This is a genomic window from Bacillus sp. COPE52 (genome assembly GCF_003355115.1).
Lineage (GTDB): Bacteria > Bacillota > Bacilli > Bacillales > Bacillaceae_G > Bacillus_A > Bacillus_A toyonensis.
In genome coordinates this window covers 3,662,953-3,893,638 of the sequence record NZ_CP031292.1, presented here as the reverse complement: position 1 = coordinate 3,893,638, position 230,686 = coordinate 3,662,953, and the positions used below count along the sequence as shown (strand labels likewise).

The following is a 230,686-nucleotide window of genomic DNA, read 5'->3' as shown; positions in this document are numbered from 1 at the left end:
GCTTGAAGAGTTGCTAAAATCTTTTCTAACTCTCCTTTACGTCCTTGCATTTTCACTTGATCTTGTAAAAATCCTTCTATCTCTAAGTCGTATATAGATAAGCGATCATTAATTCGATGTTCTTCTAATTCTAATTGATTAATTTCTTCTCTTAATTTTTGTTCATCTGCACGCTCAGTTTCTACACCTTGGCGTAGTTCGCGTATTTGTACTTCTTTTTCTTGAATCTCTTGCTTTACTGCTTTAACAAAGTTTTCTAGCTTCGTTGTTTTTTCTTCCATATCAGTGAGCTTTTTAGTCCATTCTTCAAGTTCACGCTGACGTCCTAATAAAGAAGATTTCGCCTGTTTTACAGCTCCACCAGTCATTGAACCCCCAGGATTCACTACGTCACCTTCAAGTGTTACAATACGATAGCGATATTGTAATTGTTTCGCTAATTCATTTGCACCGCGTAAATCTTTCGCAACAACAACTGTACCTAATAGGCTCGAAACGACATTCTCGTATTTATTATTGTACTGCACAAGTTCTGCCGCTACTCCTACAAACGATGGATGTTGATTCACAACACGTAACTTTTCAAATGATAACGATCTACTTTTAATAACAGCTTGCGGTAAAAACGTTGCACGTCCATGTTTATTCTGCTTTAAAAATGCAATTGCATTACGAGCATGTTCCTCTGTTTGTACAACGATATGCTGCATTGCTGCACCTAGAGCAATTTCCATTGCAACTTCATATTCTTTCGGTACCGTTAACAGTTCCGCAACAGCACCCTCGATACCTTGCAACCTATTTTCTCTAGCTTTCAATACTTCACGTACACCTTGGTAGAAACCAGAATAGTCCTCTTGCATCTCTTCTAGCATCTCTTTTCGTGAGCGCGCCTGTTGTACAAATTGATATGCTTGATACAGTTTTGTTTCATTTTCACTATACTGCGCCTTACATTTCCCAAGCGCCGCTTCTGTTTTCTGTATGTTCGAAATGATACCAGCTATTTTTTCTTTCACTTGTTCATAACTTTCAACAAGTTTCGTCTTTTTCGCTGTGATTTCCATACGCATTTCTACATATTTCGCATTCTCTTCATCAAGACGTTCATTTTTAGAGTTTTGCTGTTTAGACTGTTCTTCAATCATAGATAATTCATTACGCTGACTAGCTTGTTGATTTAAAAGTTCAATATAATCCCCTTTTAAATTCTCAATCTGTTCCTCTAAATTATCCGCAAAAGTTGCAAGCAGTTGTTCATTATCAAGCAAATTTCTCTCCAATTCTTTTACTTGATCTACAAATTGCATTAACACTTCTGTACTTGATTCAATTTCACCATCATAACTTTTAGCTTTTTCTGTCAATTCAACAATTAACTGTTCAAGTTGTGCACAATGCGTCGTAGCATTTTGCTTCCTCTCTTTTAACAGCTCACGTTGTCCTTCTAATTTTTCTAGCTCTTTGCTAGAAAGAAGAAGAACTTCTTGCAAGGAATCTACAGACTCATCTACCGCTTGTAATTGTCCACGTAACTCCTCAAGCTCTTCTTCACTTTTTTGTAAATGCGTTGACATTTTAGCTTCTTCGTTTTTATTATGCCCAAACTGACTTCGAAGCGCTTCCCATTTCTCATGCAATTCTTCAATTTCATGTACAATAAGCGCAGCTTCTACTTTCTCTAACTCTTCTTTTTTCTCGAGATAATCTTTCGCAATAGAAGCTTGTCTCTCTAACGGTTCTACTTGAATACTCAATTCATGAATAATATCTTGTACACGATTTAAGTTTTCTTGTGTATCCGCTAATTTCCCTTCAGCTTTCTTTTTGCGAAGTTTGTATTTCAGCACACCTGCCGCTTCTTCAAATACACCGCGACGTTCTTCTGATTTACTACTTAAAATCTCTTCCACTTTCCCCTGACTAATAATTGAAAAGGCTTCTCTTCCCATGCCAGAGTCCATAAATAAATCGATAATGTCTTTCAATCTACAAGATTGTTTATTTATATAAAAGTCACTATCACCTGAACGAGATACACGGCGCGTTACACTCACCTCGTTATATTCAATCGGTAAACGTTGATCTTCATTATTTAAAGTTAATGTTACTTCAGCTACATTAACCGCTCTCCTCGTTTCACTACCGGCAAAAATAACATCCTCCATCTTTGCACCACGTAATGATTTTGCAGATTGTTCACCAAGTACCCAGCGAATTGCATCAGTAATATTACTTTTCCCGCTCCCATTAGGCCCTACTACAGACGTAACACCTGGAACAAAATCGACAGATACACGCTCAGCAAAAGATTTAAATCCTGCTATTTCTAATCTTTTTAAAAACACGAAAGGTCTTCCTCCTATTCTCCGTTGTTATATACGTTGTCTGTACGAAACCAAGCTATAATACGGATTTACTTTCCTTTCATTTATCTACAAAAGAAAAGTTTCATTCTATGCATAAGGAATCCCCCTATTCAAAGGGGGATTCCTTATAGTTGTTCTTTTAATTTTTTCAATGCTTCTGCAGCAGCTTGTTGCTCTGCTTCTTTTTTCGACTTACCACTACCAAGACCTAACGCTACATTATTTAATGTAACACGTGACACAAATTCTCGATTATGGGCTGGTCCTTTTTCTTGCAAAATTTGATACTCAATGTTGCCACTACCATCACGCTGGATCAATTCTTGCAATTGACTCTTATAATCCATCACATGAGAAAAAGCACCTTCATTAATTTTCGGATACACAATTTCTTTTAAGAATCCCCAAACTGTTTCTAGCCCTTGATCAAGATAAAGGGCACCAATAAACGCTTCAAAGACATCCGCTAATAAAGCTGGTCGTTCACGTCCACCTGTCATTTCTTCACCTTTCCCTAATAAAACAAGGCTTCCAAATGACAGCTCATTTGCAAAACGAACAAGAGATGGCTCACATACAATAGCTGCACGTAGTTTTGTTAACTCTCCTTCGCTCATTGTCGGATATTTTTGAAACAGATACTGCGATACAGTAAGTTCCAATACTGCATCTCCAAGAAATTCGAGACGCTCATTGTCTTCATGCGGTTTTTTTCGATGCTCATTCACATACGATGAATGCGTAAATGCTTGAGTCAATAATTTTTCATCTGTAAACGTAATACCTATCTTTTCTTGAAACACTTTAAACGCTTCACGATATTTTGTTTCGTATTTTTTTTCTCTATATTTTCGGTACGGCATAGGTCCCTCCAGATATAAGCCGAGAAAGCCCCGCTAAATAACGGGACTTCACTTAAGCATTATAGATGACTCTCTATGTAAGTCACAGCATCGCCAACAGTAGCAATCTTTTCAGCATCTTCATCAGAAATTTCCATTTCGAATTCATCTTCTAATTGCATTACAAGTTCTACTACATCTAGGGAGTCTGCGCCTAAATCTTCTTTAAAGCTTGCAGCTGGTACTACTTCAGTTTCTTCTACACCTAAACGATCAACGATGATTTTTGTTACACGCTCTAAAACATCTGCCATTCCATTCACCTCCCCTCAAATATTATATTAAATATTGCCCAAAAAAACTAGATGAAATCGATTCTTTTATTACATTACCATTCCGCCATCAACATTTAACGTTTGTCCTGTAACATATTTGCTTTGATCCGAAGCAAAAAACGTTACAGCATTCGCGATATCTTGCGCATCACCAAACTGTGCAGCCGGAATAACTTTTAACATTTCACCTTTTATATTTTCATCTAATACGTCCGTCATATCAGTTGCAATAAATCCAGGAGCAATTGCATTAACAGTTATATTTCGACTTGCTAATTCTTTTGCTGATGTTTTTGTTAATCCAATTACACCAGCTTTAGCAGCAACATAATTAGCCTGCCCTGGATTTCCTACAACACCAACAACAGAAGCAATATTTATTATTCTACCATGACGTTGGCGCATCATATAACGAGATACTGCTTTTGTACATAAGAATACACCTTTTAAGTTTGTATTAATAACTGTATCCCATTCTTCTTCTTTCATACGCATTAATAAATTATCTTTTGTTACGCCAGCGTTATTTACAAGAATATCGACTTGTCCAAATGTATCTACTGTTTGTTTCACCATATTTGTAACATCTTCAGCATTTGCAACATCTGCTCTTACCGCAATTGCATCTGAACCTAATTTCTTGATTTCATCTACTACTTCATTCGCCTTTTGTTCATTACCAGCATAATTTACTACTACATTTGCCCCTTGTTTCGCTAAATCGATTGCAATCGCGCGACCAATTCCACGTGAAGCACCAGTTACTAATGCTACTTTCCCTTTTAACATCAGTTTTCTCCTCTCAAATTTGAAATGGTATCTTTTAATGTCGCTTCATCATATATGGCATATGCTTTCACTGATGAATCAATCGACTTCATAAGCCCAGCAAGTACTTTTCCAGGTCCAATTTCAATAAATATATCCACACCTTGTTTCACCATAGTTTCAATAGATGGGTACCATAATACAGGTGAATACAGTTGTTCAATTAGCTTCTCTTGAATATCTGCACCACGTGTAATAACATCTGCTGTAACATTTGCTATAACAGGAATATTCGTATCCTGAATTGTAATTTCATCTAACACACTTTGAAACTTCTCAGCAGCCGGCTTCATAAGAGAGGAATGAAATGGTCCACTTACTTTAAGCGGAATTGCTCTTTTAGCACCATTTTCTTTCGCTCTTTGAGAAGCAAGTTCTACCCCTTGATTTGTTCCAGAAATTACAATTTGCTTCGTACTATTCATGTTTGCAATCTGTACTGCATACCCTTCACTTGTTACTTCTTCTGTAACTCGTTTCAGCATATCTGGATCAGCACCTAAAATAGCTGCCATTGCCCCTTCCCCACCAGGAACGGCTTCTTCCATATATTCGCCACGTTTTCTTACAGCATATACAGCATCTTCAAAAGTTATAGCACCAGCTGCCACAAGAGCGCTATATTCACCTAAACTATGTCCTGCTACAAAATCAGGTGTAATGTCATACTCTTTCAAAGCTGTCAAAATAGCAAAACTCGTTGTTAATAATGCAGGTTGTGCATTTGTCGTTAATGTAAGCTTTTCCTGCGGCCCTTCAAAAATCACCTCTGAAAGTGAATCGTGTAACACCTCATCTGCTTTCGCAAACACTTTCGCAACCTCGTTATTATTCTCCGCTAACTGTCTACCCATTCCAACTGCCTGTGAACCTTGGCCCGGAAAAAGAAATGCTATTTTTCCCATTTCAAATCCTCCTCTTATTGAAGCGGCTCCTTCTCCATTACACTTGAAATTGTAGGAATTACTTCTTTCGCTACCATTTCTCTCGTTTGACGAATCGCACTAAATATCGATTGGTCATTTGAAGAACCGTGAGCCTTAATGACAGGAGCTTTCAATCCAAACAATGCCGCTCCTCCATACTCCGAATAATCCATTTTATCTTTTAATACCATAAGTTTTGGTTTTAATACCGCTGCTGCTAATTTGCTCGTAAACGAACTCATTAATTGCTCTTTTAACATAGAGAATAGCGCAAGCGCGGTTCCTTCTAGTGATTTTAGAGCTACGTTCCCTGTAAAACCATCACACACAACAACATCTGCTACACCTTGCAATAAATCTCTTGATTCAACGTTTCCAACAAAATTAATTGGTGCATCTTTGAGCATAGCAAAGACCTGTTTTGAAAGCTCGTTTCCTTTTCCATCCTCTGTTCCAACATTTAAAAGTCCAACACGAGGGTTTTTAATTCCTCTTACCTTCTCTGCGTAAACAGAACCCATCACTGCATATTGATATAAATGAACTGGTTTTGCATCAACGTTTGCTCCAACATCTAACATAACAAAACCTTCTCCATCAACAGTTGGCATTGTCGGTGATAAAGCTGGTCGTTCAATTCCTTCCATACGACCGACAACAAATAATCCTGCTGCCATTAAAGCCCCTGTACTACCTGCTGATATACAAGCATCTGCAATACCATCTTTCACTTGCTGCGCTGCTAGTACCATTGAAGCTTGTTTTTTTCGACGAACCGCCCTTACTGGCTCATCTGTCGATTCAATTTTTTCGTCTGTATGAAGGATAGTAATTCGCTCTTCACTCGTTAAGTATTGACGGATTTCTGCTTCTTTCCCTACTAACGTAATATGTAAATCTGAATATTCCTTAATAGCTTTCATTGCTCCTAATACTACAGCCTTTGGAGCGTGATCTCCGCCCATTGCATCTATTGCGATTTTCATAAGTTGTTACCTTCCTCACTATTATTACTAGATCGATACATTTCAAAAGTGCCTGTAAAAACAAGTTCTTCTCCAACAAAGCTACGCACTTTGACAACCGTCCGTCCTTTATCATTCTCTACATCTTCAACGCGCGCTTTTGCAACTACACGTTCTCCTAATTTTACAGGACGAATGTATCGAATGGTAGACTTTGCAGTTAAAGCTAATTCTTCATCAATAACTGCAACAGCTAGTGAGTTTGCTTGCGCAAACAAATGATGCCCACGAGCAATTTGATTTCTTTTAAATACATGTTCTACCTTTACTTCAAAGATAGATATCGCATGTCTATCTAATTCTATATCGATAATTTCTCCGACAACCTCTTCTAACGGTAAAGATTTCACGTCTTCTTCATGTTGTTTTGTAGCCACATGCTTAATTCGTTCTCTCAATTCAGGAATAGATAACTCCATACGATCCAGACGAACAGTCTGTATGCTCACTTGAAATTTTTCTGCTAAATCTTCATCCGTTATAAAAGGATTCGTTTCTATTGTTTGTTGTAATAATTCTTGTCTTTCTTTTTTACTTCTTCTCTTTTTCATACCGCACCATCCATTTTTATGACTAGGTACTAACAGTAGTATATAATCATTAAAAGTAGAATGCAACAAAAACTTTTGCAGACTACTTTTAATCGAGCTTCTCTCCCTGGAACACACCTGTTCCGTCAAGATAAGTACGCAACGAAGCATACTGATCATTATGCCAAAACGCTTCTGAATCAACTAGTATCGCCGCATCTTGTCTCGCTGTTTCTAACGCCCGATAATCATGTACCATATCAGCAACCTTAAATTCTGGTAGACCACTTTGCTTACTTCCAAAGAAATCCCCAGGACCTCGTAACTCTAAATCTTTTTCTGACAATACAAATCCATCATTTGTTTCAGTCATAATACGCATTCTTTCTTTTCCTGTTTCTGATTTCGGGTCTGCAATTAATAAGCAATATGATTGTTCACTACCACGCCCAACACGCCCCCTGAGCTGATGAAGCTGCGATAAACCGAAACGCTCCGCGTCATAAATAACCATAACAGTCGCATTTGGTACATTCACACCTACTTCAACAACTGTTGTCGAAACAAGAATTTGCACTTTATTTTCACTAAACTGTCCCATTATCTCTTCTTTTTCTTGAGATGATAGTCTCCCATGCATTAATCCAACTTGGCACTTACCTTGATAATGATGAGTCAGCATACTATGTAAATCGATAGCATTTTGTACATCAAGTTTCTCAGACTCTTCAATAAGAGGACAAATAACATATGCCTGTCTTCCTTTTTTTATCTCTTTCTCCACAAAGCCGAGAACACGGTCTAACATATCATGTTTTGCCCAATACGTTTCGATTACCTTTCTACCAGCTGGCATTTCATCGATAATAGAAACGTCCATCTCTCCAAATGCCGTAATAGCTAACGTTCGCGGAATTGGGGTTGCCGTCATAAACAATACATCTGGACTTTCACCTTTCTCACGTAAAACCCGGCGCTGCGCTACACCAAATCGATGCTGTTCATCGGTAATAACGAGACCTAACCTATGAAATATAACTTCATCTTGAATTAAAGCGTGCGTCCCAACAAGGATATCTACTTCTCCCTGCTCTAATCTCGCCAAAATTTCCCGACGTCTCGCACCCTTAACAGAACTCGTTAACAGTTCAACCGTCATACCGAAATGAGAAAACGTCTCCGCAAGCGACTGATAATGTTGTTCGGCTAAAATTTCTGTAGGAACCATTAAAGCACCTTGATAATGAGCTAATTTTGCGGCATAGAGACCAATCGCAGCAACAACTGTTTTCCCAGAACCAACGTCACCTTGCAACAGCCTGTTCATCCGATAAGGAGATGTCATATCCTTTAAAATTTCATCTACAACCCGGCGCTGTGCACCAGTTAACGGAAACGGAAGTGCATCGATAAATTCTTGTAATTCTGTTGACGGGATTTCCTTCTTCGTACCTTTTGAATTTTCTCTCTCCATTTTCCTTAGTGTTTGCATTTTTAGCTGAAATAAGAAAAACTCCTCATATACAAAACGGCGACGAGCTTGCTTTAAATCTTCTTGCCCTACCGGAAAATGCAACGCCCTGAGTGCTTCATAACGTGGTAATAATTTATACCGATTTAACAAACCATCTGGTAGCACTTCGACTATAGAATCTCCATACTCCTTTAGCGCTTGTGCAATAAAACGGCGCATCTGTTTTACTGTAAGCTTTCCTTTCACTGAATATACAGGCTCTACTTCTTGTTGACGAACAACCGGTCCAAAATGAAGCTCTGATACAGCAATTGTTTGACGATGTTGATCCCATTTACCAGTAATCGTTACCGTTTCATCCAAATTTAACTTTTGCTTATAGTAAGGTCTATTAAAACATACAGCCGTTATTAAATAACGACCGACGAGAACACGAACTGTAAGACGTGATTTTTTCTTACCATAGTATTGTAGTAACGGAGCACTATGAACTTTCCCTTCAACTGTTACACGCTCATCATGCTTTACTTCAGCAAGATCTTTCATCGCATAATCTTCATAACGGTACGGAAAATGCTCTAATAGATGAGAAACTGTATAAATTCCCATCTCGTGTAGTAATTCAGATGTTTCTCCTCCGATTCCCTTTACATCTGTAACAGGAACTTGTACAACTTCATTCAAGATTCTCACACTCCGTCACATTATTTTCTTTGTTACACTCTATTTGAGTATCAATTAACATCTGCAATCGCTATCTTTCACCTTATATATTCTATCATAGGCATTCTAAGAGAAACTACTCAAATCCCTTATACACAACAAGTAAAAAAGAGCCTCACTATTAGCAGCAAGGCTCTTTTCTTTATTCCATATGCTAGCCTTTTGAATAAAAACTAGTAATAACGTTCACATTACTACTTCTGATCCATTAGCAAGTAAGTGATCCATTTATTTTCAAAACGAATCTTTTTTATTCTACAGAGAAGATGAAAGAATACACCGGTTGATTCCCAGCATGCACTTCTACTTCAGCATCTTCAAATTTCTCTTCTACAAATGCAACTAACTCAGCTACTTCTTCATCAGTTGCATCTTCACCTTGTAGAATCGTTACGATTTCAGACTCTTCATCAATCAATGCTTCTAATAATTGCTTTGCAGCTCCTACTTTTTCAGCATTTGTTGATACGATTTTTCCATCTGCAATGCACATGAAATCGTCTTTTTGAATTGCTACACCGTCAATTTCCGTATCACGAACAGCATACGTAATTTGACCCGTTTTCACATGAGATAAAGCTTCTTTCATGTTTTCTTCATTTTCTTCTAACGTTCCAACTGGATTAAATGCTAACATTGCAGCCATACCTTGAGGAACTGTTTTTGAACGAATAACAATAACTTCTTGATCAACAACTGACGCTGCTTGTTCTGCTGCCATCACGATGTTTCCGTTATTTGGTAAGATGATGATTTTTTCAGCATTCGCCTCTTCAATCGCCTTCACAATATCCTCCGTACTCGGATTCATCGTTTGGCCACCTTCGATTACTTTCGTTGCACCAATGCTCTCAAATAAAGTTTTAATACCAGATCCCATAGCTACAGTTACGATACCATATGGTTGTTTTTCTTTCGATTGAGTTGTTTGCTCAGGAACCATAGTAGGTTCATCTAATAAAGCGGTATGCTGTTCACGCATATTTTCTACTTTAATCTTAATTAAACTACCATAGCGTTGCCCATAATTCATAGGATCTCCAGGATGTTCCGCATGAATATGAACCTTAACAACCTCATCATCTGATACAACAAGTAGTGAATCTCCGTATACACTAATATCTTCACGGAATTTTTGTTCAGAGAAATTATGTTCCTTCATTTTTTCAGGCTCTAATTTCACCATGAATTCCGTGCAATATCCATACTTTATATCTTCTGTACTCAATTGGCTTTGTACACTACGGTGATGTTCTGCGCGTACCATGTCATTCATAGATGGTTGGGCAGACACATCAGAAGAAATTGTTTCTCCTTTTAAGTCAGCTAAAAATCCTTCATATACAACAACAAGACCTTTACCACCGCTATCTACAACGCCAACTTGTTTTAATACAGGTAATAAATCTGGCGTACGATTTAACGATGCATTGGCTTCTTTCACAACGTCTTCCATAAACAAAACAAAGTCGCGCTGTTTTTTCGCAACTGTCACTGCATATTTACCCGTTTCTCTTGCAACCGTTAAAATCGTTCCTTCAATCGGTTTCATAACCGCTTTGTAAGCCGCTTCTACCCCAGCATCTAAAGCTGCAGCAAAATCAACTGTTGTTAATTCTTCTTTTTGTTCAATGGATTTTGAAAAACCACGGAATAACTGAGATAAAATAACACCAGAGTTACCACGAGCTCCCATTAATAATCCTTTGGCTAAACTTACACCGACTTTACCAGCGTGCTGTGAAGGATTTGCTTTCACTTCACGTGCGCCTGAAGTCATTGATAAGTTCATGTTTGTACCGGTATCGCCATCTGGAACTGGAAATACGTTTAATGCATCAACAAGCTGAACATTATTTGTTAAATTGTTCGCTCCTTGCATGATCATTTGTGATAAACGTTTCCCATCAATTTTTTGAATTGACACAGATTTTCCTCCTTAATGCACATTACAAGTTTATTACTTTAACTCCTTGTACGTAGATGTTTACAGAATCTACTGCTAGTCCTACAGTTTGATCTAATGTATATTTCACTTTCGTCTGCACGTTATGTGCTACTTCTGAAATTTTCGTACCATAGCTCACAATAATATACATATCAATATGTACTTCATCTTCATCTTTACGAACAATAACACCTCTAGTGAAGTTTTCTTTTCGTAAAATGTCTGTTAATCCATCTTTTAACTGATTTTTTGATGCCATACCTACGATACCGTAGCAATCTACCGCGGCACCTCCAGCAATTGTTGCAATTACATCTGTACTAATATCAATTTGACCGTACTTCGTTTTAATTTCAATTGACATCTCGTTTCCCCCTTCATAAATGGTGAAAGTGAGCTAGACTACTTTAGTTACTATCATATAATCTTTTTAAAGAAAATTCCATCGTTCTTTCTTTTCACTCTCATATTTTATGTTTTATACTACACTTTTCTATGATGAGCAAAATAGTCCATTGTTATTATACAACATGTACCACTATAATATGTCAAGCAAATTTTCTTGATTTCAACTTTTCTTCACTTACATATAGTGTCAAGTAATTTTTCTTGATTTCTTTTTTCTACAGTGTTGCATTCTCTTTTTAGTTGTGTTAAATTATAGTAGTGTTTTTAGCATCGCAAAAAAGACTAACATTGAAAAATTACGTATGGTAAGGTGTCAAGGGAGGGAAATATAAATGGCTCGTGTTTGTGCTATCACTGGAAGAAAAGCTCGTTCTGGTAACTCTCGTTCTCACGCAATGAACGCTACAAAACGTAAATGGGGCGCTAACCTTCAAAAAGTTCGCGTACGCATCGACGGTAAAGTTCAACGTGTTTACGTTTCTGCTAGAGCATTAAAATCTGGCAAAATCGAACGTGTTTAATAATAAAAAAAAGAGCCGCTAGGCTCTTTTTTTACTATACCAATGGAAAAAGCACCTATTATCGGTGCTTTTTTTAGTCTTTTTTGAAGGTGTTTAACATCGCACGAACAATTCCACCAAGAAATTTAGGTAACTTAATTGTATAAAATCTCATGGTTTCCCTCCTAATCCCCTTTACTCCACTTGCCCACTATATGATGCAAGGAGCAAAATTGTTTCTTCAATCAGTGCTTCTTATCATCATTAATATGCCAGATGCGAATGAAAAAGTACCTTTTTCCTCAATGAGTTCATTACTAATACAAAGTGTCGATCCCCACTCTATCGTTTTATTAGTAAGAGGGTACTTAAATCCTTGTAGTGTAATACCTTCTACACTTTCAGTAACTGGCACAAATGATACATAGGGGAAATTTTTATTTATTCCAATTGTATATGTACCAACTTTTTTCACCATTATTTCATTTTTATTATCCACAATACACATTTCCACTTTTGCTTCTAAACCCTTTAAAAGCATCTGTATATTTGCTAAACCATGATCCAACCGCCCACCAGTTGCACCAAAAATACGAATTAATTTGGGTTTCTGTTCTAAAGCCCAACTAATTGCAATCTCTAAATCCGTTTGATCTTTTTCTCGTGGAACAATATGTAATTCATCTGTTTGCTGTCCCATCCATACTAATTCTTCTTCAGTTACTGAATCGTAATCTCCGAACGCAACAGATGGAGTAATCCCTCTTTTTAGTAAATGGTACACTCCTCTATCAACCGCCGCCCACACTACTTCTTCATTTTCATATCGAGAAAAATCTGCGCAATATTCTGCAGGGCCTCCTGCTAAAATATGAATAATCATTTTTCCTTCCCCTTCTATTGTAAAAAGGCAATCTGCCATTCGGTAGATTGCCTTTTTACATATTTTTCGCTCTATCCTGTCTAAATAGTGAAGTCTTACTAAACCCGAAACTTCACTAGGATAGGGATCTGTTCATTCATTATCCACGAATGATACGGATCGCTTCACCGCGGTCTTTTTGATTGTATACCGCTGATCCAGCTACAAGTACATTTGCTCCTGCTTCAACACAAAGTCTTGCCGTTTCAGCGTTGACACCACCATCAACTTCAATTTCGACTTCTAGATTTCGCTCTTTAACCATTTCTGCAACTTGTTTAATTTTCGGTAATACAGAATGGATAAATTTCTGTCCACCAAATCCAGGATTCACCGTCATAAGTAATACCATATCTATATCTTCTAACACATGCTCAATCACCGAAACTGGCGTATGTGGATTTAATACAACCCCTGCTTTAATGCCATGAGATTTAATTAACTGAATTGTACGATGTAAATGAGGACACGCCTCTACATGAACAGTAATAATATCCGCTCCGGCTTTCGCGAAAGTTGGGATATAGTTATCAGGATTTTCAATCATTAAATGCACATCTAACGGTAATGATGTAATCGGACGGATCGCTTCTACAATTAATGGCCCAATCGTAATATTCGGTACAAAATGCCCGTCCATTACATCGACATGAATGTAATCAGCTCCGCCTTTTTCTACATCTTTAATTTCTTCCCCTAATTTTGAAAAATCTGCTGATAAGATCGATGGTGCAATTTTAATCATAACTAATACCTCGGCTTTCTCTCTCTAATTTCTTCTACGAATTGTTGGTAATTCTTATAACGATATTCTGTAATCTTTCCTTCTTCAACCGCAGCTTTCACCGCACATTTCGGTTCAGAAAGATGTGTACACCCTCTAAATTTACAGTATTGGCTCGCTTCTTTCAACTCAGGAAAACAATATGTAAGATCTTCTACCTCTATATCTATGAAATCAAGTGAACTAAAACCAGGTGTATCCGCAACAAGTCCACTTCCAACTGCAATTAATTCCACGTGTCTTGTCGTATGTTTTCCGCGTCCTAAATGTGAGGAAATATCATTTGTTTTTAGTTCTAAATCCGGACGTAATACGTTAAGCATCGAAGATTTCCCAACACCTGATTGGCCAGCAACGACAGAAACACAACCTTCTAAAAATGGTTTTAAAATAGCAATACTTTCCGATGTATTTATAGAAGTAAATAATACATCATAACCCATTTCACGATAATCATTTGCATAAGCTTCAACGGTTTCTCGCATCTTTTCATCCACTAAATCCATCTTACTAATACAAATAATCGGCTTAATGTTATGATATTCAATCAGCACTAAAAATCGATCTAACAGTCCAGGATTAAAATCTGGTTCTACTGCAGAGAAAACAAGGATTGCTTGATCCACATTAGCAATAGGAGGCCTAACAAGTTCATTTTTTCGATCAAATACTTCAAGCACGTAGCCTTCCGTTGGGTTATCTGCTTGAAAAACGACTTGGTCTCCTACAAGTGGTGTAATTTTATTTTTTCTAAATACACCACGCCCACGACATTGTGTAATCCCTTCTTCATGTTGTACATAATAAAATCCACTTAAAGCTTTTACAATTTTTCCTTCTGGCATATAATTCTCCTTTATTTTGTATAAAGTGAAGCTGTAATTAAAACGAATAGACTAGAGTTCTTTAAACAATTATTTTAAAACCCACCAATATATAACCAGGTTCATATATTTAATCTCTACCATCAATTCGAAATATTTTTTACAACAATATCACTTGTATAGCTTTTTGAATCATATATTTTTGCCTGTTATACAGTCCACCTTGTAGACAGCATAACAGGCAAGGGTAATGCATTCCATTCTCTATAAAAAGAAAATGGAATTCACTATTATTGAGTTGGATATGGTACTTCCTTATCGATAATCGTTACTCCATCCCGTACGATTTTATAGTGACCCTTTGAGCCTTCTTGAATTACAAATTCTAAAGAAATTGTTGCCGACTCTGAAATCGTTCTAGTTTCAATTGGTCTATCCATCTTTTGTTGCATATCTTCTTTATAAATTTCTATTGTTTGCGGTTTTTTCTCACCTATTATAGAAGACTCATATGGGATAGAAATGTTATCCACCTTCACTGTTTTTGTTACTTTCGGCTTAGGGCCATTCGAGATGATAAGTGTCACTTTATCTCCTTCTTTTAACGGAGTTCCTGGTTTTGGCGATTGCGAAATTACAAGACCTTTATCAACCGTATCTGAATACTCTCGTTTTATATCTGGAGTTAATTTTCTCTCATTCAAATCACCAGTTGCACTATTTTCAGTCCATCTTGAAAAATCACCTGGTCTATTTTGATAAGGACCTTTACTTATCCAAACTTTCAGTTCTTGCTCCGCCTCTACAACCATTTGATCAGGTGTCGGTATTTGTTCTACAATTTCACCTTTTGGTTTATCATTTTCAATATAATTTTCAGTAACCTGTTTATATCTTTCTTCTAACTCGGGTTTTACACTCTCAAAGTTTTGACCTGTAAAATCCTTCATCTTACTTTTCTTTTTTCCACCTGATTGATAGATAGTAATTTTAGAACTTTCCTTCACTACTCTTCCTGCTACAGGATCAGTTTTTATTACATCTCCAGCTTCCACATCATCTGTATATACAATATTAGGTTCTGTCACTTCAAAACCTTTTTCTACCAATTTATTTACAGCTGTCGTATATTTCATACCAGCCACATCAGGAACTTTTACATCTTTCGGAATAAAGAATCCCGGAATAACAGTAAGAGCTAATGTTATTCCAATTGCTAAAAGTAAAAATGTCGTAATTAAAACCTTAATCCATTTATTACTTCGTTTTTTCTTCTTATCTAATTCAGTATGTTCTTTTCTTTTTGGTTCATCCACTTTACTTCCACTTAAAACAATCGTTTCATCAGTTACATTTTCAAATAATTGTTCTTGTTGGATAATTGGAATCGCTTTCGTCGCTTCCATATCTTCTGGTATGTAAAATGGCTGTTCATTAATTCGTTCTGGATATAAAGCCGTTTCAATATCTCGTTTCATCGCATTAGCAGATTGGTATCGATGGAACGGATCTTTAGCAGTTGCCTTTAATATAATATTCTCAACACTTTGCGGAATATTTTCATTCCATCTTCTTGGAGACGGTATTTCACTTTGTAAATGTTTTAAAGCTATTGCAACGGCAGATTCACCAGAAAACGGTTGTCTTCCTGTTAACAATTCGAACATAACAATACCAAGCGAATAAATATCTGATTGTTTATTTGCTATCCCGCCGCGCGCTTGTTCTGGTGATAAATAATGCACCGAACCAAGTACTGAATTTGTATGTGTAATAGTTGTTGCACTTGTAGCTGTCGCAATTCCAAAATCTGTTACTTTTACTACTCCATCAGCTCGAATTAAAATATTGTGCGGTTTTATATCACGATGCACAATTTCAAAATGATGAGCGTGTGCCATGGCGGATGTTAATTGCTCCATAATATCAAGAGCTTCCCCTATAGGTAACATCCCTTGCTCAATTATGTATTGCTTTAATGTTTGTCCAGGTACATACTCCATTACAAGATAATATATACCATCTTCTTCTCCAACATCATACATATTCACAATATTTGGATGCGACAACGTTGTAACAGATTGCGCTTCTCGATGGAAACGTTTAATAAACTCTTCGTTATTGGAATAGTCGAGTCTTAATATTTTCACCGCTACATCTCGGCCGAGTATGTCATCATGAGCTAAATATACATTGGCCATCCCTCCACCGCCAATCATTTTTAGCAGCTTATAACGGTCATTTAAGCGTTTTCCAATCAGCACGTTGCACTTCACCTACTTTCGTTTGTCGAATCCGCATAATCAATAAGAACAAGAGTAATATTATCCTCTCCACCACGATCATTCGCCAATTGAATGAGACTTTGCACCTTAGCTTCGAGCTGTTCATTTAACTGTAAAATTTGTTGCATATCAGTCATAGGGACTTTATTAGACAATCCATCAGAGCAAAGAAGCAATTGATCATCTTCTTCAAGTACCAATGTTTTAACATCTAATCCGACTTTTTCTTCTGTTCCTAGCGCTCTTAACAAAACATTTTTTTTCGGGTGGTATTCTGCATCTTCCTTTGAAATTTCACCATGTCTCACAAGTTCATTTACAAGTGAATGATCTTCCGTTACGAGTGACATTACTCCCTCTGATACCATATAACAACGACTATCTCCTATATGACCTATTGTTACAAAATTAGGCGTACAAATTGCTATGATAATCGTTGTTCCCATACCATCACACTCTACGTGTTGTTTAGAATATTCAAAAATGCGTTCATTAATAATTCCAACACTAGTATGTAACCACTCTTCTACTTTTTTAGGCTCATTCATATTATGCGTTTGCTTCCAATAATCATGGAATAATTGAATGGCCATCGAACTAGCTACATCGCCAGCTCGATGACCTCCCATTCCATCTGCTACTACCGCTAAAATATTTCCATCTAAATTGTGAAAAACTCCTGCACTATCTTCATTATGTTGACGAACTTTCCCTTTATCCGATAGAAACACGGCTTTCATCTCGTCACCTCGTCTCTTCTTTGCGCTCCTTCGCACGCAACTGACCGCAGGCAGCATCAATATCGTGACCTTGTTCACGGCGAATTGTTACATTCACTCCACGATCTTTAAGCGTTTTTTCAAATAAGAAAATTTGCTCACGTGGTGTTCGTACGTAATCACGTTCTGGTACGTAGTTAACCGGAATTAAGTTCACATGACACTTTACACCTTTTAAGAGCGCAGCAAGTTCTTCAGCGTGCTCAACTTGGTCATTTTCTCCTCCAAATAGTCCATATTCAAATGTAATACGACGCCCTGTTCTATTTACATAGTATTTAATAGCTTCCATTAAATCAGGTAGCTTATAAGCACGGTTAATCGGCATTAATTTTGAACGTAATTCTGAATTTGGAGCATGCAATGAAATCGCAAAATTAATTTGTAACTCTTCTTCAGCAAACTTGTAAATTTTCGGAATAATACCACTCGTCGAAACTGTCATATGTCTTGCACCAATATGAAGTCCTTTTTCATGGTTAGTGATGCGTAAAAATCCCATTAAATTATCATAGTTATCAAATGGTTCTCCAATTCCCATAACAACAAGAGAACTTACACGTTCTTCCGTTTCATCAAGCGCGCGTTGCACTTCTACTACTTGCGCTACAATTTCTCCAGCTTCTAGGTTTCGTTTTAACCCGCCAAGTGTAGAAGCACAGAACGTACAGCCAATACGACAACCAACTTGTGTTGTTACACAAATAGAATTTCCGTATTCATGTCGCATTAATACCGTTTCAATAGAATATCCATCATATAACTGGAATAAGAATTTAATCGTTCCATCCGAAGACGTTTGTTTTACTAACGTGTTTAAAGTAGTAATATCAAAGGAATTCGACAATTTATCACGCAATCCTTTAGAAAGGTTTGACATATCCTCATAATTTTTTACACGTTTTTTATATAGCCAGTCAAAAATTTGTCCAGCACGGAACTTCGGTTCTCCTTGTTCCTTTAACCAATCTTGCATTTCATGAAGTTGTAAAGAGTAAATTGATGGTTTTTTCGTTTCTACATTTTTCTTTTGTTTTTTTACAGTCGTTTCCATGATGCTACACCTTCTTCCTTAAACAAGCAATATAAAAGCCATCCGTTGCAAAATAATGCGGTAAAATTTGTACTTGACCTTCATTAATATACGGACTTAATTTTTCTGGCATACGTTCTTTTATCGTAGTATCCCATTCAAATTCAGGATGTTCTTTTAAAAATTTATCTATTACTTGTTCATTTTCTATTTTCTCAATTGTGCACGTACTATAAACAAGACGACCGCCTTGTTTTAATAATGGTGCTATCTTTTCTAATATCGCAAGTTGAATCGTCGATAATCTTTCACTATCGCCTTTATCTTTTCCTAACTTAATATCAGGTTTACGTCTAATTACCCCAAATCCAGAACATGGTGCATCTACTAATATTTTATCAAAAGTTTCATTTGCAAAGTGCTCTTGCACTTTTCTAGCATCTAACGCTTTTGTTTCTACATTTTCTAGACCAAGTCGCTCTGCTTGTTGTTTAATTAAACGCACTTTATGCGCGTGTAAATCAAGCGACATTACTTTACCAGTTCCCTTTAAACGCTCAGCTATATGCGTAGTTTTACCACCAGGAGCAGCACAACTATCAAGAACTGTCTCTCCCTCATTCGGTTCTAAAGCACGTGCAACAAGCATAGAGCTTTCATCTTGAATAGAAAGGAACCCTTTTTTAAACGCTTCTGTATGCGCTACATTCCCTCTTTCAATTTGAATTGCATCATCTGACAAATCGCCAGACTTTGCTTCTATTCCTTCACTTGCCAACAACTCAATTGCTTCTTCTACCGTTACTTTATCAACGTTCACACGTGCTGTAGGTACTGGTGGTAACATGTTTACTTCACACATTTTCTCTGCTGTCTCTAAACCATATTCAGATGCCCAATCTTGTACTAACCAAACTGGGTGACTCGTTGCAATTGCAAGACGTTCCACTGGATCTTTGATTTCATCTAATGAAGGTACACCTTCTCGCTGAATTGAACGCAATACTCCGTTCACCATGCCTGAAATCCCTTTATGCCCACGACGCTTTGCTATTTCAACCGCTTCATGAATAGCCGCTCTTTCTGGCACTCGGTCCAAATATATCATTTGATATAAAGATAAGCGAAGCAATACTCTTACCCACGCCTCAACCTTCTTTTTTAAAAAAGGCTGTAAATAATAATCTAATGTGTCACGACGTTGAATCGTTCCATATACAATTTCAGTTAATAAACCAATATCTTTTCTATCAATTGCATTTTTTTCAATTAGATTATTTAAAAGTAAGTTACTATATGCACCACTTTTTTCTACTTGAATTAAACCATCAAGAGCTAATTCACGAACATTTTGTCTCATGCATTTTCTCCTAACTTCGTGCCAATTTCAGGTTTTGTCCCACGTAAAAATTGTGAACAACTCATACGCTTTTTACCCGACGGTTGCAATTCAGTAATTTTAACACCTGTTTCATTCCCTGTTGCAACAACAAATCCATCTTCTTCAAGACCAACTATTGTACCTGGTTCAGCTTTCGCTTCTAGAGAAACTTTCTCTCCCCACCATACTTTAACAACTTGTTCTGCTAAAGTCGTATATGCAACTGGCCATGGGTTCAATCCGCGAATGTGATTGTATACTTCTTCACCTGTTTTTGTCCAATCAATTTTCTCTTGCTCACGTTTTATATTATATGCGAATGTCACTTCATCTTCATTTTGTTTAATCGGTTCTAACTTACCTTGAATTAATAAAGGTACTGTTTTAGATAGAAGATGTGCACCGGCTTCACTTAACTTATCAAATAACGAGCCCGTCGTTTCACGCTCTTCAATTTCCACTTCTACTTGCGTTAAAATATCACCAGCGTCTAATTTTTCTACCATATACATAATTGTAATTCCTGTTTTTTCTTTACCTTCCATAATTGCATAATGAATCGGTGCACCACCGCGTAGTTCTGGAAGTAAAGAGGCATGGACATTAATACATCCGTACTTTGGCGCTTCTAAAATTTCGTTTGGTACAATCTGACCGAACGCAGCTGTTACAATTAAATCCGCCTCTAATGCTAATACTTTTTCATATTCGTCTTTTTCACGAATTTTCAGTGGTTGTAACACCGGAATACCATGTTTCTCCGCTTCAACTTTAACAGGTGTAGGTGTTAATACTTTTTTTCTACCTACCGGACGATCTGGTTGCGTCACAACACCTACTACATCATAGCCATCTTCGATAAGACGACGAAGCACCGGCACTGAAAAGTCCGGTGTTCCCATAAATACTACTTTAATCATTTAAAAACCGCTCCTTTTAACACCTATTCTAATTCGTTTTCTTCATAATATCTTGTCACTTTCGATGTAAATAGAACACCGTGTAAATGATCGATTTCATGTTGAATTGCACGCGCTAAAAATCCTTCCGCTTCTAATAAAAACACTTTACCTCGGCGATTCTGTGCTCTTACTTTAATATAATCTGCACGTTCCACTTCACCATAAAGTCCCGGGAAGCTTAAACAGCCTTCGGGACCTACTTGTTCACCACGTTTTTCTAATATTGATGGATTGATTAACTCGATTTTCCCAGTATCATCATCGACATCAACAACTGCTACTTGCAAGCTTACCCCTACTTGAGGTGCAGCTAAACCGACTCCGTCCGCCATTAACATTGTTTCATGCATATCTTTCAACAATTTCACTAACTTTTTATCAAAGTTAATTACTCTTTCACATGGTGTTTCTAACACTTCATTTGGATGCTTTACTATTTCTAAAACTGCCATATTTCCCTCCGCTACATTAACATTGTTGGATTAAAATCAATTGAGATTTGTAGCTCTTTTTGCATTTCTGCTTGATAATGTTCATTTACCATTTTGAGCACGTTCTTTAAGTTTGGTTCCCGTTTGTATTTTATCATGCATTGGTAACGATATCTATCTTTTATCCTTGGAATTGCTGAAGCAACTGGCCCTAACACCATCGTTTGCTGCGAACAATGCATTCGTAAATGACCGACAATTTTTTCCGTCACTTGCACTGCCTTTAATAATTCTGGATGAGATACCGTTACAAGTACAACATAGTAATAAGGTGGATATTGTCTTGTTCGTCTCATTTGCATTTCTTGGTCAAAAAACACATCATATTGCTGGTTCTTTGCTAACTCTATACTATAATGTTCTGGCGTATACGTTTGAATTACAACTTCCCCTGGCAATTCATGTCTACCTGCCCGTCCACTTACTTGCGTCAATAATTGATATGTTTTTTCACTCGCCCGAAAATCAGGTAAGTGAAGCATCGTATCTGCAGTTAAAACACCAACGAGCGTTACTTTCGGAAAATCAAGTCCTTTGGCGATCATTTGTGTCCCGAGTAATATATCTGCTTTCTCTTCACCAAATGCCTTTAATAACTTCTCATGCATTCCTTTGCGACTTGTCGTATCTACGTCCATTCGAATGACTCGCGCTTCTGGAAATAGTTTTGTAATTTCTTCTTCTACTTTTTGTGTGCCTGTACCAAAGAAACGAATATATGTACTTTGACAAGCTGGACACGCAGTTGGCATATTCTCCTCATAACTGCAATAATGACATTTTAAACGATGGTTCATTTTATGATACGTCAGCGAAATATCACAATGTGGACATTGTACAACATACCCGCAATCACGACACATCACAAATGTTGAATGACCTCTCCTATTTAAAAAGAGAACCATTTGTTCTTTCTTTTCTAGTCGATCTGCTATTTTTTCATGCAACGCCTTCGAAAACATCGATCGATTCCCGTCGCGAAGTTCTTCACGCATGTCAACAATTTCTACTGTTGGTAAAGCTTGTTCGTTCATACGTTTTTCCATCGTTAATAGTTCATAAACACCTTTTGTCGCTCTTGCAAATGATTCAAGTGTAGGCGTTGCACTTCCAAGAACGATTGGACATTTATGATATTGCCCTCTCCACACCGCTACATCTCTTGCATGATACTTCGGGTTATCTTCTTGCTTATAACTCGATTCATGCTCTTCATCAATAATAATAATCCCTAAATTTTCAAAAGGAGCAAAAATAGCTGAACGGGCACCAACTACCACTTTCACTTCTTTTCTTAAAATCTTACGCCATTCATCATATTTTTCACCAACAGACAGTGCACTATGAAGAACCGCTACTTGCGAGCCAAATCTACCTTTAAAACGATCTACCATTTGAGGCGTTAGCGCAATTTCAGGAACGAGTACAATAGCTTCTTTTTCCTTCTTCAGCACCGCTGCTATAGATTGTAAATATACTTCTGTCTTTCCGCTTCCTGTAACACCATATAGTAAAAATGGATTGTAAGTTTCATTTGTAATTGATGATAAAATAGGTGTAATAACTTGCTTTTGTTCCTCTGTAAGTGGAAATGGTTTCGTTTGTTCAAAATCATCATCGTCATACGGATTCCGGTATACTTCCACATATTTTTCTGAGATTAGCCCCTTTTTAACAAGTGATTTTATTGGAGCATCTGTTATTTGTAGCTCTTCTGTTAACAATTTCAACGGTACACTTTTATAATTTTCCACAAAATAATAAAGTACATCTTGTTGTTTTTTACTTTTCAATTCAAATGCAGCTAATTCTAATTTATCTTCCGGCAACTCTGGCTGAACGACTCTTTGTTTCTTCTTCTGCACTTTATCTTTCACTTGATATACGACTTCCATCGTACCATTTTTAATTTCTTGTTGAATAGCGCGGTATAAATGTGGCTGCGCCTCAATAACTTCCCAATCGATTGCTTCCTTATCCTGAAATAAATACAGTATTGCAGGTGCTACTTCTTCTTGTTTACGAAGTTGTAGACGCTTTTTATACGTTGCTTTTATCGCTGTCGGAAGCATGACTTGAAATGCTGAAATCATATAACATAACGTTTCACTTGTAAGCCAATATCCAAGCTTTAATAATTCATCATTTAAAACCGGTGTTACATCTAATATTTCATGGATTGTCTTTAATTTCTTACTTTCCACGTCAACCGAATCTTTAATCTCAATAATAAAACCTTGCAATTTTCTTGGACCAAATGGAACTACTACACGCATTCCTGTCTGTACAATATCTTCCCATTTTCTAGGGATAATGTAATCAAACGGTCTATCTGTCTGACGGGCAGGTACATCAACAATTACACTTGCAAATTTCATAAACGATCATCTTCTAACATCATTTCAATTTGCTTTAATATTTCGCGAGCTACCTCTTTCTTCGTTAAAAGTGGCAACTCAATAACTTTTCCATCTTTTCTATACATTGTTACAATGTTCGTATCTGTGCCAAATCCAGCTCCTTGCGCTTTTACATCATTCGCAACAATCATATTCGCATTTTTCTCACGTAACTTTTTCGTTGCGTATTCCTCTACGTTTGTCGTTTCAGCAGCAAAACCGATAAGTAACTGTTTACCCTTCTTCTCACCTAGCGTTTTTAAAATATCTACCGTTCTCTCTAATTCAATTACAGCATCACCATTCTGCTTTTTCATTTTATTATCATGAACATATTTCGGGCGATAATCTGCAACAGCTGCTGTTTTGATGACAACATCTACATTTTGATAATGTTGAAGGACTGCTTCTAACATATCCTGCGCTGAATCCACTTGTATCGTTGTTACATGTAGTGGCGGATTTAATGCCGTCGGCCCCGAAACAAGTATGACATCAGCCCCTAAGTTCGCTGCTACTTCTGCAATCGCATACCCCATTTTTCCAGAAGAAAAATTCGTCATAAAACGAACTGGATCAATCTTTTCACGCGTCGGGCCAGCAGTTATTAACATTTTCTTACCTTGTAGTGGTTTTTGTTCCGTGAATGCTTCTTCTAACCGCGCAATAATTGCTTCTGGTTCCTCTAGTCTTCCCTTCGCTACATAACCACACGCTAAAAAGCCTTCCCCAGGCTCAATAAATGTATATCCTAACGTTTTTAACGTCATCATATTTTTTTGAACAATTTTATTTTCGTACATATGCACATTCATAGCAGGTGCAATCCATACTGGAGCTGTAGTAGCTAATAAAGTAGTTGTAATCATATCATCCGCAATACCACCAGCTAACTTCCCGATACAATTGGCTGTAGCAGGTGCAACAAGTACTACATCTGCCCAATCTGCTAAATCGATATGAGCAATAACAGCTGAGTCTTTCTCATCGAATGTATCTGTATATACATCATGACGAGAAAGTGCTTGGAATGTAAGAGGCGTAACAAATTTTATTGCCGACTCACTCATGATCACCTTTACAATAGCACCAGCTTGTGTCAATTTACTAGTTAACGCAGCCGCTTTAAAGACCGCAATGCCTCCTGTTACACATAGGAGTATCTTTTTCCCTTTTAGCATATGGCTCGTCCTCTTTCTTTTTCAAACTTATAATACTGAAACAGGTTTCTCAGCTCTTCAGTACCAATATTTCATCCTATCGTAAAAAAATAACAACCTACTTGTAAATAGGTTGTTACCGTTACATAGAAAATTATAAAGTCTATGTTTTAATTTGTCGAAAATAATATCTTAATCAATTATTTTGCCTTCGCTTGGTACATATTTTAACACTTCTACATCGATTTCTTCTAATGCTTTACCTACACATTTATGAGAAACAGGCTGTTCAATAACACAGTTGTTAGCAAGTTGCATTTCACGTGCACGCTTTGCAGCTACTGTTACAAGTGTATATTTAGAATCGATTTTTGTTAATAATGAATCAATTGATGGATTTAACATAATTATAGACCCTCCGTCATTTCTTTATAATATTTTGCTACTCTTTCGCGGCGGCAATGTTCACCAACCACAATTGCTTTAATTCTATCACAAGCTAATTCAACTTGATCATTTTCTACAACATAGTCGTAAGCGTCCATCATTTCGATTTCTTCTTTCGCTACAGTTAAGCGATTTTCAATAACATCTTCAGTTTCTGTACCACGGCCGACAATTCGGTTTTTTAGCTCAGATAAACTTGGGGGTGCTAAGAAAATAAATACACCTTCTGGGAAAGCTTTCTTAACTTGAATTGCTCCTTGCACTTCAATTTCTAAGAATACATCTTTTCCTTCTTGTAATGTTTTTTCAACATAGTCAATCGGTGTTCCGTAATAATTACCTACGAACTCAGCCCACTCAAGTAATTTTTCATTACGAATCATTTCCTCAAATTCTTCTCTCTCTTTAAAGAAATAATCCACACCATCTACTTCACCTTCACGCGGCTTACGTGTCGTTACTGAAATAGAGTATTGAAAACGTGTATCCTCATGGCTAAACAGCTCTTTTCGAACCGTTCCTTTACCAACCCCAGAAGGTCCTGAAAGAACGATGAGCAATCCTCTTCTACTTCTCATAAATATGTAAAACCTACCCTTCCTCACTTAAATCTTCTTTATTATTCAAACGATGTGCAATCGTCTCTGGCTGAATTGGACTTAATACAACATGCCCATCATCCATAACAATAACCGCCCTTGTTTTTCTCCCATACGTAGCATCTAGTAAAGCATTATGTTCACGTGCTTCCTGTACTGTTCGTTTAATAGGAGCTGACTCCGGACTTACAATAGCAATAATTCGATGAGCAGATACAATATTTCCGTATCCAATATTTAAAAACCGCATGGCCATAGTTTGCGCCTCCTAGTAAGTCTATCCGATTTCTCCACCACGTATAACTTTATATATTTTTTGAAAGCTACTCAATATTTTGTACTTGTTCACGAATTTTTTCAAGGTTATTTTTCATTTCTACAACATATTTTGAAATTGTTAAGTCATTTGCCTTCGAACCAATCGTATTAATTTCTCGATGCATCTCTTGCACGATGAAGTCCATTTTTCTTCCAACAGGCTCTTCAATCTGCAGTGTTTCACGAAATTGTTCTAAATGACTTTGTAAACGAACTAACTCTTCATGAATATCACAACGCTCTGCAAACATCGCGACTTCTGTTAGCAATCTTTGTTCGTCTAGATCTTGATTATGTAATTCCTTTAAGCGATTTTCTAATCGTTCACGATATTTTTGTGTAACAATCGGTGCATGTGGAATAATTGCATTTACACAATTGTGAATCTCTTGTAAACGATACGACATATCTTTATGTAATCGTTCTCCTTCGCCATCTCTCATCGTTTTCAACATATGAGCAGCTTGGCGAACAGCCTCATATAAACTATTCTCAAATTGTTCATTTACGTTTTCTATTTCTTCAATTGCCGTTACTTCTGGCATTGCCATTAATTGCCCAAGTGTAATAGAATCTTGCAATTGAAATTTTCCTTTTATATCTTCCATCATCGATTGGTACTGCTTGAGAAGCGACCAATTCACACTTAATTTTCTTTCAACAAGCCCTTCACCCGTTATACTAATAGACACTTCAATGCGCCCACGTCGAACTTGCTGTGCGATTATTTTACGAATTTTGTCTTCAAATACCATCATTTGCTTCGGAAGTCGAATACTCATCTCAAGAAAACGGTGGTTCACCGATTTCATTTCTACTGTAATCTGAAAAGTATCACTTTCTACTTTCGACCTTCCAAACCCTGTCATACTAGAAATCATTTTTATCACATCCAAGCCATGAAATAACTCAATGAAAAAGGTAATAGAGACAAGGCTCTACTACCTTCTGTAAATTATATCACATTTTCATATCATTGACTATTTCAAGTTTAATCCCTTCTTATATAAAAGTGGCTTTTTCTCCTTACCTTTTTTCCTTGTTAATAAAGAACCTACTAATAAGAAAGTCGGAATTGATGACAAACCTCCAATTAACAACCAATCTCTTGCTTGTATTGGCATTGTACTAAAAATTGGTTGTAACGGTGGATAATAAATAACAACGAGCATTAACAACAATGAAATGATAACAGCCCCTACTAAATACACGTTCCCAAATGGATTGCGATGAAAGACAGAATGTTCACTTCGGCAATCAAACACATGAATAAGTTGCGCAAGTACCAAAGTCGCAAATGCTACTGTCTGTGCATATTTCAGTTCATTCGGATGTTGATTATATGCGATAATAAACGCTACTAACGTCACTGCTCCAATGAGGAACCCTCGACTTATAATTTTCCAGGCAAGCCCTCTGGCGAATACCCCCTCTTTCGGATGCCGCGGCGTTCTCTTCATCACATCTCCTTCCGCCTTATCCAAACCTAATGCCATCGCTGGTAAACCGTCGGTAACTAAGTTCACCCATAATATTTGAATTGGAACCATCGGCAATGGCAGTGCCAGTAACATCGCAAATAACATAACTAAAATTTCGCCGACGTTTGATGCTAACAAATATCGAATAAACTTTCGAATATTTTCGTATATGTTTCTACCTTCTTTAATCGCTGATTTAATCGTCGCAAAGTTATCATCTAACAATACAAGCGAAGAAGCTTCTTTCGCAACGTCTGTTCCTGTAATACCCATCGCTATCCCAATATCCGCTGTTTTTATAGCTGGTGCATCGTTTACTCCATCTCCTGTCATCGCTACTATATGCCCTTTATTTTGCAATGATTTAACAATTTTTAATTTATGTTCTGGTGATACACGAGCAAATACGTAAGTATCTTCTACAACATTTTCTAGTTCCTCTATATCCATATTTGCTAGCTCAACACCTTCCACCACACGACCTCCTGGTGGTAAAACCCCTAATTGTTCCGCAATCGCCATCGCTGTTACTTTATGATCTCCTGTAATCATCACTGTTCGAATACCAGCTTCTTTACACTCTTTTACCGCCTGCGCTACCTCTGGTCTTGGCGGATCGATCATACCTTGTATCCCGATTAACATAAAATCTTTTTCAACATCTCTCTCATGTTCAGTGGAATCTGTTACTTTTAATGGCTTAAATGCAACCGCAATTGTTCGAAGCGCTTGGCTACCTAAACTATGAATAGCCGCCTGTACTTCTTTTCTATATAACTCACTCATCGGTTGCTGCTTATCACCCCATAAGATTGTTTGGCTCATTTGCAGGAGGACGTCTGGAGCTCCTTTCGTAACAACAAACTTTTTCCCATCTCGATCACGGACAATAACACTCATCATCTTTCGAGTCGAATCAAATGGGAACTCACGAATAATCTCGAACTTCCCTTTCAGTGCATCACGTGTTATTCCCGCTTTCATTGCTGCAGCTACAAGTGCTCCCTCTGTTGGATCCCCATCTAATACATACGCCTTTTTCTTTTGAATAATATTCGCATTGTTACATAGTGAACCGAATGTAAGTAGCTGATAAAGCGCTTTTGTCTTAGCTGGATTAACTTCTATTTCACCTTTCATAAAAGATCCATTAGGTTCATATCCTTGACCAGTCACTTTCCACAACTCTCCACCTGACCACATATGTGTTACCATCATTTTGTTTTGTGTCATTGTTCCTGTTTTATCAGAACAAATTACAGAAGCACAACCTAATGTTTCTACAGCTGGTAACTTTCTTACAATTGCTCTCTTTTTTATCATACGCTGTACACCAAGTGATAAAGCTACTGTAACGATTGCGGGCAATCCTTCTGGAATAGCAGCAACAGCTAAGGATACACCTGCTAAAAACATATGGTATACTTCATTCCCTTGATACACACCTGCTAATACAACGAGTGCTGTCAAAATAAGAGCTACAATAATTAATATTTTCCCGAGTTGCTCTAATCTTCTTTGCAGTGGTGTTTCCATTTGCTCTGCATTTTGCAACATATTTGCAATTTGGCCCATTGCGGTATTCATACCAGTCGCTACAACGACTCCTGTTCCAGATCCTCGCGTAATCATCGTACCCATAAAAGCCATATTTTTTTGATCACCAATTGAAACATCTTGCCCTTGCAATGCTTCTATCTTCTTTTGTACAGGTACTGACTCTCCTGTCAGGGCAGACTCTTCGATATATAAACTCGATGCCTCAACGAGACGGACGTCAGCCCCAATACGATCACCACTGGAAAATTTAATAACATCACCTAAAACAAGTGCTTTAGATGGTGCCTTTACCCACTTTCCATTCCTCATTACCGTAACTTGTGGGGCGGCTAGTTCTTTTAAAGCTTCCAATGATTTTTCAGCCTTTCTTTCTTGAAAAAAACCTAGAATACCATTGATAATGACAATGGCAACAATAGCTATAGAATCAATATATTCACCTAAAAATGCAGAAACAATTGTTGCTCCAAATAAAACAAGTACCATAAAATCTTTAAATTGTGCTAAAAATACCATTAGTGCAGAAGGCCTTTTTGCTTCTTCTAATTCATTTGTACCAAATTTCTTAATTCGCCCTTCTGCTTCTTTCTCTGTTAGTCCAACTTTTACATTCGTATTCGTTCTTTCTTCCACTTCATGTGCCCGCATTCCATACCAGTTCATCCTGCCATCGACCTCCTGATTCCAGACATACTCTATTGAAAGCTTATTCAGCCTCGTCCAAAAAAATGCTATAATTAACTTTTAGTTAGAAAGGAGTGTTCATTTATGGCATTCGATGGATTATTTACAAGAGCAATTACACATGAAATTGCAAATTCTCTTTACACAGGAAGAATTTCCAAAATATATCAACCTTCAAAATACGAGATTTTATTACATATTCGAGCAAACGGAAAGAACCAAAAACTAATTCTTTCGTCTCACCCTACATATGCGCGTATGCACTTAACGAATCAAAACTACGATTCACCAGCAATACCGCCGATGTTTTGTATGCTTCTTCGTAAACATTTAGAAGGCGGATTTATTGAAAAAATTGAACAAATTGACTTAGAACGTATTATTCAAATTACAGTTCGCAGTCGGAATGAAATCGGAGACGAATCATTAAAAACATTAGTAATCGAAATAATGGGACGACACAGTAACATTATCTTAGTAGATACGAAAACAAATGTTATTTTAGATAGCTTAAAACACATATCTTTAGCGGTAAACCGCCATCGTACTGTATATGCTGGAGCTGGATATGTTGCCCCTCCAGCACAACATAAGGTTAATCCGCTTCTTATCGAAACAGCAGCTGATTTTATTAGACCGCTAGACTTTTTATCCGGAAACATGGACAAACAACTTGTCGGAGCATTTATGGGAATTTCCCCATTATTCGCAAAAGAAGTTGTAAAAAAAGCAGGTATGGCAAATGAAAAAGCATTATCTGAAGCGTTTTTCTCCATACAAAAACCATTACTAACTCATACATATTCACCAACAATGATTACTGCAAACGGAAAAGAATTCTTTTATCTTTTCCCTCTTACACACTTGCAAGGAGAAGAAAAAACATTCTCATCTGTTAGTGAATTGTTAGACCGTTTCTTTTTCGGAAAAGCGGAGCGAGACCGTGTAAAACAACAAGCTCATGATTTAGAACGCTTTATGCAAAACGAAAAAAACAAAAATGAGAAAAAACTTATTAAACTTGAAAAAACATTACAAGATGCTGGAAAAGCAGATAAATATCAACTATTTGGAGAGCTACTTACAGCCAATATGTACGCTTTGAAAAAAGGCGATAAAGATATTGAGGTCGTTAATTATTACGATGAAAATGGCGGTACTGTAAAAATCACATTAGATCCGTTAAAAACACCGTCTGACAATGCACAACGCTATTTCCAAAAATACCAAAAAGCAAAAAATTCAGTTGTTATGGTAGAAGAACAAATCGAAAAAACCAATGAAGAAATTCTTTATTTTGATAGCTTACTTCAACAAATGGAAGCTGCTTCTTCAAAAGATATTGAAGAAATTCGTGAGGAATTAGCCGAAGAAGGATATGTGCGTAATCGTAAGACGAAAAATGCAAAGAAAAAGCCTACAAAACCAGTATTAGATAAATATGTAGCTAGTGACGGTACAGAGATTTTCGTTGGTAAAAACAATAAGCAAAATGATTATTTAACAACGAAATTTGCCCGTCGGGATGAAATTTGGTTACATACGAAAGACATACCTGGTTCTCACGTTGTCATTCGTTCTTTAGAACCTGCTGAAGAAACTTTACTAGAAGCTGCAAAAATTGCCGCTTATTACAGTAAAGCAAAAGAGTCTAGCTCTGTACCTGTTGATTTTACAAAAATACGCCATGTGAAAAAACCGAGTGGTGCAAAGCTTGGATTCGTTACGTACGATAACCAACAAACAGTATATGTAACACCAGATGCTGACATCGTAATGAAATTAAAAGCGTAAATATAAAAAATGCGTTGCTAGATAGCAACGCATTTTTTATATTCATTCACATTCGTTCCTATATCCGTTAACTAATTCACACTATCTTTCTTTTGTCATTTTATATATTGTCAAAAAGATTGACAGTGTCATTACGCATTTGTATAAATTTTTTTACAGTATGTATATAAAGTTCAACTCAAGTCAATGTTTTTATCCCCTACTAATTGCAATCTGAATTTTATTAACGGCACGCCTCCCACAAAATAGCTGGATAATCGTTTATTTTCCCTAATATATATTTTGGCACGCTATTTGCTTTATTCAATACTGTGAAAAGGAGGAATTAACATGACTTTAAAAATTGATAAAATCCAAAATCAACTACATCATTATGGACTTGACGGATTACTTATTACAAAAAAAGAAAATCGCCAATATGCAACAGGCTTTACAGGTAGTGCTGGTGTCGTCTTACTCTCTGCAGATCAAGCTGTTTTCATAACTGATTTTCGCTATGTAGATCAAGCCAAAGTACAAATAAAAGACGCGGAAATCATTATGCATAAAGGGAATTTGGAAGAAGAAGTTGCCAATCAAGTATCCAGATTAAACATTCAAAAACTTGGAATTGAAGAAAATAACATGACATTGCAACAATATAAAAACTTACAAAAATACGTACATGCGGAAATGATTCAAGTGTGCGAAATTATCGAAAATATTCGTATTATTAAAGACACGCCTGAAATAGAAACAATGAAAATTGCAGCTACTATTGCTGACGAAGCATTTCACCACATCCTTACCTTTCTAAAACCAGGAATAAGTGAAACTGATGTACGAGATGAGTTAGAATTTTTCATGCGAAAAAAAGGAGCTACATCTTCATCATTCCAAATCATTGTAGCTTCTGGCGTTCGTTCTTCTCTTCCTCATGGCGTTGCATCAAATAAAATAATCGAACGAGGCGATATCGTTACATTAGACTTCGGTGCACTTTACGACGGATATTGTTCCGATATAACACGTACTGTAGCGATCGGAGAACCGTCAGAAGAATTCAAAAAAATATACAATGTTGTACGAGAAGCATTAAAACGTGGAACTGAAGCAATTAAGCCTGGAGAAACTGCGAAAAGTATCGATGATGTAACGAGAGATTACATCACAGAACATGGATACGGTCAATACTTTGGCCACTCTACCGGGCACGGTCTTGGGTTAGAAATACATGAACCGCTTCGCCTATCCCAAGAAAGTAAGGCAACTTTACAAGAAGGTATGGTTGTTACAGTTGAGCCGGGCATTTACATACCAAACTGGGGCGGTTGTAGAATTGAAGACGATATCGTCATTACAAAAGAAGGCTATGAAGTTATTACAAAATCAAATAGAGAACTAATTGTTATCCCTTGTTAAAATCATGGCCCTTTTTAAAAGGAGTTTTTCTCTACACATAGAATTCCTTCTCTGGAGTATTCGTTTAAAGAGGGGGAATTTAAATTGAATTTTGTAATCGATAAGATAGATGGTTTACAGCTTGAATTTTCAAAACTTGTTTCCATGATGAATTACGCCCGTTACACAACGATGCAAGCAGTGGAAGGTTTAACAATTGATGAACTTGATTATTTATATGACGAAGAAGCAAATTCAATTGGCATGCTATTATATCACATGGCTGCTATTGAATTTTATTACCAAATTCATACCTTTAAGGATCGTGAACCGACAGATGCCGAATTAGAACGTTGGTTACCTGCTGTAGAGTTAGGGGCTATTGGACGAGAAAAAATAAAAGGAAACTCCATCGAATTTTACATCCATACATTACAAGAAGTACGCTCTAAAACAATTGAAACTTTTCAATCCTTACCTGAGGAATGGTTATTTAAAACGACAGACTTTTGGCATGACAAACCAGCAAATAACTACTTTAAATGGTTCCACGTATTTGAAGATGAAATTAACCATCGTGGACAAATTCGTTTAATAAAAAAGATGCAAAAAGCTCATTCAGTAAAATAAGAAAGTGCCACCTTATCCGGTGGCACTTTCTTTTATTCATTTACAAATATTTTCCTGTTTGCTTTTTTAGCAATAGCTGTTACCACTATTAAAATGAATAGTAAGTATAACCATTTTGCAACAAGTAACCACCCTTGAAAAATTGCTATGTCATTCATTTGTTCATAACCTTTTTTTAGCAAGAACGGAATTGTACTAATTATAATAACAAACTCAATGCTATAAATAATTTTCTTTTTCCGACTATACGTTTTCCACTCTTTCCAGCGGTACAAGGGAGCAAAAATGAATATGCCTATACATAATATAAATGGTGTCCATTCACTTTTTAAAAATTGTGCTGAAATGATAGATACTATTAAACAACCGAGCACACCATAATACCCTACTTTCTCTCTCATTCGTACTACCCCCATTCTATTCGCTCTTTACTATATAACTCCCTATTCTTATCATGACTCTTAGGAAAATAACGACTACAATTACAAAATAAAGACCTTTCGCAGACGACATCCATTGTTGAAAAATAGACATTTGCTCCATTTGCTTCTGACCTTCTATTAAAATAAAACCTACTACAAATGAACTAACAACAATGATATCTATCATAATTCCAATACTTTTCTTACTATGCTGTTTCATGTCATCCCAGCGAGATAAAAGCAAAAACACAAACCCGAGAACAGGCATAATACTTATCCATTCATTGTTTGTAAATAGATCTAAAATAATTAATAGACTACAAGAAATGATAAAGTGAAACTTTAATCCGTGGGGGTGTCCCCCACGGATTATTAGTTGAACCAATCGGGCTTTTACGGGCAGTTGATTTCCTCCCTAACTCCCTCGCATTCGCCAACTTTTAAAGTGGGAATCTTACTGCCCGTTAATGCGGGATAAATCCCCAAAAACCAACTTTTTTTGCGCATACGCCCTCCTCTAATTCCATTTTTAGGATTAATTGTATTGTAAAATCCATTTTATACCCTTACCATTACAGTACATGAAATTTTATTTTTTCCCTATACTCACATACATTCACCGCTTTCATACAATGAACTACACGAACGCCTAAAGGATGTGAATGTTGTGGGAGTTGAATTAACGCTTTTACATGCTCTCTATATTCTTTGTTTACTCACTATTATTACCTTTTTTATTTTTAGAAAAGATACAACGATTATTTGTATCATTTTTATCTTTTTATTAGCATTAACCGCTACAAGTTCTATCCCTCTTGCCGTTAGCAGTATTTTTCAAAGTTTTATTTATGCCATAACTGAACTATTACCAACTATATTGATCATCTCCATTATCGTATCGATGAGTAACCTACTCGTTCATACTGGCATAAATGATACGATGATTTCACCATTTACAAAGATGATTCGTACACCTACACTTGCCTACTGGATTATCGGCCTTTTAATGATGACAATTTCTTTCTTCTTTTGGCCTTCCCCAGCTGTCGCGTTAATGGGGGCTATTTTATTACCCGTCGCTGTACGCGTCGGCCTGCCACCAATTGGTGTTTCAATTGCTATGAACTTATTTGGACACGGAATTGCTTTATCCGGCGACTTCGTTATTCAAGGTGCCCCGAAATTAACAGCGGATGCAGCTGGTTTACCAGTTTCTAGCGTCGTATCTGCAAGTGTCCCCCTCGTTATCGTTATGGGCGTTGTTACAACTTCTGTTGCTTTTTTCTTCTTACGAAAAGAATTTCATACAGGCTTATCGTTGCAAGACTCTTCTTCAGCAACTGAACCATCCAAAACTATCATTTTATTATCTCCTCACATAAAGAAATGGCTCGCCATATGTATCCCTATCGTATATATCATTGATATCCTTTGCATGATTCAATTTAAACTACAAGGAAGCGATGCAACAGCACTTATTGGCGGGACGACTGTTATTATGATTATCATTATTGCTCTCATCGCCTACAAAGGAAATGGCCTGAATAAAACGACCGATTATTTTATAGAAGGGCTCCAATTTGGATTTAAAATCTTTGGTCCAGTTATCCCAATTGCTGCACTTTTTTATTTAGGGGATAGCGGATTTGTAAAAATTATCGGGGACTATTTACCGAAAGGTTCACACGGAATCATTAACGACTTAGGAATCGCCTTATCTCAAACTGTTCCTTTAAACCAATATGTATCAGCGGGAACACTAACTATCGTTGGTGTCATAACAGGGTTAGATGGATCTGGCTTTTCCGGTATATCACTTGCTGGTTCGATTGCCAATCTTTTCGGCACAGCACTTGGGAATGGAACAGCTACATTAACAGCACTTGGGCAAATTGCTGCAATCTGGACCGGAGGCGGGACTTTAATTCCTTGGGCGCTTATTCCTGCCGCTGCCATTTGTAAAGTAGATCCATTTGAACTTGCACGCCGAAACTTTTTACCAGTTATAATTGGCTTAATTGTCACCACAATCGTTGCGATGTTTATTCTATAAAGTAAGCAGGTGTTCTCTTGCTTACTTTTTTATTGTGAAATCAATCATTTATTACGGACTTTCAAAAGGGATTATGTATATGTTAGCGAAGTTATATTAGGAGAGTATTTATTTCAAAACGTTTACGAGAAACAGATTACTTCCATTCGAAAAGGGGACATAACTATGAATGAATTGATTTTCGTCTTATTAATTTGTCCATTACTTATCTTTATCGTTTCTGTTATTGGAACCCGCAAGACGCAAACATATTACGTAATGCCGATTGTAACGTTTGCTAGTTTTTTAATACTAGGTGTCATCGCTTTTACTCCAAAATTTTTCTTTTGGATTGGCATGTATAGCATTTTCTCATTTATTGTTTCTTATATGACTCTCTTGTTTGTGAAAGGATATGAATTTGTAGAAAGCACTAAGTAGTTAGTAGTAAGGGGCTTTGATATTGATGGGAATTTGCTTGAATTTATATAAAAAGACGACCGCGTTCCCCCGCAGTCGTCTTTTTTCATATTACGCTGTGATCCAAGCTTCGTTAGCTGGATTTTTACGCCACTCTTGTAATTTTTTCGTTTCAGCTTGTCCGATCATACCTTTTTCTGCTGCTACTTCAGTTAATGCACTGTAGTCGCTTAAAGAGTATGATGCTACGTTAGCTGCTTCTAGTTTTTCTTTTCCTGCTTCTAACTCGTATGTGAAGATTGATACGATTCCTAATACTTCACAGCCTGCTTCGCGAAGTGCTTCTACACATGTAATTGCACTACCACCAGTTGAAATTAAGTCTTCTACTACTACAACTTTTTGACCTTTTTCAGCTTTTCCTTCAATTTGATTCCCTTTACCGTGGCCTTTTGCTTTACTACGTACGTAGCACATTGGTAAATTCATACGATCGCTTACCCATGCAGCGTGCGCAATACCAGCAGTTGCTGTTCCTGCAATAACTTCTACAGTTGGGAAGTGCTCTTTAATTAACTCTTCTAATCCAGCTGCAATCGCTTGACGTACTTTTGGATAAGATAAAGTTAAACGGTTATCACAATAAATTGGTGATTTCATACCTGAAGACCAAGTGAATGGATCATTCGGTTGTAAAAATACTGCTCCAATTTCTAATAAATGCGATGCGATTTCTTTTTTCATACTGTTACACCTTCCCACTGTTGTTTTACTGTTTTATACGCTTCAAGCGGATTTTCTGCTTTTGTAATACTACGTCCAACTACGATGTAGCTTGAGCCAAGTTCCCTCGCACGTTTCGGTGTTGCTACGCGCACCTGATCATTCACATCATCGCTTGCAAGACGGATCCCCGGTGTTACTGTTACAAATTCATTCCCGCATACTTCACGTAATTTTGGAACTTCAAGCGTTGAGCAAACAACGCCATCAAGTCCACTTTCTTTCGTTAATTTTGCATAATGAGCAACCGCTTCTTCTAACGTTTTCTCAATGCCGATCTCTTTTTTCATCATAGCTTCCGAAGTGCTTGTTAGTTGTGTAACTGCAATACAAATCGGTCTCTCTTTTCCTTCTTGCTTACCTTCCTCTAATCCCTCAATCGCAGCTTTCATCATACTGCTTCCCCCAGCAGCATGAACATTTACCATATCAACATCTAGACTAGCTAGGCTACGCATAGCGCTTTTTACTGTATTCGGAATATCATGAAGTTTTAAATCTAGAAAGATTTTATGTCCTTTTTCTTTTAAGTACGTAATAATCGCAGGGCCTTCTTTGTAAAATAACTCCATACCAACTTTGACAAATAACTCTTCCCCTTCAAAGTGGCGCAAGAATTGTTCTACATCTTGTTTCCCCGGAAAATCTAGTGCAACGATTAACGACTGTGACATGTTTGCTTCCAGCTCCTTCCTTGACATTCCGAAATGTGATCAAATCCTAATTCATCTAGTAATGCTGGTAACTCTTCAATAATTGTCGGACATACGAACGGATCTATGAAGTTTGCTGTACCTACTGCAACTGCGCTTGCACCAGCGTAGAAGAACTCAATTACATCTTCTGCTGACTCAATACCACCCATTCCGATAATTGGAATGTTAACCGCTTGGCTTACTTCATGTACCATACGAATTGCTACTGGCTTAATCGCAGGACCTGATAGTCCGCCCGTACGGTTTGCTAAAATTGGTTGAGCTGTTTTTAAATCTAGACGCATACCAAGCAATGTATTAATCATCGTTAAACCATCTGCACCTGCATTTTCAATCGCTTTTGCAATTTCCACAATGTTTGCCACGTTCGGTGACAATTTCACGTATACAGGTACTTCAGAAACCTCTTTTACTCGCTTCGTTAAATCAGCAGCAATTTCAGGATTTGTACCAAAAGCGATACCACCTGTTTTTACGTTCGGACAAGAAATATTTAATTCTAGTGCATGGACATTAGGCGCTTTAGAAATTTCCTTTGCAACTGCTACGTAATCCTCAGCTTGTGAGCCCGCAACATTCGCAATGATTGGAAGATCAAATTGTTCTAACCATGGTAATTCAGAATTCATTACTTTTTCTAAACCTGGGTTTTGAAGTCCGATTGCATTTAACATGCCGCCTGGTGTTTCAGCAACACGAGGCGTCGGATTTCCATAACGTGGTTGTTCTGTCGTCGCTTTAATCATGATTGATCCTAGTACACTTAAATCGTAAAACTGTGCATATTCACGACCAAATCCAAAGCATCCAGATGCCGGTATAATCGGATTTTTTAATGACAATCCTGGTAATTCAACTTGCAATCTGTTCATAGTACAACCTCCCCAATTGGAAATACCGGTCCGTCGCTACACACCTTCTTGTAAGAATGTCCACTTGGATCTTCTTGTAAGTGGCATACACATGCGAAACAAGCTCCAATACCACAACCCATACGTTCTTCTAATGAAATATAGGCTTTTTTCTCTTTGTAACGTCCCTCTAATGCACGAAGCATCGCTAACGGGCCACATGAATAAAGAATGTCAAAGTCGATTCCGTAATTATCAATTACATCTGTAACAAATCCCTTTGTACCGTGTGTGCCGTCTACTGTTGCAACGTACGTATCACCAAGTTCTGCAAATTTTTCTTCATAGAAAACAACATCTTTCGTTTGAAAACCTAAGATGTGAATCACACGTACACCTTTTGCAACGAGGCGCTGTGATAATTCATAAAGTGGTGGTACCCCAATTCCCCCGCCTACTAATAAAGCCGTTTGTCCTGTTTCTGCTTCTTCTACAGGAAAACCGTGTCCTAGTGGTCCTAGTACATCTACCATTTCACCTTGTTTTCTAGTTGCTAATGTTTTTGTCCCTTGTCCTTCCGCACGATATAGCATTGTAAACTCGTTCTTCTCTTGATCTACATTACAAATACTAATCGGGCGGCGCAGAAGGGGCGCAATGCCCTCTGCTACCTTAACGTGTACAAACTGCCCTGGTTCGTTCATTTGCTGTACTAACGTTCCTTGAAGCACTAATTCGTAAATGTTTTTTGCGATTTCTTTTTGGTTAACGACGATCATATTTTGCTTTTGCATCATGCATGTACCACCTCGTGACGCTTTGTTTGCGTAATTTCTTTCATTGAATGAGCTGAGAATGTCATAGATTCTAATACTCGTAAGATTGCTCTCGTTGTATCAAGTGATGTTAAGCAAGCCACACCGTTTTCTACTGATTCACGGCGAATGCGGAAACCATCACGCGCTGGTTGTTTTCCTTTTGTTAATGTATTGATTACAAACTGTGCTTTTCCTTGGCGGATAATATCTAGTAAGTTGTAGTCTTCAGAATCAATTTTGTTTACAACTTGTACTGGGATATTTTGCTCTGCTAATGTTTGTGCCGTTCCAGCTGTTGCTAATAAGTTATAGCCGATTTCATGGAAACGTTTTGCAATTTCCATCGCCTCTTCTTTATCTTTATCCGCTACAGTGATGATTACGGATCCGTGCGTTGGGATGTTAATTCCTGAGGCAACTAGCCCTTTGTATAATGCTTTTTCAAGCGTTAAGTCTTTCCCCATTACTTCCCCTGTTGATTTCATTTCAGGTCCTAATGTTGTATCAACTGAGCGTAGTTTCGCAAATGAGAATACTGGTGCTTTTACATACACTTCTTTCTCTTCTGGGTGATAGCCCGTTCCGTATCCTTGCTCTATTAGGTTTTGACCTAAAATAACTTTCGTTGCAACATTCGCCATCGGTACGCCTGTAATTTTACTTAAGAATGGTACTGTACGGCTCGCACGTGGGTTTACTTCAATTACATACACTTGATCTTTGAATACTACAAACTGGATATTTAGTAATCCAACAATGTTTAATCCTTTTCCAAGTGCAATTGTATGTTCAATAATTTGTTCTTTTAGTTCGTCAGATAAGCTTTGTGGTGGATATACTCCAATTGAATCCCCAGAGTGAACTCCAGCGCGTTCAATATGTTCCATAATACCTGGAATGAACACATTCTCACCGTCTGAAATTGCATCTACTTCAATTTCTTTACCAACCATGTAACGGTCGATTAATACCGGATGCTCTGCATGAACTTTAACTGCATTTTTCATGTAGTGCAGTAGTTCTTCTTGACGATATACGATTTCCATCGCACGTCCACCTAGTACGTAAGATGGTCTTACTAATACTGGGTAACCAATTTCTTCAGCGATTGCTACCGCTTGTTCTACAGTTGTTGCTGTTTTACCAACTGGTTGCGGGATTCCTAATTTTGTTAATGCAGCTTCGAATTTATCTCGATCTTCTGCGCGGTCTAAATCTTCAAGTGATGTTCCTAAAATTTTCACACCGTGTTCTTCTAATTTCGCCGCTAAGTTAATTGCCGTTTGTCCACCGAATTGTACGATAACACCTTCTGGCTTTTCTAAATCGATAATGTGCATTACATCTTCAATCGTTAATGGTTCAAAGTATAATTTGTCAGAAATACTGAAGTCTGTTGAAACTGTTTCTGGGTTGTTATTTACAATGATTGCCTCATATCCAGCTTCTTTAATTGCCCATACAGAGTGAACTGTTGCGTAGTCAAACTCAACACCTTGACCGATACGGATTGGACCAGACCCTAGTACAACCACACTCTTACGATCTGTTATAACCGATTCATTCTCGTCACCGTATGTGCTGTAGTAATAAGGTGTTGCAGATTCAAACTCTGCCGCACAAGTATCTACCATTTTATAAACAGGAGTCATATTACTTTCTTTACGCATATCGTAAATTTCACGCTCTGTTTTGTTCCAAGCATTGGCGATGTAATGATCACTGAATCCCATTTCTTTTGCAGATTGTAACACTTCCATATTTCCTGCATTTTCTTTTACTTCGTGTTCCATGTTTACGATGTTTTCAATTTTTTGTAAGAAGAAGAAGTCCATTTCACACCATGAATTAATTTCTTCTTTCGTTACACCTTGACGGATTGCTTCTGCTACAACGAACAGACGCTCATCGTCAGCTTTTATAATACGTTTTTTCATTGTTTCTTTATCATGTTCTTTTAAATGGTCTAATTCTAAGTGATAAATCCCTAGCTCTAAAGAACGAACCGCTTTTAATAATGATTGCTCTAAGTTACGTCCAATTGACATAACTTCACCAGTTGCCTTCATTTGTGTACCAAGCGTTCTGTTTGCTGATTCGAACTTATCAAATGGCCAACGTGGAATTTTTGAAACGACATAGTCTAATGCTGGCTCGAAGCAAGCGTATGTTTTTTGTGTTACTGGATTTACAATTTCATCTAATGTTAAACCGACTGCAATTTTCGCTGCTAACTTCGCAATTGGATATCCAGTTGCTTTAGATGCTAGTGCAGATGAACGACTCACACGCGGATTTACTTCAATTACATAGTATTGGAAGCTATGCGGATCTAGTGCAAGCTGAACGTTACAGCCACCTTCGATTCCTAATGCACGAATAATTCGTAATGAAGTGTTTCGTAACATTTGATACTCACGGTCACTTAATGTTTGACTCGGTGCTACAACGATTGAATCACCTGTGTGAACCCCAACTGGATCGATATTTTCCATGTTACATACTACAATCGCGTTATCATTCGAATCACGCATTACTTCATATTCAATTTCCTTACAACCAGCAATGCTCTTTTCTAATAAACATTGTGTTACTGGACTATGTTTTAATCCACCTGATACGATTTCAATTAGTTCTTCTTCATTACTACAGATTCCGCCACCTGTTCCCCCCATTGTAAATGCTGGGCGAACAATAACTGGATAACCAATTTCTTTTACAAATTCATGTGCTTCTTCTAGCGTATGAATAATGGTACTAGATGGAATTGGTTCATTTAATTCCTGCATTAATGTACGGAATAAATCACGATCTTCCGCTTGCTCAATTGCTGATAATTTTGTTCCTAAAATTTCAACTCCGCATTCTTCAAGTATGCCTGATTTCGCAAGTTCAACAGCCATATTTAGGCCTGTTTGACCACCTAATGTTGGTAGGATTGCATCTGGACGTTCTTTACGAATGATACGGCTTACGAATTCTAATGTTAATGGTTCTATATATACTTTATCTGCTGTTGCAGTATCTGTCATAATTGTTGCTGGGTTAGAGTTAACAAGGATTACTTTGTAACCTTCTTCTCTAAGAGATTGACAAGCTTGTGTACCAGAGTAATCAAACTCTGCTGCTTGCCCAATTACAATTGGTCCTGATCCGATTACTAAAATTGTGTTAATGTCTAGGCGTTTTGGCATAACTCTTCCCCTTCTTTCTTGAAGTTTTCAATCATTTCTAAGAAATCTTCGAATAAATCATTTGCATCTTCTGGTCCCGCTGAAGCTTCTGGATGGTATTGTACTGTAAATGCTGGAAACTTCGTATGACGAAGACCTTCTACTGTTCCATCATTTAAAGCAACATGTGTAATTTCAAGATTTGTATTTTCAACTGACTCTTCTTCTACTGCGTATCCATGGTTTTGAGAAGTAATTGCTACTTTTCCAGTTGCAAGACTTTTTACTGGATGATTTAAACCACGATGACCGAACTTCAACTTACTTGTATTTGCACCAGATGCTAAGGCGAATAACTGATGTCCTAAGCAAATCCCGAATAAAGGAACTTTACCGATAATGTCTTTTAACATTTCAATTGCTTCTGGTACATCTTTTGGATCCCCAGGTCCATTACTTAACATAATTCCATCTGGGCTAAGGCGTAAAATCTCTTCTGCTGTTGTATTGTAAGGTACTACAATTACATCACAGTCACGCTTATTTAATTCTCTTAAAATACCATGTTTCATTCCGAAGTCTACAAGTACAACTCGATGACCACGGCCTGGGCTTGGGTATGGGTCTTTCGTTGATACGCGTTTTACATGATCTGTAAATACTGTCGCTTTTAATTGGCTCACAATGTACTCTACATCTGCATCCATGTTACAAAGTCGTCCGCGTAATGTACCGTATTGACGAATTTTTCTCGTTAATTTTCTCGTATCAATTCCTGCTAATCCTGGAATGTTTCTTTCTTTTAAGTAATCATTTAACGAAATTTCATTACGGAAGTTTGATGGATGATCACAAATTTCATTTACGATTAAACCATTTACAGATGGGTGAATGGATTCAAAATCGTCACGGTTAATGCCGTAGTTTCCGATTAATGGGTACGTAAATGTTACGATTTGACCGCAATATGATGGATCAGATAATGTTTCTTGATATCCAGTCATTCCTGTTGTAAATACAACCTCACCTGACTTTTCGATTTCGCCTCCGAAACCTTTTCCAATTAATACTGTTCCATCTTCTAAGATAAGTTGTCTTTTCATACTAATGCACTCTCCTTTTGCCATGCGATCTTACCGCCAACGATTGTCATTACCGGCCATCCTTGGCATTTCCAACCTGCGAATGGTGTATTTTTTCCTTTTGATAAGAATGTTGTTGGATCAATCTCTTCTTCTTGTTCTAAATCAATGATTGTAATATCAGCTACTCTACCTTCTTTCAGGCGACCTACTTCTAAACTGAATGTATCAGCTGGTTTTTCTGTTAAGAATTGAATTAACTGTTCTAATGTAATAATTCCTTTTTTCACAAGGTTTGTGTATAGAAGTGGGAATGCTGTTTCAAAACCAGTAATTCCGAATGGTGCTCTTTCAATTCCTTGTGCTTTCTCTTCCGCTGTATGCGGTGCATGGTCAGTTGCGATCATATCGATCGTTCCATCTAATAGCCCTTCAATTAACGCTGCGTGGTCTTCTTTTCCACGAAGCGGTGGGTTCATTTTAAAGTTAGGATCAGCTGATGGGATATCATCTTCACATAACACTAAGTGATGCGGTGTTACTTCTGCTGTTACTTTAATTCCAGCACGTTTTGCATCACGGATTACACGTACAGACCCTTTCGTACTTACGTGACATACGTGATAGTGACAATCTGCCGCTTCAGCAAGCAGTATATCCCTTGCAATATGTACAGATTCACATACTGATGGGATACCGTTTAATCCGTGTTTCTCAGAAAACTTCCCTTCATGTACACAACCTTTATTAATAAGTGTATTTTCTTCACAGTGTGCAACTACTGCCATATTCAACTTCGCTGCACGCTTCATAGCAGCTAGCATCATGCTCGCATCTTGTACGCCTACTCCATCATCAGTGAAAGCGAATGCTCCAAGCTCTTTTAACGTTTCGAAATCTGTCATTTCAGAACCTGCTTGACGTACTGTAATTGCTCCATATGGTAATACATTTACGTGTGCTTTTTCTTTAATACGTTTTTGTAAGTCTTCCATATGTTCCCTGCAATCTGGTACTGGACGTGTATTTGGCATTGCGCAAATTGTAGTGAATCCACCTTTTGCCGCTGCTAGTGTGCCTGTTGCAATTGTTTCTTTATGTTCACCACCTGGCTCACGAAGATGTACATGTACATCTACTAATCCAGGTGCGATTAACTTTCCGTTCACATCGATTACTTCAGCATTATCTGCCGTAATATTTTCTGCTACTTTCGCAATTTTACCGTCTTGTACGAGAAGATCTGTTGCTACGATTATTCCTTCTTCATTCATATAACGACCATTTTTAAACAAATAATTCATGTTTCATTCCTCCTAATACATTTGGTAAGGCGCGTTTTAGTACAGCCATTCTTACGTAAACTCCATTTTCCATTTGTTTAAATATGCGTGAACGCTCACACTCAACAAGTTCACTTGCAATTTCCACATCCCGGTTGAAAGGAGCTGGATGCATAATAATGCTTCCTTCTTTCATACGTTTTTCTCTTTCAAGCGTTAATCCGTGTTTTTCATGATACTCTTTCATAATGTCTGTTTCATAATGATCATGACGCTCATGCTGTACACGAAGTAACATCATTACATCAACTTCTGGAACTAGCTCATCTAAGTTTTTGTACGTTCCAAATGTGTTTTTTTCATCTTTCCACTCTTCTGGGCTTGCAAAATAAATCGTTGCCCCAAGCTTCGTTAATGTTTCAGCATTGGATCGTGCTACTCGGCTATGGCGAATATCTCCAACAATTGCAATCTTTAAACCTTCAAAACTTCCAAACTCTTGTTTAATTGTTAGAAGGTCGAGCAGACATTGCGTTGGATGATTTCCGCATCCATCTCCAGCATTTAAGATTGGAATGTTTACTTGATCTTTTAGCTCATCGAAGTAACGATCTTGCTCGTGGCGGATGACTACCGCTTTTGTTCCGATTGATTCCAGTGTTTTTATCGTGTCGTATAACGTTTCTCCTTTTTGTACGCTAGATGAATCTGCTGAAAAGTTTAATACGTCAAGTCCTAATCTCTTCTCAGCAACTTCGAAGCTAAATCTCGTTCTCGTACTATTCTCAAAGAACAAGTTCGCAACAAAAGTTTGCTCTGTTGTTTTGCTCTCTTTCCCATTCGCGAAATCTTCTGCGTCTTTTAGGATTTCTGAAATTTCTAGTTCCGATAATTCACTCATCGTTAACAAATGGCTCATCGTCATCCCTCGTCTTTCTGATTTTTATGATAGCATTTATGGATATTTATAACAACATTTGTATAAAAATACCCTAGTCGTGTGAGACTAGGGTGCAAGGAAGAAGCCACCCTTTTCTGTCTCACAGGACTGAATTAAAAGGTTGTTTTTATGAAGCAATCTGCTTAGATTGTTTTATTTGTTTCGTTTCTGGTAGTAGTAGATTTAACAGTACACCTACAATTGCTGCTAGTGCCATTCCTTCTACTTGGAACGATTCTCCTACGTGAAGTACCGCTCCGCCAATACCAATTACTAGTATAACTGATGCAATCATTAAGTTTCGTTTGTCACTTAAATCTGTTCTATCATCTACCATCATGCGTAAACCACTTGATGCGATTACACCGAATAGTAAGATTGATACACCACCCATAACTGGTGTTGGAATCGAGTGGATCAGTGCTGAAATCTTCCCGATAAATCCAAACATGATTGCGAATACTGCTGAACCGATGAATAAGTATACACTATACGCTCTCGTAATTGCTAGCACACCGATGTTTTCACCGTATGTTGTATTCGGTGGTCCACCGATTAGTGATGCGATTAATGTTGCTACCCCATCCCCAAAGATTGAACGGTGTAAACCTGGTTTTTCAATTAAATCTCTTTTAATAACATTTCCAAGTACAATTTGATGTCCGATATGTTCTGAAATTGTTACTAGTGCTACTGGCACCATTAAGAGTACAATCTTCCACGAAAACTCTGGTGTGTATGTTACAAACGGTACTGTGAAATCAGGTACGACAAACCATTTCGCCTCAGCTACCGGTTTTAAATCTACTAGCCCTTGGAAGTAAGCGAAGATATATCCGCCGATGATTCCAAGTAACACCGGTATGATGCTGAAAAATCCTCTTCCAAATATGGAGCAAATGATTGTAATTGCTAATGTTACTAGTGCTACTGAAAAGTGTGTAATGCTATACTTACCATCCGTACCGTTCATCGCCATGTTCACTGCTGTATGCGCTAAAGCTAAACCGATTACCATTACTACCGGACCAACTACGATTGGCGGAAGTAATTTCATAATCCACGCTGATCCAGATTTCTTAATTCCGATTGAAATTAAGATGTACACCAGTCCTGCAAGTAAACCACCAAGCATCGCTGCTCCGGGGCCACCTGCTGTTTTTGCTGCAATAATCGGTGCGATAAAGGCGAATGATGATCCTAAATACGCAGGTACTTGACCTTTCGTTATAAGAAGAAACGCTAGCGTTCCTAATCCACTTGATATTAACGCTACTGACGGATTCAATCCTGTTAAAAATGGAACAAGCACTGTTGATCCAAACATCGCGAACAAATGTTGTATACTTAAAAATAACCATTTTCCCGGTTTCGGTACTTCATTAACGTCTAACACTGGCTTTTGTTCCATTGTTACATCCTCCTTCAGTTTAAATCTTTGCAATAAAAAAACTCTTTGTGCCTGTGCACAAAGAGTCCTATACTTTCGTATGCCAAATTCGACATATGAAAGCCAAGACCCTTTGGCAGCCTCACAGGACTACATTTAAAAGGGCTTTACTTATCGTATATACTTACTCGATCTTGTTGATCTGTCTCTTGCAAATCAACTTCGATACGCTCTTCACTTGATGTTGGAATGTTCTTTCCTACATAATCAGCGCGAATTGGTAATTCACGATGTCCTCTATCTACAAGAACAGCTAATTGAATTTGTGATGGTCTTCCTAAATCCATAAGAGCATCCATCGCAGCTCGAACTGTTCTTCCTGTATACAATACATCATCTACAAGGATTACTTTTTTCTTCGTAATATCTACTGGAATATCTGAACCTTTTACTAGTGGTTCTTTATTCTTTGATTGAAGTGTTAAGTCATCACGATATAAAGTTATATCTAACTCTCCTACTTCCATCTCTTTTCCTTCAATTTGACCAATTCGTTCTGCCAAACGTTGTGCAATAAAAATTCCACGTGTTTTAATTCCGACAAGAACACAATTATCGACACCTTTATTTCGTTCCACGATTTCATGACTAATTCGTGTTAAAGCGCGGCGAATCATTTGGTCATCTAAAACGACAGCTTTTTCCTGCATGCTCTACACCTCCAAGCTATTTTTCTTGCGTGAGAGTAATGGTATAAAAAAAGTCCTCTCAGCGTGTGCGAGAGGACTTTTGAAAAAAGGGTACAACATACCCTAAGTATTTCAAACCGTTACCTTCTCAACCTCACGGGGCTGTGTTAAAGGATCATTATTTAACTGTTGTCAGTATCTCAGTTTTCTCATGATTTGTCAATACTATTTCCGTAAAATATTTAAAGTCTCTTCAAACACTTCTGGAATCGGTGCCTCAAACTGAATATATTCACCAGTACGAGGGTGGTCAAATCCTAAAATACCTGCATGAAGTGCCTGTCCATTCATGTCTAATGTTTTCTTTGGTCCATACTTTGGATCTCCTGCAAGTGGATAGCCAATATATTTCATATGAACACGAATTTGGTGTGTACGTCCTGTTTCTAAGCGACATTCTACAAGTGTGAAATCTTTGAAACGCTCTAACACTTGGAAATGCGTAACAGCATGCTTACCATTTTCATCAACTGTCATACTTTGACGTTCTTTCTTATCACGAGCAATCGGAGCATCAATCGTTCCCTTATCATGCGGAATAACACCGTGTACAATCGCTTTGTAACGTCTTGTTACTGTTTTTGCTACAAGTTGATTTACAAGTGATTCGTGTGCCATATCATTTTTAGCAACCATTAATAGACCAGATGTATCTTTATCAATACGATGCACGATACCAGGACGCATTACACCGTTAATGCCTGATAAATCTGTACAATGATGCATAAGACCATTCACAAGTGTGCCACTTGTATGACCTGGTGCTGGATGTACAACCATACCACGTGGCTTATTTACAACAAGTACATCTGCATCTTCATAATAAATTTCTAAGTTCATATCTTCCGCTTGAATATCTAACTCTTCCGGATCAGGAATCGTTACTGTAATTTCATCATTTTCTTTAACTTTATAATTTACTTTTACCGATTTCCCATTCACTGTTACAACATCATCTTTAATCCATTGCTGTACTTGTGAACGTGACCATTCACTGTTAATTTCTGCAACGAATTTATCGATTCGCTCACTTTTTTGTTCTTCTGCAACTGTTACCTGTACTACTTCACTCATTCAATTACTCCTTCGTTTTCTTGCCTTCTAATAATGTTTGAATAATAATTAATACAACACCAATACATAACGCTGAATCAGCTACATTGAATACTGGATAGTTGTACGAGAAAATATACACGTGAATAAAATCCACTACTTCTTGTCTAAATACACGATCAATAAAGTTACCAATTGCTCCACCTAAAATTAGACCTAATGAAATTCCTAGAAGCTTGTCTGTTTTTGCATATTTTTTCATATACATTACGATAAATACTACAAAGACAACCGTAATAATGTAGAAAAACCACATTTTATTTTCTAAAATCCCCCAGGCAGCTCCTCTATTTCGATGTGATGTTATGTATAATACATTATCGATTATCGGAATGCTCATACCCAATTCCATGTTCTTTACAATTAGCCACTTCGATATTTGATCGATGGCAATGACAAATAACGCTATTACATAATATATCATTTTCATTTCCCCCACAAAGACAGTGTACCTCAAAATTTTAGCATAGCTGCTACCTTTTCACAATGAACCTTTATAGAAGAATAAAATAAATTAAAAAAAGGTAATATAATATCGTTGTGCGTATTCATACATTTACCTTTTCATAGAAAAATTCATGAATCGTACGGGCAGTCGGCATTGTTTTCATTTGCTTTGTCGAAATTACTCTCCCCGTCTCTTCACAAATACCGTACATATCTATTTCCATTTTAAATAATGCGCGTTCTACATCCTTTAAGTCCTCTTTTATATCATGTAATAGCAATTTTTTCTTTATCCCTTCCTTAATTTCATATCCAAGCTCTTGGCTGAACTCAGCATCATATTTGTGCATTACTTCTTTAGCTAGTCTCTCTTGCAACTCTTTTCTCATCAATTGCAATTCTTCTTTTATTTCCATGTAAATTTCATTCACGTGTACATTCCTCCTAGCTGTAATGTACAGTTAGTGTGTCCGAAATTTATTTGCTTACCTCACACACATTTTTCCTTCACAGGAAAGAGCCTGAAAGTTATTTCGATATACCATCAATAAAAAAACTGACTGCATCCATAGCAGTCAGTTTTTTATTATTTTACATAGTTTTCTTTAACAACTGATGCACAACGCTCACATAATGTTTCATGTTCAGCATCTTTACCAATTGTTTCTGAAACTACCCAACAACGTTCGCATGTTTCACCAGTTGCTTGAGAAACGACAACCGCTGTATGCTCATACTTAGGCGCATCTGCTGGAGCTTCTTCCATCATACCACCAAGTTTATATTCAGAAACGATGAATAATTGCTTCAAGTCTTCGCTAATAGACTCTAACATTACTTTCATTTCTGCAGTTGGATAAAGGGTAATGCTCGCATTTAGTGACTTACCAATTACTTTCTCATTACGAGCTACTTCTAACGCTTTTAATACGTCATCACGTAATGTCATAAATGCATCCCATTTCGCTTTTAATGCTTCCGAACCCTCTACTTCTGTAGCTTCCGGCATGTTAGTTAACTGTACGCTTTCTTCTGTTACACCTGGAACATATGGCCATACTTCATCAGCTGTATGAGGTAAGATTGGTGTTACAAGTTTCGTTAATGCAACAAGAACGTCATATAATACAGTTTGAATTGCACGACGATCCGCGTGATTTGCACCTTCAATGTATAAAATGTCTTTTGCAAAGTCTAAGTAGAATGAACTTAGATCAATTGTACAGAAGTTGTGAATAGCATGATATACAGCAGCAAAGTCATATGTTTCATATGCTTCTTTTACTTTTGTAATTAAGTCATTTAACTTCACTAACATGTAACGATCTACTTCACGAAGTTCAGCTACCGCTACTGTGTTTTCACTTGGCTTAAAGTCATCTAAGTTGCCTAATAAGAAACGGAATGTGTTACGGATTTTACGATACACTTCTGCTACTTGTTTTAAAATATCATCTGAAATACGTACGTCAGATTGATAGTCAACAGATGATACCCATAAACGTAAAATATCTCCGCCTAATTGATCCATAATTTTCTTCGGTACGACGATGTTTCCAATCGACTTACTCATTTTACGTCCTTCACCATCTAGTACGAAACCATGGCTTAGTACGCCTTTATATGGAGCTTTACCTGTTACAGCAACTGCTGTTGATAATGAAGAGTTAAACCAACCACGATATTGGTCAGATCCTTCTAAATATAAATCAGCTGGACGTTGTAAGTCATCGCGTTCTTCTAATACCGCTTGGTGAGATGAACCTGAGTCGAACCATACATCCATGATATCTGTTTCTTTACGGAATTCACCATTTGGGCTACCTGGATGTGTAAATCCTTCTGGTAATAGATCTTTCGCTTCACGCTCAAACCATACGTTAGAACCGTGTTCACGGAATAAATCTGCTACATGGTTAATTGTTTCATCTGTAATAATTGGATCACCATTCTCAGCATAGAATACAGGAATTGGCACACCCCATGCACGCTGACGAGAAATACACCAGTCACCACGGTCACGAACCATGTTATGAAGACGAGTTTCGCCCCATGCTGGTACCCATTTCGTTTCCGCAACAGCTTCTAATAACTCTTTACGGAATGCTTCAATAGATGCAAACCACTGTGCTGTCGCACGGAAAATAATTGGTTTTTTCGTTCTCCAATCATGTGGGTATGAATGCGTAATGAATGTTAGTTTCAGTAACGCGCCTACTTCTTCTAATTTTTCTGTAATTGGCTTGTTAGCTTTATCATAGAATAAGCCTTCAAATCCAGGTGCTTCATTTGTTAATACACCTTTATCATCAACTGGGCAAAGTACTTCTAATCCATATTTTTTACCAACAACGAAGTCATCTTCCCCATGTCCTGGTGCTGTATGAACACAACCTGTACCTGCATCTGTTGTTACGTGATCTCCTAGCATAACTAATGAATCACGCTCGTAGAATGGGTGTTTTGCAACTGTATACTCAAGTTCGCTACCTTTTACCGTTTTCACAACTTCAGCTTTTTCCCACTCTAACGTTTTTGCAACTGTCTCAAATAATTCAGAAGCGATAATATATTTCTCGTCATTTACTTTTACAATGCTATATTCAAGCTCTGGATGAACAGAAATACCTAAGTTCGCAGGTAATGTCCAAGGAGTTGTTGTCCAAATGATAAATTTCTCATCACCTTCTAATACGTTCTTTCCGTCTTTTACAGGGAACGCTACATAAATAGATGCTGATTTTTTATCTTGGTATTCAATTTCAGCTTCTGCTAAAGCAGACTCACTTGTTGGAGACCAGTAAACTGGTTTTTGCCCTTTATAGATGTAACCTTTTTTCGCCATATCACCAAACACTTTAATTTGTTGTGCTTCATAAGCTGGCTCTAAAGTAATATATGGATTATCCCAATCTGCACGTACACCTAGGCGCTTAAATTGTTCACGTTGACGTTCTACTTGTTCATATGCATACTCTGCACATAACTTACGGAACTCAGCAACTGTCATTTCTTTACGTTTTACACCTTTATTCGTTAACGCTTGTTCGATTGGTAAACCGTGCGTATCCCAACCTGGAACATATGGTGCACTGAAACCAGTCATTGACTTATAGCGAACAATAAAGTCTTTTAACACTTTATTTAATGCATGTCCCATATGAATGTCACCATTCGCATATGGAGGTCCATCATGCAATACAAATAAAGGACGCCCTTTTGTATGTTCTTGTACTTTTTCATAAATATTCATTTCAGCCCATTTTTCTTGCATTGCAGGCTCACGTTTTGGTAAATTCCCACGCATTGGGAACTCTGTTTTTGGCATCAGTAATGTATTTTTGTACTCCATGCTCAATTCCTCCTTACATGTATAAAAGAAATACTTAAAAAACGGAATAAAAAAGAGACCTTCTCATCCCAAAAAGGGACGAGAAAGTCTCCCGCGGTACCACCCTAGTAGATTCTATACATATGTATAAAACCCTCTTTATATTCTTAACGCGAATACACGCCTACGCTTACTCTATTTGTTCAGCGCGGAACTCCAGGGTGATATTCCCACTAATCTCCTTATCCTGAGCTTACACCGTCCTCAGTTCGCTATATAAGGTTTGAAAAGGTACTTATCCCTATCTTCGTTTTTCTTAATAAATATGTTGTTTAAAATTATATGTAATAATGAGAAAAACGTCAAGCTTACACTGTTTCTTCTTTTTTCAACAGCTCATCTACTTCGTCTTCTAACTCAATTAGTTTATCCCAATCATCGTTGTTTAGCATTTCAAGCTGTGTCTCTAATAACATACGGAAACGAGTTCGGAATACTTTCGCTTGTTTCTTTAGCTCTTCAATATCAAAAGCAACTTTTCTTGATTTTACTAAAGCTTCGTTAATGATACGATCTGCATTTTTTTCAGCTTCACGTACGATTAATTTCGCTTCTTTTTGCGCATTACGTTTTACTTCTTCCGCTGCTTCTTGTGCAACAACGATAGATTTGTTTAACGTATCTTCAATGTTAGAAAAATGATCTAACTTTCCTTCTAATTGCGCAACTTTTTCTTCTAAAGCTTTTTTCTCACGAATGACTAATTCATAATCTTTGATAATTTGATCAAGAAACTCATTTACTTGATCTTCATCATAGCCACGGAATCCGCGACCAAATTCTTTGTTATGAATATCTAATGGTGTTAACGGCACAACGCCACCTCCAAGTAGTTATCTAAATTTCCTCTTTCAATTATATCTTTTCTTCGACAAAATAGGAGGATTTCCTTCTAAAAAACCAATCATTTTAGTATACCATACAAAATTCTCCATTTGTCGCGTTTTGTTCTACCTTCTACAGAAAACAATTTACTTCGCCCATATCCTCTCACCGAAAACACATCTCCTGGATAACATTCATAAGAAGTTTGCTCTACTGTTTTCCAATTGACTTTTACTAAACCATTTTTTATGAAAGGTTGCACTTTCTGTCTGGATATATGTAACATTTCAGCCAACATAACATCTAAGCGAAGTGAAGAAACCGTTCCAGATTTCTCTCCCCACGTTTCATGAGTCTGTAGAATTTGTTCTCCTTGTACTGCTGATAAGGAGACTTTTACTTTCCCTATTGCTTGTAAGTTCATCTCAATGTAAGATACGATTTCTTTCGCAACTACAATTTGGGCACGATTTTCTTGAAGCAAAATATCACCACATTTTTCTCTCGTTAAACCAAGTGACATAAATGTACCTAATATTTGCCTATGTTCTAGCGTATAAAACTTGGAAGGATAGTCAATTTCTAATACTTCTACTTGAAATTCTTCTTCATTTAATTCTAGATAGTCTGGATAAATAAGTGCTCTTTTACGCTCTGCGTAAGGCGTTGCACCGTCAAATTGCACAGCAACATCTCCTTGTCCAATTACCATAGAAACAATTTGTTGCTGTCTTGGATCAAGGAAATCTGTTAGTTTCACTTGATGGTACTCTGCTGCTCGCTTCCACTCTAGCACTTTATCTACAAAGACCTCTTCATCAGGTCTGAAATGTTCGTAAATGCTCATGTATTTAGCCTCTTATTACAAGAAATAGCTGAACAAACTGAACAAACCACTTTTAGCAAGTTTTAACGCAAAAATCGCAACGAGTGGAGAGATATCAATCATACCAAACGGCGGAATAAATCTGCGAAATGGTTCTAAATACGGTTCACAAATACGTGCAAGAAAATCTCCAAAAGTTGATTCCTTTGCACCAGGAAACCATGATAGGAGGATGTAAATGATAAGTGCCCACGAGTAAATCTCGATAGCAGTAAGTAAAACATTTAAAACGGTTGTCATGGCGTATTACCACCTCTTTATATTTGTTTCTTCTTCTTCGCCGAATAATTCTGAAATTGCACCAACAATATCTACATTTTCAGGTGTACACATAAATGTTTTCGGTCCTATTTTTTGAATGTCCCCGCCTATAGCGTATACAGTACCACTTAAAAAGTCAACGATACGTACTGCTTGATCAGTAGACATTCTTTGCAAATTAATTACAACAGCTCGTCTACCTTTCAAATGGTCCGCAATACCTTGCGCTTCCGAATACGTGCGTGGTTCTAATAAAACAACTTTTGAAGATTGCTTTGCCGTTTCAATGCTCACAACATTTTGTTTCGGTTGTGCTTTCGGAAACGTAACATCTTGTTGTTCCGGCGGATCTTGCTGCTTCTTCATATCCGTTTGCTCCTTTTCATAGCTATATTGAGCTGCTTCTTTTTCTTCTGGTGTATCAAAAAAGAAGTATTTTACTTTTGACCAACTCATAATAAGATTCTCCTTCCTTTTACGCTTTTCCTACTAAAATCGTTCCCAAACGAATATATGTAGCACCTTCTTCAATTGCAATCGTGTAATCATTGGACATTCCCATTGATAATTCTTTACATGGCGCATGTAATAGATTTAGCTCCTGCACCTCTATTTGTAGCTTGCGCAAGTCCTTAAAGCAGCGACGAACTTCTTCCTCTTCTTCTGTAAATGGCGCCATCGTCATTAGTCCAACCACTTCAATCTTATCCAATTCTTGCAAACTTTGAATAAAAGAAACTGTTTCTTCTATTGCCAATCCTTGCTTTGATTCTTCAGATGAGGTTTTCACTTGAATAAAGCATTTCACTTTCTTATCAGCACGTTTCTGAATTTCTTTCGCCAGAGAAAGACGATCTAACGAATGTAAATAATCAATTTCATTAATGATTTCTTTTACTTTTCTCGTTTGTAATGAGCCAATAAAGTGCCAATTCACTTTTGAGCCAAAATGCTCGTATTTCTGTAAGAAACCTTCATTTCTATTTTCACCTAAATCGATAATTCCAGCTTCCATTACTTCGTTTGTTTTTTCAATCCCTACAGTTTTTGTAACTGCAACAAGTTTAATATCTTGCAACGAACGTCCAGCTCGTGTGCAAGATTCTTTAATAGCTTCGTTTACAATTATTAAATTTTCTTGTACTGTCACTTGTTTTCTTCCTCCTTAAAACCTATGAAACTCAACATTCTCCCTGTCTTCCCTTGATCACGACGATGAGAGAAAAATAGTTGTTCTTCACAGCTTGTACAAAGAGATGACATTACAATATGCTCTTCTTTTATGCCTGCTTGTACACATAATATACGATTAATTTCTTTTAAATTAATTGCGTACTGTCCATCAGAAATTTTTTTATATGGGACAGAACCGTTTACTACTTGCTGTGCCGCTGTTAACACTCTATCATCAACAACATAACAACAAGATCCGATTGCCGATCCAATTGCAACATGAATTTCATCACTTGAAATCCCTTCTGCACTCCATTTTTGAATCATTTCATTTGCAATCTCTTTTACAGTCCCTTTCCACCCAGCATGCGCAAGTCCTATCATACCATGTGATGGTGCATAAAAATAGAGTGGGACACAATCCGCGTAACAAGACGTTAAAAGAACATCGTTATTAGTCGTATAAATGCCATCTGTTTTTGAAATGCCATCCTCATATGAATAGACGCCACTTCCTTTTTCTTGTTGTCCTACTTTTTCAACCTGGTGATCATGAACTTGTTCAGAGCAAATCCAGTTTTCCAATGGTTTTTGTAACTTATTTGCTAAAATGCGTCTGTTTTCATGAACGTTCTCCACGATATCATTCACATGTAATCCTAAATTCATCGCATGAAAGGAGCCCGTACTTATCCCACCATCTTTTGTCGTAAATCCAGCAGTAATGTTTCCAAGTTCTTTCCACGCTTGTAAATACAGTATACCGTCCACATATTTAAATGGTTCTCTCATAAAGCGGCTCCTTTTTAATTAAAATAACAGAAAAAAGCATGGTACTTCCTGTCTATTTTACCATACTTTTATTTTTTCATAATACCAACAGAAAAAAAAGAGGAATTTGTAATATTCTTTATGAAATTGTCGTTGTTTGTATTGATTCTGTTACAGAATTAACAGGATTTACTCTTACAAGTATGACATCTTCCCCGATTTTCATAACTTCCTCCCAAGGAACTATAATTTCTACGTCTTTCCCAAAAATCCCAAGCATACGTGCCTGTTTGGAAATAATAATAGAGCAAATCTTCCCTGTATCGATATCAATCTCAATATCTCCAATATTTCCAAGCCTTTTCCCATCTGAAATATTTATAACATCCTTCATCTGTAACTCTGAAATCCGTATCACTCTCATCCTCTCCCTTATATGGCGAATTGGAAGTACACAGACTACTGTATTTCATATTAACAGGAAGTAACCGCTACTAAGGTTCATATTATTTTCATTATATGAACACGACCTCATTGCTATGAACGCAAACTATAATAGTACATATAAAAAGGCCTCACCATAAATGGTGAGACCTTATCCTTGAATCGTTTTATTCATTTGTTTAATAGCCGATTTCTCTAAGCGTGATACTTGAGCTTGAGAAATCCCGATTTCTTCTGCAACTTCCATTTGTGTTTTTCCTTGAAAGAACCGTTTTCGAATAATCATCTTTTCACGATCATTTAAACGCTTCATGCCTTCTTTCAGCGCTAACTCTTCAACCCACTGCTCGTCCTTTTGTTTTTCATCACTTAATTGATCCATAACAAAGATAGGATCTCCCCCATCGTTATAAATCGGCTCAAATAATGACACTGGATCTTGAATCGCATCTAAAGCAAATACAATCTCTTCGTGAGTCACTTCTAGCACTTTTGCAATATCCATTGCTGTTGGTTCTTTTGAATTTTCTGCGATCAATTTTTCTCTTACTTGCAACGCTTTATACGCAATATCTCGTAACGAGCGAGATACGCGAATCGGATTGTTGTCACGCAAATATCTGCGTATTTCTCCAATAATCATCGGCACAGCATACGTTGAAAATTTTACATTTTGGCCTAAATCAAAGTTATCAATGGATTTCATAAGTCCGATGCAACCAACTTGAAATAAATCGTCAACATATTCTCCTCTGTTATTAAATCTTTGGATGACGCTCAATACAAGACGTAAGTTTCCATTCACTAATTTCTCTCTTGCGCTTATCTCTCCACTTTGCATTTCACGAAATAATTTACGCATTTCTTCATTTTTTAGTACTGGAAGTTTTGCTGTATCAACACCGCAAATTTCTACTTTGTTTCTCGTCAAAGTGTTCCCTCCTATCGGGAGTTGCTGTACAGTGTAAAGTATTTCCTTTGAAGGGGATTTTATGCATGTGGTTTTCTCTTCATTTTTCATTTTAATTCCCCCTTCTTCTACAACTAAACAGAATAAGACCAGCCTACATAAAGGCTGGTCTTATTCTTTACACCATTTTATTAAATTCTTTTCGTAACCTTTTTATGATTCTTTTTTCTAAACGTGAAATGTATGACTGTGAAATCCCAAGCATATCCGCCACATCTTTTTGCGTCTTTTCCTCTTCTCCAGCAAGCCCAAATCGAAGCTCCATAATTTGTTTTTCCCGATCATTTAATTGGTGCAATGCTTTCATTAGAAGATGACGATCTACAGTAGCCTCTAAATCTTTTGTAATAATATCATCATCTGTACCTAATACATCTGATAACAACAGTTCATTCCCATCCCAATCAATGTTAAGCGGTTCATCAAAAGACACTTCCGAACGATTTTTATTATTTCGGCGCAAATGCATTAAAATCTCATTTTCTATACAACGAGATGCATATGTTGCTAATTTTATTTTCTTTTCTGGATTAAATGTATTTACCGCTTTAATAAGGCCAATTGTTCCTATACTGATTAAATCTTCAATATTTATCCCTGTATTTTCAAATTTCCTTGCTATATATACAACTAGCCGTAAGTTGCGTTCAATAAGTAATGACCTTGCCGCTTGATCGCCTTTTGGCAATTTATTCAAAAGAACTTCTTCTTCTTCTTTCGTTAACGGCGGTGGCAACGCTTCACTTCCACCAATATAATAAATTTCATCGGTCTTAATTCCTAGTTTCAGCAATACTTTATACCAAAGGTATACTAAATAAAATTTTAATTTCATCATATTATCCCGCCTCTCATAATTAAGCAATTACCATTTTTTGCGAAATCAACATTTTTGGATGTACAATGCATTGATACTCTCCATTGGTAGACAGTTGTTGTGTATTTAACCCAATCAATACTTTGTTTACAACGATTGAACTACCTTCATGATCAACTTGCACACTATCAGGCTTAATTGCCCACAAAAATTGACTCTCTACTCCTACTGCTCGGAAAGGAATTAAGCGTAATTTTGTCGCCCATCCAGAATCTTTTTCTGGTATTTGAGGAATTTCTGTTTTGGAATAAATTTGTTCTGTTAACCAAGATGGCAAACAATGTTCTAATGATGAAATATGCATAATCATTACGGGTGTTTTTGTTAACGGGTCGTAAAGTTGATTCCCACTGTCAATTAAACCTGCTAGTTCCAATTCTTCTTCAGCTAATTGAATTTTCACTTTCACGATTTGGTCATAGTGTATTTTCGTGATTTCTACGCTTTCAATACGCTTTTTAGAAAAATAATAAATTACTGGAAAACCTAAAATAACAAACAACCAACTAATTGGATCACCGTAAGAAATCGATTGAGATTGAACCAATCCATTTACCATCTCATTCGTTTGCAAAAAGAAATGAGTTCCCATTAATCCTCCACCAACCATAAAAGTGACAAAGTAAAAAGTAAAAACAGTTTGTGTATAATTTCTAAACGTTGTAAACCCAAAGGCTGTATACACAATAAGTAACGAGTACAGTAGTTTCATAATCGGATGTGTCATCATAGAAGCAAAAGGAGTAAAGGCAAAAATAACAATGGTGGAACCTATAAATGCCCCTAACACAAGCCTCCATCTTTTGATCTTCTTTTTTAACACGGTAGCTGTTAATAAAAGTAAAAGAAAATCAATGCAGGCGTTTAACAACCAAACAACGTCGGCGTAAACAACCAAACAATTCACCTCTTTTTTTAAGTTGAGACTAGTATAATGCATATCCAATGGGAAAGTGTGTCAATTTGCGGAGGTGTTTTTTTGTTATTTTGTGATTTCTAGACATAATCTGTCGGTAAAAAATAAAAGTATAGTTTCATAGAATGATATGTTTTTATTTTTTACCGACAGATGGGCTGAACTATATGTAACGAAAATTAAAAATCCTGTACTACAACTTTAACGCGCAATTTTAATCAGTAGAATCGGTTCCTTTTAACCCACATAAACCGAGCTTTTACGGGCCGTTAATGCGAGATAAATTTAAATATACAAAATAAAAAAAGACCTGCTCAGCAGGTCTTTTCCATTCACAAACAAAAAAGGAGCATGAATGCCCCTTTTTTTTATCGTCTACGACGGTTACGTAAAAATGCTGGAATATCGATATCATCTGAATCTGAATGACGCTCATGTACAACCGGCTCTTCACGCTTCATTTCACGTTTTACTTCACGTTGTTTTGAAGGCTGAGCTACTGGTTGTTGCTGTTGTTGCGCGTGATTCGCATTCGGACGAATCATTGGTTTTGGTGGTTGAGTTGCAATACTATCATCAAAACCAGTTGCAATTACAGTTACAATGATATCATCTTTTAATCCTTCATTAATAACAGAACCGAAGATCATATTTACTTCTGGATCCGAAGCTGAAGCTACAATGTCTGCTGCTTCTTGTACTTCGTATAAGCTTAAGTTAGCTCCACCCGTAATATTCATAATAACACCTTGAGCTCCATCAATAGATGTTTCTAGTAATGGACTAGAAATCGCTTTTTTCGCAGCTTCAGCAGCACGATTTTCCCCATTACCAGAACCGATACCCATTAAAGCAGAACCTCTATTAGACATAATTGTTTTTACGTCTGCGAAGTCTAAGTTAATTAGACCTGGTGTAGCAATTAAATCAGAAATACCTTGTACACCTTGACGTAATACGTTATCTGCTTCACGGAACGCTTCTAACATTGGCGTATTTTTATCAACAATCTCTAATAAGCGATCGTTTGGAATTACAATAAGTGTATCTACATTTTCTTTAAATGCCGCAATACCAGACGCAGCTTGTGTTGCACGCTTACGTCCTTCAAACGTAAATGGACGTGTTACAACACCAACTGTTAATGCACCTAGTTCTTTTGCAACTTGAGCAACAACTGGAGCTGCACCAGTTCCAGTTCCGCCGCCCATACCAGCAGTTACGAATACCATATCTGCACCACGAAGTGCTTCTTGGATCTGTTCTTTACTTTCTTCTGCCGCTTTTTTCCCTACTTCAGGGTTTGCGCCTGCACCAAGTCCACGCGTTAATTTTCCACCAATTTGCATTTTTGTTTCAGCTTTTGATAGATTTAACGCTTGTGCATCAGTATTCACAGCGATAAAGTCAACACCTTGTACACCGTGCTCAATCATACGGTTTACAGCATTGTTTCCGCCACCGCCGACACCGATAACTTTTATATTCGCTAATTGATCTTGAGTAGTATCAAACTCTAACATGTCGAAATCCCCCTAGAACCTCATTTTTCGTGTCCAATTTTAATCCCATAAATAACGGAATACACGTTTTACTTTTGACATCATACGGTCATCATTTTGATTATTATTGTTTTGATTACGGGTTTTTTGTTTCGCAGGTTGTTGTTGTACCGGCATTGGTGCTGGTGCTGGTACTGGTTCAAAATGTTCTTGCTTTTCCTGCACATTTTTCCCACGTAATTTAGCTTTTTGATATGAATGTTTAATTAATCCAACTCCACTTGTATATTGGGGCTCACGCACACCAATATAGTCAGGAGTTGCTACACGAACATTTTCATGTAAAATATCATATGCAAGATCAAGAACACCTGGCATAGAAGCTATTCCACCAGTTAGTACATACCCAGAAGCTACTTGCTTTACTCCTAACTTACGTACTTCATCTTGAACAAACATTAAAATTTCCTCTACACGAGCCTCGATAATATCCGATAACTCCAACTGAGAATATTGTTCTGTTTGATCGCTTCCCATAATAGGAACCGTAAACATTTCTTCTTCCGATGCTGTATCATAAAAAGCATGTCCATATTTCAACTTAATTTGATCTGCATTTTCTGTTGAAGTTTTCAACCCAATCGCAATATCCTTCGTTATATGGTCTCCACCTAATGGTAATACGCTTGTCGCTTGTAACTCTCCATCTTTAAAAATAGATAAAGTCGTAGATCCTCCCCCCATATCAACAAGGGCTACTCCTCTATTTTTTTCATCCGAAGATATAGCAACTGTTGCAGCTGCTAAAGGTTGAAGACAAATATCAACAATTTCAAGACCTGCTTTTTCTACACAACGAAGTAAGTTATGTAGTAAGGTTCTCGATCCTGTAATAAGTGTACCTTCCATTTCTAATCTTACACCGATCATTCCACGTGGATCGTTAATCTCGTCAAGACCGTCTACGATGAACTGTCGAGGTACCACATCAATAAACTCACGTTCTGGAGCAATTGACACAACTTGTGCTGCATCTAGAACGCGTAAGACATCTTCATTCCCGATTTCACGATCTTCATTTGAAACAGCGACTACTCCATGACAAGGAAGTAGCTGTACCTGGTTTGCATTGACACCTACTACAACTTGCTCAATGTGGATTCCCACCATGCGCTCAGCTTGTTCAATTGCTTTTTTAATTGATCGAACAGTCTCATCTATATCGACTATCGATCCCTTCTTTAAACCATTCGATTTTACATTTCCAACACCAATAATGTTTAAGCTGTCATTAACCATTTCACCAATGATGACTTTAACATTGGATGTACCGATGTCAAGACTAACATATATTTCATTGCTGTTCATTCTTTGGCACCTCCTTCTTTATTTATACCATACAACTCAATATATGGAACAACAATCGCAACTTTACTATTTATAAGAAAAATATTCAACGTCTTTATACGTTTCCCTTTTTTAACCCTATATTTTTCTTATTTTTATTTAACATTCATTTAAGAATATCGCAGTAACCTGTGAAGAACTGCTTATCTTGAAATAATTTTATTTCAAGTGTAAAAATTACCGCCAAGTATAAGTCTACACTAAGATGTACTCATAGAAAAGTGAAACTTGTACCAATCCTAGTATGAATCTAAGAATTTTTACATATTTTTCATCAAATGAACCATTCTAGTAAATTCGTATGCATATGATAGAACATTCGTTTCTCTTTTTTCTATATTAATGCAGTGAATACTACCGTTCTATTCTTTTTTTTCTTCTACACCTAACTCTTTCGTATATGCACCTACTTCTAAGTCAATTAACACCTTCTTACCTGGCTCAATTGTTTTTAAAATAAGTGGATAAGTTTCCATACGCTTTGCGAAATTTTGAATCGTAGTGCTCACTTCATATCCTTCATTCATATATAAAGTAAGATGGTCTTCATTCGCATTCGTCGGTGAATAACGAATTTCAGAAATAGACCTTAAAATAGTCGGAGTTAACTTTTCTAGTTCAGCAATTAGTCCCTTCATTTTCTCCTCTTTAAAAGGTTCAAAAATTGGTGCTGCAACAGGAAGTTTTCCATTCGGGAGTACATCAAGTGTTTTCCCATTTTCTAATAACGGTTGTAATTTTCCATCTTTGTTTATATAACCAATCGTTACATATTCTTTAATATGAACATCAATTTTGTTTGGAAAACGCTTTTTTACATTTACTGCTTTAATTTCTTTTCGTTTCGTTAAATTTTCTTCCGCTTTATGTGCTGTCACTCGGAAATAACTTGTATCATATGTCACACCTGATTCCTTCATTACTTGGTCATCTGTCATATAATGATTTCCATACACACTTATCTTTTTTATATTACTAAGCGGAGACCGAAAATAAATTAAAAAGAGTACTAATAAAAATAAAATTGATATGTATAAAATCAACCGATGATTAACATTTTTTTTGTTTTTTTTCTTTTGATTTTTTAATTTTGGTACACGATCTTGTAGTTTAATCACTTTACTATTTTTCATGTACGATCCCCCTATGTAACATAAAGAACGGCATGTTCCTCATGCCGTTCTTATCTTCTTATTATAACATAAATGATAATGAGCGGAATGAATAACCGTTATCTTCCAATGATTTCTACTTCTGTGTGCATTTCTACACCAAATTTATCCTTAATTGTATGCTTTATTAATGAAATCAAATCTAATACATCTTGCGCTGAGGCTCCCCCAGTATTAATAATAAAATTCCCATGCATTTCAGAAATTTGAGCTCCACCTATTTGATAGCCACGAAGCCCAGCTTTCTCTACTAAATCTCCTGCAAAATACGGGATTGGATTCCGAAACACACTTCCAGCACAAGGATGATTCCACGGTTGTGTTTCACGGCGGTAATCTTTATTCTTTTGCATGTTTCTTACGATTTCCTCACGCTCTCCTACCTGTAATTGAAACTCCGCCTCCAAAACAATACCAGGACGTTTCGTTTGCAATACAGATGTACGATATGAAAACTCCATTCCTCTATTCGTTAACCATTCAATTGTTCCGTTTTCAAATAGAATTAGAGCCTTTGACAATATGTTTGATATGTCTGATTTATGTGCTCCAGCATTCATATACACTGCACCACCGACACTCCCTGGAATACCACTTGCAAATTCCAATCCAGCCAACCCTTGGCGACTAAGTAATGTTGACAATTTAATAAGGGGATATCCGCCACCAACTCTTACCCTATGTTTTTCGACCTCTAAGTGGTCTAATCCTTCTCCTAAACGAATAACAACGCCTTCTATCCCTTTATCAGATACAAGAAGGTTTGAACCTCGACCAATTACAGTCCACTTTATTTTATATTTCTTTACTAACTGCAATATTTTCTCAATACCGGCAACATGCTTTGGCACAATTAAAATATCAGCTGGTCCACCTATCTTCATAGTTGTATAACGTGCTAACGGCTCGTTAACTAACACGCGACCAACATTTGCTTCTATAAGCTCATTTACTAATTGTTCCATAGACGCTCTCCCCCAATATTAAGTTTCCTTATTACAGTAATATGCAGGGCGTTCACCTAACGTTATTTTTTCACAAGCTTATTCATTACTCCATACAACTTATTTGCTGCATCAGGAATACCTAGTTGCTTAGCAGCTAGCTTCATATTTTGTAATGTTTGTGTATCTAATAAAATCTCATCAATATCACGAATAAGCGTTTCAGCTGTTAATTCTTTTTCAAGTAACATTTTCGCCGCTCCTTTATCAACAACTGAAAGTGCATTCTTCTCCTGATGGTTATTTGTTACGTACGGACTCGGAATTAACACACTCGGCTTACCTAATGCTGTTAATTCTGCAAGTGTTGTTGCTCCGGCTCTTGAAACAACAAGATCAACGCCAGTTAGTACCTCTGGCATATTATGAATGAAAGGTTTAATAATAACATTATTCGGATTGCCTTTTTCCTTCACAGCATCCATCACTTTGTCATAATGCACTTCACCTGTTACGTACAATACTTCGTAACTTTTATTTCCAAACTGTTCAATCGCTTCTACGAAAGCATCGTTAATCGGTCTAGCTCCGCGACTTCCCCCAAAAATAAGTACGGACTTTTTAGGAAGAGATAGACCAACTGAACGTTTCCCTTTCATTCCATTTTGATCCATTACCTCTGATGCTCGCGGATTACCTGTCATTACCACTTTTGACTGTGGAAAATGTTCTGTAGCTGCTTCAAAACAAACCGCAACTTTATCAACGTAACGACTTAAAAATTTATTCGTTACACCTGGTACACTATTTTGTTCATGCACAATAGTTGGAATACCTAGTTTTGCTGCCGCATATACAACAGGTCCACATACGTATCCACCCGTTCCAATCACTATATCCGGATTAAAACGACGAATATATCGTTTACTATCTTGTACACCCTTTAGAAAACGCATAACCGTTTTCACATTATCTAACGATATTTTTCGTTTAAATCCACTTATAACAATAGATTGGAACGGAATACCAGCTTTTGGAACGATGGTACTCTCTAATCCATTTTCTGTACCAATGTATAAAAATCTTGCTTCCGGATTTAATTTTTTTATTTCTCTAATTAAAGCAAGAGCTGGATAAATATGGCCTCCAGTACCCCCACCACTTACTAATACTCGCACTACTAATTCCTCCACTTCCCTGTTCTTATTCAATTGTATTTATTTCCATATACATATTGTATTTTCCACACATACGAAAAACCCTGTCTTTTAAACAGGGTTTAATAGCGAGAATGGCGACTTATATTCAATAATACACCTACTGCCATTAACATTAAGGTCAAACTTGATCCACCATAACTTAAAAATGGCAAAGTAATACCCGTAACAGGCATTAGTCCCGTTACAACACCAACATTAATCATTACTTGAATCGCAATCATCGCCACAATACCTACTGCTAAAAACGTACCATATAAATCTGGCGCTCCTAATGCTATACGAATCCCGCGCCATAGTAATAGACTAAATAATAATAACACAAATGAACCGCCAATAAAACCTAATTCCTCGGATAAAATTGCAAATATAAAGTCTGTTTGTGGTTCAGGTAAATAAAGAAATTTTTGTCTACTTTGCCCAAGTCCAAGCCCAAATAAACCACCAGGTCCAATTGCGAGTAACGATTGAATAATTTGAAATCCACTTCCGAGCGGATCCGACCACGGATCTAAATATGATGTGATGCGTTTCATTCGATATGGCGCTGATGCAATTAACCCTACAAATCCTGCTACACCAAGCAAACCAAACATTGCAAAATGAAAGACCCTTGCTCCCGAGATAAATATCATAATAATACATGTCCCAACCATTACCGTTCCCGTACCAAGATCTGGCTGTAACATAATCATCCCAAAAGCAAGAAATACAAAACTAAGAGCAGGTAGTAATCCACGTTTAAACGATGTAATTAACTTTTGTCGTTCCGCTAAAAATTTCGCTAAAAAAATAATCATCGCGAATTTCATAAACTCTGACGGTTGAATGGAAAATGCACCGATTCCAATCCAACTTCGTGCTCCCCCACGGACAAGACCTACTCCTGGAATTAGAACGAGAATAAGAAGAACGAAACAAACTAGCAAAATTACTTTTGAATATGTCCGCCACACCCAATAATCAATTTTCATGATAAAAAACATAGCCACTACACCAATACTCGCAAACAACAATTGTCTTTTTGCAAAAAAGAATGAATCCCCCATTTTATAAGAGGCCCAAACCGCACTCGCACTATAAACCATAATCATTCCGATTGTTAACAACGCAAGTGTAACGATAATAAGAATATAATCAGGCGTCTTCTTCATTAGCCATGAACACCACCTCTTTAGGCAGAATCTTTTGCCCTATGTAACAAAACATCAGTAGGTGTTAGCCTACTGATGTTTTGATTTACTTTATATAAGTTTATGCACAGCTTGTATAAAAATGTCTCCTCTTTCTTCAAATGTTTTAAATTGATCCCAGCTTGCACATGCTGGGGAAAGAAGAATTACATCGCCCTCCGTAGAATGAGCATAAGCTTTCACTACTGCTTCATCTAAAGTGTCGACACTTTCAATTATATCTAATCCCACTTTTTCTGCTGCTCTTACTAATTTTGGTGCTGTTTGTCCAAATGTTACAAGCGCTTTTACATTTTTGAAATATGGAATTAAATCATCGAATTCATTCCCACGATCAAGCCCACCTGCTAATAACACAATTGGTTGTGTAAACGCAGATAAAGCTTTCTCAGTCGCTAACATATTCGTCGCTTTTGAGTCATTATAAAACTTACGGTTGTTAATAGTTGTTACATATTCTAAACGATGTTTTACACCTGTAAAACGTTTTAACACAACCGTAATAGCTTCATTAGAAACACCTAATAGTTTCGCAATACTCATCGCAGCTAAAATATTCTCTAAATTATGCTGACCAGGTAAAACAATATCGCTTACTTCAACAACTTTTTCACCTTTGAAATAAAGAGCGTTATCTTTTATACACGCACCATCTTCATTTTCTTTCGCTGTCGAGAATAGTATTTTTTGACCTTTACTATAAGCAGATAAAGCCATCACATCTGCATCATCTGCATTTATTACACTATAATCGTTTTCTGTTTGGTTTTTAAAAATATTAGCTTTTGCTAAACCATATTCTTTCTTCGTCCCATGATAATCTAAGTGGGCCTCAAATAAGTTTAAAAACACAGCGATTTTAGGCTGGAACGATTCTACTCCCATCAGTTGGAACGATGAAAGTTCTGTAACTACAACTTCATTCTCTTTTGCATCCTGTGCTACTTCACAAGCTACAGTGCCTATGTTCCCTGCAATAATAGGATGCTTTCGTCCTTCTTTTAGCATTTCAAACGTAAGCATTGTCGTCGTCGTTTTACCGTTAGACCCCGTAATACCAACAAATGGCGCTTCTGAAATACGGTATGCTAATTCAACTTCCGTAACGATTGGAATCTGCTTTTCTTTCGCAGCAACTAATATTGGGTTAGAATACGGAATCCCTGGATTTTTTACTACAAGAGAAATATTTCTCTCTAATAATTCCAAAGGATGCCCCCCGCATACAACGTCCATTCCTTTTGCTTGTAATTCTGCAGCAAGCGTATTTTCTGCTAAAGGCTTTCCGTCATTTACAATAACATTTGCCCCTAATTTTTGTAACAAGGTAGCTGCTGCATAACCACTTTTTGCAATGCCTAATACAAGAATATTTTTATTTTGAAATTCAGTTACAGTTTTCAATTACATCCACACCCCGATATAAATTCCTAACATAGCTAATAAAAATCCTACAGACCAAAACGTCACAACGACGCGCCATTCTGACCAACCACATAATTCATAATGATGGTGTAATGGACTCATTTTAAAGACACGCTTTCCGGTTGTTTTAAACGAAATGACTTGAATAATAACAGATAAAGTTTCCATTACGAATACTCCACCAATAATTACAAGTAACAATTCTTGTTTTAGTAAAATTGCTACAGCTGCGATCGCTCCACCTAAAGCTAAGGAACCCGTATCTCCCATAAATACTTTCGCTGGATTCGCATTGAATACTAAAAATCCAAGTACAGCTCCTACAACTGCCATACAGAATATTGCTACTCCGAATTGCTCTTGTGCCACAGCAATAATACTAAACGCTCCAAATGCAATAGCGGCTGTTCCCGATAATAAACCATCTAAACCGTCAGTTAAGTTAACTGCATTCGACCCACCAATAAGCATAAATAATACAAGAACAAAATACGCCCAGCTTAGTTCAAACTTAACATCCGTTCCTGGAATCATAATGTATGTGTGAAATGCTTGCCCTTTTCCAATTAAAAAGAACGCAATTGCAATAATAAGCTGTCCTAGTAATTTTTGTTTCGATGTTAAACCAAGGTTTCTTTTCTTAACTACCTTTATGTAGTCATCTAAAAAACCAATTAATCCATAACCAAATGTCACCAATAATAGTAACGAAACCTCTGCACGTAAATGATTAAACTTAATTGCCATAATTAAGGTCGTTACCATCATAGATACATATATGACAATACCGCCCATCGTTGGTGTCCCTGATTTTTTTTGATGTGACTTCGGTCCCTCATCACGAATACTCTGTCCGAACTTTAATTTTCTTAAAAATGGAATAAACAGTGGCGAAAGGGCAACAGAAATTAAGAATGCTACCCCTGCCGTTACTAATAAACCTTGCTCAAGCACATGTAGTCCTCCTCTCACGTTGTTACTCTTCGTTGTTTAGACGCCCTGTAATTGCTTCTTTAGCAACTTCACGATCGTCAAAATGATGAACTTCTTTACCAATAATTTGATACGTTTCATGCCCTTTACCAGCAATAATAATAATATCTTCTGCTTTGGCTTTCGAAATAGCATAACGTATCGCTTCTTTTCGATCAACAATTACTTCATAATTATTCCCTTTTGCATCTTTTATCATATCATCTAGAATAGCCACTGGATCTTCGCTTCTTGGATTGTCTGATGTATAAATCGCTTGAGTTGCATATTCTACCGCGACACTTGCCATCACTGGCCTTTTCGTGCGATCTCTATCACCACCACAACCAACGATACAATACACATCACCGTTCGCAAACTGTTTCGCTGTTTTTAGAACGTTCTCTAAGCTATCAGGTGTATGTGCATAATCCACAATAACTGTGTAATTTTGCCCACCATCAACAACTTCAAAACGTCCAGGCACACCAGCAAGCTCTTTAATTACATCAATAATTGTTTGTAAGCTTACGCCCGAAACAAGCCCTGCTGCTGTAGCAGCCAACACATTGTATACATTAAACTTACCAATTAATTTCATCGTAACATCTACACTTTCATACGGTGTTACAAGTGTAAATGTCGTACCACCGCTCGTCATAACGATATCTTTAGCCATAATGTCACTTGAAACATCTATACCGTAAGTTACAACAGTTGCCGCTGTGCTTCTCATATACTCTTCCGTAACTGGATCATCGCTGTTCAATACAGCGTATTTTTTACGATTATGATTATAACTATTGCCAAGCTGTGCAAAAAGCAAGCCCTTCGCATGTTTATATTCTTCCATCGTTTTATGATAGTCTAAATGATCTTGTGTTAAATTCGTAAATACTGCAACATCATAATCGCATCCGTGTACACGCCCAAGATCTAAAGCATGAGACGAAACTTCCATTACTGTGCTATCTACACCTTGTTCAACCATTTTTGAAAACGTCTGTTGAAGTGTTAGTGCATCTGGTGTTGTATTTTTCACCTCAAATGTTTCATCACCGATTTTCATATTAATCGTTCCAATTAGCCCTGTTTTGTGACCATGTGCGCGCATAATTTCATCCATAATATGCGATGTTGTTGTCTTTCCATTTGTACCTGTAATACCGATTAAATGTAACTTGTGTGTTGGTTGACCATAAAAATAATCAGCTAAAACCGCTAACGAACGAAAAGTATTTTTCACAAGTACAACTGGAACGTCAACATCAATTGGTCTTTCCGCAACAATAGCAGCCGCTCCTTGTGCCGCTGCTTGCTTAGCAAAATTATGGCTATCAACCGTATACCCTTTCATACATACAAATAAGCTTCCTTCTTTCACTTTACGTGAATCAGCTTCAATAGATGTGATTTCTGGATTTTCTTTTGGAACAACTGGAAAATCATGCAAACATGATACAAGTGTATGCAACTTCATTTCACTAAACCCTCTCTACATTGTTTATTTATCTCTTTTTTAGTAAGCAACACATTACCTCCTAGTTAATTTAAATAGGAGGTACGTGCTACTATCGTCTAATACATAGACCTATTTATTAATGAGACACTTGCTGTCTCAAATTAAGTAACTCTTCTATAAAGAACTCACTTCCACCAATTGTACCATAAAACACATTATGTTACCTTTAATTCCCGAAGTAAATTCTAATTTTTGAGCCTTCTTTTACCTTGGCCCCAGCTTCTGGTGATTGTTTAATTACTTTCTCTCCATCTCCGCTTATATCTAGCTTCAAATCAACAAGTTGAGTTTGTAAATCTTTCTTTTTCATGCCAATTAAATTCGGAACTTCAACAGTTGGTGTGTCGCCCCATTTATATTCTTTCTCAACTTGTTCTTTTCTAGGTTTCACTCCCATAACAGGAAGTGCATCCCGAAGAATATTCCCAACAATTGGAGCCGCTACTACTCCACCAAATTGAGTGACTCCTTTTGGATTATCGACAGCTACATAAACAACAATTTGCGGATCATCCGCTGGAGCAAAACCAATAAAAGATACTATATAGTTATTCTCTAAATATTTACCATCTTTCACCTTTTGAGCAGTACCTGTTTTTCCACCTACACGATATCCGTCAATAAACGCACCTTTACCAGATCCCTTCGCTACAACATTCTCTAATGCATAACGAACTTTTTCTGAAGTTTCCTCGGAAATAACTTTCCTTTTATCAACAGGTGTTTTTTTACTAACAACTTGATTATTTTTCGGATCAATAAATTCCTTAGCTATATATGGTTGGTATAACGTTCCACCATTTACAGCCGCTGCTACAGCTGCTACTTGTTGAATTGGTGTAACAGAAACACCCTGCCCAAATGAGGTTGTTGCTTGCTCAACTGGACCAACTTTATCTAAATTAAATAAAATCCCACTACCTTCACCTTGCAAGTCGATTCCAGTCTTCTGTCCAAAGCCGAAGTTGCGAATGTATTTAAACAATCTGTCTTTACCAAGACGATCACCAAGTTCAATAAACCCTGGGTTACACGAGTTTTGAACGACTTCTAAAAACGTCTGGCTACCATGACCTCCAGCTTTCCAACATTTTAATCTGGCCCCACCAACTTCAGCTGCTCCATCATCATAAAACGTATCTTTCTCTAAGTCTACTAAATTTTCATTCAAAGCGGCCGCTAACGTAATGATCTTAAATGTTGAACCAGGCTCATACGTACTCCATACAGGTAAATTTCTATTATACACTTCTGGAGAAACACTTTGAAAATCTGCTGGATCAAAACTCGGTCGACTCGACATGCCTAAAATCTCACCATTTTTTGGATTCATTGCAATTGCAATCATACCGTCGGGATTATATGTTGACTCTGCGATATTCATTTCTCTTTCCATAATTCTCGTAATACGCGCATCAATTGTTAAGCCTAAGTTCAATCCAGCTTCTGGTTTTTTGAAATCATCACCAATATTAGGCATTCTTTGTCCTTTCGCATCTGCAAAAAAACGGACATGACCTTTATCACCATTCAGCTCTTTATCATAATATTTTTCTAACCCCATAAGACCTTGATTATCACTACCTGCAAACCCTAATACGTGTGATAAAAAATTCCCAAATGGATAGTACCGGATAGAATCCTCTGCAATATAAACTCCCTTTAAACTTAATCCTCGTACCTCTTTCGCTTTGTCATGCGATATTTTCCTGCCACCCTTATCTAATCTTACAATTGATTCCTTTTTTGTAACCCTCTTATAAATCTCGTCTTTTTCCACACCTAATACTGCAGCTAACTTCTCTGCAGTCTCTGCTGGTTTTTCAATTTGCCTCGGTACTACAAATACCGTTGGGGCACTTTTATTTGTGGCAAGTTCCACACCGTTTCGGTCTAAAATTTTCCCTCTTTCAGGCTCAAAAGTAATATTACGACTCCACGAATCTTTCGCGCGATCCGTTAACATATTCCCAAGAAAAAACTGTACATATCCAAGACGAATATCGATGATAGTGAAAATAAGTATACCTGATATAAGTATAAAAATAAGTCTTTTTCTAACCGTTACATTTGATACACGCATATTGGAACAAGCCTCCCTTACGCCTAGCTTGTTCCAATATATGCTTGTACTTATTTAATTAGAACTCCTTGCTTCTTACCATTATGGTTTTTCTGCTTCTTGTTGCGGTTCAAGTGGTGGCACTAGTGTTACACCTAATTCTGTACCCGGTTGCAGTAACGTTCCTTCTGCTACACTTTGTTCAGTTACGTATCCGGTACCAGAAGGTTTTAAGTTAAGCTGTAATGTTTTCGCCAAATTCATAACATCACGCAGTGCCCACCCTTGTATATTTGGCATTGTTGGCTTATCTCCCACTAAGAAGACTCGATCGCCTTTTAATGTTTGCTCAGTTGCTTTCGGTACTTGTTGCTGCACTTTTCCTTCACCAAGTATGATTGGACGGAGTTTTGCTTTTTCAATTGCTTTCCCCGCTTCAGCCATCGTTTTACCAGTTACATCCGGAACAGCAGTTTGTTGCTCTTTTAAATGTTTCTTCGGATCTTTCACTTCATTTGGCTTTATCTTTAAATACTCTAAACTATTTTTTGTTACATATTTAAAAATATCAGCTAACGGCTGTGCACCGTTCTCATCATCTTTCAATTTCGGCTGTTTAACAGCTACATACACAACAAGTTGCGGATCGTCCATCGGCGCCATCCCTAAGAATGAGAATATATAATTCTCTCTCCCTGTCATATAGCCACCTTTTCCATCCGGAATTTGCGCTGTCCCTGTTTTACCACCGACTGAATATCCCTCGACTTTATAAGCAGTTCCTGTTCCTTTCGGAGATGTAACAACACGTTCTAACAACTGTCTTACTTGCGCTGCTGTTTCTTTTGTAACAGGCTTTCCTACTTCTTCTGGTTTATGCTCTAATTTTACTTCCCCTGTTATCGGATCTACAATTTTGTCAATCGCATATGGTTTCATCATTTTCCCATCATTTGCAATTGACGTTGCAGCTTGTACAAGCTGAATTGGCGTTACAGTAGAACCTTGTCCAAAAGCCGTTGTTACTTGCTGTATTTGCTGATCAAATAAAATTGTATTAGAACCTTCACCAGGTAAATCAATATTTGTTTTCTCATCTAGCCCAAAAGCATTAATATATTTACGGAAACGTTCTGGACCAAGTTTTTGATCACCTAAAATAGCAAACGCTACGTTTGAAGATCTCTCTACCCCTTCATCGAAGGTAATAGAGCCCCAGCCAGCACCGCCATTATGATCTTTTATTTTCCGGTTTCCAACTTGATATGTACCAGACTGATAATAATCTTGTCCTTTGTACACACCTTCATTAATAGCTGCCGCTAATGTGAAAATTTTCATTGTTGACCCCGGTTCAAATGCATTTGAAATCGCATCATTGAAGAAATATTTAATTTGACGATCATTAGGATCATAACTAGGTTTAGTAGACATCGCTAATATTTTTCCAGTTTTCGGATCCGCAACAATCCCTATTAAACTTTCTGGATCATATTGTTTACTCGCTGCTTTCATCGCATCTTCTAAATAACTTTGAACCCGTTGATCCATTGTTAAATACACGTTATCTCCATTTTTTGGTGCCTCTACGTTCACTTTGCCACCATCAAGAGATACACCTTTACGATCGCCTGTATATGCTACCTTTCCGTTAGAAGCGCTTAAATATTTATCCAAACTTTTTTCTAAGCCAAATTGTCCTACCGAAGTTCCCTTTTCATTTGGTTTCGCATGACCTATGACGTAAGACGCAAAATCACCGTTTGGATACACTCTTGCATTTTCTGTAATAAAAGATATTCCCGGCAAATTCAGTGCCTCTATTTGTTTCTTCTGTTCTCTCGTCAAATCCTTGCCTAGTGTTCCAAATTCGACTTGACTTCTGCCTTCCTTATTTAATGCAGCTAAAATATCCTCTTCGCCTTTTCCTAGTACTCCCGCAATTTTCTTTGCAGTATCCTCTTTATTCTCAACAGGTTTCGCACCTTTTAATTCAGCTACAAGTTTATAAGAGTTTGCATCTTGCGCTAACACATGACCATTTTGGTCATAAATCGTTCCTCGATTCGCTTCGAGAACTCCTGTTTTACTATGTTTTTGCCTAGCAAGTTCATCCAAATCCTGATTATGCACTGTTCCTGTCGCTTGTATGTAAAAAAATCGGGCTAATAACAGCAAAAAGAGCAGGAGGAAAAATATCATAAAATAACCTGCTCCTTTATTGGTATGAAATTTAGTCATATTTTTCTTCATCTTTCCTTCACACCTATTGCCTTACTTGAGGCCTTTCACATTATTCGCATTAATTTCTAGCCCATGTTTTTTTGCAACTTCAGCGATTCGTTCATAGCGACTTAGCTTCTCTACTTCAGCCTGCAATTCTTGATTTTCTTTTTGCTGCTGTACAATTTTTTCTTCAATCGTCGCTGCTTCTACATTAACTTGATAAAGCCCTGCTTTATTCCCAATAAACGCTACACAGGCATACAATAAAAAGCCAATAAACGCTACATACATCAGTTTTTCGACCCTTGTAATCTTTGCTTTAACCTTCGGCTTAACCATCTGCTGTGGGGGCGTTTGAATTTGTACCTCTTCTTGCGCTTGTTGTTTGTACTTTACAGCTAAATTAGTCATACCTCTCTCTCCTTTTTATCGTTTTTCAGCGATTCTCAACTTCGCAGAACGCGCTCGATTATTTTCTTCCAGCTCTATATCAGAAGGTAAAATCGGTTTTCTTGTAATAAGCTTTAATTTCGGCTTAAATTCATCTGGGATAATTGGTAACCCTGGCGGCAATTGCGGCGTTGTACTATTTCGCTTAAATGTTGTTTTACAAATACGGTCTTCTAATGAATGGAATGTTATAACACTAACTCTTCCACCAGGCTTGACCATCTCAATAGCAGATTCCAACGCTTCTTCAAATACTTTCAATTCATCATTTACAGCAATACGGATTGCCTGGAAAACTCGCTTCGCAGGATGTCCACCAGTTCTACGCGCAGGAGCCGGAATACCTTCTTTTATTAGTTCCACTAATTCTCCTGTCGTTTCAATAGCTTTATTTTCACGATACGCTTCAATTTTTCTTGCTATTTGCTTTGAAAATTTCTCTTCACCATACTGGAAGAAAATTCTTACGAGTTGTTCATATGACCAGCTATTTATAACATCATATGCTGTTAATGGGGCATCTTGATCCATCCGCATATCTAACGGTGCATCATGATGATAACTAAAGCCTCGCTCTGGTGTATCTAATTGTGGGGATGAAACACCTAAATCGAATAAAATACCGTCTACCTCTGTTATGCCTAATTCCTGTAGTTTTTCAGATAAGTAACGGAAATTGCTCTTTACCGTTATAAACTGCTCACCGTATGAAGAAAATTTTTCTTTTGCATTTTGAATCGCTATCTCATCTTGATCAAAAGCAATTAATTTTCCCCCATCAGTCAATTGGGATAATAAATAAGAACTATGTCCTCCTCCCCCCAGTGTACAATCTACATATGTACCATCTGGCTTTATATCTAAGCCGTCTACTGTTTCTTTCAAAAGTACTGTTACGTGTTTAAACATTGTTGCACCTACTCTTTTTCCAATTAATTTATGTTAAATGTATTTCTTCCTCTAAACGTATTTCTCACGATCAGAGAACGAAATACTACTAAAGAACGACTCAGTTAACTTACCAACAAAGGCAGCATACTATACAAATCGCTATTTTCTTTTATTATATACTAAATTTTATCATTTTTTGCGGGAATTTAAATAAAAAACTGTCGAAAAAGAGAATAATACGTTTACATTTTGTGTGATTTTGTCATATATTTAAGTATCCTACATATATACAATCTCTACCAGTTATAAAATGATAATTCAGAAAAATTTCACTTCACAGTAAATTCAACAGAATAAAAATAAAATCCTGCTCCAAAGAGCAAGATTCTATAGTTTTATAACATGATGTTTTCCATCCCAAGAAAATGAATTCTCCATCACTCGATCAACGAAATCCAAACCGAACTGATTTAAATAATAACATACATTCCACACGCGCTCTTGCGGAGCTCCTAATGGACGAATTGCACATTGTATACGGCGGAATTTATTTAGTTGAACTTCATGTTTTTTCTCAACATTTCTTTTCAACATTCTTTCTAACAGTTCAATTTGTTCATTAATTTTCAACTCATTCTTCCCTGCGAATTCACTTAATCCTGGATCTATTTTTTTCACAAACTGTTGTAATGATGTATGAATATCAATAATTTCTTTTTTCGCCTCTACAAATCGATCGTCGATTGGTTCCTCTATTTGATCAGACAACCAGTTTTCACGTAATTTATCTACATCATGTAAAAACGGATCATTTTCTTGCAACTGTAAATCATTTAAATCTGTTGCTATATCTCTCTCTATATAAGTCATTGTAAGACGAGGAACGACAGGCGGCATTTGGAAACCAACAGTATGGAATACTTGTTGCAGTTCACTCCAATAAGCTATCTCCCCTGGACCTCCAATAAACGCTAGCGTAGGAAATACATACTCTTGCATAAGAGGACGTGTTACAACATTATTACTAAAACGCTCTGGACTTCTCTCCAACTCTTCAATCAATTCTTCATATGAAAAAGAATGTGTCCCATCTTTTCCGACAAACTTTCCTTGATTGTCTTCAAGCAGCACTCGCTCATTATCGATTTCCATGAATATATGCACTGCATTAGACTTTGTTTCAATAATTGGTTTATACCCTAATTCTTTAATTACTTCCTGCTGATTGTGAAGCCCCTCTTGCACTTCTTTATACTTGCTTATAATACGTTTGAAGAATGGAACCTCTAACTTCCTTAATTCAGGATGATGCGAATCAACAAGAATTAAACCAGAATTAGCAAACATGTTTGTAATAAGGTAAGCAAAGAAATCTACATACGTATTCGATTTATTCAAAGCATCATCTACAAATCGTAATACATCCTTTGTAAAATTCGTTTCTGGGTATGTTTTAAAAATCTCTTCCATCCATTTTCTACAATCTTCAACAGACAGTTCAGACTCAGAAGCACTCGCCTTTTTCGGATTACGGTCATGAAAAATAGTCTTTTTTATTTTTTTATTTTTCATTACAAAAGTATGATTAATCTCATCCATATCATGATCTTCACCAGCAATCCAGAATACAGGAACGACTTTAACGCCTAAACTTTCTTCCTTTTCCTTTGCAAGCTGTAAAATTGAAATAACTTTATGAATTGTATAAAGCGGTCCAGTTAATAACCCCGCTTGTTGTCCAGCTATAACAACATATGTATTTTCATCTCCAAGCGCTTTTACATTTTGAATTGTAGATTCTCCCGCTTGCAATTTTGTATTATATTCTAATAAATGCGCTACTAACTCTTGGCGGAAAAACTTCCTTTCACGCAAATCATGTAAACGTTGTTTAAAAGCAACTTCTGTTAACATATAATCAAAACACGACTGTATCTCTTTTTTACCGTTCATATAGTCCGCTACAATACCTTGTTGCGGAACAGAGATTTCGTTTATCTCCATATAATTCTTCCTTTCGTATCCAGTTCTCTCACCAATCCACATTGTAGTCAATGTTTCACGTAAAAGCAAAGAATAACACTTATTCTTTTACTTCTAATCCTTTTATTGCATCGAACAAAAATTGAAGTGTCGGAACTGGTCGTTGCTGTTTCTTAGCTTCCTCTAACACATATCCAACAATCGCATCGATTTCCGTTTGTCTATTCGCTCTTACATCTGCTAGCATAGATGATGTATTATGAGACGTTCTTTCACATATACCTCGTACCATTTCCCATACCATTTCTTGTTCTTCACTAACAAGAAATGCAACTTCCCTAAATACTTGCTCCATCATTTGATAAAAAAAAGGATTCGTAATTAACTCACCGTTCTGAACCCGCAATAACGCTGTCAATGGATTAATACATACATTTACTACTAATTTTTTGTACATAATACCTTTCCAATCAGCCTCTATTTGAATTGGAAAATGAGCAAAAGGAAAATAATCGAATACTTTTTTAAAATATAAAGATGGACCGCGCACTACCCCAAACTTCGTTATACCTATTCCAGTATGATGGACCGTATACCTTTCTTCTTTTTTCGCACCGTGTTCTACAATACCAACAGCTATATTCTCATTCCTTATTTTCTGTATAGCATGAAGATGCGACATTCCGTTTTGCAAAAAGATTAATGATGATTCTCCTTGCACAAACGGTAATATGTCATTTATATGGTATTGCTTCACAGCAATAAATGTATAATCTAACTTCTGATCTAACATATATTCTATCGGTAAAATGGATGGAAATACCGTTTCACGTTTCCCATCTCTAATACAAGTTACACCTGTTTTATTCAATTCTTCAGCCTGCTTAGCCGTCCTTGTAAACAACGTGACATCTTGATTACTTTTTTGTAAATAAAATGTATATAATAGACCAATAGCACCTGATCCTACAATTCCAATTTTCATTTTCACCCAAGGAATTCATATTAAATTTCCTTGCCTTCCCTCCCTTTATATCTTTCTAATTCACATGCATACATCCTACGCTTGCACTGACTCCTAACAGATAAACGCAACCTCTTCTTTCACTATGTATATACTACTTATTAACGTGCTTCTATTCTTAGTTTAGCAAATCCTCAAAAAAATAATAAAAGAAATATACTATCTTCTTCATAAAAATAAAAAAATAAGTTATAATATTATTATAAATATTTTTACTTTTCTGGATTCAACAAGATAAGAAAAGGATGTGATGTAATGGGATTCCCAAAAGTTGAGCGCTTGCTCATCAATTATAAAACATTAGATGAATTTAAAAAATTTAAAGGTTGCGGAGCTCTAGAACTATCTATGTTGGAAGAGTTACAAGCAAACATTATTGAAAACAATAGCGAATCACCATTTTATGGTATTTATTATGGCGGATCACTAATCGCACGTATGAGTCTATATATGAAAAGGAATGGTGGCGAACCATTTGAAATTACTGGCCCTTACCTAGAACTTTATAAACTTGAAGTGTTACCAACTTTTCAAAAACAAGGATTTGGACAAATGCTTGTGAATTATGCAAAACAACTACAGTTCCCAGTTAAAACGATAGCACGTATCCATTCGGCTGGTTTTTGGGATAAATTAAATTTCCAACCTGTATCAGTAACTAATGGTGATTTTTATATTTGGCATCCAGAAACAAATATGAATGCGATTACAAACGAGGAATCTGCATAAGAAATAAAAAAACAGCTGCGTAACAGCTGTTTTTATTTCTTTAACTTCTCTAACTTTCCATTCGAACGAACACTATTTCTTTCCGCTACCATTACACTTCTTTTTTGATCGATATAATCAAGTAATGTTCTATACTCTTCCTCATATACTGATAATCGCTCTAGAAGTCGTTCTCTCTCTGTTTGTAGCGATTCAACTTGTTTTTGCAACACCATTAAAGAGTTTTCATCTTTATAATTTTGCAAGAAATCAATAACATCATTCAGTGTAATTGACGTAGGCTCTAATACCTCCGTCTCTTTCACTTCATAATTTTCTACTTTACGAAGTTGTTTCGCTTCTTCAATACGTTCTTTATATTGCTTTCTCACGTAAGAATTCCATCTAAATCCACATGCTGCTGGTGTACGAGACAAATGTCTTCCCACTTCTTTAAAGGCAGAAAGTTGCGTTCCACCTTCTTGAATATGCCGGAGTACTACTTCTGCCAGAAGCAAATCTTCATCATCAGTCCAAGCATCTTGTCTTGTTGTCGCCATCTCTCTAGTCCTCCCTATGCATTTTTTATTAAGCATATGCAGTTACTAGAAAAGATAGAATACAACAACTAAAGAATAAAACAAAAAAAATAAACGCAGAAGATATCTTCTACGTTTATTTTCCCGCAATTACTTGCTGATTACTTCTTTACCTTTGTAAGTACCGCATGCTTTACATACACGGTGAGCTAATTTCGCTTCACCACAGCTTGGGCACTCTACCATACCAGGTACTGATAATTTGAAATGCGTACGACGCTTTCTTTTTACTGTTTTAGAAGTTCTTCTAAAAGGTACAGCCATTCTTCCCACCTCCTTAAAAGAAATAATTATTTTCATATGAAGGCCTAAACCAGTCTTCCGATTATTTGTCAAAAAACTTTGCAAGTCCTGCCAATCTTGGATCAACAGCCTTTTCTTTGTTTTCTTCCGAAATCACTTGCCAGTCTTGACCTTGCATCGGTGCTCCACCAGAAACATCATCACTGAAAATTTGCATTGGAATCTCCAAAAGTATATTTTCCTTGATTACGGGCAGTAAGTCAAGTACTTCTCCTTCTAAACAATGAATTTCAGCTTCTGTTTCAAACTCTTCTTCTGAAGTTTGGAACACCTCAGTTGTTTTAATGTCAAATGGTAATGTCACATCTACTAAAGAGCGAGAACATGGTAAAACCATGCTTCCAGTTATATGTAGATGGAACGTAAACTTCCCGGAGCCAAAATCAACTCTTCCTGTTACATGAACAGGATTAATTTCACGAATATCTTTCTCGAACTCTTTTAGCTCACTTACATCTACCATCTCATCCAATGTCAATCCTTTATTTCTCAATTTATTCAATTGATGGATGGACCATTTCATATCATATCACCTCAAGGCAACAAACAAAATTATAGCTAGCCATTTTATATTTGTCAATGTTTTTTCTTTACACTATAATGAAGTCATCATAGTAAATAATATATAGAGTATCATGTTTTCCAAAAAGATGCTACATCGAAAGGAGAGATTATCATAAAAGCCAGTGGTATTGTCGTTGAATATAACCCTTTTCATAACGGTCATGATTATCATGTGCAACAAACAAAAAAGTTAACACACTCTGATATTATAATTGCCGTTATGAGTGGCCCTTTTTTGCAGCGTGGTGAGCCCGCACTCATTTCCAAATGGTATCGCACTAAAATGGCCTTAGCAAGCGGTGTAGACCTTATTGTAGAGCTTCCATACGCATTTGCAACACAAAAAGCTGAAACTTTTGCAAATGGTGCTATTTCCATCTTAAATGCCTTACGCGTTTCTGAAATTTGTTTTGGCAGTGAAGATGGACAAATCGAAAATTTTTATAATACCATCTCTGTACAAAAAAACGAAGAAGCGACTTTTAATCGTCTCGTAAAGCAATTTATGAGCGCAGGTAATAGTTACGCCAAAGCTACATCTGAAGCCTTTCTACACATTTTACCATCCAAAAAAAACATCGATATGTCACAACCAAATAACATTTTAGGCTTTCAATACATAAAAGCAATTCTGGCGCAAAATAGTTCTATACAATCACAAACTATAAAAAGATACGCATCTCATTATCACGATGAAACATTTAGCAACCAACATATCGCAAGTGCAACGAGTATTCGTAAACAACTCTTTAGCGAAAATGGTTCATTTACAGAAATTGAGCCTTTTATCCCGAAAGCAACCGCTTCTCTTTTAGCAACTTATAAACAAAACTTCGGGATATTACATAATTGGGAACAATACTTTTCATTTTTTAAATACAAACTTATGACGATGTCTCCAGGGGACTTACGACATATATATGAAATCGAAGAAGGTTTAGAGCATCGTATTTTATCAAAAATACAAAACAGCTCTTCCTTCCACTCATTCATGGAAGCATTAAAAACAAAACGTTATACATGGACTAGATTACAAAGAGCCTGTACACATATTTTAACAAACACGACAAAAGAAGAGATGCATACGGCAAATATAGAACAACATGCACCGTATATTCGTCTACTCGGCATGTCACAAAAAGGACAAACTTATATTTCAAAAAACAAGAAAAAAATAGAACTTCCAATCCTTACTCATACAAAAAGTTTTGACCATCCTACTTTACATATAGAGCGAAGAGCAAATTCTGTATATTTCTCTATCATGCAAGAACCATTACGGACACAACTACTAAAACAAGACGTAACACACCATCCAATTCGTTACGATGAAACAACTACAACGTTTCTATAAGAAAAACCTCTCTATTTCAGAGAGGTTTATTTTTTCTCACCCATTTTTTCCAAATACTTCAACGCATCATCCAGCGTATCCACTGGTACAACCTTCATTTTTGTTTTAATATCTTTCGCAGCCTCAAGTGCATCTTTATAGTTGGATTTCTCCGCACCTTTTTCATTTGGCGCAAAAAACACCTCAGCACCCGCATCACTAGCAGCTACCACTTTTTGCTGTATACCACCAATTGGGCCAATTTCTCCCTTTTCATTAATTGTACCTGTTCCAGCAATTTCATGTCCTTTTGTTAAATCTTCTTCCACAAGTTGATTATATATTTCTAATGTAAACATTAAGCCTGCTGATGGCCCACCTATTTCATGGGAATCAATTTTCACTTTCGGATCTACTACTAACTCTCTTTCCGTCACGATAGAGACACCTATACCTACGCGGCCATTTCCATTAGGAATTGTCTTTACATTTAAATTTTCTTTTAACTGTTTTCCGCCTCGCATGTACTCAATATTTACTGTATCTCCTTCTTTTTTCCCTGTCATATACTCAATAAATTGATCCGTCTTTTCGAATGTTTTTCCGTCGACAGCTATGATGATATCTCCAAGCTTAAGCTTCCCCTCTGACGGCATACCCTTCGCTACACCAGCAACTAATACACCTTTATTTTCAAAAGAAACAGTACGATTCGCTTGTTTATACGCATTATAAATTGCTGCATTTTGCGAGTCTTTCATTGCATAATTTTGGCGGAATTGATATTCTTCATCACTCTCGCCCCTTTGCAATATTTCTTCCGCCTTCGAAACATGTGTATATTTATTAAATTGTGCCGCTATTAAATTCACCACATTTGCCGGCCCCATCGAAACCGTTACAAGCATAAAATCACCAGATTCTTTTGTTCCACCCTCAACCTGGACATACGGCTCTAATTTCGCAGCCATTCCTGGTTTTGTTACATAGTACGGTAAACGCACATAAACAAGTAACATCGCCAATATCACACCTATTAAGATTGCATATATAAACCGAAAACGCTTAAACATTATGTTTCTCCTTCCACTGCTCAATTAATAAATAAATATTTGAAACATGTTTTTCTGCTTCTACTTCTCCGACTCGAATAATGTCTTCAATGTTTGTAAAAGCACGTGAACTAAATTGTTCCACAGCTGGTCGCATCATTAAATCTGATGCAATTTGCCGATTCATTACAAGCTCATGCTGCATAATTTCAATACTTTGCATAATTACATCATAAATAGATGTAACCTCACCATTCACCTTAATCGGAGATACATCAACAGCAATAACAATATCGGCACCTAACTCTTTTACAACCGAAACTGGGATGCGATCAATCACTCCACCATCTACTAATAATCGTCCATTTACCTTTTCTGGCACAAACACTCCAGGGACAGATATACTAGCCCTCACCGCATCTGCAACAGGACCACTTGTAAAAACCACTTTCTCCCCCTTCAATATGTCAGTAGCCACAACAGCTGTCGGGATATCTAACTCTTCTAAATTTTTATTATATGTAAACATTTTAATCATATCTTTGACACGTTTACCAGCAATAAACCCCATTTTTGGTACCGTGAAATCTAAATAGTATTTCCTCTTAAAAACAGTCGCCAATTTATACAATCGTTCAACGTTACAGCCAGCTGCATAAAATGTACCTATTAAGGCCCCCATACTACTCCCTGCAATCATATGAATCGGGATACCCGCTTCCCTTAAAACTTTTATAACGCCAATATGAGCAAATCCTTTCGCTCCTCCAGATCCAAGCGCTAAACCAATCTTCGGTTCTTTCATTTTTCTCACCCTTTAATTTTTTTCATCCCTTTTTCATACTTATGGTCTAAATTCACCACGTATCCACGTATACTGAAATGAACGTTTTTTGGGACAAAGGGGGATTTACTTACATGTATGAAAAATGGAAAACCGCTTTCCTTACCATATCAACACTATTTTTAACCTTTTCTCTTGTACTCCACCCCCAAGCTGCTTTGCAAGCTTCCATTCGAGGGTTAAATATATGGTGGGAAGTTGTATTCCCTTCACTATTACCGTTTTTCATCATTGCGGAACTTCTAATTAGTATCGGTGTTGTAACATTTATAGGCGTTATATTAGAACCACTCATGCGACCACTTTTTCGCGTTCCAGGAATAGGTGGATTTGTTTGGGCAATGGGCATGGCCTCAGGGTTCCCTGCTGGCGCCAAATTAAGCGCTAGACTGCGTAAAAGCGATCAAATAACACAAATTGAAGCCGAGCGCCTCGTATCTTTCACAAACTCTTCTAATCCACTTTTTATTTTTGGAGCTGTTTCTATCGGTTTTTTCAATAATCCGAAATTAGGAATCGTACTAGCTGCTGCACATTATTTAAGCAACTTTGCCGTCGGATTAATAATGCGTTTTTACGGGCATAACACATCTTACACAAATGATAAACAAACTACTAAAAAACGTCCTTTTCAAAACCCTTTTTCAATCCTTCACCAAACACGCTTGCAAGAAAAAAGACCAATAGGAAAATTACTTGGGGACGCTATCGTTTCTTCTATTCAAACATTACTTATGATTGGCGGATTTATTATTTTATTTTCTGTGTTAAACAAAATGATTACTGTATTCCATATTACAGCAACTCTTTCTTTTATTATGCAACATATTTTATCATTCTTCCAACTAAGTACTGATTTTAGTATTCCGATATTATCAGGTATTTTTGAAATGACACTCGGAAGCCAAATGATTAGTCAAATAAATGAAACACCCCTTCTGCAACAAGCGATGGTAACAAGCTTCATTTTAGCATTTAGCGGCCTTTCAATTCAGGCACAAGTTGCTAGCATACTAGCTGAAACGGATATCCGATTTAAGCCATATTTTTTCGCACGACTTATCCAAAGTATTCTTGCTCCTATTTTTACGTTTTTATTTTGGAAACCTTTTTATGAGAAAGTAAGTTCTTTCTCACCTATGGAAAAAGATATTCCCGTATTTTTATCCAATCATTCTTCTACACTACTTGAAATTTGGACATCTTTTGTACACTACGGACCGATTTTCACATTATTTTGTTTATACTTATATGTTATCTTATTGTTTTTACGCATGAATAAAGAAAAACCCCGTTCACTTTAACGGGGTTTGAAACTTTTCTTTTAAAGCACGCTCTACAATAGGAGGCACAAGATCTACTACACTTCCTCCATACCTCGCAACTTCTTTCACAATACTCGAACTTAAAAATGAATATTGGTTGTTTGTCATTATAAAAAAGGTTTCAATATTTTCATCTAATTTTCGATTCATAGAAGTAATTTGCATCTCATATTCAAAGTCAGAAACCGCTCGTAAACCACGTAAAATTGCATTTGCATTACGCATTTTTGCATACTCCACTAATAGCCCGCTATGCGAATCCACTTTTACATTTGGGATATCCTTTGTTGCTTCTCGAATTAAATCTAGACGTTCTTCAACTGAAAAGAATGGTTTTTTTGATGAATTGTTTAAAACAACTACGTACACTTCATCAAACACTTTTGCTCCCCTTTTAATAATATCAAGATGCCCAAGGGTAATTGGATCAAAACTCCCTGAAGAAATAGCTATACTTGTCATTCTGTCTCCTCACCTTCATACTTATAAATCGATATTGCTGTAATCCCATAATTTTCAGCTCTTACTTTTACAAGATTCCCTATAGAATCAGGTAAAACAACATCATTACCATGCTCTGACATAATTAATCCATCTCTATGTAGCAATCCATGTTGATCCATCACACTAATCAAAGATACAATTTTTTGATCTTTATATGGAGGATCTATTAGTATAAGATCGAATGACATTTCACGCTTTATGAGCGCTTTCACCGCACGCTCTGCATCATTTCGATACACTTCAGCTTGTTCATGTATTCTACAACTTTCTAAATTTTGATGAATGACTTTTATCGCTTTACTATCTCGATCAACAAAAATCGCTTTTTCAATCCCTCTACTTATAGCCTCAATTCCAAGGCCACCACTACCGCCAAATAAATCAAGAGCGGTACCACCATCAAAATAAGGGCCTATCATATTAAAAATAGATTCTTTTACTTTATCCGTCGTTGGACGTGTTGTATTGCCGGGAACCGCTTTAAGTGGGTGCCCTTTACATTTTCCTGAAACTACTCTCATCTGTTGTCACTACCTTTATTTCAATCTATCGAGCGCTTATAAAATAATTTCCCACTTCAGTAACCGCTGCAAAACTATATGTAACTTTCACCTATCCATAAGAAACTTTCTCTAAAAATAACCGCTCGTCATTTTTTATGTATTTATCTCGCCATTCGCTAACACAAACCCATTATGTACATTAATTCCACTTTCCCCCGCATTAACGGGCAGTAAAACTCCCAACTCAAAATTCGGTTAGAACAAAAAGTGAGGTGGGAAATTAACTGCCCGTAAACGCCCGATTAGTGAAGGCTAATAATCAGCGGGGATGCCCCCACTGATTAAAGTTTCACTTTATCTTTTTTTATCCTATCATAAAATAAAAAAAAGAAAAATAAAAAGCCAAACATAAAATTTAAATTCATTATGTATATCTTCATTTAGATTGGACATAAATAATTATAACAACATCACCTTCGATGTTGTTGCCAACCGCGGAGAAGACTTACGTTTCCCCATAAGTTCTTCCTCCGGTTTCTCCTCTCCCTTTGCCTTCTTACTAGTACATACTAGTATAAGAAGGGCCCTGCTTTGCAGGGTTTTTTTTCTTTGTCTACTTTTCATTTAAAAAGTGAGATGGTACAGTAAAAGAAAGAGGAGGAAAAGATATGATTCAACGCTTTATAGAACTTGGAGAAGGCTACTCTGATTTATATGAATTACTTGAAATTGCCAAAGCAAACCAAGAACGTATAACACATATGTTACAATTTGAAACAATTAAAAACGAAAAGAAAGTATGCTCGCTTGTTGTAATATTAAAACCGACCACTACTGGTGATTTCCAACCATTATACATATGTCGTGAAGGTATTCCTATGCCTGAAAATAAAAAAAGTAAACGTGTCATTTTATTTGAAGAGATGGCAGAAAAACTAGGAAAAAAAGTGACCACATTTACTGTAAAACCGTCCACAACTTTCCCAGAAAAAGAACTATTTTTCAATCATCTAATTGGTATTTTACGAATGAATAATTTCATTCCTCCAATGAAATAACACTTTATTTAAAGTAAAAAAATCCCACGCTAAACGTAGCAGGGGATTTTTTTACTTTAACTATAATCGTATTCTTTTGCCCGATCAGGACGGGAATTTTCAAATTCCGTTTTTAAAAACGGACGGTACGACTGTTCTATCTTTTTCACAAAAGGAAGTTTATTCAACTTATGCATCATATGCTCAATTTGTTCCATATCACAATATACAACGGCATATTTTAATCGTTTTGATATGTAATGTATGTTACCATATTTTCTTAAAATCTTGGCATGTTTCAATGAATGTAAATAAACAATCATACTTTGTCGTTGCCCGAACATAATCTTCTCCATCTTCTCCTTTTAAAAACTTATATTTTATATTTTTTGAAAACTAACCAGAAATTTATGACATAATGAAACAAACTCTGTATACGTTTTCTTACATCTTCTAAAAAACGGGGTACATCACCCCGTTTTTTTACAACCGCAACCTCCGCCAGTACCGCAACCTCCGCCACAGCCACCAGCATCGAAAAATGGATTTCCTGTTGGAACTTTAATAGAAGAGGATACCTCAGAACCAATTGCTACACTAACTTCATCTAATAACTTTTGTAAAGCAGTTTCTGCTCGTTTAAAGGTTGCAATCTTATCATGCAAGTCTACAGAACGCTTTAATTCCCTCATTTTTGTTGACACGATAGTATAGTCAGGATGGTATTTCCCAAAACGCTGCACTTCCTCATATCGTTCCTTCATCGCTGTAAATTGCTGAATTAATGTCTGAACTTCCACATCCTCATGCAATTCTTTATAACACTTACGATAATCTTCTGCTATATCTGAACAGATGATCGCTTTTGCAAGCTGCTCTGCCTTATCTAATATTAATACGCTTTCTAGCGTCGCTACAATCATGAGAGACACCTCCGAGTATTCATCATACCACATTTAGAATAGAACTACTAATTGAAGTGACTCACTTAAAAGAAAGATATGACTCTAACTATTTTCAAACAATCTCAGATACGCTTATACATTAATATGTTCCGCAATATTATATTTAAGAACATCCCATTCTCCGCCGTTTTCTTTCACATAACTAATACATGCATTTTTTAACGGGGTCTTAAACGTAATTTCATCTGGTGCAATTGCATGTAAAATAGCTTTTATCGCATGTGAATGAGCAACAATAATAATACGTTTACCAGAATGAGTTACTGCAACATCTTCTAAAGCAGCAAAGCAACGAGCTACAATTTCTTTATCTAACTCCATACCTTCTACTTTACCCTCCGCAATTAACTCTCTAACAGTCGCAACCGGCTTCCCTGAAGCTTCTCCAAAATTCCGTTCAACAAATCGTTCATCTAATAAAATGGATTGTAATCCAGCTGCCTCTGCGATTTCCTTAGCCGTTTCTTGTGCTCTAATTAACGGACTACTTATAATAATATCCCACGATTCTACTTGCAAAGCAGCCGCACTTTGACTCGCTTGCTTTTTCCCAACTTCATTAAGTGGAATATCTTCACGCCCCTGAATAATCTCTTGAAAATTCCAATCAGTTTGTCCATGTCGTACTAAACAAATTTCCGTCATGCTGCAACTCCTTTTTTAAATAATCCGCTTCTATTGTAACAAAAGTTCTGCATGACGGACATAGTTTTCCCTTCCAATTATGTCGTATTTTGCTGCTTCATATACTGAAACATATCAATCATGATCGAAGCAACCGCCAATTGATTTTGAAATTTTTCTACTTTATCTGGTATCGTTTTTTTGAAATGTTGCATAGCAGCCAACTCAAAAGCTTCTTTTTCTTCAGGATTTCGGGTTAACTTCCTATACCAGTATGGCTGCTCCCTAATATAACGCGATAAGTCCTCATCAGCCTTTATAAACTCCATAAGTTCTTCTCTCATCATCTTTCCCCCTAATCCTTTTGAAAGAAAAATGGATTATTTTCTTTGGAAGTACTTTGTTCTTGTTGCGTGCGACTTCCTTGAAACTGTTGAATAACTTGTTGCACACTCCCGATAGCACTCGTCACATTAGCTAAATGATGCTGCATTTGTTCCACATCTAGCTTTTTAAAAAAAGAAAGCATTTGTCCCATCACATCAGCAGTTTTTTCCTCTTCAGTTCGATTGTCTTTTTCCTTCTCTTTTTTATTTTCTTTTACTGAAGAAAAGGCAGGCGCTCCATCAGGTCTATAAGTTGCCCATATTGGATCTTCCTCACCAAGTAAGTACCATTCTTCATAAAATTGCTGCCAAGTTTTTTGACCACTTCTAACGTCATGAACCATTTTAGGGTGATGGTTTACAAATTCTTTAAACTGTTGAACCGATGGATGTAACGGTCCTTTTGTTGTTGGCATAATCCTCACCTCTTCATGTATATCTACTTATATTGTAAGAAAAAAAAGGCGCATGGTTCGCCTATTTTTAGACGATTCATGCACCTTTTTTTACACTACTTAAAGTTTCACTTTATTTTCGAATAAAGTTTTGCGTATAAAATTTATCATATACCCCAACACCTAATCCGGTAAATTGTTCATTAAATAAATTTTTTCTATGCCCCTCACTATTTAACCAACCTTGTACCGCCGCAATTCCATCACTATGTTGTGCCGCTATATTCTCACCAGCAAGCTGAAACCCTACTCGTCCTCGTTGTAAACGATCTCCTAACGTACCTAATGTAGGTGAATCATGTGAAAAGTAATTATTGTCTTTCATATCTTTGCTATGTCCAATAGCAACATCTGCTGTTTGTTGATCCCACGTTAACAATGGTAGTTCATGACGACTTCGAATAATATTTGTTAAATCAAAAATTTGTTGCATATTCCCATTCTCTACTTGTTTCATCTTTTCTGGTGTTAATGGTTGTTCTGCTATTAATTCACCTGAATAAACAAGCTGATACGGTCTTTGGCGCAATAACGTTTCATCATCCATATAACGAACACCAACGAGTTCATGTGTGAAATGATCAAAATATAATTGTGCCCATCCATCTTCTACAGGTACTAACGGCTGTTCCATTACTTCCGTATCAGATAACTCAAATTGATAACTATTCTTCCCTCTTTTTAATGAAATCTCATGCGAGAGCGGATTCTTTTTGTATACATCTTCATATTTTTCATTTATATAATAAGGCGGTACCTTAACTTGTTCACCAGCAACATACGCTGTTACAATTTTACGTTCAGCAACTCCAAATTGAACGTACTGATTTAAATCTTGATTGTACACCCACCATTCATAACCGTAAGCAGATGGCTCTATTCGAGCTGGTTCTCCCCACTTTGCCAATAGATTTTCAGAATCTCCACCAATCATATTTAAAACAGTGTCTGAGGAGTCCTCATCGACTTGTTTTTTCTTTTTCACAATTTTATTTTCTTGTTTTGATTGAGATGGGGTTAATATATATTGTGAAACGAGTAATTTCCCGTATAAATCAACAGCTAAAATTAAAAATGTAATCATTACGATACGCAATAATTTCTTCAAACGATATACCTCCTGCACAAAACATAAAATTGAGATATACACAAATCCTTTTATTTCCTTTTTTGTGTGTACCGTACTCTTTTCACTATATCATATTTTCACAAAAAAAGTCTGGATTATCCCTTTTCTCTCAATATGAATTGCACTTTCTTATTATTCATACTATTATAAAAATAATGATGTAACATTAAAAAAGGAGGTATTATATGCAATTTACAAATACGAAATTTAATGGGGCCGTCGTTGATTTATCGCTTTTAACTGAGATTATGGAAAAGAACCATTTTGTACTAGCTGGACAGTGGGATTACGAAAGAGTTACATACGATTATAAATTTGAAATATTAAAGGATATTTATTACTTACGAGTGCGCGGAGTTGCTGTTGAAGGCGACATTGGCAGCAGACACGCTGAAGTAAAACTACTCCCTCCCTTATTAGGAAAACATTATTATCCTCACGGTGTTGAATATGGTGATGATGAGACTTTCCCAACAAATGTACTCCAAAAAAGCGAACAACTCCTACAAAATGTAGAAAAAGAGTTAAAAGAATTTCAAATTATTGAGTAAACCGAACAAGCGCATCAATATGATGCGCTTGTTCTATTTATTTTCCTTAAGAATGAATCGTCTTTTTAACTGGATACCCATAAATGGATCCATCTTTCACTTTAATCTCATCTTCCCAGGGAACTTTATACTTACCTTCAGCTAAATCTTTTACAAACGTATACGGGTTCTCTTTCACTCCACCAGGAGTCGCTACATATCCCCTTGAGCCTAAATTATATATATTATTTTCGAGCCCCCATCCTAATCTAGCCTGATCTGCTAGCTCTGGATATACTTCGGCAGTAACAATCTCCCAAGGGTTTCGGTGCCCCTGCACTAAAGTAGTCCCATCAAAATTACATACTTGTCCTTCACCAAAGTAATAAAATACACCATCATAACCCGCTAAGTTCACTGACAATGTATACATTAAATTTTGCCATGCATTTGAACGATTGGTTAACATCCATTGTTCACTAACTTGTGTGCTATATCCGGAAATACGGATCAAGACATTCGCACCTTTATAGGCTGCTTCACGGGCTACTTCAGGGAACATGCCATCATGACAAATACAAACAGCTAATTTACTCCCTCCAGGTCCATCACAAACAGGTAAGCCTAAATCTCCAGCTTTCCAAGGCTCGACCGGCACCCAAGGATTTAACTTACGATACTTCAAAATCATTTCACCCTGTGGATCAATAATAATCGCTGTATTATAAGGTTCTCCACCATCAGGATTTCTTTCCATTATAGAAAAAACACCATACACTTCAGATTCTTTACATGCCTCAGCAAATAAGTCTGTTTCTGGCCCAGGCACTGTACATAAAAACTCTTCTGTAGTCCATTTTTTTGTATTGAGCCCTTGTGTACTATATTCGGGAAATACTATTAATTCTAATCCAGGATAACCTGATTTAGTTGAATGAATTGTTTTTATGATTTGTTTAATTTGTTTATCAATGTCTGCACGTGATTCTACTACCGGTACTGGATATTGAATTAACGCTGTTAAAAAACCACTAATCGGCTTTACCATACTTCCGCTACTACCCATTTAAATTCCCCCTTAAAATAGTTCGTGTTTATTAAAGATAACAATATAAATTTGTAACTCTCTAAAAAACTTGCACTACATATGGAATTATTACGCATGAAAGCTAGTAGTAAATTTTATATCCACTTTTAGTACACGCCAACACTAACTTAACACGAAAAGATTGAAAATTCAATCTTTTATAAATACCTAAAGCTAAAACTAAAAAAAGAAAAAGCATATGGAATCCCATACACTTTTTTACTTAGTCTGTAAATATGGCGGCAATTGTTGCAACTGCTCCTTATCCTTTTCGCGTTCTCTACGCGCCCATTTAAAGAATACATAGCCGATAATCGTACCGTACACTATTTCCTGGACAATTTTCATAATGATACCGCCCGTTTGTTGGTCTTGTACTACTGGCATCCAGTGCAAAAATTCTGGTCCAGTTATATTTAATTCTGATAAAGTTCCCGCAGGTACGCATAGTTCCATCGCTTTCATCCAAGCAGCTGAATCCGTATACGTTGCAAATAACGGTGCAGTTGCAAAAATTATTAATGCACAAGCTGGCGTTAATAATATACCGTTAGCAAACATATAACCAAGTTTCTTTATATCACTTAACGTTTGATATTCTGGTAACGGATTTAACATCGGCCACCACATCATGATTGCCGCAAAAAATAATATAGCGAGGCAAATCGGATGGGCAATTTGGCTTTGTTTTACTGCATCAAAAACAACTGGCAAATGATAAAAAGAAAACAGTCCATTAAATACAAACAATGCAATAAGCGGTTTAGCAAAAATTTTCAACACAATTTGAACTAGCTTAAAAGAAGTAATATAACGATATAACCAAACTGGTATACCAAGTAATAATAAAGGCGGAACTGCAATATACATGACTGCCATTTCAAACATATGTGCACTAAATATAATATGGCCAATTAAATCAATAGGTCCACCCTTTACAAAATACAAAAGAACAATTCCAGACGTAAAATAAAAAATTTGCTTTTTACTTACCTTCGTCGCATTTTCAAATCGAGTTCTATATGGTCCAATAATTAAGAAGTATCCAATAAGAATCGAAAGCATAAATAATAAAAAGAATGGACTCCATAAAGCTTGAAAGCCAAATATCCATAAGTTACTCATTGTCACCCCCACCTTCCTAATGGTTATCCTTCCACATAATGTGAAGAGGGGGCTGTGACAACACAAGCCCCCTTATTCTTCACTTTTCAAATCCACACGATTGTCATAAAAGCTAAAATTGTAATTAATCCTATTAACAGGCCAGAATACAGAAAGAAACTTGCAGCCTCATGCCCTTTATGGCTCATATGCATAAAATAATACAATTGAAAAATTACTTGCACCACTGCCAATAGTAAAATAAACGGAACAGAGAAGGTTGGACTAAAAGTTTTTGGATATGCTACCGCTACAAATGCAACTAATGTCAGGAAAATCATTAGCGCAAACGTAATAACTTGGTGCTTCATCTCCTCTGCACTTTTTCTCTTCCGATAAACAAGATCCACCTTAGGATTATTTGTTTGTCTTATCGCCATTGTTTATCCCACCATTCCCATTAAATATACTACAGTGAAAATAAACACCCAAACTACGTCAATAAAGTGCCAATAAATTGATGCAACATAAAACTTTGGTGCGTTGTATAAATTTAAACCACGCTTCGCATTTCTAAAAATTAATGTTAAAATCCAACACAATCCAAACAATACGTGAAGTCCATGTGTACCAACAAGAGCATAAAATGCAGAGCCAAATGCACTACTTCTCATAGTATGCTTAAATTCATGTGTATAATGATAAAACTCATATATTTCAAATCCCAAAAACCCTAAGCCAAGCAACACTGTTACAAGTAGCCAAAGTTGCATTTTCTTAAAATTAAAGTTTTTCATATGGTACATCGCATATACACTCGTTAAACTACTCGTTAATAAAAGCATCGTCATAATGAAAACAAGCGGCATTTGAAACATCTCTTGAGATGTTGGTCCACCATTTGTAGAGTTTTTTAATGCTAAATATGTGCCAAACAAGGAAGCGAACAATACTGTTTCGCCTCCAAGAAATAACCAAAAACCGACAAACTTATTTTTCCCCTCAAGGGTTGCTTTTTCAGGCTCTGCTGGAAATGTTTCATTCGTTAATTTTTCATCTACATGCATTATGCCTTGCCCCCCTTATCCTCTAAATCTTCCTTATGAATATGATATCCATGATCATCGACTACTGAACGAAGGAACATTGCGCCAAATGTAATGATTAAACCAATAATTGCTACTAATAACCAGAACTTATCTTTTCCACCTTGCATATACATTGCACCGAATGCCGCTATGAATAAGCCTAGAGAAATGATAAATGGTGAAAATGAAGCATTTGGCATATGAATATCACCAACTGGTTCCGCCGCCGTCATCTCTTTATTACCTTCACGTTTTTCAATCCAAAACGGATCTAACCCGCGAACAAATGGTAATTGTTTGAAATTATATTCCGGTGTAGGTGCTGGCATTGTCCATTCTAGTGTACGTCCATCCCATGGATCACGACCAGCCTTCTCTTTTGATACAGTTGTTTTTATTACATTGAATAGAAGAACAATCGTTCCAAGAGCCATAAACACAGCTCCAATAGAACTAATCATATTCCCCATTTCCAATCCTTGCCCCTCAAGATATGTGTAGTAACGACGTGGCATACCAATCAATCCAAGGAAATGCTGAATAAAGAATGTTAAATGGAAACCGATAAAGAATAACCAAAATGTTATCTTACCTAATGTTTCATTTAATATTTTATTAAACATCAGTGGCCAATAATAATGAGCCCCTGCAAGTAAACCAAATACAACACCACCGACGATTACATAATGAAAGTGCGCTACTACGAAATAGTTATCATGAAATTGATAATCAGCTGGTGCAGATGCAAGCATAACGCCTGTAACTCCACCCATTACGAATGATGGAATAAAAGCTACCGCCCACATCATCGGTGTTGTAAAACGAATACTTCCGCCCCACATTGTAAAGAGCCAGTTAAATATTTTAATACCTGTCGGAACCGCAATTGCCATTGTCGCAACTGAGAAAATAGCATTTGCAACTGGACCAAGGCCAACAGTAAACATGTGATGCGCCCATACCATGAATCCTAAAAATCCAATTAATACTGTCGCAAACACCATCGATGAATAACCAAATAATCGTTTTTTCGAAAATGTCGCGAAGATTTCTGAGAATATTCCGAAAGCTGGGAGTATAAGAATGTATACTTCCGGATGACCGAAAATCCAGAATAAATGCTCCCATATAATTGTGTTCCCACCTAATGCTGGATTAAAGAAACTTGTTCCAAATAAACGATCTAACATTAAAAGTCCTAATCCTACAGTTAACGGCGGAAAAGCAAATAATATAAGTGAAGATGTTACAAACGTTGTCCATGTAAACATTGGCATACGCATATACGTCATTCCTGGCGCACGCATATTAATGATTGTAACAAGGAAGTTAATACCTCCAATTAATGTACCAATACCTGAAATTTGCAAGCCGAGTACATAAAAATCAACACCATGGCCTTTAGAAGCTAAAGCTAATGATGCATAAGATGTCCATCCTGCATCAGGTGCTCCACCTAAAAACCAACTTAAATTTAAAAATACTCCACCAAAGAAAAATAACCAAAATCCGAGTGAATTCAAAAACGGGAACGCTACATCACGCGCACCAATTTGAAGTGGCACGGCGGCGTTCATAAATGCAAACACGAGTGGCATAGCTGCGAGGAAAATCATTGTTGTACCGTGCATCGTTAATACTTGATTATAAGCATCCCCAACAAGAAAAGCGTTGTTAGGAATCGCTAATTGAAGGCGAATAAATAGTGCTTCTATTCCGCCTATTATAAAAAACAATCCACCTGCAATTAAATAGAGAATGGCAATCTTTTTATGGTCTACTGTCGTTAAATAATCCCATATGACAGCACCCATCCCCTGTTTTTTTGCTACAGAGCTCACGTTTTCAACCTCCCCTTCGCGAATAATCCCTCTTTACTTTTCAATCTTTAACGTTTGTAAGTATGCATTTAATGCATCAATTTGATCATCCGTTAAGTTGCCATATTTACCAGTCATTTTATTTCCTGGCTTCATATTTTCAGGATCTTTCAGCCATTTTTTTAAGTTTTCTTCATTATTTTCGGCAATACCAGCAACCGTATCACGATCAGCAAAGTTTGCTAAGTTTGGTGCGATACGAGCGGAAGGTGGTCTACTATCATTAGATCCAACTGCATGACAACCAATACAGCTTTTATTAAATATTTCTTGGCCCTCTTGCGCCTTTGTTGAAGCTACTTCTTTTTTCCCATCAATCTTCTTCATATCAGCAAGCCATTTTTTGTACTCGCTTTCATCTAAAGCTTTCACTTTAAATTGCATTAAAGAATGTGACGGGCCGCAAAACTCTGTACAAAAACCATTATAAGTGCCCGATTTATCTGCCTTTAACCACATTTTGTTTACATTGTCTGTATTTGTATCCATTTTACCAGCTAAAGATGGAACCCAGAATGAATGTTTAATATCGGCACCCTTCAAATTCAAATACACTTTCTTACCTGTGGGGATAACTAAATCTTGCGAAGTTACTATTTTTTCTGATTTATAAGAAAATTCCCACCAATAAAGATTCGCTGTTACATCAACAACGATCGTATCTTTATCAATATTCTTTTTCTCCATCGCACTTACATCAGCAAGTTTGAATGTATATGTAACCGTCGGAACAGCTAAGATTAGTAAAAGAATAATCGGAATAACTGTCCATATAATTTCTAGTTTGTGATTCCCTTCAACTTGTTCTGGAATATAATCTTCCTGACCTTTCTTTTGTCGGAAACGCACAATTACATACAAGAAAATAATAGTAACTACTAGTACTACTCCTACCATGATCGCACTCGCTAGTAAGAGCAGATCATATTGCATTTTTGCTACTTCTCCTTGCGGAATTAAAGTAGATTGAAAGGCTTTACCGCATCCCCCTAACAGTAAAGCCAGCAGTGAAACGAACGAAAGCAGTCGCCACTGTTTCTTCATACAAACAACCCCCACTTTCCTTGTGAATTAGATTGTACTTTATAGTTAAGTAAAGTAAATCTCAACGTAAAGAAATCCAATTATGTCGTTGTCTTAGAAGAATGTAACTACAATCATTGATACAAATAAGATTGTTAAATAATTTAGGGAATAAACAAACATTTGTACGGACCATTTGATGTCATCCTTCTTACGGAAGCCATAAAATCCTAAAACGATCCATCCGATGTTAAGCAATGTTGCAAGTACCATAAATGTTATCCCAAGTCCACTCATATAAAATGGTAGTGGTAATAAACATACTGTCCAAATCATAATTTGGCGTTTCGTAATTTCAAATCCATGAACTACAGGAAGCATTGGAATTCCTGCATTTCGATATTCATCAACACGTTTCATCGCTAACGCAAGGAAATGTGGGATTTGCCAAATAAACATAATTAAAAATAACATCCAAGCAATTGGATGGCCTAAAGATGGATCAATTGCTGCCCATCCAATTAAAGGTGGAACTGCTCCAGAAATACTACCTACAACAGTATTTAGCGTATACTTTCTCTTTGTCCATAAAGTATATAAAACAACATATGTGAAGGCACCAATAAATCCCATTAATACTGCCATCGGTGTTGTTAATAATAAGAATACAAATCCAAGTAGTAATATAACTAGTCCAAATGTAAGTGCAAAACCTGGTTTATACTTTCCTGTAACCGTTGGACGGGTTTTTGTTCTTTCCATTAACGGATCGATGTCTCGATCAATGTAGTTATTTAAACAACATACCCCTGCCATAATTAATCCGGAACCAACGATTGTAAAAAATAGCTTATCCAGATTGTCCATCACACTTAATCCATTAAAGTGTAACGCCAACCAAAATCCTGTAAATACAGTAAGTGTATTTGAGTTTACAATCCCCATTTTAACGAGCGCTGATAAATCTTGTAACCGAGTTGTTTCGGGTACACTTGTTACAGCTGACTCATCATGCAGCTCACTTGTTGCATGGTTCATCACTTTAACCCCCTCTTAAAACTTTCATCTTTCTTTTTGCGCCTATTTCGAATGAAATAATTCGCTTCTATATAGCAATATTATTACAGTAGAAATATTGTTAACCCATTCTACTACTAATCTACGCCCATACTCCAATATATTAAATCATATTTCCCGAACATTTTGTGAAGAAAACATGAACTTTTTGTGTCGAATATAAAAAAGCTTACTTCTTACTTATCCTTATCATAACATGATGTTACTTTCTATAATAAACTATTTTGTCATATTTAACACGTATTCTCCCCATTTCTTTTCAAAATAGCCTATTTTCCCCCTAAAAATTCCCTTATAAATTCTATTTTCACACCCTTTTTCTCCCCTTTGTCTTCCCCCTCCATTTCTTTGCTATTTTATTATTTTTTATATATCATAGGAACTAGCGCGTTTTATTCTATACATAATGGAATGAAAATATTTCGCAATAACTTCATAGCAGAAAGATGGTGAAAGAGATTGCAACGCTTTATTAAATGGTTAGCAGTCATTACAAGTCTTGATTTATTAGTAGTATTATTAGGAGGCGCTTTAGTTACAAAAACAGGTTCTGGCCAAGGCTGCGGTAAATCATGGCCGCTTTGTAATGGTGAGTTAGTTCCATCTAATTTATCGATGGAAACTATTATTGAACTAAGTCACCGCCTTACATCAGGATCAGCAGGAATACTTGTCACTCTCCTTTGTATTTTATCCTGGAAGTATTATAAACATGTGCGCGAAACAAAAACGTTAGCAATTTTATCCTTCGTATTTTTAGTTGCACAAGCATTAATGGGAGCGGCAGCCGTTGTTTGGGGTCAAATGCCAGCTGTACTTGCTATCCATTTTGGTATTTCCTTAATTTCATTCGCTTCTGTTATTTTGTTAACGTGTCTTATTTTTGAAATTGATCAGAAATTTGATGCACGTTCACTTATTATGGATAAAAAAATGAAATTTCACATTTATGGTGTAACAATTTACAGTTATATCGTCGTCTACACAGGGGCTTTAGTACGTCACGAACGAGCTAGCTTAGCCTGTCCAGACTTTCCTTTATGTAGTAAAAATAGACCATGGCCGACTCAATTACATGAGTGGGTTCAAATGGGGCATAGAGCTGCAGCGATATTAATATTCCTTTGGATACTATATGCAATGATTATTGCTATTCGTCAATATAAGCAACAAAGCGTAGTATACTGGGGATGGATTATTTCCTTTATTCTTGTAACACTTCAAGCTATTGTTGGGATTTTAGTTGTATATACAAATGCTAGTTTAGCAATGGCATTATTACATTCCCTATTCATTTCTTGCTTGTTTGCTGTATTATGCTATTTAGTTATGTTAGGAACAAGAAGTAAAGTGAACGCAAAAGAATCCGAATCAACTTCTAAACAAACAAAATAATTTAAAACTAAAATCCCTTGCCGAATCGGCAAGGGATTTTTTGCAATAAAAAAAGAGCTGTATTTACACAGCTCTTTCCTTATTTTAGTGATCTAATTCAATAAGTAAATCACCCGTTTGAATTGCATCACCATCGTTAACATATACTTTCTTCACTTTACCATTGAACGGCGCTTGAACTGTCGTTTCCATTTTCATCGCTTCTGTAATTGCCATAGAATCGCCTTTTTTCACTTCATCGCCTTCTTTTACAACTACTTTAATAACCGTTCCTGGCATCGTTGCGCTAATATGGTTTGGATTTTCACGGTTTCCTTTCACACGTTGTGCAACTGTTGCTTTCACACTTTCGTCTTTCACAACAATCTCACGTGGTTGTCCGTTAAATTCTAAGTAAAGAATACGATTTCCATCCGGCTGAGGTTCTCCAATTGATACTAGTTTAACCATCAATGTTTTACCTTGCTCAATTTCCACATCAATTTCTTCACCAAGTCTCATACCATAGAAGAATGTCGGTGTATCAAGCACAGATACATTACCATACATCTCAGCAACTTTTTCGTAGTCCATAAATACTTTCGGATATAACGCGTACGCAACTACATCGAAAATCGTTACTTCGCGTCCAAGTTTATGGAATAACTCTTCTTTTAAAGCATCAAAATCTACTGGCTCTAACAATTCACCCGGTCTTACTGTTAACGGCTCTTTCCCTTTTAAAATAATCTTTTGTAATTCTTTCGGAAAACCACCGTACGGTTGACCTAAATCACCAGAGAACATTTCAACAACAGATCCTGGGAAATCCAAAGCATGTCCACGCTCTAAAATATCTTGTTCTGTCAAATGGTTTTGAACCATAAATAATGCCATATCACCAACAACTTTTGAAGATGGAGTTACTTTTACAATGTCTCCAAACATGTCATTCACACGACGGTACATTACTTTCACTTCATCGAAGCGATCTCCTAAACCAACCGCCTTTGCTTGTTGCTGAAGATTACTATACTGCCCACCCGGCATTTCGTGCATATATACCTCTGTGTGAGGTGCATTCATACCACTTTCAAACGGTGCATAGTATTTGCGTACATCTTCCCAGTAATGAGATAGTTTTTCTAATGAATCTATATTAACATCTGGTTGTCTTTCATTTCCGCCTAATGCGTAGTATAGTGTGTTCGCACTTGGTTGTGACGTTTGACCTGCCATTGAACTCACCGCTACATCGACAATATCAACACCCGCTTCAATTGCCTTCGTATACGTTAATATACCGTTTCCGCTCGTATCATGTGTGTGCAAGTGAATCGGAATCGATACTGTCTCTTTTAATGCAGAAACTAAATCGTATGCAGCATTAGGTTTTAATAAACCTGCCATATCTTTAATACCTAATATATGAGCACCTGATGCTTCTAATTCTTTCGCCAAGTTTTTATAATAATTCAAATCATATTTACTACGTAACGGATCATGAATATCTCCTGTATAACACATTGTCGCTTCTGCAATTTTGCCAGTATCTCGTACAGCATCAATCGCAACTCTCATACCTTCTACCCAGTTTAAACTATCAAAAATTCGGAATACATCAATGCCAGCTTGAGCAGAACATTCCACAAATTTTTGAATTAAATTATCTGGATAGTTTTTGTAACCAACTGCGTTTGAAGAGCGAAGTAACATTTGGAATAAAACATTCGGCATTTTTTCACGAAGATCTAGTAATCGTTCCCATGGATCTTCTTTTAAGAAACGATACGCAACATCGAACGTTGCACCGCCCCACATTTCCGCTGAGAATAAGTTCGGTAACATTCTCGCTGTCGGCTCTGCAATTTGATGTAAATCTTTTGTACGAATACGAGTTGCAAGTAGTGACTGATGCGCATCACGGAATGTTGTATCAGTTAAAAGTACACGTTTTTGATCTTGAACCCACTTTACTAATCCATCCGCTCCACGCTCATCCAAAATTTGTTTTGTTCCATTTTGTATCGGCTCTGAGTGTACTACATTTGGTATACGAGCATCCGGGAAAATTGGTTTCTCTTTTTTCCCTACTCCCGGGAAACCATTTACTGTTACTGAACCAATGTAATTTAACATTTTCGTTCCGCGGTCTTTACGTTTCGGGAATAAGAACAGTTCAGGTGACGCGTCAATAAACGACGTATCATATTCTCCTGATAAGAAGTTTTTATGTTTTACTACATTCTCTAGGAATGGAATATTTGTTTTAATACCACGAATACGGAATTCTTTTAAGTTACGTTCCATTTTTGCAGCAGCTTGTTCAAAAGTAAGAGCCCAAGTCGTAACTTTTACAAGTAAAGAATCGTAGTACGGTGTAATAACTGCACCTTGGAAACTATTACCTGTATCAAGACGAACACCAAAGCCACCGCCTGATCGGTACGCCATAATTTTTCCTGTATCCGGCATAAAATTATTTAGTGGGTCCTCAGTCGTTACACGAGATTGGATTGCAAATCCGTGCACAACCACTTCTTCTTGCTTCGGAACACCTACCATTTTACTATGTAATGCATGTCCATCAGCTATTAAAATTTGCGATTGAACGATATCCACTCCTGTAATCATCTCTGTAATCGTATGTTCAACTTGAACACGTGGGTTTACTTCTATGAAGTAAAACTCATCACCTTTTACAAGAAATTCTACCGTTCCTGCGTTTAAATAGTTTACATTTTTCGTTAACTTCACAGCAGCTTCACAAATACGTTGACGCAAATCATCTGAAAGCGAAACGCTTGGTGCGATTTCGACAACTTTTTGATGGCGACGTTGCACAGAACAGTCACGCTCGAATAAGTGAACAACATTGCCTTCTTCATCTGCTAAAATTTGTACTTCTATATGTTTAGGTTTTTCAACGAATTTTTCAACGTATACTTCATCATTACCAAAGGCTGCTTTTGCTTCTGATTTCGCGCGATTATACGATTCTCTTAATTCTTCACTAGCTCGTACTATACGCATACCTCGACCGCCACCACCAAGGGACGCTTTAATAATAATCGGGTAATCATACTTTTCAGCAAACTCTTCGACTTCTTCTATTGAATCTATTGGGCCATCACTACCAGGAATAACCGGAATTTGTGCTAGCTGCGCTTGTGTTCTTGCTTTCACTTTATCTCCAAACATATCTAAATGCTCACTTTTCGGACCAATAAAGATAATTCCTTCTTCTTCACAACGTTTTGCAAATTGGATATTTTCTGACAAGAAACCATATCCAGGGTGGATTGCATCTACATGATTGCTTTTCGCAATCTCAATAATGCCCTCAATATCTAGATAAGCATCAATTGGCTTTTTCCCTTCCCCAACTAAATAGGACTCATCGGCTTTATAGCGATGATAAGAACCGCTATCCTCTTTAGAATAGATTGCAACTGTTTTTAATCCAAGTTCCGAACAAGCTCGAAACACACGAATTGCAATCTCTCCACGGTTAGCTACCAATACTTTTTGAATACGTTGCAGCTTTGTCATGATTTTCCCCCTCTACTTTCCTACCACTTTAGAGATAAAATATATACACACCATAAAAAGCGTGAAGTTCTTCACTTTCCACATTATATTATACTTAGAAAGTTTCACTTTATTTTTATCCATCATACCTTATTTTTTAACAAATGATAAGTTTTCTGTGCAATTTGTTTCACAAAAATAGTATAGCATACCTCTTCCTTTTCGAACAACCTAATTGTATATCACATTTGTTTTAATGTGATATATTTTTCGGATATAAAAACAATTAATATATCACATTTGAAATTACTTTAAATAAAAAAACACATTGTGCTCTACAGCACAATGTGTTTTTATTTTACAACTACAAGATGCGGTCCACCTTGTTCTCTTTCTTTAACTAACTCATTTTGTTGTTTTTCTTGTCTTTTCACATGACTAGCAATATTCAATAATATCCCCATCGCAAGTAGATTGGCTAACAAGGAACTTCCGCCGTAACTAACAAAAGGTAACGGTACCCCAGTAAGCGGTATTAATCCAGACATACCACCGACATTGATAAACGTTTGAACTCCAAACAAACTTGCAATTCCGATGGCTATTAAGCTTCCAAATGGATCTGTACACTTTTGCGCCACTCTAAATGAGCGAATGATAATTAACAATAAACAGATTAAAATGATAGCTACACCTATAAAGCCTAGTTCTTCAGATATAATCGCCATAATAAAATCCGTTTGTGGCTCTGGTAAGTAACCATACTTTTGTATACTATTCCCTAATCCTCTACCATTTAACCCGCCTGAAGCAATTCCAATAAATGAATTTATTAATTGAAATCCATCCTTTTGCGGATCGCTAAATGGATCCAGAAAAACTGAAAATCGCGCTTTTTGGTATGGACTTAATTTATAATTCCCAATAAAATACAACATCGGGACCCATACTATAGACGTTAATAAGAATCTTTTTATCCATAAATTAACACTAACTCCTGAACAAAGAAACATGATTCCTACCGTTCCCGCAATTAACATATCAGTACCTAAGTCATTTTGCTTTAAAATTAAAAACATAATTAAACCAATACCTAAAAGTACCGGTCCCGATCCTTTGAAAACGGACGTATTTGTTTCTTGCCTTTTCGCAAAAAAATGAGCCAATACGAGAATAACTGTTATCTTCACAAATTCCGCAGGCTGTATTCCAAATATCCATCCGTTTGCACCGTTTACTGACTTAGTGAAAAAGGCAGCTGCCGCTAATAAGGCAACACTAGCACCGTAACTCCCCAACAAAAAAATTCGTTTTCTCCAAACTTTATATGGGATAGTAGCCATAATTATTAATACCATTGTCCCAACAACTAAAGTAAGTACTTGTCTTTTAAAAAAGAAATTTGCTGGTTTATCAAACCGCGAAATCGCAACAATGGAACTAGAACTATATACCATTATGACTCCCAGCACACATAAAATAACAAGAGGAAGTAATAATGAATAATCCATTGATTTCCATATTCTTTTCATTTCATTTCCTCTCTCTGTTTCAAATTAATTATTGTTGTATTCCATATGTATATACGTTCTTCCTGCTTTATTATACAAATAAAAAGCTCAAACTGTTTTAGTTTGAGCCCCCTTATTTGAACCCGTTATTGTTGTTTGTTTGTAAATGCTTCATGAAGTGCAGATAACTCACGTTCGAGCTCTCCTAACATTGCTTTCCCTTGCTCTTCTGCAATAAGACCAAGGCGAACCGCAAAATCGACCTCGCGGGATAGTCCAAACATTTGTGTGTCTAAAACTTCTTCATATAATGGACATTGCGGCATTGTAAGATGGTCCATTTGCACCTTAATAAGTCTTAAAATCTTCTCTGCATCCGCTTGTAGAAGGGCTAGTGCCTTTTCCTGATGATTTGATACTGTCTCAGACGCCAAATTGATTCCCTCCGTTTCCGTCCTACTCTCTCATATCTATTAATATTAGCGATAGTTTTAATAAATTGCAATAGAAACATTTTTTGTGACAACAGTGTCTAATACTATTATACTGAAAAGTGGGAGTATAACACAAATGGGGGAACAACAATGAGCGAAATTTTATTTATTAATGGAAAAGTACGTTTTCCAATCACTATTGATCCAACTGTTTGGATTTTTGACGATCGAAAAGTAGATTTGACAACTTACTTTGATGAAACTAGAGAAAACACGTCTGAACTAGAAGCTTACTTAAAGAACACTTCAGAACATTGGGATCGTGAAATCCGTGATGGTGCTGCCTTCCCGCCAATACAACAAAGTGTAAAGAAATATAAAAAAGAACAGCTGATTACTGGGACATTTGGTATACCATTTCATCCATTTCTTGCTAACGCCGAAATTTTAGAGGACGCTATGCAAGTTGAAATTGAAACAGTAGATACTACCATTACACTACCATTAGAAACGGTCAACAAGGCCATTCTTGGTTTTTCAAAAGAAGGAAAACCATTAAAAGAGGACGGACCTGTACATCTATATTTCAATGATGGATCTAATAGACAAAATCCAATCCGTAACATCCGTAAATTCACAATTATTTAACGAGTATACTAAAAAAAAGGAGTGAGCTGAAGCTCACTCCTTTTTATAATAAATCCGCTGCTAGTTGAGCTAAATTCGAGCGCTCTCCTTTAACAAACTTTACATGACCACTAATACGTTGCTCTTTAAATTTCTCGACAACGTATGTTAAACCGTTATTATATTCATCTAAATATGGATGATCGATTTGCTGAGGATCTCCCATTAATACAATCTTACTTTTCTCTCCTACTCTCGTTAATATCGTCTTCACTTCATGCTTCGTTAAATTTTGTGCCTCATCAATAATAATGAATTGGTCTGGAATACTTCTGCCACGTATATAAGTAAGAGCCTCTACTTCAATCGAACCCATTCCAGCTAAAATAGCATCTAATTCCCCTGGCTTTTTCGTATTAAATAAATACTCTAGATTATCAAAAATCGGCTGCATCCATGGTCTTAACTTTTCTTCTTTTTCTCCTGGTAAATAACCGATATCTTTTCCGACTGGAACAATTGGTCTTGCAACAAGTAATTTTTTATATAACCCTAAATCTTCCGTTTGCATTAATCCCGAAGCTAACGCAAGTAACGTTTTTCCTGTACCAGCTTTCCCCGTTAACGTTACAAGCGGAATATCTTCGCGAAGCAACAATTCTAATCCCATTATTTGCTGCACGTTTCGTGGTCGTATCCCCCACACTTGCTCATTGTGAAAAATAAGTTTCTTCACCTTCTTACCTAAGTGATCTACAATGCCAAGTGCAGAACTAGAACCCCCAAGTGCATCCTTCATTACCACAAACTGATTTGGATAAAAAGGATGATTTGCAATTTCAGATAAAGGTAATTCACCTTTTTCATAAAAATAATCCAATTGTTCTTTTGATATATACCCTTCTAAAAAACCTGAATATATATTATCTACTTCAATTACGCGATCACTTAAATAATCTTCAGCCTTCAATCCAATTGCATCAGCTTTTACCCTTACGAGCACGTCTTTACTTACTAAAATAACAGACTTCCCGTCCTCTTTTTCTTGTTCTTCTAAAGATAGATTTTTCGCTACTGCTAAAATTCGATTATCATTTGTTTTTTCTACAAAAATATCTTGTAGTTGAACAAATGAACGATGATTTAATTCAATACGAAATGTACCGCCGTTTTCTAGCGGAATACTTTCATGCAGCTTTCCTATTTCACGAAATTTATCTATTAACTTAGATACATAACGAGCATTTCGTCCTACTTCGTCCATATAACGTTTCTTCGAATCAACCTCTTCTAATACAACTGCCGGAATCACTACTTCATTGGTTTCAAATGAAAAAATAGATAAAGGATCCTGCAAAAGTACATTCGTATCTAACACATAAATTTTATCCAACCTGTTACCCCCTGACTCCACTTTTATATTTGTAGAACAAGGGTTTCATCCATAAAATATGGACGAACCATTGTTATAATTATATGTACCGTATAAACGAGGTAGAATCGAAAATTATAGCAATTAAACCTTTTCTTTATTTTTTATTCATTTCTATTCAATATATTACTTTTAATTTTAATTATTAACGTTAAATCACAATAACTGATTCCAAAAGTTAATGAACAATTTTCTTATTCATCTCACTTATAATTCTTTTATCCCTACCAACACTTGGTTATCCAGTTTTTTTGCTGCCCGAAGATCGTATGTTTTTTCATATTTTGGTTCAATTGCAAGTTTTGCTCCATAAAACATAACATCACGTACTTCTTGCACACTTACTTCTATTACAGCTAATTTTAGAGGAATGCCTTCCATTCTATCTGTCAAAATTTCACCTGCACCACTTATGGAAAATACGGATCCATTCGCCATTATAGTCAATACCACTCCCGGATTGCGCCTTATATTTTCCACAATACGTGAACGTTGATCTACCGCAAATCGAATACTAGTTTCACTCACTGCATACACCCAAGAAATAGCACTTACGTTAGGAACTTGTTTTTCGAAATCTGTTGTTGCTACCATAACAATACATTCTTTACGGAACGTTTGTACTAAATCATCTGTTAATGTAGGCTCTACTACATTCGCCATATTTCCACCTCCAAATATACTTAATATATCCTTATCATAACTTATTTTTCGAATTGCGAAAATATTATTTTTTCCTCCTATTATTCAAAAACATCATACTTCCATGATATACTTATACCGATAGAATTCGTATTGAGGTGACGAAATGAGAGTCAAATGTATGATCTGTGATAAAAAAGATATGTTAGATGACGAAAATCCTACGGCAAAAAAACTGCGTAATCGCCCTATTCATACATATATGTGCATGGAATGTTCGGAACGAATTGCAGAGCGTACGATGGAACGTCATGCAAGTGGTAATTTCCGATTATACCGTGATAAAAAAGTTGAAGACGATTGGTAAAATATAAATAAGTCCTTAATCATATCGATAAGGACTTATTTATATTTTTCAGGTTCACGATTCATCTGATCCAAAAAACAATCAATAGCTTCTAATGGAAATCTCACAGATTTTCTTTCCCCATCAATTTCATATGTAATCAAATACATTTCCTCATTCTTTTTAACTTCCACATCTCTTAATTTATGTTCTTCATATATCATATTTTGAAATAACAAATACGTTTCTTTCGCAGCACTATCATCGGGGCGTGCTTCCGCAACTGTTTTAATCGTTAACCAATTATATAGTGCATCTTGTACTGAACGCATGTCATTAATTCCCCCTCATCCTACTTTTTCTTGTTTTGCTTGACGTAAGCGCAATCTATAAATTCCTAGTACAATTGCTGCTACAACAAGCCCCTCCCCAACAGGTAAAAATACAGCAAAAAAGGTTAACACTGTACATCCAATTGCTAAAGAAATATATATCACGATATTTTTTAGTACAGATAATTTTCTAGCAAATCCTAAATTATAAACGAGAGCACTTAATATAATAATCGTTCCATAAAGTAACCACATTCCTAATTCTGGATTTTCATCCACCTTACATAATTTAGCAAAAAAAGACATCCTTTCTAACACACTCTTCCCCCCTAGCTATAAAAACAAGTTTTCTTTATACACTTAATACAAGAGTAACTCGCAAAAAAAATACTGTCCACAAAAAAGAATAAATATTCTAAAAATAAATAAAACAAAAAAACAACTACCTTTTGGAAAGGTAGTTGTTTTTTTGTTTTTACGCTTCTACAGATTTCTTTTTCTTAGCAGCTCTTTCGCGCTCGCTCTTATCAAGAATCTTTTTACGTAGACGGATTGATTCCGGAGTCACTTCACAGAACTCGTCATCGTTTAAGTACTCTAATGACTCTTCTAAAGTCATTAAGCGTGGTTTTTTCATTGTTGAAGTTTGGTCTTTCGTTGCAGAACGAATGTTAGTTTGTTGTTTCATTTTTACAACGTTAACTGTTAAATCATTTTCACGTGTATGTTCTCCAACAATCATACCAGCATATACTTCTGTACCTGGTTCAACGAAGATTACACCGCGATCTTCAACTTGCATAATACCGTATTGTGATGCTTTTCCTGTTTCAAGTGAAACTAGAACACCTTGACGACGTCCACCTACTTGTCCAGCGTGTACTGGTTGGTAGCAATCGAATGTATGGTTTAAAATACCGTAACCACGAGTTAATGTTAAGAATTCTGTTGTGTAACCAATTAAACCACGTGCTGGAACCATGAAAGTAAGGCGAACTTGACCGTTTCCGTTATTCACCATATCTAACATTTCACCTTTACGTGCACCCATTGATTCCATAATAGAACCAGTGTATTCTTCAGGCACATCGATTTGTACGCGCTCTACAGGCTCACATCTTACGCCATCAACATCTTTAATAATTACTTCAGGTTTAGATACTTGTAGTTCATAACCTTCACGACGCATGTTTTCAATTAGGATAGATAAATGTAACTCACCACGTCCAGATACGATCCACGCATCAGGAGAATCTGTATTATCTACACGTAAACTTACATCTGTTTCTAATTGTGAACGAAGACGCTCTTCAATTTTACGAGATGTAATGTATTTACCTTCACGACCTGCAAATGGGCTGTTATTTACAAGGAATGTCATTTGTAGTGTTGGCTCATCAATACGTAATAATGGTAAAGCCTCTTCATGCTCAACTGGGCATACTGTTTCACCAACGTTAATGTCTTCCATACCTGAAACAGCTACTAAATCTCCAGCTTTTGCTTCTTCAATTTCTTGACGTTTTAATCCAATGTAACCAAATAATTTCGTTACACGGAATTGTTTTACACTTCCGTCAACCTTCATTAATGCAACTTGTTGTCCTACTTTCATAGTACCGCGGAATACGCGTCCAACTCCGATACGACCAACGTAGTCATTGTAATCAAGAAGTGCTACTTGGAATTGAAGTGGCTCTTCACTGTTATCCACTGGTGCTGGAATATGTTCAATAATTGTGTCAAACAATGATTTCATATTCTCTTCTTGATTTGCTGGATTTGAATCTAAGCTTGCTGTTCCGTTCATTGCTGATGCAAATACAACTGGGAACTCTAATTGATCTTCGTTTGCACCAAGCTCGATGAATAAGTCAACAACTTCATCAACTACTTCGTCAGGGCGAGCAAAGTCACGGTCAATTTTGTTTACAACTACGATTGGTGTTAAGTTTTGCTCAAGAGCTTTCTTTAAAACAAATCGTGTTTGTGGCATACAACCTTCATATGCATCAACAACAAGTAGAACACCATCAACCATTTTCATGATACGTTCTACTTCTCCACCGAAGTCCGCATGACCAGGTGTATCTAAAATGTTAATTCTTTTATCTTCATAGTGAATCGCAGTATTTTTCGCTAAAATTGTAATACCGCGTTCTCTTTCTAGATCATTTGAGTCCATTGCGCGTTCTTCAATATGTTCATTCGCACGGAACGTCCCCGCTTGACGTAATAACTGGTCAACAAGTGTTGTTTTACCATGGTCAACGTGGGCAATAATTGCTATATTTCGTAAATCTTGTCGTTTTTTCAACATGTCCAACTCCTAATGTCTTTTTAATCCTTCTCTATTATAAGAGCGAAGGGGATACAATGGCAATCAAAATAAAATCAAGAATGAAAATATAGTTGTATTCTTACTTTTGTGAAAGTAAAATGAGATTGGAGGGTGAAGAAATGGAACACATTCAATATCGCTTTTTATTAACTGCAATTATCGGTGTTATTTTCTTAATCGGTATCGGCATTATGGTTGCTGAAAATAGTCCCATTGGTATTATTATTTGCATTATCGGCACATTTGTTACAGTTGGATATGGTTTTGTAACAAAAAGAAAAATGCGTAAATCGCAATAATGTTAAAAAGTAAGAAGCTTGTATATAGCCTCTTACTTTTTTTGTTACTGCGATATAAATGATAATACTTCCTCATATACTCCCGGTTTTGCAACTAATACACTGCTTTTCTCTATAATAGACAGCGGAGCTCCGGAGAATGTTGTCACCTTTCCTCCAACTTCCTCAACTATGATCTGCCCCCCACCAAAATCCCATGGTGATAATCTCGGCGTTACATATGCATCTATTCTTCCCGTTGCAACGTATACCATTTCTAATGCTGCACAGCCATATGATCTCGTACCCCTTGCTTTCTTAACAAGTGCCATCATACTTTCCATATTAAGCAATGGATTGTCGGTAAGCCATATCGCATTTAAAGCTATAATACCATTCTCTACTGTTCCTTTTTCCAATAGAGGAATTGGCGTATCATTACAAAACGCTCCAACTCCCTTTACCGCATGATATAATTCATCATGAACAGGATCATAAATAAGACCAATTTTTCCGATACCGTTCTCATAAATTCCAATTGAAATTGCGAAATTTCTTTTTTGATGTACAAAATTCATTGTACCATCAATTGGATCAATTAACCAAACAACCCCGTCAGAAGAAGTTATCTCATCTCCATAGCCTTCTTCTCCTAAAATATTATGGGTTGGGAATGTTTCTTTAATTTTCCCAATTAAATACTGTTCTATTTCCCGGTCCATGTTTGTTACTAAATCAGCTGCATTTGATTTCGTTTCTATAATAAGTGCTTGTTTCAGTGATGCCATTAAGCGCTCTCCTGCATCTCGAATCCACCGTTTGGCGTGTGCATCGATATCTTTCCATACCTCTTGCATGTTTAAACACTCCGATCTATACTGTTCACAGAAAAAACGAACCCTTTATAAGGTTCGCACCAACTAATTTTTTATACATATACTATTATTACGCTTCTAAACGAATCATTTCAAGTCTCAACACTTCTAATTTTTGTACGCACTCTTCTTTTTTCTGTTTGTCATCCTCCATCATTGCATCATATAAAGTTGCTAATTCATAATCTAGCTCCAAACGTAGCACCGGTATTCTCTTTTCAGCATCTGTTCTCTTTAACGCATTAATCACCTGTCTCATATTATTTGCCTCCTCCCAATATTCGTCTGCCCTCGGACTAGAATTAATTCAATTTTCTGATTTTTTGTTTTATACTATACTATGTTGGATAAATCATCTATGCAACAAAATTATATTTTTTTATTTAAATTTTTTTGTGCTGTTTTTTTTATGAATAGTACAAGCTATGCTAAAATAAAAACAAAATAGGAGTTGGAGGAACAATCATGACACTACAAACATTCAAATCAACTGATTTTGATGTCTTTACAGTTGATGGTCTCGAAGAACGAATGATTGCAATTAAAACGAACATTCATCCTAAGCTAGAAGCTTTAGGGGAACAGTTTGCAGAGTATTTATCCAAACAAACTGATGAGAACTTTTTTTATCATGTCGCAAAACATGCACGCCGCAAAGTCAATCCACCAAACGATACTTGGGTTGCTTTTTCAACAAATAAACGAGGATATAAAATGCTACCACATTTTCAAATTGGTTTATGGGGTACTCACGCCTTCATATACTTTGGTTTAATCTATGAGTGTCCACAAAAAGTGGAGACGGCTCACGCCTTCTTAGAACATTTAAATGATTTAAAAACAAATATTCCAAATGACTTCGTTTGGTCCATTGACCATACTAAACCAAGTGTAAAATTGCATAAAACGCTTGAAACAGAAGACTTACAAAAGATGATTGAACGTTTAGCTACTGTGAAAAAAGCAGAACTATTAGTTGGTATTCATATATCACCAGAGGAGTTTTCAGCAATGACCAACGAACAATTCCTTGCTAAGATTGAATCTACGATGCAATCACTCCTTCCTTTATATGCACTTTGTAATCGATAGTAGAAAACGGACAATTTATATTGTCCGTTTTTAGTTGTTATCACATTATATCACTTCAGTTTTTATTTTTCAAAATATTTTTACATTTTTACAAGCTTTTGTTCTTCGACTTCTTTCGCCCTTTGAATAGTACGATATATAGAATATCCACTTACTTCTTGAAACTCTTTATCAATTTTCTTTTCTTCTGCTTTTGATGGAACAATCTCTTTAAAACGACGATATAATCCCATTAATTCTTCTCTTCTAATTCCTTTTTCATATGCCTTCTCAATTGCTTCATAAAACTTCACAATGGCAATCATTTCTTCATTTGACCAATCGTAATCTAACGGATATTGATATTCCATTTTGCACCTCATTTATCATTTCTACGTGTTTCATTATGCTATCTTAAAGAAAATTTTTTATTCTTCATTATAGCCACTCTGCATTATACACTATTTATTCATTTTAATGGAATTGTCTTCCTCTATGAGTTGACTTGGAAATAACTATTACACATACTCACCATAAAAATATTTTTTTATATACATCTATAATTATTGGTGATATAATGCTTTTGTTTTATAGAAAATAAAGTGTGACTACCATCCAAAAGGATTTTGTGAATGGCAGGAAAACAAGTCTCGTTTTAAAAGTTAATTACCTTACTTTCCTTTTAGAATGAGATGAAATCATATAAAACAAATTCTAATAAATATTACAAAAAAGAAGGGGTGTATAGATTGTCCCAATACGAAACACCATTGTTTACCGCTTTAGTTGAGCACAGTAAGCGAAATCCAATCCAATTCCATATTCCTGGTCATAAAAAAGGACAGGGCATGGATCCTGAATTTCGCGAATTTATTGGGCATAACGCATTAGCAATTGATTTAATTAATATTGCGCCACTCGATGATTTACATCATCCAAAGGGTATGATTAAAGAAGCACAGGATTTAGCTGCTGCTGCATTTGGTGCAGATCATACTTTCTTTTCTATTCAAGGTACAAGTGGCGCTATTATGACAATGGTGATGAGCGTTTGCGGTCCTGGTGACAAAATCCTAGTACCACGAAACGTGCATAAATCAGTAATGTCAGCTATTATTTTCTCAGGTGCAAAACCTATTTTCATGCATCCTGAAATCGATCCAAAACTTGGTATTTCTCATGGAATTACAATTCAATCTGTCAAAAAAGCACTTGAAGAACACTCAGATGCCAAAGGCTTACTTGTTATTAATCCAACCTACTTTGGCTTTGCTGCAGACTTAGAACAGATTGTACAATTAGCACATTCGTACGATATCCCTGTACTAGTCGATGAGGCTCATGGTGTTCATATTCATTTTCACGATGAATTACCGATGTCAGCGATGCAAGCTGGTGCAGATATGGCAGCAACAAGTGTTCACAAATTAGGAGGCTCTTTAACTCAAAGTTCTATTCTTAATGTGAAAGAAGGTCTTGTGAACGTAAAACATGTTCAATCTATTATTAGCATGCTTACGACTACATCAACTTCTTACATCTTATTAGCATCTCTTGATGTAGCAAGAAAACGTCTTGCTACAGAAGGAACAGCGCTCATAGAACAAACAATACAATTAGCTGAACATGTTCGTGATGCTATAAATGCTATTGAGCACCTTTACTGTCCTGGAAAAGAAATGTTAGGTACAGACGCTACTTTTAACTATGATCCTACAAAGATAATTGTGTCTGTGAAAGATTTAGGTATTACCGGCCATCAGGCTGAAGTATGGCTTAGAGAGCAATATAACATTGAAGTAGAACTCTCCGATTTATACAACATACTATGTCTTATCACTTTTGGAGATACAGAAAGCGATACAAATACGCTTATTGCAGCATTACAAGATTTAGCGGAAACATTTAGAAATAGGGCAGATAAAGGTGTTCAAGTACAAGTAGAAATTCCAGAAATACCGGTGCTAGCACTTTCTCCACGAGATGCTTTTTATTCAGAAACAGAAGTCATTCCATTTGAAAATGCGGCAGGTCGTATTATAGCTGATTTTGTTATGGTTTATCCACCAGGGATTCCAATCTTTACTCCGGGGGAAATTATTACACAAGATAACTTAGAGTATATTCGTAAAAATTTAGAAGCAGGTTTACCTGTACAAGGTCCTGAAGATATGACATTACAAACATTACGTGTTATTAAAGAGTACAAGCCTATCAGTTGATAGGCTTTTCTTTCACCTTTTTTCCCTTTCTTCATACGCTACTAAAGAATGTAACGTATAGGTGGGGATACCATTATGATTGTAATAGGTCGTTCTATTGTACACCCTTATATCACAAATGAATATGAGCCATTTGCAGCTGAGAAGCAACAAATTTTATCCATAATGGCAGGAAATCAAGAAGTTTATTCCTTCCGAACTGCTGACGAACTCAGCTTTGAATTAAATTTGCGAGTTAATATTATTATATCTGCATTGGAACTTTTTCAAAGTGGATTTCAGTTTCGTACGTTTCAACAATCCTTTTGCAACCCCCAGTTTTGGAAAAGAACATCTTTAGGGGGATTCCAACTACTTCCAAATATACCACCTTCTATTGCCATACAAGATATTTTCAAAAACGGGAAACTATATGGGACTGAATGCGCAACCGCTATGATAATTATTTTTTACAAAGCTTTACTATCATTGTATGAGGAAGAAACCTTCAATCGCCTCTTTGCAAATCTTTTACTTTATACTTGGGACTACGATCAAGATTTAAAACTCATAACAAAAACAGGTGGCGACCTTGTTCCTGGCGATCTCGTTTACTTTAAAAACCCACAAGTGAATCCAGCTACGATTGAGTGGCAAGGAGAAAACACAATCTATCTAGGAAATTTCTTTTTTTACGGACATGGCGTAGGTGTAAAAACAAAAGAAGAAATTATCTACTCATTAAATGAACGACGCGTCCCTTACGCTTTTATTTCAGCTTTTTTGACCGATACTATTACTCGTATTGATAGCCGTATAATGAGTCAATACGCCTCTCCAAACACACCACAAACAGCCATAGGGTTTATTCCGATTAGAGATGATGCAATCGTTGCTACAGTTGGCCATACAACTACAATTTATTAAAAAAAGCGCCTACACATGTAGGCGCTTTTTTTAATAATTAAGCTTTTGTATGTTCTTTATGGTCACATTCGCAATGAGATCCACATTTCCCATATAATACTGTTGATTTTTCATCTTCAAAATGTGCGATTGTTCCTTCACATACTTGGCATACGATTGTTCCCATTTTTCATTTCCCCCTGATTTTTAATAGTAATCTACTTATTTATCATTAAGCTTTCGCATTATCTCTATTAGCACAATCACAATTTGTACCACATTTCCCGTAAAGTACTGTCGTTTTCTCATCTTCAAAATGTGCGATTGTTCCTTCGCATACTTGACATACGATTGTTCCCATTTTTCATTTCCCCCTAAGTTTATGGTCCTAAAAACTTTCAGTTGTCCATGTCCTATCAATTATTGGGCTTTTGTATGCTCTGTGTGATCACATCCGCAAGATCCACATTTCCCGTAAAGTACCGTTACTTTCTCATCCTCGAAGTGTGCAATTGTACCTTCACAATCTTGACATACGATTGTTCCCATTTTTCATTTCCCCCTAAGTTTATAATCCCAAAAACTTTTGTAACCGCTTAACTTTCTGTCTTTATTTTAATATGTTATACTTTTTACGTCAATAGGTTTTTAGTATAACACATTAAATATTTTAATTTTAAATTAGTATGCGATATTAACACAAAAAAACAGCCATATTTATACGTACGACTGTTTCAAATTAATTATTCTTCATATTCTGCATGCAATGAAGTAGATGGAACGAGAAATTTAAAAAACTGAGCTAACTCCGCTGCTTCCTCTTGAGATCCTAACTTGAAAATTTCCTGCATATATTGCACATTTTCTACATCATCTTGTCCCAGTAAAGTAGACCTTCCCGTTTGCATACAAACAATGAGTGGCTTTCCAAAAAACATATTTGTATAAACAATCCCAAAGTCATAACGAGTATCATGTGTCATAAATCCTAAAAATCGTACCTTCACACTTTCATGTTCATCATACAATTTTTCAAACATTGGTTTCCACCTCTCTACATCACCTTTCCTACTCATACATAATATTAAACAAAAAAAGCAATACTCCTTTTAATTGTCAAAAAATTCAGTAGGTTGTAGAATGATATTATTCTACTAAGCTAGGGGGAACTTATATGCAACATGCCTTTATTACGCTTGTACCTAAATCCAATCAACACTCTGTTTCAACAGATGATATAAAACAACTTTTTCAGTACTATAAAACAGTTACTTCCCAAACCGGAGTTCAAATTAATTACGCTTATACAAATACCGCTTTTCCTTATGAAATTTTAGATACATCAGCAACAACATTAAAACTTCAATCCAGTCATGATCGATATGACTCAATTTATGTCGGTGTTGGAATAGAAAATGAACAATCTTTCATTCAAATTTCTTTACCCTCTAATGCAACATTTGGTGATAAAGGGAAAGCAAATGAATTTTGCCGTTTTCTAGCGAAGAAATTAGAAGGAGAATTACAATTATTTAATGGAAGGATAATGTATTTCTATAAACGTTAGTTTAAAAACAAAAATAAACGATTAGAAAAATCATACTATTCGTGCAAGTGAGAAGCATTGCTTTTCTCCTTGCACTTAGTATGACATACGCTATCACATACGCTAAATAAAAGAATATGAGAAAAAGAAAAATTTTATAATGAAGTTTATCACGACTTGACAATAATAACACTGCTGAAAATCCACTCCATAAAACTAGATGTAAAAATGAAACTAGCGTAATTTTCATAGCGTTACCTCCTATTTCTTCTATTATATTGTGCAGCCCATCCCTCTCCTTATTTTAAAAACAAACTTTTACGTGTATAAAATATTTGAAGCTTCTACTTACTCTATGATTTATCTTCTACCATTTATGTAAGCTCTTAATTATTTTATATGCCAAAACTTCCTCGTTTTTTACGTTACATTCTCTTTCTTTCCTTACAATATAGATTATTCCATTAGTAGCGTGGTATAATTCCTTTGGATTAACTATAGAAAGGAATCAATGATACATGGTATTTAGTAACCTATTTTTTTTATGTCTTTTTTTACCTGCAATTCTTCTAGTGTACTATTCAGTACGTAAAGAATTACAAAACATCGTTCTTTTGTTATTTAGTTTATTATTTTATGCCTGGGGAGAGCCTATATATGTCTTCCTTATGCTTTTTTCTATTTTCATTAACTATTGGTTCGGGTTATGGCTTAATACAGGACAAATATCTAATACAAATAGAAAACTCATTCTTACTATAGCAATCGTCATCAATATTGCTATACTAGGATATTTTAAATATGCTAATTTCTTAGTAGATAATATAAACGGGATTTTTCATACAAACATTGTACTCGAAAAAATCCCATTACCAATCGGGATTTCATTTTTCACTTTCCATGCAATGAGTTATATTATTGATATTTACAAAAGAAAAGTAGAGGCTCAGCGAAATCTGTTTGATTTGGCGCTATACTTTACTATTTTCCCTCAATTAGTTGCGGGACCAATTGTTCGGTATAACACAATAGCTCATCAATTACATGTTAGAACCGTTAATGCTGATATGTTTTCAGAAGGCATTCGTCGTTTTATCCTTGGATTAGGAAAAAAAGTTTTGATTGCAAATCAATTGGGAGCTATTGCCGATGAAATATTTGCAATGGACCCAGCAACAATGAGCGTATCTACTGCTTGGATTGGTGCGATCGCTTATACATTACAAATTTATTTCGATTTTTCAGGCTACAGTGATATGGCCATTGGATTAGGAAAAATGTTCGGGTTTGATTTCTTAGAAAACTTCAATTATCCGTATATATCAAAATCGATTTCTGAATTTTGGCGTCGCTGGCATATTTCCCTTGGTTCATGGTTCCGTGATTATGTCTATATCCCACTAGGTGGCAATCGAGTATCTAGCTGGAAAATCTATCGTAATCTCTTTATAGTATGGGCGCTAACAGGTTTTTGGCATGGGGCTAGTTGGACATTTATGATTTGGGGTATCTATTACGGATGTTTAATTGCTTTGGAAAAATCCGGTTTTGAGAAAATCTTGCAAAAATTATGGTGGCCAATTCAACATGTATACGTGCTGTTTTTAGTGATTATCGGTTGGGTTTTCTTCAGAGCTGACAACTTTAGCTACTGTTCTAAATTTTTACAAGCAATGTTCGGATTAAATGGATCGTTGACTGACATTACTAGTTATTTCTATGTGATGAATTATTGGGGAATCTTTATACTTGCAATAGTGACATCAGCTCCAATTTTCTCTTGGATCAAGACTCTATTTGTAAATAAAAAGATAGTACTTTTATCTCCACTTTACTATTTGAGTGTTTTAATCATTACTATGATGTACTTAACGAATGCAACTTACAATCCATTTATTTACTTCCGCTTCTAAAGGAGGGCTAACTATGAAAAATTTAACTAATCGTATATTAATCACTGGATTTCTCGCTATTATTTTCGGGATGTGTATATGGACAGCCAAAATAATATATTGGGATAAAAAAAGTTTTTCTGATTTTGAAAACAGAGAATTAGCTTTAGATCCAGTCCTAACTATGGATACTATAAAATCCGGAAAATATTTCAAAGATACTGAATTACACTTTACAGATCATATTGCCGCACGAGATAAATTTATTGAAACTTACACAAAGTTGCAATTAAAATTCAATCGCACTTTTGTAAATAATAATTTCGTCGCAGATGACGGTTTCATTTTGTCTGCACCTACAAATATTGATATGCGTGATCAAATAAAACAATCTGTAAGTGAACTAGACAACTTAAGAAATCAATTTACAAAAACAGAATTTTATTTCCTGTTAGCTCCAAGTAAACTAACGACATTTTCGTATAAGTACCCACCATATGTAGATCGTGGGTATGATCAAAAACATCGTGATTATTTTGTACAAGAATTACAGAAAATAAATTTTCCATTTATTGATGTTCTACCTGCTATTCAAAAAGAATTTACTCACGAACAATTAGAAGAACTATACTTTAAAACGGATCACCATTGGAATATGAAAGGTGCGTTTTATGCATACGAACAAACAATGAATTACATTGCTAATCACTCTAAAGTATTTACAGGAAATGTTGTTAATCGAGATGATTATAAAACCACTATAGAAGAACCTAATGGACAATTTATCGGTAGTTGGAATAGACAATTATACAAATTAATAAAAACACCTGAAACAATTCCATATGTACATTTAAAAGAAAACCCAAATGTGTGGGATAATTATACTGTCTATCTCGGTCCAAAATCAGAAGAAACAAGTAAAATACCGATGAAAGAATTCTTTGCAGTGAACAAAAAGAAGCTTTCACCAGACTATGCATCGGTTTATCAAACAGACTATTCACAGATTAACATCTTAAATCCAAATGCAAAAAGTAAATTGCATGCTGTCATTATTAAAGATTCTTATGCAGATGCAACTTATCCTTTATTCGCACAAGAATTCGAACAAACAACTTTTATTGATCCACGATTTGGGGCAAGTAAAAATATTAAACAAGATCTTGAAAAACTAAATGCTGATATCGTCTTATTTCTTTATAATGACACTAGTACAAGTAAACAAATGTATCAATTTGAAAATAAAGAATAAAAAACAAGAGGTGAATCATTCCGATTCACCTCTTGTTTTTCTATTCATATAACACATACATAAAAAACGTCTTCTAAATTTAGAAGACGTTTTTTTATTATTTTACAATGTGAATTGGCATTCCAAGAGCAACTTCAGCTGCTTCCATTGTGATTTCACCTAATGTTGGGTGAGCGTGGATTGTTTGAGCGATATCTTCAGCTGTCATTCCAGCTTCGATAGCTAAACCAATCTCAGAGATAATATCAGAAGCACCTGCGCCTGCAACTTGAGCACCTACAAGAAGACCATCTTCTTTACGTGTTACAAGTTGTAGGAAACCGTCAGTGCTGTTTAATGATAACGCACGACCGTTTGCAGCGAATGGGAACTTAGATACAGTTACAGTCATTCCTGCTTCTTCAGCTTGTTTCTTAGTGTAACCAACAGATGCTAATTCTGGATCAGTGAAGCATACTGCAGGAATTCCGATGTAATCGATAGCTGATGCATGGCCACTAATTGCTTCAACAGCTACTTTACCTTCGTAAGAAGCTTTGTGAGCTAATGGTGGTCCAGGAACGATATCACCGATTGCATAGATGTTTGGTACGTTTGTACGGCATTGCTCATCGATTTCGATGATACCGCGGTCAGTCATTTTAACTCCAACTTGCTCAAGACCGATTTCTTGAGTGTTTGGACGACGACCTACAGTTACTAATACGTAATCTGCTTCTACAGTTTGGATTTCACCTTTAACTTCGAAGCTAACTTTTACGCCAGTTTCTGTTTCTTCAACGCCTTTAGCCATAGCTTTTGTATGGATATTTACGTTACCTTTCTTTTGAAGAGCACGTTTAACAACAGAGCTCATTGCTTTTTCAAAACCAGCTAAGATTTCGTCGCCAGCTTCTACTACAGTAACTTCTGTACCGAAGTTAGCATATGCAGTACCTAATTCCATACCGATGTAACCGCCGCCGATTACAACAAGTTTTTTAGGAATTTCAGGTAAGCTTAAAGCACCTGTAGAGTTGATAACACGTTTAGAGTATTTGAATCCAGGAATTTCGATTGGTGTAGAACCAGTTGCAAGAACAGCATTTTTAAACGTATACGTTTGAGCTGCATCTTCAGTCATTACGCGTAATGTGTTAGCATCTACGAAGTAAGCTTCACCGCGAATGATTTCAACTTTATTACCTTTAAGAAGGCCTTCAACACCGCCAGTTAATTTCTTAACTACGCCGTTTTTCCATTCTTGAACTTTTGTAAAGTCAACTTTTACGTTCTCTGCAGTGATACCCATGTCATCAGAATGCATTGCATTCTCATAACGATGACCTGCATTGATTAACGCTTTTGAAGGAATACATCCAACGTTTAAGCATACGCCACCAAGGTTAGCTTTTTCAATGATTGCTACCTTTTGACCTAATTGTGCTGCACGAATTGCCGCAACGTATCCACCAGGACCTGCACCAACAACGACTGTATCTAATTCAATTGGGAAATCTCCTACTACCATTGTTATTACGCCTCCATTACTAATAATTGTGGGTCATTCAATAGACGTTTAATTTGGTTTAATGCTTTTTGAGCAGTTGCGCCGTCAATTAAACGATGGTCAAAGCTTAGAGATAATGCTAATACTGGAGCTGCAACGATCTCACCATTTTTCACAACTGGCTTCTCAGCGATACGGCCGATACCAAGGATTGCTACTTCTGGGTGATTGATAACTGGAGTGAACCATTGTCCACCTGCAGAACCAATGTTTGTAATTGTGCAAGAAGCACCTTTCATTTCAGTTGGAGCTAAACGACCTTCACGGGCTTTACCAGCAAGATCATTGATCTCGTTAGAAATAGTGAAGATAGACTTGCGATCTGTATCTTTAACAACTGGTACTAATAGACCTTTGTCTGTATCAGCTGCGATACCGATGTTGAAGTAATGTTTGTGAACTACTTCTTGAGATGCATCGTCTAAAGAAGTGTTTAACATTGGGTATTCACGTAATGCAGATGTTAAAGCTTTAACAACGTACGGAAGGTAAGTTAATTTAATACCTTTGTCAGCTGCAACAGCTTTGAACTTCTTACGGTGAGCAACAAGCTCAGTTACATCAACTTCATCCATTAATGTTACGTGAGGAGCTGTATGCTTAGAGTTAACCATTGCTTTCGCAATCGCTTTACGGATACCACTCATTTTCTCACGAGTTTCTGGATATTCACCAGCTGGGATTGGTTGTGCTTTTGGTGCTTCTTCTTTCGCTGCTGCTGGAGTAGCTTCTACTGCTGCTGGAGCCTCAGTTGCTGCTACAGTTTGTCCACCATTTGCAAATGCATCGATGTCAGCTTTCACAACGCGACCGTTCTTACCAGATCCAGCTACTTTATGAATATCTACACCTTTTTCACGAGCATATTTACGAACAGATGGCATAGCGATAACGCGCTCATTTACTACTTCTGCAGTTGCTGCTGGAGTAGCTTCCGCTGCTGGAGCTTCTACTGCTGCTTCTTCAGCTTTTGGAGCTTCATCATGATCGTCACCTTTAAATTTAAGGTTTTCGTATCCAGGAGCATCAAATTTAATTAATGTATCTCCTACAATTGCAACTGTTCCTTCTTCTACAAGTACTTCAAGTACTTTACCTTTAACAGGAGAAGGGATTTCTACTACTGCTTTATCATTTTGTACTTCAAGAAGTACATCGTCTTCATTTACTTCATCGCCTGGTTTAATAAACCATTTTACGATTTCACCTTCGTGGATACCTTCACCGATATCTGGTAGTTTAAATTCAAATGCCACGGAATTCAGCCCCCTGATTCATTTCATTATTATGGAATATGTACAAAAGAAACCAGCATGTGCTGATTTCTTTTGCACATGAAAAACTAAAAATTAGAAGTTCATTACTTTGTTAACAGCTTCAACAATATCTTTATGGTTTGGTAACCATACGCTCTCAGCTTGAGAGAATGGGAATACTGTATCAGCAGCTGCAACACGTACAACTGGAGCTTCTAAGTTTAAGATTGCACGGTCGTTAATTTCCGCTACAACGTTAGCTGCAATACCAGCTTGTTTTTGAGCTTCTTGAACTACAACTACGCGGCCTGTTTTTTCAACAGAAGCGATGATTGTTTCGATATCTAATGGTTGAACTGTACGTAAGTCAACAACCTCTAAAGAGATACCTTCTTTTTCAAGTTCTTCAGCAGCTTTTAATGCAGCATGAACCATAGCACCATAAGCGATAACAGATACATCTGTACCTTCACGTTTGATATCAGCTTTACCTAAATCAATTGTGTATTCACCTTCTGGTACATCTTGACGGAATGAACGGTACAATTTCATATGCTCTAAGTAGATAACTGGATCGTTGTCACGAATCGCAGAGATTAAAAGACCTTTTGCATCGTATGGAGTAGATGGAATAACAACTTTTAGACCAGGTTGTTGAGCCACTAATCCTTCTAAGCTATCAGCATGTAGTTCAGGAGTATGAACACCGCCACCGAATGGAGAACGAACTGTTACTGGAGCAGTCCAACGTCCGCCAGAACGGTAACGCATACGAGCTAATTGACCAGAAATTGAATCCATTACTTCATAAACGAAACCGAAGAATTGGATTTCTGGAACTGGACGGAATCCTTCAAGTGCAAGTCCAACTGCAAGTCCACCAATACCAGACTCTGCAAGTGGAGTATCCATTACACGATCTTCACCGAATTCAGCTTGTAAACCTTCAGTAGCACGGAATACACCGCCGTTTACACCAACGTCTTCACCAAACACAAGTACGTTAGGGTCATTTTTCATTTCAACGCGTAAAGCATCAGTGATTGCTTGAATCATTGTCATTTGAGCCATGGCTTACTTCGACTCCTTTTCTTTGTAAATTTCATATTGTTCAGCTAAGTTGTAAGGCATTTTTTCGTACATGATTTCCATTAAATCAGTAACTTTTTGTTTTGGAGCTTGGTCAGCCTTAGCAATTGCTTGTTTGATATCTTCTTTTGCTTCTTCAATTACTTTCTCTTCAACTTCTTGAGACCATAGGCCTTTAGTTTCTAAGAACTTACGGAAGCGTACGATTGGATCCTTTTGTTCCCATTCGTTTTCGATATCTTTTGTACGGTAACGAGTTGGGTCATCACCAGCCATTGTATGTGGACCATAACGGAATGTTAAAGTCTCGATTAAAGTAGGGCCTTCGCCATTTACTGCGCGCTCACGAGCGAAAGCAGTTGCTGCGTATACAGCTAATGGATCCATACCGTCTACTTGAATTCCGTAAATACCTGCTGCTACTGCTTTTTGTGCTACAGTTTTAGCTGCAGATTGCTTTTCTACTGGAGTAGAGATTGCATAACGGTTGTTTTGAACAACGAAGATTGCTGGAGCTTTGAATGCACCCGCAAAGTTCATACCTTCGTAGAAGTCACCTTGTGAAGCACCACCGTCACCAGTGTAAGTAATTGCAACAGATTTTTTACCACGTAGTTTCATACCTAACGCAACACCAGCAGTTTGGATGATTTGCGCACCGATAATGATTTGTGGAGCTAATGCATTTACATTCTCAGGCATTTGGTTACCCATGAAGTGTCCACGAGAGAATAAGAATGCTTGATATAATGGAAGTCCGTGCCATACTAATTGTGGTACATCACGGTATCCTGGTAAGATGAAGTCTTCTGCTTCAAGTGCGAAATGACTCGCTAATTGAGAAGCTTCTTGTCCAGCTGTAGGTGCGTAGAAACCTAAACGTCCTTGACGGTTTAAAGAAATAGAACGTTGATCTAATACGCGAGTATACACCATACGACGCATTAATTCTTTTAATTGATCATCAGATAATTCAGGCATAGCTGCTTCATTCACAACTTCACCGTTTTCATTTAAAATTTGTAATGTTTCAAATTGAGCTGCGATAGCTTTCATTTGCTCATCAACATTAAATAGGGTCTTTTTTGTTTTAGTACCCATTCCGTTCACCTCTTCCTCTCTTGAACCATATTCTGAAACGCTTTCACTGGCTATTTTCCAGTTTAAAAAGCGCAACGATGTAAACCAACATGTTTATCTGTCGGTTGAGAATAATTTTGTGTACCTAACAATCTGTACTAATGTTTTTTCAGAAACATATTAATACAATCTTGATCACGTTTTTTAGTTTACAACTATTCTAATTACGATGTCAATTACTTTGAATACGTTTTTTTATAAATAATATGCAGGTTTCTACTACACAAACGTGTTTTTATTTTTTACATCTGTATTAGTAAGCGTTGACCTACTGTTATATTATTCCCTTTTTCACTTATTTTTTCTCTTAGAATAATATGTAAACGATTTAATTCTCTTTAGTTTTTCTCTCTTCGTAACAAAAATATACAAACTATCCTTCCTTTTTTAGGTAAATACCTATACATTTCTCCCCTCTCTTCCATACATTATAGTAACCGCAGTATTAGCGGGAAATGAAAAAGGAGGTCATCTCATGTACGGATACTCATATTGCTATCCAACTTGTTCATATCCTTCCTACGGTTATGGCGGTTCTTGTGGCGGATCTGGACGCGGCTTTGCCTTAATCGTTGTGTTGTTTATCCTTTTAATTATCGTTGGTGCTGCTTGCATTCGCTAATGTAAAATGAAACAACTATGGAAAGAAACAGACGGCTTTGCCGTCTTTTCTTTTTATCTCATACATAACTCCTCTATAGAAGAACGATTTGCAAATAGTTACCCTTACTTGCCGATGACTTTTCTCATCTCCTTTGGTAGACTAAAGAGGAAAGGAGAGATTACATATGCTTACAATGAAAGATGTTATTCGCGAAGGAGATCCTATTTTGCGCAACGTTGCAGAAGAGGTGTCATTACCGGCAAGCGAAAAAGATACAACTACCTTAAAAGAAATGATTGAATTTGTAATAAATAGCCAAGATCCTGAAATGGCTGAAAAATATAGTTTACGCCCTGGAATCGGATTAGCGGCTCCGCAAATCGGTGTTTCAAAAAAAATGATTGCAGTTCATGTAACCGATGCGGACGGTACATTATATAGCCATGCATTATTCAATCCAAAAATCATTAGCCATTCTGTTGAACGTACATATTTACAGGGTGGTGAAGGCTGTCTATCTGTAGACCGCGAAGTACCTGGTTATGTTCCTCGTTATACAAGAATTACAGTAAAAGCGAATTCTATTAACGGAGAAGAAGTAAAATTACGTTTAAAAGGTTTACCAGCAATCGTATTCCAGCACGAGATTGACCATTTAAATGGTGTTATGTTCTATGACCATATCAATAAAGAAAATCCTTTTGCCGCTCCTGATGATTCAAAACCTTTAGAGCGCTAATAATAAAAAGGCGGGAATTAATCTCCCGCCCCTTTATTTTATGAAATGGGTTCCATATTTACTTATAACAAGCCAGCCCATTTTAATCCATGATATATACCGTCTTCACTTACATCCTTTGTCACATGATTTGCAAGTTTTTTCAAATCTTCATGACCATTCCCCATCACAATGCCTGTCCCAACTGCTTCAATCATTTCTAAATCGTTTAAACCATCCCCAAATGCATACACTTGTTCACGGCTAAATCCTAATTTTTCAATGAACTTCTCAATCCCTTTTGCCTTAGAACCACCATTAGGAATGATATCCATTGAATACGCATGCCAACGAATAAAATGAAAATCTGGATATTGATTAATAAACTTTTCCTCTTCATTTACTTCACAAAAAAGAAGCGTTTGATAAATATCGCGTTTTTCGTAAAAATCAGGTTCATATGCCGGATGCTCGAACTGCAAGCTTCCAAAACCTTCTTTCACATAATCATGATATTCCACTGTCGCTCTCATTTCTTGATGATCAAGATATACAAGTGGATATCCTTCTTGTTTTGCAAACTGAGTAAACTTATGCAAGGCAGCTGGGTGTAACGGATTATTAAATACTACTTCATCTTCAAAGACAACATACTGTCCATTAAAACTAACATAATTATGTATATTGAGTTCCTTACGAATATCTTCAAACATAAACGGTGCGCGTCCTGTCGCAATTGCTACATGCACCCCTTTTTCCTGCAAATGTCTTACTGCATCTCGTGTAGATTGCGGAATTTTTTTATCGTGATCTAATAATGTTCCATCAATATCAAAAAAGACAATTTTATCATTCATTTGTCAAAACCCTTTCTGGCACTCTTTACTCCTATTTTGATAATCGCTTTTCAAATTCTAAAAAAAAGTATAACATATTAAACATCTGTGAAGAAAGCGTTCACTTTCTGACCTTATTTATGAAACATGCATATATATATTAGTAAAAAGGGTGAATACTTGTTCTAATGAATTTTCTTGTCCATTCTTCCTCATACTATATCTATAACTAACGGCTACTAATCGTTACTATAGAATAACTTTCACTGTATGAGAAAGGACAAGGTTTTCCATTCACTTTCCCCTCTTTCTTATGTCAGAGATAGAGTTTTCACTAGTAATATGCATGTTTAGAATAAGGAAAGGAAGGAGTAATCATGCTGAAGAAGCTGAAGAAAAAGCTTAAGCGTTATTTAAACGATTTAGTCCGGAAGAAGACAATCGCTTAAATTATGCCCATTTCGGGCTTTTTCTTCATTCTCATTCGAAAAAACATGAAAATCGTGACTGTTTGCTTTATAATAAGTAACAGATAATGCAAAACATAGACAAGGAGAGGTTTTCCAAATGATTTTTAAAGTATTTTATCAAGAAAAATTAACTGAGGTCCCAGTACGTGAAAATACAAAAGTTGTATATTTAGAGGCTACGTCTGAAAAGGATGTTCGTAAAAAATTAAATAAGTTCGCATATAATATCGAGTTTGTTCAGTCTGTTACTGGCGCTCATCTTGAATATGAAAAACAAAACGCTGATTTAGTATTAGCGGAGATTGTATAGCCATATGAAATTTCTAAAAAATGATCAAGTTGCCGTTTTTGCTCTCGGTGGTCTTGGTGAAATCGGTAAAAATACATATGCTGTTCAATTTCAAGATGAAATTATTATAATTGACGCTGGAATTAAATTTCCAGAAGACGAACTCCTCGGGATCGATTATGTAATACCTGATTACACTTATTTTGTGCGAAACGAAGATAAAATTAAAGGATTATTCATTACACATGGTCACGAAGATCATATCGGTGGAATCCCTTATCTATTACGTCAAGTAAACATTCCAATTTACGGTGGAAAATTAGCAATTGCACTAATAAAAAACAAATTAGAAGAGCACGGATTACTTCGTAAAGCGAAGCTTTATGAAATTCAAGAAGATGATGTTATTAAATTTAAAAAGACATCTGTTTCCTTCTTCCGTACAACTCACAGTATTCCGGATTCATACGGAGTTGTTGTGAAAACACCTCAAGGACAAGTCGTTCATACAGGTGATTTCAAATTCGATTTCACACCAGTCGGTGAGCCAGCAGATTTAACAAAAATGGCTGAAATCGGAAAAGACGGTGTACTTTGTCTCTTATCTGACAGTACAAACAGTGAAGTTCCAAACTTTACGATGTCTGAGCGCCGTGTTGGCGATAGTATTCAAGATATATTCCGCAAAGTAGAAGGTCGTATTATCTTCGCAACCTTTGCATCGAATATCCATCGCTTACAACAAGTTGTTGAGGCTGCTGTTGAAAATAATCGTAAAGTAGCTGTATTTGGTCGAAGTATGGAAGCAGCTATCGAGATTGGACAAAACCTTGGGTATATCCGATGTCCAAAAGATACATTCATAGACACATCTCAACTAAACCGCCTACCAGCTAATAAAGTGGTTATTTTATGTACTGGTAGTCAAGGTGAACCAATGGCAGCACTTTCCCGTATTGCGAATGGTACTCATCGTCAAATTCAAATTATTCCTGGCGACACAGTTGTTTTCTCTTCTTCACCAATCCCTGGTAACACAATTAGTGTAAGTCGTACAATTAACATGTTGTATCGTGCTGGTGCTAATGTAGTCCATGGCAAGCTGTCAAACATTCATACGAGTGGACATGGCGGACAAGAAGAGCAAAAACTAATGCTACGTCTAATTAAACCAAAGTATTTCATGCCAATTCATGGTGAATATCGTATGCAACGTATGCATATGAAATTAGCGAATGATTGCGGTATTCCAGAAGAGAACTGTTTCATCATGGATAACGGAGATGTTCTTGCCTTGCGTTCAGATGAAGCAAGTGTAGCTGGAAAAATTCCATCTGGTTCTGTCTATATTGATGGAAATGGTATTGGAGATATCGGTAATATCGTATTACGCGATCGTCGCATCCTTTCTGAAGAAGGGCTTGTAATTGTAGTTGTAAGCATTGATATGAAAGAATTTAAAGTTGCAGCAGGACCTGATATCATCTCGCGTGGTTTCGTTTATATGCGTGAAAGCAGCGATTTAATTAACGATGCTCAAACATTGATTACAACACATTTAGAAAAAGTAATGGAACGTAAAACAACACAATGGTCTGAAATTAAAAATGAGATTACAGACACATTAGCACCATTCCTGTACGAAAAAACGAAACGTCGCCCAATGATTTTACCAATCATTATGGAAATATAAGAAAAAGGACAATGCCTTCATGGCATTGTCCTTTTCTCTTATCTTAAAAAGTGTTTAAAACGATCTACTTCGTCATCATGACCAATTACAATTAATATATCCCCCGCTTGAATATTTTCCGTAGCTCGAGGAGAGACGATAACTTCTTTACCACGTTTAATTGCTACAATATTCAATCCAAACTTCGCACGAATATCTAATTCAATTAAAGAGTGCCCATCAATTTTTTTATTTGCAATAATCTCTACAATACTATGCTCATCTGAAAGCTCAAGATAATCTAATACATTACTTGATGCAATATTATTAGCAATCCGTTTTCCCATATCACGCTCTGGATGTACAATGTGATCTGCACCTATCTTACTTAATACTTTTTCATGATAGTCATTTTGAGCTTTTACAGTAATATTTTTTACACCTAACTCTTTCAAAATTAACGTTGTTAAAATACTTGAATTTAAATTATCTCCAATAGCAACGACTACATGATCAAAATTACGAATGCCGAGACTTTTCAATACCATCTCATCTGTTGAATCTGCAATTACAGCATGTGAAGCTATATTTGCAAACTCATTAATTTTATCCTCATCTGAATCAATTGCCATTACTTCCATACCTAATTGAGCTAGTTCTCGGCAAATACTTCCACCGAAACGCCCAAGCCCGATGACAGCAAATTCTTTTTCTTTCTCACTCACAGGAATTCCTCCAATAACTTCAAGTACTATGTATTTTCATTGTAACATACTTTATATACGTCACAAAAACGTGTAAATCATACTTATTTTTGTTTTTGTATATAAAAATATTGTTGTAAATAAAAGGCGATACCAACAAGTAACATACCAAATACAAATATATTTCCAAACGAACTAAATGTTTCAAAAACGAACAATAACGTTTCTTGGCCGAAAAAAGCAAATAGAAGCTGCGTAAAAGCAAATACAAGCGCCCATATGTAATGATGTTGATGGAATAAATAATGCGTTGCGCCTAAAAAAGCAATAAATGAAACGATGAAAATCCACCAATTTTCTAACAACAGTTGCCAATTAGAAAATTGGTATCCATTCACTAATATCGCAATAATCCCGATAACCGCCATTGTTGGCACACTCCAGAATAGTGCTCGCCCTCTAAAGAAGCGGGTACCTTGAACATCTCCTTTTTCATATGCAATGTATGTTAGTACTACTGTACTTATATACAAAACAGAAAGAATCGTTAAAACGATAATAAGCCAAAAGTGTAATTGATAATATTCATGCTCTATATTTGTCACGATTGCAGCTAGCATACACGGGATTAACATTCCCGTCCAACCATCTACTTTTCTTTCATTCCAAAAGACCGTATTACCAATTCGTATACCTAGCAGCATAAAAATAATGATACCTAGTACAAATAATGTAGTTTTATTCCCTACTAAACTCGTTGAGAAAGCAATTAATCCAATAAATAAAAAGAGCACAAACCCATTCATAATTTCTAGTACAGGTGATAAATACCTCTTCACCCATTTGTATGTTTCGTCATATTCATTATTATCTACTAGACGATAGGCATAAAAACTTATTCCAAAATAAACCGCCGCAATAATAACATACGCATATAAGACGAAACATAAAATCGCACTGCTAATTTGCACGTAATTCCCCACCCTTTTTTCTATGTTTCACATTGATTTTACACACTTTTCATACTAAAAGTAAACATATATAAGTTAGTCAAATAATTAATAATGAGCAGTGGCTAAAACCCCCTGCTCATTATTAAAACAGTACAATTAACTTTAATTCTTTCATTTGTATGTAAATGTCTAAAATCAATCTATACGAGCGTTACTTACACCTCAGAACAAAAAGTTTTTTGGAACCTTCAAGAAAGCGGAAGTTTTATTTTCTATTTCCTTTCCACTTTACATATTGGCTTAAAAATGTAATTGCCTTTTCAATCACTTCTTCATCTGGTTTTAATTTCGCATGATGTAAACCATATTCTGAATTTACTCCAAGCCAAAACATAAATCCAGGGATTTCTCGAAGCATATAACCAAAATCTTCACCTGTCATTGCCTCAGTACATGTAATAACATTCATATCAGTTTGTTTATGTACAAATTGCATAAACTCTCTCGTTAACTCTTCGTGGTTATATACTTGATGATACATTGCTCCGTAATCTATAATCGCCTCACACTGGAAAGAAGCTTCGATACCTGCAACAATTGCCTCAATTCTGCTTTTCACACGCTTCATTGATTCCACTGATAATGTTCGAATCGTTCCTTCTAAACGAGATTTTTCTGCGATAATATTTTGAACTGTACCACCTGTTATTTTTCCAATTGTAATTACCGCACTGTCAAGAGGATTCACATTACGACTTATAACGGATTGAAGTTGTGTAACAAGGTGACTGGCTGCAACAATCATATCATTCGCAGTATGTGGATAAGCCGCATGTCCACCTTTTCCTTTTAAATCAACATATAATTCTGATGTATTCGCAAATAACAGACCTTCTTTTGTCGCAATTGTTCCTACAGCGTATTCTGGTGCAATATGAAGACCAAGAATTATATCAGGCTTCCATCCTTTTAGCTCTTCACTTTCTAACATAGGAAGAGCGCCACCTGGGCCTTCTTCTGCCGGCTGGAATAGAAACACAAGGTCATCATCTATTCTTTCACTCACAGCTGCTGTTAGGAGGCCTAGACCAATTGTTGTATGCAAATCATGTCCACATGCATGCATCATTCCTTTATGTACAGAAGCAAATTCGTATCCAGTTTCCTCTGTTATTGGCAAACCATCTATATCTGCACGATAACCTATTATTTTCTCTGGGCTTTTCCCATTTACTTTAACAATTACACCTGTTTTCCATGTTCTCACTTCCAAATATTCGTTAGGAAGTGTTTCTATATACTCTAAAATGTACTGTTGTGTTTTCCACTCTTTAAATCCAATTTCCGGGATTTTGTGTAAATCTCTACGAACTTGGACAAATTTGCTTACTGTCATTTTTGCACCTCTATCTATAAAAAGCGCAAGAGCCTATTTATGCTCTTACGCTTTTTGTTTTTTATTTCTCTGGGTTTAATTGACGAAGCTCTTGTTTGATTTCAGTTTTCGCTTTTGTCTTCTCATCAATTTCTTTAATTACACGTGCTGGAGTTCCCGCAACAACTGTATATGGAGGCACATCTTCTGTTACAACAGCTCCTGCTGCTACAACTGCACCTTTACCTACTGTAACGCCCTCTAAAACAACTACATTTGCACCAATTACAACATCGTCTTCAACGATAACTGGTTTTGCAGAAGGTGGCTCAATAACACCCGCAAGTACAGCACCTGCACCTACGTGACAGTTTTTCCCAACCGTTGCACGTCCACCAAGCACTGCGTTCATGTCGATCATAGTACCTTCGCCAATTACAGCACCGATGTTAATTGTTGCATTCATCATGATAACAGCGTTGTCACCAATTTCAACGTGGTCACGAATAATTGCGCCTGGCTCAATACGAGCTTTAATGCCTTTTAAATCAAGCATTGGGATTGCAGAATTACGACGATCGTTCTCAACTACATAGTCAACAATGTGCTTGCTATTTTCATCAAGAATTGTCTTAATTTCAGACCATTCTCCGAATATTACACCAGATTTTTTATTTACAAATGCTTGTACTGTTTCAGGGAACGTTACTTCTTTTAAATCCCCTTTTATGTATACCTTTACAGGAGTTTTCTTTTCACTTTTTTGAATAAACGAAATAATTTCGTTAGCGTCCATCATTTTCATTCTTGTTGCCTCCTAAATCCATTTATATTGTTACTCTACCAAACGATAGAGCGAGTAGCAAGACAATAATCTTATTTTTCCCTTTGAATTTCTTCTATAATTTCTAAAAACGCTTGTACTTGCTTCAATTGTCTTGCTGATTCACTCGTTAACAACCATGTTTCTCTCGTTAATTGAACAGGTGTTTTATACATATTTTCCTGCACTTCTTTTAATACTGTAGAAGGCAATAACGCATAACCTATACCATTTAGAACAAGTTGTTTGCACGTCTCAATTTGATCAACTACAATTGTTCGCTTAGGTGGGTTAGAAAATAACCCATACCACCAATTTTGTATTTGACCATAATAAGTCGAATCACTTTTAAATTGAATAAATGGTCTATTTGTTTCTTTTAACATCGAAATATCTTTTATTTCTTTATCGACTAAATATAATTCATCTTCAAATAATTGTTGCTTTTGTCCTTTATATTCCTGTGATCCCCTTAATATAGCTACATGAACATCGCCCTCATAAAATTGCTTTTGCACTTCACTACTCCAGCCAGTAAACAGCGATATCTTCACAGAAGGATACTTTTGTACAAACTTTTTCAACACAGGAGGGAGCCAATATTGACCAATAACCGATGCAACAGCTATTTTTAACGTTCCATATGTTTCCGTTCTAAAAACTGCCAGTTCGCTCTTAATATTCTCTTCTCTTTGTAACATTTCTTTTGCATAATTTGCGACTTTTTCCCCTTCAGGTGTAATTGTCAATCCTTTTTGTGAACGAATAAAAAATTTCATTCCCCATTGTTTCTCCATAGATTGTAATCGTTGACTAAGCGCAGGTTGGGAAACAAATAAACGTTCCGCCGCTTTTCTCATATTTGATTCCTGGGCTAACACAACCATCATTTGAAAATCATCAATTTGCAACTTTCTCCCTCTTTCCTTAGCTTCCATACACCTTATTTCAATAAGCTTTTCATCCTGAATTTAACTGAATACTTTTATACAAAAAATACAATTTTTCAGTTCGAACTTTCCTTATGTTTTATGTCTTTTTAAATATAATACATACACAACTGATATGCACGAAAAAAAGTGACTTCTCCGTTTCTATGAAGTCACTTTCCTCCTATTATCTATCGATTATGCTGCCGTACTTTTTTATTCAATAATTTTAAAATAGCTCTACGTGTTAAAATCCCCTCGAAATACCCTTCTTCATTTACAGCACAAATAAAAGGATGATCAATTGTCATTTCTAAAGCTTTTGCAAATGAATCTTCTAACTTAAGAACCGGAATATCTTCCTTCATCACTTGTTCTACTTTCATATCATCAAGTCTTTCAAACTCAATGCGCTCTAACCCTAACATACCATCTAAAATCATAGCAGTACTAATCAACCCATGTAATTTATACATTGGGTCTAAAACAGGTATTGCCGAATATCCAGATTTCACAAGAACGAGTAAAGCATGCTCTAATCCATTCCCAATTTGGACATGTGCTACTTTTTCTGATGAAATCATTAAATCTTTCACAAAAATTTGCTGAAACTCGTCTTTCGGAATACTAATCATGTTACATCCCCCATTTTCTCTTTTTCCTGCTTATATTCATCGACTCTATTCTTATTTTATGACAGCGTTTTCATATTATTATTTTGTCCTAACTTTATTTCAATAAAAATACAATTACACAGCTATTTTAGCATACAACATAAAAAAAAGACTACCATTACGGTAGCGCTTAATACCCTTTATTTTTTAATCTGTAAAATAACCTTGTGATTTTTTTATATTGCATCACATCTGTCTGTTTCAAACCATTCTCAATATCTGTAAGTTCTACAGCTAAAATTTCACTCGCATAATTTTGTTGAAATAGAATATCTAGTAACAAACTTTCTTCTTCTTTCGTTAAAACAAATTCCCTTTGCATATACCCCTCTCCTTATAATCCCATCGTTACTCTCATTATATAAAATTTCCAACTTATTTAGTAGATGTAATATTCAGTTTTTAATAAAAACATGTAACAATTGTAACCATATAAAAATTATTTCGTATATCGATTTGCATAACTAAATGCCGCATAAGCATCCGGCTTAATTTTTGCAGTTAATCCCATCGCTTGAATTTTCGCTGTCATATCTAAAATAAATTCTTTTGTTAAACCATCATTCCCTATGTCCAAATGAATTTCCATTATGAACCCAGCCCCATCTTGAGCATATGGATGCAATAAATCCCATATGGTTTGTATATGGTTAGGAGTAAATAGGCAAGCGATTTCTTGACTAAACTGTGTTTCTAAATATATTTTCTCCCGTAATGTTGCCGGCTTATCTTTTACTGACCTATGGTGTAAACATCCCCAAGCCCCTTTTCCAACACGGTGAATATGGATTGCCGTAATAAATCTCGTATCTTTTTGATGTGCCTGTGAGTCTGTCCCAATAGATAATCGATATAAATTTCGTGGATCCTTTTCAATGAAACTACAAATGCGGTTAAAGACCGTATCAAAATTCAAATGTCTCTCTGAAACATTATAGAATTTATGCCAACCGTCCACATAGTCACGTCCTTTCCATTAGACAGACTTTTCGTATTCTCATTGTATGGGACAAAAACAAAAATTATAACTTACTATCCTTTATTCGTCTCAATATTTCGCATTACAAAATGACAAACTTGGCAAGTATAAATTACATTTTGATTCGATTGAGCCGTTAATACATGAATAATCTCTGCAGAATTGTGGCAATTAGGACAGATCACAACTGGTAAACGTTCCACATAACACACCTCCTATTTATTTTTATCACGCTATTTTCGAGCAGTAAAACTCCTGATTGATGTAGGCCAATCATCAGTCGATAATAAGCACTTCCACTGATTAAAGTCTTATTTTATTACCATTGTAGGAAAAACGAAAAATTCCTATACATATATACTGGAAAGTAAAAGAACTAAAAAAGGTACTGCCATAGGCAGTACCTTTTTTATATGTATCAAGAAATGATATCGTAAATCTCAATTGCAACCATATCGATATTATCGAATTGATACACTTGAGGTTTTTCACCTTGTTGATACACTTCTAATTCATACATTTCACTTTTATCGAAAAATTTCACGCTACATTTGCGCTCACCGTTCACTTCAAAATAGCGTTGTGCTACTTCACCGCTTACAGCTTGTTCTTGTAGACTAACAAGTCGTGTTAAAATTCCTTGGAGTAGAGACATGAAATCTCTCCTTTCTCTAATCTTCCTACCAATAGGTTTTACAGCTATACTCATTCTATCCGTCATAACAGAAAAAATGTTCCACAGTCTAGGATAAAGGTTATTGGCCAGAAACTCAACTAAAAATTTGTCGAAATGCAAAGGAAAACACAGAAAGAACATCTTTTTCCTTCTTTATTGCGATTTCCATACTGGAATAATATAATAAAAAACAGAAAAAAGGAGGAATTACAATGAAAAAAATTGAGGTTTACACACAACCTGATTGTCCGCCATGTGTCATTGTGAAAGAATTTTTAAAGCATAATAACGTTGCATATGAAGAATTTGACGTAAAAAAAGACGCTGCTGCTCGCGATCGCCTTTTATACGACTATGATTCCTATTCAACTCCAACAGTTGTAATCGACGGTGAAGTGGTTGCAGGTTTTCAAATCGAAAAATTACAACAGCTACTCAATATAGAATAGGAATAGGTAAATACCTATTCCTATTTTTATCTCGTTATTTATGGGCAGTAAAACTCCCGATTGATGAAAGCTAATAATCAGTGGGATATAAAGCCCCCACTGATTAAAGTTGCACTTTATAATTGTTGTAACCTTTTTATTTCAGTTAAAAGTTCTTGGCTTTCATGATACCCTGCTAATTTCCATTTATCTTGATCCCTTTTCAATGTTACAATTTGATATTGTCCACTTTTCGCCCGCTCATATACATATAAATTTTTATGCTCTTCATCATACGCCATTTTCGTTTCCGAATTAAAAGAAAACGGTGCTTCTTTTGCTGGAAGTAAATATTCACCACTTTGTTTATCACTTCTACTATTTTCATCTGTAAATACTTGAAGGAAATTATCTGTAAAATACGGTGATAACGTCTCTATCATCTTATTCATCGGCAAATGCTTCCCGCGAATTGAAAATTGGGTTTCATAGCCTTTTTGTATCGTTGTAAACACGTCTTTCCGATCGACTTTCAATTCCTCTTTTCCTAAAACAGTTGTAACACTATAACCAACTAGAAAGGCAACACATACAAATAGAACAAGCCATATTCCATATTTCCTCATTTTTTCACCTTCCTTTTAAAAGAACTTGTCTTTGTAGTATTCATTGTAACAATGATTATGCAAAGAAAGGGATGGTTTCGTTCGTAAAATCTTTACAACGATAGACAGCATTTTCATCACCATTTTCACTATTACCAATTTCTGATAAAAACAAACAAAAAAATGCACGAATCTCTTCGTGCATTAAAATAAAACATCTTCTTCATATAAATATTCATAAGATAAATCTATAAATAAAAAGTTTTCATCATCAATCGGGAAAGAAAATGTTCGTACCATTTCACCAGTTTCAATATCGGCATATAAATCTGAAAGTCTCGCCTTATTTTCAAAACGCATTTTCATAATATTCTCAAGAAAATACGGACGCCAACTCCAGTTCTTCATATAATACTCCGGCATCACAATCCATTCCCCATCTTTTTTCATAACATTACCTGATTGTTGAAAACCATCTTCATTGCAAATAAATATGCGAAAACTACATTGTGATATACTTTGGCTAAATTGTAATAACCAATCATTTATATCTTCATTCTTTTTTTGTTTTGACAGAACATCACCAATTCGATCACGTAACATCTCTGTTAAATGATAAATTTTTTGCAACTTCTTTTTCTCATGCTGAATAAATTGATGACATTCATTACCAAGTCTCTCTTTTAAAACATTCGTTTCAATAAAATCAGGTAAACATTCTTTTAAATAATTACCTTGATAGTATCTACCACCGTTTTTCCAAGCATATTGTAGTTGATAAAAAGCATCAATTTCTTCATATAACAACGTTGCACCAATTCTTCTTGCAAGTAAAGATAAGGAATATAAAATATCTTGATAAGATTGTATAAGTGCAGTTTGCCTTAAGTTTGTTAAATCTACTTTTAAAATATCAGGTGCTAACACGCTAATACGTTCTAAATTACTTGTACCCGTTCCAACTTTATTAATCGAAATCTGAATACCATATGTACGATAATACATAAGCAAATGATTAAATTGCTCAATATCTTCTTTACATTCATGCTCTGTTATCTCTAAAACAATGTGGTTCAAATTTAAACCTTGTTTTTCATACATCAATAAAAGTTGAAGTAAACTTTCATCTTCGTCATTCATTAATACGTTAGCATTTCGATGTATAAATAATAACAATTTTTGATTGCTTTCTAAATAACGGTTTAAAGCTGTTTCTACTATAATATTATCCGCTTCCAGTTGAAACTCACTTGGAATAGAATCATCATGAAAGAACGAAGCTAAACTTTGTATGCCCTCTTCTGTTTGAATACGTCCTACTACTTCATATCCAATTACTGTATGTTCATCAGCACTAAAAATAGCTTGATAATAAGGAAGGACTTTATCCAAGTTACTCATTACATCTAATGCATCTATCAACGTGCTTCCCTCCCTTTACTTTTCAAAAATTATAACACGATATTTACGGAAAAATAATAAAAAATCCCTTCAGTTTTCCTGAAGGGATTAGAGGGGTAAAATGCTAAGGGGAATTAGCAATTCTACTATGAAGAAAAAAGAGGTCTTAAATATACCGTATATATGACCTCTTGTAAATACCTTTCTTTCACATGTCACAATTCCGTCACATTTTACCACAAAAAAATGAATCAAACATTCATTTGGTCATCCCTCTTAAAATGGATATTGATGCAAGTGTTGTCCTCCATCCATTGTCATGCATGTTCCATTTATGTATGCAGCTTCATCTGAACATATATAATAAGCTAGACCCGCAATTTCTTCTGGCGTACCTAGTCTTCCAAGTGGCACACTTTGTAGTGTACGCTTAGCCATTTCTTCTGAAATCCATAATTTATCGGCACCGCCCGTACGTTCAATCGGCCCTGGTGCGATAGCGTTAACTCGTATTCCATATTTACGTCCCCACTCAACAGCAAGCGTTTTAGTCATTGCTAATACGCCAGCTTTTGCTGCAGCCGAATGAATAACTCCTGGACCTGCATCCCATGCATATGTCGCTACCATATTAATGATATTTCCTTTTATACCTTTCTCAATCCAATACTTCCCGACAGCTTGACTGCAATAAAATGTACCATTTAACACAATATTAATGACCGAATTCCAGCCATTCACAGATAAATCTTCTGCTGGACAAATAAAGTTGCCAGCTGCATTATTTATTAAAATATCAATTCGTCCGAACTTTTCATCAATATGTTCAATCATTTTCTGAATATCTTCAGTATTTCGTACATCCATTTGTACAGGCAATATTTGCTCTGGAAACTGTTCAATCTCTAACTTTGTTTCCTCCAGTTTTTCTTTTGTACGCCCTGTAATAACAACTCGTGCCCCTTCTTTTGCAAAACGAGTTGCCATTCCTTTTCCCATTCCACTCGATCCACCTGTTATAATTACTACCTTCTCTTTCATATATATCCCTCCCAAAAATGAATACACATTCATTTTATCATTTTATTTGATAGAAATCTTTATATTTTTAAACTTTTCTGATATTTTAACTTAAAGAGACTTCTTTTCATTCATTTTTCCGTAAGCTATACTACTTCTTTATTATTTTAAATATATTAAAAAAAACTGAAAGGAGATTTGAGTAGCCTGTATATGGAACGAAAACACATGATATAAATCAAATAGGTATACTCATACTTTTATGAAGCAAATTACACGAAGAAATTTTTTGAAAAATGGAATACGCACTTGTCTATATTCATTTATAACCACTAGTATCGGTTACTATTACGCTAAATACATAGAGCCGCATATGATCTCTTTTACAGAGCACACACTAAAATCACAGCTCATACCAAAAAGTTTTCATGGTATGAAGATTCTTCAATTTAGCGATTTACATCTCGGATACTATTTCTCGCTCCAACATTTATCTCAAATCATTTCTAAGATTAATGCTGCAAACCCAGATATTGTCCTTTTTACTGGTGATCTCATTGATAATTACCAAACATATACTGATACTCCTTTCGTTGCATCCATTTTAAAGAATATACATGCACCCTTCGGTAAATTTGCTATTTATGGTAACCATGATCACGGCGGATATGGAACTGAATACTATGATCACATCATGCGTGAATCTGGATTTGAACTATTACTAAATAGCGAAAAACGAATTCGTCTACTGGATAATAGTGAAATTTCTATTTTCGGACTCGATGATATACTACTTGGCAAACCAAAAATAGCGGAAACACTACAACAAGCGCGGCAAAATACTTATAACATTGTTCTTGTTCACGAGCCAGATATTGCGCCACAAATTGCTACATATCCAATCAACTTGCAACTTTCTGGTCATAGCCACGGCGGACAAGTAAAAATCCCTTTTTTAGGTGCTATCGTTACCCCATCACTTGCCAAACACTACATTGAAGGCTTCTATTCCATTCAAGACTTATCTCTCTATGTCAATCGCGGACTTGGAAGAACACGTGTCCCATTCCGGTTTATGTCAAAACCTGAAATTACACTCTTCACCCTACAACATTCGTAATAATTCGCCTATTTTCTTACATATCCTTTCTTGTACGCGCTCATCCACGTTTCGTTTACCATATGATAAAAGTGAGTCCAATAAAGGAGGTTTGTTCATGTATCCATATTATCAACCAATCCCAGTTCGTTCAGCACCTATTGGCCCAGTAGGCGACTCACGATTCTTTCCGTTTTTTGGCGTTCCATTTCTAGCTGGAATTGCTGGTGGATTGCTCGGCGGAGCATTAGCTTTCGGCCCTAGACCATTTTATCCACCTTATCCACCACCTTACCCGCCACCAGCACCTTATCCTTGTTATGGTGGACCTTGTCAACAACCATACTATTATTAATGTATGCCAACAATTCTACCAACGCTATTCTCTCTATTCGACAATCGATTAATATGCTTACAATAAAAACTATTCTCTCTACACATTCTTCTATTTTGAGAACGTATAATAAGTAGAGAACAAAGTAAAAAACCTCTTATTAATAAGAGGTTTTTTACTTTGTTCTTGCTATTCAGCATCTGTATTTTGATACGCCATCTTAAACAACTTCACTTGGCTATCAATCTCCTCTGCACCACTATTAATAACATAATAGTAGTCACCGTCTTTATTTTGTTCGCGTGTTTTCACATTATCTGCTAAAGTAAGCTGTAAAATCGCCTTTATTCTTGCTTTCATTTCAATATCTAGAATTGGGAAGGATATTTCTACTCGTTTCTCCATATTTCGCGTCATCCAATCAGCTGAAGATAAATATATTTTCTCCTCTCCATTATGATGGAAATAATAAATACGGCTATGTTCTAGATATCTTCCTACAACACTAACTACACGAATATTTTCACTTACATTTGGAATACCAGGTCTTAAACAACATGTTCCTCGAACGATGAGCTCTACCTTTACTCCCGCTTGTGATGCTTCATACATTTTTTTTATTAATGGTTTATCCGTTAGTGAATTCATCTTAGCGATAATATAGCCATTTCCATATTGCCTATGATAACGAATTTCTTCATCTATTAAATCCATAAATTGCTTTCTTATATCAAATGGTGCAACTGATAAATGGTGAAAATGCGGTTTCGTTGTATAACCACTTAAATAATTAAAGAAATTTGTTGCATCGACCCCAAAGTCTTTTCGTGATGTAATATAGCCAAAATCGGTATATAGCTTTGCTGTTGCATCATTATAATTTCCTGTTCCAAGATGTACGAATCTTTCGATTTTTCCGTTTTTTCTTCTTACAACTAGCGTAATTTTACTATGCGTTTTCAAGTGACTTACACCGTAAATAACGTGACACCCCGCCTGTTCTAATTCTTTAGCCCAATGAACATTATTCTCTTCATCAAACCTTGCTTTTAACTCCACCAACACTGTGACTTGTTTTCCTTTTTCAGCTGCTACTTTTAGTGCCTGAATAATCGGAGAATCACCACTTACTCGATATAATGTTTGTTTAATCGCAAGTACATTCGGATCGTCTGCCGCATCACGGACAAAATCAACTACTGGCTGAAACGATTCAAAAGGATGATGTAATAAAATATCATGCTCAATCGCCTTTTCAAATACATCTTCCTCATCACCTAAGTCTTGAGGTGGTTGCGGAATAAGGGCTGGATAAATGAGATGTTCATATAATGGTGCTAATTTTTTATATAAAGAGAATAAACATGTTAAATCTAACGGTCCATCCATTATATATACATCTTCATCTTTTACTTCCAACACCTCGTATAATAATGTTAATACTCTTTCATCAATGTGTTCTTTGCCAACTTCTAAACGTACAGCAGCTCCCCACTTACGCTTTTTCAACTCTTTTTCAATTACCTTTAATAAATCCCTCGCACCCTCTTCATGAATTGTTAAATCCGCATTACGTGTAATACGGAAACGAGTAACAGATGATACTTTATATCCTGTGAATAATTTATGAGTAAAACTACTAATTACATCTTCTAATAAAATAAATTTATGCTTTTGCCCTTCACTCGGTAAAAATATGAAGCGTTCAAGTAATGAAGGAACTTGCACAATTCCTAACTTCGTACGGTTTTCTTCCTCCACTTGCTTCTCATCATATAAAAGAGTAGCTAAGTTCAAACTTTTATTTAATAACATCGGAAATGGACGGTATGCATCGATAGCTACAGGCGTTAAAACCGGAAAAATTTGCTCATCAAAATAATCTTCTATAAATTCTCTCTGTTCTTTCGTCAAATCATGGAATGTTAAACGCTCAATCCCCTCTAATTCAAGCGCTGGCAATACATAATTTTTAAACGTATCATATTGTACGGTCATTAATTCATGGGCTTTTATCGCAATTTTATTTAATTGTTTTTTTGGTGTTAAGCCAGCTTTATTTTCTGGTTGATTAAACCCAGCACTCACTTGATCTTTCAAACCCGCTACACGTACCATAAAGAATTCATCTAAATTCGAGCTAAAAATACTAATAAACTTTAATCTTTCCAAGAGTGGATTATTTTCATCTTGCGCTTCTTGTAGTACACGTTCATTAAATGCTAACCAACTTAGCTCTCGGTTATTATAATATGCTGTATCATTTAAATTTACGATGTTCCCCTTCAACAATTCCATTCTCTTCACACTTCCCCTTGAAACTTTTTTACTATAATTTAGTTACTTTTATTTTAGCAAATTACAATATTATAAAGTGTAAATTTTTTGTAAAGACATCCGTACAACCTAACATTTTCATTCAAATGACAAGTTAATATTCGTTTTTAACACTCTTTCTAGCTGCTTTTTTTGTTTTTCAGCTTGTACTTTTTCTGCTAATGCCGATTGCTCACATAAAATTCTAAACGTTAATCCTTCTTTATTTTCTGTTATGGATATCGTATCAACAAGCGATCTTTGTCTTACATTTAAAGCAGCTGAAAATTGTAAAACAGCCCCTAATAGGCGGATTTTTTTTTGTTCGCTTTTATCAAACCAACCTTCAAATGGAGATAAATGTTGTTTAAATAGCATTTTTGATTTATAAGATGCAATAAGCGCTAACCTCACTCGATCTTTATGCATCATGCCATCAATTGTTTTATTCGCCAATAAATAAAACGTGTGTAAACGACTCGCTTCTTCGTCTATATATTTTCCAATGTTAAATACTTTCGCTGCTTGATGGAATGCTTCCCAGTCTTTTATCGAAACAGAAATCAGTCCCATTTCTTCGAGTTGTTTACAAATCAATCTTCCATGTTTAATAAGTTGAATGACAAATTCCATATCCATTTCATATTCGTGTGATAACAAATGTAAGCTTTCTTCAACTACATTCGGATAATATGAAATCCCTAAATCTTTCGTCAACTCTTCATAGAAAACACCTTCTCTTAATCCTTTTTTGCTTAATACAAATGCCGTTGCTTCTATAATATTTACAAGTTTATGAAATACTTCAACCGCTGGAATAATTGTATCAGCTCGATCTTTTGCCAATCCTTCCATTTTCTGAAGTTCGATAAACGATTGTTTTTCTAATGTACCTTTTACATTTTCAATATCTTCTTCTTTCATTTTGTATAAATGTACTCCCGCTATAGGATAGTTTATTAAATTTTGGTGGATTTTTGCTAAGTTTCTCGCACTACCACCAATTGCAATAAGAGGCAATTTCTTATCAATTAACCATGGTAACGTTCGAAATTGACACTCTAAATACTCTCGAATTTCCTCTAATTCATCTTTAGTAGGAATATCACCTTTAATAAATAGATGTTTTAAAGAAAGCGCACCAAAAGGAAAACTATGGTACTCTAAAATCTCTCTATTTTTAATATATGTAACTTCCGTACTTCCGCCACCAATATCTACTGTTATTCCTTCCGAAAACGAAGTAGAATTCATAACTGCTAAATAGCCGTAACGTGCTTCCTCATATTCTGATAACACTCTAAGAGTAAAGTCTGTTTGTCCTTCAACAAGTTTTTTAATCTTCTCTTGATTCTCAGCCTGTCTAATTGTTGCCGTTGCAACACAAAGTACATGATGCAGCTGATGGAATTTTGTACTTTCTTGAAATTGAAATAATGTTTGTAACAATACTTCTTTACCTTCTTCATTCAAAACACCATCGATTAAATAATTTCTTAACCGAGCAACCACTTTCGTATTTTCAATTTCTTTATAAAAACCTCCATTTTGCTTTTCATAAATAACTAAACGCATTGTATTAGATCCAATATCTATAATGGCATATTGTTGTTTTAATAGTTCTTTCAAACTTCTCACTCTTTCATTATCAAATTTCAAAACACATTCTATTACTATTATACAAAATAGTTGTTTTTTGTAACAATATTGCTTTAATATTGAAAATGTATACAATCACTTTTTGCATATAATAAAAACCTCTTTTATTTATGTTATAATAATGAAAAATTGAAAGGAGATTCAATATGAAACCTTCACAACCACAATCTCAATTACAAAACCAACATCCTATTAATCGACTAGCTCAATCTATTTTCGTTGTGAATCGTCATGCCAAAGCTGCAACTAACCCTAAATATTTATACTGGTTAAAAAAGACAGCTTTAGAGCGTTTAATCGCCGAAAAAAAAGCAATTAAAGAAGGATTACATTTCTCTAGAAATCCACGTTTTAGCCAACAACAATCTGATGTTCTTATACGGTTAGGCGATTATTATTTCCACATCCCTCCTACGAAAGAAGATTTTCGAAACCTACCACATCTTGGTCATCTTGAATCCTCCTACCGAAACCCGAAAACAACCTTGTCTTTAACAGTTTCCAAAAAAACACTTCAAGATTATATTGGTCCTGAAGCACTGAAACAAGAAAAAAAATTAAGTGAACCTGTTCCATGGTATAGCCGCACTTATACAAAAAAATAAAACAGTTTGGCCTATGTTTGGCCAAACTGTTTTATTTTTTCTCTTCTTTAATTTTAATATTGGCTTGCTTGTAAAATGCAACTTTTTCTGTATTATAAGATTTCGTGAATTCATTAAACTTATCTTTTTCTGACTCAATATCCTTATACGATTGATTTACTACTTTAACTTTCTCACTAATATCTTTTAATTTTGTACCTTTATCTTGTAACATTGTATATAATTCTTTTTCTTGTTTTAACGATTTATTATAGCTGTCATACATTTTGTTAAATGAATCATGTCGTTTCTCATATGTGCTTTTCACTTTATCCGCTTGCTCTTTCAATTTCTTATCTTCAATTTTCTTCACATATTTATCTGCTGATTTCACTTCTTCTTGCGCCTTATTTAAAGATTCTTTTTCTTTTTTAAGCACTTTTTCTCGTTCATCTGTATTTTTCACTGCTTGGTTCAGTTTTTCCTTAACAGTTTGATTATTATCTTTTCCTTCTTGAACAATCTGGTTATATAATTCTTGTCCCTCTTTTTCTAAAGTTTCAAGTTTCTTTGCATCTTCAAACATTGTTTTTTCTTGCTTGGCAGCATTTTCAAATGCTACATATAATTCCTCTTCTGGTTTTGGCCCGAAACAACCCGCTAATAAAACCATTGATAATGTGGCTACAATTGCTAATTTACTATATTTCAACATCTTTTCCTCCTACTTATAAACGATCCTTGTGTAAAAAAGCTATAAAAATCATATAATCCTTCTATACACTTCACACTCGCATCTTTTTTACGAAGATCATCAGTATTGTTTATCATGCTTGTACACATTTATTACTTGAAATTATTTTTCACGTTATTCTCTTTGAATTATGTAGCAGTTTCATGTCCATCTACTAAGTATATTTCACTTTGCACTTTTCATTCTCTACTCACACTATGTATTACCTTAAAATACAATGGAATTCACCAGAGCCATAATAATTAGAAGAACAACTATAATAATTCACCTGATAAAAGATGATTGTCGATCTCTCACATCTATCATTCCCTTTCCGCTTTCTATCAAATAATCTCTTTGTTCATTTTACACAGTACAAATACTACCTCGCAACAACTTACAAATATTCTTTTCCTTTCCTAAAAAGGAAAAGTGTAGAGCATGTTTTCCTCTACACTTTTAAAATGAAACACATTGTGCAAATGCATTGACACATCCATCATAATTATATGCCTATTTCATATATTTTTAAAGACTTTTATTACAATAAAAGTTGTTTTTGTAATAAAAGTCAAAAAAATGTTACAATCCGAATTTCTTCATATCATATTTCTTCAACTCAAAGTTTTACTCATTGTCTTTCAAATTTCTATACTGGTACAATTGATTCTGTGCCTTTCTTAACAATTCTTCAAAAGTTTTCCCTTCTACTGGATAACTAGCAGCCCCAAGTAATAGCGTCACACTTAATAAACCACTTTCTATTCCACTTTCTATTTCACTTTCAATATTTTTCATTAATCGTCGTGTTATTGTTGATTTTTCATGACCATTATCAATCGCTACAATAACATATTTATTTTCATCCCATTTTGTAACGACATCACCTTTTCGAATCGTCTTTACAATAGTAGACTCCACTCTCTGTACTAACGCTTCCAACTTTTTTTCTTGCACTGTTTCCTTTAATCCCTCCCATTCTTTAACGGAAAGAATGTACACTGTAATATTGCGAGAATCTCGTTCAGATAAAGCAGCTACTTTTTCAAAAAAATCAACAACAAAATCATTACTTGCCATTCCCCCTACTTCCATATTCATACGTCCGTTTTCTCTTTTATCGTACCAATGGCCAAAGTAACAACTTAGCAACAGTTGCAAAATATAAATAATAAAGACAGTATAAAATGATCGCGAATCTAATTTTGCAATTACATCCTGAAGCGCAATCCATTCCGTAACAGCAACAGTATTCCCTAGTAATAATCCACTAATCTTCCCTTTATGTTTCATACTTCCTCTCCTTTCTATACCAATATATGTTTCTATAACAATAATGTTTTTCTACCAAATAAAAAATGTACATATTCTATGTACATTTCCGCTAGAGCTTGTATTCCTTTTTTATTCTATTTCATATATATACTATATATCGTTTATAGAAAGGAGTGACCTATATGCTACAAAAAGAAAATCTATCAGATGCTATACGTTTACTAGCTGGTTTTTTGTTATCATTAAAGCTACTATTTACCTCTTTCGGAATAAACTTTATTACGAACGATCAAATCGACGCTATTGTAAATGTTATTTCATTTCTATTCATTCTATATTTTGGTTATAAAAATAACTATGTAGGAAAAAAAGGAATCGAACAAAAGAAAATACTCAAGAAGCACAACCTCCATTAAAAAAGGAACCTTTCGCACAGGTTCCTTTTTATCATTGCCGCACCACAACTTCATTTGTTTGCAAGGGGCCATATGAGACTGCTTTATGTTGAAATGTGTATGTAGCCTTAAACAATGCAGTTTTAACCGCTTTATCTTTATTTGCTTTTAATTTACAACTTAGTTCCACCTTCTCGTTCGGCAATAAATTATCGATTCTCCACCTTACAAGCTGGAATAAAAACTCGCTCATCCCCTTATTAACCTGCAGAGAATTCGGAATATACGAAAAGTAATCTCTAATCATATGACTTACAACGACTCGTGAAATCACTTCAATTCCTTTATTTTCAACTTCAATTCGCATAATAAGTATGTCGTTTACATCATAGATTAGTTCATATGAAAATTTTTCTTCATACATACTACGGATTTGTAATGTAACTGCTACATTAGGAAGTTCGCCTTCCTTTTTTGAGCCATCAATCCACAATACCGGCTGTAACGGTATTGTATCCCTTCCTTGATCCGAAATTCGCTTCCATATTTTCATAATATATATTCACCTCATTTCAGATGTACCATCCATACAATTCTATTCTTTCGCTTTACACAATAAACTACAAAAATGATGAACGCTTGTTACAAACGATATTTAATAGTTCCCTTCCTTTTATCCTATTCGACAATATAAAGAAAAAACCATTTTTCAACTGTTAACAGGAAGTATTCTTACTGAAATATTTTTTACAATTTACTTCATTGACTTTATAACAATATTCAGTATTGCTCACTCTTTTTCTTTCCATACAAAAGGATATTTTGGTGAAAGAAAAAGTTTGCCTTTTAGTCAAATTTGACTATAATATTCTTTATGGCATGTCAGTGCACTTATGTAAGAGAATTTAAGAGGAACTATGCTTTAGATTTTTATGCGTTGCATTTAAAACTTAATATAGTTTACTTATTATTAAAGGAGGGGCATATTTGGAAACTCAACTATCAAAAAAAGACTCCAACAATACAAAGTTTGTTGTTGCTGGTTTACTACTTGGTATTTTAATGGCAGCAATGGATAATACAATTGTTGCAACCGCAATGGCGACGATTGTCGGAGACTTGGGAGGATTTGACAAGTTTGTTTGGGTCACATCGGCATATATGGTAGCAACAATGGCAGGGATGCCTATTTTCGGAAAACTTTCTGATATGTACGGACGGAAACGTTTTTATATTGGTGGACTCATTCTTTTCTTATTCGGTTCTGCACTTTGCGGGACAGCATCTAGTATTGAACAATTAAGTATTTATAGAGCAATTCAAGGTATTGGTGGTGGCGCCCTTATGCCTATCGCCTTCACAATTATGTATGACATATTCCCGCCAGAAAAACGTGGGAAAATGACAGGGCTATTCGGTGCAGTTTTCGGGACATCAAGTGTATTTGGACCTTTATTAGGTGCCTATATTACGGACTATATAAGTTGGCATTGGGTCTTCTATATTAATATTCCATTAGGGCTTATCTCCTTCTTCTTCATTACTAAATACTACAGTGAATCTCTAGAATTTAGAAAACAAAAAATTGATTGGGCTGGTGCTATTACACTTGTCATTAGTATTATTTGCTTAATGTTCGCACTAGAACTTGGTGGTAAAACGTATGCATGGGACTCTAATGTAATTATCGGTTTATTTGCAACTGTTGTTATTATGCTTATTATTTTCTTCTTCGTAGAACGAAAAGCAACTGAGCCTATCATTTCTTTCCATCTATTTAAAAAACCTTTATTTGCAGCTAGCCAAGGCGTTGCCTTTTTCTATGGTGCTGCTTTTATCATCTGTACAGTTTATATCCCAATCTTCGTTCAAGGTGTTCTCGGAGGTTCAGCCTCAAATGCTGGATTAATTTTAACACCAATGATGGTCGGCTCTGTAATCGGAAGTCAAACAGGTGGACAGTTAGCTTCACGAACAAGCTATCGTAACATTATGATGGTATCTGGCGTTTTCTTCGTTCTTGGTATTTATTTACTAAGCACCTTAACAATGGACACACCTCGTATGCTCGTAACGCTATTTATGGTTCTCGCTGGACTTGGGGTTGGTTTCTCATTCTCAGTTTTAAGTATGTCTTCTATCCATAAATTAGAAATGAGAGACCGTGGTTCTGCTACATCAACAAACTCATTCTTCCGTTCACTCGGTATGACTCTTGGTGTAACGATTTTCGGTACAATTCAAAATCATATTTTTATTAATAAATTAAACACTGTGTTCCCTCCTGAACTTGCAAAATTAGCTCCAAAAGGTGGAGACACAAGTTTCTTATTATCACCAGGTGCTACCGAGAAGATTCCAGCAGAAATATTAACTGGTATTAAAGAAGCTCTCGCTACATCTATTGCCAACACATTCTTCTGGGCACTGATCCCAGCTGTACTAAGTATTATTTGTATTTTACTTATGGGAAATGAACGCCTATTTACAGGACCGAAAGCGAAACAAAAGCAAAAACAAGTAAGTTAGTATAAAAAAAGGAACGGCATATCCCTTTATGAAAAAGGATATGCCGTTTATAATATGTATAAAATCAAACTTTAATTAGTAGGGATACAGTTTTTATGTACAGGAGTTGAGACAGAATGAGCATGAAATTAGTCATTCTCGGCTTGCTACTCGAAGGAGATAAACATCCATATGAAGTGCAGCACATAATGAAAGACAGACAGATGGATTATTATATTAAATATGCAAAAGGATCACTTTATTACGCCTTCGAGCAATTAGAAAAGCAAGGTGCAATTCGCATTACAACTATTGTTCGTGATACGAATAGACCAGATAAAACAATCTTTCATATAACAGAGGAAGGTAAACAACTATTTCACACGTTACTCTTAAAACAGTTCGAAGCAAAAAACCAAATATATAAACCAATTTATTCAGCACTTTCTTTCACTCATTTTGGTGATGATCAAGAATTGGTTCCAATTTTAGAAAAAAAGAAACATGATACCGTTCAATATTTACATAAAATGCAAACTATATATGATTGCAGTAAAGGAAAAATTCCACGTGCACAACTATATATTTTACAAAGTGTTATTGAGCATATTACCGTTGAATTACAATGGTTAAGCATCCTCCTTAACGATGCCATAGCAGGACGACTTTCAAAATTTGATGTAGATGAAAATTGAGCGAGTAAAGAAGACGTTCCCTCTTCTTTACTCGCTCAATTTTTCTATATTTTCACATTCCATTATATATCATTAATCTGAAAAACACCTAAATTATTCAGAATATTAAGAAATAAAACCTTTAGAATTTTCTTATTTTAAAACAGTAGACAAAATTCCAAAAATTGTGTTAGAATTTGTTTCAATATCATATCGCTTGTTAAATTCCTTTCAAAAGGAAAATAGGTACACGAAAATTTCGTTTCGTGTTTAAAAGGGAAGCTTGGTGAAACTCCAACACGGTCCCGCCACTGTAAATGCTGAGATTTCTTTGTTAGTGCCACTGTGAGAACGGGAAGGTGAAAGAAATTATATGAAGCATAAGTCAGGAGACCTGCCTGTTTTAACAACACTGATAGATTCACGGATGATGATGAGGTGTTAAAACAAAAAGGAAGGCTTATTTTCTATGTCTTTGTACTTTTTGTTATAAGTATTTCCTAGTAAACGGAAATGCTTACTTTCAATTAGGGAGGAATTTAAAATGGCAATTCAAACAAGTAACTTAGGTTATCCACGTATCGGACTACAACGAGAATGGAAAAAAACATTGGAAGCTTTTTGGTCCAATAAAATTGATGAAGAACAATTTTTAACAACGATGAAAGAAATTCGCCTTCAACACGTAAAAGTACAGCAAGAAAAAGGAATTGAACTCATTCCAGTCGGCGATTTTACATATTATGATCACGTTCTGGATACTGCTTATATGTTAGGTTTTATCCCGTCACGTTTTTCTGAGTTTACATCTTACCTTGATGTATATTTTGCAATGGCGCGTGGCTCTAAAGATCACGTAGCTTCCGAAATGACTAAATGGTTTAACACAAACTATCATTATATTGTTCCTGAATATGAAGAGGGATTACAAATCTCTTTAAAAGATAATCGTCCACTTCGCTTATACGAAGAGGCAAAACAAGAATTAGGCGTAGATGGAAAGCCTGTTATTTTAGGACCATATACTTTCTTAAAATTAGCAAAAGGCTATAAACAAGATCAATTTGCTACTATTTTAAAACAGTTAGTTACACCTTACGTACAACTACTTTCAGAACTACATGCGGCTGGTGCACAAATCATTCAAGTTGATGAACCGATTTTCGCTTCTTTAACTAAAGAAGAAATTCAGCATGCGAAAGAAATTTATGAAACTATTCGTAAAGAAGTTCCAAACGCGAATCTTCTTTTACAAACATATTTTGATAGTGTAGAAGAAAACTATGAAGAAATTATTACATTCCCTGTATCTAGTGTTGGTTTAGATTTCGTTCACGGTAAAGAAGGTAATTTAAATGCTATTGCGAAATACGGATTCCCAGCTGACAAAACTTTAGCAGTCGGTTGTATAGATGGCCGTAACATTTGGAGAGCGGACCTTGATGAAATTCTTACGTTATTTACAACGTTACAAAAACAAGTCCAAACAAAAAATTTCATCGTTCAGCCTTCTTGTAGTTTATTGCATTCACCAATTGATAAAACCGAAGAAACTCACTTATCGACTGAACTATTTGATGCGCTAGCATTTGCAAACCAAAAATTAGAAGAACTAGTTCTTATTCATTCTGCTTTGACTCAAGGTACAGAAAGCATTAGTAACGAACTTGAAACATATCGCAATGCGCACCATACAATACGTTCATCTGCTGCACGTAACCGAGAAGATGTCAAAGCAGCACGAACAGCACTAAAAGAAGAAGATTTTTCACGCCCTCTTCCATTTGAAAAACGATACGAATTACAACAAGTTGCTCTGCAGTTACCGTTGTTACCAACAACAACTATCGGTAGCTTCCCGCAAACAACTGAAGTTCGTCAAACGCGAAAAGAATGGCGTAACGGCGTTATCTCAAATGAACAATATGAGCAATTTATTGAAAAAGAAACAGAAAAATGGATTCGTTACCAAGAAGAAATCGGTCTTGATGTTCTTGTTCATGGTGAATTTGAAAGAACTGACATGGTCGAATACTTCGGTGAACGTCTTGCTGGTTTCTCCTTCACTAAAAACGGTTGGGTACAATCGTATGGTTCCCGTTGCGTGAAACCACCTGTTATTTATGGTGATGTTGCCTTTATAAATGGAATGACTATTAAAGAAACTGTATACGCACAAAGCTTAACAGAAAAAGTAGTAAAAGGTATGCTAACTGGACCTGTCACTATTTTAAATTGGTCATTCGTTCGAAATGATATTTCAAGAAAAGAAGTTTCCTATCAAATTGCATTAGCACTTCGTCATGAAATTGAATTACTTGAATCGTCTGGAATTAGAGTAATCCAAGTCGATGAGCCAGCGCTTCGTGAAGGAATGCCACTAAAAGAAAAAGATTGGGATGCATATATTACATGGGCAGTTCAATCCTTCCTTTTAGCAACATCTTCTGTAGCCAATGAAACGCAAATTCATACGCACATGTGTTACAGTAACTTCGAAGATATTGTAGATGCTATTCGTGCATTAGATGCGGATGTCATTTCTATCGAAACATCACGTAGTCACGGAGAATTTATTGATACATTAAAACATACAACATATGAAAAAGGGATCGGTCTAGGGGTATACGATATTCATAGCCCACGTGTACCGAGTAAAGATGAAATGTTTGAAATCGTAGAACAATCTTTACAAGTATGTGATCCTAAATATTTCTGGATTAATCCTGACTGTGGTTTAAAAACAAGAAAAACGGAAGAAGTTATTCCAGCTTTAGAACACATGGTGCAAGCAGCAAAAGATGCTCGTTCCCTTTTAAAAACAAATGCATAACAAAAATGGGTTATCCTTCCTTAGGATAACCCATTTTTTATTCTTTACTTTCAAAAAAGAATTCGTATTGTAGTTTATATAACTCATCATCCGTTGGTTCTTCAAGAGGAATTACCTGCAATACAACTGTATACTCACCATTTGGAATAGGAATTTGAAATTTATTTGAAAGAATACTCGTTACAACGATACATTCATTTTTAACTGTAAAAGGAACCGTAACTGTTCTAATTACTTCTTCTTTCTCAATATGTTTTCCACAAGTCACTTTTATTTCACAAGTATAATCAGAAAGTGCTTCAAAAATAACAGTTCCATCCGCCTTAGCATAACCTCTATCAAAATCTTCATCCGTCCAGTCTACGTAAGGCTGTTCACCGTCATAGTTCATCAACATTAATTGTGAATAAGAAATTGTTAACTCCATCGTTCCCCTTCTCCTTCATTATGAAATATGTAACACTACTTCACTTCAAATTTCACACGCGTACCATCTGGATATTTATCTAACTTATTTCCTACCCAAGAACCTGCTCCGCGATTATCCGCTGGACTTATATATTCAATATGCGCCCCTTTTCCGCCTTCTTTACACATCGCCATTGGCCATTCATCACGATCATAGCCTTTTTTTGATGGATATGGAGCTAACGATAATTTCCTTCTATCTCCAGCACCACCACGATCAATTGTACAAACTTCTGAATGTCCTTCTTTTATAGCATCCGTAATATGTTTCCCTGTCTCTGGATATCGCTCTTTCGGAAATTCTAGAACTTGATCATACGCATTCGTTTTTTTGATACTTGTTTCCTCTGGAACAAGTACTTCATACACCGCTACTACAATAGAAAGAATTGCAATAATTGAAATGATAATACCTTTTAATTGCTTCATGTATACCTCCATGATTCTACCAGTTTCTTTTCCTCCGTTATTATAACAAACTTCTCCTGTATATGTTTTCAGACATTATTTTAGCTCTTCTTCGCCATTCCGCCAAAAATCTCTCATTTTTCTTCATCTTTTCACTAATGCTGTAGAAAACTAATAACCTTCCGACATTCTTTTTCAAAGGAAGTCCTCATAAAAAGATTGAAATGATATATACGATACTTTTTGGGGAGGAAATAACATGGAAGCTATCTATAAAACAAAAGATGTCACGAATAAAACAGGCATCCCAAAACATATAGTCCGTAAATATAGCCAACTGTTAGAGGAACATGGGTATATCATTTCAAAAACAGCTGATGCTCGTATTTATAAACTGGATGATTTAAAACTATTGAAATCTATACATGAAAGAGCTGCTAAACTGCAAGAAGATATTTCAGAAACGATACCTATTATTTTAAAAGAAAAAGAGGCCCCGCCTGTACCCGCTATACAAGATAAGCAAGAAATACAAACGAAAGAAAAAGAAGATGGGCGTAACTTTGAGGAGTTCATGTTAAAACTCGAAATGCTCGCTCAATTAAATGAAGCAATTATTCATCAAAATTCTACTCTAATTACACAAAATCGTTTGAAAGATGAAAAATTAGATGAATTGATGCAACAAGTTTATGTAAAAGAAGGCTCTCAAGAAAAAATGCTACAAGAGTTAGTTGATCACGCCGCTCAAACAGATGCCTTGCAAAAAGAAAAGATGGACTTATTAATGAATCATATGTATAAACGAGAATCCAAGCAAGAAGAAAAAATGAATAAACTCGTTAATCAAATTTATAATAAAGACAGTAACCGTGATACACAACTTATGCAAGTTATTCGCGAAATTCAAGAAACAAAAAGAATGGTCGCCGCCTCAAAAGAACAAGGTTTCTTCCATTCATTTAAAAGTTTATTTAGCCGAACAAAACAAGAAAGAACAAACGAATAAACAATATAAAATAAAAAGTTACCTTCCATCGGTAACTTTTATTCCTTATTTCTTACAGCTGGTAATATAATAATCGCTTCAGTACCTTTTCCGCTTTCGCTTTTATATTCCAGTGTACCATTATGCGCTTGTAAAATACTAAATGTCACCATAAGTCCTAATCCTGTCCCTTTTTCTTTTAAAGAATAATACGGTTGTCCAAGCCTTGCTAACTGTTCTTTTGTCATACCAACGCCACTATCTTTAACTCTTATTACGATTGTTTCGTCTTTTTGAACAGCCGTTACTTTTAAATATCCTTTATTTCCTTGAATTGCTTCAATACCATTTTTAACAACATTCATAATAGCTTGCTTCAATTTCGTCTTATCACCAATCGTATAAAGGCTCTCAGAAATCTCAACTTGCAAATATACACCTTGCATCGCTGCAAATGATGACATTAAAGTAGTCATTTCTATAAGTTGCGCGGATAAACAAATGTGTTCTTTTTTCTCAATTTGCGGTCTTGCTAAATTTAAATAATCTGAAATAATTTGTTCCGCCCGATCTAATTCAGCTAATACGAGACGCATATAGTCCTTATTCTTCATTTCTTCCGTACTTTCTAGCAATTGGATAAATCCACGAACAACAGTGAGCGGATTTCGAACCTCATGTGCAACACTTGCTGCTAATTCACTTACGATATTAAGTTTTTCTGATTTTTGCATCTCAGTACGTAGTAATGCGTTTTCATTTAAATATTCCGTTAAATACACCTGAAATACCATAGTCATAACCATAATAAGCGAGGCAAATATAAATCCGCTATATATTTGCGAAATATACGGTGTAAAACCTGTTTCTAACAGCATATTAATTATACCAAATACTAGAAAAACCAACACATAAAATGACGAAATCATAAATGCTAAAATTAGCTTCTTACCCCTTGAAAAAAGAGACCATTTCTTTGATAAGAACAATGGAACTATCAATAGAAATATTACTTCTACAACTGGGAGAATGCTCATTCCTTTTAGTGCCCATTCATATGTAACAAAAATAACTGCTGGGATTAAACCGACAATCCCACCATATAAAAAACCACTGACAATTGGGATTGGGTGAAAGTTATACCCGCAAACATTGTCAAAACAAATAGAATATGTCATGGAGAGAACGAGCGTAACGCTAGATAAAAACATAATAAAGTAACGATTCGGCTTCGGAGGCATTTCTTGATAGCGATTTAAACGAATCGCTTCATATAAAAATAATGGCAAAATAATGATGGCAATTTGGATCAATAAATCACGGATAAGCTCCATAGCCTCTCATCCCCTATATGTATTTTGATATGATTATATCATTTTATTAGTGTATTTGTTTTAAAATTTTGATTTTTCTTAACATATTTGTTAATTCTTTGTTAACAACACATATTAATTGTTACAGATTTTCGAAATGATTGTAAACCCTGTACCAAATTTCCTTCATGCAGTATACAATGAATACGGATTACAAAGAAAATATAAAAAATACTTCACTAGACGGACAACTATAGTAAAATACAGCATATAATCCATACTATCTATGTTTACAAATAAGTGATCATTACTTTAGTAGGAGGAAGATAAATATGGCAGGTACTACGCTTGTTTTAAAAGAAGAAAATTTGGTAGTTCTAGAAAATGTTGAAAAATCAGTGTATGAGGAATTACAGCATAAAACAGGAGAAGCAGATTGCACATGTGCTGTGAACGAATCAGTTGTTCACCTTGGCAAAGTATCCTCTGTACTTTGGAATGAAGATGAAATAGATTGGGAATACGGATACTAAAAAGTCGCTTATAGCGGCTTTTTTTCTGTTCTCTCTTTCTAAATTTCATATACAAAGCGCAATCATAGAAAGTATGATAAAATGAACTTAATTTTCAAACGGAAGAAAGGGAGATACAATGGAACAATTCATTAATCCTAGAGTAAAGGACATCCAAATTTCTGGAATCCGCCAATTCTCTAATATGATTCAAAACTATGATAATCTTATCTCTTTAACAATTGGGCAACCCGATTTCCCTACACCTTCTCTCGTAAAAGAAGCGGCAAAACGGGCCATTACAGAAAATTATACAAGCTACACACATAACGCTGGTTTACTAGAATTACGAAAGGCCGCTTGTAACTTTGTAAAAGATAACTACGATTTACATTATTCAGCTGAAAACGAAACCATCGTTACAATCGGTGCTAGTGAAGCAATTGACGTTGCATTCCGAACGATTTTAGAGCCCGGGACAGAAGTAATTTTGCCTGCTCCTATTTATCCAGGTTACGAGCCTATTATTCGACTATGCGGCGCAACGCCAATTTTTGTAGATGTTCGTGAAACTGGATTTCGTTTAACTGCTGCAGCACTAGAAAATGCTATTACAGAAAAAACGAGATGCGTCGTACTGCCATATCCTTCTAATCCAACTGGTGTAACTTTATCAAAAGAAGAATTAAAAGATATTGTATCAGTCTTAAAAGATAAAAATATTTTTGTTCTTTCAGATGAAATTTACAGCGAACTTGTATACGAAGAAAAACACACATCTATCGCCCATTTCCCAGAAATGCGTGAAAAGACGATCGTCATTAACGGTTTATCTAAATCACATTCTATGACTGGCTGGCGTGTTGGACTTTTATTCGCACCAAACTATTTAGCAGGACATATTTTAAAAGTTCATCAATACAATGTAACATGTGCTACTTCAATCGCCCAATATGCCGCAATCGAAGCATTAACTGCCGCTAAAGACGCACCGAAGATGATGCGCCACCAATACAAAAAACGCCGTGATTACGTATATAATAGACTCACTCAAATGGGGCTAACAGTTGAAAAACCAACAGGTGCATTTTACTTATTCCCATATGTTGGCCATTTAACATCTTCATCATTTGATTTTGCACTTGATCTAGTAAAAGAAGCTGGACTAGCCATCGTTCCTGGAACAGCATTTTCTGAGTATGGTGAAGGTTATCTTCGCCTTTCCTATGCATATAGTATCGAAACTTTAAAAGAAGGCTGTGATCGTTTAGAAGCCTTTCTACAAAAAAAAGCTAAGAGTTAAACTCCTAGCTTTTTTTTGCATAATGATCACATGTTTGACGCTTCAATAATTTATGCGGAATAATGATACACTTGGCAGTAGATTCAGCATTCTCCACTTTATCAACTAAAGCTTTTGCTGCTTCATATCCTAACTGATATATATTCACATCAACTGTTGAAAGCGGCGGACTCGCAATTTCTGATAATAAAGCATTATTAAAGCTTACAATTGAAACGTCTTTCGGTACAACGAATCCTTTTTTAGAAAGCGCACTTAACACACCAAGTCCAATTAAATCATCCGTAGCTATAATTGCTGTCGGTGGTTGTTTTAGTCCCATTAACTCTTCAACAGCTTGTTGACCACTTTCCCTTGAAAAATCAAAATGTAAAATATACTCTTTCGGTAATACAATGTCTGCTAATTTTAAAGCATCACTCATACCTGCTAAACGATCTCTTGTTACAAGTAAATCTGAGCCACCACCAATGAACGCGACCTGTTTATGTCCTAGTGAAATTAAATATTCTGCCACTTCTCTTGCAGCTGTATAATTGTCATTATCTACATATGTGATTTCATCTTTTCGATCATATGGTTTTCCAATTAAAACAAACGGGAAGTTTTGGTCATGCAAGTATTGAATAATCCGATCGTTCTCTCTTGAATATAAAAGAATAATACCACCAATTTGACGCCCTTGTACCATTTTTACAACACCATTAAAAATTTCATCTTCCGTTTCACCTGTCGACATATAAAGTGCATACCCTTCCACATGTGCAAATGAACTAATTCCTCTTATAACTTCCGGGAAAAACGGATTTTGAAAAGCTTTACTTGCAGAGCTTGGCATAACAAGACCAAGTGTCTTCGTCGTTTGGTTCGCAAGGTTTCTTGCATTTAAATTTGGATGATATCCTAATTCACTCATTACTTTTCGAACACGGCGCTTTGTCTTTTCACTTATACTTGGATTATCAGCAATTACACGAGAAACAGTTGATGGTGCTACGTTCGCCTTCTTCGCCACATCTTTAATTGTAACTGTCATAAAAAATCCCCTCCTCTCACTTCTCTGCCATTTTTCATATATTTTATCTTGCACTCGTTGCAAGTCATAGGAGAAGTCATAAACTTTCATTTATTTATTTTATCTTGCAAAACTTATCATATTCTCCCTCTCCATGTATTGTAAGGGATATAGCTCTTTTTTCCTATACTATAATATACTATTTATTTCACTTATTTTCACATGTGATGTCAAATCTCTTTTCATCTCCCTATAAAGCTTTTTATAGGGAGATGAAAAGAAAAATGGGACGTAATGTCCCATTTTTCATCCTTTCGTACCTCCAGCTGTTAAACCAGAGATAAAGTATTTTTGTAGTGATAGGAATAAAATTGAAATTGGGATTGCAATTAATACTGAACCCGCTGCAAACGTCGTAAATTCATTACCAAATTTCTTCGCTACCATTTCATATAATCCAACTGCTAAAGTATAATTTTCTGGTGTGCGCAAAATGATACTCGCTAAAATGAAATCTGTAAATGGACCGATGAAAGTGAATAACGCTACAACCGCTACGATTGGCTTTGCAAGCGGCATAATGATTTGCCAAAAAATACGAAAATGCCCTGCTCCATCCATACGAGCTGACTCATCCAATTCTTTCGGAATCGTATCAAAATACCCTTTCATAAGCCATGTATTCATAGGGATTGCCCCGCCTACATAAATTAAAATTAATGCAAGGTGTGTATCAATTAATCCTGTTAACTGCGCTAATACGTATAGAGCGATTAACGCTGCAAAGTTCGGAATCATTTGCAGAATTAAAAATGTTAGTAAGCCATTTTTTCTTCCAACAAAACGGTATCTCGAAAATGCATAAGCAGTAAAACTAATTGCTAACACTGAGAAAATCATCGTTAAAACACTTACTTTTAATGTGTTTTTATACCATAGTAAGTAATTACTATTCTCTAGATCTAATAACTTACGATAATGATCTAACGTTGCATTTTGCGGAATAATACTTGATCCAGATAAACTATCACCCGGATTAAACGATGAGCCAATAATCCATAATAATGGATAGAAAATGATGGCACACATTACAAAAATAACGAAATAGCTTAATGAGAGACGTAACATCTTCTGTCTTTTAATATTCATTTACATCATATCCTCTTCTTGGAATGATTTTGTTCTCTTAAATTGCCATAACGCAACTGTAATAACGATTAACGATAAAATCATTGTAAGAGCTGCTGCTTTCCCGTACTGCGCTGAAGTCATCGTCAACTTATAAATCCATGAAATTAAAATATCTGTTCCACCTGCATCTTGTCCAGCTACAGCAGGACCTCCGCCGTTAAATAGATAGATAATACTAAAGTTATTAAAGTTAAACGTATATTGCGTAATTAATATTGGTGCTGTTGCATATAAAACAAGTGGCAATGTAATTTTACGAAACTGTTGCCAAGCTGTCGCTCCATCTACTGTAGCCGCTTCATATAATTCTCCTGGAATCGATTGCAAAATACCTGTTGTCATTGCAAAGACGAATGGGAACCCAAGCCACGTTTGAATCATAATTAAAGCTATCTTCGCCCAAAATGGATCTGTCATCCAAGCTATCTTTTCAATTCCGAATAACGCCAATACTTGATTGTTAATTGCTCCAAATGTTTCATTAAACATACCAGAGAAAACAAGAATAGATACGAATGCTGGAACAGCCCACGGTAAAATGAAGATTGTTCGAATAATTGCCTTCCCTTTAATACCAGGCTGATTTACGATAATCGCTAAAAAAATACCGAGTGCAACTTGTAATGTCGTTGCAACGAATGTCCAAATGACCGTCCAAGAGAATACACTTAAAAATGTCTCTCTCCACATCGGTAGTGTGAAAATATCAATAAAGTTTTTAAAGCCCACCCAATCTACTAATTTAGCTGGAGGAGAATGATATAAATCATAGTTCGTAAATCCAATTAAAATTACGAAAATGATTGGAAATACAACAACAAAGATAAGTAGTAGAAAACCTGGCGAAACCATTAAATACGGAAAGCCTTGATCTAATAAATTACGGTATTGCTCTTTTACAGAGTTTAAAGGTGTTCCGATATCACGTTTCTTTCCATTTTGATACGCATCATATAAATTAAATGCATATATTCCGAGTCCAAACCCGATAACGATAAGTGCTAAGATCCCTTCCACTAATAGAAAGACAGAATGATCACGTGGAACTTCTGTACCAAGCGTTACAATCCCCCATAATCCCATATTTAATAAATCAGCAAAGGCTACAATAAATGAACCTGTTAATACTAGAAAAATAAGACCTTTTACAAATTGTTTATTATACATTTGGCCCACGCCCGGAATGATTGATAACATGGTTGCCATTTTCCTATGTTTTGAACCGTTCATATCTTTCATTGGTTCCATAGATGTTTGCATATTCCTTCCCCCTTTTTTCTTCCTACTTGGAAGGGAGAGAATTCGTGCCCCTCATATTAGAGGCACGAACTTCACCTTATTTTTTCTTGTTATGATTTGCCTCAATATTACCTTTAATTTGCTTCACTGCACTATCAAGAGCTGCTTTTGGCGCCTCTTTATCTGTAACAACTAATTGAAGGGCATCTCCAGCTGGTTTCCATACTTCTTGCATTTCTGGAATGTTTGGCATTGGAATTCCATTTTCTGATTGCGTTGCAACCGCTTTTGCAGCTTCGTTATCTTTAATAATCGGATCTTCCATTACTGATTTTACTGGCGGAATTTCTTTCGTTTTCTCAAATCTAATTTTCGCGTTTTCTTCATTCGTTACCCATTCAGTGAATTTAGTAGCTAAATCATTTTGTTTAGAGAAGCTTGTTACATGCCATCCTTTTACCCCAACGAACGTTTTCATCGGTTGACCATTTGGTAATTTTGGCATTGGAGCAACACCATAATCAATTCCGTTCTTTTCCATCGCTTGGAACGCCCATGGTCCGTTCATGATAGAAGCTGCTTTTCCTTCATTAAATAATCCATCAGCAGCAGGTCCACCAGATTCACCGATAATACCTTTCGGGAATAGTTTTTCTTTGTACCATTTCTGAAGATATTCAGCACCTTGTACAGCACCACTATTATTTAACCCAACATCACTTGCATTTGGTTTTCCATCTTTTTCACCAAACACATAACCACCCATACCTGCCATGAATGCATTAGCAAAGTAAAAATTATCTCCTAATGTTAAAAATCCGTACTTGCCATCCTTTGTAAAATCTTTTGAGAAGTTAAACAATTCGTCCATTGTTTCTGGTGCTTTTTGCATAAACTTTTTATTGTAAATAAAGACTGGTGTTTCAATCGCTTTTGGTAAGCCATATAGTTTCCCGTTATATGTCTGTGCTTCTATTGATAAATCAGTAAACTTACTCTTAACAGCATCATCTGCTTTCACTTCAGAAAGTAAGCCCTCTGTTACTGCATTTCCGATTTGATCGTGTGGCAATGTTACAACATCCGGTCCAGTCCCCGCTGGTCCATCAAGACGTAACTTCTTCACTTGATCTGTCATTTGCATTTCAACAACTTTTACTTTTACTTTATATTTTTCCTCAAAGCTTTTCACTGCTGGTTCTAAACCAACGCCTTTTTTATCATCTTCCCAAACGAGAAGGTCATAGTCTTTCTTCGCTTTTCTTTCCTCTTTTTTCCCTGAATCTTTCGGCCCACATGCAGATAACATACCAATTGATAATGCCGAAACCGTTAATAATGATAATGCTTTCTTCATCCCAAAAAACCTCCCTAAATTGTCTATGTACCTTACTAATTGAAAACGTTTGCATTTGAAAGTTTAATAGAAGCGCAAACCTTATCTCAAATCTATGAAAACGTTTGCGCTATTTGTCTATCATTATACATTCTTTTATTCATTTTGCAAATATTAATTTTAAAAATAATGTCATTATGCTCTTTATACATTGACTTTATATGAAATGAATACTACTCTTATAAGCAATATTAAAGCTAATAGAAAGGCAATCGTTTGCAATACAGGCTTTATTATTACATTTAAGGGAATAATATGTATAGAGATATTAAAGGGGGATTTTCTATATGCTTAAAGAAGCCGTTTACCATAGGCCGAAAGATAATTATGCATACGCTTACGATGAAAAAACAATTCACATCCGAATACGTACTAAGAGAAACGATGTTCAAATCGCCACTCTTATTTATGGTGACCCTTACGAATGGACAGATGGAAAATGGATTACGTCAAATACGCCGATGAACAAAACTGGTTCTACTGCATTATTTGATTATTGGTCCATTTCAATCGAACCAAAATTTAAGCGCTTACGTTATGGATTCGAATTAAAAACTGAGACAGAAACTCTTATTTATGCAGAACGAGGCTTTTTCTCAAACATTCCAAATGACGATGTCGGTAACTTTTTCTGCTTTCCATTCATTCATACAAAAGACGTTTTCATGGCACCACCTTGGATTAAGGACACAGTATGGTATCAAATTTTCCCAGAACGATTCGCTAACGGGGACAGCACATTAAATCCAGCAAACACCCTCCCTTGGGGAAGTACCGAACCAACTCCAACTAATTTTTTCGGAGGAGATTTTGCTGGTATTATTCAAAACCTTGATTACCTTGTTAAACTTGGGATTTCCGGAATATACTTCACACCTATTTTTAAAGCTCATTCAAACCATAAATATGACACTATTGACTACATGGAAATCGATCCGCAATTCGGGACGAAAGAAACTTTCAAAGAACTTGTTGGGGCATGTCATAAACACGGTATAAAAGTAATGCTCGATGCTGTGTTTAATCATAGTGGCTACTTTTTCGATAAATTCCAAGACGTACTAGAACATGGTGAAAAGTCAGCATATAAAGAGTGGTTCCACATTCATGAATTCCCAATTATAACCGAGCCACTTCCTAATTATGATACTTTCGCATTTACACCGTATATGCCTAAATTAAATACTGCACACCCAGATGTAAAAGAATATTTACTTGAAGTAGGGCGTTATTGGGTAAGAGAATTCAATATAGACGGTTGGCGCCTTGATGTAGCAAATGAAGTTGACCACTGCTTTTGGAGAGAATTCCGAAGTGAGATAAAGGCGTTAAATCCTGAAGTATATATTTTAGGAGAAATTTGGCACGACGCCCTCCCATGGCTACACGGAGATCAATTTGATGCTGTCATGAGCTATCCTGTTACAAATGCTCTACTTTCTTACTTTGCTAACAATTCCATTAAAGCAAGTGAATTCATGAAACAAATTACAGAATCCCTACATTCCTACTCTATGAATATAAATGAAGCCGCATTTCATTTATTAGACAGCCATGATACACCAAGAATATTAACAACATGTAACGGAGATAAAAATAAGTTAAAGTTACTCTATGTATTCCATCTTTCTTACATCGGCTCTCCTTGTATTTATTATGGAGACGAAATCGGTATGGATGGCGGCATGGACCCGGATTGCCGCAAATGTATGATTTGGGATACAAAAGAACAAGACCATGTATTATTTACACATATACAAACATTACTTTCATTACGAAAACAATATAAAGCATTTGGAGGACATGGTACATTCCAATTCATCGAAGCAAATGATGAACATAATTACATTTCTTATACGAAAACATATGGAGATGAAACTATCTTTTTCGTTTTAAATCCTACTAACGATGAAATTACAGCTTCACTCCCTATCCATATTACAAGGAAGAAAATAGTCAATATATATACAAACGAAGAATTTTCAGCAGAAGCAAGTGTATTACAAGTTACACTTCCACCGCACGGATTCTCAATATTAAAATGGTAATAGAAAAAGCCTTATGCCGCTCGGACATAAGGCTTTTTCTTATTTCAATTTATACACCATTGCTTCATATGGACGCAATGTAACGTTTTCCATTAATCCATTTTCCGAGTCATAATTGTGTATTAACAGTTCTGATTCACTATAAACAATGTTCTCAGGCAATTCAAATACACATTGATCCGCAGTGAAGTTTGCAATCACAAGTAGCTTTTCTTCTCCATATGTTCTTACATAAGCAAAAATAGAAGGGCTATTATCTAGTATTAAATCATACGATCCATACACAACTATTTCATTATTTTTGCGTAACTCAATTAATTTCTTATAGTAATAAAAAATTGATCCTTCGTCTTGGATTGCTTGTTTCACATTAATCTCTTTGTAATTAGGGTTTACCGTAATCCAAGGTTCGCCCGTTGTAAATCCAGCGTGATACTGATCATCCCACTGCATCGGAGTTCTAGCATTATCACGACCTTTTATATAAATAGATTCCATGACTTTTTCTTTATCTTCACCACGGTCTATCACTTTTTCTTTATACATATTTAGCGTTTCAATATCTCGATATTCATCAATTGATTCGAATCGAACGTTAGTCATTCCGATTTCTTCTCCTTGATAAATATATGGTGTTCCTTTCATCATATGAAGCACCGTCGCTAACATTTTCGCAGATTCAGTACGATACATCCCATCATTACCAAAACGAGATACAACGCGCGGCTGATCATGGTTATTCCAATACAGGCTATTCCATCCTGTATGCTCTAATGCTTTTTGCCACTTTGTTAAATTCTGTTTTAAAGTAAGAAGTGGACATGGTTTTACATCCCATTTTCCGCCTTCTCCTGAATCTAAATCCATATGTTCAAATTGAAATACCATTTGTAGTTCTTTTCTAGCTTCTCCTGTATACAATTTAGCTTCTTCTGTCGTTACACCAGGCATTTCACCAACCGTCATAATATCATAATGAGACAATACTTCTTCATTCATTTCATGCAAATATTTATGAATGTTTGGACCGTTCATAAAATGCTTATGACCTGAAACATACCCCTCTTCTTCTGTTTCAACAGTCGGTAAACCTTCTTCTTTAGAAATAAAATTGATAACATCCATGCGGAATCCATCAATTCCTTTTTCTAACCAAAACTTCATCATTTCATAAACATCTTGTCTTACCTGTTCATTATCCCAATTTAAATCCGGCTGTTTTTTAGAAAACAGATGTAAATAATACTCATCTGTCATTTCATCATATTGCCATGCAGATCCACTAAAAGCTGCTCCCCAGTTATTCGGCTCTTTCCCTTCTTTTCCAGAACGCCATATATAGTAATCTCTATATTTATTATCTATTGATTTACGTGATTCAATAAACCAATTATGTTCATCAGAAGTATGATTAACAACTAAATCCATCATAAGTTTCATATTACGTTCATGCATTTCATGTAATAGCTCATCCCAATCTTCCATTGTTCCGAACTCGTTCATAATTTTACAATAATCACTTATATCATAACCATTATCATCATTTGGAGATTCATAGACTGGCGATAACCAAATTACATCAATCCCTAATTCTTTTAAGTAATCTAGCTTTGAAATAATACCACGAAGATCCCCTATACCATCACCATTACTATCCATAAAGCTACGAGGATAAATTTGATATACTACACTTTCTTTCCACCATTGTTTTTCCATTATGCTACCCCATTTCATTAGTAATTCATTCTTATCTTTCTCCCAAGGCGCAAACGTTTTCATTAATGAATGATAACAGATTCTATCTTAATTTAAAATAGCGCTTACAATTTTTATTCTTCTTTTTCTAGGAAAACATATGAAAACTACTACATATCACTCGAATAAATGAAAACGTTTTATTTTTTTATTTATTTTTTGAATCTATTCGTTTATAATAAACTCAAAGAAAACGTTTGCATAATTTTTTCTAGGGGGAAATACCATGGCAGAACTGAAATTAGAAAACATTTATAAAATATATGATAATAACGTAACCGCTGTAACAGATTTTAATTTACACATTCAAGATAAAGAGTTTATCGTATTTGTTGGTCCTTCTGGATGCGGAAAATCTACAACATTACGAATGGTAGCTGGACTTGAAGATATTTCGAAAGGAGAATTTTCAATTGATGGTAAGCTAATGAATGATGTTCCTCCAAAAGATCGTGATATCGCAATGGTTTTCCAAAACTATGCTCTTTATCCACATATGAGTGTATATGATAATATGGCATTTGGATTAAAGCTTCGAAAAATACCAAAAGATGAAATCGATCGTCGTGTGAAAGATGCCGCACGAATTTTAGGGCTTGAACAATATTTAGATAGAAAACCAAAAGCGTTATCAGGTGGACAACGACAACGTGTTGCGTTAGGTAGAGCAATCGTTCGAGACGCGAAAGTTTTCTTAATGGATGAACCATTATCAAACTTAGATGCAAAACTCCGTGTTGCAATGCGCTCAGAAATTTCTAAGTTACACCATCGCCTTGGAACAACGACAATTTATGTAACACATGATCAAACAGAAGCAATGACAATGGCTTCCCGTCTTGTTGTTATGAAGGACGGAAAGATTCAACAAATTGGAACTCCAAAAGAAGTATATGAAACACCTGAAAACATTTTTGTTGGCGGATTTATCGGATCTCCAGCGATGAATTTCTTCCGTGGTACATTAACTGAAACTGATTTCGTTATAGATAATTCATTGAAAATCAAAGTATCTGAAGGAAAAATGAAATTATTACGTGAACAAGGTTATGTAAATAAGGAAATCGTTTTAGGAATTCGTCCTGAAGATATTCATGATGAACTACTATTTTTAGAGGCTTCACAATCTACTACTTTCACATCAAAAATTGAAGTTGCTGAGTTGTTAGGTGCTGAATCCATTTTATATATGAAACTTGGAAATCAAGATTTTGCAGCACGTGTTGATGCAAGACATATATTCTCACCTGGAGACCAAATTAAATTAGCATTTGATTTAAATAAAGCGCATTTCTTTGATAGCCAAACCGAACAACGTATTCGCTAAAAAATTTTTCTTGTATATAACATACAAAAAAACCGTCCACATACATTGAGGGCGGTTTTCATTATTATACTAGGGCTTCTACTGTATGAAATGATTGTCCTTTCGTGCTAATAATACCGAAAATCGGTAAGTCACTAAGCACCACTTCTTCTTGCTGTTTCATAAAAGATGACGTTAATTGTTTTATCTCTATCCAAACGTCATTAATACAAAGTACATTGGAATCGTTCTCTTGTTGGCGAGAAAAAATAGAATCTATTTTATATAAACCAGCATTTTGAAAAAGCATATCAATGCGACTGAATGCATTCAAAGTAATACTGATAACACGTTGCCAATCTCCTTTTTTTTCCATATCATAGGATACAAAAAGGGCTTCTCCGCCTAGATTCGTAATTTCCTCCACTGTTGCTTGTCCACTCTCTTGATCAATGTCCGTCACAATTACTTTTGCGCCTTGTTTAGCCAACAAAAGAGCTGTATTACGTCCAATACCGATGCCACCGCCAGTTACGATAGCAACTTTTCCTGCAAGCTTCATTTTCATTACCCCTTCTATAAGTCTTACCGTCATTCAGTATACTCCTTTATAAGATTAGTCTGCAAGTAAGAAAAGTTACTCTTTTATTTGTAAGCGATTACTTTTTTACTCCTTCTTTTTTCTTACTATTACACTGATCGAAAACGAGACCAATGAAAATTAAAATCCCCCAAAAGATTATGCTACCTCCCGTCATTACAGCTTCCCCCTTCATTATATAAAGATATTATTTTCATTTATTATACCATTTTCTTAATTTTCAATCTATTTAAAAAGGACTTTCTACTTCGAAAAAATATCCTTCCATAATAAAAAACCTTTTTATGTACAAGCATAAAAAGGTTTTTTATTATACTAGATTCATCACTTTTGTCTTTGTAATTAAATCATGAAAACCGCAATTATCTTTGCGGAACAACATCATATATACGTTGCATATTAACGGAATTCCAAGTAACAATATGTTCGGTAATAACAATACAAAAAATCGTAAAGTTAATGTTTGCAACGTTAATTTTTCACTCGTCAATGAAATCAATTTTGTTCTCGTTATTTTTTTCCCAAGTGTAACACCGTTCCAAATAAAAGGTAACAAAATAAAATATAGAACCATTAATATGAAAACTACTGCGAGATCATATCTATAGTCACCGAAACTTATATTAAACCGATTAAAAATAGCACTATAGTTTCCGGTCATAACAGCTACTACTGCACCATACATAACCGAGATTAAAAACATGTCAATTAGGGAAGCACCTATGCGATTCATTACAAGCGCTGGACGATGCATCTTCAACTTCATTTTATGTCGACTCCTTCGTATCCTTCTTTACCCGTTACATCGTACCACTTCTAAAAAACATTGTAAACTGGCGTTTCTCTTACTTTTCTTGTACAATGTGTTACAACAGCATTGTAAAGGAGGTTCCCATATTGAAAAAATGGATAATCCTATTCGTCGCCGTCCTATTAACTGCTTGTACAGGAAATACAAACCATGTATCTTATACGATTAACGATGAATACGAACTCATACGTACTTCTGGAAATGCATTTGAACTGTTCCCTACGCAAGATGCTGTATATGCCACACAATACATCCCTGCCAAAATTACAGACATCGCTTGGGATGATAAATACATTATTGTAAAACAAACAGAGGAAAAGTCAGATCCAAATAACCCTGACGCAGCAATTGCAAATAAAAAAAGTGAACATTATTGGATTATTGACGTAAAGCACAATAAACGTTTCGGTCCCTATAATGAAAAACAATTTAATGAACAAAAAGATGCGTTTAAAATTAAAGTGCCTTTTCAAAATGTAGATTCATACATAAAAGAAATAAAAAAACAGTCAGCATAATATATAGAATGCTGACTGTTTTTCCTTATATCATTTTAAAAACATATTACTCAGAAAGTGAAATGTTAAAACTTTGTGATTCTTTAACAGTTTCTTGTGTTTCTGTGTCTCCTGCCATTAAATCATCCGTTGTAAATTTAATATCCTTTACCTTTTCTTTTCCATCATCAAGTATTAAACCGATAATTCCATCTCTTGTTTCACCAGGCTTATAATCTTCTCTTGATACATTTTTCGTACCAACGAGCGTATCTTCATCATATAAAAAGTTTTGAGTCGCTACTTTAAAATGTTGCTTATCATTAATCGTAACATCATTCATAGAGAAAAATTGCATATTTTTATTCCCGCTATTTTCCACCTTATATGTAATTTCAACGTAACGAATCGTATCACTAATCTCTGTTCCACTTAGCGATGCATATAATTCAGCATCTTCTTGACTTACCTTATCGCCCAATCTACGCTTTACTTCGTCAGGAGTTAATGCCGTATATGCTTTTAATGTATTTTTTGCGTCTTCACTCATTTGTGATAAAGAGATTACTTTCACATCTTGTACATGAATTTTCATTGGTGCTACTTCAAATGTTTGATTCACAGAATGTATCTGCTCTAACTTGAAAGTACCCCATCCTGTTTCTTTCACTTTTTGCCCAATTTTTTTTAGCTCACGCCCACCATATTCTTTTGTTTCAGGAATAGATTCTTTCTTCTTCGGTTCAGCTTTCTTTTCTTCTTGATGGAAGCAACCACTTAACATAAGAAGAAAACTACATAAAACAAAAATACTTTTCCATGCTTTCATCATTTAATTTCTCCTAACACTATCATTCATTAAAATAAATTAGTCCCTAGTCTTGTAAACTATAGAAACAATAAGAAGTCCACAAAACGAACTTGTCAATCCAGATACTATTATACCCCCTATTTGAAAAATATGAAAATAGGGATTTACGAACGCGTGAACGATAAATATAATAGTTGCCACAATGATTGCCGAAACCCAATACTTCCTTTTTTCTGAAGCTATAATAATATCTTTCCCTGTTTCATCTTTATACTTCCATAGTACGTGTAATAGTAATAATAAACCAACACATGTACTCCCATGTTGCATATATTTATACACCGGAATACTATGTAATTCTCTTTGTAACAATGGTATTTCCATAACGAAGTAGCCTGTATTATGAGTAAACGCATCCCAAACAACATGCGTGAGCATACCAAATAAAGCAGAATAGCAAAATACAAAGAAATCCTTCCATGTATGAAGTCCCCACCTCTCATCTACTGCATATGTATAGTAGCCAGCAAATGGTTTAGGTAAATGTGTTATAAACGGCTTTTTTAAAATGTAATGATATATGTATGCTAATAGAAAGACAAGAGGTAAATTTAAATATAAGAACCCAAGCCACGTATGTCCAATCACGCCATACGGTCTAAAGTGTAAAAAATATTCAAAGTCAGGTGCCATACTACCTAATATAAGAGCCGTTACTGAAATATAATTAACCTGCTTTTTAGAAAAAGGGAGAACAGCTGCTGGATGCGCAAATGTAAACGGCATATTTTAACTCCTTTTCATATTTCCAATAGAATATCATCTATCATAACGAGAGAATTGACCTTCATGCAATGTTTATTTTCACATTGGAATATGATAGTTTCCATGTTATAATCCTCATGAAATATTCAGAAAATAAAATGGGAGTTCTCATGTCATTAACACTTTTCTTTTTTCTATGGAAGAACTTAAAAATTATAAAATATACGCCTGCTCTCGTTGGCTTTATAAGCGTTCTTTCCATTTTTATATTGCAGAGAATGACGTTCGGCTGGGAAAATCTCGGTTTTGGCGCACTTTATTAGCAAGTCGTCTTACACTTGTATTTTTTGCTTTTTTTAAATCAAAATCCGTTATGAATTGAGGTTTATATATTGATTGACGTACCCTTTTTAAAAAGTGTCACATTAAAAAAAGAAGATATCCCTAGCTTTTCCGCATATCCTTACTGTTTACCCGCTATTCGAACATTACAATCGCTCCTTTTCCATCCAAATGTAACATTCATTATTGGAGAAAACGGAACAGGTAAATCAACACTACTTGAAGCAATTGCAATTGCTTTAGGTTTTAATGCTGAAGGTGGAACGAAGAATTTCCGTTTTAGCACAAATAATTCACATTCATCTTTACATGAATATCTTCGAATTTCCAAAAGTTTCAATACACCAAGCGATGGTTTCTTTCTTCGCGCTGAATCATTTTATAACGTCGCTTCTTATATCGATGAAATGGATGCTGATCCAGAAGCACGCGGAAATCCAGTTATTGACTCATATGGTGGTATCTCACTACACAAACAATCACATGGCGAATCATTTTTCTCCTTATTTATGAACCGTTTTTCAGGACAAGGTTTATACATTTTAGATGAGCCTGAGGCAGCTTTATCCCCGATGAGACAACTTTCCATGCTCATTCGAATGCACGAACTAGCTGAACAAGGTTCACAATTTGTTATTGCCACGCATTCCCCTATATTAATGGCTTATCCTGAGTCTACTATATATTCTTTAACACAAGAGGGGATTCACGAATCATCTTTAGAAGAAACGGAGCATTATCAAACGACGAAACTTTTCTTTGAAAATCGCGATCGATTATTCCATCATCTATTTGAGTCGTAAAAAAGAAGCAGCAAACGCTGCTTCTTTTTTATAATGCTTCTATAAATAAGGCAACCCCGATACCGCCACCGACGCATAAAGAGGCAATTCCTTTTTCTAATCCACGTCTTTTTAATTCATGAATTAAACTTACAGTGATACGAGCTCCTGTACAACCGATTGGGTGTCCAAGTCCTACACCACTACCGTTTACATTCACTTTTTCACGGTCTAAACCTAATTCTTTCTCTACAGCTAGGTATTGCGCAGCGAAAGCTTCATTAATTTCAAGTAAATCTGCATCTTCTAATGACCAATCTACTTTTTCTAATCCTTTACGAATTGCTGGTGCTGGTCCAATTCCCATAATTTTAGGATCTACTCCAGCTACTGAATAGCCAACAATTCTAGCTAACGGTTGTAAGCCTTTTTCTTTCGCTTTTTCTTCACTCATTAATACTAGAACTGCACTTCCGTCATTAAGACCAGATGCATTCCCTGCCGTTACAGATCCATCTTTACGGAAAGCTGGTTTTAATCCAGCTAATTTTTCCGCTGTAATATCTGCACGCGGATGTTCATCCTTAGAAAATACAATTTCTTTTCTACGCTCTTTTATTGTAATAGGAACAATTTGATCGTCAAAGTATCCAGACTCGATTGCTTGTAGTGCCAATGTATGACTGCGAAGCGCAACTTCATCTTGTTCCTCTCTTGTAATTTCATATTGTTCAACTAAATTTTCCGCTGTTTCACCCATCATAATATGATGAATCGGATCTTCTAGCACTTCCCACACCGTATCACGAATTTCTCCGTGCTGTAGACGTTGTCCCCAGCGGTGCTGTTTCAATGCATAAGGGCTCGAACTCATCGCTTCTACTCCACCTGCAATAACAACATCACTCACACCTAATTGAATTTGCATTGCAGCTGACATAATTGCTTGCATACCTGAAGAACATTGGCGTTGGATTGTATAGCCCGTAACTGTGTCAGGAAATCCTGCCGCTAATGCAGCCGTTCTCGCCGTATTTGCTTCATCAGTTCTTTGAATACAATGACCTAAAATTACTTCATCAACTTCATGTGGTTCTACCCCGCCTCGTTTTACAGCTTCCTGAAGTACAGGAACAGCTAATTCTACTGGTGTTATATTTTTTAGTGCTCCTCCGAAAGTTCCAATTGGTGAACGAACTGCAGCTGTAATGACAACATTATGCATTTTGTACTTGCCCCTCTCTTATGTACCCTAGTCAGTTTTTAGGTGAAATTCCATAAGATGTATATCTACAACTATCATACTATAAACATACTAAAAAATCAAAATATTTAATATAATAAAAATAGAAGGAATTAACCTTCTATTCTGTTAATGCGTATAGGAATTTTTGTAAAATCTTCTCTGTTGTTTTATTCAAATTCGGTAACTTATCTACCGGAAAATATTGAAGCTGTAATCCTTCATGATCAAGCTTAACTTCCCCACTCACATGATGCCCCTGATACAGATGAATGACATTAAAAATTTCATCTCCATTTGGATATTGGAAGTACACTTCTTTTCCCGAAAGAACCCCGATAAATTGCATAATTTTCGCGTTTAGTCCCGTCTCTTCAAATAGTTCTCTGCGAGCAGTTTCTTCTGTCGTTTCTCCTAGCTCCATCGCTCCGCCAGGTACACCCCAATCATATGTGTCTGAACGATATTGAAGCAATACTTCTTGCCTATCATTTAATATAATAATTGCTGATCCTACTAAAATAAGTGGCCTTGTACCAACGACTTTACGTAACTCTTCAATATACCCCAATATGTAAACTCTCCTTTCCTCACCCTCCCTTATCATAACAAAATTTTTCTCATTTTGTTGATGTAAATTTTAAGAAAAAAAGGAAGCTTTCGCTCCCTTTTTTCACTTTATTTCTTAAAACTTTCATATTTTACAGCTTCAAAAGCTTCTTCAATTTCATCATTACGATAATGAACGTATGTAAAACGCCCCAATTCTACTAATCTTGCTATTTCTTGTAACGCTTTATGTTGATCATATGTTTCCCCCAGCTTAATATGTACGTAAAACTTCATTAATGGATGTTCATATACAGGTTCTCCCACCTCTACATATACATCTTTAACCCCTTGCACAACTTTTACATAACTCGCAAATTGATAAAGAGCTTCTCTGTCTGAAACGATTTTTAATGTATACATATATTCTCCCCCTTTCCTTTACTATATCAAAAAGATGACCATACTACGTTATAGAACTATGAAATTTTTTCGACTTGTAGTCTATATATTCATGTAATAAACAAGGCGTTTATCCATACATAGCACCTTTTTCTCACATATATTATAGGAAGAATTTTTTCATTTGAGGTGTTCCCTATGGATCCATACGTCAATATATGTATTTGCATTACGCCAGGCGCCAACATTTCTGAAGACCGTATCGCAAAAGATTTAGCAGTCGCAGAATCAATTTGGCACCCCATTACATTTCAAATTCAAGAAGTAATTGTATTAAATGAGCTTTTTCGTTTTTCAGACCGTGAAATTAGTTATAAAAATTCTATTCAAAGTCAGGAAAAATTAGCATCCTTTTTCCAAACGTGTGTAAATGAAGCTCCAGAATGTGATCTTTATATTTGTTATATTGGCAGTGATTATTTTAAAGAAACAGCAGTAATTGCCTGTGCTTACTCTTTAGCTAAACAACAACAACTTACTGGTTATATCGTTTTAACAAATTCAGCCGCTCCTATGAAAAATATATATACGCTCGCTCACGAAATTGGCCATATTTTATTCACAAGGCGCGTTCACGGAAAACTTACACATGCAGATCCTCATTCTCCAACTGGCTCGGAACACCACCCTTCTCCATCAAATCTGATGTACCCTATAGTCCCCCGCCCAGAAAACGTCCATATTCATTCCTTATTAACAAACGAACAAAAAGAACTCTCTTTACAAAGCTCTTTATTACAAAGAAAAAAACAGTAACAATCTTATTACTGTTTAAAACAACTTATTTAATCAACAAACCAAGTCCCGGCTGCTAGAAATAAAAATAGACAACTAAACGTAAATGTAATCCCTCTAAAAATCCCTATATAATATTTCTTTGGAAATAATTTTTTGCATATCCAGAGCAGCCTTTTTCCTATTAACCCGAAGAACAAAATATATCCTGATGTGTCATCTAATAAAGTATCAAAATAGTCATCATGTACCTTTTTGCCAAATCTGTATAGATTCCTATAATTGCTAATCCTCTTCTATTTCTAGAACTTCTTATTAAATTACTAGTTTTTCAACCATCACTATTATAAAAATAGGGATTCCTAATACAAATAAACCACTCCACCCAAGAGACCGAACATTTACAATTGTTGTCACTACTAGTATAACTCCTCCAATTAAATATCTTCCTATTTGAGGAATTTCATAGAAAGGAAAACTGTACCAATCCTTAAAAAGCATTATTAATACTGGTAAATAAGTAAGCATTACGGCTCCAAATAGCAGTAAACTCTTTTTCAAAATACTACTTTGAAAACTAGCACCTCTTAAAAACAAAATTCCTCCCACAATCATTAAAACTATGATAATTGGATATCCAATTACCCCGATTAAAGAGACTGTATATGGTTCGTTTAGCTTTCGAAATAAAAGATCTGGAATAGTCCAATAACATAGTATGCTCATAATAGCTGTAACTAGCCATCCAATATTACGTTTATAATCAACTTGCATCTCTTTTGCAAGTTGATTGGCATATTCCTTCGGCGAATTACCAAATATGTCTCCTACACTCTTGCCCCTTTTCTCCCCTTCTGTTAAATGCAATTCCGCATCTTCTAAAAAGGATTCAATATCTTTTTCACTTATCCCTTTTGCTGTTAAATAGGCACCTATCTCCGCCAAAAAATTTCGTGACTCATGTGAAAGCATCTCATTCTCCCCTTCCTTAATTAACCGTTTCTCTTCTATTCGTCTTCATCATAATTTCAACGAAAATTAAAATAAATAAACTTCCGTATAAACATATAATCTGAAATAACATTGGTATGAGATCTTCTGATGTAAATGCTTGAAATACTAACATAATAGAAAGAGGAATAATTAAATATAAGTTTTTAAACCATCCTTCAAAATACATGTTTATAGCTACTGTCATGATAAAGATCCCACCAGCTAACATATAACTTTGCATTTGGGTGAATGTAACCATCTTTGTAGGATATATTACATCTAATATCGTAACAGCTCCTAATAAAAACATTGGAGCGATCATGACTAAAGACCACATAGAAAACCACGTTTTGGTAAAGCTTGTTACAAAGGTCATTTTACGAAGCAAAAAATTAGGGCCTAACACAGTTAACATTAATGTGAAACTATAACCAATGCACTGAATAAGTGAAATTTGTAACTTTCCGTTATTCACTATTAAAATAGAAGCAATAATCCAAAATGCTACGATATTCATTACTGTAAAACCAATTTGCTTCCACGTTTCCTGTCTATCTCTTTCCATCACTTTTACAAGTTCATTAGCATATTCTTTCGGCGAACTTCCAAAAATTTCTTCTACACTTTTCCCGTCACTCTCACCTTCTATTAAATGCAACTCTGCATCTTCTAAAAAGCTTTCCATATCGCTTTCTTTCACACTCTTTGCGGTCAAAAACAATCTCATATCTAACAAAAACTTTTGCACTTCACTTGATAGCATTATTTTCTTCCCTTCCCTTCAAGTAGACGTTCTACACTACTTTGCATCGCTTCCCAGCGACCCATAAATTCATCCAGTTCATCTTCTCCCTTTTCTGTTAACGTATAATACTTCCTTTTTGGACCAGATGGAGATTCCTTCATTACACTTGATATTAGCCCCTCTTTTTGCATCCGTATTAACAACGGATAAATACTTCCCTCACTCGCCATTGTAAAACCATACTTCGCTAGCTTTTCACTCATTTCATAACCGTATATTTCACCTTCAGAAATAATAGCAAGTAAGCATCCTTCTAAAATCCCTTTCAGCATTTGACTTGTCGACATAATTGAAATCCTCCCACTATCTTGTTTTACAAGATAGATAAGCGTAAGTATCTTGCTTTACAAAATAGTATAGCAGAGACTATTTTGTAAAACAAGATAGCTAACGGATTTTTTCCAAATGTTTGCAGGAATTTCGTAGTTCCCCCTCTAAATAGAGCAATGAGGGAACTTTTATTATGAAGGAGTGTTTTTCATCATGGTTACAAATCGAGTTGTCTTTTTAACAGGTGCTGCGAGTGGTATTGGTTATGAAATGGGGAATACCTTTGCAAAAGAAGGCGCAAAAGTTGTTATTACTGATCGCCTTGAAGATCGTGCGAAAGAAGCTGCTGAACAATTACAAAAAGAAGGCTTTCAAGCTATCGGTTTAAAATGTGACGTTACATCTGAAGAAGAAATTACAGCAGCGCTTTCTCAAACAGTTAGTCATTTCAGTTCATTAGACGTATTAATTAACAATGCAGGAATGCAACATGTTTCACCGATTGAAGATTTTCCAACTGAGAAATTCGAGCTTCTTATTAAAATTATGCAAATCGCTCCATTTATCGCCATCAAACACGCTTTTCCTATTATGAAAAAACAAAAATACGGCCGGATTATTAACGTCGCTTCTATTAATGGCCTTGTCGGATTCGCCGGAAAAGCTGCCTACAATAGCGCAAAACATGGCGTAATTGGACTGACAAAAGTTGCCGCATTAGAAGGTGCTACCCATGGAATTACTGTTAATGCACTTTGCCCTGGTTATGTCGATACCCCTCTTGTACGTAATCAACTACAAGACTTAGCTACTACACGAAATGTACCGCTTGAAAATGTTTTAGAAGATGTCATTTATCCACTTGTACCACAAAAACGTTTATTACAAGTACAAGAAATTGCTGATTATGCTATGTTTTTAGCGAGTGAAAAAGCAAAAGGCATAACTGGTCAAGCTGTCGTTATCGATGGTGGTTATATTGCTCAATAAAGTGAAACTTTAATCAGTGGGGCTTCATCCCCCACTGATTCGTAGCCCTCACCAATCGGGCTTTTACGGGCAGTTAATGCGTGATAAAAAAATAAAGTTTGCTCACGAAGAGCAAACTTTATTTTTTATCACGAGGATCATCGTACTTTAGTAATTGCTGTGGCAGTTTCTCTATCGCAACAGTTATCCCATCTAATTTACTTTCAATCCGATGGAGTAAATATAATGTTACAACAATTGGAAAGCCTACATTACCTATCATCCCGATCCACTCTTCCATCCTTCTCTCCTCCTTTCATTATATAAATAAGGGGAAAAGGCACATTTAGGCATAAAAAAACAAGCTATTATGTATTAGCTTGTTTTTCAAATAATGATGCAATTTCTCGCTCATAATCTCCACGTATAATACCTTTCTCAGTAATAATACCTGTAATTAATTCATGCGGTGTTACGTCAAATGCAGGATTATAAACATCTGTACCAATCGGTGCCACTTGTTTGCCAAAAATTTTCGTAACTTCTGTTTCATCTCTTTCTTCAATAACAATTTCGGTACCTGTTTGTTTCGTAATATCAAACGTAGATAACGGAGCTGCAACGTAAAATGGAATTTCGAAATACTTTGCTAATATAGCTAAATTCATTGTTCCGATTTTATTTGCCGTATCTCCATTTGCGACAATTCGATCTGCCCCTACGATAATTGCATCAATTTCTTTCGTACGAATTGCATGAGCTGCCGTATTATCTGTAATAAGCGTCACATCAATACCCGCTTGCTTTAACTCCCATGTCGTTAAACGGCCACCTTGTAAAACCGGTCTCGTTTCACATGCATACGCATGTAAGTGTACACCTTTTTCTTTCCCGATATAAAACGGCGCTAATGCAGTACCATACCTTGCAGTTGCAATACTGCCAGCATTACAAATTGTTAAAATGTTATCACCGTCTGTAAAGCATGTTAACGCATGTTCCCCAATCCTCCGGCATACCTCTTCATCTTCCTGCTGAATGCGAAGCGCTTCTTCTTCTAATGTTTTTTGCGCTTCTTTTATTGTAGTAATCTCTCGAATAGATTCTCTCATACGATCAATTGCCCAAAACAAATTCACTGCCGTCGGTCGTGATGTCCCTAAATAGTTACAATCTCTATTAAATATCTTCTGAAATTCTTCAATATGTATCGTGTTATATTTTTTTGATGCAAGCGCCAAACCAAATGCTGCTACAATTCCAATTGCGGGTGCTCCGCGTACTTCTAGCATTACAATACTTTTCCATACCTCTTCAATAGTCGTCAACGTTTTATATTCTGTACTATGCGGCAACTTTGTTTGATTTAATACCGCAATTGCATCACCTTTCCAACTTACAGACCTCGGAACAGTTACAAATGTACTCATGCTTTTATGCCTCCTGAAACTGTCTGTTGAAATAATGTTCGAAACAGTTGAATATCAGCACACTTAGATTCATATTTTATTAGTTCTTTTCCTAAGTACAGCGCTTGCTTCTTAGCTTGAATTCTTCTTTCTTTATTTGCTATTTCATCTAAATCCGCTACATGAGCTAAACCAATTGTTCTACGAATCAGTTCACATCCGGCAAATCCGACGGCATCAGTAAAGATATTTTGCAAAATAATTGGTAACCATTGTTTTTCTTTCGTATATGCTTCTACACCTTCTCCAATCCATAACTTCGTAAAAGTTTCTACAAAATAACTCCATGTCTTTTCTATATGGAAAAATAGTACACTTCTCTTTTCTTCTTCTCTCGATAAAGCATTTAATAATAGATTTGCAATAAATTGACCGATATCAAAGCCAAATGGACCGTACGTTGCAAATTCTGGATCAATCACTTTCGTTTCAGAAGGTGATGAAAAAATACTACCAGTATGTAAATCGCCATGAATAAGCGCTTCTTTTCTCGTTAAAAACTTATATTTATATTGTGCTACTTTTAGTTTTAAAATTTTGTCACTCCAAAGTTCATCAATCACTGACTGTAAATCTGACTCATAATCATTCGTATCGTAATGTCCAAACGGATCCGTAAAAACTAAATCTTCTGTAATTTTACTAAGGTCTGGATTTACAAATGTACCTTCTAGCACCCTTTTCTCTTCTGACTGTAAACCGAAATCTGAAGTATAAAATAAAACATGTGCTAGAAAACGACCGATATGCTGGGATAAAAGTGGATATCCTTCTCCATCTATTAATCCTTTTCTTGTAATTGTTAGTCTTGATAAGTCTTCTATTACTGTAACTGCTAACTCTTCATCATGACTGTACACTACCGGAACATAATCTGGTACATACTTCGCGAAAATTTGTAATGCCTTGCTTTCAATCGTCGCTCTTTTTATAGACAACGGCCAGCTCTCACCAACTACTTTCGCATATGGAAGTGCTTGTTTTATTATAATTGATCTCTCTCCATCAACTAATTTGAACACGTAATTTAAATTTCCATCTCCTATTTCATGACAAACTACATTCGCCTTCTTGTCAAAATATCCATGTTCTTTCGCATATTGTACAGCTGTTACTTCTGTTAATGAATAATATCCCATCGTCTTTTCCTCCTTTTTAAATTCAGAGGTTTTTCTAACGCAGAAAAACCTCTTTCCACTAAGAAAGAGGTTTGAAGTTTATCTTCTCCCCTCTTATCTGCCAGAAATTTTACTTTCTGCTGGAATTAGCACCGTGCCTTTTGGCGTCATAAACGCCCCATTTCACAATGGTATTACGGTCGGTTGCTGGGCTTCATCGGGCCAAATCCCTCCACCTGCTCTTGATAAGAGTTATATAATTTTTTAGAATTTTTAACTTTATGTTGAAGACTATACCAAGAATAAAAATCACTTGTCAATATTTTATTTGTATAGTTCTGGACGGCGATCTGCAAAAACTGGAATTCCTTTACGTACCTCTTTAATCTTCTCTAATGTAAGTTCTCCAAATAAAATGGATTCCTCTTTATTTGCCTCTACCACGACTTCACCCCAAGGATCCACAATTAGAGAATGACCTGCAAACTCATTATTCGGATCCTTTCCTGACCTATTGCATGCAACAACATAACATTGATTTTCAACTGCTCTTGCTTGCAATAGCAAACGCCAATGTGCTAAACGAACTAATGGCCATTCTGCTACAACGAATATAACTTTTGCCCCTTTAGCAGTATGAACGCGCATCCATTCTGGAAAACGAATATCATAGCAAATTGTGCCAGCGCACTCGATATCATCTAGTTTAAATTCACCTGTTTCATTACCCGCTATTAAATATTTGTGTTCATCCATAAGCTGAAATAAATGTACTTTACTATATTCATTGACTAGATCTCCTTCGTTGTTTACGACATACATTGTATTGGTAACCCCTTGCTCTGTTTGCTTTGCTATAGAACCACCAACAATATGCACACCATATTGCTTCGACCATTCTTTCAACTTTTCTTTCGTTTCTAATCCATCCCTATCTGCAGTTTCAGAAAGCCTCGTTAAATCATATCCTGTTGTCCATAGTTCTGGTAAGACGATAACATCTGGTCTTTCCTTCATCGCTTCGCTTATTTTGTTTTTAGCGTTCTCCATATTTTTTTCTACATCTCCAAATACAATATCCATTTGAATACATGCGACTTTCATTTTTTCAGCCCCATTCTTAATTTTCTCTTTACAAAATACTGGAAAGATTATATCATTTGTCACTAGAATTGTAACAACTTTCAAAAGAGGTGGAAAGTATGAAATTATTTCAACCTTCTGAGATAGTAACATCATTGCCAACACAATTTTTCGCTTCACTTGTTGCAAAAGTTAACAAAGTCGTTGCGGCTGGTCACGATGTTATTAATCTAGGTCAAGGTAATCCAGATCAACCAACACCGCAGCATATCGTAAAAGCTTTACAACATGCTGCAGAAAAGACCATTCATCATAAATATCCGCCATTTCGCGGACACGAAAGCTTAAAAGAAGCCGTGGCAACATTCTATCAACGTGAATATGATGTAGTAGTAAATCCAAAAACTGAAGTTGCTATTTTGTTTGGTGGAAAAGCTGGATTAGTAGAATTACCAATGTGTTTTACCAATCCTGGTGATACGATTCTCGTTCCCGATCCAGGCTATCCAGATTATTTATCCGGAGTTGCTTTAGCAAAAGCGCAATTTGAAACAATGCCGCTTATTGCCGAAAATAAATTTTTACCAGATTATACAAAAATTGATGACGCTATTGCGAAACAAGCAAAGTTAATGTTTTTAAACTATCCAAACAATCCTACTGGTGCTACTGCATCAAAAGATTTCTTTGATGAAACCATTCATTTTGCTAATAAACATAATATATTAGTCGTTCACGATTTTGCTTACGGTGCGATCGGATTTGATGGTCAAAAACCGGTTAGTTTCTTGCAAGCAGACGGTGCAAAAGATACAGGAATTGAAATTTACACATTATCCAAAACTTTCAATATGGCTGGATGGCGTATTGCTTTTGCCGTAGGGAATGAAAGTGTCATCGAAACAATTAACCTATTGCAAGATCATATGTATGTTAGTATTTTTGGTGCAGTTCAAGACGCTGCCCGCGAAGCGCTATTAAGTTCACAATCTTGCGTCGTAGATCTTGTAAATAGTTACGAATCTCGAAGAAATGCTCTTATTTCAGCTTGTCACTCTATCGGTTGGAATGTAGACATCCCAACCGGATCCTTCTTTGCATGGCTTCCTGTACCAGAAGGATATACATCTGAGCAATTTTCTGATATTTTGCTAGAAAAAGCACACGTTGCAGTTGCTCCTGGTGTTGGATTTGGTGAACACGGTGAAGGATACGTCCGCGTTGGTCTCTTGCATACAGAAGAACGATTACGAGAAGCAATTAATCGAATTGATAAATTAAATTTTTTCAAAAAGTCGTTGACAACATGAAAAATATCTGACAAAATTCAGTTATCTTAAAAATTTAAACATTTCTAAATACTTCTTATCAAGAGCAGGTGGAGGGACGAGCCCGACGAAACCCGGCAACCGATCTACAATTGTAGACACGGTGCTAATTCTCGCAGCATTACGCTGACAGATAAGGAGCTGGTTGTAAAAAAACCTCTCCTTAGCTGAGAGGTTTTTTTATTTAACTAGGAGGTTATAACAATGAGCGGAATTATAGCGACGTATTTAATCCATGACGATTCACTTAACTTAGACAAAAAGGCTGAACAAATTGCACTCGGTTTAACAATTGGCTCTTGGACTCATTTACCACATTTATTACAAGAACAATTAAAACAACATAAAGGCAACGTCATTCATATTGAGGAATTAGATGAACAAGAACATATCAATTCGTATCTACGCAAAAAAGTAAAACGTGGGATTATTAAAATCGAATACCCATTATTAAATTTCAGTCCAGATTTACCAGCGATTTTAACAACTACATTCGGAAAGTTATCACTTGATGGCGAAGTGAAATTAATTGACTTAACGTTTTCAGACGAATTAAAAAAGCACTTCCCTGGTCCAAAATTCGGTATAGACGGTATTCGAAATCGTGTACAAGTGTATAACCGTCCCCTTTTAATGAGCATTTTCAAAGGAATGATTGGACGAAATATTGGATACTTAAAAACTCAATTACGCGATCAAGCAATTGGTGGTGTGGATATCGTAAAAGATGATGAAATTTTATTCGAGAACTCCTTAACACCACTTGCGAAGCGAATTGTATCTGGAAAAGAAGTTTTACAATCCGTATATGAAACATACGGCCATAAAACATTATATGCCGTAAATTTAACAGGGCGAACTTTCGACTTAAAAGAAAATGCGAAACGCGCAGTGCAGGCTGGTGCTGATATTCTATTATTTAATGTATTTGCTTACGGACTAGATGTACTACAATCACTGGCAGAAGATGATGAAATCCCAGTTCCTATTATGGCACACCCTGCTGTAAGTGGTGCTTATTCAGCTTCCAAGCTATATGGGGTCTCATCTCCATTATTACTTGGAAAGCTACTACGTTATGCTGGTGCTGATTTTTCTTTATTCCCGTCTCCATACGGAAGTGTTGCGTTAGAAAAGGAAGATGCTTTCAACATTTCAAACTATCTAACTGAAGACGATGCGTTTTTCAAGAAAAGTTTCTCTGTCCCATCTGCTGGCATTCATCCTGGTTTCGTTCCCTTTATTCTACGAGACTTCGGTAAAGATGTTGTTATTAATGCGGGCGGTGGCATACATGGGCATCCGTATGGGGCGCAAGGTGGTGGAAAGGCTTTCCGCACTGCAATTGATGCTACTTTGCAAGGTAATCTACTCCATGAAGTAGATGACATAAATTTGCATAGCGCACTACAAATATGGGGAAATCCCTCTTATGAGGTGAAATTATGAGTATTCAAGTATTTTGTGATTTCGATGGTACGATTACAAATAACGATAACATTATGTCGATTATGGAAAAATTCGCACCACCAGAAGCAGAAGAAATAAAGCAAAGAATTTTATCACAAGAGCTTTCTATTCAAGAAGGTGTTTCTCAATTATTTCAATTGCTACCTACTAATTTGCATGATGATATAATTCAATTTTTAAAAGAAACTGCCGAAATTCGTAGTGGCTTTCGTGAATTTATACAATTTGTAAATGAAAATAATATTTCTTTTTACGTTGTATCAGGTGGAATGGATTTCTTCGTCTATCCACTCTTACAAGGAATCATTCCAAAAGAGCAAATTTACTGTAATGAAACAGACTTTTCAAATGAATACATTACAGTTAAGTGGCCTAACCCTTGTGATCATTACTGTCAAAATCATTGTGGATTATGTAAATCATCTTTAATCCGCAAATTAAGTGATACAAATAATTTCCATATTGTAATCGGAGATTCTATTACTGATTTACAAGCTGCGAAACAAGTAGATAAAGTATTCGCTCGCGATTTCCTTATTACAAAGTGTAAAGAAAATCATATTGTTTATACACCGTTTGAAACATTTCACGATGTTCAAGCTGAATTAAAACATTTGTTGGAGGTGAAATCATGAAACAACTGTTTCGTCAATGGTATGACTTAAGCGAGATTAAAAAAGAATTAACAACTCGAAATTGGTTTCCAGCAACAAGTGGCAATATTTCTATAAAAGTTAGTCATGAGCCGCTTACTTTCCTTATTACAGCAAGCGGTAAAGATAAAACAAAAACCACTCCAGATGATTTTCTATTAGTAGATCATGAAGGAGTTCCCGTTTTAGAGACTGAATTACGCCCTTCAGCAGAAACAATATTGCATACACATATTTATAACAATACGAATGCCGGGTGCGTACTTCATGTTCATACAACGGATAACAATGTCATCACAAATTTGTATAGCGATACAGTCACCCTTCAAAATCAAGAAATCATTAAAGCTCTTGATATTTGGGAGGAAGGTGCAACAATACACATTCCTATTATCGAAAACCATGCTCATATCCCAACACTTGGGGAGAACTTCCGAAAACATATACAAGGAGATTCGGGAGCAGTATTAATTCGAAATCACGGCATCACTGTATGGGGCCGAGATAGCTTTGATGCAAAGAAAAGATTAGAAGCTTATGAGTTTTTATTCCAATTTCATATAAAACTATTATCAATTCAAGGAGGCGTTTCTAATGGCGCAAATTCGTATTCATGAAGTAAATACTCGCATTGAGAATGAAGTGGAAGTATCAAAATTTCTACAAGAGGAAGGCGTTTTATATGAGAAATGGAATATTTCTAAACTTCCTACTCATTTAAATGAAAATTATTCGTTAACAGATGATAACAAAGCTGAAATATTAACTGTTTTTTCAAAAGAAATCGCTGATGTTTCAGCACGCCGAGGTTATAAAGCGCATGATGTAATTTCACTTTCAAGTAGCACACCTAACCTTGACGAATTATTAATTAATTTCCAAAAAGAACACCATCATACTGATGATGAAGTTCGCTTTATTGTCAGTGGTCATGGCATCTTTGCTATTGAAGGCAAAGATGGAAAATTCTTTGACGTTGAACTTGAGCCAGGCGACCTAATCTCTGTTCCTGAAAATGCAAGACATTATTTTACTTTGCAGGATGATCGTCAAGTTGTAGCTATTCGTATTTTTGTTACAACTGAAGGCTGGGTTCCAATCTATTAAGGTAGCTAGTTGAATAAAAGGACTTGGACCCCCTTTTCCAACCTTTTATTCACTCTACATATATACATCCTCCTATGGAACAGGCTTATTTCAAAAAATGAAATAAGCCTGATTTTTTATTTATTCAAAGCATCTTTCCTCTTCTTCCAAGAAACAATCTATCCACTCGATTTTTCAAGTGTATTTCTCAACCCTTTTTGAACATTTGTTGAACTTTTTTTGAATTTTTTCTGAAAATTCTGTTTTGTATATGATATACTACAACTAATAAGAAGGAAAATAATATTGCAAACAGAGGGGGATAATCATGAGTTTACTTATCGCACTTATACTAGGAGTTTTATGCGGAGCTATTCCTGTTATTTTAGGAGCTATTATGGAAGAGTTAGAAGTTGGTGTTTTAGGTTTTGTCGCCTCTTGTGTAAGCGCTTTATTTTTTGGTTTATACGGCGCTATTCCTGTTGCTATTCTGTGCGCATTTTATATATTACGCCACGCTCGCTCAAAACAATTTGGCGCTAACCACATGGCGCAAGTTATCCCATTCCCGGTTGAACGGTGCCGTCGAGCTTCTAGCTTATAATTATAAAAATGAAATATATTTACCTAAATAAATAAAAGTCCTCAAATGAGGACTTTTATTTATTTTCTTCTAGAAATTGAAACAATTCTTGTAGATGTAACGCATCTTCACTATAGCTAATAGACACATGACATATATCGTCAATCTCAGCTTGCATATAAAGATCCACTCCATCACGATCATATTTTAATGCCAAATAAAACTCCATTTCTTCTAACATCTTTTTTGAAGTTCGAATGACATAATGCCCTTTCTCATCTCTTCCATATTCAAAGTTTGGTTCAAAATCATATTTTTGTTTAAAGGCTTCCTTTTGTTTTTCATTGATTTGTATACAAGTTGCTCGCTGCACAGCATCAATCATCTCATCAAACTTTTGGAGATCCATCTCATTTACCCCCTTATATACTTTTTATATAACACTTGTGTTCCGCTATTTTCTTCTCCATCCATAATTAACTCTTCATACAATTCTTTCGCCAAGCTTAAACCTGGTACTGGTAATTGTAATTTTTCAGCCTCATCTAAAGCGATTTTCATATCTTTCATAAAATGCTTTACGTAAAACCCTGGCTCAAAGTCTCCTTTTAACATTCGAGGAGCTAAATTATTTAATGACCAACTACCTGCTGCACCTGTTGAAATACTCTCTAATACTTTATCTGGATTTAGTCCAGCCTTTTTCGCGTAAGCAACAGCTTCACATACTCCAATCATGTTGGATGCAATTGCAATTTGATTGCACATTTTCGTATGTTGTCCACTCCCAGCTGGTCCTTGTAACTGAATATTTGTTCCTAGTTTTTCAAATAACGGTAAACATCTATCATATATGTCTTTCTCTCCACCGACCATAATTGCAAGTCTTGCTTCTTTAGCACCAACATCTCCTCCAGATACTGGGGCATCTAACGTAAATACATTCTTTCTTTTACCAACTTCATTTATACGTTTTGCCAATGTTGGTGTAGATGTCGTAAAATCAATGGCTATCGTGCCTTCATTTGCATTCTCTATAATCCCTTCACTTCCAAAGTACACTTCTTCAACATCATGTGGATATCCAACCATAGTCATTACAACATCTACTTGCTTCACTAACTCTTTCGGTGTATCACACCAATTTGCACCATCTTGTACTAAAGAATCTGTCTTCGCTTTCGTTCTATTATACACATATACTTTATGACCTTCTTGCATTAAATGACGAACCATACTTTTTCCCATTACACCAATACCGATGAAACCTATTGATAAAATTTTGTTTTCCATATTCTCATCCCCTTTGTTCTAATAAATCATTTACCATCTTTCGAAACTCATTATTAAAATCATCATCCATACTATTTTTCACATTTGAAAATAAAATAACAAAAGTCCCTTTTTCTTTATTAAAATTATTGAAAGTGTTCCAACCAGATAGTACACCATGATTATGAAAATAATCTGGGTATATATAAAAACTAAATGCATATTTCCGTTCTTCTGAAGGTGAAAACATCGCTTGCATACTTTGTTCAGAAAGAAGTTTCCCATTTATAATTGCTTCGTCTAATTTCTTCATATCTCCAACTGTCGTATACATCTCGCCGCAACCGTATAACCAATCCATTGACAATTTTTGTGCAGGCTCAAGTACATTATCTTTCTTAACGTACCCTTTAGTAAAATGCTGATCTCCCGGAGCCATATTTCCCATACCAGATTCGTGCATTTCTGCTTTAATAAATATATTTTCTTTTATGTAATCTCCTAACGTTTTTTTTGATATGCTTTCTATAATATAAGCAAGCACCATATAATTATAATCTGTATATCTCCAACCTGCTCCTGGTGGAAACTCTACTTTTTGACTTCCAATCCAATTTACTAAGTTTATACGAGAAGCCGCATTCACTTTTCCTTTGCCGCTTTCCGGTAAACCCGATGTATGCGTTAATAAATGATATAAAGTGATATTTTTATCTGCTGGAAATGAAGGAATATATGTATTTACATTTTCCTGAATGTTTAATTTCCCTTGTTCTTGTAGCTGTAAAATAGATGTAGCAACTACTGTTTTCGTAATAGAACCGATACGATATTTTGTTTGAGGTGTATTTTCTATTTTATTTTGAACATCAGCATATCCATATCCTTTATTCAATATAACACGCTCTTTATCAGTCACCAAAACTGTCCCATTAAATTGCTTTCCTACTAAATATTGATCTAATTTTTGAGATATACTAGCATAATCAATTTGTCTCTCTTCTTTTTCTTCTATATTATCTTGCACTTCTGACCCAATAGCCGGGGCCACATTAGTAGTTAACACTGTTTGTTCCATTACACTGGGAGCATAGAAAGCATAGTATACTCCGCCGCAAACAACAGTACATAGTGAAGCAACTACTATTATTTTTTTTATCATATTGTTCCTCCATAATTACTTCATTACATATGGTCTCCCTACTACTATTATCAGGCAATAAAAAAAAATCGCAACAATTAGTTGCGAAAAATCACATTTTTTCTTTTCTATATATACATACCTGATTTTTCCCATTTTTTTTCGCTTCATATAATGCAATGTCCGCTCGCTGCATTAATTCTTCTCTTGTAATTCCTTTCTCATATAACGCTACTCCAAAACTCGCTGTTAATTTCGAAATTCCAGAGAATTGTTTTGTTTCAATAAAAAAGCGCAATGATTCTGCAACTTGAAATGCTTCTTTTTCTACTGTATTTGTCACTAATATAATAAATTCTTCTCCTCCCCATCTTGCAAATACATGTTGTTGCTCTACTTTAGACTTCATAAGTTCTGCAAGTTGTATTAATGCTAAGTCTCCAAAATCATGACCATATGTGTCATTTACTGTTTTAAAATTATCTATATCAAATAATATAATTGCCATTTTTTCATCGTTACGTATTACATTATCCCACTCTACCTCTAATATTTGTTGGAACTTCAAACGATTATAAATCTCTGTCAATGAATCTATCATGGCAAGTCTTTCTTGTTCTTGATAGATTTCATCTAATTCTGTAATCTCTGTACACTTTACAATAAATCTCGATAAATCTTCTGGTAACGGCGTCGCACGTAATAAAAAAGTTGATACAATTCCTTCATAATTAGACATCTTAATTCTTCTATCATATGATAATGTATCATCTAACCATGTTATATCATGAGTCGTCGAATAATATCCATTTTCTCTAATAAAATGTTCGGCAAACACTAAATGTTGCTCACGATAATCAAACAAATTTTCATATCCAAAAAACTCTAAAAAATTCGTATTACAATCAACAATCTCATCATCTTCTACTATAAATAATAGATCATTGTGAAAATCAAACATCATCTGCAGTAGTTCTTGTTGCAAACTTACTTGCCGCACTAAAGAAAGTTGATACAAACTTTTATTTACTTCTTCTAAAACTACTTGTGGAGTTACTGGTGCTATCACAATATTACGTATTCCTAACGTAAGCACCTCTGTAAACTCATTTGTTATTTGTTGATCCCAAATGACAATGAATGTACTATGTGGATTATACATATTCTTTATATATTTTATTTGAGAAAAATCTGTTACATACATAATTACAATATGCGGTTTAGTCTTATGAAACAATAGTTCTCCTTCTTCAAAACTATTTGCTATAAACATGCATTTGGGATGAATATTTTCAATCGTTTGTTGATGTGTGCATCCATTTTCTATATAAAGGACATTTAACTTAAGATCTTGTAGTACATTTTGGAAAACCGTATTCTCTAATAAAAAATGTAGTATGTTCATCACTAGTCTTCACTCACTTCATATATCTTGTTCTACAGAATTCCTCACAAACGTTTTATAAATAGCTATTCCCAAAAACTTTAATGCGTGAGGGATACATAGCAACAAGCTAATTGAGAATGTAATCTTCGCTTTTTCACTCTATAAATTCCTTTTTTAGTGTATGATTATAGGAATTGTATCGTTTGTATGAATGCCCTAGCTTACTCTTTAAAACTTGACAATTAAAATAAAGATATTATATTCTTAAACTCGACAACTTACAAAATGTAAGTAGAAGATATTACATTTATTTTTAAATAATTTGATATGTAATTTGGAGGATATATAATGACAAACGATAACTTTTTTAACGTTCTATATGAACGCACGTCTACACGTGCATTCAACCCAGACAAAGAAATTTCATCGACAGAATTACATGAAATTTTAAAAGCAGCTGCACAAGCACCTTCTGCTTGGAACCTACAGCACTGGAAATTCCTTGTTTTCCAAGGAGAAGATGTACAAAAACGATTACATCCAATTGCTTATAACCAACAACAAATTCTCGATGCTTCTGCAGTAGTCGCTGTTTTAGGTGATTTAGAAGCTTATAAAAATGTTGCACCCGTTTATGGTCCAATTGTTGAACAAGGCTTTATGAAAGAAGAAGCAAAAGAGCGTTTAGCTAAAAATATTGAATCTGCATATACTCGTGAACAATTTCCAAGAGATGCTGCTTTTTCAAATGCATCTTTAGCAGCAATGCAACTTATGCTTGCAGCTAAAGCAACTGGCTGGGACACTTGCGCTATCGGTGGTTTCAATCCACAAGCACTTACAGAAGAATTCAATGTTTCATCTCGATACGTACCAATTATGCTTATTACAATTGGTGAATCAACTTTAAAAGGCCACCCTGCACCACGAATGAGCGTAGAGCAAGTGAGTGAATGGGCAAAATAGTAAAAACGAAGGTAATTTCATTACCTTCGTTTTTTTATACTCTGTCACACATCCGTAATATTACAATGTGTTATTGGATATCTACAGATAGATAAACAGTACAGTTTATGTTAATTCCATAAACAAATATGACGTTTTGTGTCGAAATTTGTTAAAGTATCGAAATATAACCGTGTATTTTTGTTACAATTATGATACAATGATAACAAATAGATAACAAGAGAGGGATTTTCATTGAGTTCATACGGAAGCTTTATCGCACTTTTAAGTTACATAGTAACTGTACTACTTCTATATTTTATTGGCGATGCTGCAAACATATCAGTGTTACAATTCCCAAAAGAAGAAGCGTTCCAATTAGACGCAGAAAAACATACTGCACGATCCATTGCACCATTACTCTTAGCTCTCCCAGTATATATCATTGTTTTATATAAAAGTAAAAAAGTGTAAAGCCTACCTATTTCATTCATTTTGGTGGTCTTTACACTTTTTTGTGATATTTCCCCTATTTTAAACATCATTCCGTACTAAACACCCAGCTAGTCTTTTAAAATGAGAAAATACCCTAGAAAAAATTCCACGCTCTGTCCAGTCACTAACTACCGAACTTACATAGATTATAAGTGTGAAGGGGGTGATGAGGATTATGTTTGGATCATTTGGATGCTGTGATAACTTTAGAGACTGTCATCATCGTGAAAGAGAGTGTGACCATCGCGACCATCGTGAGAAAGAGAGAGAGGTAAAACCACAACAACCAGCTGTATGTAACGTACTTGCTAGCATTTCAGTTGGAACAGAGCTTTCTCTTTTAAGCATTAGAGGTAATGGTACTTTCAACAATGTAATTTTTGAAGGTTTCGCTAACGGTGTTGCTCTTTTCTCTGCTTTAGCTCGTAATAACAAAGACGACAAAGATAACAATAAAGACGATAAGAACAATCAAAATCGAAATACTTTTACTGGTATTTTACGTGTATGCCCAACTGATATCGTTGCAATCGCTATCTAATTCTGTCTCTTATCCTCGATAGTAAGCAAATAAGATTTACTTTTCTCATAGAAAAAACCTGAGACCGATTTCAAATCGACTCAGGTTTTTTTATTGATTATATGCTTTTAACTAATTCAACAACTTCTTCAGCAGTTGACATTGTTAATGCTTTTTCTGCTAATGTTTCCATTTCTGCTTTTGACAACTTGCTTAGTTGTGTTCTTGCAGGAAGGATAGATGTTGCACTCATACTGAACTCATCTAAGCCTAATCCTAATAATAATGGGATGGCAAGTGAATCTCCCGCCATCTCACCACACATACCAGCCCATTTGCCCTCTTTATGAGCAGCATCGATAACCATTTTTACAAGACGTAAAATAGATGGGTTATATGGTTGATATAAGTAAGCTACACGTTCGTTCATACGGTCTGCAGCCATTGTGTATTGGATTAAGTCATTTGTTCCGATAGAGAAGAAATCAACTTCTTTTGCGAATTGATCTGCTAATACTGCTGAAGCTGGAATTTCAACCATCATACCCACTTCAATAGAATCAGAAACAGTTGTACCCGCTTCTACAAGCTTTGCTTTCTCTTCTAATAAAATCGCTTTCGCTTGACGGAACTCATCAAGAGTTGCAATCATTGGGAACATAATTTTTAAGTTACCGTATACGCTAGCACGAAGTAATGCACGAAGTTGTGTACGGAACACATCTTGCTCATCAAGACATAAGCGAATTGCACGGTATCCTAAGAATGGGTTCATTTCTTTTGGTAAATGTAAGTATGGAAGCTCTTTATCTCCACCGATGTCAAGTGTACGAACAACAACAGGTTGACCTTCTTTTACACCTTCAAGAACTGCTTTATACGCCTCGAACTGCTCTTCTTCTGTTGGAAGATTGTCACGGCCCATGTATAAAAATTCTGTACGGTATAAACCAACGCCTTCTCCGCCATTATCGATAATACCTTGTACATCATTTGGTGTTCCGATATTAGCAACAAGCTCAACGTGATGTCCATCGCTCGTTACAGTAGCTTGGTCTTTTAATTTTGCCCATATTGCTTTTTGCTCTTCAAATTTCGCTTTCTTTTCTTCAAAAGAACGAAGAGTTTCTTCCGATGGGTTTACAATTACTTCTCCATCTAAACCGTCAATGATTACGATATCGCCATTTTGGATTTTCTCCATAACAACTTTCGTACCAACAACTGCAGGAATTTCCATAGAACGAGCCATAATTGCAGAGTGAGATGTACGTCCACCGATATCAGTCGTGAAACCTTTTGCATACTTACGGTTTAACTGAGCTGTATCAGATGGTGTTAAATCTTCAGCAATAATGATTACTTCTTCAGAAATTGTACCAGGGTTTGAGAAGTTAATTCCTAGTAAATATGCAAGAACGCGTTTTGTTACGTCACGAATGTCCGCAGCACGTTCTTTCATATATTCGTTATCCATGTTTTCAAACATAGAAATAAACATTGATGCAACTTCATCCATTGCAAATTCAGCATTTACTTTTTCGCTATTTACTTTATCTTTTACCGGGTTTACTAGTTCTGGATCATTTAATACTAATAAATGTGCTTCAAAGATCGCAGCTTTATCAGCACCCAGCTCAGCAAAAGCGTGGTCCTTAATTGCTTCTAATTCAGTTTTTGCTTTCTCAAGCGCAGCGTCTAAGCGTGCAATTTCAGCAGCTTCGTTTGTAATTGATTTCTTTTCAATGTTAAATTCAGGATTCTCAAGTCTGAAAGCCTTTGCAATAGCAATCCCACTTGATGCAGCGATCCCTTGAATATTAAGAGTCATTATTCTCCTAATCCTTCGTTTTTCATAGTTTCTTCGATAGCTGCTAGTGCTTGAGCTGCATCATCACCATTTGCAGTGATTTTAATTTCTGCGTTTTGTTGAATGCCTAAAGACATAACGCCCATGATTGATTTTAAGTTAACGTTTTTTCCGTTATACTCTAAGTTAATGTCAGAACCAAATTTGCTTGCAGTGTTTACAAGTAGAGTTGCTGGACGTGCATGAATTCCTGAGTCGCTTGTTACTTTAAAGATTTTTTCCATGATAATTTATCTCCTTTAAATTACAGTTTTTTTTAGTTGTATAGACGTGAGTACTACATCATCTATTGTATATAATAGGCGATGTTCGGTCAACCACATCGCCTATTATAATTATAAACATTTTGCGTCAAATTCCTACTGAATGTCAATAATAGCGTTTTCGCCCTTCTTAACATTTCCATCTTTTTTCAATTCGACTTGTTGCCCTTGTTGTAAATTTGTAAATACAATTGGCGTAATAATAGATGGTGCATTTTCTTTTACGAATGCAAGATCTACTTTTAATAATGGTTGTCCTTGTTTCACTTTGTCGCCTTGCGCTACAAGTGCCTCAAATCCTTCACCATTTAATTTTACAGTATCAATACCAAAGTGAATTAATATCTCTTTTCCACCCTCAGATTGAATACCAATCGCATGCTTTGTAGGGAATACATTGACGATCTCACCATTAACTGGAGAAACTACTGTTCCTTCTGTTGGCTCGATTGCAAATCCGTCTCCCATCATTTTTCCTGAGAATACTTGATCAGGTACTTCTGTAATCGGTAAGATTTTCCCTTCAATTGGTGATACGATTGTTTCATTTTCATCAACTTTTTGAGGAGTTTCTTCTACCTTTACAGGCTCTTCTTTTTCAACATGAGGTGTACGACCTGACATAATATCATGAATTTGTGATTTTAATGTGTCAGATTTTGGTCCAAAAATAGCTTGAATGTTATTTCCAACTTCAAGTACACCAGCCGCTCCAAGTTCTTTTAAGCGGTCTTTGTTTACATTCTTTTGTTCGTTAACTTGAACACGTAAACGAGTAATGCAAGCATCTAAAGAAGCAATGTTTTCTTTACCACCAAGTGCTACTAATACTTCTCGAGGAAGTTCACCTGCTTCTGTTTTTCCTGCGCCGTCATTCGCATTTGCTACTTCACGACCAGGTGTTTTTAAATTCCATTTACGGATTGCAAAGCGGAATCCGAAGTAGTAAATAACTGCTAGTACAAGACCAACAATAATTACCCACCACCATGCTGTACGGCCTGGTAATACACCGAATAACATAAAGTCGATTAAACCACCAGAGAATGTCATACCAATTTTAACACCTAAAATTTGCATTGTCATAAATGATAGACCAGCAAATACAGCGTGGATTCCGAATAATACTGGTGCTACGAATAAGAATGAAAATTCAAGTGGTTCTGTAATACCTGTTAAGAAAGATGTTAATGCAGCAGAACCTAAAATACCAGCTGCTAATTTTTTATTTTCTGGACGTGCTTCATGGTACATTGCTAAAGCTGCTGCTGGAAGACCGAACATCATGAACGGATACTTACCAGTTGTAAATGTACCTGCTGTTAATTCTACACCATCTTTTAACTGTGCCATAAAGATTTTTTGGTCACCGCGGATTAATTCGCCAGCCGCATTTGTGTACTGACCAAATTCGAACCAGAACGGTGAATAGAAAATGTGATGTAATCCAAATGGAATTAATGAACGTTCAATTAAACCAAAAATAAATGCTGCTAACGTTCTATTCGCATCAATCATTTGATGTGAGAACGTATTTAAGCCACCTTGAATGTATGGCCAAATGAAGCACATGATAATACCTACTACTAAAGAGAATGTTGCAGTTGCGATCGGTACGAAACGCTTACCTGCAAAGAAACCTAGGTATGAAGGTAATTCAATATTGAAGTATTTATTATAGCAATATGCCGCTACTATACCGACGATAATACCACCAAATACTCCTGTTTGTAGCGTTGGAATTCCTAATACATTCGCATATGCTGGATCTGCAAATCCAATTTTCACTGGGTCTGCTCCAGAACTTGTTACTTTTACTAACTTATCTACTTCTAAGAACACACTCATCGTTTTGTTCATAATTAGGTAGCCAACGAATGCTGCTAAACCAGCTACTCCGTCTCCACCTGCTAAACCAATTGCTACCCCAACTGCGAATAATAATGCAAGGTTAGCGAAAATAATATCACCAGATTGTTCCATAATTTTTGCAACCATTACGAACCAATCTGCTTTTAAAGCAGGAATAACATTTGTTAACTGTGGATTTTGAAATGCATTACCAAATCCAAGTAAAATACCTGCTGCCGGTAAAATCGCTACTGGAAGCATTAACGCTTTCCCGACTTTTTGAAGAACACCAAAGATCTTCTTAAACATGGAAACCCTTCCTCTCTTATCTATATTGATACCTTCCGACAAACGCCAAAAAGGCATGAGGAAAAAAAGATAGAACGATAGCTATACAAAGGGTAGTATATCCCTTTCTCTAGCTTACATTCCTGGCTTTTCTCCACTCATGCCTGATCGAATCAGTAACACGTGTCAAAAATAGGTTTACGTATAAGTTCACTATAATTAAGGCAAACGTTTTCGTTACTTACCTTAATGTGTTTGTCGAAATTTGTATAACTTTGCAATAGTTATTATACATAACTATTGTAAGCGATTCAATGATTTTTTTTAACGTTTTCATTTTAGACAAAAATATATGTCTTTTTACACATGCTCCGCTTTCACTAATCGTTGCAAGTGCATTGTTAAATAAATACTTTCAGCTTCATATACAGGCAATTGCAATTCTTTTTGCATGACCTTAACCAGCTTCCAGGCTAAATTATAACAGACGGGATATTCTGCCTTTAATAAATCAGCAAAGCTTTGTGATTCCTCAACTTTTTCTCCCTTTTTCACCCGTTCAATAGCATATTGTAAATGACGAATAAGGCGCAAATAGTGAATACTTTCTTGGTCTAATGTAATTTGTAAGCTTGTTTCAATTAAAGATACAAGTTGTGCAATGAGACGGGAGTTTTGATTAACTGAAGATAAATCTGAATTTGTAAGTGAACTGTAAATATGGAGTGCAATAAAACCAATTTCTCCTTCTGGCAATGTAATTTGCAAACGAGAATTTAAAAGGTCTACAACACCTTCAGCAATTTCGTATTCTTCTGGATACAGCATTTTCGTTTCAACCAGAAAAGGATTATCTATTGTAAGTCCTTGTTTTAACCGCTTAACTGCAAAAGAAATATGATCTGTTAAAGCGATGTGAATATGTTCATTTAATGGCGATTTTGCCTTTTCTTGAATGTAGAACATAATGTCATTCATTAATTCAATTAATTTTTCACTCACATGCGGCACTAACAGTTTGTATTGTTCTCGATCACGTTCATTTTTTAAAACAAACATTTTTTCAATTTGTTCTTGCTCCAATACATCTTTCGCTTTTTTTCCAAATCCAATTCCTTTACCAATCACTACTACTTCCTCGTGTTCAGGATGGCTAGCAATGATGACATTATTATTTAAAACTTTTTTAATTTCTAGATAATTACTCATATAACACCACCCTCGTACTTAAATAGCCTGCTTTTATGTTACAGAATATTCTTCTTTGTCGTCAATGTAAAACATCTACCATTTAATAAAAATTCATTTTTTAGACATGTTTGTATAGGATGCGTATAATGTAAGGGCAACTGTACATAGAAAGGAGATTGCAACATGATTAAAATGTTTGTAAGTGATATTGATGGAACAATGATGCAACACGGAGGTTTTATCGACGAACAAGATATTATCGCTTTGCGCAGCTTAGCTGAACAAAATGTAATTCTTTGTTTCGCTTCTGGAAGACTTGATAATGAAATTGCAGACTTAATGAGAGCGGTTAATACAAATTTCCATCGCATTAGTGTAAATGGTGTTTTTGTATATACACATGAAAATAAGAAGCTATTATCTGCAACTTTCGATTCCAGCATTCTTCCAGATTTGTTAGCTATGACAAATGAAGACCCTTATTTCCGTTATGTAAGTGATGAACATAGCTACTACATTGAAGAAAAAACACCGTTTATTCATGAACTTGAACAACAAGTAACGATGACTTCTGTTGAAGAACCTAATCTATTACAGAAAATTGATGATACAATTTTTCCAAATAAAATTTCTGTCGGTGGAACGAAGGAAAGCTTACAACTCCTTCAGAAAAAAATTGATGAAAAATTTCATGGGAAAGTTAGCACCTTCATTTCAGCAGAACAATGTTTAGATGTAATGCCACCTAATATTAGTAAAGGTTCTGCTATTTCTATTTTATTAAAAGAATTTCAAATACAACCAGAGGAAATTGCTTGCATAGGGGATTCTTATAATGATATTCCAATGTTCTCTTTAACTCCTCACAGTTTTGCTATGTCTCAAGCAGATGACGCAGTAAAAGAGCACGCTCACTATGTAGTAAATACGGTTAAAGATGCTGTTAACCACGTAATTACTCATAATAAAAATACGACTCACTCCTTATAAGGATGAGTCGTATTTTTATTTCTTTACATGTTAAACACTTTAAAATTTACTGTACTTTACAAACTGAAATATATTATTTGTTACGTGCGATGTTTGTAATAAATTTATAACGATCCCCACGATAAATACATTTCACATACTCTAACGGTATCTCACCTTCTGAATATGACCATTGGCGCATTACAAGCACAGGCGCCTTTTTAGGAATATGCAGATGTTCAGCTTCATTATCCGTTGCAATGGAAGCTTCAATTGATTGAGTAGCGCTAACAAGCTTAAAGCCCAGTTTTTTCTCTAAATGTTCATATAAAGATTGTTGCAATATTTCTTCGTTAATATCTTTTACAAGAGCTGGCGACAAATATGTCGTCTCAAAAGCAATCGGTTCATCATCAGCTAAGCGAATACGCCTCACTTCATAAACCGACTCCCCCTCCTGTATTCTCAACCGGTCTGCTATTTTCGCAGTAGCTGGAACTAGGCGGAAACTAAGTAATTGACTACTTGGGTTCATCCCGCGAGAAATCATATCTTCTGTGAATCCCGTCATTCCTTGCAATTTTTGTTCCACTTTCGGAAGTTGGACAAACGTTCCAATTCCACGTTTCCGATATAAATAGCCTTGTTCCACTAAATTATTAATCGCCTGTCTGATTGTCATACGACTCACTTCGAACTTATCACAAAGTTCATTCTCAGATGGGATTTTGTCTCCCGGCTTCCATTCGCCGTCCTCAATTAGCTGTTTCACCCACTCTTGAATCTGATAATAGATCGGAAATGGTGAATACTTGTCGATGTTCATCAGCAATCGCCTCACTGCATAAAGATAGAGCTTCTTGATCAGCGATTACGGTTACATTCGGATGACGTTGTAAAACTGTAGCAGGACACGCTTCACTATATTCACCTTGCAATAACTCTTTAAGTGCTTCTGCCTTTTTAGGCCCCATAGCAACAAGTAGAATTTGTTTTGCTTTCATAATGCTTCCAATTCCCATTGTAATCGCATGAGTTGGCACATCTTCTTCTTTTTCGAAGAAACGAAGGTTTGCTTGGCGTGTAGATTCTGTTAATTCAACAATGTTAGTTGGAGAATTAAATGCTGTTCCTGGCTCGTTAAATCCGATGTGACCGTTTTCACCGATTCCAAGAATCTGTAGGTCAACTGGGTTAGCAGCTAGAATGCTCTCGTAACGTGTGCACTCTTCCTCTAAATCACTTGCCATCCCGTTTGGTACATAAGTTTGTTTAAATGGAAGATAATCAAACAACTGTTCTTGCATGAAATAGTGATAGCTGTTTTTATCTTCGTGTGGTAAATTTACGTACTCATCTAAGTTTACAGTGGTTGCATGACTTGTATCAAGTTTATTTTTTCGCATTTCTGCATAAATACCTAACGGAGAGCTTCCTGTAGCCATTCCTAATGTTGGATTTTCTTTTGATTTTACAACTTCTTCAATTAATTTATAACCTGCTTCTGCTAATTCTTCTGGAGTTTTTACAACAAGAATATTCATTTAATTACTTCCCTTCCTTCATATGAATTCCTAAACGAACGGTATCATATACATGTAAATTTTCAGTCATCACAACAAAGTCTGCATCTTTCCCTACCGCTAACGCACCTTTATTATTTAATCCAAACTCTTCTGCCTGGTTAACTGATGTCATACGTACTGCGTCTTCGATTGAACATCCTGTAAATTCAATTACATTTCGGAAAGCTTGATCCATTTTTAGAATACTACCAGCTAACGTTCCATCTTCTAATCGAGCACTACCATCTTTTACATGTACTGGCTGTCCGCCAAGTTCATATAATCCATCTTCAAGACCTTTTGCTCGCATTGCGTCAGTAATGACACTTACTTTTTTCGGTCCTTTTAATTTATATGCTAATTTCACCATATCAGGGTGAATATGAATGCCATCTGTAATTACTTCAACCATTACATCTGGATTTAATAACACATGACCAACAACTCCTGGTTCACGGTGATGTAATCCACGCATTTGATTGTACAAATGTGTTGCATGTGTAATGTTTCTATTTTTTAGTTGCGCATCAATTGCATCTGTATGCCCCATTGTGCCAACAACACCAGTTTCAGCAAGATACTGTTCAAACTCTAATGCCCCTTCTTCCTCTGGTGCATATGTTACTAACTTAATTAAATTACCGCTTGCTTCCTGCCATTGTTTAAACTGTTCAATATTCGCAGGAACGATATGTTCTAGTGGTTGTGCACCTGCACGTTTTTTTGAAACATACGGTCCTTCTAAATGAATATATTCGAAATGTGCTCCTTTTTCTTTCGCTTCCTTTGCAGCACTTAGTGCCGCTTCTATCGCTTCTGGAGCTTGTGTCATTGTTGTCGGGAAGTAAGTTGTAACCCCTTCTTTTAACATTTCTTTACCTAGAGTTACTAATCCATCGCTATTTGCATCCATCGCATCAATATCGTATCCACCATGAATATGAACATCAATCATACCTGGAATTACAATCTTCCCTGTAGCATCAATAACAGTTTCATCTTCTTGTGGTACATATTGAGCCATCAAACCAATTTCTTTAATTGTTTCTGCGTAACGAATAAATCCGTTTTCCACTACTTCTTGACCTGTGTAAATTTTGGCATTGATGACAATTTGCGTTTTCATTTTCATCGACCCTTTCCCATGAACTTTCCTACTTGTTCTTATTACCTTATTCGCCTAATTCCATCTTAATATACGCACGAGTAGTTGTCTATACATTCTAATAAAATTTCCATTTTGTTTAACGAAACATATATTATAATTACGTCTCTCGTAATTATAATATATGTTATTCATTTTTTCCAAAAAGGGACGGTCTCCATCTCTAATGTATGAATTACTTCAATAATGGCATGAATCCACTAGACCCTATCATAATATGTTCCCCATCTGTATTCACTTCTACAGTGCGTTTATTTGTTCCATATATCATTATACCGTGCCGTTTCAATCTCCTTACTACACTTTGGTGAGGATGGCCATACGGATTGCTACTCCCATACGAAAGAATAGCGAACTGTGGTTCTACTTTTTTTATAAACGTTTCACTTGTTGAAGTATATGAGCCATGATGCCCAACTTTTAATATATCTGCATGTACATCAAATTGCTTTAATATCTCATGTTCCGTCCGTACATCAGCATCGCCCATCAATAAAAAGTCAGCCTTTCCATATCGAACCTTTAAAACAATTGAGGATTCATTATTTTCATCTTTCGATTTCCCATTGTTTAATACCTGTATAGAAACATGTGGATCTAGCGGTATATATTGTCCTTCCTTTACTGAAACAAAAGGTATTCCCCTTTTCTTAATATTATTTCGATACGTATGATATGTAAAAGAGCTATATGTTTTTCCACTATCTAGTATAAGTGAGACCGGCATTTGCTCTACAATCGGAATTAGTCCACCAATATGATCCATATCAGGATGCGTACTGACAATAACATCTAAATGGTTTATCCCTTTTTCGATTAGTTTTTGAATAATAACCTCTCCTGCTTCATAAGGTCCTCCATCAATTAACATTGTTTGTCCATTTGGCAATACAATAAGTGTTGCATCACCTTGTCCAACTTTTAAAAAGTTCACTTGCATTTTACTAAGATGTTGCCGCTGCATATGTAAAGGAGACGTAGCATGAATAGACATCATATATCTTTTAGCTGAGGTACTATTTAAAGAAAAACATAATAAAACAGAAATTAACAACAAAATACTTCGTATACCCTTCATAACTCGTCTCCTTTTTTTCACTTAGTATGGCACGGGATATAATTGATATACAAAAAAAGCTTAGCAAAATGCTAAGCTTTTATTTTGATATTTCTTGTAAAGAACCGAAGAATAAATCTGCTTCATTCATTTGTTCACTCTCTTCAGAAAGTAGCGGTAAATCATCTAATGTTTTCAATCCAAATGTGTCCAAAAATTCTTTTGTCGTTCCATATAAAATAGGACGCCCTGGACCTTCTGCTCGGCCAGTTTCTTTTATAAGTAAGTGTGAAACTAACGTTTGTAGTGCCTTGTCCGTTTTTACCCCTCGAATCTCTTCCATTTCTGTCCTTGTAATCGGTTGACGATATGCAACGATCGCTAACGTTTCAAGAGCAGCTTGAGAGAGTGAGGCAGCTGTTGGGATATCTATTAATTTCTGATAGTACGAAGCATGTTCTTTCTTTGTAGCAAAGCGATATACTTTTGCATATTGTACAATTTGCAAACCGCGATGTGCACCTTCATATTCTTTTTGCATTTCTTCTAAAATATCTATTACTTCATTCACTTCAATTTCAAGAACTTTCGCTATTTGTTCTGGATAAATCCCTTCATCACCAGAAACAAACAAAAGCCCTTCAATGATTGATTTTTGTTCTTTTCTATCCATTGCCCGAGCTCCTTCCTCCTATTTTCTCATTAAAAATACACATCAAAAAACCGAATCACAATCAATGCGTTCGGTTCAATATTTCTTTTCTTGTTCCAAACGATTCATTAAAACGTAACATGAGATAAACTGTTTCTCTATCCCATTTCCCATACAAGCTCTATGCGGATTTATTAGAACTCGATACAAAAATTTCATCAAAATTATGTTCTTGTTCTATGCTAATTTGTTGTTTTTTCATAAGCTCAAGAACCGCTAAAAATGTTACAACCATTATTTCACGTTCTTCATCAGCAAACAAATCATAAAAACTTTGACGGCCACCTTTTATTTCTAACTGTTTTAGAATATCAGCCATTCGTTGTTCAATTGGTATTTCTTGACGAGTAACTCGTGCTGTTACAGGTTTCTTTGCTTTTTTACGGCGCATTAATTTTTGAAATGCCGCTAGCATATCATATAACGTAACATCAAGAGGTAAGCTTGTCTCCTCTTCTTGTTGCAACGATGCAAAATCAATTGGCGGACGTGTATATAGCTGTGCTCTTTCTTGTTCTCTTTCTTTTAACTCAGTAGCAACTTGCTTATATTTCTTATATTCAATTAACCTCTCCATCAATTCTTGACGAGGGTCATCTATAAAGTCATCACCATTATCAAGTACATCTTCTTCATGTTTCGGCAACAACATTTTACTTTTAATTTGCAATAACGTTGCAGCCATTACTAAATACTCACTTGCAACATCTAATTGTAGTTCTTTCATCGTATGGACATAAGACAAATATTGTTCTGTAATATCCGCTACAGGAATATTATATATATCAATTTCATAACGATGTATTAAATGTAACAATAGATCTAAAGGCCCTTCAAAAGCCTCTACTTTAAAATTATACTGCACAAAGCATCCCACCACATTTTTTCTATAACAACATAAGTATAGAGCATACTCATGTTCTATCCAACCTTTTTAAGAAATTTAATTAAAAATAGACCTATGCCTATGTCATCATGCCCACAGCTTCATATGATAACAGTGTAGTAAGAACAATGTAGGAGGTCAAAAAACTATGGGTCACGTTGATTGCGGTTTTAGCGGTGGGTTCGCATTACTTGTTGTACTGTTTATTTTACTAATTATTGTAGGGGCAGCTTGCTTCTGCTAACATGAACAATAAACGACTAGGGAAAATCCCCTAGTCGTTTATTGTTCATATTTCTATGATACACTTGTATTTATAACCGTTAGATAGGGGCGAAAAATATGTATCCTACCGAATACATACAATTTTTAATTCATTTTCACGGAGACTATGACTATTTTGAATGTCACGAAATATTGGAAGAGTATTGGAAAACCAAACCGAGAGGAAATCGTGATGATTACTTAGTCGGTCTCATTCAAGTGGCAGTTTCTTTATACCACCAAAGACGCACTAACTGGAATGGCGCCACAAAGATGATGAAAAGTGCAATCACAATTTTAGAAAAAAACAGTGCACTTTTACAACGTTTAGGAATCAATCAAGCGCAACTTCTACCCTTACTCAATGAAAGAGTGCAATCTATACAAAAAAAAGAAAGTTTTGTACCGTTATTTTTACCATTATCGGACACATCATTGGAAAAGAAATGTATGCAGTTATGTCAGAAACAAAACCTTCCGTGGAAAGATATGAACGCTACTCCTAGTGAATATATCCTACACAAGCACACATTACGTGATCGAACAGAAGTCATCACTGAACGCAAAGAACAATTACAAAAAAGAAAGCAGAGATAATAAACTACTTATCCCTGCTTTCATGAATGTATATTTTGTTCAAGCCCTTTACACTTTTCGCAAAAACTTGCTGTTTGCTCATTTCCGCAAATTGTAAACTCAAGAAATTTGCTCTTTAACTCTTGAACCATCATCGTCCCAATTCCCATATGACGATGAGACGGGTTCACACTCAAATGCTGAATTTCTAATACTTGATTCTCTTTTTTTACAATCCCCATTATTCCAACAAAATCTTCATTTTGCTTCCACAAATACAATTGCCAATCCTCTTTCGCTTCATACTCTTTCATTGTCAATTGTAATGTTTTCACATCTTTTTCAGTTGGCATAAACGAAAGAAGCCCCATTGCAATTTTTTCATAACTTTTTTTAAAACGAATTAACATAACCCTTATCCCTTCTTACAAAAGTTACAAACTATGAATCCCCTCAATCACTCTTTTCATATCACATTCATTTTACAATATTTTCAACAGAGTGAGAAGAGCCTAAAACAACTTGATAATCATACAAAGCGAAAAGAAGAAAGTCAAATATATGTTTCAGTACTATTTCTTTCTAAGTAGATTTTAAAAAAAGACAATGCTATATGATAGTTAAAAGTAACATCCGCTACTCATTACCGCTTCATTATTAGTCACCATAGAGCAACTTAATTCTAGCAAAATTAATATAATAAAAAATGTTTATTGAAACATATAATCTAGTGTATTCTATGTAATTTGTTAAAAGTTTGTTCTCATAAGTCATATATTTTAGCAACAATTACAATACAGTTTGTATCATGTACTGTAAAGAAAATACTCATTCCTATTTAAAAAATAAAAAAGAGAGCAAAAGCTCCCTTTTTCCATAACTTACTCTTCCCAAACTTTAACTTCTTTCATTACATCGCCTTGACGCATGTTTAATACTGTTTCAATACCGCTTGTCGCTTTACCAAATACAGTATGTACGCCATCTAAATGCGGTTGTGGCTCATGAACAACAAAGAATTGGCTACCACCTGTGTTACGGCCAGCATGTGCCATAGAAAGTGATCCTACAAGGTGTCTATGAGGATTTCCATCAGTCTCACATGGGATAGAGTAACCTGGGCCACCTGCACCTGTTCCTGTTGGGTCTCCACCTTGGCTTACGAAGCCAGGAATAACGCGGTGGAATGTCACACCATCATAAAATCCTTGCTCTGCTAATTTTTTAAAGTTTTCTACTGTTTTCGGTGCTTCTTCTGGGAAAAATTCCAATTCGATTTTTTCACCATTTTCCATTAATATGTATCCTAAAGTTTTCATATATATATGTCTCCTTTCAAGTATCTCAGCACTATATTACCACATTCATGACTAGAAACAAAAAAGAATCCGACAATCTACATACTTCTTTTTCGAAATGTGGACAAAGCTAGGTGACAAATAAGAAATATATACTATAATAACTGTGTTGCCCGAAAATTTTAGAAAGAGAAAGGGAGCGATTTTTCGTGAAAACGAAATTACTAGCTCTGCTATTAGCTGTAACGGTATTTATGATGCCAACAGCTTCATTTGCAGACATCATTGAGGGAGAATCAATTGTTACACTAGGAGAAAACTTATCTGAACAACAAAAACAAGATCTGTTAAAAGAAATGAAAGCACCGAAAGATGCTACAATTATTACTGTGTCTAATGCGGAAGAACATAAATTTCTAGAAGGAATTGTTCCAAAAGCACAAATTGGTACGCGAGCAATTTCCTCTTCTATGATTACATACACAAAGCCAGGATCTGGTCTCATTGTACGTTCAAAAAACATTAATTCAATAACAGATGCAATGTACACAAACGCACTTATTACAGCAGGTGTGAAAGATGCAGAGATTCAAATTACTGCACCATTTAAAGTTTCAGGAACTGCTGCTTTAACAGGTTTAATGAAGGCCTATGAAACAACATCGAACAAAGCAATTCCTGAGGAAGTAAAAAAAGTAGCCAATGAAGAAATGGTGCAAACGGCCCAGCTCGGCGATAAAATTGGTGAAGAAAAAGCAGTTCAACTTGTTGCAAAAATTAAAGAAGAGATTGCAAAAGAGCAGCCAAAAACAACGGAAGATTTACGTTCATTAATTAAAAAAATTGCTGATCAACTCGGCATTACATTAACGGATGAACAGTTGGATAACTTAGTAGCGTTATTTGATAAAATGAAAAATCTTAATATCGATTGGAATCAAGTTGGCAGTCAGTTAAATAAAGCAAAAGAACACGTTTCTGCCTTTTTAGGGTCTGAAGAAGGGCAAAGTTTCCTAGATAAAGTTAAAGATTTCTTCTCAAGTATCATTGATTTTGTTAAATCTTTATTCAAGTAAAAAGAAGCTCGTCAGTGACGAGCTTCTTTTTTATACAAGTAACGGTAATTTCATAACAGCTTCTTCAACCGAACGAACAACATGATTTGCTTTCTCCTTCACATATGGATGAGCATGATGAAGAGTAAATGAATGCGGGGTTACTTCAAACATTGAAATGTCATTAAAAGAATCTCCAATGCAGGCAACTTCATTTGCTTCAATTTTTAAATGTTCCATTAGTCGCCTTAAAGCACTCCCCTTACTTACACCCCTTGGCATAATATCAACATAACGTTTACCTGATATAAAAACTTCCGCTTCACTGTGAAACGTATTTCGTAACTCTTGATCTAATGCTACAATTTTCTCTTCTTCTCCAAATACAAATAATTTCGCTGGATGTACAGTCTTACCAAATTCTTCTTCTAACGCTTCTATTTCAGCAATATGTACCCCCATATACTCTTCAAAAGTATGATGATTTTCATTTTTTCTTTTTGTATATCGCTGCTCATTTGCACAAACAATATCTGCTAGTCCTTTGTTATGTATATATCGATATATTTCCTGGGCAACACTATCTTCAAAACTTGATTCATGAAATATTTTACCGTCCGGCAGTAACATTGTCGCCCCATTTAAACCTGTTGTGTAATACGGGAATGAAAACTTTTTTACGACTTCATCAATTCGGTGAGTAAAGCGGCCAGAGGCAAAACAAATATTTGTCCCTTTTTCAGCTAGCCAACAAAGTGCACGTTCATCTTCTTTTTGCATATCATTCACATTGTAAACGAGCGTGTCATCTAAATCACTTACAAATAATTTAATCATGTCCTCTTCCCCTTTCATACACAATATCTACTCTAAGTGTACACAAAAAATGTTTGGTTTTTGTTAAAAAAAAATAAATTTTCAATAAAAAAATAAACGGGAGCATAATCCCGTTTATTTTTGTCTTCTTACATTTTGAGGTCGCACAATACTAGGACGCACTTTTAAACTAGACATAGTTGGTCGGAGTAAAATTTTCGTTAACGCGCCCCAATCAAATGGTAGAAACGGCCATAAATACGGTGTTTGTAAACTTTTTATAGACGTTAAAAATAAAATCAATATCGTCATTCCAATTACAAACCCTATCTCATGGAAGAGACCTGTTAAAATAATTACAAACAATTTCCCAACCTTATTTCCTAGTCCTAATTCATAGCTCGGTGTTGCATATGCCCCAATCATCGAAACAGCTACATATAAAATAACTTCTGGTACAAACAACCCTACATCAATGGCAATTTGACCAATTAATATAGCAGAAATTAACCCCGCCGCAGACGATAACGACGTCGGAGTGTGAATGGCAGCCATTCTTAAAAACTCAAGTCCGACCTCTGCCATTAACACTTGTAATAAAATTGGTAAATGCGTCATCTTAGTCGGTCCAATAAAAGCAAGATTCGGTGGCAAAAGAGTTGGATCAAATACAAATACTAACCAAAATGGTAATAAAAATAACGAGAAAATAACACCTAAAAAACGTACCCAACGTAAAAATGTACCTACAGCTGGATTTTGTCTAAATTCTTCTGCATGCTGTAAATGGTGGAAATATGTTGTTGGAGTGATCATAGCACTTGGTGATGTATCAACAAGTACTAACACATGTCCTTCTAACAAATGGTTCGCTGCTACATCTGGCCTTTCTGTGTAGCGAATAAGCGGGAATGGATTATAACCTTGTTTGACTACAAATTCTTCCACCGTTTTATCCGCCATCGTAATCCCATCTACTTCAATATTATTTAATTCTTGTTTTATAATCTTCACTAAATCTGGATTTGCAACATCTTGTACATATGTAATACAAATATCGGTTTGTGATCTATCCCCTACTCGAACCATTTCATTTCGAAGACGTGGGTCGCGGATCCTTCTACGGATTAACGCTGTATTTACAACAATATTTTCAACAAAACCATCCCTTGCACCACGTACTACCTTTTCTGTATCTGGTTCTGTCGGTGTCCGCCCCGGATAACTACGAACATCAATTGCAAAAGCTTCCGTTTCACCTTCCACAAATATAACAATAAGCCCTGATAATACTTGGAGCATTACTTCATCCATCGTTTTTACTTTACTTACTTGTTGATGAATTAAACGATTCTCTAAAAGCTTTACTGTATCTTCTTCTACATCCCTTATTTCATTTGTATCCACCGCTTCTTCTAAAATAGGGATAATATAATTCGTATCACAAAGTCCATTTACAAATAACACACCAATTTCTTTGTTTAAAATTTGAAATTTACGAATACCAACATCATATGTGACACCCAATCCAACAGTTTGCTTTAAGTAATTTTCATTATCACTTAAAAAAGACGAAATCGGGATATTCACTTTTTTAGGCTTCGTCATAAAACCCACTCCTTTCCAAAATTAATTGAATTGCTTTTCTAGTAATAGGTGATCCTCGCTCCCATTCATCATTTCCACACATCTTGCCAATATCACCGACCCCCACAATGACTGGAACATTCAAATCATCTAAACAATAAATCGTATCCCCACTAATCCTGCCAATTTCACCATCTGGAAGTCCAAATTTATCAACACCGTATTCTGTTAAATTCCCATTCCGATCTACGCTTACATCTACACGCGCCCATTCCCAATGATGTGTATTAGATGCTACCGCTAAAATACCAAGTACATCAATTTGTTTATGTGTGGCTACATATTTTAAAGCCTTTTCACCAGATCCTTCTCCAATAAATCCACTGTCATCAAACATGACAAATACAGGGTCATATGGCGTTTGCATAATAAGCTCAACAACTTTCTTCCCTGTCAATTTGGTTGGATTACTTTGCGATGCTGAAATACACCTGCCCCCAAATTCCTTTGTTAACAGCTCAATTGTCCGCTTTGCATATTCATCTCCATCTGTTACCAAAACAACCCTTCGTCTCATTTGATTTATCCTTTCGGTTTACATATAAGTGCTACAAAAAATGAAAATAATATAGCTGCGGAAATGCCCGCAGACGTTAAACTAAACATGCCGATACCAATTCCTAAATACCCATGTTTTTCCGCCGCATGCATTGCTCCGTGTAATAGTGAATGTCCAAAACTTGTAATAGGGACTGTTGCTCCAGCACCTGCAAATTTTATAAGCTTATCATACAATCCGAATCCGTCTAAAATGGCTCCGACAACTACAAAACTTGCCATTAAATGGGCCGGTGTTAACTTTGCAAAATCTAACAATACTTGTCCAATTACACAAATCGCTCCTCCTACAAGAAATGCATATACAAAATCCACAATTCACTCTCCTTTAACTCTTTCAAACACAACACCATGCGCAATTGTTGGAATCGTTTCCTTTTGTTGCATCATCATTGGGCTCAATAAAGCCCCCGTTGCAACGACAAAAATGCGTTGTAAATTCCCTTTTTGCATTTCACGTAATAAGTGGCCGTATGTGACAACAGCGGAACAAGCACAACCACTGCCACCTGCAAACACTTCTTCTTGATTTGAATCATAAATCATTAATCCACAATCATTGTATATATGCCCAAGGTCATAACCTTCCTCAAGTAAAAGTTGTTTTGCAATTGGTGTCCCAACAGCCGATAAATCACCAGTAACAATCAAATCATAATCAGCTGCGCTTCTTCCTAAATCTTCAAAATGCTGTTGGATTGTATGAGCAGCAGCTGGTGCCATTGCCGATCCCATATCTAAAGGGTTCATAATTCCTAAATCTTGCACTTTTCCAATCGTAGCTGCCGTAATTTTAATTGCACTTTTTTCTTTGCTAATTAATATGGACCCTGCACCTGTAACAGTTGAATTTGCGGTTTCTGGCTTTTGTCCCCCATACTCTGTTGGATAACGAAATTGCCTTTCAGCCGTTGCATTATGACTACTCACCGTAGCTAAGACACGATTCGCAAATCCACCGTCTATAAATGCTGATCCAACTGCTAAAGTTTCCATTGACGTCGCACAAGCGCTAAACATTCCTAAAAAAGGAATCCCCCACTGACGCGCAACATAATTCGCTGTCACTGTTTGATTTAATAAATCGCCCGCTAAAAAGAAATCAATTTGTGATGTTTTTATATTCCCTTTTTGCACTGCTTGTTGCATTGAGTCTGACATTAATTTTCGTTCAGCAAGTTCCCAGTTTTCCTCTCCACAATGCAAGTCATTATATGAAATATCAAAATATTTTCCAAGAGGGCCTTCAGCTTCTTTCGGACCGACAGCAGTACCCGTTGCATTTACGTAAATATCATTTTGAAATACCCACGTTTGTTTTCCTGTCAACCTCATACTCGCCCCTCCTTTAAGACATAAAAATTTTAAAAGTATATCTTATTAATCCGATAATATATGCTCCAACAACGCCAAACACGATAACACTTCCTGCAAGCTTAAACATGTTTGTAGCAATCCCTAGAACAATCCCCTCACTCTTATGTTCTAGCGCAGCGCTCGCCATAGAATTTGCAAATCCTGTAACTGGTACTGCCGATCCTGCTCCAGCAAATTGACCGATTTTATCATATACACCACATCCTGTTAAAATCGCCGACAATAAAACAAGAGTTGCAACTGTCGGATTTCCTGCCTCTTGTTCACTAAAGTGAAAATAATGTATATAAAATTTCATCAATATTTCTCCGACTGTACAAATGAGCCCACCTACAAGAAATGCCTTCACACAATTTAGTAAATAGTTTGGCTTTGGATGGTACTCCTTCACTTTATTTATGTAATCATCTTTCAGTTTTCGGTTTGTCATTTATATATTGCCTCCTACTTTACGAAATAAATCCAGTGAAACAATGAGCCTATTACTTTGCCAAGTACAAGAGCAACGAGTAAAACAACAATTTTCCCCTCTACCCCGACTCGTTTCGCTAAAATAGGTAAAACATTTAATACTTCCGTTAATGCCGCAGCAAGCATTCCAATGAATGTACCACAAAATAAACCTAATATTACAAGCCAATATTGCGATGTTTGAAATGTAATGTTTTTCAAACTACACCAAGCCCCAGTTAAAGTTCCCGCAATGACAGCCCACTCAAAATATTGAATATGCTTTCCACTTCTCGTTAATTGAGCTAAACGAGGGATTATACCAAGTACAGCCAAAAAGGCAACATATCCGCTACCTACTGCAATCCCGCCAGCTAAACCAATTAATATAACAAACCCACATTCAATCATCGGCAAGCTGTTTCGTGTTATCCTTGTTTTCATTAACAATTACATATTGATCAAGCGACTGTTGATATTGAAACATCTCAACTTCTAACGGACTCGGCTCTTCATTAATTCGCTTTTGAAATACATGATTAAAAAATAAAACCATACCTAATCCAAGACCTACTGAATAGGGAACTTGAAATAATAGTGGTTGCTCCTTAAACTCTCCAGTAATCATGTAATATAACCGCTGGTGTACTTGTTGCATACTTACATCCTCATGGAAATAAATGATCGCAAGGGCCGCCCCAATGAACAACAACAACCATACAAGCCCAAAGAAAATTGGGGGCACTTTCTTTTTTTCATATATAATTTCAACAAGAGTTTGTCCAGAACCTAGTAAATTAATTTGTACATGAGATGCTTTTTGTTGAATAATTTCAATTACTTTCATAACATCAATTACAACATGCGTCTTATCATGTGCTGTTACGTTGTAAACTATTTCATTTTGTAAAGACTCAACTACAAAAGAATCTCCTGCAAGTTGAGCGACATCACTCAGCTTTATTTCATACGCAGGAGAAATTTTTAAACGATTGCGCATTTTAATATAAATCGTTCCTTCCAATTTTCATTCACCCCTTCACTCTTCCTCGTAGTTGTAGTATGGTTATTGAATTTTTTTCTAATACAATTTTTTCATAAAAAAACATCTGTACCGTTTCAGTACAGATGTTTTTAGCTTATGCCTTTTTCTTAAATAAATTTGCGATACTTAATGCAAGTCCTCCCCAAATGACTACGATACCAATAACCATCATCATAATCGCTGATCCACTCATCATGAAACACCTCGATCTTTCCATTCTTTTTCAAGCTGGGCAGAATCTGAATGTATTTGTGCATTCCATTTTTTCAAACCAATGACTAGTGCGACTAGAAGGAATGCTGCCGCTATCGACCAACCATATGTTACAACAAATTCCGTCGGATAATCTCCGTAGTTCTTTTTAATATTTTGGATTACACCATCAATTAACATATACCCTAACATGAGTGGAGTAATAACGAGTAAACTAACTCTCCAAAACGTTCCTAATTTTATATCAGATACAAAGTTAGCATGATTTTGGTAAATAGGTAGACGGCGCAAGATAAGACCTATCGTAACCACTTCAGCTAGTGCAATTGTAATTAATCCAAAATTATTAGCGAAATAATCAACAACATCTAGAAACATAAGCCCACCACGTGTTGCAAAAACAAGAGAAACTAACACGAGAAGTGTTCCCATAATTCCAATCGTCTTTTGACGACTCAAACTAAATTTTTCAGATACAGCCGCAAAGCATACTTCCGCAAGTGAAATGAGTGATGTAATTCCAGCAACAGTTAACGATAAGAAAAATAATACTCCAAATAACGGTGACATCGGTAATTCATTAATAATTTGTGGGAATACTACAAACGCAAGCCCTACGCCAGCACTCGCAACTTTATCAACTGGTACCCCCATGTTATTTGCCATAAATCCAAGAGCAGCAAAAACTCCAATTCCGGCTAATAATTCAAATCCTGAATTTGCAAACCCTGTAATAAAAGCATTATTTGTTGTATCTGAGTTTTTCGGTAAATAACTAGAATACGTAATCATAATTCCGAATGCTAGAGATAAACTAAAGAAAATTTGTCCATAAGCAGCAATCCATACTTTCCCATCAAAAATACGACTCCAGTCTGGTTTAAAGAATGCATCTAACCCTTGCATCGCACCTTCCATCGTCACTGCACGAACAACGATAATTAAAAACATAACAACTAATAAAGGAATAAAAATGCGGTTAACAACTTCGATTCCTTTTTTAACGCCTTTGAATGCAACGCCAAGCACAATAATCCAAACGAGAGCTAACGGAATTAATACTTCTGGCACAAGCCCCCCAAATTGCCCTGGTTTATCTGCAACATGTAAATATTCTTTAAATAAAAATGATTGCGTGTCTTTCCCCCACGCTCCAGTAATTGCAAAATACGTATACGAAATAGACCAAGCGATAATTACTGCATAATATGTTGAAACGATAAACGTTACACACATTTGCCACCATCCAATAAATTCAGCACGTGGATGAATACGGAAGAATGTAAGTGGTGCAGAACCACGATGACGATGCCCAAGAGCGAATTCGAATGCTAGCAATGAAATACCAGTCGTTAATAATGCAAATAAGTACGGTAAAAAGAATGCACCTCCTCCATTTTCATACGCTGTATAAGGAAAACGCCATATGTTTCCTAATCCAACGGCTGAGCCGACCGCTGCGAAAATAAATCCAGCCCTCGTTCCCCATTGTTGCCTCGTTTCCATGTTTCCTTCCCCCTTTATGACAAGTTCATACTTGGATTATATTTTAAATTAACTAAATTATCAATAAATTCTGTTAATTTTTGCGAAAATTAACAACTCCCTCCTATTAAAGTCATAAAAAAATCGAATAGACAGTTATTCATCTATTCGATCTTTCATCTGTTTTAATATTTTCTTTTCAAGTCTTGAAACTTGTACTTGCGAAATACCTATGCGCTCTGCTACTTCTGATTGGGTTTGATCTTTATAATAGCGCAAATATACAATAAGACGTTCTCGTTCATCTAATTCTCTAATTGCTTCTTTTAAAGCTATTTTATCAAACCATTTCGTTTCAGATTGATCTGCAATTTGATCTAAAATAGTAATAGGGTCTCCATCATTTTCATACACGGTTTCATGTATCGATGAAGGAGGACGACTCGCTTCTTGCGCCAGAACAACTTCTTCAGGCGTTAGTTCTAGCGCCTCTGCTACTTCATTAATCGTTGGAGCCCTTCCGAATTCTTTCGAAAGCTCGTCTCTCATCTTTCGAATTTTGTTGCCTGTTTCTTTTAAAGATCTACTTACTTTCACTGATCCATCGTCACGTAAAAATCGTTGAATTTCTCCAATAATCATTGGAACTGCATATGTTGAAAATTTCACGTCGAAAGATAAATCAAATTTATCTACCGATTTTAAGAGCCCAATACATCCAATTTGAAATAGATCGTCTGGTTCGTATCCTCGATTCAAAAAACGCTGTACAACCGACCATACTAGACGCATATTACTTTGAACAATCGTATCTCTTGCTTGTTGATCTCCACCTTGACTTTTTTGAATTAACGCTTTTAGCTCGTGGTCCTTTAACTGAGGTTTCTTCTTCTCATTTTTGACCTCTATGTCCATAGGCTATTCTCCTTAATTGCATAGAGCGTTACTATTTGATAAGTATTTTGTCAAATGGATTGTTGTCCCGAAAGATTCGTTTGAAATAACTTCTACTTCATCCATAAAATTTTCCATGATAGTAAATCCCATTCCGGAACGCTCTAATTCAGGTTTAGTTGTAAAAAGGGGTTGCCTTGCCTCATCTAAATTAAAGATGCCAATCCCTTCATCTCGAATCGTGAGTTTCACCATTGCCTCTTCCAAAATTACAGAAATATAAACAGTACCTTCTGCATTTCCTTCGTATCCATGAATAATTGCATTTGTAACCGCTTCTGACACAACAGTTTTAATCTCCGTTAGCTCATCCATCGTTGGATCTAGTTGCGCAATGAATGCTGCCACTGTAACGCGAGCGAATGATTCATTTTGACTTAATGCTGAAAATTGAAGGTTCATTTCATTTCTCATTTATGCCACCCCCAACGTCGCGAGCGCGTGCGCTTCACTTTCTTCTAAGCGAACAATTTTAAATAAGCCCGACATTTCAAATAAACGCTTAACAGGCGGTGAAATTGCACAAACAACCATTTCTCCACCTAATCCCTTTACATGCTTATATCGGCCTAATATCACACCTAAACCAGAACTATCCATAAATGATAAGTTCTCTAGGCTCAAAACAATGTGATGAACACCATGTGTCTCAATCATATCTGTCACTTTCGTTCGCAACTCTTCAGCAGTATGATGATCTAATTCACCCGCTAGTCTCACACATAGGACGTCACGTTTTACTTCTAATTGCATGGAAAGACTCACACGATTTCCTCCTTATGCTCAAACTTTACTCATTTACATACATAAAGATTTTCGTGATACAACATAAGAATCCTTCCTACTGACAAAAGAAGAACTATTTCGCCATAAAGTGAAACCATTCAACAATTATTTACTTACATACGAATAGAAAAGCGGCAAAATGTTTGCCGCTATTTTGATGTTGAAAACATCCCAAAACTTCTTTTAAATAACTCCCACCAGCTTGCTGCAGCAACATCTTCTTTTGCTACGATTGTTTGTTTTAATAAAACCTCTTTATCTTTTTTAATAACAAGCGTGCCAAGTGCATCACCTTTTTTAATCGGTGCTTTCACTTTCTTTTCAGCAATTACTTCTTGCTTTACTTTGTCCATATTTTCGCCCTTCTTCATAAGAAGAGACACATTATCTGATGCAACTAAATCTACTTTTTCTTTTTTACCTTTTCCTACTTGTACAGTCTTAATTTTTTCACCGCGCGTATACATTTTCTTCGTCATATATTGACCAAATGCATAATCAAGAAGCTTCGTCACTTGATTGTTCCGTTCTTTAGATGTAGGTGCTCCCATAACAACTGAAATAACACGCATGCCATTTTTTTCAGCCGATGCTGTTAAGCAATATTTTGCTTCTGTTGTAAAGCCCGTTTTTACACCATCTACTCCAGGATAAAAACGCACTAACTTATTCGTATTGACGAGCCAAAACTTCTTATCCGTATCTTCTCGTAAATAATCTTCGTATTTACCTGTGTATTTGCGAATAAGTGGATACTTCATCAATTCTCTCGCCATTATAGCCATATCATTTGCTGTAGAATAATGATCTTTAGCCGGGAGACCTGTCGGGTTTTGAAAATGTGTATTTTTCAACCCTAAATCTTTCGCTTTTTTGTTCATCATATTTACAAATCCTTCTTCTGAACCAGCGATATGCTCTGCTACTGCAACAGATGCATCATTTCCAGATGCAATGGCAATACCTTTTAGCATTTCATTTACGGTCATCTCTTCCCCAGGTTCTAAAAAGATTTGTGATCCACCCATTGAAGCTGCATGTTCACTTGCTCTAACTTTATCGTTTAGTTTTAGTTTTCCTTTTTCAACTTGTTCCATAATTAATAGCATTGTCATAATCTTTGTCATACTAGCAGGTGGTAACTTTTCATTCGGATTTTTATCAAATAAAACTTTACCTGTATCTTGCTCAATTACGATTGCTGACGATGCTTGCTCCGCTAACTTCGGCGCGGTTTCTTCTGTTTTCTCCTGCTTCGTTTTCTCAGATTGTGCAAAACTAACTGAAGTACCAGAAAGCAATAACATGAAACAAACAAGTATTCCAAAAACTCGCTTCATGACTAACCCTCCATTCTATATCAGACCTATTTTTTCCAATTTATTATTTTTTAATACCATATTTTTCTATTTTTTTCAGTTGACAAACACATTCATACCCTATATTGTATTAAGCGTATTACTCATAGTAGTACACTTAATATATATGAGGAAGGAGACATTGCTCTTGCATATTCAACTTGATCCAAGAAGCAACACTCCGATATGGGAACAAATTGTTCAAAATATAAAAGAACTCGTATTAAAAAACATGTTAGCTCCAAGTGATAAACTTCCTTCTGTACGCGAGCTCGCTTCATTACTTGTTATAAATCCAAATACAGTGAGTAAAGCGTATCAAGAATTAGAGCGACAAGGGATTATTGAAACGTTACGAGGAAAAGGAACATTTGTATCTCAATCGATTACCCCAACATTAGACGAAAGGAAAATCGCTATGGTTGAAAAGCAATTTCATCAATTATTACTAGAAGCCTCTTATCTTGGGATTACGAAAGATAAAATTCATGATTGGATAGATTCATACTATAAAGAGATTGGAGGAAATATAGATGCTGAAAGTGACAAGTTTGAAGAAAACAATTGATAATCAAACGATTTTAGACGATGTTTCTTTCACATTACAAAAAGGTAGTATCGTCGGATTACTCGGAAGAAACGGTGCGGGGAAAACAACTTTATTACGAACGATGATCGGCATTTTAGACCCAGATGAAGGCACGGTTACATATGAAGATACAGATATCCATATGCATCCTGAAATGAAACAAAAGGTCGTATATGTCCCAGATTCTACTAACATACTGAACGGATATACAGTAAAAGAAATCGTGAAATTTTATAAAGCAGTTTATACAGCATTTGATGAATCATATTTCTACGAACTGCTTGAACTTTTTAACTTACCAAACAAGCGGATTCGTAGTTACTCAAAAGGAATGAAAGCGCTGCTTGCGATCATTTTAGCCGTTGCTACAAAAGCAGAGTATATCATTTTAGATGAACCGACAAATGGGCTCGATCCTATCGTTAAAAGACAGATTTTGCAGTTTCTCGTTGGAGAAGTTGCAGAAAAAGAGATTACCATTTTCATCTCAACTCATCATTTAGATGAAGTGGAACAAATTGCAGATACAATCATTATGTTAAAAGGCCATACCGTGGCATCTATTACTTCACTTGATGATGCAAAATCACGATTTGCAAAAATACAAGTAGCCTATGAACGGTCATTACCTCAAAAACTAGAAAACTTAAGCAATATTAAAATATTAAATCAAACAGGAAAAGTATATACGATTTTAATCGAAGGAAATGTTGCTACAACGCTTGAAAAGTTTTATAAAGAGCAACCAATACTTATTGAAGAGTTAACAATGTCACTTGAAGATGTCTTCGTTACGATACTTGAGGAGGATGGGTATGTTTCATAAGGCACTATGGATGTGGAATTGGAAACGCGGGAAATATGCTGTATTACTCTTTTTCTTGAGTACACTTTATCTTTTATCTTTCGGATACTATAAAGCAGCTCAGCAGCAACTTGCTAATTATTATGAACTCTCAGAAAAGGGGACTTTCTATTACTATTATGCTTTTTTGTCAAATACAGGTAATAGTTTTTGGCTAACTATTCTTATTATTTGTTTAGCTTGTCTATTAATAGGTTGGGAACGTAGCAACCAATCTATTACCCTACTTATGGAAATGCCATTTACAAGAAAAGATATTTTCTTCTCTAAATGGGCTTTCGGTTCACTATGGATTATAGGGTCTCTCCTTGTAAACTGGATCCTTATGTACATTATTTATAGAACAACCATTCATTTTGAGTATCAAACATTCAGTCCATTTCATCGATACTTTCTTTATGCAATTGTTTCTTATGTTGCAGTCTATACAGCTGCATTATGTATCGGTACTTTTACTGGGAGCATTGTTTCACAAATCGCTTTTTGTATTCCATGGCTACTAATGGGACTTACATTTACTCCATTATTGTACAATTTTACAATAAACCATTTACAGGCTACAGATACTACAAATACCAACTTGTATCACCAGCTTGATGAAATCAATCGAAAAACAAATATAGTTGCACCAATATATAATTTCGCGATCTATTACCAATATAATCCTGAATCGCGCAAAAAAGAAAATGACCCAACTACTTTAAGAGATCCAGCATCTTATACGTATTATTCGGCTAAATCAGTGTTAGTCCCTATTTTGTATACAATATTTTACTTACTACTTGGCTCATTTTTATATACACGATCGCCTAATGAAAACACTCAAAAGATATTTATTTTCCAAAAACATTTACGAATATGGATATGGGGAACAACCATTTACTTTGCATTACTAGGTGGCTATAAAATAAATCAATTTAGTTTCTTATTTAACTACTATATCGGTTTGTTTCTCGCTGGAATCATTACTTATATTGTATTATCACGCCTAACAAATTATAAAGTTTTTTAAAGGAGAGATCCTATGTTTCAAAAAGCACTATGGCTAAGAACGTATCAACAAAGTAAATATGTTTTATGGCTCTTTTGGTTCGTTAGCTTATACAATTTGTCATACAAATACTATTTGGCATCGATTGAACAACAATACCTTCTAAAGATGCAAAAAGAAGGGGAATATGTATATCATTACAATTTTGGTTTATTACTTATGGACCCTGTCATCTTTCAAGGTGGTGCACTTATCATTCTAGCCTGTACGTTAATAGGTTGGGAAAGGCAAAATAACTCCATCGATTTTCTTTGGTCTATGCCTTTTAAACGTTCACACCTTTTTATGACAAAATGGTTGTTTGGTATTTGTAACATTGTAGCAGCTGTTAGTATAAACTGGGGACTATTTGCTATTATGAAAAAGTTAACTTTTCATAATAAATATCAAGTATTTTCCCCATTCCATTCTTATTTTATATACATGTTAATTGTATTAATTGCTATTTATACACTTGCCTTATGTATAGGGACAATAACTGGGAATCTTATCTCGCAAGGACTTCTCACTGCAGCTATATTCATATTCCCATTATTACTTCCAACACTTATCTCAGGAGTCATCGCTGTCCACTCAAATATTGACTTTCATGAGAACAATGGCAATATGCATCGGGTTATGGAAAACATGCGGATTTCTGGTCCGGCAGAAAATTTTACTATTCGCTTTGATTACGATCCACAAAGTTCTTATATTGATGATAATGGAGTGCGTCATAACGAACCCAACTTTACAAAAATCCCTTCAGCAAAATTATTGATTGCACCTATTATATATATCATTATTTTGTTACCACTCAGTTTATATTTATATGTTCGTTCAGTCAACGAGCGAAATGGAAGTTTCTTACTATATCCGAAGTTTCAAAAAATAGTTATGAGCCTTGCTATTTTCTTTATAGGAATAGTTGGTGGTTTAGTCTTGGGGAGAGACAAATCATTACTGAATTTTTACATTGGATTTTTCGTGACGAGCATAATTACCTACTTCCTTCTACCTAAAATATTAAAATGGAAAGTCTCTTGGAATTTCAAATAAAATAACCTCCTCTTCTTGAGGAGGTTATTTCACATTCTCTCTTCTTTTCCCATACTCTTTTTCTTGCTTCGTTCCAAATCCGTCACCATTTGCTACGATTTGATCTGTTGGAGCAACTATACTTTCAGCAATTCTCCATTCTCCCCCTTGTTGAATAAACACTTGCATAAAATAATTCATTCCATTTAACTGATACGGATTTTCTTTTTTCACTTCATAACGAGCTGCAACATAATACACTTGAACATTTTCAGCCTCAAACTTAGCAATATATTGTGATAATCTCGGGATGTACTGTGATGCTTTCTGAAGTGGAAGTTGTTTTACTTTTACAAGAGAAGACTTTGTCACATTGCTTATCGTATCTTCATGCCGCATGTTATCACTATGATGAAATAAAATGGCATTCTGCATAGAACGAATCCATAGTTTTGAATATAAAACAGGTTGCTTATTTGAAATATGTTGTAATTCTTTTTGAACGACATGAATTGGCGTTGCGGCATCCACGAACTTATTAAAGCAGAACATACTTCCAATCATAATGAAAAGCGTAAAAATACGTTTCATAATTTTTCACTCCGATTCTTTTTAATTAAAGTATTGGAGTTTCAAAATATTTTTATTCAAAAGAAAAAGGATAGGAAAGCTTTCGCTTCCTATCCTCATTTATTATAATACGCGGCCAAATAATTCTAATACCATTTCTATTTCTTGGTCGCTCCAACCTTTAAATCTCTCTTTATAGTATTCCTTACGCACAGCTTCAAGTTTTTCAGTTACTTCTCTTCCGTGTTCTGTAATTTCTAAGTACACGATACGACGGTCTGAATTTGAACGCTTTCTTTCTACAAACCCTTTTCGTACGAGACGATCTGTAACAGCTGTAATATGACTGGAGGTTACGTTTACTTCACTCGCAATTTGCGAAGCCATCTGTGGACTGTTTAAAAATAACGCACGTAATACAGAAAATTCATTATATGGCATATGTTCTGCAAAGCGTGTATTAATATCATTTTGTAATAAACGTATCATCTTTCGAAATGATGCGGATAAATCTAAAATCAGTGTTTCTCTTTTTTCGTTCACTAGCCTCGTCCCTTTTTTATCATATTTACACATATTATAATCTATAAATACCTATGTTGTATATGCTTTCTTTCCTCAACATTCTCATTTATGTAACTTTTTTCATATAAATTTCTTTTTTGTTCACACATATACATATAAAAAGGATGGTGATGGAAAATGCAGGGTGGAATGAATCCTTATTTACACAACGTACGCACAGCTAATACTGGTAAAGAAGCGACTATTACTGTACAAGGTGAAGGTGTTGTCAAAGCGAAACCAAATGTTGTTCTATTAACACTTGGCATTCGAACTGATAGTAAAAATGTGAAACAAGCGCAAGAAGAAAATGCAGTACAATCAAAACAATTGCTGGATGCACTTAAACAGCTTGGTATTGCTGATAAAGATATAGAAACGATTTCTTATACGATCACTCCTCAATACGAGTATGTAAATGATAAAGCGTTACTACAAGGATATCGTGTGGAACATTTGTATGAAATTACCGTTTTAAATGTACAAAAAGCAGGGGAAGTATATGATATAGCCGTTTCAAATGGAGCAAATTTAGCAAAAGGTTTACGTTTTCGAATATCTCATCCAAATAAATATTATGAGCAAGCTCTTATTCAGGCTCTGCATCAAGCGGTAGAAAAAGCTCGTGCTATTGCGAGTACATACAATTTAAATATTAATCCTGTCCCCCTCTCACTCGTTGAAGAATCTGCTCAATTACCACGGGAGATTGCTTCCTATGCTACTTTGCATGCGCAAACAGCTCCACCTATTCAATCGGGAGAATTAGAAATCATTTCAACTATACGGGCTATTTTTACGTATTTATAAATAATTTCGTTTATAAGTAAACGTTATCATTTTCGTTGTTGTAAAAACATGATGTTCTGATATAATAAAGGACGGTGAGCTCTTACAAAAGAGATATCACGGGTGGGAGAGGGATATGAAAAAGAAGGTTTAACATGAAAGGAATACTTGAAAGAACATTTAAATTAGGCTTACACGAAACATCACCAAAACAAGAAGTTTTAGCTGGAGTTACGTCATTTTTCACAATCGTATATATTATGATTGTAAATGCGTCAATCTTATCAGATGCCGGCATTCCACTTGAAGCTGGAATTTTAGCAACTGTTTTCAGTTCATTTGTCGGATGTCTGCTCATGGCATTTTGGGCAAATGCACCTGCTATTCTTGTCCCAGGTATGGGTGTAAATGCATTCTTCACGTACACAGCTGTGCATACGCTCGGTTTAACTTGGCAAGAAGCATTAGCAGCTGTCTTTATCTCTGGTATTATTTTTGCAATTGCTGCGTTTACACCAATTGCTCGCGTGCTTTCAGTATCGATTCCAAAGTCATTAAAAGAAGCTATTACTGTCGGTATCGGATTGTTTTTAGCATTTATCGGATTGCAAAAAGGTGGTTTAGTCGTTTCGAATCCAAATACTGCTGTTGCAATGGGGAAATTAAGTAATCCTGTCGTTCTTGCGACATTGCTTACTCTTATCGTTGCACTTGTATTATTTATTCGTAACGTACGTGGAAACTTTTTATGGACGATTGCAATAGGAACTGGTATTGCATGGCTATTTGGTCTTGTTGATACGAGTCAAATGGGAAATAGTTCATTCTCATTCGCTAATTACGGCGATGTGTTTGGAGCTATGTCATTTGGGAAACTTTCTTCCTTACCGTTTTGGATTGCAACATTCTCCTTAAGCATGGTGCTTATTTTTGAGAACATGGGACTTCTGCACGGTTTATTAGAAGATGACCGCAAATTCCCACGTGCTTACCAAGCCAATGCGATTTCAGCAATGACATGTGGTCTATTTGGCACAAGTCCTACCGTTTCAACAGTAGAGAGTGCCGCAGGTATTACTGCAGGCGGAAAGACAGGTCTGACGTCTATCGTTACTGGGATGTTATTCTTTGCATCACTGTTCGCTCTTCCGTTTGTCAAATTAATTCCTGATAGTGCCATTGCACCAATCTTAATTATTATTGGCGGTCTGATGATTACAAGCATTCAACAAATTCCTCTGAACGACTTTTCAGAAGGATTTCCAGCGTTTTTAATTATCGTTATGATCCCGCTCACATATAGTATCGCTGATGGCATTGCGTTCGGATTTATTGCTTACCCTATCTTAAAAGTTGCACTTGGAAAGCGTAAAGAAGTCGCACCATCTATGTATATCGTTACATGCTTATTCTTAGCCATGTTTGTATTACATGCTATTGGTTAAATAAAAAAACACCGAGGTGAATACCTCGGTGTTTTTTACAGAGTGTTGGGAAACCCTTTAGGGTTCCCAACATTCTGCAATCCTTTTTAATTTTAGTAAATGAAAACAATATAAA

General features: G+C 35.8%; 244 protein-coding genes, 2 pseudogenes, 3 riboswitches and 1 other annotated feature (1 of these 250 cut by a window edge). Of the genes and pseudogenes, 62 read left to right on the top strand and 184 right to left on the bottom strand.

The window, feature by feature from the left end; all coding sequences use genetic code 11:
- The 10 genes from smc to DPQ31_RS19540 all read right to left on the bottom strand — a co-directional run.
- Positions 1-2,348, bottom strand: partial view of a chromosome segregation protein SMC gene (smc, locus tag DPQ31_RS19585; protein ID WP_208730906.1) — the 5' portion only. 1,222 nt of this gene lie to the left of the window's left edge; 2,348 of the gene's 3,570 nt are visible here — the first part of the coding sequence; it begins with the start codon at positions 2,346-2,348; its stop codon lies beyond the left edge, outside the window.
- A gap of 146 nt (positions 2,349-2,494) precedes the next feature.
- Positions 2,495-3,232 carry a ribonuclease III gene (gene rncS, locus DPQ31_RS19580; RefSeq protein WP_001146877.1) on the bottom strand — a complete coding sequence of 246 codons (738 nt, stop codon included), beginning with the start codon at positions 3,230-3,232 and terminating at the stop codon, positions 2,495-2,497.
- 59 nt (positions 3,233-3,291) lie between these two features.
- Positions 3,292-3,525, bottom strand: a complete 234-nt coding sequence (acpP, locus tag DPQ31_RS19575) for an acyl carrier protein (protein ID WP_000786062.1) — start codon at positions 3,523-3,525, stop codon at positions 3,292-3,294.
- A gap of 69 nt (positions 3,526-3,594) precedes the next feature.
- A complete protein-coding gene (gene fabG / locus DPQ31_RS19570; protein ID WP_208730903.1) occupies positions 3,595-4,335 on the bottom strand; it encodes a 3-oxoacyl-[acyl-carrier-protein] reductase in 741 nt (246 codons plus the stop codon).
- Entirely contained in the window at positions 4,335-5,279 is a 945-nt protein-coding gene (gene fabD, locus DPQ31_RS19565; protein ID WP_061529569.1) for an ACP S-malonyltransferase, read from the bottom strand. The genes fabG and fabD overlap by 1 nt, the downstream gene beginning before the upstream one ends.
- Positions 5,280-5,293: 14 nt before the next feature.
- Positions 5,294-6,286 carry a phosphate acyltransferase PlsX gene (gene plsX, locus DPQ31_RS19560; RefSeq protein WP_000684090.1) on the bottom strand — a complete coding sequence of 331 codons (993 nt, stop codon included), beginning with the start codon at positions 6,284-6,286 and terminating at the stop codon, positions 5,294-5,296.
- The gene (fapR, locus tag DPQ31_RS19555) at positions 6,283-6,876 is read right to left on the bottom strand and encodes a transcription factor FapR (protein ID WP_000747351.1); all 594 of its coding nucleotides are present in this window, start codon (positions 6,874-6,876) and stop codon (positions 6,283-6,285) included. The genes plsX and fapR overlap by 4 nt, the downstream gene beginning before the upstream one ends.
- An 88-nt stretch (positions 6,877-6,964) precedes the next feature.
- Entirely contained in the window at positions 6,965-9,013 is a 2,049-nt protein-coding gene (recG, locus tag DPQ31_RS19550; protein ID WP_001006879.1) for an ATP-dependent DNA helicase RecG, read from the bottom strand.
- A gap of 289 nt (positions 9,014-9,302) precedes the next feature.
- Positions 9,303-10,979 carry a DAK2 domain-containing protein gene (locus DPQ31_RS19545; protein ID WP_000027119.1) on the bottom strand — a complete coding sequence of 559 codons (1,677 nt, stop codon included), beginning with the start codon at positions 10,977-10,979 and terminating at the stop codon, positions 9,303-9,305.
- A gap of 22 nt (positions 10,980-11,001) precedes the next feature.
- Positions 11,002-11,364, bottom strand: a complete 363-nt coding sequence (locus DPQ31_RS19540) for an Asp23/Gls24 family envelope stress response protein (RefSeq protein WP_000021109.1) — start codon at positions 11,362-11,364, stop codon at positions 11,002-11,004.
- Positions 11,365-11,740: 376 nt separating this feature from the next.
- On the opposite strand from DPQ31_RS19540, the gene rpmB reads away from it, so the two are divergent.
- Positions 11,741-11,929: a 50S ribosomal protein L28 gene (gene rpmB, locus DPQ31_RS19535; RefSeq protein ID WP_000124776.1), complete on the top strand. Its 189-nt coding sequence runs from the start codon at positions 11,741-11,743 to the stop codon at positions 11,927-11,929.
- Between the two features lie 73 nt (positions 11,930-12,002).
- Here the strand turns inward: rpmB and spoVM are convergent, their stop codons facing one another.
- From spoVM to DPQ31_RS19450, 17 genes are all read right to left on the bottom strand, one after another.
- Complete coding sequence (spoVM, locus tag DPQ31_RS19530) at positions 12,003-12,083, bottom strand: stage V sporulation protein SpoVM (RefSeq protein WP_001213599.1); 81 nt, start codon at positions 12,081-12,083, stop codon at positions 12,003-12,005.
- 66 nt (positions 12,084-12,149) lie between these two features.
- Complete coding sequence (locus DPQ31_RS19525) at positions 12,150-12,830, bottom strand: thiamine diphosphokinase (RefSeq protein WP_002039429.1); 681 nt, start codon at positions 12,828-12,830, stop codon at positions 12,150-12,152.
- Between the two features lie 100 nt (positions 12,831-12,930).
- Positions 12,931-13,575, bottom strand: coding sequence for a ribulose-phosphate 3-epimerase (gene rpe / locus DPQ31_RS19520; RefSeq protein WP_000589965.1), 645 nt, complete (start codon positions 13,573-13,575; stop codon positions 12,931-12,933).
- Positions 13,576-13,577: 2 nt separating this feature from the next.
- Entirely contained in the window at positions 13,578-14,459 is an 882-nt protein-coding gene (gene rsgA, locus DPQ31_RS19515) for a ribosome small subunit-dependent GTPase A (RefSeq protein ID WP_001113944.1), read from the bottom strand.
- Between the two features lie 269 nt (positions 14,460-14,728).
- A complete protein-coding gene (prkC, locus tag DPQ31_RS19510) occupies positions 14,729-16,702 on the bottom strand; it encodes a serine/threonine protein kinase PrkC (protein ID WP_000904738.1) in 1,974 nt (657 codons plus the stop codon).
- An 8-nt stretch (positions 16,703-16,710) separates the two neighbouring features.
- The gene (locus DPQ31_RS19505; RefSeq protein ID WP_000648690.1) at positions 16,711-17,463 is read right to left on the bottom strand and encodes a Stp1/IreP family PP2C-type Ser/Thr phosphatase; all 753 of its coding nucleotides are present in this window, start codon (positions 17,461-17,463) and stop codon (positions 16,711-16,713) included.
- 4 nt (positions 17,464-17,467) lie between these two features.
- Entirely contained in the window at positions 17,468-18,556 is a 1,089-nt protein-coding gene (gene rlmN, locus DPQ31_RS19500) for a dual-specificity RNA methyltransferase RlmN (RefSeq protein WP_000450536.1), read from the bottom strand.
- A gap of 4 nt (positions 18,557-18,560) precedes the next feature.
- Entirely contained in the window at positions 18,561-19,895 is a 1,335-nt protein-coding gene (gene rsmB, locus DPQ31_RS19495; protein ID WP_098821821.1) for a 16S rRNA (cytosine(967)-C(5))-methyltransferase RsmB, read from the bottom strand.
- Entirely contained in the window at positions 19,892-20,836 is a 945-nt protein-coding gene (fmt, locus tag DPQ31_RS19490) for a methionyl-tRNA formyltransferase (RefSeq protein ID WP_000598798.1), read from the bottom strand. Before fmt ends, rsmB begins: the two co-directional genes overlap by 4 nt.
- Before the next feature lie 23 nt (positions 20,837-20,859).
- A complete protein-coding gene (gene def / locus DPQ31_RS19485; protein ID WP_000279472.1) occupies positions 20,860-21,330 on the bottom strand; it encodes a peptide deformylase in 471 nt (156 codons plus the stop codon).
- 11 nt (positions 21,331-21,341) lie between these two features.
- The gene (priA, locus tag DPQ31_RS19480; protein ID WP_000666740.1) at positions 21,342-23,747 is read right to left on the bottom strand and encodes a primosomal protein N'; all 2,406 of its coding nucleotides are present in this window, start codon (positions 23,745-23,747) and stop codon (positions 21,342-21,344) included.
- Positions 23,744-24,949 (bottom strand): bifunctional phosphopantothenoylcysteine decarboxylase/phosphopantothenate--cysteine ligase CoaBC, encoded by a 1,206-nt coding sequence (gene coaBC / locus DPQ31_RS19475; protein WP_000911716.1) that lies wholly within the window; start codon positions 24,947-24,949, stop codon positions 23,744-23,746. Before coaBC ends, priA begins: the two co-directional genes overlap by 4 nt.
- Positions 24,950-25,120: 171 nt before the next feature.
- Positions 25,121-25,333 (bottom strand): DNA-directed RNA polymerase subunit omega, encoded by a 213-nt coding sequence (gene rpoZ / locus DPQ31_RS19470; protein WP_000933967.1) that lies wholly within the window; start codon positions 25,331-25,333, stop codon positions 25,121-25,123.
- A 2-nt stretch (positions 25,334-25,335) separates the two neighbouring features.
- Complete coding sequence (gene gmk / locus DPQ31_RS19465; protein ID WP_001257739.1) at positions 25,336-25,953, bottom strand: guanylate kinase; 618 nt, start codon at positions 25,951-25,953, stop codon at positions 25,336-25,338.
- A 13-nt stretch (positions 25,954-25,966) separates the two neighbouring features.
- On the bottom strand, positions 25,967-26,230 hold the full coding sequence (gene remA / locus DPQ31_RS19460; RefSeq protein ID WP_001251456.1) for an extracellular matrix/biofilm regulator RemA: 264 nt from the start codon (positions 26,228-26,230) through the stop codon (positions 25,967-25,969).
- Positions 26,231-26,297: 67 nt separating this feature from the next.
- Positions 26,298-27,173: a YicC/YloC family endoribonuclease gene (locus DPQ31_RS19455; protein ID WP_087969798.1), complete on the bottom strand. Its 876-nt coding sequence runs from the start codon at positions 27,171-27,173 to the stop codon at positions 26,298-26,300.
- A gap of 99 nt (positions 27,174-27,272) precedes the next feature.
- Complete coding sequence (locus DPQ31_RS19450) at positions 27,273-29,996, bottom strand: calcium-translocating P-type ATPase, SERCA-type (protein ID WP_001104768.1); 2,724 nt, start codon at positions 29,994-29,996, stop codon at positions 27,273-27,275.
- A gap of 105 nt (positions 29,997-30,101) precedes the next feature.
- Between DPQ31_RS19450 and DPQ31_RS19445 the strand changes: the two genes are divergently transcribed.
- The 3 genes from DPQ31_RS19445 (at position 30,102) to DPQ31_RS19435 (ending at position 33,821) form a co-directional block, all read left to right on the top strand.
- The gene (locus DPQ31_RS19445; protein ID WP_097956953.1) at positions 30,102-31,811 is read left to right on the top strand and encodes an Rqc2 family fibronectin-binding protein; all 1,710 of its coding nucleotides are present in this window, start codon (positions 30,102-30,104) and stop codon (positions 31,809-31,811) included.
- Between the two features lie 330 nt (positions 31,812-32,141).
- Positions 32,142-33,212, top strand: coding sequence for a M24 family metallopeptidase (locus DPQ31_RS19440; RefSeq protein WP_000172783.1), 1,071 nt, complete (start codon positions 32,142-32,144; stop codon positions 33,210-33,212).
- A gap of 84 nt (positions 33,213-33,296) precedes the next feature.
- Positions 33,297-33,821 carry a DinB family protein gene (locus tag DPQ31_RS19435; RefSeq protein WP_097956952.1) on the top strand — a complete coding sequence of 175 codons (525 nt, stop codon included), beginning with the start codon at positions 33,297-33,299 and terminating at the stop codon, positions 33,819-33,821.
- Positions 33,822-33,853: 32 nt separating this feature from the next.
- On the opposite strand, the gene DPQ31_RS19430 is transcribed toward DPQ31_RS19435, so the two are convergent.
- Positions 33,854-34,222: a YoqO family protein gene (locus tag DPQ31_RS19430; RefSeq protein ID WP_001208472.1), complete on the bottom strand. Its 369-nt coding sequence runs from the start codon at positions 34,220-34,222 to the stop codon at positions 33,854-33,856.
- Between the two features lie 16 nt (positions 34,223-34,238).
- On the bottom strand, positions 34,239-34,613 hold the full coding sequence (locus DPQ31_RS19425; RefSeq protein ID WP_033660283.1) for a YoqO family protein: 375 nt from the start codon (positions 34,611-34,613) through the stop codon (positions 34,239-34,241).
- Positions 34,614-34,910: 297 nt separating this feature from the next.
- Here DPQ31_RS19425 and DPQ31_RS19420 point away from each other — a divergent pair, with 297 nt between their 5' ends.
- Entirely contained in the window at positions 34,911-36,296 is a 1,386-nt protein-coding gene (locus tag DPQ31_RS19420) for a hypothetical protein (RefSeq protein ID WP_098225822.1), read from the top strand.
- Positions 36,297-36,461: 165 nt separating this feature from the next.
- Positions 36,462-36,716, top strand: a complete 255-nt coding sequence (locus tag DPQ31_RS19415) for a YbeF family protein (RefSeq protein WP_001003941.1) — start codon at positions 36,462-36,464, stop codon at positions 36,714-36,716.
- Positions 36,717-36,806: 90 nt separating this feature from the next.
- Here the strand turns inward: DPQ31_RS19415 and pyrE are convergent, their stop codons facing one another.
- The 39 genes from pyrE to panE all read right to left on the bottom strand — a co-directional run bounded on the left by pyrE (position 36,807) and on the right by panE (position 80,505).
- Entirely contained in the window at positions 36,807-37,439 is a 633-nt protein-coding gene (gene pyrE / locus DPQ31_RS19410) for an orotate phosphoribosyltransferase (protein ID WP_000711460.1), read from the bottom strand.
- Complete coding sequence (gene pyrF, locus DPQ31_RS19405) at positions 37,436-38,152, bottom strand: orotidine-5'-phosphate decarboxylase (RefSeq protein WP_000083496.1); 717 nt, start codon at positions 38,150-38,152, stop codon at positions 37,436-37,438. Before pyrF ends, pyrE begins: the two co-directional genes overlap by 4 nt.
- On the bottom strand, positions 38,137-39,066 hold the full coding sequence (gene pyrD, locus DPQ31_RS19400; RefSeq protein WP_001081058.1) for a dihydroorotate oxidase B catalytic subunit: 930 nt from the start codon (positions 39,064-39,066) through the stop codon (positions 38,137-38,139). The genes pyrF and pyrD overlap by 16 nt, the downstream gene beginning before the upstream one ends.
- Positions 39,063-39,842: a dihydroorotate oxidase B electron transfer subunit gene (gene pyrK, locus DPQ31_RS19395; RefSeq protein ID WP_097956950.1), complete on the bottom strand. Its 780-nt coding sequence runs from the start codon at positions 39,840-39,842 to the stop codon at positions 39,063-39,065. The genes pyrD and pyrK overlap by 4 nt, the downstream gene beginning before the upstream one ends.
- Positions 39,839-43,057, bottom strand: a complete 3,219-nt coding sequence (gene carB / locus DPQ31_RS19390) for a carbamoyl-phosphate synthase large subunit (protein WP_098710813.1) — start codon at positions 43,055-43,057, stop codon at positions 39,839-39,841. Before carB ends, pyrK begins: the two co-directional genes overlap by 4 nt.
- A complete protein-coding gene (locus DPQ31_RS19385; RefSeq protein ID WP_208730901.1) occupies positions 43,042-44,139 on the bottom strand; it encodes a carbamoyl phosphate synthase small subunit in 1,098 nt (365 codons plus the stop codon). Before DPQ31_RS19385 ends, carB begins: the two co-directional genes overlap by 16 nt.
- Entirely contained in the window at positions 44,136-45,422 is a 1,287-nt protein-coding gene (pyrC, locus tag DPQ31_RS19380) for a dihydroorotase (protein ID WP_208730899.1), read from the bottom strand. The genes DPQ31_RS19385 and pyrC overlap by 4 nt, the downstream gene beginning before the upstream one ends.
- A complete protein-coding gene (gene pyrB, locus DPQ31_RS19375) occupies positions 45,406-46,320 on the bottom strand; it encodes an aspartate carbamoyltransferase (RefSeq protein ID WP_000018838.1) in 915 nt (304 codons plus the stop codon). The genes pyrC and pyrB overlap by 17 nt, the downstream gene beginning before the upstream one ends.
- A gap of 148 nt (positions 46,321-46,468) precedes the next feature.
- Positions 46,469-47,752, bottom strand: a complete 1,284-nt coding sequence (uraA, locus tag DPQ31_RS19370) for a uracil permease (protein WP_140158506.1) — start codon at positions 47,750-47,752, stop codon at positions 46,469-46,471.
- Positions 47,753-47,898: 146 nt separating this feature from the next.
- Positions 47,899-48,441 (bottom strand): bifunctional pyrimidine operon transcriptional regulator/uracil phosphoribosyltransferase, encoded by a 543-nt coding sequence (gene pyrR / locus DPQ31_RS19365; RefSeq protein WP_001156491.1) that lies wholly within the window; start codon positions 48,439-48,441, stop codon positions 47,899-47,901.
- A 204-nt stretch (positions 48,442-48,645) separates the two neighbouring features.
- Entirely contained in the window at positions 48,646-49,554 is a 909-nt protein-coding gene (locus DPQ31_RS19360; protein ID WP_000005848.1) for an RluA family pseudouridine synthase, read from the bottom strand.
- Between the two features lie 4 nt (positions 49,555-49,558).
- A complete protein-coding gene (gene lspA / locus DPQ31_RS19355) occupies positions 49,559-50,017 on the bottom strand; it encodes a lipoprotein signal peptidase LspA (protein WP_000642175.1) in 459 nt (152 codons plus the stop codon).
- Positions 50,018-50,141: 124 nt separating this feature from the next.
- Positions 50,142-50,471 (bottom strand): TraR/DksA C4-type zinc finger protein, encoded by a 330-nt coding sequence (locus tag DPQ31_RS19350; RefSeq protein ID WP_098137289.1) that lies wholly within the window; start codon positions 50,469-50,471, stop codon positions 50,142-50,144.
- 155 nt (positions 50,472-50,626) lie between these two features.
- Positions 50,627-53,392 (bottom strand): isoleucine--tRNA ligase, encoded by a 2,766-nt coding sequence (gene ileS2 / locus DPQ31_RS19345; RefSeq protein WP_000455940.1) that lies wholly within the window; start codon positions 53,390-53,392, stop codon positions 50,627-50,629.
- A gap of 71 nt (positions 53,393-53,463) precedes the next feature.
- Positions 53,464-53,688: a binding site (T-box leader), on the bottom strand.
- A 51-nt stretch (positions 53,689-53,739) separates the two neighbouring features.
- Positions 53,740-54,246: a septum site-determining protein DivIVA gene (divIVA, locus tag DPQ31_RS19340; protein ID WP_001131611.1), complete on the bottom strand. Its 507-nt coding sequence runs from the start codon at positions 54,244-54,246 to the stop codon at positions 53,740-53,742.
- Positions 54,247-54,335: 89 nt separating this feature from the next.
- Positions 54,336-55,103 (bottom strand): YlmH family RNA-binding protein, encoded by a 768-nt coding sequence (locus tag DPQ31_RS19335; RefSeq protein ID WP_098137290.1) that lies wholly within the window; start codon positions 55,101-55,103, stop codon positions 54,336-54,338.
- Between the two features lie 15 nt (positions 55,104-55,118).
- Complete coding sequence (locus tag DPQ31_RS19330) at positions 55,119-55,382, bottom strand: YggT family protein (protein WP_000214326.1); 264 nt, start codon at positions 55,380-55,382, stop codon at positions 55,119-55,121.
- A 6-nt stretch (positions 55,383-55,388) separates the two neighbouring features.
- The gene (locus DPQ31_RS19325) at positions 55,389-55,859 is read right to left on the bottom strand and encodes a cell division protein SepF (RefSeq protein ID WP_000119137.1); all 471 of its coding nucleotides are present in this window, start codon (positions 55,857-55,859) and stop codon (positions 55,389-55,391) included.
- Between the two features lie 19 nt (positions 55,860-55,878).
- Positions 55,879-56,553, bottom strand: a complete 675-nt coding sequence (locus DPQ31_RS19320) for a YggS family pyridoxal phosphate-dependent enzyme (RefSeq protein ID WP_000218001.1) — start codon at positions 56,551-56,553, stop codon at positions 55,879-55,881.
- Entirely contained in the window at positions 56,550-57,368 is an 819-nt protein-coding gene (gene pgeF, locus DPQ31_RS19315; RefSeq protein WP_208730897.1) for a peptidoglycan editing factor PgeF, read from the bottom strand. The genes DPQ31_RS19320 and pgeF overlap by 4 nt, the downstream gene beginning before the upstream one ends.
- Before the next feature lie 118 nt (positions 57,369-57,486).
- The gene (locus tag DPQ31_RS19310) at positions 57,487-57,771 is read right to left on the bottom strand and encodes a YlmC/YmxH family sporulation protein (protein ID WP_033657297.1); all 285 of its coding nucleotides are present in this window, start codon (positions 57,769-57,771) and stop codon (positions 57,487-57,489) included.
- 171 nt (positions 57,772-57,942) lie between these two features.
- Complete coding sequence (gene sigG, locus DPQ31_RS19305; protein ID WP_000197755.1) at positions 57,943-58,722, bottom strand: RNA polymerase sporulation sigma factor SigG; 780 nt, start codon at positions 58,720-58,722, stop codon at positions 57,943-57,945.
- A gap of 157 nt (positions 58,723-58,879) precedes the next feature.
- Entirely contained in the window at positions 58,880-59,599 is a 720-nt protein-coding gene (gene sigE, locus DPQ31_RS19300; protein ID WP_000976947.1) for an RNA polymerase sporulation sigma factor SigE, read from the bottom strand.
- Positions 59,600-59,618: 19 nt separating this feature from the next.
- On the bottom strand, positions 59,619-60,536 hold the full coding sequence (gene spoIIGA / locus DPQ31_RS19295) for a sigma-E processing peptidase SpoIIGA (protein WP_000261990.1): 918 nt from the start codon (positions 60,534-60,536) through the stop codon (positions 59,619-59,621).
- A 386-nt stretch (positions 60,537-60,922) separates the two neighbouring features.
- The gene (gene ftsZ, locus DPQ31_RS19290) at positions 60,923-62,077 is read right to left on the bottom strand and encodes a cell division protein FtsZ (RefSeq protein WP_000888976.1); all 1,155 of its coding nucleotides are present in this window, start codon (positions 62,075-62,077) and stop codon (positions 60,923-60,925) included.
- Positions 62,078-62,116: 39 nt separating this feature from the next.
- Positions 62,117-63,424, bottom strand: a complete 1,308-nt coding sequence (ftsA, locus tag DPQ31_RS19285; RefSeq protein WP_001087556.1) for a cell division protein FtsA — start codon at positions 63,422-63,424, stop codon at positions 62,117-62,119.
- Positions 63,425-63,825: 401 nt separating this feature from the next.
- Entirely contained in the window at positions 63,826-64,596 is a 771-nt protein-coding gene (divIB, locus tag DPQ31_RS19280; RefSeq protein WP_000798216.1) for a cell division protein DivIB, read from the bottom strand.
- A gap of 98 nt (positions 64,597-64,694) precedes the next feature.
- Positions 64,695-65,600, bottom strand: a complete 906-nt coding sequence (gene murB, locus DPQ31_RS19275; protein ID WP_000437053.1) for a UDP-N-acetylmuramate dehydrogenase — start codon at positions 65,598-65,600, stop codon at positions 64,695-64,697.
- Between the two features lie 62 nt (positions 65,601-65,662).
- On the bottom strand, positions 65,663-66,757 hold the full coding sequence (gene murG / locus DPQ31_RS19270; RefSeq protein WP_001265419.1) for an undecaprenyldiphospho-muramoylpentapeptide beta-N-acetylglucosaminyltransferase: 1,095 nt from the start codon (positions 66,755-66,757) through the stop codon (positions 65,663-65,665).
- A gap of 101 nt (positions 66,758-66,858) precedes the next feature.
- Entirely contained in the window at positions 66,859-67,950 is a 1,092-nt protein-coding gene (gene spoVE / locus DPQ31_RS19265) for a stage V sporulation protein E (protein WP_000753526.1), read from the bottom strand.
- A 90-nt stretch (positions 67,951-68,040) separates the two neighbouring features.
- Positions 68,041-69,393, bottom strand: coding sequence for a UDP-N-acetylmuramoyl-L-alanine--D-glutamate ligase (gene murD / locus DPQ31_RS19260; protein WP_000860109.1), 1,353 nt, complete (start codon positions 69,391-69,393; stop codon positions 68,041-68,043).
- Positions 69,394-70,368, bottom strand: coding sequence for a phospho-N-acetylmuramoyl-pentapeptide-transferase (mraY, locus tag DPQ31_RS19255; protein ID WP_087969781.1), 975 nt, complete (start codon positions 70,366-70,368; stop codon positions 69,394-69,396).
- A gap of 22 nt (positions 70,369-70,390) precedes the next feature.
- A complete protein-coding gene (locus tag DPQ31_RS19250; RefSeq protein ID WP_000766323.1) occupies positions 70,391-71,866 on the bottom strand; it encodes a UDP-N-acetylmuramoyl-L-alanyl-D-glutamate--2,6-diaminopimelate ligase in 1,476 nt (491 codons plus the stop codon).
- Between the two features lie 208 nt (positions 71,867-72,074).
- Positions 72,075-73,991 (bottom strand): stage V sporulation protein D, encoded by a 1,917-nt coding sequence (locus DPQ31_RS19245; RefSeq protein ID WP_001266240.1) that lies wholly within the window; start codon positions 73,989-73,991, stop codon positions 72,075-72,077.
- An 81-nt stretch (positions 73,992-74,072) separates the two neighbouring features.
- On the bottom strand, positions 74,073-76,172 hold the full coding sequence (locus tag DPQ31_RS19240; RefSeq protein ID WP_208732106.1) for a penicillin-binding protein: 2,100 nt from the start codon (positions 76,170-76,172) through the stop codon (positions 74,073-74,075).
- A 72-nt stretch (positions 76,173-76,244) separates the two neighbouring features.
- On the bottom strand, positions 76,245-76,607 hold the full coding sequence (gene ftsL / locus DPQ31_RS19235) for a cell division protein FtsL (RefSeq protein ID WP_000182809.1): 363 nt from the start codon (positions 76,605-76,607) through the stop codon (positions 76,245-76,247).
- A 15-nt stretch (positions 76,608-76,622) separates the two neighbouring features.
- Entirely contained in the window at positions 76,623-77,555 is a 933-nt protein-coding gene (rsmH, locus tag DPQ31_RS19230; RefSeq protein WP_000472506.1) for a 16S rRNA (cytosine(1402)-N(4))-methyltransferase RsmH, read from the bottom strand.
- A 369-nt stretch (positions 77,556-77,924) separates the two neighbouring features.
- Positions 77,925-79,541 (bottom strand): bacillithiol biosynthesis cysteine-adding enzyme BshC, encoded by a 1,617-nt coding sequence (gene bshC, locus DPQ31_RS19225; protein WP_208730895.1) that lies wholly within the window; start codon positions 79,539-79,541, stop codon positions 77,925-77,927.
- Positions 79,542-79,620: 79 nt separating this feature from the next.
- The gene (gene panE, locus DPQ31_RS19220; RefSeq protein ID WP_033661358.1) at positions 79,621-80,505 is read right to left on the bottom strand and encodes a 2-dehydropantoate 2-reductase; all 885 of its coding nucleotides are present in this window, start codon (positions 80,503-80,505) and stop codon (positions 79,621-79,623) included.
- Between the two features lie 294 nt (positions 80,506-80,799).
- Here panE and DPQ31_RS19215 point away from each other — a divergent pair, with 294 nt between their 5' ends.
- Entirely contained in the window at positions 80,800-81,273 is a 474-nt protein-coding gene (locus tag DPQ31_RS19215) for an N-acetyltransferase (RefSeq protein ID WP_208730893.1), read from the top strand.
- 32 nt (positions 81,274-81,305) lie between these two features.
- Here the strand turns inward: DPQ31_RS19215 and DPQ31_RS19210 are convergent, their stop codons facing one another.
- From DPQ31_RS19210 to DPQ31_RS19200, 3 genes are all read right to left on the bottom strand, one after another.
- Positions 81,306-81,812, bottom strand: coding sequence for an RsfA family transcriptional regulator (locus DPQ31_RS19210; protein WP_000246458.1), 507 nt, complete (start codon positions 81,810-81,812; stop codon positions 81,306-81,308).
- Between the two features lie 129 nt (positions 81,813-81,941).
- Positions 81,942-82,115 (bottom strand): 50S ribosomal protein L32, encoded by a 174-nt coding sequence (gene rpmF, locus DPQ31_RS19205; RefSeq protein WP_001984764.1) that lies wholly within the window; start codon positions 82,113-82,115, stop codon positions 81,942-81,944.
- A gap of 61 nt (positions 82,116-82,176) precedes the next feature.
- On the bottom strand, positions 82,177-82,677 hold the full coding sequence (locus DPQ31_RS19200) for a YceD family protein (protein ID WP_208730891.1): 501 nt from the start codon (positions 82,675-82,677) through the stop codon (positions 82,177-82,179).
- Between the two features lie 153 nt (positions 82,678-82,830).
- Between DPQ31_RS19200 and DPQ31_RS19195 the strand changes: the two genes are divergently transcribed.
- Positions 82,831-84,072, top strand: coding sequence for a nucleotidyltransferase (locus tag DPQ31_RS19195; RefSeq protein ID WP_208732105.1), 1,242 nt, complete (start codon positions 82,831-82,833; stop codon positions 84,070-84,072).
- A 26-nt stretch (positions 84,073-84,098) separates the two neighbouring features.
- On the opposite strand, the gene DPQ31_RS19190 is transcribed toward DPQ31_RS19195, so the two are convergent.
- Both DPQ31_RS19190 and DPQ31_RS19185 read right to left on the bottom strand, forming a co-directional pair.
- Entirely contained in the window at positions 84,099-85,124 is a 1,026-nt protein-coding gene (locus DPQ31_RS19190) for a SepM family pheromone-processing serine protease (protein ID WP_000476315.1), read from the bottom strand.
- Entirely contained in the window at positions 85,117-85,908 is a 792-nt protein-coding gene (locus tag DPQ31_RS19185) for a patatin-like phospholipase family protein (protein ID WP_000662585.1), read from the bottom strand. The genes DPQ31_RS19190 and DPQ31_RS19185 overlap by 8 nt, the downstream gene beginning before the upstream one ends.
- Positions 85,909-86,021: 113 nt before the next feature.
- Here DPQ31_RS19185 and ylbJ point away from each other — a divergent pair, with 113 nt between their 5' ends.
- Positions 86,022-87,251: a sporulation integral membrane protein YlbJ gene (gene ylbJ / locus DPQ31_RS19180; RefSeq protein ID WP_208730889.1), complete on the top strand. Its 1,230-nt coding sequence runs from the start codon at positions 86,022-86,024 to the stop codon at positions 87,249-87,251.
- Here the strand turns inward: ylbJ and coaD are convergent.
- Complete coding sequence (coaD, locus tag DPQ31_RS19175) at positions 87,243-87,734, bottom strand: pantetheine-phosphate adenylyltransferase (RefSeq protein ID WP_000200597.1); 492 nt, start codon at positions 87,732-87,734, stop codon at positions 87,243-87,245. The genes ylbJ and coaD overlap by 9 nt on opposite strands.
- Positions 87,731-88,297 carry a 16S rRNA (guanine(966)-N(2))-methyltransferase RsmD gene (gene rsmD / locus DPQ31_RS19170; protein WP_001266984.1) on the bottom strand — a complete coding sequence of 189 codons (567 nt, stop codon included), beginning with the start codon at positions 88,295-88,297 and terminating at the stop codon, positions 87,731-87,733. Before rsmD ends, coaD begins: the two co-directional genes overlap by 4 nt.
- A 650-nt stretch (positions 88,298-88,947) precedes the next feature.
- Here rsmD and DPQ31_RS19165 point away from each other — a divergent pair.
- Complete coding sequence (locus DPQ31_RS19165) at positions 88,948-89,337, top strand: DUF7147 family protein (RefSeq protein ID WP_000616007.1); 390 nt, start codon at positions 88,948-88,950, stop codon at positions 89,335-89,337.
- Between the two features lie 56 nt (positions 89,338-89,393).
- On the opposite strand, the gene DPQ31_RS19160 is transcribed toward DPQ31_RS19165, so the two are convergent.
- The 6 genes from DPQ31_RS19160 to DPQ31_RS19135 all read right to left on the bottom strand — a co-directional run bounded on the left by DPQ31_RS19160 (position 89,394) and on the right by DPQ31_RS19135 (position 92,854).
- Positions 89,394-89,660, bottom strand: coding sequence for a YlbG family protein (locus DPQ31_RS19160; RefSeq protein ID WP_002093356.1), 267 nt, complete (start codon positions 89,658-89,660; stop codon positions 89,394-89,396).
- Between the two features lie 126 nt (positions 89,661-89,786).
- Positions 89,787-90,239, bottom strand: a complete 453-nt coding sequence (locus DPQ31_RS19155) for a YlbF/YmcA family competence regulator (RefSeq protein ID WP_000634357.1) — start codon at positions 90,237-90,239, stop codon at positions 89,787-89,789.
- 114 nt (positions 90,240-90,353) lie between these two features.
- On the bottom strand, positions 90,354-90,926 hold the full coding sequence (locus tag DPQ31_RS19150; protein WP_000134952.1) for a histidine phosphatase family protein: 573 nt from the start codon (positions 90,924-90,926) through the stop codon (positions 90,354-90,356).
- A gap of 77 nt (positions 90,927-91,003) precedes the next feature.
- Entirely contained in the window at positions 91,004-91,249 is a 246-nt protein-coding gene (locus DPQ31_RS19145; protein ID WP_001206442.1) for a YlbE-like family protein, read from the bottom strand.
- Between the two features lie 11 nt (positions 91,250-91,260).
- The gene (locus tag DPQ31_RS19140) at positions 91,261-91,707 is read right to left on the bottom strand and encodes a YlbD family protein (protein WP_001143329.1); all 447 of its coding nucleotides are present in this window, start codon (positions 91,705-91,707) and stop codon (positions 91,261-91,263) included.
- A gap of 112 nt (positions 91,708-91,819) precedes the next feature.
- Positions 91,820-92,854 carry a CAP domain-containing protein gene (locus DPQ31_RS19135; protein ID WP_000735382.1) on the bottom strand — a complete coding sequence of 345 codons (1,035 nt, stop codon included), beginning with the start codon at positions 92,852-92,854 and terminating at the stop codon, positions 91,820-91,822.
- 206 nt (positions 92,855-93,060) lie between these two features.
- On the opposite strand from DPQ31_RS19135, the gene DPQ31_RS19130 reads away from it, so the two are divergent.
- Positions 93,061-93,426 carry a YugN family protein gene (locus tag DPQ31_RS19130; RefSeq protein WP_001160935.1) on the top strand — a complete coding sequence of 122 codons (366 nt, stop codon included), beginning with the start codon at positions 93,061-93,063 and terminating at the stop codon, positions 93,424-93,426.
- 46 nt (positions 93,427-93,472) lie between these two features.
- On the opposite strand, the gene DPQ31_RS19125 is transcribed toward DPQ31_RS19130, so the two are convergent.
- The 7 genes from DPQ31_RS19125 to ctaB all read right to left on the bottom strand — a co-directional run bounded on the left by DPQ31_RS19125 (position 93,473) and on the right by ctaB (position 100,625).
- Complete coding sequence (locus DPQ31_RS19125; protein ID WP_000535796.1) at positions 93,473-94,471, bottom strand: formamidase; 999 nt, start codon at positions 94,469-94,471, stop codon at positions 93,473-93,475.
- Positions 94,472-94,711: 240 nt separating this feature from the next.
- The gene (gene ctaG / locus DPQ31_RS19120) at positions 94,712-95,617 is read right to left on the bottom strand and encodes a cytochrome c oxidase assembly factor CtaG (protein WP_000069006.1); all 906 of its coding nucleotides are present in this window, start codon (positions 95,615-95,617) and stop codon (positions 94,712-94,714) included.
- 86 nt (positions 95,618-95,703) lie between these two features.
- Positions 95,704-96,036 carry a cytochrome c oxidase subunit IVB gene (ctaF, locus tag DPQ31_RS19115; RefSeq protein WP_001007827.1) on the bottom strand — a complete coding sequence of 111 codons (333 nt, stop codon included), beginning with the start codon at positions 96,034-96,036 and terminating at the stop codon, positions 95,704-95,706.
- Between the two features lie 3 nt (positions 96,037-96,039).
- Entirely contained in the window at positions 96,040-96,663 is a 624-nt protein-coding gene (gene ctaE / locus DPQ31_RS19110; RefSeq protein WP_000557861.1) for a cytochrome c oxidase subunit III, read from the bottom strand.
- Positions 96,663-98,498 carry a cytochrome c oxidase subunit I gene (gene ctaD, locus DPQ31_RS19105; RefSeq protein WP_170957719.1) on the bottom strand — a complete coding sequence of 612 codons (1,836 nt, stop codon included), beginning with the start codon at positions 98,496-98,498 and terminating at the stop codon, positions 96,663-96,665. The genes ctaE and ctaD overlap by 1 nt, the downstream gene beginning before the upstream one ends.
- 60 nt (positions 98,499-98,558) lie before the next feature.
- Entirely contained in the window at positions 98,559-99,608 is a 1,050-nt protein-coding gene (coxB, locus tag DPQ31_RS19100; protein WP_000745270.1) for a cytochrome c oxidase subunit II, read from the bottom strand.
- 93 nt (positions 99,609-99,701) lie between these two features.
- A complete protein-coding gene (gene ctaB / locus DPQ31_RS19095; RefSeq protein ID WP_001015063.1) occupies positions 99,702-100,625 on the bottom strand; it encodes a protoheme IX farnesyltransferase in 924 nt (307 codons plus the stop codon).
- Between the two features lie 498 nt (positions 100,626-101,123).
- On the opposite strand from ctaB, the gene ctaA reads away from it, so the two are divergent.
- Positions 101,124-102,059, top strand: a complete 936-nt coding sequence (gene ctaA / locus DPQ31_RS19090; RefSeq protein WP_001188753.1) for a heme A synthase — start codon at positions 101,124-101,126, stop codon at positions 102,057-102,059.
- 84 nt (positions 102,060-102,143) lie between these two features.
- Here the strand turns inward: ctaA and pyc are convergent, their stop codons facing one another.
- The 3 genes from pyc to DPQ31_RS19075 all read right to left on the bottom strand — a co-directional run bounded on the left by pyc (position 102,144) and on the right by DPQ31_RS19075 (position 107,514).
- Positions 102,144-105,590: a pyruvate carboxylase gene (gene pyc / locus DPQ31_RS19085; RefSeq protein WP_000164046.1), complete on the bottom strand. Its 3,447-nt coding sequence runs from the start codon at positions 105,588-105,590 to the stop codon at positions 102,144-102,146.
- A 332-nt stretch (positions 105,591-105,922) separates the two neighbouring features.
- Positions 105,923-107,101 carry an FtsW/RodA/SpoVE family cell cycle protein gene (locus DPQ31_RS19080; protein WP_208730887.1) on the bottom strand — a complete coding sequence of 393 codons (1,179 nt, stop codon included), beginning with the start codon at positions 107,099-107,101 and terminating at the stop codon, positions 105,923-105,925.
- 125 nt (positions 107,102-107,226) lie between these two features.
- Positions 107,227-107,514 (bottom strand): Fpa/YlaN family protein, encoded by a 288-nt coding sequence (locus DPQ31_RS19075; RefSeq protein WP_000135695.1) that lies wholly within the window; start codon positions 107,512-107,514, stop codon positions 107,227-107,229.
- 150 nt (positions 107,515-107,664) lie between these two features.
- Here DPQ31_RS19075 and DPQ31_RS19070 point away from each other — a divergent pair, with 150 nt between their 5' ends.
- Entirely contained in the window at positions 107,665-108,162 is a 498-nt protein-coding gene (locus DPQ31_RS19070) for a hypothetical protein (RefSeq protein WP_001289791.1), read from the top strand.
- A 43-nt stretch (positions 108,163-108,205) separates the two neighbouring features.
- On the opposite strand, the gene DPQ31_RS19065 is transcribed toward DPQ31_RS19070, so the two are convergent.
- Entirely contained in the window at positions 108,206-109,534 is a 1,329-nt protein-coding gene (locus DPQ31_RS19065; protein WP_000358079.1) for a PhoH family protein, read from the bottom strand.
- Between the two features lie 246 nt (positions 109,535-109,780).
- Complete coding sequence (locus tag DPQ31_RS19060) at positions 109,781-110,236, bottom strand: pyridoxamine 5'-phosphate oxidase family protein (protein WP_000024575.1); 456 nt, start codon at positions 110,234-110,236, stop codon at positions 109,781-109,783.
- Positions 110,237-110,381: 145 nt separating this feature from the next.
- Here DPQ31_RS19060 and DPQ31_RS19055 point away from each other — a divergent pair, with 145 nt between their 5' ends.
- Positions 110,382-110,582, top strand: a complete 201-nt coding sequence (locus DPQ31_RS19055; RefSeq protein WP_002093346.1) for a YlaI family protein — start codon at positions 110,382-110,384, stop codon at positions 110,580-110,582.
- Between the two features lie 35 nt (positions 110,583-110,617).
- On the opposite strand, the gene DPQ31_RS19050 is transcribed toward DPQ31_RS19055, so the two are convergent.
- The 3 genes from DPQ31_RS19050 to typA all read right to left on the bottom strand — a co-directional run bounded on the left by DPQ31_RS19050 (position 110,618) and on the right by typA (position 113,213).
- A complete protein-coding gene (locus tag DPQ31_RS19050) occupies positions 110,618-110,893 on the bottom strand; it encodes a hypothetical protein (protein ID WP_001258146.1) in 276 nt (91 codons plus the stop codon).
- 15 nt (positions 110,894-110,908) lie between these two features.
- Positions 110,909-111,211 carry a YlaH-like family protein gene (locus DPQ31_RS19045; RefSeq protein ID WP_000893661.1) on the bottom strand — a complete coding sequence of 101 codons (303 nt, stop codon included), beginning with the start codon at positions 111,209-111,211 and terminating at the stop codon, positions 110,909-110,911.
- 157 nt (positions 111,212-111,368) lie between these two features.
- Entirely contained in the window at positions 111,369-113,213 is a 1,845-nt protein-coding gene (typA, locus tag DPQ31_RS19040) for a translational GTPase TypA (protein ID WP_000914753.1), read from the bottom strand.
- A 140-nt stretch (positions 113,214-113,353) separates the two neighbouring features.
- Between typA and DPQ31_RS19035 the strand changes: the two genes are divergently transcribed.
- The gene (locus DPQ31_RS19035) at positions 113,354-113,533 is read left to right on the top strand and encodes a DUF5325 family protein (RefSeq protein ID WP_000400129.1); all 180 of its coding nucleotides are present in this window, start codon (positions 113,354-113,356) and stop codon (positions 113,531-113,533) included.
- A gap of 44 nt (positions 113,534-113,577) precedes the next feature.
- Here the strand turns inward: DPQ31_RS19035 and DPQ31_RS19030 are convergent, their stop codons facing one another.
- Both DPQ31_RS19030 and DPQ31_RS19025 read right to left on the bottom strand, forming a co-directional pair.
- Positions 113,578-114,369, bottom strand: a complete 792-nt coding sequence (locus DPQ31_RS19030) for an inositol monophosphatase family protein (protein WP_001158712.1) — start codon at positions 114,367-114,369, stop codon at positions 113,578-113,580.
- A gap of 88 nt (positions 114,370-114,457) precedes the next feature.
- Entirely contained in the window at positions 114,458-114,646 is a 189-nt protein-coding gene (locus DPQ31_RS19025; RefSeq protein ID WP_001250164.1) for a hypothetical protein, read from the bottom strand.
- 206 nt (positions 114,647-114,852) lie between these two features.
- Between DPQ31_RS19025 and DPQ31_RS19020 the strand changes: the two genes are divergently transcribed.
- Positions 114,853-115,479, top strand: a complete 627-nt coding sequence (locus tag DPQ31_RS19020) for a YktB family protein (RefSeq protein WP_087969772.1) — start codon at positions 114,853-114,855, stop codon at positions 115,477-115,479.
- Between the two features lie 80 nt (positions 115,480-115,559).
- Here DPQ31_RS19020 and DPQ31_RS19015 read toward each other — a convergent pair whose 3' ends face one another.
- Positions 115,560-115,829 carry a UPF0223 family protein gene (locus DPQ31_RS19015; protein ID WP_208730885.1) on the bottom strand — a complete coding sequence of 90 codons (270 nt, stop codon included), beginning with the start codon at positions 115,827-115,829 and terminating at the stop codon, positions 115,560-115,562.
- Between the two features lie 378 nt (positions 115,830-116,207).
- Here DPQ31_RS19015 and speA point away from each other — a divergent pair, with 378 nt between their 5' ends.
- Positions 116,208-117,680, top strand: coding sequence for an arginine decarboxylase (gene speA / locus DPQ31_RS19010; protein WP_000084886.1), 1,473 nt, complete (start codon positions 116,208-116,210; stop codon positions 117,678-117,680).
- A gap of 75 nt (positions 117,681-117,755) precedes the next feature.
- Positions 117,756-118,586 carry a protein-glutamine gamma-glutamyltransferase gene (locus DPQ31_RS19005; RefSeq protein WP_208730883.1) on the top strand — a complete coding sequence of 277 codons (831 nt, stop codon included), beginning with the start codon at positions 117,756-117,758 and terminating at the stop codon, positions 118,584-118,586.
- Positions 118,587-118,623: 37 nt separating this feature from the next.
- Here DPQ31_RS19005 and DPQ31_RS19000 read toward each other — a convergent pair whose 3' ends face one another.
- From DPQ31_RS19000 to DPQ31_RS18985, 4 genes are all read right to left on the bottom strand, one after another.
- Entirely contained in the window at positions 118,624-118,752 is a 129-nt protein-coding gene (locus DPQ31_RS19000; protein WP_000536785.1) for a GapA-binding peptide SR1P, read from the bottom strand.
- Positions 118,753-118,797: 45 nt separating this feature from the next.
- Complete coding sequence (locus DPQ31_RS18995; protein WP_000536788.1) at positions 118,798-118,926, bottom strand: GapA-binding peptide SR1P; 129 nt, start codon at positions 118,924-118,926, stop codon at positions 118,798-118,800.
- 59 nt (positions 118,927-118,985) lie between these two features.
- Entirely contained in the window at positions 118,986-119,114 is a 129-nt protein-coding gene (locus tag DPQ31_RS18990; RefSeq protein WP_000536778.1) for a GapA-binding peptide SR1P, read from the bottom strand.
- A gap of 194 nt (positions 119,115-119,308) precedes the next feature.
- Positions 119,309-119,605, bottom strand: coding sequence for a DUF3055 domain-containing protein (locus DPQ31_RS18985; protein WP_000462031.1), 297 nt, complete (start codon positions 119,603-119,605; stop codon positions 119,309-119,311).
- A 134-nt stretch (positions 119,606-119,739) separates the two neighbouring features.
- Here DPQ31_RS18985 and DPQ31_RS18980 point away from each other — a divergent pair, with 134 nt between their 5' ends.
- Positions 119,740-120,132, top strand: a complete 393-nt coding sequence (locus tag DPQ31_RS18980) for a DUF1885 family protein (RefSeq protein ID WP_001163290.1) — start codon at positions 119,740-119,742, stop codon at positions 120,130-120,132.
- A 1-nt stretch (position 120,133) separates the two neighbouring features.
- Here DPQ31_RS18980 and DPQ31_RS18975 read toward each other — a convergent pair whose 3' ends face one another.
- Positions 120,134-120,361, bottom strand: coding sequence for a hypothetical protein (locus tag DPQ31_RS18975; RefSeq protein ID WP_000705227.1), 228 nt, complete (start codon positions 120,359-120,361; stop codon positions 120,134-120,136).
- Between the two features lie 268 nt (positions 120,362-120,629).
- Between DPQ31_RS18975 and DPQ31_RS18970 the strand changes: the two genes are divergently transcribed.
- Together DPQ31_RS18970 and DPQ31_RS18965 are read left to right on the top strand one after the other, a co-directional pair.
- Positions 120,630-122,024, top strand: coding sequence for an MBOAT family O-acyltransferase (locus DPQ31_RS18970; RefSeq protein ID WP_208730881.1), 1,395 nt, complete (start codon positions 120,630-120,632; stop codon positions 122,022-122,024).
- 13 nt (positions 122,025-122,037) lie between these two features.
- Entirely contained in the window at positions 122,038-123,255 is a 1,218-nt protein-coding gene (locus DPQ31_RS18965; protein ID WP_208730880.1) for a DHHW family protein, read from the top strand.
- Positions 123,256-123,352: 97 nt separating this feature from the next.
- On the opposite strand, the gene lpdA is transcribed toward DPQ31_RS18965, so the two are convergent.
- From lpdA to pdhA, 4 genes are all read right to left on the bottom strand, one after another.
- Positions 123,353-124,765 (bottom strand): dihydrolipoyl dehydrogenase, encoded by a 1,413-nt coding sequence (lpdA, locus tag DPQ31_RS18960; protein WP_000260104.1) that lies wholly within the window; start codon positions 124,763-124,765, stop codon positions 123,353-123,355.
- Positions 124,766-124,770: 5 nt separating this feature from the next.
- Positions 124,771-126,060: a pyruvate dehydrogenase complex dihydrolipoyllysine-residue acetyltransferase gene (gene pdhC / locus DPQ31_RS18955; protein WP_000863414.1), complete on the bottom strand. Its 1,290-nt coding sequence runs from the start codon at positions 126,058-126,060 to the stop codon at positions 124,771-124,773.
- 93 nt (positions 126,061-126,153) lie between these two features.
- Positions 126,154-127,131 carry a pyruvate dehydrogenase complex E1 component subunit beta gene (gene pdhB, locus DPQ31_RS18950; RefSeq protein ID WP_000068166.1) on the bottom strand — a complete coding sequence of 326 codons (978 nt, stop codon included), beginning with the start codon at positions 127,129-127,131 and terminating at the stop codon, positions 126,154-126,156.
- 3 nt (positions 127,132-127,134) lie between these two features.
- Entirely contained in the window at positions 127,135-128,250 is a 1,116-nt protein-coding gene (pdhA, locus tag DPQ31_RS18945) for a pyruvate dehydrogenase E1 component subunit alpha (RefSeq protein WP_000536896.1), read from the bottom strand.
- Positions 128,251-128,764: 514 nt separating this feature from the next.
- Here pdhA and DPQ31_RS18940 point away from each other — a divergent pair.
- On the top strand, positions 128,765-128,911 hold the full coding sequence (locus DPQ31_RS18940; RefSeq protein WP_000274562.1) for a YjcZ family sporulation protein: 147 nt from the start codon (positions 128,765-128,767) through the stop codon (positions 128,909-128,911).
- Positions 128,912-129,077: 166 nt separating this feature from the next.
- A complete protein-coding gene (def, locus tag DPQ31_RS18935) occupies positions 129,078-129,632 on the top strand; it encodes a peptide deformylase (protein ID WP_208730877.1) in 555 nt (184 codons plus the stop codon).
- A gap of 62 nt (positions 129,633-129,694) precedes the next feature.
- On the opposite strand, the gene DPQ31_RS18930 is transcribed toward def (DPQ31_RS18935), so the two are convergent.
- Positions 129,695-130,468 carry a Cof-type HAD-IIB family hydrolase gene (locus DPQ31_RS18930; protein WP_000998284.1) on the bottom strand — a complete coding sequence of 258 codons (774 nt, stop codon included), beginning with the start codon at positions 130,466-130,468 and terminating at the stop codon, positions 129,695-129,697.
- 546 nt (positions 130,469-131,014) lie between these two features.
- On the opposite strand from DPQ31_RS18930, the gene DPQ31_RS18925 reads away from it, so the two are divergent.
- Both DPQ31_RS18925 and rnjA read left to right on the top strand, forming a co-directional pair.
- Positions 131,015-131,227: a DNA-dependent RNA polymerase subunit epsilon gene (locus DPQ31_RS18925; protein ID WP_000576438.1), complete on the top strand. Its 213-nt coding sequence runs from the start codon at positions 131,015-131,017 to the stop codon at positions 131,225-131,227.
- Between the two features lie 4 nt (positions 131,228-131,231).
- Positions 131,232-132,899, top strand: coding sequence for a ribonuclease J1 (gene rnjA / locus DPQ31_RS18920; RefSeq protein ID WP_000670378.1), 1,668 nt, complete (start codon positions 131,232-131,234; stop codon positions 132,897-132,899).
- A gap of 38 nt (positions 132,900-132,937) precedes the next feature.
- Here the strand turns inward: rnjA and DPQ31_RS18915 are convergent, their stop codons facing one another.
- From DPQ31_RS18915 to DPQ31_RS18870, 10 genes are all read right to left on the bottom strand, one after another.
- Entirely contained in the window at positions 132,938-133,603 is a 666-nt protein-coding gene (locus tag DPQ31_RS18915; RefSeq protein ID WP_001290442.1) for a potassium channel family protein, read from the bottom strand.
- 83 nt (positions 133,604-133,686) lie between these two features.
- The gene (locus tag DPQ31_RS18910; protein ID WP_001167326.1) at positions 133,687-134,553 is read right to left on the bottom strand and encodes a hypothetical protein; all 867 of its coding nucleotides are present in this window, start codon (positions 134,551-134,553) and stop codon (positions 133,687-133,689) included.
- A gap of 247 nt (positions 134,554-134,800) precedes the next feature.
- Positions 134,801-135,931 (bottom strand): N-acetyldiaminopimelate deacetylase, encoded by a 1,131-nt coding sequence (locus DPQ31_RS18905; RefSeq protein WP_208730876.1) that lies wholly within the window; start codon positions 135,929-135,931, stop codon positions 134,801-134,803.
- A gap of 61 nt (positions 135,932-135,992) precedes the next feature.
- Complete coding sequence (gene dapD / locus DPQ31_RS18900) at positions 135,993-136,715, bottom strand: 2,3,4,5-tetrahydropyridine-2,6-dicarboxylate N-acetyltransferase (protein ID WP_208730874.1); 723 nt, start codon at positions 136,713-136,715, stop codon at positions 135,993-135,995.
- Between the two features lie 71 nt (positions 136,716-136,786).
- On the bottom strand, positions 136,787-137,671 hold the full coding sequence (locus DPQ31_RS18895; RefSeq protein ID WP_002039481.1) for a transcriptional regulator CcpC: 885 nt from the start codon (positions 137,669-137,671) through the stop codon (positions 136,787-136,789).
- A 182-nt stretch (positions 137,672-137,853) separates the two neighbouring features.
- Complete coding sequence (gene cbpB / locus DPQ31_RS18890) at positions 137,854-138,297, bottom strand: cyclic-di-AMP-binding protein CbpB (RefSeq protein ID WP_097956934.1); 444 nt, start codon at positions 138,295-138,297, stop codon at positions 137,854-137,856.
- Positions 138,298-138,466: 169 nt separating this feature from the next.
- Positions 138,467-138,658: an antirepressor AbbA gene (gene abbA, locus DPQ31_RS18885; protein WP_199631944.1), complete on the bottom strand. Its 192-nt coding sequence runs from the start codon at positions 138,656-138,658 to the stop codon at positions 138,467-138,469.
- Positions 138,659-138,775: 117 nt separating this feature from the next.
- Positions 138,776-139,294, bottom strand: a complete 519-nt coding sequence (locus tag DPQ31_RS18880; RefSeq protein ID WP_199631945.1) for a ribonuclease H-like YkuK family protein — start codon at positions 139,292-139,294, stop codon at positions 138,776-138,778.
- A 74-nt stretch (positions 139,295-139,368) separates the two neighbouring features.
- On the bottom strand, positions 139,369-139,518 hold the full coding sequence (locus DPQ31_RS18875) for a hypothetical protein (protein WP_000440536.1): 150 nt from the start codon (positions 139,516-139,518) through the stop codon (positions 139,369-139,371).
- A 215-nt stretch (positions 139,519-139,733) separates the two neighbouring features.
- Positions 139,734-139,970 (bottom strand): YkuJ family protein, encoded by a 237-nt coding sequence (locus DPQ31_RS18870; protein ID WP_000055152.1) that lies wholly within the window; start codon positions 139,968-139,970, stop codon positions 139,734-139,736.
- 233 nt (positions 139,971-140,203) lie between these two features.
- Between DPQ31_RS18870 and DPQ31_RS18865 the strand changes: the two genes are divergently transcribed.
- Entirely contained in the window at positions 140,204-140,440 is a 237-nt protein-coding gene (locus DPQ31_RS18865; protein WP_000717871.1) for a glutaredoxin family protein, read from the top strand.
- Positions 140,441-140,556: 116 nt separating this feature from the next.
- On the opposite strand, the gene DPQ31_RS18860 is transcribed toward DPQ31_RS18865, so the two are convergent.
- The 4 genes from DPQ31_RS18860 to fadH form a co-directional block, all read right to left on the bottom strand.
- Complete coding sequence (locus DPQ31_RS18860) at positions 140,557-141,045, bottom strand: DUF3993 domain-containing protein (RefSeq protein ID WP_001233803.1); 489 nt, start codon at positions 141,043-141,045, stop codon at positions 140,557-140,559.
- Between the two features lie 55 nt (positions 141,046-141,100).
- The gene (locus DPQ31_RS18855) at positions 141,101-141,229 is read right to left on the bottom strand and encodes a hypothetical protein (RefSeq protein ID WP_000544074.1); all 129 of its coding nucleotides are present in this window, start codon (positions 141,227-141,229) and stop codon (positions 141,101-141,103) included.
- Positions 141,229-142,446, bottom strand: coding sequence for an EAL domain-containing protein (locus DPQ31_RS18850; protein WP_208730872.1), 1,218 nt, complete (start codon positions 142,444-142,446; stop codon positions 141,229-141,231). Before DPQ31_RS18850 ends, DPQ31_RS18855 begins: the two co-directional genes overlap by 1 nt.
- Before the next feature lie 255 nt (positions 142,447-142,701).
- Positions 142,702-143,466, bottom strand: coding sequence for a 2,4-dienoyl-CoA reductase (gene fadH, locus DPQ31_RS18845; protein ID WP_208730870.1), 765 nt, complete (start codon positions 143,464-143,466; stop codon positions 142,702-142,704).
- 241 nt (positions 143,467-143,707) lie between these two features.
- Between fadH and DPQ31_RS18840 the strand changes: the two genes are divergently transcribed.
- Together DPQ31_RS18840 and DPQ31_RS18835 are read left to right on the top strand one after the other, a co-directional pair.
- On the top strand, positions 143,708-144,565 hold the full coding sequence (locus tag DPQ31_RS18840; RefSeq protein ID WP_208730868.1) for a metallophosphoesterase: 858 nt from the start codon (positions 143,708-143,710) through the stop codon (positions 144,563-144,565).
- A gap of 97 nt (positions 144,566-144,662) precedes the next feature.
- Positions 144,663-144,899, top strand: a complete 237-nt coding sequence (locus DPQ31_RS18835) for a hypothetical protein (protein WP_000283739.1) — start codon at positions 144,663-144,665, stop codon at positions 144,897-144,899.
- A 168-nt stretch (positions 144,900-145,067) separates the two neighbouring features.
- On the opposite strand, the gene DPQ31_RS18830 is transcribed toward DPQ31_RS18835, so the two are convergent.
- Positions 145,068-147,176 carry a polyphosphate kinase gene (locus tag DPQ31_RS18830; RefSeq protein WP_016109045.1) on the bottom strand — a complete coding sequence of 703 codons (2,109 nt, stop codon included), beginning with the start codon at positions 147,174-147,176 and terminating at the stop codon, positions 145,068-145,070.
- Positions 147,177-147,293: 117 nt separating this feature from the next.
- Positions 147,294-148,823, bottom strand: coding sequence for a Ppx/GppA family phosphatase (locus DPQ31_RS18825; RefSeq protein WP_208730866.1), 1,530 nt, complete (start codon positions 148,821-148,823; stop codon positions 147,294-147,296).
- Between the two features lie 176 nt (positions 148,824-148,999).
- Here DPQ31_RS18825 and DPQ31_RS18820 point away from each other — a divergent pair, with 176 nt between their 5' ends.
- Complete coding sequence (locus tag DPQ31_RS18820) at positions 149,000-149,458, top strand: YkyB family protein (protein ID WP_000804859.1); 459 nt, start codon at positions 149,000-149,002, stop codon at positions 149,456-149,458.
- A 31-nt stretch (positions 149,459-149,489) separates the two neighbouring features.
- Here DPQ31_RS18820 and DPQ31_RS18815 read toward each other — a convergent pair whose 3' ends face one another.
- Complete coding sequence (locus DPQ31_RS18815; RefSeq protein ID WP_000922477.1) at positions 149,490-150,152, bottom strand: YkyA family protein; 663 nt, start codon at positions 150,150-150,152, stop codon at positions 149,490-149,492.
- Positions 150,153-150,797: 645 nt separating this feature from the next.
- A complete protein-coding gene (locus DPQ31_RS18810; protein WP_208730865.1) occupies positions 150,798-151,463 on the bottom strand; it encodes a diguanylate cyclase domain-containing protein in 666 nt (221 codons plus the stop codon).
- A 164-nt stretch (positions 151,464-151,627) separates the two neighbouring features.
- Here DPQ31_RS18810 and DPQ31_RS18805 point away from each other — a divergent pair, with 164 nt between their 5' ends.
- Positions 151,628-151,861, top strand: a complete 234-nt coding sequence (locus tag DPQ31_RS18805) for an SPP1 phage holin family protein (protein WP_000939445.1) — start codon at positions 151,628-151,630, stop codon at positions 151,859-151,861.
- 31 nt (positions 151,862-151,892) lie between these two features.
- Here the strand turns inward: DPQ31_RS18805 and DPQ31_RS18800 are convergent, their stop codons facing one another.
- On the bottom strand, positions 151,893-152,393 hold the full coding sequence (locus DPQ31_RS18800; RefSeq protein ID WP_000708174.1) for a hypothetical protein: 501 nt from the start codon (positions 152,391-152,393) through the stop codon (positions 151,893-151,895).
- A gap of 434 nt (positions 152,394-152,827) precedes the next feature.
- On the opposite strand from DPQ31_RS18800, the gene DPQ31_RS18795 reads away from it, so the two are divergent.
- From DPQ31_RS18795 to metE, 3 genes are all read left to right on the top strand, one after another.
- Complete coding sequence (locus DPQ31_RS18795) at positions 152,828-154,369, top strand: MDR family MFS transporter (protein ID WP_000449889.1); 1,542 nt, start codon at positions 152,828-152,830, stop codon at positions 154,367-154,369.
- 116 nt (positions 154,370-154,485) lie between these two features.
- The gene (locus DPQ31_RS18790; protein ID WP_208730864.1) at positions 154,486-155,043 is read left to right on the top strand and encodes a PadR family transcriptional regulator; all 558 of its coding nucleotides are present in this window, start codon (positions 154,486-154,488) and stop codon (positions 155,041-155,043) included.
- A gap of 206 nt (positions 155,044-155,249) precedes the next feature.
- Positions 155,250-155,439, top strand: a riboswitch (cobalamin riboswitch).
- Positions 155,440-155,566: 127 nt separating this feature from the next.
- Complete coding sequence (gene metE / locus DPQ31_RS18785) at positions 155,567-157,855, top strand: 5-methyltetrahydropteroyltriglutamate--homocysteine S-methyltransferase (RefSeq protein ID WP_208730863.1); 2,289 nt, start codon at positions 155,567-155,569, stop codon at positions 157,853-157,855.
- Positions 157,856-157,892: 37 nt separating this feature from the next.
- On the opposite strand, the gene DPQ31_RS18780 is transcribed toward metE, so the two are convergent.
- Positions 157,893-158,282: a competence protein ComJ gene (locus DPQ31_RS18780; protein ID WP_098137302.1), complete on the bottom strand. Its 390-nt coding sequence runs from the start codon at positions 158,280-158,282 to the stop codon at positions 157,893-157,895.
- 35 nt (positions 158,283-158,317) lie between these two features.
- Positions 158,318-158,752 carry a DNA-entry nuclease gene (gene nucA / locus DPQ31_RS18775; RefSeq protein ID WP_000811503.1) on the bottom strand — a complete coding sequence of 145 codons (435 nt, stop codon included), beginning with the start codon at positions 158,750-158,752 and terminating at the stop codon, positions 158,318-158,320.
- 238 nt (positions 158,753-158,990) lie between these two features.
- Between nucA and DPQ31_RS18770 the strand changes: the two genes are divergently transcribed.
- On the top strand, positions 158,991-159,740 hold the full coding sequence (locus DPQ31_RS18770) for a DUF3967 domain-containing protein (RefSeq protein WP_000387496.1): 750 nt from the start codon (positions 158,991-158,993) through the stop codon (positions 159,738-159,740).
- A gap of 38 nt (positions 159,741-159,778) precedes the next feature.
- Here the strand turns inward: DPQ31_RS18770 and DPQ31_RS18765 are convergent, their stop codons facing one another.
- Positions 159,779-161,053, bottom strand: coding sequence for a sensor histidine kinase (locus tag DPQ31_RS18765; RefSeq protein WP_087969763.1), 1,275 nt, complete (start codon positions 161,051-161,053; stop codon positions 159,779-159,781).
- A gap of 311 nt (positions 161,054-161,364) precedes the next feature.
- On the opposite strand from DPQ31_RS18765, the gene DPQ31_RS18760 reads away from it, so the two are divergent.
- Both DPQ31_RS18760 and DPQ31_RS18755 read left to right on the top strand, forming a co-directional pair.
- The gene (locus DPQ31_RS18760; protein ID WP_000929282.1) at positions 161,365-161,565 is read left to right on the top strand and encodes a hypothetical protein; all 201 of its coding nucleotides are present in this window, start codon (positions 161,365-161,367) and stop codon (positions 161,563-161,565) included.
- A 118-nt stretch (positions 161,566-161,683) separates the two neighbouring features.
- On the top strand, positions 161,684-162,847 hold the full coding sequence (locus tag DPQ31_RS18755) for an aminotransferase A (RefSeq protein ID WP_000434560.1): 1,164 nt from the start codon (positions 161,684-161,686) through the stop codon (positions 162,845-162,847).
- 4 nt (positions 162,848-162,851) lie between these two features.
- Here the strand turns inward: DPQ31_RS18755 and malR are convergent, their stop codons facing one another.
- The 4 genes from malR to DPQ31_RS18735 all read right to left on the bottom strand — a co-directional run bounded on the left by malR (position 162,852) and on the right by DPQ31_RS18735 (position 167,649).
- Entirely contained in the window at positions 162,852-163,883 is a 1,032-nt protein-coding gene (gene malR, locus DPQ31_RS18750; protein WP_061529584.1) for a maltose operon transcriptional repressor MalR, read from the bottom strand.
- Between the two features lie 285 nt (positions 163,884-164,168).
- Entirely contained in the window at positions 164,169-165,011 is an 843-nt protein-coding gene (gene malD / locus DPQ31_RS18745; protein WP_001022595.1) for a maltosaccharide ABC transporter permease MalD, read from the bottom strand.
- Positions 165,012-166,313, bottom strand: coding sequence for a maltosaccharide ABC transporter permease MalC (malC, locus tag DPQ31_RS18740; protein WP_001195001.1), 1,302 nt, complete (start codon positions 166,311-166,313; stop codon positions 165,012-165,014). It abuts the gene before it with no gap.
- Between the two features lie 76 nt (positions 166,314-166,389).
- Positions 166,390-167,649: an extracellular solute-binding protein gene (locus DPQ31_RS18735; RefSeq protein ID WP_208730862.1), complete on the bottom strand. Its 1,260-nt coding sequence runs from the start codon at positions 167,647-167,649 to the stop codon at positions 166,390-166,392.
- A 326-nt stretch (positions 167,650-167,975) separates the two neighbouring features.
- Here DPQ31_RS18735 and DPQ31_RS18730 point away from each other — a divergent pair, with 326 nt between their 5' ends.
- The gene (locus DPQ31_RS18730; RefSeq protein ID WP_208730861.1) at positions 167,976-169,736 is read left to right on the top strand and encodes an alpha-glycosidase; all 1,761 of its coding nucleotides are present in this window, start codon (positions 167,976-167,978) and stop codon (positions 169,734-169,736) included.
- A 39-nt stretch (positions 169,737-169,775) separates the two neighbouring features.
- Here DPQ31_RS18730 and malL read toward each other — a convergent pair whose 3' ends face one another.
- Positions 169,776-171,452 carry an oligo-1,6-glucosidase gene (malL, locus tag DPQ31_RS18725; RefSeq protein ID WP_087969761.1) on the bottom strand — a complete coding sequence of 559 codons (1,677 nt, stop codon included), beginning with the start codon at positions 171,450-171,452 and terminating at the stop codon, positions 169,776-169,778.
- Between the two features lie 265 nt (positions 171,453-171,717).
- Here malL and DPQ31_RS18720 point away from each other — a divergent pair, with 265 nt between their 5' ends.
- Complete coding sequence (locus DPQ31_RS18720) at positions 171,718-172,818, top strand: ABC transporter ATP-binding protein (protein ID WP_000818938.1); 1,101 nt, start codon at positions 171,718-171,720, stop codon at positions 172,816-172,818.
- A gap of 64 nt (positions 172,819-172,882) precedes the next feature.
- On the opposite strand, the gene DPQ31_RS18715 is transcribed toward DPQ31_RS18720, so the two are convergent.
- From DPQ31_RS18715 to DPQ31_RS18705, 3 genes are all read right to left on the bottom strand, one after another.
- On the bottom strand, positions 172,883-173,392 hold the full coding sequence (locus DPQ31_RS18715) for an SDR family NAD(P)-dependent oxidoreductase (protein ID WP_199631952.1): 510 nt from the start codon (positions 173,390-173,392) through the stop codon (positions 172,883-172,885).
- Between the two features lie 64 nt (positions 173,393-173,456).
- A complete protein-coding gene (locus DPQ31_RS18710; RefSeq protein ID WP_000145635.1) occupies positions 173,457-173,555 on the bottom strand; it encodes a hypothetical protein in 99 nt (32 codons plus the stop codon).
- Between the two features lie 153 nt (positions 173,556-173,708).
- Complete coding sequence (locus DPQ31_RS18705; protein ID WP_000769092.1) at positions 173,709-174,164, bottom strand: RDD family protein; 456 nt, start codon at positions 174,162-174,164, stop codon at positions 173,709-173,711.
- Between the two features lie 131 nt (positions 174,165-174,295).
- On the opposite strand from DPQ31_RS18705, the gene DPQ31_RS18700 reads away from it, so the two are divergent.
- The gene (locus tag DPQ31_RS18700) at positions 174,296-174,727 is read left to right on the top strand and encodes a DUF3997 domain-containing protein (protein WP_000758796.1); all 432 of its coding nucleotides are present in this window, start codon (positions 174,296-174,298) and stop codon (positions 174,725-174,727) included.
- 46 nt (positions 174,728-174,773) lie between these two features.
- On the opposite strand, the gene DPQ31_RS18695 is transcribed toward DPQ31_RS18700, so the two are convergent.
- Both DPQ31_RS18695 and DPQ31_RS18690 read right to left on the bottom strand, forming a co-directional pair.
- Positions 174,774-175,538 (bottom strand): hypothetical protein, encoded by a 765-nt coding sequence (locus DPQ31_RS18695; protein ID WP_000973887.1) that lies wholly within the window; start codon positions 175,536-175,538, stop codon positions 174,774-174,776.
- 36 nt (positions 175,539-175,574) lie between these two features.
- Positions 175,575-176,303, bottom strand: coding sequence for a DUF4184 family protein (locus DPQ31_RS18690; RefSeq protein ID WP_001116887.1), 729 nt, complete (start codon positions 176,301-176,303; stop codon positions 175,575-175,577).
- Positions 176,304-176,419: 116 nt separating this feature from the next.
- Here DPQ31_RS18690 and DPQ31_RS29715 point away from each other — a divergent pair.
- Together DPQ31_RS29715 and DPQ31_RS18685 are read left to right on the top strand one after the other, a co-directional pair.
- Positions 176,420-176,664, top strand: a pseudogene (locus tag DPQ31_RS29715) (hypothetical protein).
- A gap of 10 nt (positions 176,665-176,674) precedes the next feature.
- Positions 176,675-177,427: an AAA family ATPase gene (locus DPQ31_RS18685; RefSeq protein WP_000567990.1), complete on the top strand. Its 753-nt coding sequence runs from the start codon at positions 176,675-176,677 to the stop codon at positions 177,425-177,427.
- A 28-nt stretch (positions 177,428-177,455) separates the two neighbouring features.
- Here DPQ31_RS18685 and DPQ31_RS18680 read toward each other — a convergent pair whose 3' ends face one another.
- The 3 genes from DPQ31_RS18680 to DPQ31_RS18670 form a co-directional block, all read right to left on the bottom strand.
- Positions 177,456-178,631, bottom strand: coding sequence for an acetyl-CoA C-acetyltransferase (locus DPQ31_RS18680; RefSeq protein ID WP_000552062.1), 1,176 nt, complete (start codon positions 178,629-178,631; stop codon positions 177,456-177,458).
- A 139-nt stretch (positions 178,632-178,770) separates the two neighbouring features.
- Complete coding sequence (locus DPQ31_RS18675) at positions 178,771-179,220, bottom strand: NUDIX hydrolase (protein ID WP_000540531.1); 450 nt, start codon at positions 179,218-179,220, stop codon at positions 178,771-178,773.
- Between the two features lie 107 nt (positions 179,221-179,327).
- Positions 179,328-179,621 carry a DUF3928 family protein gene (locus DPQ31_RS18670; protein WP_208730860.1) on the bottom strand — a complete coding sequence of 98 codons (294 nt, stop codon included), beginning with the start codon at positions 179,619-179,621 and terminating at the stop codon, positions 179,328-179,330.
- A 177-nt stretch (positions 179,622-179,798) separates the two neighbouring features.
- Between DPQ31_RS18670 and DPQ31_RS18665 the strand changes: the two genes are divergently transcribed.
- Entirely contained in the window at positions 179,799-180,416 is a 618-nt protein-coding gene (locus DPQ31_RS18665) for an ImmA/IrrE family metallo-endopeptidase (RefSeq protein WP_000371630.1), read from the top strand.
- A 29-nt stretch (positions 180,417-180,445) separates the two neighbouring features.
- On the opposite strand, the pseudogene DPQ31_RS18660 reads toward DPQ31_RS18665, so the two are convergent.
- The 4 genes and pseudogenes from DPQ31_RS18660 to DPQ31_RS18645 all read right to left on the bottom strand — a co-directional run bounded on the left by DPQ31_RS18660 (position 180,446) and on the right by DPQ31_RS18645 (position 182,480).
- Positions 180,446-180,711, bottom strand: a pseudogene (locus tag DPQ31_RS18660) (DNA-binding protein).
- Entirely contained in the window at positions 180,711-181,367 is a 657-nt protein-coding gene (locus tag DPQ31_RS18655; RefSeq protein ID WP_000948567.1) for a DUF1129 domain-containing protein, read from the bottom strand. Before DPQ31_RS18655 ends, DPQ31_RS18660 begins: the two are co-directional and overlap by 1 nt.
- Positions 181,368-181,383: 16 nt before the next feature.
- The gene (locus DPQ31_RS18650) at positions 181,384-182,151 is read right to left on the bottom strand and encodes a DUF1129 domain-containing protein (protein ID WP_208730858.1); all 768 of its coding nucleotides are present in this window, start codon (positions 182,149-182,151) and stop codon (positions 181,384-181,386) included.
- Entirely contained in the window at positions 182,151-182,480 is a 330-nt protein-coding gene (locus tag DPQ31_RS18645) for a PadR family transcriptional regulator (RefSeq protein ID WP_000107973.1), read from the bottom strand. The genes DPQ31_RS18650 and DPQ31_RS18645 overlap by 1 nt, the downstream gene beginning before the upstream one ends.
- A 196-nt stretch (positions 182,481-182,676) precedes the next feature.
- Here DPQ31_RS18645 and DPQ31_RS18640 point away from each other — a divergent pair, with 196 nt between their 5' ends.
- Complete coding sequence (locus tag DPQ31_RS18640; protein WP_208730856.1) at positions 182,677-183,453, top strand: 3-hydroxybutyrate dehydrogenase; 777 nt, start codon at positions 182,677-182,679, stop codon at positions 183,451-183,453.
- Between the two features lie 118 nt (positions 183,454-183,571).
- Here the strand turns inward: DPQ31_RS18640 and DPQ31_RS18635 are convergent, their stop codons facing one another.
- From DPQ31_RS18635 to DPQ31_RS18620, 4 genes are all read right to left on the bottom strand, one after another.
- Entirely contained in the window at positions 183,572-183,733 is a 162-nt protein-coding gene (locus tag DPQ31_RS18635) for a YvrJ family protein (RefSeq protein WP_000393323.1), read from the bottom strand.
- Between the two features lie 67 nt (positions 183,734-183,800).
- Positions 183,801-184,862, bottom strand: a complete 1,062-nt coding sequence (gene mtnA / locus DPQ31_RS18630; protein ID WP_208730854.1) for an S-methyl-5-thioribose-1-phosphate isomerase — start codon at positions 184,860-184,862, stop codon at positions 183,801-183,803.
- Complete coding sequence (mtnK, locus tag DPQ31_RS18625) at positions 184,859-186,040, bottom strand: S-methyl-5-thioribose kinase (protein WP_016109051.1); 1,182 nt, start codon at positions 186,038-186,040, stop codon at positions 184,859-184,861. The genes mtnA and mtnK overlap by 4 nt, the downstream gene beginning before the upstream one ends.
- Before the next feature lie 90 nt (positions 186,041-186,130).
- Positions 186,131-186,271, bottom strand: a riboswitch (SAM riboswitch).
- Positions 186,272-186,343: 72 nt separating this feature from the next.
- Positions 186,344-187,207, bottom strand: coding sequence for a carbon-nitrogen family hydrolase (locus tag DPQ31_RS18620; RefSeq protein ID WP_208732104.1), 864 nt, complete (start codon positions 187,205-187,207; stop codon positions 186,344-186,346).
- 14 nt (positions 187,208-187,221) lie between these two features.
- On the opposite strand from DPQ31_RS18620, the gene DPQ31_RS18615 reads away from it, so the two are divergent.
- From DPQ31_RS18615 to DPQ31_RS18590, 6 genes are all read left to right on the top strand, one after another.
- Positions 187,222-188,412 (top strand): pyridoxal phosphate-dependent aminotransferase, encoded by a 1,191-nt coding sequence (locus tag DPQ31_RS18615; RefSeq protein WP_087969741.1) that lies wholly within the window; start codon positions 187,222-187,224, stop codon positions 188,410-188,412.
- A 52-nt stretch (positions 188,413-188,464) separates the two neighbouring features.
- A riboswitch (SAM riboswitch) is annotated at positions 188,465-188,570 on the top strand.
- A 64-nt stretch (positions 188,571-188,634) separates the two neighbouring features.
- Complete coding sequence (gene mtnW, locus DPQ31_RS18610; protein WP_000014210.1) at positions 188,635-189,879, top strand: 2,3-diketo-5-methylthiopentyl-1-phosphate enolase; 1,245 nt, start codon at positions 188,635-188,637, stop codon at positions 189,877-189,879.
- On the top strand, positions 189,876-190,535 hold the full coding sequence (locus tag DPQ31_RS18605) for a 2-hydroxy-3-keto-5-methylthiopentenyl-1-phosphate phosphatase (protein ID WP_098825739.1): 660 nt from the start codon (positions 189,876-189,878) through the stop codon (positions 190,533-190,535). Before mtnW ends, DPQ31_RS18605 begins: the two co-directional genes overlap by 4 nt.
- Entirely contained in the window at positions 190,532-191,170 is a 639-nt protein-coding gene (locus DPQ31_RS18600; RefSeq protein ID WP_173780816.1) for a methylthioribulose 1-phosphate dehydratase, read from the top strand. Before DPQ31_RS18605 ends, DPQ31_RS18600 begins: the two co-directional genes overlap by 4 nt.
- A complete protein-coding gene (locus DPQ31_RS18595) occupies positions 191,148-191,660 on the top strand; it encodes a 1,2-dihydroxy-3-keto-5-methylthiopentene dioxygenase (RefSeq protein WP_000057312.1) in 513 nt (170 codons plus the stop codon). Before DPQ31_RS18600 ends, DPQ31_RS18595 begins: the two co-directional genes overlap by 23 nt.
- A gap of 307 nt (positions 191,661-191,967) precedes the next feature.
- The gene (locus DPQ31_RS18590; RefSeq protein ID WP_000054649.1) at positions 191,968-192,243 is read left to right on the top strand and encodes a hypothetical protein; all 276 of its coding nucleotides are present in this window, start codon (positions 191,968-191,970) and stop codon (positions 192,241-192,243) included.
- A gap of 55 nt (positions 192,244-192,298) precedes the next feature.
- On the opposite strand, the gene DPQ31_RS18585 is transcribed toward DPQ31_RS18590, so the two are convergent.
- From DPQ31_RS18585 to DPQ31_RS18570, 4 genes are all read right to left on the bottom strand, one after another.
- The gene (locus DPQ31_RS18585; protein WP_208730852.1) at positions 192,299-192,631 is read right to left on the bottom strand and encodes a DUF3909 family protein; all 333 of its coding nucleotides are present in this window, start codon (positions 192,629-192,631) and stop codon (positions 192,299-192,301) included.
- A gap of 5 nt (positions 192,632-192,636) precedes the next feature.
- Entirely contained in the window at positions 192,637-193,515 is an 879-nt protein-coding gene (locus DPQ31_RS18580; protein ID WP_000428222.1) for an NAD(P)-dependent oxidoreductase, read from the bottom strand.
- Positions 193,516-193,519: 4 nt separating this feature from the next.
- Positions 193,520-194,656 carry a serine hydrolase domain-containing protein gene (locus DPQ31_RS18575; protein WP_000591854.1) on the bottom strand — a complete coding sequence of 379 codons (1,137 nt, stop codon included), beginning with the start codon at positions 194,654-194,656 and terminating at the stop codon, positions 193,520-193,522.
- 91 nt (positions 194,657-194,747) lie between these two features.
- A complete protein-coding gene (locus tag DPQ31_RS18570) occupies positions 194,748-196,040 on the bottom strand; it encodes a GGDEF domain-containing protein (RefSeq protein ID WP_001023176.1) in 1,293 nt (430 codons plus the stop codon).
- A gap of 330 nt (positions 196,041-196,370) precedes the next feature.
- Here DPQ31_RS18570 and DPQ31_RS18565 point away from each other — a divergent pair, with 330 nt between their 5' ends.
- The 3 genes from DPQ31_RS18565 to DPQ31_RS18555 all read left to right on the top strand — a co-directional run bounded on the left by DPQ31_RS18565 (position 196,371) and on the right by DPQ31_RS18555 (position 198,003).
- Complete coding sequence (locus tag DPQ31_RS18565) at positions 196,371-196,988, top strand: nitroreductase family protein (RefSeq protein WP_000180373.1); 618 nt, start codon at positions 196,371-196,373, stop codon at positions 196,986-196,988.
- Positions 196,989-197,222: 234 nt separating this feature from the next.
- Positions 197,223-197,441: a hypothetical protein gene (locus DPQ31_RS18560; RefSeq protein WP_000100489.1), complete on the top strand. Its 219-nt coding sequence runs from the start codon at positions 197,223-197,225 to the stop codon at positions 197,439-197,441.
- 196 nt (positions 197,442-197,637) lie between these two features.
- Positions 197,638-198,003 carry a DUF3915 domain-containing protein gene (locus tag DPQ31_RS18555; protein ID WP_000468033.1) on the top strand — a complete coding sequence of 122 codons (366 nt, stop codon included), beginning with the start codon at positions 197,638-197,640 and terminating at the stop codon, positions 198,001-198,003.
- Between the two features lie 97 nt (positions 198,004-198,100).
- On the opposite strand, the gene ptsP is transcribed toward DPQ31_RS18555, so the two are convergent.
- From ptsP to glcT, 4 genes are all read right to left on the bottom strand, one after another.
- Positions 198,101-199,813: a phosphoenolpyruvate--protein phosphotransferase gene (gene ptsP, locus DPQ31_RS18550; protein WP_208730850.1), complete on the bottom strand. Its 1,713-nt coding sequence runs from the start codon at positions 199,811-199,813 to the stop codon at positions 198,101-198,103.
- Positions 199,813-200,076: a phosphocarrier protein HPr gene (gene ptsH / locus DPQ31_RS18545; RefSeq protein ID WP_000411080.1), complete on the bottom strand. Its 264-nt coding sequence runs from the start codon at positions 200,074-200,076 to the stop codon at positions 199,813-199,815. The genes ptsP and ptsH overlap by 1 nt, the downstream gene beginning before the upstream one ends.
- Positions 200,077-200,211: 135 nt before the next feature.
- Positions 200,212-202,275 (bottom strand): PTS glucose transporter subunit IIABC, encoded by a 2,064-nt coding sequence (gene ptsG / locus DPQ31_RS18540; protein ID WP_000473187.1) that lies wholly within the window; start codon positions 202,273-202,275, stop codon positions 200,212-200,214.
- A gap of 339 nt (positions 202,276-202,614) precedes the next feature.
- Entirely contained in the window at positions 202,615-203,463 is an 849-nt protein-coding gene (glcT, locus tag DPQ31_RS18535; protein WP_000073868.1) for a glucose PTS transporter transcription antiterminator GlcT, read from the bottom strand.
- A 165-nt stretch (positions 203,464-203,628) separates the two neighbouring features.
- Between glcT and DPQ31_RS18530 the strand changes: the two genes are divergently transcribed.
- On the top strand, positions 203,629-204,435 hold the full coding sequence (locus tag DPQ31_RS18530) for a Cof-type HAD-IIB family hydrolase (RefSeq protein WP_000594219.1): 807 nt from the start codon (positions 203,629-203,631) through the stop codon (positions 204,433-204,435).
- A 73-nt stretch (positions 204,436-204,508) separates the two neighbouring features.
- On the opposite strand, the gene phnF is transcribed toward DPQ31_RS18530, so the two are convergent.
- The 6 genes from phnF to scpA form a co-directional block, all read right to left on the bottom strand.
- Positions 204,509-205,240, bottom strand: a complete 732-nt coding sequence (phnF, locus tag DPQ31_RS18525; RefSeq protein WP_073990542.1) for a phosphonate metabolism transcriptional regulator PhnF — start codon at positions 205,238-205,240, stop codon at positions 204,509-204,511.
- Complete coding sequence (nagB, locus tag DPQ31_RS18520; protein ID WP_001024199.1) at positions 205,170-205,958, bottom strand: glucosamine-6-phosphate deaminase; 789 nt, start codon at positions 205,956-205,958, stop codon at positions 205,170-205,172. The genes phnF and nagB overlap by 71 nt, the downstream gene beginning before the upstream one ends.
- Positions 205,959-205,962: 4 nt before the next feature.
- Positions 205,963-207,105 carry an N-acetylglucosamine-6-phosphate deacetylase gene (nagA, locus tag DPQ31_RS18515; RefSeq protein WP_000856952.1) on the bottom strand — a complete coding sequence of 381 codons (1,143 nt, stop codon included), beginning with the start codon at positions 207,103-207,105 and terminating at the stop codon, positions 205,963-205,965.
- A 214-nt stretch (positions 207,106-207,319) separates the two neighbouring features.
- Entirely contained in the window at positions 207,320-208,222 is a 903-nt protein-coding gene (locus tag DPQ31_RS18510) for a ComEC/Rec2 family competence protein (protein WP_000676376.1), read from the bottom strand.
- Positions 208,223-208,301: 79 nt separating this feature from the next.
- On the bottom strand, positions 208,302-208,874 hold the full coding sequence (scpB, locus tag DPQ31_RS18505; RefSeq protein ID WP_000375175.1) for a segregation/condensation protein ScpB: 573 nt from the start codon (positions 208,872-208,874) through the stop codon (positions 208,302-208,304).
- Between the two features lie 160 nt (positions 208,875-209,034).
- Complete coding sequence (scpA, locus tag DPQ31_RS18500; protein ID WP_016109056.1) at positions 209,035-209,778, bottom strand: segregation/condensation protein A; 744 nt, start codon at positions 209,776-209,778, stop codon at positions 209,035-209,037.
- A gap of 169 nt (positions 209,779-209,947) precedes the next feature.
- On the opposite strand from scpA, the gene DPQ31_RS18495 reads away from it, so the two are divergent.
- Complete coding sequence (locus DPQ31_RS18495) at positions 209,948-210,043, top strand: YjcZ family sporulation protein (protein ID WP_000510194.1); 96 nt, start codon at positions 209,948-209,950, stop codon at positions 210,041-210,043.
- Between the two features lie 98 nt (positions 210,044-210,141).
- Positions 210,142-210,660 carry a DUF309 domain-containing protein gene (locus DPQ31_RS18490; protein ID WP_000283583.1) on the top strand — a complete coding sequence of 173 codons (519 nt, stop codon included), beginning with the start codon at positions 210,142-210,144 and terminating at the stop codon, positions 210,658-210,660.
- 20 nt (positions 210,661-210,680) lie between these two features.
- Here the strand turns inward: DPQ31_RS18490 and ribT are convergent, their stop codons facing one another.
- Positions 210,681-211,049 (bottom strand): GNAT family N-acetyltransferase RibT, encoded by a 369-nt coding sequence (gene ribT, locus DPQ31_RS18485; protein ID WP_000908405.1) that lies wholly within the window; start codon positions 211,047-211,049, stop codon positions 210,681-210,683.
- 471 nt (positions 211,050-211,520) lie between these two features.
- A complete protein-coding gene (locus tag DPQ31_RS18480) occupies positions 211,521-211,958 on the bottom strand; it encodes a peptidylprolyl isomerase (protein ID WP_000853789.1) in 438 nt (145 codons plus the stop codon).
- A gap of 188 nt (positions 211,959-212,146) precedes the next feature.
- On the opposite strand from DPQ31_RS18480, the gene DPQ31_RS18475 reads away from it, so the two are divergent.
- Complete coding sequence (locus DPQ31_RS18475; RefSeq protein ID WP_000850510.1) at positions 212,147-213,013, top strand: DUF1002 domain-containing protein; 867 nt, start codon at positions 212,147-212,149, stop codon at positions 213,011-213,013.
- Between the two features lie 30 nt (positions 213,014-213,043).
- Here the strand turns inward: DPQ31_RS18475 and DPQ31_RS18470 are convergent, their stop codons facing one another.
- The 14 genes from DPQ31_RS18470 to dacF form a co-directional block, all read right to left on the bottom strand.
- Positions 213,044-213,847, bottom strand: a complete 804-nt coding sequence (locus tag DPQ31_RS18470) for a Cof-type HAD-IIB family hydrolase (RefSeq protein ID WP_002059967.1) — start codon at positions 213,845-213,847, stop codon at positions 213,044-213,046.
- A gap of 96 nt (positions 213,848-213,943) precedes the next feature.
- Entirely contained in the window at positions 213,944-215,416 is a 1,473-nt protein-coding gene (spoVAF, locus tag DPQ31_RS18465) for a spore germination protein SpoVAF (RefSeq protein ID WP_000165603.1), read from the bottom strand.
- Positions 215,403-215,972 carry a stage V sporulation protein SpoVABEA gene (locus tag DPQ31_RS18460; protein WP_001254416.1) on the bottom strand — a complete coding sequence of 190 codons (570 nt, stop codon included), beginning with the start codon at positions 215,970-215,972 and terminating at the stop codon, positions 215,403-215,405. Before DPQ31_RS18460 ends, spoVAF begins: the two co-directional genes overlap by 14 nt.
- Before the next feature lie 5 nt (positions 215,973-215,977).
- A complete protein-coding gene (spoVAE, locus tag DPQ31_RS18455) occupies positions 215,978-216,328 on the bottom strand; it encodes a stage V sporulation protein AE (protein WP_000348322.1) in 351 nt (116 codons plus the stop codon).
- Positions 216,329-216,331: 3 nt separating this feature from the next.
- Positions 216,332-217,348 (bottom strand): stage V sporulation protein AD, encoded by a 1,017-nt coding sequence (spoVAD, locus tag DPQ31_RS18450; RefSeq protein ID WP_001241169.1) that lies wholly within the window; start codon positions 217,346-217,348, stop codon positions 216,332-216,334.
- Between the two features lie 13 nt (positions 217,349-217,361).
- The gene (spoVAC, locus tag DPQ31_RS18445; RefSeq protein ID WP_000184907.1) at positions 217,362-217,820 is read right to left on the bottom strand and encodes a stage V sporulation protein AC; all 459 of its coding nucleotides are present in this window, start codon (positions 217,818-217,820) and stop codon (positions 217,362-217,364) included.
- A gap of 14 nt (positions 217,821-217,834) precedes the next feature.
- Positions 217,835-218,251 (bottom strand): stage V sporulation protein SpoVAB, encoded by a 417-nt coding sequence (spoVAB, locus tag DPQ31_RS18440; RefSeq protein WP_000568664.1) that lies wholly within the window; start codon positions 218,249-218,251, stop codon positions 217,835-217,837.
- Positions 218,244-218,864, bottom strand: coding sequence for a stage V sporulation protein AA (locus tag DPQ31_RS18435; RefSeq protein ID WP_000399262.1), 621 nt, complete (start codon positions 218,862-218,864; stop codon positions 218,244-218,246). The genes spoVAB and DPQ31_RS18435 overlap by 8 nt, the downstream gene beginning before the upstream one ends.
- A gap of 115 nt (positions 218,865-218,979) precedes the next feature.
- The gene (locus DPQ31_RS18430; protein ID WP_002093318.1) at positions 218,980-219,081 is read right to left on the bottom strand and encodes a methionine/alanine import family NSS transporter small subunit; all 102 of its coding nucleotides are present in this window, start codon (positions 219,079-219,081) and stop codon (positions 218,980-218,982) included.
- Complete coding sequence (locus DPQ31_RS18425) at positions 219,078-220,604, bottom strand: sodium-dependent transporter (protein ID WP_208730848.1); 1,527 nt, start codon at positions 220,602-220,604, stop codon at positions 219,078-219,080. Before DPQ31_RS18425 ends, DPQ31_RS18430 begins: the two co-directional genes overlap by 4 nt.
- A 135-nt stretch (positions 220,605-220,739) precedes the next feature.
- Positions 220,740-221,498 carry an RNA polymerase sporulation sigma factor SigF gene (gene sigF, locus DPQ31_RS18420; RefSeq protein ID WP_000350732.1) on the bottom strand — a complete coding sequence of 253 codons (759 nt, stop codon included), beginning with the start codon at positions 221,496-221,498 and terminating at the stop codon, positions 220,740-220,742.
- A 12-nt stretch (positions 221,499-221,510) separates the two neighbouring features.
- Positions 221,511-221,951, bottom strand: coding sequence for an anti-sigma F factor (gene spoIIAB / locus DPQ31_RS18415; RefSeq protein ID WP_001243394.1), 441 nt, complete (start codon positions 221,949-221,951; stop codon positions 221,511-221,513).
- Positions 221,952-222,302 carry an anti-sigma F factor antagonist gene (spoIIAA, locus tag DPQ31_RS18410; RefSeq protein ID WP_000059133.1) on the bottom strand — a complete coding sequence of 117 codons (351 nt, stop codon included), beginning with the start codon at positions 222,300-222,302 and terminating at the stop codon, positions 221,952-221,954.
- Positions 222,303-222,472: 170 nt separating this feature from the next.
- A complete protein-coding gene (dacF, locus tag DPQ31_RS18405) occupies positions 222,473-223,663 on the bottom strand; it encodes a serine-type D-Ala-D-Ala carboxypeptidase DacF (RefSeq protein ID WP_000831987.1) in 1,191 nt (396 codons plus the stop codon).
- A 166-nt stretch (positions 223,664-223,829) separates the two neighbouring features.
- Between dacF and DPQ31_RS18400 the strand changes: the two genes are divergently transcribed.
- The 4 genes from DPQ31_RS18400 to DPQ31_RS18385 are packed head-to-tail and all read left to right on the top strand — an operon-like array spanning position 223,830 to position 227,224.
- Positions 223,830-224,249: a GntR family transcriptional regulator gene (locus tag DPQ31_RS18400; RefSeq protein ID WP_097958026.1), complete on the top strand. Its 420-nt coding sequence runs from the start codon at positions 223,830-223,832 to the stop codon at positions 224,247-224,249.
- The gene (locus tag DPQ31_RS18395) at positions 224,215-225,096 is read left to right on the top strand and encodes an ABC transporter ATP-binding protein (RefSeq protein ID WP_208730846.1); all 882 of its coding nucleotides are present in this window, start codon (positions 224,215-224,217) and stop codon (positions 225,094-225,096) included. Before DPQ31_RS18400 ends, DPQ31_RS18395 begins: the two co-directional genes overlap by 35 nt.
- Positions 225,086-226,147 carry an ABC transporter permease gene (locus DPQ31_RS18390; RefSeq protein WP_000468554.1) on the top strand — a complete coding sequence of 354 codons (1,062 nt, stop codon included), beginning with the start codon at positions 225,086-225,088 and terminating at the stop codon, positions 226,145-226,147. Before DPQ31_RS18395 ends, DPQ31_RS18390 begins: the two co-directional genes overlap by 11 nt.
- Before the next feature lie 12 nt (positions 226,148-226,159).
- Positions 226,160-227,224: an ABC transporter permease subunit gene (locus tag DPQ31_RS18385; protein WP_097958021.1), complete on the top strand. Its 1,065-nt coding sequence runs from the start codon at positions 226,160-226,162 to the stop codon at positions 227,222-227,224.
- Positions 227,225-227,248: 24 nt separating this feature from the next.
- On the opposite strand, the gene DPQ31_RS18380 is transcribed toward DPQ31_RS18385, so the two are convergent.
- Together DPQ31_RS18380 and DPQ31_RS18375 are read right to left on the bottom strand one after the other, a co-directional pair.
- Positions 227,249-227,794 (bottom strand): hypothetical protein, encoded by a 546-nt coding sequence (locus DPQ31_RS18380; RefSeq protein WP_000821091.1) that lies wholly within the window; start codon positions 227,792-227,794, stop codon positions 227,249-227,251.
- 102 nt (positions 227,795-227,896) lie between these two features.
- Entirely contained in the window at positions 227,897-228,316 is a 420-nt protein-coding gene (locus tag DPQ31_RS18375; protein ID WP_001003306.1) for a MarR family winged helix-turn-helix transcriptional regulator, read from the bottom strand.
- A 159-nt stretch (positions 228,317-228,475) separates the two neighbouring features.
- Between DPQ31_RS18375 and DPQ31_RS18370 the strand changes: the two genes are divergently transcribed.
- On the top strand, positions 228,476-229,147 hold the full coding sequence (locus tag DPQ31_RS18370) for an SIMPL domain-containing protein (protein ID WP_001161463.1): 672 nt from the start codon (positions 228,476-228,478) through the stop codon (positions 229,145-229,147).
- A 134-nt stretch (positions 229,148-229,281) separates the two neighbouring features.
- Complete coding sequence (locus DPQ31_RS18365; protein WP_000676245.1) at positions 229,282-230,571, top strand: NCS2 family permease; 1,290 nt, start codon at positions 229,282-229,284, stop codon at positions 230,569-230,571.
- Positions 230,572-230,686: the final 115 nt, after the last annotated feature.

What these genes read in the sequence shown, in the direction of transcription:
- rncS (WP_001146877.1), bottom strand. Translation starts at nt 3,232, where the DNA reads ATGCCGTACCGAAAATATAGAGAAAAAAAATACGAAACAAAATATCGT.
- acpP (WP_000786062.1), bottom strand. Translation starts at nt 3,525, where the DNA reads ATGGCAGATGTTTTAGAGCGTGTAACAAAAATCATCGTTGATCGTTTA.
- fabG (WP_208730903.1), bottom strand. Translation starts at nt 4,335, where the DNA reads ATGTTAAAAGGGAAAGTAGCATTAGTAACTGGTGCTTCACGTGGAATT.
- fabD (WP_061529569.1), bottom strand. Translation starts at nt 5,279, where the DNA reads ATGGGAAAAATAGCATTTCTTTTTCCGGGCCAAGGTTCACAGGCAGTT.
- plsX (WP_000684090.1), bottom strand. Translation starts at nt 6,286, where the DNA reads ATGAAAATCGCAATAGATGCAATGGGCGGAGATCACGCTCCAAAGGCT.
- fapR (WP_000747351.1), bottom strand. Translation starts at nt 6,876, where the DNA reads ATGAAAAAGAGAAGAAGTAAAAAAGAAAGACAAGAATTATTACAACAA.
- DPQ31_RS19540 (WP_000021109.1), bottom strand. Translation starts at nt 11,364, where the DNA reads ATGTCAATTGAAATTAAAACGAAGTACGGTCAAATTGATATTAGTACA.
- rpmB (WP_000124776.1), top strand. Translation starts at nt 11,741, where the DNA reads ATGGCTCGTGTTTGTGCTATCACTGGAAGAAAAGCTCGTTCTGGTAAC.
- spoVM (WP_001213599.1), bottom strand. Translation starts at nt 12,083, where the DNA reads ATGAGATTTTATACAATTAAGTTACCTAAATTTCTTGGTGGAATTGTT.
- DPQ31_RS19525 (WP_002039429.1), bottom strand. Translation starts at nt 12,830, where the DNA reads ATGGCAGATTGCCTTTTTACAATAGAAGGGGAAGGAAAAATGATTATT.
- rpe (WP_000589965.1), bottom strand. Translation starts at nt 13,575, where the DNA reads ATGATTAAAATTGCACCATCGATCTTATCAGCAGATTTTTCAAAATTA.
- rsgA (WP_001113944.1), bottom strand. Translation starts at nt 14,459, where the DNA reads ATGCCAGAAGGAAAAATTGTAAAAGCTTTAAGTGGATTTTATTATGTA.
- DPQ31_RS19505 (WP_000648690.1), bottom strand. Translation starts at nt 17,463, where the DNA reads ATGAAAGCCGTGTTTCTATCGGATAAAGGGAAAGTTCGTCAACATAAT.
- rlmN (WP_000450536.1), bottom strand. Translation starts at nt 18,556, where the DNA reads ATGGAAACGACTGTAAAAAAACAAAAGAAAAATGTAGAAACGAAAAAA.
- rsmB (WP_098821821.1), bottom strand. Translation starts at nt 19,895, where the DNA reads ATGAGACAAAATGTTCGTGAATTAGCTCTTGATGGTTTAATTCAAGTA.
- fmt (WP_000598798.1), bottom strand. Translation starts at nt 20,836, where the DNA reads ATGATTAAAGTAGTATTTATGGGAACACCGGACTTTTCAGTGCCGGTG.
- def (WP_000279472.1), bottom strand. Translation starts at nt 21,330, where the DNA reads ATGGCAGTTTTAGAAATAGTAAAGCATCCAAATGAAGTGTTAGAAACA.
- priA (WP_000666740.1), bottom strand. Translation starts at nt 23,747, where the DNA reads ATGAAATTTGCAAGTGTAATTGTTGATGTACCTGCCCGTCAGACAGAT.
- coaBC (WP_000911716.1), bottom strand. Translation starts at nt 24,949, where the DNA reads ATGCTAAAAGGGAAAAAGATACTCCTATGTGTAACAGGAGGCATTGCG.
- rpoZ (WP_000933967.1), bottom strand. Translation starts at nt 25,333, where the DNA reads ATGTTAAATCCATCAATTGATTCATTATTAACAAAAATCGATTCTAAA.
- gmk (WP_001257739.1), bottom strand. Translation starts at nt 25,953, where the DNA reads ATGAGAAGTAGAAGAGGATTGCTCATCGTTCTTTCAGGACCTTCTGGG.
- remA (WP_001251456.1), bottom strand. Translation starts at nt 26,230, where the DNA reads ATGGCCATGCGGTTTTTAAATATTGGATACGGAAATATTGTATCTGCT.
- DPQ31_RS19455 (WP_087969798.1), bottom strand. Translation starts at nt 27,173, where the DNA reads ATGATTTCTAGTATGACAGGGTTTGGAAGGTCGAAAGTAGAAAGTGAT.
- DPQ31_RS19450 (WP_001104768.1), bottom strand. Translation starts at nt 29,996, where the DNA reads ATGAACTGGTATGGAATGCGGGCACATGAAGTGGAAGAAAGAACGAAT.
- DPQ31_RS19445 (WP_097956953.1), top strand. Translation starts at nt 30,102, where the DNA reads ATGGCATTCGATGGATTATTTACAAGAGCAATTACACATGAAATTGCA.
- DPQ31_RS19440 (WP_000172783.1), top strand. Translation starts at nt 32,142, where the DNA reads ATGACTTTAAAAATTGATAAAATCCAAAATCAACTACATCATTATGGA.
- DPQ31_RS19430 (WP_001208472.1), bottom strand. Translation starts at nt 34,222, where the DNA reads ATGAGAGAGAAAGTAGGGTATTATGGTGTGCTCGGTTGTTTAATAGTA.
- DPQ31_RS19415 (WP_001003941.1), top strand. Translation starts at nt 36,462, where the DNA reads ATGAATGAATTGATTTTCGTCTTATTAATTTGTCCATTACTTATCTTT.
- pyrE (WP_000711460.1), bottom strand. Translation starts at nt 37,439, where the DNA reads ATGAAAAAAGAAATCGCATCGCATTTATTAGAAATTGGAGCAGTATTT.
- pyrF (WP_000083496.1), bottom strand. Translation starts at nt 38,152, where the DNA reads ATGTCACAGTCGTTAATCGTTGCACTAGATTTTCCGGGGAAACAAGAT.
- pyrD (WP_001081058.1), bottom strand. Translation starts at nt 39,066, where the DNA reads ATGAACAGATTGCAAGTTGAATTACCAGGATTGTCATTAAAAAATCCG.
- pyrK (WP_097956950.1), bottom strand. Translation starts at nt 39,842, where the DNA reads ATGATGCAAAAGCAAAATATGATCGTCGTTAACCAAAAAGAAATCGCA.
- carB (WP_098710813.1), bottom strand. Translation starts at nt 43,057, where the DNA reads ATGCCAAAACGCCTAGACATTAACACAATTTTAGTAATCGGATCAGGA.
- DPQ31_RS19385 (WP_208730901.1), bottom strand. Translation starts at nt 44,139, where the DNA reads ATGAAAAGACAACTTATCTTAGAAGATGGAACAGTATTAATTGGAAAA.
- pyrC (WP_208730899.1), bottom strand. Translation starts at nt 45,422, where the DNA reads ATGAATTATTTGTTTAAAAATGGTCGTTATATGAATGAAGAAGGAATA.
- pyrB (WP_000018838.1), bottom strand. Translation starts at nt 46,320, where the DNA reads ATGAGCCATTTGTTAACGATGAGTGAATTATCGGAACTAGAAATTTCA.
- uraA (WP_140158506.1), bottom strand. Translation starts at nt 47,752, where the DNA reads ATGGAACAAAAGCCAGTGTTAGACGTTAATGAAGTACCGAAACCGGGA.
- pyrR (WP_001156491.1), bottom strand. Translation starts at nt 48,441, where the DNA reads ATGCAGGAAAAAGCTGTCGTTTTAGATGACCAAATGATTCGCCGCGCT.
- DPQ31_RS19360 (WP_000005848.1), bottom strand. Translation starts at nt 49,554, where the DNA reads ATGAGTGAAGTAGTACAGGTAACAGTTGCAGAAGAACAAAAAAGTGAG.
- lspA (WP_000642175.1), bottom strand. Translation starts at nt 50,017, where the DNA reads ATGATATATTATGTAATAGCGTTATTTGTCATTGCCATCGATCAAATA.
- ileS2 (WP_000455940.1), bottom strand. Translation starts at nt 53,392, where the DNA reads ATGGAGTACAAAAATACATTACTGATGCCAAAAACAGAGTTCCCAATG.
- DPQ31_RS19335 (WP_098137290.1), bottom strand. Translation starts at nt 55,103, where the DNA reads ATGAGCATTTACGAACATTTCAGACCTGATGAAGAGGTCTTTGTAGAT.
- DPQ31_RS19330 (WP_000214326.1), bottom strand. Translation starts at nt 55,382, where the DNA reads ATGACAACCGTTTTAAATGTTTTACTTACTGCTATCGAGATTTACTCG.
- DPQ31_RS19325 (WP_000119137.1), bottom strand. Translation starts at nt 55,859, where the DNA reads ATGAGTTGGTCAAAAGTAAAATACTTCTTTTTTGATACACCAGAAGAA.
- pgeF (WP_208730897.1), bottom strand. Translation starts at nt 57,368, where the DNA reads ATGAGAGAACCATTTAAATATGTGGACGGTATACTGTATTTACAAGCG.
- DPQ31_RS19310 (WP_033657297.1), bottom strand. Translation starts at nt 57,771, where the DNA reads ATGAGAGTGATACGGATTTCAGAGTTACAGATGAAGGATGTTATAAAT.
- sigE (WP_000976947.1), bottom strand. Translation starts at nt 59,599, where the DNA reads ATGATGAAATTAAAATTTTATTTAGTATACCTTTGGTATAAAGTATTG.
- ftsZ (WP_000888976.1), bottom strand. Translation starts at nt 62,077, where the DNA reads ATGTTAGAGTTTGATACTACTCAAGATCAATTAGCGAATATAAAAGTT.
- ftsA (WP_001087556.1), bottom strand. Translation starts at nt 63,424, where the DNA reads ATGAACAGCAATGAAATATATGTTAGTCTTGACATCGGTACATCCAAT.
- divIB (WP_000798216.1), bottom strand. Translation starts at nt 64,596, where the DNA reads ATGAAAAATAGTAAAGTGATTAAACTACAAGATCGTGTACCAAAATTA.
- murB (WP_000437053.1), bottom strand. Translation starts at nt 65,600, where the DNA reads ATGGAACAATTAGTAAATGAGCTTATAGAAGCAAATGTTGGTCGCGTG.
- spoVE (WP_000753526.1), bottom strand. Translation starts at nt 67,950, where the DNA reads ATGAAGAAGACGCCTGATTATATTCTTATTATCGTTACACTTGCGTTG.
- DPQ31_RS19250 (WP_000766323.1), bottom strand. Translation starts at nt 71,866, where the DNA reads ATGAAGTTGCATACACTTGTATCATGTTTGCATGATTTTCCAGTTGTT.
- DPQ31_RS19245 (WP_001266240.1), bottom strand. Translation starts at nt 73,991, where the DNA reads ATGCGTGTATCAAATGTAACGGTTAGAAAAAGACTTATTTTTATACTT.
- DPQ31_RS19240 (WP_208732106.1), bottom strand. Translation starts at nt 76,172, where the DNA reads ATGATATTTTTCCTCCTGCTCTTTTTGCTGTTATTAGCCCGATTTTTT.
- ftsL (WP_000182809.1), bottom strand. Translation starts at nt 76,607, where the DNA reads ATGACTAATTTAGCTGTAAAGTACAAACAACAAGCGCAAGAAGAGGTA.
- rsmH (WP_000472506.1), bottom strand. Translation starts at nt 77,555, where the DNA reads ATGTTTAAACACGTAACAGTACTTTTGAAAGAAACAGTAGACGGCTTA.
- bshC (WP_208730895.1), bottom strand. Translation starts at nt 79,541, where the DNA reads ATGGAGATAAACGAAATCTCTGTTCCGCAACAAGGTATTGTAGCGGAC.
- panE (WP_033661358.1), bottom strand. Translation starts at nt 80,505, where the DNA reads ATGAAAATTGGAATTGTAGGATCAGGTGCTATTGGTCTATTATATACA.
- DPQ31_RS19215 (WP_208730893.1), top strand. Translation starts at nt 80,800, where the DNA reads ATGGGATTCCCAAAAGTTGAGCGCTTGCTCATCAATTATAAAACATTA.
- DPQ31_RS19210 (WP_000246458.1), bottom strand. Translation starts at nt 81,812, where the DNA reads ATGGCGACAACAAGACAAGATGCTTGGACTGATGATGAAGATTTGCTT.
- rpmF (WP_001984764.1), bottom strand. Translation starts at nt 82,115, where the DNA reads ATGGCTGTACCTTTTAGAAGAACTTCTAAAACAGTAAAAAGAAAGCGT.
- DPQ31_RS19200 (WP_208730891.1), bottom strand. Translation starts at nt 82,677, where the DNA reads ATGAAATGGTCCATCCATCAATTGAATAAATTGAGAAATAAAGGATTG.
- DPQ31_RS19190 (WP_000476315.1), bottom strand. Translation starts at nt 85,124, where the DNA reads ATGTTTAAGCGTTTTCGGTTTATATATGCAATCTTAATAGGTGTGATA.
- DPQ31_RS19185 (WP_000662585.1), bottom strand. Translation starts at nt 85,908, where the DNA reads ATGAAAGAACCGAAGATTGGTTTAGCGCTTGGATCTGGAGGAGCGAAA.
- ylbJ (WP_208730889.1), top strand. Translation starts at nt 86,022, where the DNA reads ATGTATGAAAAATGGAAAACCGCTTTCCTTACCATATCAACACTATTT.
- coaD (WP_000200597.1), bottom strand. Translation starts at nt 87,734, where the DNA reads ATGACAAGTATAGCTATTTCTTCAGGGAGTTTTGATCCAATTACCCTT.
- rsmD (WP_001266984.1), bottom strand. Translation starts at nt 88,297, where the DNA reads ATGAGAGTAGTTTCAGGAAAATGTAAAGGGCACCCACTTAAAGCGGTT.
- DPQ31_RS19165 (WP_000616007.1), top strand. Translation starts at nt 88,948, where the DNA reads ATGATTCAACGCTTTATAGAACTTGGAGAAGGCTACTCTGATTTATAT.
- DPQ31_RS19160 (WP_002093356.1), bottom strand. Translation starts at nt 89,660, where the DNA reads ATGTTCGGGCAACGACAAAGTATGATTGTTTATTTACATTCATTGAAA.
- DPQ31_RS19155 (WP_000634357.1), bottom strand. Translation starts at nt 90,239, where the DNA reads ATGATTGTAGCGACGCTAGAAAGCGTATTAATATTAGATAAGGCAGAG.
- DPQ31_RS19150 (WP_000134952.1), bottom strand. Translation starts at nt 90,926, where the DNA reads ATGACGGAAATTTGTTTAGTACGACATGGACAAACTGATTGGAATTTT.
- DPQ31_RS19145 (WP_001206442.1), bottom strand. Translation starts at nt 91,249, where the DNA reads ATGAGAGAAGAACTTATGGAGTTTATAAAGGCTGATGAGGACTTATCG.
- DPQ31_RS19140 (WP_001143329.1), bottom strand. Translation starts at nt 91,707, where the DNA reads ATGCCAACAACAAAAGGACCGTTACATCCATCGGTTCAACAGTTTAAA.
- DPQ31_RS19130 (WP_001160935.1), top strand. Translation starts at nt 93,061, where the DNA reads ATGCAATTTACAAATACGAAATTTAATGGGGCCGTCGTTGATTTATCG.
- DPQ31_RS19125 (WP_000535796.1), bottom strand. Translation starts at nt 94,471, where the DNA reads ATGGGTAGTAGCGGAAGTATGGTAAAGCCGATTAGTGGTTTTTTAACA.
- ctaG (WP_000069006.1), bottom strand. Translation starts at nt 95,617, where the DNA reads ATGAGTAACTTATGGATATTTGGCTTTCAAGCTTTATGGAGTCCATTC.
- ctaF (WP_001007827.1), bottom strand. Translation starts at nt 96,036, where the DNA reads ATGGCGATAAGACAAACAAATAATCCTAAGGTGGATCTTGTTTATCGG.
- ctaE (WP_000557861.1), bottom strand. Translation starts at nt 96,663, where the DNA reads ATGCATGTAGATGAAAAATTAACGAATGAAACATTTCCAGCAGAGCCT.
- ctaD (WP_170957719.1), bottom strand. Translation starts at nt 98,498, where the DNA reads ATGGGTGCTGTCATATGGGATTATTTAACGACAGTAGACCATAAAAAG.
- coxB (WP_000745270.1), bottom strand. Translation starts at nt 99,608, where the DNA reads ATGAAGAAACAGTGGCGACTGCTTTCGTTCGTTTCACTGCTGGCTTTA.
- ctaB (WP_001015063.1), bottom strand. Translation starts at nt 100,625, where the DNA reads ATGAACCATGCAACAAGTGAGCTGCATGATGAGTCAGCTGTAACAAGT.
- pyc (WP_000164046.1), bottom strand. Translation starts at nt 105,590, where the DNA reads ATGACAAAGCTGCAACGTATTCAAAAAGTATTGGTAGCTAACCGTGGA.
- DPQ31_RS19080 (WP_208730887.1), bottom strand. Translation starts at nt 107,101, where the DNA reads ATGAAAAGAATATGGAAATCAATGGATTATTCATTATTACTTCCTCTT.
- DPQ31_RS19070 (WP_001289791.1), top strand. Translation starts at nt 107,665, where the DNA reads ATGAGCGAAATTTTATTTATTAATGGAAAAGTACGTTTTCCAATCACT.
- DPQ31_RS19060 (WP_000024575.1), bottom strand. Translation starts at nt 110,236, where the DNA reads ATGGCGAATGTAGTAGAGCCTACATTAACAGATGATTTAGTACAAACG.
- DPQ31_RS19055 (WP_002093346.1), top strand. Translation starts at nt 110,382, where the DNA reads ATGAGAGTCAAATGTATGATCTGTGATAAAAAAGATATGTTAGATGAC.
- DPQ31_RS19050 (WP_001258146.1), bottom strand. Translation starts at nt 110,893, where the DNA reads ATGCGTTCAGTACAAGATGCACTATATAATTGGTTAACGATTAAAACA.
- typA (WP_000914753.1), bottom strand. Translation starts at nt 113,213, where the DNA reads ATGTTGAAAAAACGACAAGATTTACGAAATATAGCAATTATTGCCCAC.
- DPQ31_RS19035 (WP_000400129.1), top strand. Translation starts at nt 113,354, where the DNA reads ATGGAACACATTCAATATCGCTTTTTATTAACTGCAATTATCGGTGTT.
- DPQ31_RS19030 (WP_001158712.1), bottom strand. Translation starts at nt 114,369, where the DNA reads ATGCAAGAGGTATGGAAAGATATCGATGCACACGCCAAACGGTGGATT.
- DPQ31_RS19025 (WP_001250164.1), bottom strand. Translation starts at nt 114,646, where the DNA reads ATGAGACAGGTGATTAATGCGTTAAAGAGAACAGATGCTGAAAAGAGA.
- DPQ31_RS19020 (WP_087969772.1), top strand. Translation starts at nt 114,853, where the DNA reads ATGACACTACAAACATTCAAATCAACTGATTTTGATGTCTTTACAGTT.
- DPQ31_RS19015 (WP_208730885.1), bottom strand. Translation starts at nt 115,829, where the DNA reads ATGGAATATCAATATCCGTTAGATTACGATTGGTCAAATGAAGAAATG.
- DPQ31_RS19005 (WP_208730883.1), top strand. Translation starts at nt 117,756, where the DNA reads ATGATTGTAATAGGTCGTTCTATTGTACACCCTTATATCACAAATGAA.
- DPQ31_RS19000 (WP_000536785.1), bottom strand. Translation starts at nt 118,752, where the DNA reads ATGGGAACAATCGTATGCCAAGTATGTGAAGGAACAATCGCACATTTT.
- DPQ31_RS18995 (WP_000536788.1), bottom strand. Translation starts at nt 118,926, where the DNA reads ATGGGAACAATCGTATGTCAAGTATGCGAAGGAACAATCGCACATTTT.
- DPQ31_RS18990 (WP_000536778.1), bottom strand. Translation starts at nt 119,114, where the DNA reads ATGGGAACAATCGTATGTCAAGATTGTGAAGGTACAATTGCACACTTC.
- DPQ31_RS18985 (WP_000462031.1), bottom strand. Translation starts at nt 119,605, where the DNA reads ATGTTTGAAAAATTGTATGATGAACATGAAAGTGTGAAGGTACGATTT.
- DPQ31_RS18980 (WP_001163290.1), top strand. Translation starts at nt 119,740, where the DNA reads ATGCAACATGCCTTTATTACGCTTGTACCTAAATCCAATCAACACTCT.
- DPQ31_RS18975 (WP_000705227.1), bottom strand. Translation starts at nt 120,361, where the DNA reads ATGAAAATTACGCTAGTTTCATTTTTACATCTAGTTTTATGGAGTGGA.
- DPQ31_RS18970 (WP_208730881.1), top strand. Translation starts at nt 120,630, where the DNA reads ATGGTATTTAGTAACCTATTTTTTTTATGTCTTTTTTTACCTGCAATT.
- DPQ31_RS18965 (WP_208730880.1), top strand. Translation starts at nt 122,038, where the DNA reads ATGAAAAATTTAACTAATCGTATATTAATCACTGGATTTCTCGCTATT.
- lpdA (WP_000260104.1), bottom strand. Translation starts at nt 124,765, where the DNA reads ATGGTAGTAGGAGATTTCCCAATTGAATTAGATACAGTCGTTGTTGGT.
- pdhB (WP_000068166.1), bottom strand. Translation starts at nt 127,131, where the DNA reads ATGGCTCAAATGACAATGATTCAAGCAATCACTGATGCTTTACGCGTT.
- pdhA (WP_000536896.1), bottom strand. Translation starts at nt 128,250, where the DNA reads ATGGGTACTAAAACAAAAAAGACCCTATTTAATGTTGATGAGCAAATG.
- DPQ31_RS18940 (WP_000274562.1), top strand. Translation starts at nt 128,765, where the DNA reads ATGTACGGATACTCATATTGCTATCCAACTTGTTCATATCCTTCCTAC.
- def (WP_208730877.1), top strand. Translation starts at nt 129,078, where the DNA reads ATGCTTACAATGAAAGATGTTATTCGCGAAGGAGATCCTATTTTGCGC.
- DPQ31_RS18930 (WP_000998284.1), bottom strand. Translation starts at nt 130,468, where the DNA reads ATGAATGATAAAATTGTCTTTTTTGATATTGATGGAACATTATTAGAT.
- DPQ31_RS18925 (WP_000576438.1), top strand. Translation starts at nt 131,015, where the DNA reads ATGATTTTTAAAGTATTTTATCAAGAAAAATTAACTGAGGTCCCAGTA.
- rnjA (WP_000670378.1), top strand. Translation starts at nt 131,232, where the DNA reads ATGAAATTTCTAAAAAATGATCAAGTTGCCGTTTTTGCTCTCGGTGGT.
- DPQ31_RS18905 (WP_208730876.1), bottom strand. Translation starts at nt 135,931, where the DNA reads ATGACAGTAAGCAAATTTGTCCAAGTTCGTAGAGATTTACACAAAATC.
- dapD (WP_208730874.1), bottom strand. Translation starts at nt 136,715, where the DNA reads ATGAAAATGATGGACGCTAACGAAATTATTTCGTTTATTCAAAAAAGT.
- DPQ31_RS18895 (WP_002039481.1), bottom strand. Translation starts at nt 137,671, where the DNA reads ATGGAAGCTAAGGAAAGAGGGAGAAAGTTGCAAATTGATGATTTTCAA.
- cbpB (WP_097956934.1), bottom strand. Translation starts at nt 138,297, where the DNA reads ATGATTAGTATTCCGAAAGACGAGTTTCAGCAAATTTTTGTGAAAGAT.
- abbA (WP_199631944.1), bottom strand. Translation starts at nt 138,658, where the DNA reads ATGCAAAGGGAATTTGTTTTAACGAAAGAAGAAGAAAGTTTGTTACTA.
- DPQ31_RS18870 (WP_000055152.1), bottom strand. Translation starts at nt 139,970, where the DNA reads ATGTCTCTACTCCAAGGAATTTTAACACGACTTGTTAGTCTACAAGAA.
- DPQ31_RS18865 (WP_000717871.1), top strand. Translation starts at nt 140,204, where the DNA reads ATGAAAAAAATTGAGGTTTACACACAACCTGATTGTCCGCCATGTGTC.
- DPQ31_RS18860 (WP_001233803.1), bottom strand. Translation starts at nt 141,045, where the DNA reads ATGAGGAAATATGGAATATGGCTTGTTCTATTTGTATGTGTTGCCTTT.
- DPQ31_RS18855 (WP_000544074.1), bottom strand. Translation starts at nt 141,229, where the DNA reads ATGCACGAAGAGATTCGTGCATTTTTTTGTTTGTTTTTATCAGAAATT.
- fadH (WP_208730870.1), bottom strand. Translation starts at nt 143,466, where the DNA reads ATGAAAGAGAAGGTAGTAATTATAACAGGTGGATCGAGTGGAATGGGA.
- DPQ31_RS18840 (WP_208730868.1), top strand. Translation starts at nt 143,708, where the DNA reads ATGAAGCAAATTACACGAAGAAATTTTTTGAAAAATGGAATACGCACT.
- DPQ31_RS18835 (WP_000283739.1), top strand. Translation starts at nt 144,663, where the DNA reads ATGTATCCATATTATCAACCAATCCCAGTTCGTTCAGCACCTATTGGC.
- DPQ31_RS18830 (WP_016109045.1), bottom strand. Translation starts at nt 147,176, where the DNA reads ATGGAATTGTTGAAGGGGAACATCGTAAATTTAAATGATACAGCATAT.
- DPQ31_RS18820 (WP_000804859.1), top strand. Translation starts at nt 149,000, where the DNA reads ATGAAACCTTCACAACCACAATCTCAATTACAAAACCAACATCCTATT.
- DPQ31_RS18815 (WP_000922477.1), bottom strand. Translation starts at nt 150,152, where the DNA reads ATGTTGAAATATAGTAAATTAGCAATTGTAGCCACATTATCAATGGTT.
- DPQ31_RS18810 (WP_208730865.1), bottom strand. Translation starts at nt 151,463, where the DNA reads ATGAAACATAAAGGGAAGATTAGTGGATTATTACTAGGGAATACTGTT.
- DPQ31_RS18805 (WP_000939445.1), top strand. Translation starts at nt 151,628, where the DNA reads ATGCTACAAAAAGAAAATCTATCAGATGCTATACGTTTACTAGCTGGT.
- DPQ31_RS18800 (WP_000708174.1), bottom strand. Translation starts at nt 152,393, where the DNA reads ATGAAAATATGGAAGCGAATTTCGGATCAAGGAAGGGATACAATACCG.
- DPQ31_RS18790 (WP_208730864.1), top strand. Translation starts at nt 154,486, where the DNA reads ATGAGCATGAAATTAGTCATTCTCGGCTTGCTACTCGAAGGAGATAAA.
- metE (WP_208730863.1), top strand. Translation starts at nt 155,567, where the DNA reads ATGGCAATTCAAACAAGTAACTTAGGTTATCCACGTATCGGACTACAA.
- DPQ31_RS18780 (WP_098137302.1), bottom strand. Translation starts at nt 158,282, where the DNA reads ATGGAGTTAACAATTTCTTATTCACAATTAATGTTGATGAACTATGAC.
- nucA (WP_000811503.1), bottom strand. Translation starts at nt 158,752, where the DNA reads ATGAAGCAATTAAAAGGTATTATCATTTCAATTATTGCAATTCTTTCT.
- DPQ31_RS18770 (WP_000387496.1), top strand. Translation starts at nt 158,991, where the DNA reads ATGGAAGCTATCTATAAAACAAAAGATGTCACGAATAAAACAGGCATC.
- DPQ31_RS18765 (WP_087969763.1), bottom strand. Translation starts at nt 161,053, where the DNA reads ATGGAGCTTATCCGTGATTTATTGATCCAAATTGCCATCATTATTTTG.
- DPQ31_RS18760 (WP_000929282.1), top strand. Translation starts at nt 161,365, where the DNA reads ATGGCAGGTACTACGCTTGTTTTAAAAGAAGAAAATTTGGTAGTTCTA.
- DPQ31_RS18755 (WP_000434560.1), top strand. Translation starts at nt 161,684, where the DNA reads ATGGAACAATTCATTAATCCTAGAGTAAAGGACATCCAAATTTCTGGA.
- malR (WP_061529584.1), bottom strand. Translation starts at nt 163,883, where the DNA reads ATGACAGTTACAATTAAAGATGTGGCGAAGAAGGCGAACGTAGCACCA.
- malD (WP_001022595.1), bottom strand. Translation starts at nt 165,011, where the DNA reads ATGAATATTAAAAGACAGAAGATGTTACGTCTCTCATTAAGCTATTTC.
- malC (WP_001195001.1), bottom strand. Translation starts at nt 166,313, where the DNA reads ATGCAAACATCTATGGAACCAATGAAAGATATGAACGGTTCAAAACAT.
- DPQ31_RS18735 (WP_208730862.1), bottom strand. Translation starts at nt 167,649, where the DNA reads ATGAAGAAAGCATTATCATTATTAACGGTTTCGGCATTATCAATTGGT.
- DPQ31_RS18730 (WP_208730861.1), top strand. Translation starts at nt 167,976, where the DNA reads ATGCTTAAAGAAGCCGTTTACCATAGGCCGAAAGATAATTATGCATAC.
- malL (WP_087969761.1), bottom strand. Translation starts at nt 171,452, where the DNA reads ATGGAAAAACAATGGTGGAAAGAAAGTGTAGTATATCAAATTTATCCT.
- DPQ31_RS18720 (WP_000818938.1), top strand. Translation starts at nt 171,718, where the DNA reads ATGGCAGAACTGAAATTAGAAAACATTTATAAAATATATGATAATAAC.
- DPQ31_RS18715 (WP_199631952.1), bottom strand. Translation starts at nt 173,392, where the DNA reads ATGACGGTAAGACTTATAGAAGGGGTAATGAAAATGAAGCTTGCAGGA.
- DPQ31_RS18710 (WP_000145635.1), bottom strand. Translation starts at nt 173,555, where the DNA reads ATGACGGGAGGTAGCATAATCTTTTGGGGGATTTTAATTTTCATTGGT.
- DPQ31_RS18705 (WP_000769092.1), bottom strand. Translation starts at nt 174,164, where the DNA reads ATGAAGTTGAAGATGCATCGTCCAGCGCTTGTAATGAATCGCATAGGT.
- DPQ31_RS18695 (WP_000973887.1), bottom strand. Translation starts at nt 175,538, where the DNA reads ATGATGAAAGCATGGAAAAGTATTTTTGTTTTATGTAGTTTTCTTCTT.
- DPQ31_RS18690 (WP_001116887.1), bottom strand. Translation starts at nt 176,303, where the DNA reads ATGCCGTTTACATTTGCGCATCCAGCAGCTGTTCTCCCTTTTTCTAAA.
- DPQ31_RS18680 (WP_000552062.1), bottom strand. Translation starts at nt 178,631, where the DNA reads ATGCATAATGTTGTCATTACAGCTGCAGTTCGTTCACCAATTGGAACT.
- DPQ31_RS18670 (WP_208730860.1), bottom strand. Translation starts at nt 179,621, where the DNA reads ATGTATACATTAAAAATCGTTTCAGACAGAGAAGCTCTTTATCAATTT.
- DPQ31_RS18665 (WP_000371630.1), top strand. Translation starts at nt 179,799, where the DNA reads ATGGATCCATACGTCAATATATGTATTTGCATTACGCCAGGCGCCAAC.
- DPQ31_RS18655 (WP_000948567.1), bottom strand. Translation starts at nt 181,367, where the DNA reads ATGCTTTCACATGAGTCACGAAATTTTTTGGCGGAGATAGGTGCCTAT.
- DPQ31_RS18650 (WP_208730858.1), bottom strand. Translation starts at nt 182,151, where the DNA reads ATGCTATCAAGTGAAGTGCAAAAGTTTTTGTTAGATATGAGATTGTTT.
- DPQ31_RS18645 (WP_000107973.1), bottom strand. Translation starts at nt 182,480, where the DNA reads ATGTCGACAAGTCAAATGCTGAAAGGGATTTTAGAAGGATGCTTACTT.
- DPQ31_RS18640 (WP_208730856.1), top strand. Translation starts at nt 182,677, where the DNA reads ATGGTTACAAATCGAGTTGTCTTTTTAACAGGTGCTGCGAGTGGTATT.
- DPQ31_RS18635 (WP_000393323.1), bottom strand. Translation starts at nt 183,733, where the DNA reads ATGGAAGAGTGGATCGGGATGATAGGTAATGTAGGCTTTCCAATTGTT.
- mtnA (WP_208730854.1), bottom strand. Translation starts at nt 184,862, where the DNA reads ATGAGTACATTTGTAACTGTTCCGAGGTCTGTAAGTTGGAAAGGTGAT.
- mtnK (WP_016109051.1), bottom strand. Translation starts at nt 186,040, where the DNA reads ATGGGATATTATTCATTAACAGAAGTAACAGCTGTACAATATGCGAAA.
- DPQ31_RS18615 (WP_087969741.1), top strand. Translation starts at nt 187,222, where the DNA reads ATGAAATTATTTCAACCTTCTGAGATAGTAACATCATTGCCAACACAA.
- mtnW (WP_000014210.1), top strand. Translation starts at nt 188,635, where the DNA reads ATGAGCGGAATTATAGCGACGTATTTAATCCATGACGATTCACTTAAC.
- DPQ31_RS18605 (WP_098825739.1), top strand. Translation starts at nt 189,876, where the DNA reads ATGAGTATTCAAGTATTTTGTGATTTCGATGGTACGATTACAAATAAC.
- DPQ31_RS18600 (WP_173780816.1), top strand. Translation starts at nt 190,532, where the DNA reads ATGAAACAACTGTTTCGTCAATGGTATGACTTAAGCGAGATTAAAAAA.
- DPQ31_RS18595 (WP_000057312.1), top strand. Translation starts at nt 191,148, where the DNA reads ATGGCGCAAATTCGTATTCATGAAGTAAATACTCGCATTGAGAATGAA.
- DPQ31_RS18590 (WP_000054649.1), top strand. Translation starts at nt 191,968, where the DNA reads ATGAGTTTACTTATCGCACTTATACTAGGAGTTTTATGCGGAGCTATT.
- DPQ31_RS18585 (WP_208730852.1), bottom strand. Translation starts at nt 192,631, where the DNA reads ATGGATCTCCAAAAGTTTGATGAGATGATTGATGCTGTGCAGCGAGCA.
- DPQ31_RS18580 (WP_000428222.1), bottom strand. Translation starts at nt 193,515, where the DNA reads ATGGAAAACAAAATTTTATCAATAGGTTTCATCGGTATTGGTGTAATG.
- DPQ31_RS18575 (WP_000591854.1), bottom strand. Translation starts at nt 194,656, where the DNA reads ATGATAAAAAAAATAATAGTAGTTGCTTCACTATGTACTGTTGTTTGC.
- DPQ31_RS18570 (WP_001023176.1), bottom strand. Translation starts at nt 196,040, where the DNA reads ATGAACATACTACATTTTTTATTAGAGAATACGGTTTTCCAAAATGTA.
- DPQ31_RS18565 (WP_000180373.1), top strand. Translation starts at nt 196,371, where the DNA reads ATGACAAACGATAACTTTTTTAACGTTCTATATGAACGCACGTCTACA.
- DPQ31_RS18555 (WP_000468033.1), top strand. Translation starts at nt 197,638, where the DNA reads ATGTTTGGATCATTTGGATGCTGTGATAACTTTAGAGACTGTCATCAT.
- ptsP (WP_208730850.1), bottom strand. Translation starts at nt 199,813, where the DNA reads ATGACTCTTAATATTCAAGGGATCGCTGCATCAAGTGGGATTGCTATT.
- ptsH (WP_000411080.1), bottom strand. Translation starts at nt 200,076, where the DNA reads ATGGAAAAAATCTTTAAAGTAACAAGCGACTCAGGAATTCATGCACGT.
- ptsG (WP_000473187.1), bottom strand. Translation starts at nt 202,275, where the DNA reads ATGTTTAAGAAGATCTTTGGTGTTCTTCAAAAAGTCGGGAAAGCGTTA.
- glcT (WP_000073868.1), bottom strand. Translation starts at nt 203,463, where the DNA reads ATGAGTAATTATCTAGAAATTAAAAAAGTTTTAAATAATAATGTCATC.
- DPQ31_RS18530 (WP_000594219.1), top strand. Translation starts at nt 203,629, where the DNA reads ATGATTAAAATGTTTGTAAGTGATATTGATGGAACAATGATGCAACAC.
- phnF (WP_073990542.1), bottom strand. Translation starts at nt 205,240, where the DNA reads ATGAACATCGACAAGTATTCACCATTTCCGATCTATTATCAGATTCAA.
- nagB (WP_001024199.1), bottom strand. Translation starts at nt 205,958, where the DNA reads ATGAATATTCTTGTTGTAAAAACTCCAGAAGAATTAGCAGAAGCAGGT.
- nagA (WP_000856952.1), bottom strand. Translation starts at nt 207,105, where the DNA reads ATGAAAACGCAAATTGTCATCAATGCCAAAATTTACACAGGTCAAGAA.
- DPQ31_RS18510 (WP_000676376.1), bottom strand. Translation starts at nt 208,222, where the DNA reads ATGAAGGGTATACGAAGTATTTTGTTGTTAATTTCTGTTTTATTATGT.
- scpB (WP_000375175.1), bottom strand. Translation starts at nt 208,874, where the DNA reads ATGGATAGAAAAGAACAAAAATCAATCATTGAAGGGCTTTTGTTTGTT.
- DPQ31_RS18495 (WP_000510194.1), top strand. Translation starts at nt 209,948, where the DNA reads ATGGGTCACGTTGATTGCGGTTTTAGCGGTGGGTTCGCATTACTTGTT.
- DPQ31_RS18490 (WP_000283583.1), top strand. Translation starts at nt 210,142, where the DNA reads ATGTATCCTACCGAATACATACAATTTTTAATTCATTTTCACGGAGAC.
- ribT (WP_000908405.1), bottom strand. Translation starts at nt 211,049, where the DNA reads ATGTTAATTCGTTTTAAAAAAAGTTATGAAAAAATTGCAATGGGGCTT.
- DPQ31_RS18480 (WP_000853789.1), bottom strand. Translation starts at nt 211,958, where the DNA reads ATGAAAACTTTAGGATACATATTAATGGAAAATGGTGAAAAAATCGAA.
- DPQ31_RS18470 (WP_002059967.1), bottom strand. Translation starts at nt 213,847, where the DNA reads ATGAAAGGGGAAGAGGACATGATTAAATTATTTGTAAGTGATTTAGAT.
- spoVAF (WP_000165603.1), bottom strand. Translation starts at nt 215,416, where the DNA reads ATGACGAAGCCTAAAAAAGTGAATATCCCGATTTCGTCTTTTTTAAGT.
- DPQ31_RS18460 (WP_001254416.1), bottom strand. Translation starts at nt 215,972, where the DNA reads ATGAGACGAAGGGTTGTTTTGGTAACAGATGGAGATGAATATGCAAAG.
- spoVAD (WP_001241169.1), bottom strand. Translation starts at nt 217,348, where the DNA reads ATGAGGTTGACAGGAAAACAAACGTGGGTATTTCAAAATGATATTTAC.
- spoVAC (WP_000184907.1), bottom strand. Translation starts at nt 217,820, where the DNA reads ATGACAAACCGAAAACTGAAAGATGATTACATAAATAAAGTGAAGGAG.
- spoVAB (WP_000568664.1), bottom strand. Translation starts at nt 218,251, where the DNA reads ATGATTGAATGTGGGTTTGTTATATTAATTGGTTTAGCTGGCGGGATT.
- DPQ31_RS18430 (WP_002093318.1), bottom strand. Translation starts at nt 219,081, where the DNA reads ATGATGAGTGGATCAGCGATTATGATGATGGTTATTGGTATCGTAGTC.
- DPQ31_RS18425 (WP_208730848.1), bottom strand. Translation starts at nt 220,604, where the DNA reads ATGGAAACGAGGCAACAATGGGGAACGAGGGCTGGATTTATTTTCGCA.
- sigF (WP_000350732.1), bottom strand. Translation starts at nt 221,498, where the DNA reads ATGGACATAGAGGTCAAAAATGAGAAGAAGAAACCTCAGTTAAAGGAC.
- spoIIAB (WP_001243394.1), bottom strand. Translation starts at nt 221,951, where the DNA reads ATGAGAAATGAAATGAACCTTCAATTTTCAGCATTAAGTCAAAATGAA.
- dacF (WP_000831987.1), bottom strand. Translation starts at nt 223,663, where the DNA reads ATGAAGCGAGTTTTTGGAATACTTGTTTGTTTCATGTTATTGCTTTCT.
- DPQ31_RS18395 (WP_208730846.1), top strand. Translation starts at nt 224,215, where the DNA reads ATGCTGAAAGTGACAAGTTTGAAGAAAACAATTGATAATCAAACGATT.
- DPQ31_RS18390 (WP_000468554.1), top strand. Translation starts at nt 225,086, where the DNA reads ATGTTTCATAAGGCACTATGGATGTGGAATTGGAAACGCGGGAAATAT.
- DPQ31_RS18385 (WP_097958021.1), top strand. Translation starts at nt 226,160, where the DNA reads ATGTTTCAAAAAGCACTATGGCTAAGAACGTATCAACAAAGTAAATAT.
- DPQ31_RS18380 (WP_000821091.1), bottom strand. Translation starts at nt 227,794, where the DNA reads ATGAAACGTATTTTTACGCTTTTCATTATGATTGGAAGTATGTTCTGC.
- DPQ31_RS18370 (WP_001161463.1), top strand. Translation starts at nt 228,476, where the DNA reads ATGCAGGGTGGAATGAATCCTTATTTACACAACGTACGCACAGCTAAT.
- DPQ31_RS18365 (WP_000676245.1), top strand. Translation starts at nt 229,282, where the DNA reads ATGAAAGGAATACTTGAAAGAACATTTAAATTAGGCTTACACGAAACA.